The sequence below is a fragment of the Dryocola baronae genome (assembly GCF_051297175.1).
Classification (GTDB): domain Bacteria; phylum Pseudomonadota; class Gammaproteobacteria; order Enterobacterales; family Enterobacteriaceae; genus Dryocola.
Genome location: NZ_JBINNY010000001.1, coordinates 2,962,460 through 3,188,605 on the forward strand (window position 1 = coordinate 2,962,460; position 226,146 = coordinate 3,188,605).

At 56.1% G+C, this 226,146-nt stretch carries 222 protein-coding genes, 4 tRNA genes and 1 pseudogene (2 of these 227 only partly in view); 103 read left to right on the forward strand and 124 right to left on the reverse strand.

Annotated features, from left to right (window positions below):
• Positions 1–416, forward strand: the final stretch of a protein-coding gene (locus ACSPHG_RS14130) for a CynX/NimT family MFS transporter (RefSeq protein WP_435954153.1). It extends 787 nt beyond the left edge of the window; 416 of the gene's 1,203 nt are visible here — the last part of the coding sequence; its start codon lies off the left edge, out of view; it ends in the stop codon at positions 414–416.
• Between the two features lie 49 nt (positions 417–465).
• On the opposite strand, the gene ACSPHG_RS14135 is transcribed toward ACSPHG_RS14130, so the two are convergent.
• Positions 466–1,173 (reverse strand): CTP synthase C-terminal region-related (seleno)protein, encoded by a 708-nt coding sequence (locus ACSPHG_RS14135; RefSeq protein WP_435954154.1) that lies wholly within the window; start codon positions 1,171–1,173, stop codon positions 466–468.
• Positions 1,174–1,330: 157 nt separating this feature from the next.
• On the opposite strand from ACSPHG_RS14135, the gene ACSPHG_RS14140 reads away from it, so the two are divergent.
• Both ACSPHG_RS14140 and ACSPHG_RS14145 read left to right on the forward strand, forming a co-directional pair.
• Positions 1,331–1,834 carry a 2-thiouracil desulfurase family protein gene (locus ACSPHG_RS14140; protein WP_435954155.1) on the forward strand — a complete coding sequence of 168 codons (504 nt, stop codon included), beginning with the start codon at positions 1,331–1,333 and terminating at the stop codon, positions 1,832–1,834.
• A complete protein-coding gene (locus tag ACSPHG_RS14145; protein ID WP_435954156.1) occupies positions 1,831–2,181 on the forward strand; it encodes a DUF488 domain-containing protein in 351 nt (116 codons plus the stop codon). The genes ACSPHG_RS14140 and ACSPHG_RS14145 overlap by 4 nt, the downstream gene beginning before the upstream one ends.
• Here ACSPHG_RS14145 and ACSPHG_RS14150 read toward each other — a convergent pair.
• From ACSPHG_RS14150 to ACSPHG_RS14165, 4 genes are all read right to left on the reverse strand, one after another.
• Entirely contained in the window at positions 2,178–2,483 is a 306-nt protein-coding gene (locus tag ACSPHG_RS14150) for a hypothetical protein (protein WP_435954157.1), read from the reverse strand. The two genes, ACSPHG_RS14145 and ACSPHG_RS14150, sit on opposite strands and share 4 nt — an antisense overlap.
• 128 nt (positions 2,484–2,611) lie before the next feature.
• A complete protein-coding gene (locus ACSPHG_RS14155; RefSeq protein ID WP_121267868.1) occupies positions 2,612–2,770 on the reverse strand; it encodes a YqaE/Pmp3 family membrane protein in 159 nt (52 codons plus the stop codon).
• A 177-nt stretch (positions 2,771–2,947) separates the two neighbouring features.
• Positions 2,948–3,160: a cold shock protein CspG gene (gene cspG, locus ACSPHG_RS14160; RefSeq protein ID WP_121267867.1), complete on the reverse strand. Its 213-nt coding sequence runs from the start codon at positions 3,158–3,160 to the stop codon at positions 2,948–2,950.
• A gap of 219 nt (positions 3,161–3,379) precedes the next feature.
• Positions 3,380–4,342: a LysR family transcriptional regulator gene (locus ACSPHG_RS14165; protein WP_435954158.1), complete on the reverse strand. Its 963-nt coding sequence runs from the start codon at positions 4,340–4,342 to the stop codon at positions 3,380–3,382.
• Positions 4,343–4,440: 98 nt separating this feature from the next.
• Here ACSPHG_RS14165 and ACSPHG_RS14170 point away from each other — a divergent pair.
• Together ACSPHG_RS14170 and ACSPHG_RS14175 are read left to right on the forward strand one after the other, a co-directional pair.
• Positions 4,441–5,695 (forward strand): annotated as a pseudogene (locus ACSPHG_RS14170) (MFS transporter).
• A 107-nt stretch (positions 5,696–5,802) separates the two neighbouring features.
• On the forward strand, positions 5,803–6,045 hold the full coding sequence (locus tag ACSPHG_RS14175; RefSeq protein ID WP_435954159.1) for a DinI-like family protein: 243 nt from the start codon (positions 5,803–5,805) through the stop codon (positions 6,043–6,045).
• A gap of 88 nt (positions 6,046–6,133) precedes the next feature.
• Here ACSPHG_RS14175 and ACSPHG_RS14180 read toward each other — a convergent pair.
• Positions 6,134–6,209 (reverse strand) — tRNA-Thr (locus tag ACSPHG_RS14180).
• A gap of 180 nt (positions 6,210–6,389) precedes the next feature.
• Positions 6,390–6,776, reverse strand: a complete 387-nt coding sequence (locus ACSPHG_RS14185; RefSeq protein WP_435954160.1) for a DUF1090 domain-containing protein — start codon at positions 6,774–6,776, stop codon at positions 6,390–6,392.
• A 225-nt stretch (positions 6,777–7,001) separates the two neighbouring features.
• Between ACSPHG_RS14185 and ACSPHG_RS14190 the strand changes: the two genes are divergently transcribed.
• Together ACSPHG_RS14190 and ACSPHG_RS14195 are read left to right on the forward strand one after the other, a co-directional pair.
• Positions 7,002–7,250: an ElaB/YgaM/YqjD family protein gene (locus tag ACSPHG_RS14190; protein ID WP_435954161.1), complete on the forward strand. Its 249-nt coding sequence runs from the start codon at positions 7,002–7,004 to the stop codon at positions 7,248–7,250.
• Positions 7,251–7,458: 208 nt separating this feature from the next.
• Positions 7,459–8,130 carry an SOS response-associated peptidase gene (locus ACSPHG_RS14195; RefSeq protein ID WP_435954162.1) on the forward strand — a complete coding sequence of 224 codons (672 nt, stop codon included), beginning with the start codon at positions 7,459–7,461 and terminating at the stop codon, positions 8,128–8,130.
• 113 nt (positions 8,131–8,243) lie between these two features.
• Here the strand turns inward: ACSPHG_RS14195 and icd are convergent, their stop codons facing one another.
• Entirely contained in the window at positions 8,244–9,494 is a 1,251-nt protein-coding gene (icd, locus tag ACSPHG_RS14200) for an NADP-dependent isocitrate dehydrogenase (RefSeq protein ID WP_435954163.1), read from the reverse strand.
• A 108-nt stretch (positions 9,495–9,602) separates the two neighbouring features.
• Here icd and rluE point away from each other — a divergent pair, with 108 nt between their 5' ends.
• The 9 genes from rluE to ACSPHG_RS14245 all read left to right on the forward strand — a co-directional run bounded on the left by rluE (position 9,603) and on the right by ACSPHG_RS14245 (position 17,738).
• The gene (gene rluE, locus ACSPHG_RS14205) at positions 9,603–10,262 is read left to right on the forward strand and encodes a 23S rRNA pseudouridine(2457) synthase RluE (RefSeq protein WP_435954164.1); all 660 of its coding nucleotides are present in this window, start codon (positions 9,603–9,605) and stop codon (positions 10,260–10,262) included.
• Between the two features lie 3 nt (positions 10,263–10,265).
• Positions 10,266–10,601: a lysozyme inhibitor LprI family protein gene (locus ACSPHG_RS14210; protein WP_435954165.1), complete on the forward strand. Its 336-nt coding sequence runs from the start codon at positions 10,266–10,268 to the stop codon at positions 10,599–10,601.
• A gap of 12 nt (positions 10,602–10,613) precedes the next feature.
• Positions 10,614–11,063 carry an NUDIX hydrolase gene (locus ACSPHG_RS14215; protein ID WP_435954166.1) on the forward strand — a complete coding sequence of 150 codons (450 nt, stop codon included), beginning with the start codon at positions 10,614–10,616 and terminating at the stop codon, positions 11,061–11,063.
• A gap of 54 nt (positions 11,064–11,117) precedes the next feature.
• Complete coding sequence (gene mnmA, locus ACSPHG_RS14220) at positions 11,118–12,239, forward strand: tRNA 2-thiouridine(34) synthase MnmA (protein ID WP_435956025.1); 1,122 nt, start codon at positions 11,118–11,120, stop codon at positions 12,237–12,239.
• Between the two features lie 22 nt (positions 12,240–12,261).
• On the forward strand, positions 12,262–12,891 hold the full coding sequence (gene hflD, locus ACSPHG_RS14225) for a high frequency lysogenization protein HflD (RefSeq protein ID WP_435954167.1): 630 nt from the start codon (positions 12,262–12,264) through the stop codon (positions 12,889–12,891).
• Positions 12,892–12,912: 21 nt separating this feature from the next.
• Positions 12,913–14,283 carry an adenylosuccinate lyase gene (gene purB / locus ACSPHG_RS14230; protein WP_435954168.1) on the forward strand — a complete coding sequence of 457 codons (1,371 nt, stop codon included), beginning with the start codon at positions 12,913–12,915 and terminating at the stop codon, positions 14,281–14,283.
• Between the two features lie 132 nt (positions 14,284–14,415).
• A complete protein-coding gene (gene phoP, locus ACSPHG_RS14235) occupies positions 14,416–15,087 on the forward strand; it encodes a two-component system response regulator PhoP (RefSeq protein WP_435954169.1) in 672 nt (223 codons plus the stop codon).
• Between the two features lies 1 nt (position 15,088).
• Positions 15,089–16,549 carry a two-component system sensor histidine kinase PhoQ gene (gene phoQ, locus ACSPHG_RS14240; protein ID WP_435954170.1) on the forward strand — a complete coding sequence of 487 codons (1,461 nt, stop codon included), beginning with the start codon at positions 15,089–15,091 and terminating at the stop codon, positions 16,547–16,549.
• Between the two features lie 67 nt (positions 16,550–16,616).
• On the forward strand, positions 16,617–17,738 hold the full coding sequence (locus tag ACSPHG_RS14245; RefSeq protein WP_435954171.1) for a ribosomal protein uL16 3-hydroxylase: 1,122 nt from the start codon (positions 16,617–16,619) through the stop codon (positions 17,736–17,738).
• 248 nt (positions 17,739–17,986) lie between these two features.
• On the opposite strand, the gene pepT is transcribed toward ACSPHG_RS14245, so the two are convergent.
• Positions 17,987–19,213, reverse strand: coding sequence for a peptidase T (gene pepT, locus ACSPHG_RS14250; RefSeq protein ID WP_435954172.1), 1,227 nt, complete (start codon positions 19,211–19,213; stop codon positions 17,987–17,989).
• Between the two features lie 286 nt (positions 19,214–19,499).
• Here pepT and potA point away from each other — a divergent pair, with 286 nt between their 5' ends.
• From potA to sctA, 22 genes are all read left to right on the forward strand, one after another.
• Positions 19,500–20,636, forward strand: a complete 1,137-nt coding sequence (potA, locus tag ACSPHG_RS14255) for a spermidine/putrescine ABC transporter ATP-binding protein PotA (protein ID WP_435954173.1) — start codon at positions 19,500–19,502, stop codon at positions 20,634–20,636.
• Positions 20,620–21,477 carry a spermidine/putrescine ABC transporter permease PotB gene (gene potB, locus ACSPHG_RS14260; RefSeq protein WP_435954174.1) on the forward strand — a complete coding sequence of 286 codons (858 nt, stop codon included), beginning with the start codon at positions 20,620–20,622 and terminating at the stop codon, positions 21,475–21,477. The genes potA and potB overlap by 17 nt, the downstream gene beginning before the upstream one ends.
• Positions 21,474–22,265, forward strand: coding sequence for a spermidine/putrescine ABC transporter permease PotC (potC, locus tag ACSPHG_RS14265; RefSeq protein ID WP_435954175.1), 792 nt, complete (start codon positions 21,474–21,476; stop codon positions 22,263–22,265). Before potB ends, potC begins: the two co-directional genes overlap by 4 nt.
• The gene (gene potD, locus ACSPHG_RS14270; protein WP_435954176.1) at positions 22,262–23,308 is read left to right on the forward strand and encodes a spermidine/putrescine ABC transporter substrate-binding protein PotD; all 1,047 of its coding nucleotides are present in this window, start codon (positions 22,262–22,264) and stop codon (positions 23,306–23,308) included. The genes potC and potD overlap by 4 nt, the downstream gene beginning before the upstream one ends.
• A 229-nt stretch (positions 23,309–23,537) precedes the next feature.
• Positions 23,538–26,156 carry a hypothetical protein gene (locus ACSPHG_RS14275; protein WP_435954177.1) on the forward strand — a complete coding sequence of 873 codons (2,619 nt, stop codon included), beginning with the start codon at positions 23,538–23,540 and terminating at the stop codon, positions 26,154–26,156.
• Positions 26,157–26,310: 154 nt separating this feature from the next.
• Positions 26,311–27,075 (forward strand): AraC family transcriptional regulator InvF, encoded by a 765-nt coding sequence (invF, locus tag ACSPHG_RS14280; protein ID WP_435954178.1) that lies wholly within the window; start codon positions 26,311–26,313, stop codon positions 27,073–27,075.
• Positions 27,072–28,775, forward strand: a complete 1,704-nt coding sequence (gene sctC, locus ACSPHG_RS14285; protein ID WP_435954179.1) for a type III secretion system outer membrane ring subunit SctC — start codon at positions 27,072–27,074, stop codon at positions 28,773–28,775. Before invF ends, sctC begins: the two co-directional genes overlap by 4 nt.
• Entirely contained in the window at positions 28,765–29,907 is a 1,143-nt protein-coding gene (gene sctW, locus ACSPHG_RS14290; protein ID WP_435954180.1) for a type III secretion system gatekeeper subunit SctW, read from the forward strand. Before sctC ends, sctW begins: the two co-directional genes overlap by 11 nt.
• On the forward strand, positions 29,901–31,955 hold the full coding sequence (locus tag ACSPHG_RS14295; RefSeq protein ID WP_435954181.1) for an EscV/YscV/HrcV family type III secretion system export apparatus protein: 2,055 nt from the start codon (positions 29,901–29,903) through the stop codon (positions 31,953–31,955). Before sctW ends, ACSPHG_RS14295 begins: the two co-directional genes overlap by 7 nt.
• 25 nt (positions 31,956–31,980) lie before the next feature.
• Positions 31,981–32,391: an InvB/SpaK family type III secretion system chaperone gene (locus ACSPHG_RS14300; RefSeq protein WP_435954182.1), complete on the forward strand. Its 411-nt coding sequence runs from the start codon at positions 31,981–31,983 to the stop codon at positions 32,389–32,391.
• Entirely contained in the window at positions 32,388–33,677 is a 1,290-nt protein-coding gene (gene sctN, locus ACSPHG_RS14305; protein WP_435954183.1) for a type III secretion system ATPase SctN, read from the forward strand. The genes ACSPHG_RS14300 and sctN overlap by 4 nt, the downstream gene beginning before the upstream one ends.
• Positions 33,661–34,116 (forward strand): SpaM family type III secretion system protein, encoded by a 456-nt coding sequence (locus ACSPHG_RS14310; protein ID WP_435954184.1) that lies wholly within the window; start codon positions 33,661–33,663, stop codon positions 34,114–34,116. The genes sctN and ACSPHG_RS14310 overlap by 17 nt, the downstream gene beginning before the upstream one ends.
• The gene (locus ACSPHG_RS14315; protein WP_435954185.1) at positions 34,104–35,042 is read left to right on the forward strand and encodes a SpaN/EivJ family type III secretion system needle length determinant; all 939 of its coding nucleotides are present in this window, start codon (positions 34,104–34,106) and stop codon (positions 35,040–35,042) included. The genes ACSPHG_RS14310 and ACSPHG_RS14315 overlap by 13 nt, the downstream gene beginning before the upstream one ends.
• Complete coding sequence (locus tag ACSPHG_RS14320; protein WP_435954186.1) at positions 35,042–35,935, forward strand: YscQ/HrcQ family type III secretion apparatus protein; 894 nt, start codon at positions 35,042–35,044, stop codon at positions 35,933–35,935. The genes ACSPHG_RS14315 and ACSPHG_RS14320 overlap by 1 nt, the downstream gene beginning before the upstream one ends.
• Complete coding sequence (locus ACSPHG_RS14325) at positions 35,925–36,593, forward strand: EscR/YscR/HrcR family type III secretion system export apparatus protein (protein WP_435954187.1); 669 nt, start codon at positions 35,925–35,927, stop codon at positions 36,591–36,593. Before ACSPHG_RS14320 ends, ACSPHG_RS14325 begins: the two co-directional genes overlap by 11 nt.
• Before the next feature lie 15 nt (positions 36,594–36,608).
• Complete coding sequence (locus ACSPHG_RS14330; protein ID WP_435954188.1) at positions 36,609–36,869, forward strand: EscS/YscS/HrcS family type III secretion system export apparatus protein; 261 nt, start codon at positions 36,609–36,611, stop codon at positions 36,867–36,869.
• A 3-nt stretch (positions 36,870–36,872) separates the two neighbouring features.
• Positions 36,873–37,661, forward strand: a complete 789-nt coding sequence (gene sctT / locus ACSPHG_RS14335; protein ID WP_435956026.1) for a type III secretion system export apparatus subunit SctT — start codon at positions 36,873–36,875, stop codon at positions 37,659–37,661.
• On the forward strand, positions 37,651–38,742 hold the full coding sequence (locus ACSPHG_RS14340) for an EscU/YscU/HrcU family type III secretion system export apparatus switch protein (protein ID WP_435954189.1): 1,092 nt from the start codon (positions 37,651–37,653) through the stop codon (positions 38,740–38,742). Before sctT ends, ACSPHG_RS14340 begins: the two co-directional genes overlap by 11 nt.
• A 127-nt stretch (positions 38,743–38,869) precedes the next feature.
• Complete coding sequence (gene sicA, locus ACSPHG_RS14345; RefSeq protein ID WP_435954190.1) at positions 38,870–39,364, forward strand: type III secretion system translocator chaperone SicA; 495 nt, start codon at positions 38,870–38,872, stop codon at positions 39,362–39,364.
• Positions 39,361–41,133, forward strand: a complete 1,773-nt coding sequence (gene sctE / locus ACSPHG_RS14350) for a type III secretion system translocon subunit SseC family protein (protein ID WP_435954191.1) — start codon at positions 39,361–39,363, stop codon at positions 41,131–41,133. The genes sicA and sctE overlap by 4 nt, the downstream gene beginning before the upstream one ends.
• A 15-nt stretch (positions 41,134–41,148) precedes the next feature.
• Positions 41,149–42,243, forward strand: coding sequence for an IpaC/SipC family type III secretion system effector (locus ACSPHG_RS14355; RefSeq protein WP_435954192.1), 1,095 nt, complete (start codon positions 41,149–41,151; stop codon positions 42,241–42,243).
• A gap of 60 nt (positions 42,244–42,303) precedes the next feature.
• Entirely contained in the window at positions 42,304–43,311 is a 1,008-nt protein-coding gene (gene sctA / locus ACSPHG_RS14360) for a type III secretion system needle tip protein SctA (protein ID WP_435954193.1), read from the forward strand.
• A 37-nt stretch (positions 43,312–43,348) separates the two neighbouring features.
• Here sctA and ACSPHG_RS14365 read toward each other — a convergent pair whose 3' ends face one another.
• Entirely contained in the window at positions 43,349–43,657 is a 309-nt protein-coding gene (locus ACSPHG_RS14365; protein WP_435954194.1) for a hypothetical protein, read from the reverse strand.
• Between the two features lie 216 nt (positions 43,658–43,873).
• Between ACSPHG_RS14365 and ACSPHG_RS14370 the strand changes: the two genes are divergently transcribed.
• The 6 genes from ACSPHG_RS14370 to ACSPHG_RS14395 are packed head-to-tail and all read left to right on the forward strand — an operon-like array spanning position 43,874 to position 47,575.
• A complete protein-coding gene (locus ACSPHG_RS14370) occupies positions 43,874–45,031 on the forward strand; it encodes a PrgH/EprH family type III secretion apparatus protein (protein WP_435954195.1) in 1,158 nt (385 codons plus the stop codon).
• Positions 45,032–45,054: 23 nt separating this feature from the next.
• Complete coding sequence (locus ACSPHG_RS14375; RefSeq protein ID WP_435954196.1) at positions 45,055–45,291, forward strand: type III secretion system needle complex protein; 237 nt, start codon at positions 45,055–45,057, stop codon at positions 45,289–45,291.
• Between the two features lie 48 nt (positions 45,292–45,339).
• On the forward strand, positions 45,340–45,633 hold the full coding sequence (sctI, locus tag ACSPHG_RS14380; protein ID WP_435954197.1) for a type III secretion system inner rod subunit SctI: 294 nt from the start codon (positions 45,340–45,342) through the stop codon (positions 45,631–45,633).
• On the forward strand, positions 45,630–46,376 hold the full coding sequence (locus tag ACSPHG_RS14385; protein ID WP_435954198.1) for an EscJ/YscJ/HrcJ family type III secretion inner membrane ring protein: 747 nt from the start codon (positions 45,630–45,632) through the stop codon (positions 46,374–46,376). The genes sctI and ACSPHG_RS14385 overlap by 4 nt, the downstream gene beginning before the upstream one ends.
• A complete protein-coding gene (locus ACSPHG_RS14390; protein WP_435954199.1) occupies positions 46,369–46,947 on the forward strand; it encodes a type III secretion apparatus protein OrgA/MxiK in 579 nt (192 codons plus the stop codon). Before ACSPHG_RS14385 ends, ACSPHG_RS14390 begins: the two co-directional genes overlap by 8 nt.
• The gene (locus ACSPHG_RS14395) at positions 46,904–47,575 is read left to right on the forward strand and encodes a hypothetical protein (protein WP_435954200.1); all 672 of its coding nucleotides are present in this window, start codon (positions 46,904–46,906) and stop codon (positions 47,573–47,575) included. Before ACSPHG_RS14390 ends, ACSPHG_RS14395 begins: the two co-directional genes overlap by 44 nt.
• Before the next feature lie 4 nt (positions 47,576–47,579).
• On the opposite strand, the gene ACSPHG_RS14400 is transcribed toward ACSPHG_RS14395, so the two are convergent.
• From ACSPHG_RS14400 to lolC, 6 genes are all read right to left on the reverse strand, one after another.
• Positions 47,580–49,280, reverse strand: a complete 1,701-nt coding sequence (locus ACSPHG_RS14400) for a HilA/EilA family virulence transcriptional regulator (protein ID WP_435954201.1) — start codon at positions 49,278–49,280, stop codon at positions 47,580–47,582.
• Positions 49,281–49,894: 614 nt separating this feature from the next.
• Positions 49,895–50,716: a Sir2 family NAD+-dependent deacetylase gene (cobB, locus tag ACSPHG_RS14405; RefSeq protein ID WP_435954202.1), complete on the reverse strand. Its 822-nt coding sequence runs from the start codon at positions 50,714–50,716 to the stop codon at positions 49,895–49,897.
• 3 nt (positions 50,717–50,719) lie between these two features.
• Positions 50,720–51,631 (reverse strand): N-acetylglucosamine kinase, encoded by a 912-nt coding sequence (nagK, locus tag ACSPHG_RS14410; RefSeq protein ID WP_435954203.1) that lies wholly within the window; start codon positions 51,629–51,631, stop codon positions 50,720–50,722.
• A gap of 22 nt (positions 51,632–51,653) precedes the next feature.
• Positions 51,654–52,898: a lipoprotein-releasing ABC transporter permease subunit LolE gene (gene lolE / locus ACSPHG_RS14415; protein WP_435954204.1), complete on the reverse strand. Its 1,245-nt coding sequence runs from the start codon at positions 52,896–52,898 to the stop codon at positions 51,654–51,656.
• Entirely contained in the window at positions 52,898–53,602 is a 705-nt protein-coding gene (gene lolD / locus ACSPHG_RS14420) for a lipoprotein-releasing ABC transporter ATP-binding protein LolD (protein ID WP_435954205.1), read from the reverse strand. Before lolD ends, lolE begins: the two co-directional genes overlap by 1 nt.
• The gene (lolC, locus tag ACSPHG_RS14425; protein ID WP_435954206.1) at positions 53,595–54,794 is read right to left on the reverse strand and encodes a lipoprotein-releasing ABC transporter permease subunit LolC; all 1,200 of its coding nucleotides are present in this window, start codon (positions 54,792–54,794) and stop codon (positions 53,595–53,597) included. The genes lolD and lolC overlap by 8 nt, the downstream gene beginning before the upstream one ends.
• A gap of 314 nt (positions 54,795–55,108) precedes the next feature.
• Between lolC and ACSPHG_RS14430 the strand changes: the two genes are divergently transcribed.
• The 4 genes from ACSPHG_RS14430 to ldtC all read left to right on the forward strand — a co-directional run bounded on the left by ACSPHG_RS14430 (position 55,109) and on the right by ldtC (position 61,954).
• Positions 55,109–56,179: an acyltransferase family protein gene (locus ACSPHG_RS14430; RefSeq protein ID WP_435954207.1), complete on the forward strand. Its 1,071-nt coding sequence runs from the start codon at positions 55,109–55,111 to the stop codon at positions 56,177–56,179.
• Positions 56,180–56,336: 157 nt separating this feature from the next.
• Positions 56,337–57,209, forward strand: a complete 873-nt coding sequence (locus tag ACSPHG_RS14435; RefSeq protein ID WP_435954208.1) for a glycerophosphodiester phosphodiesterase family protein — start codon at positions 56,337–56,339, stop codon at positions 57,207–57,209.
• Between the two features lie 160 nt (positions 57,210–57,369).
• The gene (gene mfd, locus ACSPHG_RS14440) at positions 57,370–60,816 is read left to right on the forward strand and encodes a transcription-repair coupling factor (RefSeq protein ID WP_435954209.1); all 3,447 of its coding nucleotides are present in this window, start codon (positions 57,370–57,372) and stop codon (positions 60,814–60,816) included.
• 166 nt (positions 60,817–60,982) lie between these two features.
• Complete coding sequence (ldtC, locus tag ACSPHG_RS14445) at positions 60,983–61,954, forward strand: L,D-transpeptidase LdtC (RefSeq protein ID WP_435954210.1); 972 nt, start codon at positions 60,983–60,985, stop codon at positions 61,952–61,954.
• A 97-nt stretch (positions 61,955–62,051) separates the two neighbouring features.
• Here ldtC and bhsA read toward each other — a convergent pair whose 3' ends face one another.
• Positions 62,052–62,309, reverse strand: coding sequence for a multiple stress resistance protein BhsA (gene bhsA / locus ACSPHG_RS14450; protein ID WP_435954211.1), 258 nt, complete (start codon positions 62,307–62,309; stop codon positions 62,052–62,054).
• A gap of 248 nt (positions 62,310–62,557) precedes the next feature.
• Here bhsA and ACSPHG_RS14455 point away from each other — a divergent pair, with 248 nt between their 5' ends.
• A complete protein-coding gene (locus ACSPHG_RS14455; protein WP_435954212.1) occupies positions 62,558–63,190 on the forward strand; it encodes a TetR/AcrR family transcriptional regulator in 633 nt (210 codons plus the stop codon).
• Between the two features lie 225 nt (positions 63,191–63,415).
• A complete protein-coding gene (locus ACSPHG_RS14460; RefSeq protein ID WP_435954213.1) occupies positions 63,416–64,444 on the forward strand; it encodes a Gfo/Idh/MocA family oxidoreductase in 1,029 nt (342 codons plus the stop codon).
• Between the two features lie 120 nt (positions 64,445–64,564).
• Here ACSPHG_RS14460 and ACSPHG_RS14465 read toward each other — a convergent pair whose 3' ends face one another.
• The 8 genes from ACSPHG_RS14465 to hinT all read right to left on the reverse strand — a co-directional run bounded on the left by ACSPHG_RS14465 (position 64,565) and on the right by hinT (position 70,667).
• Positions 64,565–65,101: a glycine zipper 2TM domain-containing protein gene (locus tag ACSPHG_RS14465; protein WP_435954214.1), complete on the reverse strand. Its 537-nt coding sequence runs from the start codon at positions 65,099–65,101 to the stop codon at positions 64,565–64,567.
• A 215-nt stretch (positions 65,102–65,316) separates the two neighbouring features.
• Positions 65,317–66,621: an NAD(P)/FAD-dependent oxidoreductase gene (locus ACSPHG_RS14470; RefSeq protein WP_435954215.1), complete on the reverse strand. Its 1,305-nt coding sequence runs from the start codon at positions 66,619–66,621 to the stop codon at positions 65,317–65,319.
• Between the two features lie 225 nt (positions 66,622–66,846).
• Positions 66,847–67,389, reverse strand: coding sequence for an alpha/beta hydrolase YcfP (ycfP, locus tag ACSPHG_RS14475; RefSeq protein WP_435954216.1), 543 nt, complete (start codon positions 67,387–67,389; stop codon positions 66,847–66,849).
• Between the two features lie 38 nt (positions 67,390–67,427).
• Positions 67,428–68,453, reverse strand: a complete 1,026-nt coding sequence (gene nagZ / locus ACSPHG_RS14480) for a beta-N-acetylhexosaminidase (protein WP_435954217.1) — start codon at positions 68,451–68,453, stop codon at positions 67,428–67,430.
• Between the two features lie 12 nt (positions 68,454–68,465).
• The gene (gene thiK / locus ACSPHG_RS14485) at positions 68,466–69,299 is read right to left on the reverse strand and encodes a thiamine kinase (RefSeq protein WP_435956027.1); all 834 of its coding nucleotides are present in this window, start codon (positions 69,297–69,299) and stop codon (positions 68,466–68,468) included.
• Positions 69,277–69,876: a penicillin-binding protein activator LpoB gene (lpoB, locus tag ACSPHG_RS14490; protein WP_435956028.1), complete on the reverse strand. Its 600-nt coding sequence runs from the start codon at positions 69,874–69,876 to the stop codon at positions 69,277–69,279. Before lpoB ends, thiK begins: the two co-directional genes overlap by 23 nt.
• 55 nt (positions 69,877–69,931) lie before the next feature.
• Positions 69,932–70,306, reverse strand: coding sequence for a YcfL family putative periplasmic lipoprotein (locus tag ACSPHG_RS14495; RefSeq protein WP_435954218.1), 375 nt, complete (start codon positions 70,304–70,306; stop codon positions 69,932–69,934).
• A 4-nt stretch (positions 70,307–70,310) separates the two neighbouring features.
• A complete protein-coding gene (hinT, locus tag ACSPHG_RS14500; protein WP_435954219.1) occupies positions 70,311–70,667 on the reverse strand; it encodes a purine nucleoside phosphoramidase in 357 nt (118 codons plus the stop codon).
• 373 nt (positions 70,668–71,040) lie between these two features.
• Here hinT and fhuE point away from each other — a divergent pair, with 373 nt between their 5' ends.
• Complete coding sequence (fhuE, locus tag ACSPHG_RS14505; protein WP_435954220.1) at positions 71,041–73,230, forward strand: ferric-rhodotorulic acid/ferric-coprogen receptor FhuE; 2,190 nt, start codon at positions 71,041–71,043, stop codon at positions 73,228–73,230.
• A gap of 143 nt (positions 73,231–73,373) precedes the next feature.
• On the opposite strand, the gene ptsG is transcribed toward fhuE, so the two are convergent.
• The 14 genes from ptsG to yceD all read right to left on the reverse strand — a co-directional run bounded on the left by ptsG (position 73,374) and on the right by yceD (position 85,691).
• Positions 73,374–74,807, reverse strand: coding sequence for a PTS glucose transporter subunit IIBC (gene ptsG, locus ACSPHG_RS14510; RefSeq protein WP_435954221.1), 1,434 nt, complete (start codon positions 74,805–74,807; stop codon positions 73,374–73,376).
• A gap of 300 nt (positions 74,808–75,107) precedes the next feature.
• A complete protein-coding gene (locus ACSPHG_RS14515; protein WP_435954222.1) occupies positions 75,108–75,902 on the reverse strand; it encodes a metal-dependent hydrolase in 795 nt (264 codons plus the stop codon).
• Positions 75,903–75,912: 10 nt separating this feature from the next.
• Entirely contained in the window at positions 75,913–76,920 is a 1,008-nt protein-coding gene (gene holB / locus ACSPHG_RS14520; protein ID WP_435954223.1) for a DNA polymerase III subunit delta', read from the reverse strand.
• Positions 76,920–77,558 (reverse strand): dTMP kinase, encoded by a 639-nt coding sequence (gene tmk, locus ACSPHG_RS14525; protein ID WP_435954224.1) that lies wholly within the window; start codon positions 77,556–77,558, stop codon positions 76,920–76,922. The genes holB and tmk overlap by 1 nt, the downstream gene beginning before the upstream one ends.
• Positions 77,548–78,570, reverse strand: a complete 1,023-nt coding sequence (gene yceG, locus ACSPHG_RS14530) for a cell division protein YceG (protein WP_435954225.1) — start codon at positions 78,568–78,570, stop codon at positions 77,548–77,550. The genes tmk and yceG overlap by 11 nt, the downstream gene beginning before the upstream one ends.
• A gap of 11 nt (positions 78,571–78,581) precedes the next feature.
• On the reverse strand, positions 78,582–79,382 hold the full coding sequence (gene pabC, locus ACSPHG_RS14535) for an aminodeoxychorismate lyase (protein WP_435954226.1): 801 nt from the start codon (positions 79,380–79,382) through the stop codon (positions 78,582–78,584).
• Positions 79,383–79,507: 125 nt separating this feature from the next.
• Complete coding sequence (gene fabF, locus ACSPHG_RS14540) at positions 79,508–80,749, reverse strand: beta-ketoacyl-ACP synthase II (protein ID WP_435954227.1); 1,242 nt, start codon at positions 80,747–80,749, stop codon at positions 79,508–79,510.
• An 87-nt stretch (positions 80,750–80,836) separates the two neighbouring features.
• A complete protein-coding gene (acpP, locus tag ACSPHG_RS14545) occupies positions 80,837–81,073 on the reverse strand; it encodes an acyl carrier protein (RefSeq protein WP_034456161.1) in 237 nt (78 codons plus the stop codon).
• A 154-nt stretch (positions 81,074–81,227) separates the two neighbouring features.
• On the reverse strand, positions 81,228–81,962 hold the full coding sequence (gene fabG, locus ACSPHG_RS14550) for a 3-oxoacyl-ACP reductase FabG (protein WP_435954228.1): 735 nt from the start codon (positions 81,960–81,962) through the stop codon (positions 81,228–81,230).
• Positions 81,963–81,975: 13 nt separating this feature from the next.
• The gene (gene fabD, locus ACSPHG_RS14555; RefSeq protein WP_435954229.1) at positions 81,976–82,905 is read right to left on the reverse strand and encodes an ACP S-malonyltransferase; all 930 of its coding nucleotides are present in this window, start codon (positions 82,903–82,905) and stop codon (positions 81,976–81,978) included.
• 16 nt (positions 82,906–82,921) lie between these two features.
• Positions 82,922–83,875, reverse strand: a complete 954-nt coding sequence (locus ACSPHG_RS14560; RefSeq protein ID WP_435954230.1) for a beta-ketoacyl-ACP synthase III — start codon at positions 83,873–83,875, stop codon at positions 82,922–82,924.
• Positions 83,876–83,881: 6 nt separating this feature from the next.
• On the reverse strand, positions 83,882–84,916 hold the full coding sequence (plsX, locus tag ACSPHG_RS14565; RefSeq protein ID WP_435954231.1) for a phosphate acyltransferase PlsX: 1,035 nt from the start codon (positions 84,914–84,916) through the stop codon (positions 83,882–83,884).
• Between the two features lie 66 nt (positions 84,917–84,982).
• The gene (gene rpmF / locus ACSPHG_RS14570) at positions 84,983–85,153 is read right to left on the reverse strand and encodes a 50S ribosomal protein L32 (protein WP_013508656.1); all 171 of its coding nucleotides are present in this window, start codon (positions 85,151–85,153) and stop codon (positions 84,983–84,985) included.
• 16 nt (positions 85,154–85,169) lie between these two features.
• Positions 85,170–85,691 carry a 23S rRNA accumulation protein YceD gene (gene yceD, locus ACSPHG_RS14575; RefSeq protein WP_435954232.1) on the reverse strand — a complete coding sequence of 174 codons (522 nt, stop codon included), beginning with the start codon at positions 85,689–85,691 and terminating at the stop codon, positions 85,170–85,172.
• Between the two features lie 142 nt (positions 85,692–85,833).
• Between yceD and ACSPHG_RS14580 the strand changes: the two genes are divergently transcribed.
• Positions 85,834–86,421 carry a Maf family protein gene (locus ACSPHG_RS14580; RefSeq protein WP_435954233.1) on the forward strand — a complete coding sequence of 196 codons (588 nt, stop codon included), beginning with the start codon at positions 85,834–85,836 and terminating at the stop codon, positions 86,419–86,421.
• A gap of 36 nt (positions 86,422–86,457) precedes the next feature.
• Here the strand turns inward: ACSPHG_RS14580 and rluC are convergent, their stop codons facing one another.
• Positions 86,458–87,417 (reverse strand): 23S rRNA pseudouridine(955/2504/2580) synthase RluC, encoded by a 960-nt coding sequence (gene rluC, locus ACSPHG_RS14585; RefSeq protein WP_435954234.1) that lies wholly within the window; start codon positions 87,415–87,417, stop codon positions 86,458–86,460.
• A gap of 572 nt (positions 87,418–87,989) precedes the next feature.
• On the opposite strand from rluC, the gene rne reads away from it, so the two are divergent.
• Positions 87,990–91,292, forward strand: a complete 3,303-nt coding sequence (rne, locus tag ACSPHG_RS14590; protein ID WP_435954235.1) for a ribonuclease E — start codon at positions 87,990–87,992, stop codon at positions 91,290–91,292.
• A gap of 206 nt (positions 91,293–91,498) precedes the next feature.
• Here the strand turns inward: rne and flgL are convergent, their stop codons facing one another.
• The 11 genes from flgL to flgB form a co-directional block, all read right to left on the reverse strand.
• A complete protein-coding gene (flgL, locus tag ACSPHG_RS14595; RefSeq protein ID WP_435954236.1) occupies positions 91,499–92,467 on the reverse strand; it encodes a flagellar hook-associated protein FlgL in 969 nt (322 codons plus the stop codon).
• Positions 92,468–92,483: 16 nt separating this feature from the next.
• Positions 92,484–94,139: a flagellar hook-associated protein FlgK gene (flgK, locus tag ACSPHG_RS14600; RefSeq protein WP_435954237.1), complete on the reverse strand. Its 1,656-nt coding sequence runs from the start codon at positions 94,137–94,139 to the stop codon at positions 92,484–92,486.
• Between the two features lie 172 nt (positions 94,140–94,311).
• Positions 94,312–95,253, reverse strand: coding sequence for a flagellar assembly peptidoglycan hydrolase FlgJ (flgJ, locus tag ACSPHG_RS14605; protein WP_435954238.1), 942 nt, complete (start codon positions 95,251–95,253; stop codon positions 94,312–94,314).
• Positions 95,253–96,347: a flagellar basal body P-ring protein FlgI gene (locus ACSPHG_RS14610; protein ID WP_435954239.1), complete on the reverse strand. Its 1,095-nt coding sequence runs from the start codon at positions 96,345–96,347 to the stop codon at positions 95,253–95,255. Before ACSPHG_RS14610 ends, flgJ begins: the two co-directional genes overlap by 1 nt.
• A gap of 11 nt (positions 96,348–96,358) precedes the next feature.
• On the reverse strand, positions 96,359–97,054 hold the full coding sequence (locus ACSPHG_RS14615) for a flagellar basal body L-ring protein FlgH (RefSeq protein WP_435954240.1): 696 nt from the start codon (positions 97,052–97,054) through the stop codon (positions 96,359–96,361).
• 55 nt (positions 97,055–97,109) lie between these two features.
• A complete protein-coding gene (gene flgG / locus ACSPHG_RS14620) occupies positions 97,110–97,892 on the reverse strand; it encodes a flagellar basal-body rod protein FlgG (protein ID WP_435954241.1) in 783 nt (260 codons plus the stop codon).
• 31 nt (positions 97,893–97,923) lie between these two features.
• Positions 97,924–98,679 (reverse strand): flagellar basal body rod protein FlgF, encoded by a 756-nt coding sequence (locus ACSPHG_RS14625; RefSeq protein WP_435954242.1) that lies wholly within the window; start codon positions 98,677–98,679, stop codon positions 97,924–97,926.
• A gap of 20 nt (positions 98,680–98,699) precedes the next feature.
• Positions 98,700–99,971, reverse strand: coding sequence for a flagellar hook protein FlgE (gene flgE, locus ACSPHG_RS14630; protein ID WP_435954243.1), 1,272 nt, complete (start codon positions 99,969–99,971; stop codon positions 98,700–98,702).
• Between the two features lie 26 nt (positions 99,972–99,997).
• Positions 99,998–100,684 carry a flagellar hook assembly protein FlgD gene (gene flgD / locus ACSPHG_RS14635; protein ID WP_435954244.1) on the reverse strand — a complete coding sequence of 229 codons (687 nt, stop codon included), beginning with the start codon at positions 100,682–100,684 and terminating at the stop codon, positions 99,998–100,000.
• Positions 100,685–100,694: 10 nt separating this feature from the next.
• Entirely contained in the window at positions 100,695–101,099 is a 405-nt protein-coding gene (flgC, locus tag ACSPHG_RS14640) for a flagellar basal body rod protein FlgC (RefSeq protein WP_435954245.1), read from the reverse strand.
• 3 nt (positions 101,100–101,102) lie between these two features.
• Positions 101,103–101,522 carry a flagellar basal body rod protein FlgB gene (gene flgB, locus ACSPHG_RS14645; protein WP_435954246.1) on the reverse strand — a complete coding sequence of 140 codons (420 nt, stop codon included), beginning with the start codon at positions 101,520–101,522 and terminating at the stop codon, positions 101,103–101,105.
• A gap of 152 nt (positions 101,523–101,674) precedes the next feature.
• Here flgB and flgA point away from each other — a divergent pair, with 152 nt between their 5' ends.
• The 3 genes from flgA to flgN all read left to right on the forward strand — a co-directional run bounded on the left by flgA (position 101,675) and on the right by flgN (position 103,148).
• Entirely contained in the window at positions 101,675–102,334 is a 660-nt protein-coding gene (gene flgA / locus ACSPHG_RS14650; RefSeq protein ID WP_435954247.1) for a flagellar basal body P-ring formation chaperone FlgA, read from the forward strand.
• 93 nt (positions 102,335–102,427) lie between these two features.
• A complete protein-coding gene (flgM, locus tag ACSPHG_RS14655; RefSeq protein ID WP_435954248.1) occupies positions 102,428–102,721 on the forward strand; it encodes a flagellar biosynthesis anti-sigma factor FlgM in 294 nt (97 codons plus the stop codon).
• A 4-nt stretch (positions 102,722–102,725) separates the two neighbouring features.
• Entirely contained in the window at positions 102,726–103,148 is a 423-nt protein-coding gene (gene flgN / locus ACSPHG_RS14660) for a flagella biosynthesis chaperone FlgN (RefSeq protein WP_435954249.1), read from the forward strand.
• 181 nt (positions 103,149–103,329) lie between these two features.
• On the opposite strand, the gene ACSPHG_RS14665 is transcribed toward flgN, so the two are convergent.
• The 5 genes from ACSPHG_RS14665 to rimJ form a co-directional block, all read right to left on the reverse strand.
• Positions 103,330–103,815, reverse strand: a complete 486-nt coding sequence (locus tag ACSPHG_RS14665) for a cold-shock protein (protein ID WP_435954250.1) — start codon at positions 103,813–103,815, stop codon at positions 103,330–103,332.
• A gap of 82 nt (positions 103,816–103,897) precedes the next feature.
• On the reverse strand, positions 103,898–105,433 hold the full coding sequence (murJ, locus tag ACSPHG_RS14670) for a murein biosynthesis integral membrane protein MurJ (RefSeq protein ID WP_435954251.1): 1,536 nt from the start codon (positions 105,431–105,433) through the stop codon (positions 103,898–103,900).
• Positions 105,434–105,604: 171 nt separating this feature from the next.
• Positions 105,605–106,528, reverse strand: a complete 924-nt coding sequence (locus ACSPHG_RS14675) for a Gfo/Idh/MocA family protein (RefSeq protein ID WP_435954252.1) — start codon at positions 106,526–106,528, stop codon at positions 105,605–105,607.
• Positions 106,529–106,531: 3 nt separating this feature from the next.
• Positions 106,532–107,179, reverse strand: coding sequence for a YceH family protein (locus ACSPHG_RS14680; RefSeq protein WP_435954253.1), 648 nt, complete (start codon positions 107,177–107,179; stop codon positions 106,532–106,534).
• 9 nt (positions 107,180–107,188) lie between these two features.
• Positions 107,189–107,773 (reverse strand): ribosomal protein S5-alanine N-acetyltransferase, encoded by a 585-nt coding sequence (gene rimJ, locus ACSPHG_RS14685; RefSeq protein ID WP_435954254.1) that lies wholly within the window; start codon positions 107,771–107,773, stop codon positions 107,189–107,191.
• A 244-nt stretch (positions 107,774–108,017) separates the two neighbouring features.
• On the opposite strand from rimJ, the gene mdtH reads away from it, so the two are divergent.
• Entirely contained in the window at positions 108,018–109,226 is a 1,209-nt protein-coding gene (gene mdtH / locus ACSPHG_RS14690) for a multidrug efflux MFS transporter MdtH (protein WP_435954255.1), read from the forward strand.
• Between the two features lie 77 nt (positions 109,227–109,303).
• Positions 109,304–109,951: a glutaredoxin 2 gene (gene grxB, locus ACSPHG_RS14695; RefSeq protein WP_435954256.1), complete on the forward strand. Its 648-nt coding sequence runs from the start codon at positions 109,304–109,306 to the stop codon at positions 109,949–109,951.
• A gap of 78 nt (positions 109,952–110,029) precedes the next feature.
• Here the strand turns inward: grxB and gap are convergent, their stop codons facing one another.
• Together gap and ACSPHG_RS14705 are read right to left on the reverse strand one after the other, a co-directional pair.
• Complete coding sequence (gap, locus tag ACSPHG_RS14700; RefSeq protein WP_435954257.1) at positions 110,030–111,040, reverse strand: type I glyceraldehyde-3-phosphate dehydrogenase; 1,011 nt, start codon at positions 111,038–111,040, stop codon at positions 110,030–110,032.
• A 77-nt stretch (positions 111,041–111,117) separates the two neighbouring features.
• On the reverse strand, positions 111,118–112,098 hold the full coding sequence (locus tag ACSPHG_RS14705) for a GlxA family transcriptional regulator (RefSeq protein WP_435954258.1): 981 nt from the start codon (positions 112,096–112,098) through the stop codon (positions 111,118–111,120).
• Positions 112,099–112,250: 152 nt separating this feature from the next.
• Between ACSPHG_RS14705 and ACSPHG_RS14710 the strand changes: the two genes are divergently transcribed.
• The 8 genes from ACSPHG_RS14710 to ACSPHG_RS14745 all read left to right on the forward strand — a co-directional run bounded on the left by ACSPHG_RS14710 (position 112,251) and on the right by ACSPHG_RS14745 (position 117,832).
• Positions 112,251–112,811 (forward strand): lipoprotein, encoded by a 561-nt coding sequence (locus ACSPHG_RS14710; RefSeq protein ID WP_435954259.1) that lies wholly within the window; start codon positions 112,251–112,253, stop codon positions 112,809–112,811.
• Between the two features lie 156 nt (positions 112,812–112,967).
• A complete protein-coding gene (pyrC, locus tag ACSPHG_RS14715; RefSeq protein ID WP_435954260.1) occupies positions 112,968–114,014 on the forward strand; it encodes a dihydroorotase in 1,047 nt (348 codons plus the stop codon).
• Between the two features lie 75 nt (positions 114,015–114,089).
• Positions 114,090–114,335 (forward strand): DNA damage-inducible protein I, encoded by a 246-nt coding sequence (dinI, locus tag ACSPHG_RS14720; RefSeq protein ID WP_435954261.1) that lies wholly within the window; start codon positions 114,090–114,092, stop codon positions 114,333–114,335.
• A gap of 302 nt (positions 114,336–114,637) precedes the next feature.
• On the forward strand, positions 114,638–114,892 hold the full coding sequence (gene bssS, locus ACSPHG_RS14725) for a biofilm formation regulator BssS (RefSeq protein ID WP_435954262.1): 255 nt from the start codon (positions 114,638–114,640) through the stop codon (positions 114,890–114,892).
• Positions 114,893–115,024: 132 nt separating this feature from the next.
• Positions 115,025–116,140 (forward strand): N-methyl-L-tryptophan oxidase, encoded by a 1,116-nt coding sequence (solA, locus tag ACSPHG_RS14730; RefSeq protein ID WP_435954263.1) that lies wholly within the window; start codon positions 115,025–115,027, stop codon positions 116,138–116,140.
• Positions 116,141–116,275: 135 nt separating this feature from the next.
• The gene (locus tag ACSPHG_RS14735) at positions 116,276–116,389 is read left to right on the forward strand and encodes a DUF2770 family protein (protein WP_435954264.1); all 114 of its coding nucleotides are present in this window, start codon (positions 116,276–116,278) and stop codon (positions 116,387–116,389) included.
• Between the two features lie 298 nt (positions 116,390–116,687).
• Positions 116,688–117,242, forward strand: a complete 555-nt coding sequence (locus ACSPHG_RS14740; protein ID WP_435954265.1) for a cytochrome b — start codon at positions 116,688–116,690, stop codon at positions 117,240–117,242.
• A gap of 17 nt (positions 117,243–117,259) precedes the next feature.
• Positions 117,260–117,832: a YceI family protein gene (locus ACSPHG_RS14745; protein ID WP_435956029.1), complete on the forward strand. Its 573-nt coding sequence runs from the start codon at positions 117,260–117,262 to the stop codon at positions 117,830–117,832.
• Between the two features lie 38 nt (positions 117,833–117,870).
• Here the strand turns inward: ACSPHG_RS14745 and trhO are convergent, their stop codons facing one another.
• A complete protein-coding gene (trhO, locus tag ACSPHG_RS14750) occupies positions 117,871–118,920 on the reverse strand; it encodes an oxygen-dependent tRNA uridine(34) hydroxylase TrhO (protein WP_435954266.1) in 1,050 nt (349 codons plus the stop codon).
• A 227-nt stretch (positions 118,921–119,147) separates the two neighbouring features.
• Here trhO and ACSPHG_RS14755 point away from each other — a divergent pair, with 227 nt between their 5' ends.
• The 3 genes from ACSPHG_RS14755 to ACSPHG_RS14765 all read left to right on the forward strand — a co-directional run bounded on the left by ACSPHG_RS14755 (position 119,148) and on the right by ACSPHG_RS14765 (position 121,974).
• Complete coding sequence (locus tag ACSPHG_RS14755; protein WP_435954267.1) at positions 119,148–120,068, forward strand: Kdo(2)-lipid IV(A) acyltransferase; 921 nt, start codon at positions 119,148–119,150, stop codon at positions 120,066–120,068.
• Between the two features lie 186 nt (positions 120,069–120,254).
• On the forward strand, positions 120,255–121,481 hold the full coding sequence (gene mdtG / locus ACSPHG_RS14760) for a multidrug efflux MFS transporter MdtG (protein WP_435954268.1): 1,227 nt from the start codon (positions 120,255–120,257) through the stop codon (positions 121,479–121,481).
• A gap of 118 nt (positions 121,482–121,599) precedes the next feature.
• The gene (locus ACSPHG_RS14765; RefSeq protein ID WP_435954269.1) at positions 121,600–121,974 is read left to right on the forward strand and encodes a MysB family protein; all 375 of its coding nucleotides are present in this window, start codon (positions 121,600–121,602) and stop codon (positions 121,972–121,974) included.
• Positions 121,975–121,977: 3 nt separating this feature from the next.
• Here ACSPHG_RS14765 and ACSPHG_RS14770 read toward each other — a convergent pair whose 3' ends face one another.
• The 3 genes from ACSPHG_RS14770 to mdoG form a co-directional block, all read right to left on the reverse strand.
• On the reverse strand, positions 121,978–122,205 hold the full coding sequence (locus ACSPHG_RS14770) for a YceK/YidQ family lipoprotein (RefSeq protein ID WP_435956030.1): 228 nt from the start codon (positions 122,203–122,205) through the stop codon (positions 121,978–121,980).
• A gap of 169 nt (positions 122,206–122,374) precedes the next feature.
• Entirely contained in the window at positions 122,375–124,906 is a 2,532-nt protein-coding gene (mdoH, locus tag ACSPHG_RS14775) for a glucans biosynthesis glucosyltransferase MdoH (protein ID WP_435954270.1), read from the reverse strand.
• Positions 124,899–126,434, reverse strand: coding sequence for a glucans biosynthesis protein MdoG (mdoG, locus tag ACSPHG_RS14780; RefSeq protein ID WP_435956031.1), 1,536 nt, complete (start codon positions 126,432–126,434; stop codon positions 124,899–124,901). The genes mdoH and mdoG overlap by 8 nt, the downstream gene beginning before the upstream one ends.
• A gap of 293 nt (positions 126,435–126,727) precedes the next feature.
• Between mdoG and mdoC the strand changes: the two genes are divergently transcribed.
• Positions 126,728–127,876: a glucans biosynthesis protein MdoC gene (gene mdoC, locus ACSPHG_RS14785; RefSeq protein ID WP_435954271.1), complete on the forward strand. Its 1,149-nt coding sequence runs from the start codon at positions 126,728–126,730 to the stop codon at positions 127,874–127,876.
• A 366-nt stretch (positions 127,877–128,242) separates the two neighbouring features.
• On the opposite strand, the gene ACSPHG_RS14790 is transcribed toward mdoC, so the two are convergent.
• Together ACSPHG_RS14790 and ymdB are read right to left on the reverse strand one after the other, a co-directional pair.
• Positions 128,243–129,724 carry a phospholipase D family protein gene (locus ACSPHG_RS14790; protein ID WP_435954272.1) on the reverse strand — a complete coding sequence of 494 codons (1,482 nt, stop codon included), beginning with the start codon at positions 129,722–129,724 and terminating at the stop codon, positions 128,243–128,245.
• Positions 129,669–130,205: an O-acetyl-ADP-ribose deacetylase gene (ymdB, locus tag ACSPHG_RS14795; protein ID WP_435954273.1), complete on the reverse strand. Its 537-nt coding sequence runs from the start codon at positions 130,203–130,205 to the stop codon at positions 129,669–129,671. Before ymdB ends, ACSPHG_RS14790 begins: the two co-directional genes overlap by 56 nt.
• A gap of 251 nt (positions 130,206–130,456) precedes the next feature.
• Between ymdB and adiC the strand changes: the two genes are divergently transcribed.
• Together adiC and ACSPHG_RS14805 are read left to right on the forward strand one after the other, a co-directional pair.
• Positions 130,457–131,788 (forward strand): arginine/agmatine antiporter, encoded by a 1,332-nt coding sequence (gene adiC, locus ACSPHG_RS14800; protein ID WP_435954274.1) that lies wholly within the window; start codon positions 130,457–130,459, stop codon positions 131,786–131,788.
• A 12-nt stretch (positions 131,789–131,800) separates the two neighbouring features.
• Entirely contained in the window at positions 131,801–134,104 is a 2,304-nt protein-coding gene (locus tag ACSPHG_RS14805) for an Orn/Lys/Arg family decarboxylase (RefSeq protein WP_435954275.1), read from the forward strand.
• 140 nt (positions 134,105–134,244) lie between these two features.
• Here the strand turns inward: ACSPHG_RS14805 and ACSPHG_RS14810 are convergent, their stop codons facing one another.
• A complete protein-coding gene (locus tag ACSPHG_RS14810; RefSeq protein ID WP_435954276.1) occupies positions 134,245–136,452 on the reverse strand; it encodes a TonB-dependent receptor in 2,208 nt (735 codons plus the stop codon).
• 105 nt (positions 136,453–136,557) lie between these two features.
• Entirely contained in the window at positions 136,558–137,742 is a 1,185-nt protein-coding gene (locus ACSPHG_RS14815) for an MFS transporter (protein ID WP_435954277.1), read from the reverse strand.
• Positions 137,743–137,844: 102 nt separating this feature from the next.
• Here ACSPHG_RS14815 and ACSPHG_RS14820 point away from each other — a divergent pair, with 102 nt between their 5' ends.
• A complete protein-coding gene (locus ACSPHG_RS14820) occupies positions 137,845–138,744 on the forward strand; it encodes a LysR family transcriptional regulator (protein WP_435954278.1) in 900 nt (299 codons plus the stop codon).
• Here the strand turns inward: ACSPHG_RS14820 and ACSPHG_RS14825 are convergent.
• The 21 genes from ACSPHG_RS14825 to csgB form a co-directional block, all read right to left on the reverse strand.
• Positions 138,737–139,351: a 4'-phosphopantetheinyl transferase superfamily protein gene (locus ACSPHG_RS14825; RefSeq protein WP_435954279.1), complete on the reverse strand. Its 615-nt coding sequence runs from the start codon at positions 139,349–139,351 to the stop codon at positions 138,737–138,739. The genes ACSPHG_RS14820 and ACSPHG_RS14825 overlap by 8 nt on opposite strands.
• On the reverse strand, positions 139,342–140,571 hold the full coding sequence (locus tag ACSPHG_RS14830; protein WP_435954280.1) for a beta-ketoacyl-ACP synthase: 1,230 nt from the start codon (positions 140,569–140,571) through the stop codon (positions 139,342–139,344). Before ACSPHG_RS14830 ends, ACSPHG_RS14825 begins: the two co-directional genes overlap by 10 nt.
• Positions 140,568–141,299, reverse strand: coding sequence for a 3-ketoacyl-ACP reductase FabG2 (locus tag ACSPHG_RS14835; protein WP_435954281.1), 732 nt, complete (start codon positions 141,297–141,299; stop codon positions 140,568–140,570). The genes ACSPHG_RS14830 and ACSPHG_RS14835 overlap by 4 nt, the downstream gene beginning before the upstream one ends.
• 13 nt (positions 141,300–141,312) lie before the next feature.
• A complete protein-coding gene (locus ACSPHG_RS14840) occupies positions 141,313–141,771 on the reverse strand; it encodes a hotdog family protein (protein WP_435954282.1) in 459 nt (152 codons plus the stop codon).
• Positions 141,764–142,921, reverse strand: a complete 1,158-nt coding sequence (locus ACSPHG_RS14845; protein ID WP_435954283.1) for a beta-ketoacyl-[acyl-carrier-protein] synthase family protein — start codon at positions 142,919–142,921, stop codon at positions 141,764–141,766. The genes ACSPHG_RS14840 and ACSPHG_RS14845 overlap by 8 nt, the downstream gene beginning before the upstream one ends.
• Positions 142,918–143,541 carry a DUF3261 domain-containing protein gene (locus ACSPHG_RS14850; protein WP_435954284.1) on the reverse strand — a complete coding sequence of 208 codons (624 nt, stop codon included), beginning with the start codon at positions 143,539–143,541 and terminating at the stop codon, positions 142,918–142,920. Before ACSPHG_RS14850 ends, ACSPHG_RS14845 begins: the two co-directional genes overlap by 4 nt.
• Entirely contained in the window at positions 143,538–145,859 is a 2,322-nt protein-coding gene (locus ACSPHG_RS14855; RefSeq protein WP_435954286.1) for an MMPL family transporter, read from the reverse strand. Before ACSPHG_RS14855 ends, ACSPHG_RS14850 begins: the two co-directional genes overlap by 4 nt.
• Positions 145,831–146,436, reverse strand: coding sequence for an outer membrane lipoprotein carrier protein LolA (locus tag ACSPHG_RS14860; RefSeq protein WP_435954287.1), 606 nt, complete (start codon positions 146,434–146,436; stop codon positions 145,831–145,833). Before ACSPHG_RS14860 ends, ACSPHG_RS14855 begins: the two co-directional genes overlap by 29 nt.
• Entirely contained in the window at positions 146,433–146,855 is a 423-nt protein-coding gene (locus tag ACSPHG_RS14865; protein ID WP_435954288.1) for an acyl-CoA thioesterase, read from the reverse strand. Before ACSPHG_RS14865 ends, ACSPHG_RS14860 begins: the two co-directional genes overlap by 4 nt.
• A complete protein-coding gene (locus ACSPHG_RS14870) occupies positions 146,849–148,573 on the reverse strand; it encodes a glycosyltransferase family 2 protein (RefSeq protein ID WP_435954290.1) in 1,725 nt (574 codons plus the stop codon). Before ACSPHG_RS14870 ends, ACSPHG_RS14865 begins: the two co-directional genes overlap by 7 nt.
• Positions 148,561–148,914: an ApeI family dehydratase gene (locus tag ACSPHG_RS14875; RefSeq protein WP_435954291.1), complete on the reverse strand. Its 354-nt coding sequence runs from the start codon at positions 148,912–148,914 to the stop codon at positions 148,561–148,563. The genes ACSPHG_RS14870 and ACSPHG_RS14875 overlap by 13 nt, the downstream gene beginning before the upstream one ends.
• Positions 148,898–150,232 carry an AMP-binding protein gene (locus ACSPHG_RS14880; RefSeq protein ID WP_435954292.1) on the reverse strand — a complete coding sequence of 445 codons (1,335 nt, stop codon included), beginning with the start codon at positions 150,230–150,232 and terminating at the stop codon, positions 148,898–148,900. Before ACSPHG_RS14880 ends, ACSPHG_RS14875 begins: the two co-directional genes overlap by 17 nt.
• On the reverse strand, positions 150,225–150,803 hold the full coding sequence (locus ACSPHG_RS14885) for a COG4648 family protein (protein WP_435956032.1): 579 nt from the start codon (positions 150,801–150,803) through the stop codon (positions 150,225–150,227). Before ACSPHG_RS14885 ends, ACSPHG_RS14880 begins: the two co-directional genes overlap by 8 nt.
• Positions 150,800–151,048 (reverse strand): acyl carrier protein, encoded by a 249-nt coding sequence (locus tag ACSPHG_RS14890; protein ID WP_435954293.1) that lies wholly within the window; start codon positions 151,046–151,048, stop codon positions 150,800–150,802. The genes ACSPHG_RS14885 and ACSPHG_RS14890 overlap by 4 nt, the downstream gene beginning before the upstream one ends.
• A gap of 23 nt (positions 151,049–151,071) precedes the next feature.
• Positions 151,072–151,344 carry a phosphopantetheine-binding protein gene (locus ACSPHG_RS14895; protein ID WP_435954294.1) on the reverse strand — a complete coding sequence of 91 codons (273 nt, stop codon included), beginning with the start codon at positions 151,342–151,344 and terminating at the stop codon, positions 151,072–151,074.
• Between the two features lie 15 nt (positions 151,345–151,359).
• Positions 151,360–152,142 carry a lysophospholipid acyltransferase family protein gene (locus ACSPHG_RS14900; RefSeq protein WP_435956033.1) on the reverse strand — a complete coding sequence of 261 codons (783 nt, stop codon included), beginning with the start codon at positions 152,140–152,142 and terminating at the stop codon, positions 151,360–151,362.
• Entirely contained in the window at positions 152,142–152,864 is a 723-nt protein-coding gene (locus tag ACSPHG_RS14905) for a beta-ketoacyl synthase chain length factor (protein WP_435954295.1), read from the reverse strand. Before ACSPHG_RS14905 ends, ACSPHG_RS14900 begins: the two co-directional genes overlap by 1 nt.
• 217 nt (positions 152,865–153,081) lie before the next feature.
• Positions 153,082–153,393 (reverse strand): YmdA family protein, encoded by a 312-nt coding sequence (locus ACSPHG_RS14910; protein WP_435954296.1) that lies wholly within the window; start codon positions 153,391–153,393, stop codon positions 153,082–153,084.
• A gap of 129 nt (positions 153,394–153,522) precedes the next feature.
• Positions 153,523–153,852, reverse strand: a complete 330-nt coding sequence (gene csgC / locus ACSPHG_RS14915; protein ID WP_435954297.1) for a curli assembly chaperone CsgC — start codon at positions 153,850–153,852, stop codon at positions 153,523–153,525.
• A gap of 60 nt (positions 153,853–153,912) precedes the next feature.
• Complete coding sequence (csgA, locus tag ACSPHG_RS14920; RefSeq protein WP_435954298.1) at positions 153,913–154,350, reverse strand: curli major subunit CsgA; 438 nt, start codon at positions 154,348–154,350, stop codon at positions 153,913–153,915.
• A 47-nt stretch (positions 154,351–154,397) separates the two neighbouring features.
• Complete coding sequence (gene csgB / locus ACSPHG_RS14925; RefSeq protein ID WP_435954299.1) at positions 154,398–154,853, reverse strand: curli minor subunit CsgB; 456 nt, start codon at positions 154,851–154,853, stop codon at positions 154,398–154,400.
• Positions 154,854–155,627: 774 nt separating this feature from the next.
• Here csgB and csgD point away from each other — a divergent pair.
• Genes csgD through csgG form a run of 4 tightly spaced genes read left to right on the forward strand, consistent with a single transcriptional unit; the run spans position 155,628 to position 157,970 of the window.
• The gene (csgD, locus tag ACSPHG_RS14930; RefSeq protein WP_435954300.1) at positions 155,628–156,278 is read left to right on the forward strand and encodes a biofilm master transcriptional regulator CsgD; all 651 of its coding nucleotides are present in this window, start codon (positions 155,628–155,630) and stop codon (positions 156,276–156,278) included.
• A 4-nt stretch (positions 156,279–156,282) separates the two neighbouring features.
• A complete protein-coding gene (csgE, locus tag ACSPHG_RS14935; RefSeq protein WP_435954301.1) occupies positions 156,283–156,672 on the forward strand; it encodes a curli production assembly/transport protein CsgE in 390 nt (129 codons plus the stop codon).
• Between the two features lie 9 nt (positions 156,673–156,681).
• Positions 156,682–157,098, forward strand: coding sequence for a curli production assembly/transport protein CsgF (gene csgF, locus ACSPHG_RS14940; protein WP_435954302.1), 417 nt, complete (start codon positions 156,682–156,684; stop codon positions 157,096–157,098).
• Between the two features lie 38 nt (positions 157,099–157,136).
• Positions 157,137–157,970, forward strand: a complete 834-nt coding sequence (gene csgG / locus ACSPHG_RS14945; RefSeq protein WP_435954303.1) for a curli production assembly/transport protein CsgG — start codon at positions 157,137–157,139, stop codon at positions 157,968–157,970.
• 47 nt (positions 157,971–158,017) lie between these two features.
• Here csgG and ACSPHG_RS14950 read toward each other — a convergent pair whose 3' ends face one another.
• The 8 genes from ACSPHG_RS14950 to ACSPHG_RS14985 form a co-directional block, all read right to left on the reverse strand.
• Positions 158,018–158,494, reverse strand: a complete 477-nt coding sequence (locus tag ACSPHG_RS14950; RefSeq protein ID WP_435954304.1) for a DUF1097 domain-containing protein — start codon at positions 158,492–158,494, stop codon at positions 158,018–158,020.
• 104 nt (positions 158,495–158,598) lie between these two features.
• Positions 158,599–159,153 carry a TorD/DmsD family molecular chaperone gene (locus ACSPHG_RS14955; protein WP_435954305.1) on the reverse strand — a complete coding sequence of 185 codons (555 nt, stop codon included), beginning with the start codon at positions 159,151–159,153 and terminating at the stop codon, positions 158,599–158,601.
• 26 nt (positions 159,154–159,179) lie between these two features.
• Positions 159,180–159,917 carry a phosphatase gene (locus ACSPHG_RS14960; protein WP_435954306.1) on the reverse strand — a complete coding sequence of 246 codons (738 nt, stop codon included), beginning with the start codon at positions 159,915–159,917 and terminating at the stop codon, positions 159,180–159,182.
• A 228-nt stretch (positions 159,918–160,145) separates the two neighbouring features.
• Positions 160,146–161,087 (reverse strand): glyoxylate/hydroxypyruvate reductase GhrA, encoded by a 942-nt coding sequence (gene ghrA / locus ACSPHG_RS14965; protein WP_435954307.1) that lies wholly within the window; start codon positions 161,085–161,087, stop codon positions 160,146–160,148.
• Between the two features lie 133 nt (positions 161,088–161,220).
• Complete coding sequence (locus ACSPHG_RS14970; protein ID WP_435954308.1) at positions 161,221–162,267, reverse strand: fimbrial protein; 1,047 nt, start codon at positions 162,265–162,267, stop codon at positions 161,221–161,223.
• A gap of 14 nt (positions 162,268–162,281) precedes the next feature.
• Positions 162,282–164,825, reverse strand: coding sequence for a fimbria/pilus outer membrane usher protein (locus ACSPHG_RS14975; protein WP_435954309.1), 2,544 nt, complete (start codon positions 164,823–164,825; stop codon positions 162,282–162,284).
• 27 nt (positions 164,826–164,852) lie between these two features.
• The gene (locus ACSPHG_RS14980) at positions 164,853–165,545 is read right to left on the reverse strand and encodes a fimbrial biogenesis chaperone (RefSeq protein ID WP_435954310.1); all 693 of its coding nucleotides are present in this window, start codon (positions 165,543–165,545) and stop codon (positions 164,853–164,855) included.
• Between the two features lie 92 nt (positions 165,546–165,637).
• Positions 165,638–166,201 carry a fimbrial protein gene (locus tag ACSPHG_RS14985; protein ID WP_435954311.1) on the reverse strand — a complete coding sequence of 188 codons (564 nt, stop codon included), beginning with the start codon at positions 166,199–166,201 and terminating at the stop codon, positions 165,638–165,640.
• A 544-nt stretch (positions 166,202–166,745) separates the two neighbouring features.
• Here ACSPHG_RS14985 and ACSPHG_RS14990 point away from each other — a divergent pair.
• Positions 166,746–166,833 (forward strand) — tRNA-Ser (locus ACSPHG_RS14990).
• Positions 166,834–167,004: 171 nt separating this feature from the next.
• Positions 167,005–167,092 (forward strand) — tRNA-Ser (locus ACSPHG_RS14995).
• Positions 167,093–167,584: 492 nt separating this feature from the next.
• Here the strand turns inward: ACSPHG_RS14995 and chbG are convergent.
• The 11 genes from chbG to putP form a co-directional block, all read right to left on the reverse strand.
• A complete protein-coding gene (chbG, locus tag ACSPHG_RS15000) occupies positions 167,585–168,346 on the reverse strand; it encodes a chitin disaccharide deacetylase (RefSeq protein ID WP_435954312.1) in 762 nt (253 codons plus the stop codon).
• 44 nt (positions 168,347–168,390) lie between these two features.
• On the reverse strand, positions 168,391–169,734 hold the full coding sequence (locus ACSPHG_RS15005; RefSeq protein ID WP_435954313.1) for a 6-phospho-beta-glucosidase: 1,344 nt from the start codon (positions 169,732–169,734) through the stop codon (positions 168,391–168,393).
• A gap of 226 nt (positions 169,735–169,960) precedes the next feature.
• On the reverse strand, positions 169,961–170,797 hold the full coding sequence (chbR, locus tag ACSPHG_RS15010; protein WP_435954314.1) for a transcriptional regulator ChbR: 837 nt from the start codon (positions 170,795–170,797) through the stop codon (positions 169,961–169,963).
• Between the two features lie 14 nt (positions 170,798–170,811).
• Positions 170,812–171,159, reverse strand: a complete 348-nt coding sequence (gene chbA, locus ACSPHG_RS15015) for a PTS N,N'-diacetylchitobiose transporter subunit IIA (protein ID WP_435954315.1) — start codon at positions 171,157–171,159, stop codon at positions 170,812–170,814.
• A 64-nt stretch (positions 171,160–171,223) separates the two neighbouring features.
• The gene (gene chbC, locus ACSPHG_RS15020; protein WP_435954316.1) at positions 171,224–172,582 is read right to left on the reverse strand and encodes a PTS N,N'-diacetylchitobiose transporter subunit IIC; all 1,359 of its coding nucleotides are present in this window, start codon (positions 172,580–172,582) and stop codon (positions 171,224–171,226) included.
• Between the two features lie 83 nt (positions 172,583–172,665).
• Positions 172,666–173,115: a PTS sugar transporter subunit IIB gene (locus tag ACSPHG_RS15025; protein ID WP_435954317.1), complete on the reverse strand. Its 450-nt coding sequence runs from the start codon at positions 173,113–173,115 to the stop codon at positions 172,666–172,668.
• Between the two features lie 147 nt (positions 173,116–173,262).
• Positions 173,263–174,051, reverse strand: coding sequence for a phosphate starvation-inducible protein PhoH (gene phoH, locus ACSPHG_RS15030; RefSeq protein WP_435954318.1), 789 nt, complete (start codon positions 174,049–174,051; stop codon positions 173,263–173,265).
• A 644-nt stretch (positions 174,052–174,695) separates the two neighbouring features.
• Positions 174,696–175,979, reverse strand: a complete 1,284-nt coding sequence (gene efeB / locus ACSPHG_RS15035) for an iron uptake transporter deferrochelatase/peroxidase subunit (RefSeq protein WP_435954319.1) — start codon at positions 175,977–175,979, stop codon at positions 174,696–174,698.
• A gap of 5 nt (positions 175,980–175,984) precedes the next feature.
• Positions 175,985–177,109 (reverse strand): iron uptake system protein EfeO, encoded by a 1,125-nt coding sequence (gene efeO, locus ACSPHG_RS15040; protein WP_435954320.1) that lies wholly within the window; start codon positions 177,107–177,109, stop codon positions 175,985–175,987.
• A gap of 62 nt (positions 177,110–177,171) precedes the next feature.
• Positions 177,172–178,005, reverse strand: coding sequence for an iron uptake transporter permease EfeU (gene efeU, locus ACSPHG_RS15045; protein ID WP_435954321.1), 834 nt, complete (start codon positions 178,003–178,005; stop codon positions 177,172–177,174).
• Between the two features lie 287 nt (positions 178,006–178,292).
• Positions 178,293–179,801 (reverse strand): sodium/proline symporter PutP, encoded by a 1,509-nt coding sequence (putP, locus tag ACSPHG_RS15050; protein WP_435954322.1) that lies wholly within the window; start codon positions 179,799–179,801, stop codon positions 178,293–178,295.
• Between the two features lie 532 nt (positions 179,802–180,333).
• On the opposite strand from putP, the gene putA reads away from it, so the two are divergent.
• Positions 180,334–184,296, forward strand: coding sequence for a trifunctional transcriptional regulator/proline dehydrogenase/L-glutamate gamma-semialdehyde dehydrogenase (gene putA / locus ACSPHG_RS15055; RefSeq protein ID WP_435954323.1), 3,963 nt, complete (start codon positions 180,334–180,336; stop codon positions 184,294–184,296).
• A gap of 119 nt (positions 184,297–184,415) precedes the next feature.
• On the forward strand, positions 184,416–184,820 hold the full coding sequence (locus ACSPHG_RS15060) for a lysozyme inhibitor LprI family protein (protein WP_435954324.1): 405 nt from the start codon (positions 184,416–184,418) through the stop codon (positions 184,818–184,820).
• On the opposite strand, the gene rutR is transcribed toward ACSPHG_RS15060, so the two are convergent.
• From rutR to ACSPHG_RS15075, 3 genes are all read right to left on the reverse strand, one after another.
• Positions 184,817–185,461, reverse strand: a complete 645-nt coding sequence (gene rutR, locus ACSPHG_RS15065; RefSeq protein WP_435954325.1) for an HTH-type transcriptional regulator RutR — start codon at positions 185,459–185,461, stop codon at positions 184,817–184,819. The genes ACSPHG_RS15060 and rutR overlap by 4 nt on opposite strands.
• Positions 185,462–185,575: 114 nt before the next feature.
• Entirely contained in the window at positions 185,576–186,508 is a 933-nt protein-coding gene (locus tag ACSPHG_RS15070) for a DMT family transporter (protein WP_435954326.1), read from the reverse strand.
• Between the two features lie 172 nt (positions 186,509–186,680).
• Positions 186,681–186,872: a con-10 family general stress protein gene (locus ACSPHG_RS15075; protein WP_435954327.1), complete on the reverse strand. Its 192-nt coding sequence runs from the start codon at positions 186,870–186,872 to the stop codon at positions 186,681–186,683.
• Positions 186,873–187,265: 393 nt separating this feature from the next.
• Between ACSPHG_RS15075 and wrbA the strand changes: the two genes are divergently transcribed.
• Both wrbA and ACSPHG_RS15085 read left to right on the forward strand, forming a co-directional pair.
• Positions 187,266–187,862 (forward strand): NAD(P)H:quinone oxidoreductase, encoded by a 597-nt coding sequence (wrbA, locus tag ACSPHG_RS15080; RefSeq protein ID WP_435954328.1) that lies wholly within the window; start codon positions 187,266–187,268, stop codon positions 187,860–187,862.
• Positions 187,863–187,907: 45 nt separating this feature from the next.
• Complete coding sequence (locus tag ACSPHG_RS15085; protein WP_121267343.1) at positions 187,908–188,135, forward strand: YccJ family protein; 228 nt, start codon at positions 187,908–187,910, stop codon at positions 188,133–188,135.
• Positions 188,136–188,260: 125 nt separating this feature from the next.
• Here the strand turns inward: ACSPHG_RS15085 and agp are convergent, their stop codons facing one another.
• Positions 188,261–189,508 (reverse strand): bifunctional glucose-1-phosphatase/inositol phosphatase, encoded by a 1,248-nt coding sequence (agp, locus tag ACSPHG_RS15090; RefSeq protein ID WP_435954329.1) that lies wholly within the window; start codon positions 189,506–189,508, stop codon positions 188,261–188,263.
• A gap of 162 nt (positions 189,509–189,670) precedes the next feature.
• On the opposite strand from agp, the gene ACSPHG_RS15095 reads away from it, so the two are divergent.
• Together ACSPHG_RS15095 and ACSPHG_RS15100 are read left to right on the forward strand one after the other, a co-directional pair.
• Complete coding sequence (locus ACSPHG_RS15095) at positions 189,671–190,120, forward strand: winged helix-turn-helix transcriptional regulator (protein WP_435954330.1); 450 nt, start codon at positions 189,671–189,673, stop codon at positions 190,118–190,120.
• A gap of 188 nt (positions 190,121–190,308) precedes the next feature.
• Positions 190,309–191,100, forward strand: a complete 792-nt coding sequence (locus ACSPHG_RS15100; RefSeq protein ID WP_435954331.1) for an SDR family NAD(P)-dependent oxidoreductase — start codon at positions 190,309–190,311, stop codon at positions 191,098–191,100.
• Between the two features lie 31 nt (positions 191,101–191,131).
• Here ACSPHG_RS15100 and ACSPHG_RS15105 read toward each other — a convergent pair whose 3' ends face one another.
• Positions 191,132–192,550 (reverse strand): sugar porter family MFS transporter, encoded by a 1,419-nt coding sequence (locus ACSPHG_RS15105; protein ID WP_435954332.1) that lies wholly within the window; start codon positions 192,548–192,550, stop codon positions 191,132–191,134.
• A 429-nt stretch (positions 192,551–192,979) separates the two neighbouring features.
• On the opposite strand from ACSPHG_RS15105, the gene ACSPHG_RS15110 reads away from it, so the two are divergent.
• From ACSPHG_RS15110 to ACSPHG_RS15130, 5 genes are all read left to right on the forward strand, one after another.
• The gene (locus ACSPHG_RS15110) at positions 192,980–194,629 is read left to right on the forward strand and encodes an ATP-binding protein (protein WP_435954333.1); all 1,650 of its coding nucleotides are present in this window, start codon (positions 192,980–192,982) and stop codon (positions 194,627–194,629) included.
• Positions 194,622–195,323, forward strand: a complete 702-nt coding sequence (locus tag ACSPHG_RS15115; RefSeq protein WP_435954334.1) for a response regulator — start codon at positions 194,622–194,624, stop codon at positions 195,321–195,323. The genes ACSPHG_RS15110 and ACSPHG_RS15115 overlap by 8 nt, the downstream gene beginning before the upstream one ends.
• A 150-nt stretch (positions 195,324–195,473) precedes the next feature.
• Positions 195,474–196,562, forward strand: coding sequence for an ABC transporter substrate-binding protein (locus tag ACSPHG_RS15120; RefSeq protein WP_435954335.1), 1,089 nt, complete (start codon positions 195,474–195,476; stop codon positions 196,560–196,562).
• Positions 196,563–197,026: 464 nt separating this feature from the next.
• Positions 197,027–198,796: an ABC transporter permease gene (locus ACSPHG_RS15125; RefSeq protein ID WP_435954336.1), complete on the forward strand. Its 1,770-nt coding sequence runs from the start codon at positions 197,027–197,029 to the stop codon at positions 198,794–198,796.
• Complete coding sequence (locus ACSPHG_RS15130; protein ID WP_435954337.1) at positions 198,789–199,865, forward strand: ABC transporter ATP-binding protein; 1,077 nt, start codon at positions 198,789–198,791, stop codon at positions 199,863–199,865. Before ACSPHG_RS15125 ends, ACSPHG_RS15130 begins: the two co-directional genes overlap by 8 nt.
• A gap of 44 nt (positions 199,866–199,909) precedes the next feature.
• On the opposite strand, the gene ACSPHG_RS15135 is transcribed toward ACSPHG_RS15130, so the two are convergent.
• Both ACSPHG_RS15135 and ACSPHG_RS15140 read right to left on the reverse strand, forming a co-directional pair.
• Positions 199,910–199,997 (reverse strand) — tRNA-Ser (locus ACSPHG_RS15135).
• Positions 199,998–200,148: 151 nt separating this feature from the next.
• Complete coding sequence (locus tag ACSPHG_RS15140) at positions 200,149–201,726, reverse strand: ABC transporter substrate-binding protein (RefSeq protein WP_435956034.1); 1,578 nt, start codon at positions 201,724–201,726, stop codon at positions 200,149–200,151.
• Between the two features lie 264 nt (positions 201,727–201,990).
• Between ACSPHG_RS15140 and yccA the strand changes: the two genes are divergently transcribed.
• Positions 201,991–202,650 (forward strand): FtsH protease modulator YccA, encoded by a 660-nt coding sequence (yccA, locus tag ACSPHG_RS15145; protein ID WP_435954338.1) that lies wholly within the window; start codon positions 201,991–201,993, stop codon positions 202,648–202,650.
• Positions 202,651–202,755: 105 nt separating this feature from the next.
• The gene (tusE, locus tag ACSPHG_RS15150) at positions 202,756–203,085 is read left to right on the forward strand and encodes a sulfurtransferase TusE (protein ID WP_435954339.1); all 330 of its coding nucleotides are present in this window, start codon (positions 202,756–202,758) and stop codon (positions 203,083–203,085) included.
• Here tusE and yccX read toward each other — a convergent pair.
• On the reverse strand, positions 203,082–203,363 hold the full coding sequence (yccX, locus tag ACSPHG_RS15155; protein WP_435954340.1) for an acylphosphatase: 282 nt from the start codon (positions 203,361–203,363) through the stop codon (positions 203,082–203,084). The genes tusE and yccX overlap by 4 nt on opposite strands.
• Before the next feature lie 90 nt (positions 203,364–203,453).
• Here yccX and rlmI point away from each other — a divergent pair, with 90 nt between their 5' ends.
• Complete coding sequence (gene rlmI, locus ACSPHG_RS15160; RefSeq protein ID WP_435954341.1) at positions 203,454–204,644, forward strand: 23S rRNA (cytosine(1962)-C(5))-methyltransferase RlmI; 1,191 nt, start codon at positions 203,454–203,456, stop codon at positions 204,642–204,644.
• 60 nt (positions 204,645–204,704) lie between these two features.
• Positions 204,705–205,022 carry a heat shock protein HspQ gene (hspQ, locus tag ACSPHG_RS15165; protein ID WP_435954342.1) on the forward strand — a complete coding sequence of 106 codons (318 nt, stop codon included), beginning with the start codon at positions 204,705–204,707 and terminating at the stop codon, positions 205,020–205,022.
• Between the two features lie 27 nt (positions 205,023–205,049).
• Here hspQ and ACSPHG_RS15170 read toward each other — a convergent pair whose 3' ends face one another.
• Positions 205,050–205,463: a CoA-binding protein gene (locus ACSPHG_RS15170; protein WP_435954343.1), complete on the reverse strand. Its 414-nt coding sequence runs from the start codon at positions 205,461–205,463 to the stop codon at positions 205,050–205,052.
• Positions 205,464–205,656: 193 nt separating this feature from the next.
• Between ACSPHG_RS15170 and csgI the strand changes: the two genes are divergently transcribed.
• Positions 205,657–206,316, forward strand: a complete 660-nt coding sequence (csgI, locus tag ACSPHG_RS15175; protein WP_435956035.1) for a curli synthesis inhibitor — start codon at positions 205,657–205,659, stop codon at positions 206,314–206,316.
• A 98-nt stretch (positions 206,317–206,414) separates the two neighbouring features.
• The gene (gene mgsA, locus ACSPHG_RS15180) at positions 206,415–206,873 is read left to right on the forward strand and encodes a methylglyoxal synthase (RefSeq protein WP_435954344.1); all 459 of its coding nucleotides are present in this window, start codon (positions 206,415–206,417) and stop codon (positions 206,871–206,873) included.
• Here mgsA and helD read toward each other — a convergent pair whose 3' ends face one another.
• Positions 206,874–208,928: a DNA helicase IV gene (gene helD, locus ACSPHG_RS15185; protein WP_435954345.1), complete on the reverse strand. Its 2,055-nt coding sequence runs from the start codon at positions 208,926–208,928 to the stop codon at positions 206,874–206,876.
• A gap of 129 nt (positions 208,929–209,057) precedes the next feature.
• Here helD and ACSPHG_RS15190 point away from each other — a divergent pair, with 129 nt between their 5' ends.
• Both ACSPHG_RS15190 and yccS read left to right on the forward strand, forming a co-directional pair.
• Positions 209,058–209,504, forward strand: coding sequence for a YccF domain-containing protein (locus ACSPHG_RS15190; RefSeq protein ID WP_435954346.1), 447 nt, complete (start codon positions 209,058–209,060; stop codon positions 209,502–209,504).
• 21 nt (positions 209,505–209,525) lie between these two features.
• Positions 209,526–211,661, forward strand: coding sequence for a YccS family putative transporter (gene yccS / locus ACSPHG_RS15195; protein WP_435954347.1), 2,136 nt, complete (start codon positions 209,526–209,528; stop codon positions 211,659–211,661).
• On the opposite strand, the gene ACSPHG_RS15200 is transcribed toward yccS, so the two are convergent.
• Positions 211,658–212,272, reverse strand: coding sequence for a TfoX/Sxy family DNA transformation protein (locus ACSPHG_RS15200; RefSeq protein WP_435956036.1), 615 nt, complete (start codon positions 212,270–212,272; stop codon positions 211,658–211,660). The two genes, yccS and ACSPHG_RS15200, sit on opposite strands and share 4 nt — an antisense overlap.
• A 218-nt stretch (positions 212,273–212,490) precedes the next feature.
• On the opposite strand from ACSPHG_RS15200, the gene sulA reads away from it, so the two are divergent.
• Positions 212,491–213,000: an SOS-induced cell division inhibitor SulA gene (sulA, locus tag ACSPHG_RS15205; protein ID WP_435954348.1), complete on the forward strand. Its 510-nt coding sequence runs from the start codon at positions 212,491–212,493 to the stop codon at positions 212,998–213,000.
• Between the two features lie 358 nt (positions 213,001–213,358).
• Entirely contained in the window at positions 213,359–214,435 is a 1,077-nt protein-coding gene (gene ompA, locus ACSPHG_RS15210; protein ID WP_435954349.1) for a porin OmpA, read from the forward strand.
• Positions 214,436–214,523: 88 nt separating this feature from the next.
• Here the strand turns inward: ompA and matP are convergent, their stop codons facing one another.
• On the reverse strand, positions 214,524–214,976 hold the full coding sequence (gene matP, locus ACSPHG_RS15215; RefSeq protein ID WP_435954350.1) for a macrodomain Ter protein MatP: 453 nt from the start codon (positions 214,974–214,976) through the stop codon (positions 214,524–214,526).
• 175 nt (positions 214,977–215,151) lie between these two features.
• Here matP and ACSPHG_RS15220 point away from each other — a divergent pair, with 175 nt between their 5' ends.
• Together ACSPHG_RS15220 and fabA are read left to right on the forward strand one after the other, a co-directional pair.
• On the forward strand, positions 215,152–216,906 hold the full coding sequence (locus ACSPHG_RS15220; RefSeq protein WP_435954351.1) for an AAA family ATPase: 1,755 nt from the start codon (positions 215,152–215,154) through the stop codon (positions 216,904–216,906).
• Positions 216,907–216,974: 68 nt separating this feature from the next.
• Positions 216,975–217,493: a bifunctional 3-hydroxydecanoyl-ACP dehydratase/trans-2-decenoyl-ACP isomerase gene (gene fabA, locus ACSPHG_RS15225; RefSeq protein ID WP_435954352.1), complete on the forward strand. Its 519-nt coding sequence runs from the start codon at positions 216,975–216,977 to the stop codon at positions 217,491–217,493.
• A gap of 60 nt (positions 217,494–217,553) precedes the next feature.
• Here fabA and rmf read toward each other — a convergent pair whose 3' ends face one another.
• The 6 genes from rmf to rlmKL form a co-directional block, all read right to left on the reverse strand.
• Positions 217,554–217,721, reverse strand: a complete 168-nt coding sequence (rmf, locus tag ACSPHG_RS15230) for a ribosome modulation factor (protein ID WP_167608359.1) — start codon at positions 217,719–217,721, stop codon at positions 217,554–217,556.
• A 270-nt stretch (positions 217,722–217,991) separates the two neighbouring features.
• Positions 217,992–218,558, reverse strand: a complete 567-nt coding sequence (gene pqiC / locus ACSPHG_RS15235; protein WP_435954353.1) for a membrane integrity-associated transporter subunit PqiC — start codon at positions 218,556–218,558, stop codon at positions 217,992–217,994.
• The gene (gene pqiB, locus ACSPHG_RS15240; protein ID WP_435954354.1) at positions 218,555–220,195 is read right to left on the reverse strand and encodes an intermembrane transport protein PqiB; all 1,641 of its coding nucleotides are present in this window, start codon (positions 220,193–220,195) and stop codon (positions 218,555–218,557) included. Before pqiB ends, pqiC begins: the two co-directional genes overlap by 4 nt.
• Positions 220,185–221,453 (reverse strand): membrane integrity-associated transporter subunit PqiA, encoded by a 1,269-nt coding sequence (gene pqiA / locus ACSPHG_RS15245; protein ID WP_435954355.1) that lies wholly within the window; start codon positions 221,451–221,453, stop codon positions 220,185–220,187. Before pqiA ends, pqiB begins: the two co-directional genes overlap by 11 nt.
• Before the next feature lie 16 nt (positions 221,454–221,469).
• Entirely contained in the window at positions 221,470–223,377 is a 1,908-nt protein-coding gene (locus tag ACSPHG_RS15250; protein ID WP_435954356.1) for an ABC transporter ATP-binding protein, read from the reverse strand.
• 5 nt (positions 223,378–223,382) lie between these two features.
• Entirely contained in the window at positions 223,383–225,500 is a 2,118-nt protein-coding gene (gene rlmKL, locus ACSPHG_RS15255) for a bifunctional 23S rRNA (guanine(2069)-N(7))-methyltransferase RlmK/23S rRNA (guanine(2445)-N(2))-methyltransferase RlmL (protein WP_435954357.1), read from the reverse strand.
• A 107-nt stretch (positions 225,501–225,607) separates the two neighbouring features.
• Here rlmKL and ACSPHG_RS15260 point away from each other — a divergent pair, with 107 nt between their 5' ends.
• Positions 225,608–226,146 carry the start of a YcbX family protein gene (locus ACSPHG_RS15260; RefSeq protein WP_435954358.1) on the forward strand. Its footprint extends 574 nt past the window's final position, so only the first 539 of its 1,113 coding nucleotides appear in the window; it begins with the start codon at positions 225,608–225,610; its stop codon lies beyond the right edge, outside the window.

Consider the following 226,146-nt stretch of genomic DNA (forward strand, 5'->3'; position numbering starts at 1 on the left):
GCCTGATCATTGGCCTGATGCTGAGCCGCCTGAAGGATCAGCGCGGCATTGCCGTCCTGATGGCGATGATGTGGTGTACGAGCGCGCTCGGCCTGTGGCTGCTGCCGGACTACGCCAGCGTCTGGATTTGCATCGGCGGCTTTGGGTCGGGTGCGGCGATGATCCTTGGCCTGTCGTTCATCGGCCTGCGCACCGGCTCCGCGCACCAGGCGGCGGCGCTGTCGGGCATGGCGCAGTGCGTGGGCTACCTGCTTGCCGCCTTCGGGCCGCCGGTAATGGGAAAAATCCACGACGTTTCAGGTAGCTGGGGCCTGCCGCTGCTGGGATGCGCGTTACTCTCGGTTGTGATGGCGGTATTTGGTGCCTGGGCGGGCCGCAACGCTGAGATTGGCGCGGCGGAAAAGGCGAAGGCCTAACGAAACTCGATAGCGCCATTCCCAATTTCACGGGGTGGCGCTAGCTTATTTATTTTTGCGCGGCGCGAAGCAAAGCCTCAACCAGCGGCGCTGGCTGGTTTTTTAACGCATTGCGCTCATGCTGGAACAGGGTGCCGACAAAGAGCGGGTGATCGGTCAGCTCAACGGCGCGGATTTCGCCCTGATTGTCCCAGCCCGTTGCCTTCAGCGGCTGGTGTTCAAGCGCCTCGGCAAACAGTTGCGCGATGCCGTAATTGCAGTGGTAGCCCTCTTCGATGCTTTTCTTGCTGTAGGCACGCGCGACGATGGAGCCATCGGCGAGATTAATCGCGTCTGATTTTTCTACCAGCGAACAGGCCAGCGGCGAGATCACCAGCCTTCCCGCGCTTTCCGTTTCCGCATGCCCCGCATCATCCCAGCCCATCACGTTACGGGCGTATTCAACAATCGCATACTGAAAGCCGCCGCAGGTGCCGAGGAAGGGCACGGCGTTTTCACGCGCGTAGCGGATCGCCAGAAACGCGCCGTCATCGTTCTGATAAGGGCTGGCCGGAACGCACCAGATGGCGTCATAGCCAACAAGGTCTTCCGGGCTGGTCACTTCGGGGGTAGGAAGCCAGTCGTAGTCTGCCGTCACGCCCACGGCCGCCGCCGCGTTGTCTAACGCCAGTGGAATAGCCTGATGTGCGATAACCGCCGGATTAAAATCACCGACCAAAGCGATACGAAGCGTGGATTTAAGGGGGGATGCGGGCATTTGTTTGATTATCCTTATGTTTGCAAGCAGGGAACAACATAAGGAAGCATAGAATAGACGCATCGTAGCAGCCTGACAACGCCAAAAATTGGCAGGGGTGGAAACCGATAAGCGCCTTGTAGTACCGTAGTCACCCACCCCGCAAAAGCCTTACGCAATGAAAGCAAAAATTCTGGTCAGCGCCTGTTTGATGGGCTTCAAAGTTCGCTACAACGGCAGCGATAAACCGCTGGTCGCCTGCGCGTTAGAACGCTGGCAGCGGGAGCAGCGCCTGGTGACCCACTGCCCCGAGCTTGCCGCTGGGCTGGTCACGCCGCGCTTACCGGCGGAGCTCGCCGGTGGCGACGGTTCGGCCGCGCTTGAGGGCGAAGCAAGAATACGGGAAAGCGACGGCAGCGACGTCACGGAAGCCTATCTTCTCGCCGCCTGGCTAGCCCTTAAAACCGCGCAGGAAAACGGCTGTCGTTTTGCGTTGATGACCGACGGCAGCCCTACCTGCGGCAGCCAGAAAATCTACGATGGGCAGTTTCAGGGCAAAACGCTGCCCGGCGAGGGCGTGGCGGCGGCGCTGCTTCGCCAGCACGGCATAGAGGTGTTTGCCGAGCACCAGCTTCCCGCGCTGATAAGACGGATAGAAGAATTGGATGAGGAGGCAGCATGATTCGCTGTAAACGCGTTTACGAACAGCCCGCGGCAGACGACGGCTACCGCGTGCTGGTAGACCGCCTGTGGCCGCGCGGCGTTAAGAAAACCGATCTGCATTACGACGAGTGGGCAAAAGGCCTCGCCCCGTCAACGGAGCTGCGCAAAGCCTTCCACGGCGAAACTCTCGATTTTAAAACGTTCAGTGAGGATTATCGGCGTGAGCTGCAGGACTCCGGCGAGGCGGCAAAAGCCCTGGCGGAACGCGCTAAAAATGAAACGGTCACCCTGCTCTACGGCGCAAAAAATACCGAGCAAAACCACGCCCTGGTGTTAGCAGACTTTCTACGCCGTCTGGCAGATTAACGCACCGCCTGTTTTTCATCGGCCTGGGTTACCGAAGGCTTATCGAGCGGCATAAGATGTTCCGCGCGAACGAAGGCATAGCCCGCACGTCCGTCAAACGCGACAACATCGCCGGTTACCAGCCAAAGCGGATAGTTCGCCTCCAGCGGCAGCTGCGTCACCACGCCCGTCACCGGATTCACAAAACGCTCGCCCGGCAGGCATAAACCAAACAGCTCGACGGCCTTGCCAATATTGATCCGACCCCTGTCGGTACGAGCGCCGATAATCATCGCCAGCGCGCCCGGTTTTAGCTGAAACATGTCACATCTCTTGCTCTGTTTAAAACGCGAAATATCAGAACATTCTTAGGTGAAAATGTAAACCGTTGCGGCTGATAAAAACGAAAAACCCGCCGAAGCGGGTTCTGCTAAAAGCGGAGTGGTGTAAATCAATCCCGGGTTTGTACCCAAAACGCGTGAATCAGCCCTGGAATGTAGCCCAGCAGGGTCAGAATAATATTCAGAATGAATGCCCAGCCAAACCCTTTACCGATAAGTACGCCAAGGGGGGGAAGCAAAATCGTGATAACTACGCGCCAAAAGCCCATAAACTCTCCTGTTCAAAAAAAATCCAACTGCTTGTAATGAAAATCAATTTTCACTTTAAGCGTAGCCGCAATTTGCAGATTAGGCAAAAATGCGCGCGGGTAAGTACGGTCCCAGAAACGCAAAAACCCGCCATCGGCGGGTTTTTTATTCGCTGAAAACAGCGAGCGTCTTAAGACTTACAGAGCAACTACGTTTGCTGCTGCTGGGCCTTTAGCGCCGTTCTCGATAGAGAACTCAACTTTCTGACCTTCGTCCAGAGTTTTGAAATCATTGCTCTGGATGGCAGAGAAGTGTACGAACACATCTTTGCTACCGTTGTCAGGAGTGATGAAGCCGAAGCCTTTTTCAGCGTTAAACCATTTTACTAAACCAGTCATTTTATTAGACATAGATACTTCCTCAATATATTTGGCCATTTAACATGGCGAACGTGGTCTGTATTGCAGATCGTTTCTTATTCAGGCACTTAGGAGGAGACTCACGAAGAAGGGTATCTATGGTGAACTGCTTTACTAAAACTGCTTTCATAAGGTCTGTGTTCCAAACCGATGGCGCATTTACGCATGCCTATCCCCCCTTAGCAAGACTTATTTTCCCCGACCGCCTGTCTATGTCCTTGTTGCCGCTTCGTTTATCACGCCTGCAGGCCTAGTCCCAGTAAGGCTGGGCATCACCGCCTTCATCATCTCAATAAATTTCCTTAAGCGAGCCGGATAGTAGCTCGCGTAAGGGTAAAGGAGATAAATCGGCAGCGGCGCGGCCTGCCAGTCGGGCAACAAATGCTGCAAAGCGCCCTCTTGCAGATCGTCCTGCACCACCCAGGATGAAACCATTGCAACGCCAAGCCCGTTTAGCGCCGCCTTGCGTACCGCGTACAGACTGTCGGTGCTCAACCTTGGTGAGATAGCAAACCGGGCGGTTTCTCCGCTCGCCAGATGGTGCAGGACGACCTCATTGCGATAAAACGTGTTGAGCGCAATCCACGGCAGGTCGGCGAGGTTCGCCACATCCTCAACCACCGCGCTGTTCGCCAACAGCGAGGGAGCGGCAACAACGATGCGCGGCACCTCGGCCAGTAAAACCGCCACCACGTTGGGATCGGTAACTGCGCCAACATGGATCGCGCAGTCTACGCCTTCGAGAATAAAGTCTGGCGAACGATCGTTGAGTATCCATTCGATGCGCATTTGCGGATAGCGGCCCAGATAGTCGCCCAGCGGCGCAATCATCTGATCCTGCCCAAAGGCGTGCGGCGCGCGAACGCGCAATACCCCGACCGGCTCATCCCGCGCGGCGCTGACCTCATCCTCCATGATTTGCCAGTTTTCAATCAGCCTGCGCGCGTGCTGATAGCAGCGTTCGCCGTCGTCCGTCAGCTTCATGGTATGGGTGGTGCGCTGGATGAGCTTAACGCCGAGCGCCTGTTCCAGCCCCTGCAGCCGGCGGCTGATGGTGGGCTGCGACGTTCCCAGCTGCGCTGCGGCAGCCGATAGACTGCCGCTCTCCACGATACGCACGAAGGTTTGCAGCAGGGCTATGCGGTCGCCGGTCTGAATAATCTTTTTGTTCATGCGCCAAGTGTATAACAGTTTTACGCTCGCGGGGGCTACAGCGTATGTTCAGAATCGTGAAGAATGGCCCCACACCCACACTCTCGGAACGAACCGTTATGAGCCAGCTTTCAGCCACACCAGACGCAACGCCCGCCGTAGGCGGCACGCTGTCGAACAAAATTGTTTTTCTTCTTGCCGCCGGGGCGGGCCTGAGCGTGGCCTCGATTTATTACAGCCAGCCGATGCTGGGCATTATCGGCACCGCGTTCAAAACCGGCGTTAGCGATATTGGGCTGGTTCCGATGCTCACCCAAATAGGCTATGCGCTGGGGATTCTGCTGCTCGCCCCGCTGGGCGACCGCTTTGACCGCCGCCGCATTATCCTCGTAAAAGGATTGCTTCTGACCTTGACCCTGCTGCTCTGCGGATTCGCCTCAACATGGCACCTTCTGCTGCTGAGCAGCCTGGCGATTGGCCTGCTGGCGACGGTGGCGCAGGATATTATTCCGGCGGCGGCAACCCTCTCTTCCGACAGCAGCAGAGGCAAAACGGTAGGGATGGTGATGACCGGTCTGCTGGCGGGCATTCTTTTATCGCGCGTGTTTAGCGGCGTCGTCGCCGAGCTTTTTGGCTGGCGTAGCGTTTATGCGATTGCGGCGGCGGGCGTTGGGGTTATCACGCTTGCCATCTGGCGCGCACTGCCCTCTTTTAAACCTGAAACGACGTTGCGCTACCCAGCGCTTTTAGGTTCGCTGGGCAAGCTGTGGATGGCCTACCCGGCCCTTCGCCGCGCCGCGCTCGCCCAGGGCCTGCTGTCGGTTGCCTTTAGCGCGTTCTGGTCAACGCTCGCCATCATGCTTGCCGAACGCTATCACCTTGGCAGCGCGGTTGCCGGTGCTTTTGGCCTGGCGGGTGCCGCCGGCGCGCTGGCTGCGCCGCTTGCGGGAGCGCTTGCCGACCGTCGCGCTGGCTGCGCCGCTTGCGGGAGCGCTTGCCGACCGTCGCGGCGCTAACTTCGTCACCCAGGTGGCCTCGGCGATTGTGGTAGCCTCCTTTGCCCTGATGTTTGTGATGCCGCTGCTGCCGGTTTCGGCCCAGCTTACGGTCATCGTCATCAGCGCGATTGGCTTTGACCTCGGCATTCAGGCGTCTTTAGTCGCGCACCAGACGATTATCTACGCCATTAACCCGGCCGCCCGCAGCCGCCTGAACGCCATCATGTTTACCGTTGTTTTTATCGGCATGGCGGCAGGCGCGGCGCTTGGGAGCAAAGCGCTCGAGAACTTTGGCTGGTCGGGCATGGTTGCGCTTGCCACGCTTGCCGCAGGCGGCGGTTTGGCTATTCGACTGCTAACTAAATCAAGGTCATAACGGGTAAGCGGGCGTTAGGCGCCCGCCAATCGCTTAGATCTTTCATAATCCTTGCATTTTCACCATTTTACTGTATATAAATACAGTTTTCGCAAAAGGGATTCACAATGTACGTTGAACTGGTTTACGACAAACGAAACGTGGCAGGCCTGCCGGGCGCAAATGAAAAGATTCTTGCGGAGCTTACCCGCCGGGTGCATGAAATCTTCCCGGAAGCAGACGTTAAGGTTAAGCCGATGCAGGCGAACGCCGTTAACAGCGACTGCACCAAAAATGAGAAAGAAAAGATTAACCGTCTGGTTGAAGAGATGTTCGACGAAGCGGATTTTTGGCTGGTGACCGAGGAATAGACATGAGAAAAACAACGATAGTTTTAATTGTCGTCGCCATCGTGGTTTGGGTTGCGAGTATGCAGGGTTGGATATAGCAGAAGAGAAATGGTGCCGACTACCGGAATCGAACTGGTGACCTACTGATTACAAGTCAGTTGCTCTACCTACTGAGCTAAGTCGGCATAGGGGCGCATCCTACACAAACTCCCTGAGGGATGCAATTGCCCCTGATACCGTTCGATTAAAAATAAAGCATATATTATCAATTAGATTGGCCGATTTTGACCCGCGTCAATCGTCGCTCGCTCTTTCAACTGCTTAAGCGCGCCTGTGCCGATAAACGCGGGGCCACGGCTACCCGATTATTGCGTGAGCTTAGCCTTCGCTTCGGCCAGTTCTTGTTCCGCGTCTGCGAGCTTGTCGGCTTTCTTTTGAATCTTATCGGCCCGCCCGCTGGCCTTCGCTTCCGCCAATTCCTGCGTTCTGTCTGCAACCTTCTGCTGCTTCTCGCGAACGTCCGCTTCACGCTCGGCTTTTAATGATTCATCCGTACAGTGGGCGACCACCTCTGAATAGGCTTTCTCTAAACCAGCAACACGATGCGCGTTGCTGTGCGCTTTCGCGTAAACAATCTGCTGCTGGATGTCGGCTTTTTTGGCTTCACAGCCGGTTAGCGGTGCCTGAGCAAGCGCTGAAAATGCCGGAGCTGCCAGCAGGAGTAATGCCAAAGTTGTTTTTTGAATCGTCATCGCGATCTCCATATTGTTTATTGTTGTTTAGCCACGAGTAGCGTAACGGTGAGATCTTAATTATTTCTTAACGGCTTCACATCTTCCCGGACGGATTTACAGGCCGGACTTTTCGTATTCGTCTTAAAAACGTCACATTCAGGCACTTAAACCCCGCAGCGCCCTGGCAAATCCCGTAGCCCGTCTATACTAAAAGTGAATGTCTAACTCAGGAGTCAGCTAAATATGTTCGAAAAAACGGAAGATAAAGTGAACGAAGCAGCGGGTAAAGTGCAGGAAACCTTTGGCCGTGCGACTAACCGCCATGACGACACCGTTCAGGGTGCCGCTCGCAAATACGCCTCGCAGGCTAGCTATGCCGCTCGCGATGCCGCTGACTCGGTCAGGGATCAGGTAACCTCAAATCCACTGAGTGGCCTTGCCATCGTCGGTGCGGTTGGCGTTGTCATCGGTTTTCTGATTGGCCGTAAGTAATCGTCTGGGGCCGCATTTGCGGCTCCTTCGTTCCATATTGCATAACCCCCCGCCGGATTCCTTTTTCAAACCTCAATTTTCTTTCTACCCAAATCAAAAACGGTAAGCCGCAGACGTTTTCTCAGAAAATCAGTGTCATTTCTCTCTAACAGCTAATCATTCAGCTTACGCCAGCTGCCCTATACTTTTAGTTCTACCGGAGGTGAATATGTGTGGACGATTTGCCCAGGCCCAGACACGCGAAGAGTATCTTGCTTATCTTGCAGAAGAAGCAGAGCGCGACATCCCCTATGATCCCGAACCCATCGGGCGCTACAACGTGGCGCCAGGCACCCGTGTATTGATACTTTCTGAACGCGATGAAAAGCTGCACCTTGATCCGGTCATGTGGGCTTACGCGCCCGGATGGTGGGATAAACCACCGCTTATCAATGCGCGAGTAGAAACTGCGGCCACCAGCAGGATGTTTAAACCGCTCTGGCAGCATGGCCGCGCAATCGTCTTTGCCGACGGCTGGTTTGAATGGAAAAAGGAAGGCGACAAAAAACAGCCTTACTTCATTCATCGCGCAGACGGTCAGCCCATTTTCATGGCGGCGATTGGCAGTACGCCCTACGAACGAGGTAGTGAATCGGAAGGTTTTTTAATTGTTACCGCGGCGGCAGACAAGGGCCTGATTGATATTCACGATCGTCGACCTCTGGTTCTGACTCCTCAGGCGGCGCGTGAATGGATGAAGCCGGATGTCGGTGGCAAAGAGGCCGAGGATATTACAGAAGAGGGTGCGGTAGAAGCAGATAAATTTCTGTGGCACCCCGTGAGCAAAGCAGTGGGCAATATCAAAAACCAGGGGGCGGAACTTATTATGCCAATTTACTAGCCGATCTGATTACCCCTGCTTGCGCCCGTTCATCCCGATCGTTTCATTTCGAATAATGATAAAAAAAACGGGAACCGTCAGGTTCCCGTTCGTCACGCATTCAGAAAATCTGATTACATGTTTTTAATGATAGCGTCACCAAACTCTGAGCATTTCAAGAGCTTAGCACCTTCCATCAGGCGTTCGAAATCGTAGGTTACGGTTTTAGCGTTAATCGCGCCTTCCATACCTTTCACGATCAGGTCTGCCGCTTCGAACCATTCCATATGACGGAGCATCATTTCCGCGGAAAGGATAATGGAACCTGGGTTCACCTTATCCTGGCCTGCGTATTTTGGTGCGGTGCCGTGGGTGGCTTCAAACAGCGCGCATTCGTCACCGATGTTAGCACCTGGTGCGATACCGATACCGCCAACCTGGGCTGCCAGGGCGTCGGAGATGTAGTCGCCGTTCAGGTTCATACAGGCAATCACGTCGTATTCCGCCGGGCGCAGCAGAATCTGCTGCAGGAATGCGTCGGCGATAACGTCTTTAACAACGATCTCTTTGCCGGTGTTTGGGTTCTTGATCTTCACCCACGGGCCGCCATCGATCAGCTCACCTCCGAACTCTTCGCGCGCAAGCTGGTAACCCCAGTCTTTAAAAGCGCCTTCGGTGAATTTCATGATGTTGCCTTTGTGCACCAGGGTCACTGAATCACGGTCGTTGGTGATTGCGTAATCGATGGCCGCACGAACCAGGCGCTTGGTGCCTTCTTCGGAGCAAGGCTTGATGCCGATACCGCAATGCTCTGGGAAACGAATTTTCGTCACGCCCATTTCATCGCGCAGGAATTTGATAACTTTTTCTGCTTCGGCGCTGTCGGCCTTCCACTCGATGCCCGCATAGATATCTTCAGAGTTTTCACGGAAGATAACCATGTTGGTCAGCTCTGGGTGTTTAACCGGGCTTGGCGTGCCCTGGTAGTAGCGCACCGGGCGCAGGCACACGTACAGGTCAAGCTGCTGACGCAGCGCAACGTTCAGAGAACGAATACCGCCACCGACCGGGGTAGTCAGCGGGCCTTTGATGGCAACGCGGTAGTCACGAATCAGATCCAGAGTTTCTTCTGGCAGCCAGACGTCCTGGCCATACAGTTGGGTAGATTTTTCGCCGGTGTAGATTTCCATCCAGGAAATTTTCCGCTCGCCTTTGTAGGCCTTCTCCACGGCGGCATCCACCACTTTGATCATGGCTGGCGTTACGTCTACACCGATACCGTCACCCTCAATAAAAGGAATGATTGGGTTGTGAGGAACGTTCAGTTTGCCATTTTGCAGGGTGATCTTCTTACCTTCCGCCGGAACTACTACTTTGCTTTCCATTAACCTCTCCTTCGAGCGCTTCTGGTTTTTTGTTAATGATTTGTAATATGCGAGCTCATACTACTCGAATATCAGGCCCGCGCCAATCACTCATGAATTTCCGTTATAATGCGTCAATCCACCCAGCCTGAAAACACTATGAACAAAACTTCTTTTAGAAATCACCAAGTTGAACGATTCAGCAGCCGACGCACCGCTAAAAAAAAGCCGAACGCTGGACCGAAGCGGCTGGTTATCTTCAATAAACCCTACGATGTGCTACCGCAGTTCACCGACGAATCTGGGCGCACCACGCTGAAAGATTACATCCCGTTACAAGGTATTTATGCCGCAGGCCGCTTGGATCGCGACAGTGAAGGTCTGCTGGTGCTCACCAACGACGGCCCGCTGCAGGCGCAGCTCACACAGCCGGGCAAACGCACCGGGAAGATCTACTTTGTGCAGGTTGAAGGTGCGCCGACCGAAGAAGCGCTGGCCGCATTACGCACGGGCGTGGAGCTAAACGATGGCCCCACCCAGCCCGCCGGAATCGAGCTGGTTGACGAGCCGGAGTGGCTGTGGCCGCGCAATCCGCCGATTCGCGAACGCAAAGCCATCCCCACCAGTTGGATAAAAGTCACCCTTTATGAGGGGCGCAATCGCCAGGTGCGCCGCATGACCGCGCACGTAGGCTATCCTACTCTGCGTCTGATTCGCTATGCGATGGGGCCGTACTCTCTGGACGGGCTGGCAAACGGCGAATGGCGTGAAATCAAATTAGCGGAGTAAAAAATGAAAGCTATCCTGTTATCCGTGCTTTTGCTCACCGGCGTGAGCCTGCAGGCCACCGCCGCCAGTTTTGACTGCAATAAAGCAAAGGCAGCGGATGAAAAAACGATTTGTGCCAACCGTGACCTGAATGACAAAGACGTGCAGCTCGCCACCAAATACACCTTTTTGAAAGGGCTGTTTGCGATGGGCGCACGCGGAGAAATGCAGGACGGCCAGCGCGCCTGGCTGAAATCCCGCCAGCAGTGCGGCAAAGATAAGGCGTGTCTGACAAAGCGTTACGACGAGCGCCTGCAGCAGCTCGATGATATTTATAGCCGCATTAATAAACCACTTTAAAAGGAGCGGGCCTTGTTCAAGCCGCATGTAACCGTGGCCTGCGTCGTGCAGGCGCAGGGGAAATTTTTAGTAGTAGAAGAAACGATTAACGGCAAAGCGTTATGGAACCAGCCAGCCGGGCATCTTGAAGCAGACGAAACGCTGGTACAGGCCGCGAGCCGCGAACTGTATGAAGAAACGGGCATCCGTGCCGAACCGCAAACGCTTATCCGCATGCACCAGTGGATTGCACCGGATAAAACCCCGTTCCTGCGTTTTTTGTTTGCTATCGATCTTGAAGAAGAGCTGCCCACCACGCCGCACGATAGTGATATCGACCGCTGCCTGTGGCTTGATGCGCAACAAATTGTTAACGCAGATAATTTACGCTCGCCGCTGGTTGCCGAAAGCATTCGCTGCTATCAGCGCGCCGAACGCTATCCGCTCAGCATGCTCGGCGCGTTCAACTGGCCCTTTAGTTAAGGGTGCCAGGTGCGGGGATGCGTGCTAGAATACGCCGCCTTTAAGTTCAATGTCGTGAGTAACTCCATGTCTGATAACAGCCAGAAAAAAGTAATCGTCGGGATGTCCGGCGGTGTTGATTCCTCCGTTTCCGCCTATCTGTTGCAACAACAGGGTTACAAAGTGGAAGGCCTGTTCATGAAGAACTGGGAAGAGGATGATGGCGAGGAGTACTGCACCGCAGCCGCCGATTTAGCAGATGCGCAGGCCGTCTGTGACAAGCTCGGCATTGAACTGCACACCGTAAACTTTGCTGCCGAATATTGGGATAACGTCTTCGAGCACTTCCTCGAAGAGTACAAGGCCGGACGCACGCCAAACCCGGATATCCTGTGCAACAAAGAGATCAAATTTAAAGCCTTCCTGGAATTCGCCGCAGAAGATTTAGGTGCGGATTACATCGCCACCGGCCACTACGTGCGCCGTGCGGATGTTAACGGCAAAAGCCAGCTGCTGCGCGGCCTGGACGGCAACAAAGACCAAAGCTACTTCCTCTATACGCTGGGTCACGAGCAAATCGCGCAAAGCCTGTTCCCGGTCGGCGAACTTGAAAAGCCTGAAGTGCGCCGCATCGCCGAAGAGCTAGACCTTATCACCGCGAAGAAAAAAGACTCCACCGGCATCTGTTTTATCGGCGAGCGCAAATTCCGCGAGTTCCTTGGCCGCTACCTGCCCGCTCAGCCAGGCGTTATCGTGACGGTTGACGGAGAAACCATTGGCGAACACCAGGGCCTGATGTACCACACCCTCGGCCAGCGTAAAGGCCTGGGTATCGGCGGTACGAAAGAAGGCAGCGAAGATCCTTGGTACGTGGTCGACAAAGACGTTGAGAACAATATTCTGGTTGTTGCCCAGGGCCATGACCACCCGCGCCTGATGTCCGTTGGCCTGATTGCACAACAGCTGCACTGGGTCGACCGCGAAACGCTGACCGCGCAGCTTCGCTGCACGGTAAAAACGCGCTATCGCCAGACGGACATTCCTTGCACCATCACCCCGCTGGACGCGGATCGCATTGAAGTGCGATTCGAAGAGCCGGTTGCGGCGGTGACCCCAGGCCAGTCCGCGGTATTCTACAGCGGCGAAGTGTGCCTGGGCGGCGGCATCATTGAGCAGCGTCTGCCGCTCATCGACTAATTGCGTACAAGGACGAAACACTGTGGCTAAGAATTACTTCGACATTACTCTCGCGCTGGCAGGGATTTGCCAGTCTGCCCGTCTGGTTCAGCAGCTTGCCCACCAGGGTCACTGCGACTCCGACGCGCTGCATGTTTCGCTCAACAGTGTTATCGATTTAAACCCCGGCTCGACGCTGAGCGTCTTCGGCGGCAGCGAAGCCAACCTAAAGCTCGGCCTGGAAACGCTGCTCGGCGTACTCAATGCCAGCAGTCGCCAGGGGCTTAACGCCGAGCTAACGCGCTATACCCTGAGCCTGATGGTGCTGGAGCGCAAGCTGCACGGCAGCAAAGGCGCGATGGACAAGCTGGGCTCAAGCATTGCCGGGCTGCAACGCCAGCTCGAACATTTCGACCTCGAATCCGACACGCTGCTGAGCGCCATGGCCGGTATCTACGTCGACGTTATCAGCCCGCTCGGGCCGCGTATTCAGGTCACCGGCTCCCCTGCCGTACTGCAAAGCCCGCAGGTGCAGAGCAAAGTTCGCGCCTCGCTGCTGGCGGGCATCCGCGCCGCCGTGCTGTGGCATCAGGTCGGCGGTGGCCGACTGCAGCTCATGTTTTCTCGTAATCGCCTGTGCACGCAGGCAAAACAAATTCTTGCTCATTGTTAACCTCTTACGGAGTTGTAACTTATGGAATTATCCTCACTGACCGCCGTTTCCCCCGTAGATGGACGCTACGGCGATAAAGTCAGCGCTCTGCGCGCTATTTTCAGCGAGTTCGGCCTGCTGAAATTTCGCGTACAGGTTGAAGTACGTTGGCTGCAAAAATTAGCCGCGCACTCAGCGATCAGGGAAGTTCCTGCTTTTGATGCAGACGCAAACGGTTACCTCGATAAGATCGTTGCCGAATTCAATGAACAAGATGCCGCGCGCATCAAAACCATTGAACGCACCACCAACCACGACGTGAAAGCCGTTGAATATTTCCTGAAGGAAAAGGTTGAGTCGGTGCCTGCCCTGCACGCGGTGTCCGAATTTATTCACTTCGCCTGCACTTCCGAAGATATCAACAACCTCTCCCACGCGCTGATGCTGGAAACGGCCCGCCGTGAAGTGGTGCTGCCGTACTGGCGCAAACTCATCGATGCGGTGAAAGACCTGGCGGTGCAGTACCGTGACATCCCGCTGCTTTCCCGCACCCACGGCCAGCCGGCAACGCCGTCGACCATGGGTAAAGAGATGGCGAACGTGGCCTATCGTATGGAACGCCAGTTCCGTCAGCTGGAAAAGGTAGAAATCCTCGGCAAAATTAACGGCGCGGTAGGCAACTACAACGCCCACATCGCCGCCTACCCGGAAGTTGACTGGCACCAGTTTAGCGAAGAGTTCGTTACCTCTCTGGGCATCCAGTGGAACCCGTACACCACGCAGATCGAGCCGCACGACTACATCGCCGAACTGTTCGACTGCATGGCGCGCTTCAACACCATTCTTATCGACTTCGACCGCGACGTGTGGGGCTACATCGCCCTGAACCACTTCAAGCAGAAAACCATCGCGGGCGAAATCGGCTCATCCACCATGCCGCACAAGGTTAACCCAATCGACTTCGAAAACTCCGAAGGCAACCTGGGCCTGTCCAACGCCATGCTGCAACACCTGGCGAGCAAGCTGCCGGTTTCCCGCTGGCAGCGCGACCTGACGGACTCTACCGTGCTGCGTAACCTCGGCGTGGGTATTGGCTATGCGCTGATTGCCTACCAGTCAACGCTGAAAGGCGTAAGCAAGCTGGAAGTGAACCGCGACCGCCTGCTGGCCGAGCTGGATCTCAACTGGGAAGTGCTGGCCGAGCCGATTCAAACCGTGATGCGCCGCTACGGCATTGAGAAGCCTTACGAGAAGCTCAAAGAGCTGACCCGCGGCAAGCGCGTTGACGCCGAAGGCATGAAGCAGTTTATCGACAGCCTGGAGCTGCCGGAAGACGAAAAAACACGTCTGAAAGCGATGACGCCAGCCAACTATATCGGCCGCGCTATCACCATGGTTGATGAACTGAAGTAAGCTTCCCCCCCCTCCGGCGGGTGGCATCGCGTCCACCCGCCAGCCAGATCTTTGCCGTTTATCCGTTGTTTACTCCTCCTCCCCGATAATTAGCGTTAAACTATCAAGGACATTTGACATAGAGGATATGGGATGCGCGTTTTAGTTGTGGAAGATAATGCCCTGCTACGTCACCACTTAAAGGTGCAGCTACGTGAAGCCGGCCATCAGGTCGACGCCGCTGAAGATGCAAAAGAAGCGGACTACTTCTTAAATGAGCACACGCCGGATATTGCTATCGTCGATCTGGGCCTGCCGGACGAAGACGGCATGAGCCTGATCCGCCGCTGGCGCGGGCACGACGTCACCATTCCGATCCTTGTCTTAACCGCCCGCGAAGGCTGGCAGGATAAGGTCGAGGTGCTGGGCGCGGGCGCGGATGACTACGTGACCAAGCCCTTCCATCTTGAAGAGGTGGTCGCGCGTATGCAGGCGCTGATGCGCCGCAACAGCGGGCTTGCCTCCCAGCTCATTTCCATGCCGCCTTTCCAGGTGGATTTATCCCGCCGCGAACTGTCCATCAACGACAATCTCATCAAGCTGACGGCGTTTGAATACACCATTATGGAAACGCTTATCCGCAACGCGGGGAAAGTCGTGAGCAAAGACTCTCTGATGCTGCAGCTTTATCCGGATGCGGAGCTGCGCGAAAGCCACACCATTGACGTGCTAATGGGCCGCCTGCGTAAAAAAATCCAGGCCGAACATCCGCAGGATGTGATCACCACGGTGCGGGGCCAGGGCTACCGTTTCGACCTGCGCTAACATGACGTTTCTTCGCCACTTTTTCCCGCTGTCGCTGCGGGTACGCTTTTTGCTCGCCACCGCCGTCGTCGTGCTGGTGCTTTCCCTCGCCTACGGCGTGGTGGCGATGGTGGGTTACAGCGTCAGCTTTGACAAAACCACCTTCCGGCTGCTGCGCGGTGAAAGCAATCTCTATTACACCCTCGCGGTATGGAAAGACGGCAAGCTGAACATCGAGTGGCCCGAGCAGCTCAATCTGAAAACGCCTACCATGACGCTCATCTACGACGAAAAGGGCAAGCTGCTGTGGACGCAGCGCAGCGTGCCCGCCGTCGAAAAGCAGATTAAAAAAGAGTGGCTAAACAGGGATGGTTTTCAGGAGATCGAATTCAATTACGCCACCAGCGACATGCTGCTCGGGGAAAACCAGCGCCTTAAAAAAGAGCTGAAGGATTATTACGACGGCGACGACGAATACGACATGACCCACTCGGTGGCGATAAATAAATACCCCGCGACCGCCCGCATGCCCGCGCTGACCATCGTCGTGGTCGACACCATTCCCAACGAGCTTAACAACTCGGACAAGGTGCTGGACTGGTTTATCTACGTCCTGCTCGCCAATCTCCTGCTGGTTGTTCCACTTTTGTGGGGAGCGGCGTGGTGGAGCCTGCGCCCGATAGCCGCGCTTGCGAAGGAAGTGCGCGAGCTTGAAAAGCACGATCGCGATAGCCTCAACCCGCAAACCACGCGCGAGCTGACGAGCCTGGTCAGAAACCTCAATCGCCTGCTGCGCACCGAGCGCGAGCGCTATGACAAATATCGCACCACGCTTACCGACCTGACCCACAGCCTGAAGACGCCGCTGGCGGTGCTGCAAACCACGCTGCGTTCTTTGCGCACGCAGAAGCTGAGCGTGGAAGATGCCGAGCCGGTAATGCTTGAGCAAATCAGCCGTATTTCCCAGCAGATCGGCTACTACCTGCATCGTGCCAGCATGCGCGGCAACAACGCGCTGCTAAGCCGCGAGCTGCATTCCGTTGCGCCGCTGCTGGATAACCTGTGCTCCGCGCTGAATAAGGTTTACCAGCATAAGGGCGTTAACATCACGCTGGATATCTCCCCGGAAATCACCTTCAGCGGCGAGAAAAACGACTTTATGGAAGTGATGGGCAACGTGCTGGACAACGCCTGCAAGTACTGCCTGGAGTTCGTGGAAATCACCGCTCGCCAGCTCGACGACACGCTTCACCTCTACGTTGAGGACGACGGCCCCGGCATACCGGAAAGCAAGCGCGCGATTGTTTTTGATCGCGGGCAGCGGGCTGATACGCTGCGGCCGGGCCAGGGCGTGGGCCTGTCGGTGGCGCGTGAAATCGTCGAACAATATGACGGCGAAATCGTTCCAGACACCAGCGAGCTGGGCGGCGTGCGCATGGAAGTCATTTTTGCGCGCCAGCGTCCAGACCGGGAAGAAGATTGAAAATACTCCCGTAAACGCTCCCCCCATCCGTTATAATCCGGTCAGGTTCACCTGCCGGATAACAACAATGGAATACACCCTGGATTTAAACTGGCCCGATTTTATCGAGCGCTACTGGCAAAAACGCCCGGTAGTGTTAAAACGCGGCTTCAAGAACTTTATCGACCCGCTCTCCCCGGATGAACTGGCAGGCCTTGCCATGGAAAACGAGGTGGACAGCCGCCTCGTGAGCCATGAAGAAGGGAAATGGCAGGTCAGCCACGGCCCGTTCCAGAGCTACGATCATCTCGGCGAAAACAACTGGTCACTGCTGGTGCAGGCGGTGAATAACTGGCATGCGCCAAGCGCCGAGCTGATGCGCCCGTTCCGCGCCCTGCCCGACTGGCGTATCGACGATCTGATGATCTCCTTTTCGGTACCCGGCGGCGGCGTTGGCCCGCACCTCGACCAGTACGACGTGTTTATCATTCAGGGCGTTGGCCGCCGCCGCTGGCGCGTGGGCGAAAAAGTGCCGATGAAGCAGCACTGCCCGCACCCGGACTTACTTCAGGTCGAGCCGTTCGATGGCATCATTGATGAAGAGCTTGAGCCGGGCGATATCCTGTACATTCCGCCGGGCTTCCCGCACGAAGGCTATTCGCTGGAAAACTCGATGAACTACTCCGTCGGGTTCCGCGCGCCAAGCGGCAGGGAGCTTATCAGCGGCTTCGCTGACTACGTATTGCAGCGCGAATTAGGCAGCCATCGCTATACCGACCCGGACGTTCCCGCCCGCCAGCAGCCTGCGGATATCCTGCCGGAAGAGCTGGACAAGCTGCGCGGCATGATGCTGGACCTGATCAACCAGCCGGAGCATTTCAAAGCCTGGTTTGGCGAGTTTATTACCCAGTCACGCCACGAGCTGGACGTCGCCCCGCCGGAGCCGCCGTATCAGCCCGATGAAATCTATGACGCCATCAAGCAGGGTGATTCGCTAACCCGACTCGGCGGCCTGCGCGTGCTGCGCATTGCCGATGAGGTCTACGTCAACGGCGAGAAGATCGACAGCCCGCACCGCCCGGCGGTCGAAGCGCTGGCGAGCTATATCACGGTAGATGCCGATAAGCTAGGCGATGCGCTGGAAGACCCGTCGTTCCTGGCGCTGCTTGCGGCGCTGGTGAACAGCGGGTATTGGTACTTCGAGGATTAAAGATGAGTCCGTAGCGGTGGATGGCGCTTGCGCTTATCCACCCTACACGATCGGTAGGTCGGGTATGGCATAACCGCCCCCCGACAGTGCGTGGATGCCGCCTGCGCTTATCCACTAAAACGACCCGTAGGTCGGGTAAGGCATAAGCCGCCACCCGACAGTTCGTGGATGCCACGTGCGCTTATCCACTACAACGACCCGTAGGTCGGGTAAGGCATAAGCCGCCACCCGACGCTTCTGCGCAAACGCTACTTCTGCTGCGCCGTCAATTCCGCAATACGCACAATCACCGCTACCGCTTTCTCCATGCCTTCCAACGTTACAAATTCATGCTTCCCGTGGTAGTTGTAGCCCCCGGTAAACAGGTTCGGGCAAGGCAGGCCTTTGAACGAAAGCTGTGCGCCGTCGGTGCCGCCGCGAATCGGCTTCATAATCGGCTCAATATCGCAGTCGAGCATCGCCTGACGCGCCACGTCCACGATGTACGGATGTTCCGCCACCTTCTCGCGCATGTTGTAGTAGCTGTCTTCGATAATCAGCTCGATATAACAGTCCGGATGCAGGCCCTTGCCCACTTTCTTAGCGATATCCATCATTTTGCGTTTGCGCGCCTCAAACTGCTCGCGGTCAAAATCACGGATGATGTAATGCATTTCCGCTTTATCTACCGAACCTTTGATGCCGTGCAGATGGTAGAAGCCTTCATACCCTTCGGTATTTTCCGGGCTTTCGCTGGCCGGAACTTCTGCATGAATGCGCGCGGCAAGCGACAGCGCGTTCACCATAACGCCTTTCGCGGTGCCCGGATGCACGTTATTGCCGACGATTTTGATGGTTACCGACGCGGCGTTGAAGTTTTCACACTCCAGCTCGCCCACGCCGCCGCCGTCAACCGTGTAGGCCCAGCGCGCGTCGAAGGCTTCCACGTCAAAGAACTTCGCGCCTTTGCCGACTTCTTCATCCGGGGTAAAGGCCACGCGGATATCGCCGTGCGGGATGTTTTTCTCTTTCAGCACGGCCAGCGCGGTCATGATTTCCGCCACGCCCGCCTTATCGTCCGCGCCCAACAGCGTTTTGCCGTCGGTGGTGATCAGGGTCTGGCCCATAAGCTGATGTAAAACGGGGAACATCACCGGGGAAAGCACCTCGTCGCCGATGCCCAGCGCGATGTCGCCGCCGCGATAGTTTTCGACAATCTGCGGATTGACGTTTTTACCGGTGAAATCCGGCGCCGTGTCCACATGAGAGATAAAGCCGATGGCCGGTACCGCCCTGTCGATATTGGACGGCAGGGTTCCCATCACGGTGCCGTGTTCGCCCAGGGTGACATTAACCAGCCCCATCTCTTCGAGCTGCTCTTTTAAGAGCCTTAATAGCTTCCACTGCCCTTCGGTGCTCGGCACCTGCTTAACGCCGGGCTTGGACTGCGTATCCAGTGAGACGTAGTGCAAAAAACGCTCAAGTAATTTATCCATATGGCCACCCTCATTTTTTGTGACGTCATTATCAATAAGCCGCAAAGGTGAAATATTGCGTCAGGTCACTTTTAGCCCGGTACGGGTGAAAATAGTCTTATTCTTTATATGATGCGCCTTAAGATTCGCTCCAAACCTAAACATAGTTGAAATACAGGCACATCGGGATATCGAGGATTGGCGATTTTCGCACTTTGCCGTAGAATGCCAGCCCTTATTGAATGTGCCAAACCTCAAGGTGGTTACTCACAAACCCCGCATCAAGGCGTGATTTGATGCGTTATTTATGGGACAGCGTAAAAAATTGAAAACACAGCTTCGTTCGCGCTCACCGCTGGTTAATTTGGCGGGAGTAGGTAAAAGCTTTGATGGCAAAACCGTTATTTCCGATTTCTCACTCACCATCAATCATGGTGAATTCCTGACGCTGCTCGGCCCTTCCGGCTGCGGCAAAACCACCGTTCTGCGCCTGATTGCCGGGCTGGAAAATGTCGATACCGGCATAATTTCCCTCGATAGCCAGGATATTACTCACGTCCCGGCGGAGCATCGCCACGTCAACACCGTCTTCCAGAGCTATGCTCTTTTCCCCCACATGACCGTTTATGAAAACGTCGCGTTTGGGTTAAAGATGCAAAAAACGCCAGCCGCCGAAATTGGCCCGCGCGTGACGGAAGCGCTAAAGATGGTGCAGCTCGATGCCTTTTCCCAGCGCAAACCTCACCAGCTCTCCGGCGGCCAGCAGCAGCGCGTTGCAATAGCCCGCGCGGTGGTCAATAAACCGCGTCTGCTCCTGCTCGACGAATCCCTTTCCGCGCTCGATTACAAGCTGCGCAAGCAGATGCAAAACGAGCTGAAAGCGCTGCAGCGCAAGCTGGGCATCACCTTCGTATTCGTCACCCACGATCAGGAAGAAGCGCTCACCATGTCTGACCGCATCGTGGTCATGCGCGATGGCCGTATAGAACAGGACGGCACGCCGCGCGAAATCTATGAAGAGCCGAAAAACCTGTTCGTCGCAAGCTTCATTGGTGAAATCAACATCTTCAACGCCACCGTTATCGAACGTATCGACGAAAAGCGCGTGCGCGCAAACGTTGAGGGCCGCGAATGCCATATCTTTGCCGAGCTGCCGGTGGTTGCCGGGCAAAAGCTGAATGTCCTGCTGCGCCCGGAAGATCTCCGCGTTGAAGAAATCAACGACACCAGCGACGTCGACGGCCTGGTGGGCTACGTGCGCGAGCGCAACTATAAAGGTATGACGCTTGAATCAAGCGTTGAGCTGGAAAACGGCAAAATGGTCATGGTGAGCGAGTTCTTTAACGAAGACGATCCGGACTTCGATCACTCGCTCGATCAGAAAATGGCCGTGACATGGGTTGAAAGCTGGGAGGTTGTACTGGCCGATGATGAGCTCGCGTAAATTCCAGAATGTGGTAATTGCCACCATCGTGGGCTGGCTGGTGCTGTTTGTCTTCCTGCCCAACCTGATGATTATCGGCACCAGCTTCCTTACGCGCGACGACGCGAACTTTGTCAGCATGGTCTTCACGCTGGACAACTACGCTCGTCTGGCTGACCCGCTGTATGCCCAGGTGTTGCTGCATTCGCTCAACATGGCGCTGATAGCCACCCTCGCCTGCCTGGCGCTGGGCTACCCGTTTGCCTGGTTCCTCGCCCGCCTGCCGGAACGCGTGCGCCCGCTGCTGCTGTTTCTGCTCATCGTCCCGTTCTGGACCAACTCGCTGATCCGCATCTACGGGCTGAAGATTTTCCTTAGCACTAAGGGCTTTCTCAACGCGTTTCTGCTGTGGCTTGGCGTGATTGATACCCCAATCCGCATTATGTACACCGAAAGCGCGGTGATCCTGGGCCTGGTCTATATCCTGCTGCCGTTTATGGTGATGCCGCTCTACTCCAGCATCGAAAAACTCGATAAACCGCTGCTGGAGGCCGCGCGTGACTTAGGGGCCAGCAGGCTGCAAACCTTCGTGCGCATCATCCTGCCGCTGACCATGCCGGGCATCATTGCCGGTTGTCTGCTGGTGATGCTGCCGGCGATGGGGCTGTTTTACGTTTCCGACCTGATGGGCGGCGCGAAAAACCTGCTGATCGGCAACGTGATTAAAAGCCAGTTCCTGAACATCCGCGACTGGCCGTTTGGCGCGGCAACCAGCATCACGCTTACGCTGGTGATGGGCTTTATGCTGCTGATTTACTGGCGCGCGTCTCGCCTGCTCAACAAAAAGGTGGAACTCGAATGATCGGTCGCCTGTTCCGCGGCGGTTTTATGACCGCCATCTACGCGTATCTTTACATCCCGATAATCATATTGATCGTCAACTCGTTTAACAGCTCGCGCTTCGGCATTAACTGGCAGGGCTTTACCACCAGCTGGTACAGCCTGCTGATGAACAACGACAGCCTGTTGCAGGCCGCGCAGCACTCCCTGACGATGGCGGTGTTTTCCGCCACCTTCGCCACGCTGATTGGTTCGCTGACGGCGGTGGCGCTTTACCGTTACCGTTTTCGCGGCAAGCCCTTCGTCAGCGGCATGCTGTTTGTGGTGATGATGTCACCGGATATCGTCATGGCGATTTCGCTGCTGGTGCTGTTTATGCTGCTGGGCGTGTCGCTCGGCTTCTGGTCGCTGCTGTTTTCACACATCACGTTCTGCCTGCCGTTTGTGGTCGTCACCGTCTACTCTCGCCTGAAGGGCTTTGACGTGAAGATGCTGGAGGCGGCGCGTGACCTGGGGGCCAGCGAGCTGATTATCCTGCGCAAAATCATTCTGCCGCTGGCAATGCCCGCCGTTGCCGCAGGCTGGCTGCTGAGCTTTACCCTGTCGATGGACGACGTGGTCGTATCGTCGTTCGTTACGGGGCCGAGCTATGAAATTTTACCGTTGAAGATTTATTCGATGGTCAAAGTCGGCGTTTCGCCCGAGGTGAACGCGCTGGCAACCATTTTATTAGTACTGTCGCTGGTTCTGGTGCTTGCCAGCCAGCTCATCCTTCGTGATAAAACGAAAATTCAGGGGACGTTAAAATGAAACAATGGTCACGCCACCTGCTTGCTGCGGGCGCGCTCGCGCTGGGCATCAGCGCCGCACACGCGGACGACAGCAAGACGCTCTACTTCTACAACTGGACCGAGTATGTGCCGCCGGGCCTGCTTGAACAGTTCACCAAAGAGACCGGCATCAAGGTTATCTATTCCACCTACGAGTCGAATGAAACCATGTATGCCAAGCTCAAAACCTACAAGGACGGAGCCTACGACCTGGTCGTGCCGTCCACCTACTTTGTGGCGAAAATGCGCAAAGAAGGCATGATCCAGAAGATCGACAAAAGCAGGCTCAGCAACTTCAAAAACCTCGATCCGGAAATGCTGAACAAGCCGTTTGACCCGAATAACGACTACTCCATTCCGTACATCTGGGGCGCGACCGCCATCGGCGTTAACAGCGACGCAATCGATCCCAAAACCATCACCAGCTGGGCGGACCTGTGGAAGCCGGAGTACAAGCAAAGCCTGCTGCTCACCGACGACGCGCGCGAAGTCTTCCAGATGGCGCTGCGCAAGCTTGGCCTGTCCGGCAACACCACCGATCCGAAAGAAATCGAGGCGGCATATCACGAGCTGCAAAAACTGATGCCAAACGTCGCGGCGTTCAACTCGGATAACCCGGCGAACCCGTACATGGAAGGCGAAGTGAATCTTGGCATGGTGTGGAACGGCTCCGCGTACGTCGCGAGACAGGCCGGAACACCGCTCGAAATCGTGTGGCCGAAAGAAGGCGGCATCTTCTGGATGGACAACCTGTCGATTCCCGCCAACGCGAAGAACGTTGACGGTGCGCTTAAGCTGATTAACTTCCTGCTGCGCCCGGACGTGGCGAAACAGGTCGCGGAAACCATCGGCTACCCGACGCCAAACCTTGCGGCCCGCAAGCTGCTGCCAAAAGAGGTCGCGGACGATAAAACGCTCTACCCGGACGAGTCCGTACTGAAAAACGGCGAGTGGCAAAACGACGTCGGCGACGCCAGCGCGATCTACGAGTCCTATTATCAGAAGCTGAGGGCCGGACGCTAAGCCGCAGCAACTTTCCAAAAGGCTTCCTTCGAAGCCTTTTTTTATCTTCCTTCCCTGGCCTGAAAAGGCTAATTCCTGCAAGTTTCCGCGCAAATATACTGCTAGGTTAGCGGCAATTATTTTACCGGGCGCTACATTTCCCCCTGCGCCGGTAATGCTCTCACGCGGTGAATCTCCAAATAACGCGTGAGAAACGTCGAATGACCCGAATGGATTAAGGGAAGATAAAGTGAAAACCAATGCTGCCGCCAGCCAATCTGCACTTTTATTACACATGCGCTCGCTGCCTGAAACAACGGCCAGGCAAACATCGGGGCTTGCTAACGCGCTGACGGGCATACAAAAACATACGTCGTCACCCGCTTTGACTTCTGCAAAAGAGCCGGTTTCGCTGCTCAGTAATAACATGCAGCTACAGCGCGAAGGGCTGCTACAGACCCTGGGTTTGATGAAACAAGAAGCCTATCGCCAGCTTGAGCCAGACCGCGCTAAGTCCTTTTCATGGATGCGTTCGCTAAATTCCAGCTCCTTCAACCTGCCGGTAATGCCAAAGTCGATCGCCATCCTGGAAAACCTGTGCCGAAAGCTTGAAAACAACGCGGATGGGCTGACGCACCTGGACACTAAAGAATGCGCGCTTTGTTCCCTGAAGCTGGAAAAACTTGCCGACCGGCTGCCGGACGGTAGCCCGCTAAAAGAGCTCAGCCAGCGGCTGGCGGTAATGAGCCAGGCGGCCTGGGCGCAGCTTGCTCGCGCCGAGGTTGCCGACCAGCTATTGCCGCAGTTCGAACGTTTCAACCAGCCGGGCAGCGCGCAGGAAACGAACATCGGGTTTTCGGTAGGCTCGGGCGTGGGACTGTCTCAGGCCAACACCGGCGCTAAGGCGACGTTTAACGTCGGTTTGAGCTGGCTCAAATCCGTCGATAACGATGATGAAGGCGGCGTATACCGCAACAAGGGCCGCAAGGTCACCTCGGAACTGGGCGTCAAAGGCGGCGTGGGCGTCGCCTCGCTGAGCGGTACGGCAACGGGGACTTACCAGCATATTGACTCCGTGGGGTATAACAGCGCCAAAGCTTACGTCACGGCCAACGTCGAAAAACTGGGCCACGCCTCGCGCCGCGACACACTGCAAACCACGTCCCGCACCATCGTCGGCTCTCTTATCCGCCACATGAGCCCTGGGCACGGTAACGAACTACAGCACTTTAAAGACCTTCAGCAGCAGGCCTCGGATCAGCAGCAGCGGCTTGGCGTGCTGCTGGGCTGGCTCGGTCAGGCAAACCAGTCGGCCTCGCTGCCGAACAGCACTCCGCGTTTCGAACCGCCTTCGGTCCTGAAAATCAAGACCGGCGACCTCGTGGCACGCGCCGAGGCGGCGAGCGTGGGGGTCGGGGTGACGGCAACCGCAGAAAAAATGACCATTCTCATCCCACAGCTCAAGCCGTTTTGGCAAGAGCTACAGAGCATGCCGTCCGCCAGCGAGCAAACGCCGGTAATGAAGCAGCGGCAGGGCGCGCTGGACAGCAAAGCCGAAAAACTCTTTGGCTCCAACAGCGATAAAAGCCCGCTGAGCCGCCTGAGCGGTGCCTCGTCGCTTGAAAGCCTGCGCGGCAGCGATCTCGCCACGCTTAAACAGGGCCTGGAGAGCCTCAGCGATGAGTACTCTCACCTGTGCGCGATAGCGCAGCAAAGGGATACCGGCGTCGGGCGCCATTTAGGCGGCAAAAAGGTCGAAAACTCGCTGCTTGCCAGCTGGCAGGGCCGCAGCCGTGAAGAAGCCATCGGTAACATGATCTTTGCCCACGCCGTTCTCTCGCAGGCCGTTTCAGGAAGCGAAGCTGGCAGCGCGGCGGCCAACGTTCAGATAGATAAGCAAAACCTGCTGCAATTCGCGGACAGTCTGGCTGATGCTCTGCAGAACCCGCCGATTCGCCACAACAATCAAAAGCTCGCGGAAGCCACCAGCTTTACGGACATGACGACCCTCGTGGTCCGCGACAAGAGCGTGGCGCTTGATATCGGCGGCAGTCTGGGCAGTTTGGGCCTGAAGGCCGAAGCCAGCCTGCTCGACCGCCAGCGTGAAAACGCTAACCCCTTCCGGGCAGGACACTACCGGGATGTGGTGGTGAGCCTCAAAGGCAACCTGGGCTACGCGGCGTCGATGGACGCGTTGAAGGATTCCCTGCTCAAACAGCTGACGCCGATGGGGTTAGCCGCCGAAATTCCTGCCGCGCTCGCCGGCCTGGAAGGTTCAATAGGTGCCAACGTAGACGGTACGGTGAAGCTGCAGTTTCGCTTTTACCAGCCAGACTATCAGCAGCAGAGCGACTTCCCCGAGGAGGCCCAGGGCTTCAACCTGCAGCTCACCCGCATGAAAGTCATCGGCAACCTGGGCGTAGAGGCCTCTACCGGCGTGCCGGTGCAGCCGGGGGTATCGCTTGAGCTGGGTATCTCAGGCGGTACCGAGACAACGTATGTGCCCTATGAACGATGGGGGAGCAACAGCATGACGGCCCCGATGATGCACTTTATGCACACTAAAAACGTCGATGAATCAGAGCGATGGACGCAAATAAGCGACAAACAACGCCCTGCGCTAAAAGAGATGTTTAAGGAGATGGCCAACCCGGACAGCCGCGTAAAACACGAGGCAGAGTATTTCCTGAAAAAGCTGGATGATGACGGAGTAACGTTCTTCTCGACCATGCAGGGGTACGCAAACGGGCAGCGCAGTTTTGATGCGGCGATGGGCGAATTTAATCGCCTTGCGGAAAATTATTTCCCATTATGGCAGGAACAAAAGGCCGCCTTCCCCGGCAAAGAAAAATTACCCTTCACCCGCTAACGGCGCCGTCCTTCGCGAGATAGCCAACGCGAAGGGGGCGCTTTTTTAAGCCGAGGAAGAAAAATCCTCGGCTTTCCCATTAGAATTACATCAGGATTCTTTGCGTCTTAGGTGGAACAGTTAGCTTTCCAGGAAAGGAGCTGACGCAAAACCTATGACCGAAAACCGCATGCTTAGCTGGCCGTTTACCCTAAGGACAGGGGATAAACGAACGGTGCTGGCTCAAGAAGCCTGGCTGATAAAAATCAAACCCGGCACATCCTTACGGCTCGAAATGAAATGGGACCGCGACACCGCCCTGTGGGAAGCTGCTGAAAATCAGCTCCTGCTGCTTAACCGCGTCGATGTCCGGGTGCTGCAAGGACAGCTGACGGTTCGCCCCCTGCGCCTGAGTATATTAAGCAAGCTGCTCGCCTTTGCGGATGAAGCCCGCGACACGCTGGTTCCATCGGCGGCCGTACCGCACTGGGCGCAGATGCCGCCGCACGATCTCAAGATCTGGCAGGATCTCCGCCGCTGTGAATACTGGTTCTTACTGCAAATACTCAATCCCTCTGCGCTCATCGAGCCGCTAATTGCCCTGCTGCGCCAAACGGAAAGCTACTGCCTGGTTCGCTTTCTGCTGGCTCAGTCCGTTCATGGCAACACGCTGCTGGTGTTGGGCGAACGCTACGGCGTTTCCTATTCGCACTTTCGCCGCCTGTGCCAACAGGCGCTCGGCAGCTCGGCAAAAATGGAAATGCGCGTCTGGAGAATGGCTCGATCCGTGCTGGAAATGACCGACCGGGAGCATAATTTGACCCATGTCGCCATCAAGCATGGCTACGCATCTTCCGCACATTTTTCAAATGAAATCAAAGAACTGCTAGGAACCTCTCCTCGCGATCTCTCTAATATTATTCGGTTGGCGAACAAATGAGTCAGACAGGGAAAAATATCTGGCTGCTGGCACTCTCGATCCTGCTGGCATTTTCATGCCGGGCAGCGGAAGTGAACGGCGCGGCGGGCAGCGGCTATGTTGCCGACAAGGAAAACGTGCGCAGCTTTTTCAGCGCCGTCGCCGCGCAGATGGACAAAAACATTATCGTGAGCAAGCAGGCCGCCCGGAAACAGATCAGCGGAACGTTTTCCTTTGCCCATCCTCAGCAGTTATTGAACAAGCTCTCGCTTCAGCTGGGGCTTATCTGGTACGACGACGGCCAGATGATTTACCTCTACGACGCGAGCGAAACGCGCAGCACGGTGGTATCGCTAAGAAACGTCACCCTGCGCGAGTTCAACGAATTCTTGCAGCGCTCCGGGCTTGCTGATAAACGCTTCCCGCTTCGCGAAGACGGCCGCAGCGACACGTTTTACGTCTCCGGGCCGCCGATCTTTATCGATCTGGTGACGAAGGCCGCAAAGCTTATGGATCAGCGTAATGAAGGCATCGCTCTGGGCCTGCAAAAAATCGCCATTATTCCGCTGAAAAATACCTTTGTGACCGACCGCGACTATGAATTACGCGACCAAAAAATCGTCATCCCCGGTATCGCCACCGTAATCGAAAACCTGCTTTCCGATCGCCAAAGTACCGCCGCGGCCCCGGAAGGCGCAGCGCCATCGCCAAACGAGCCGGTTAACGCCCCGCCCGACTTTCTGGCCGATGAGGACAAATCCTTTCAGCTACCCGATGTCGGCATAGCCATGGCGGATCTGCCTGCGGCGGGGGAGACGAGCGATATCAAAGTTATTGCTTACCCGAATACCAACAGTCTTTTGGTCAAGGGCACCGGCGAACAGGTGCGCTTTATCGAGAATCTCGTCACCGCCCTCGATACAACCAAACGCCATATCGAGCTATCGCTGTGGATCATTGACCTCAGCAAAGAAGATTTGGAGCAGTTGGGCACCAACTGGAGCGGCAGCATCTCGGTGGGTAACTCGCTGGGGATTTCCCTGAACCAGACCACCGGTATGAGTACGCTGGACGGCACCCGTTTTATTGCCTCCATTCATGCGCTGGAGCAAAAGCAGCAGGCGACGGTCATTTCGCGTCCCATCGTGCTGACGCAGGAGAACATCCCGGCCATTTTTGACAACAACAGAACCTTTTACGCGCGCCTTGTGGGCGAGCGCTATGCCAACCTGGAGCATGTCACCTACGGCACCTTAATCAGCGTGCTGCCCCGCTTCTCCGGCGACGGGCAAATAGAAATGACGCTCAACATTGAGGACGGCCGCGAGGTGCCGGCGACCGATAGCGACACCACCACGCAGGGCTCGCTGCCCGAAGTGGGCCGTACGCGGATCAGCACCATTGCTCGCGTGCCTCAGGGCAAAAGCCTTTTGCTGGGCGGATACACCAGGGATTCCATGACCCAGGACAACAGCAAAGTGCCGCTCCTCGGCAGTATTCCGCTAATTGGGAGCCTGTTTAGCAGCAGCAGCAAGGGCCAAAGCAATACGGTACGGGTCTTTCTCATCCAGCCGCGCGAAATAGTCGACCCACTGCCGACGCAGGCGAGCGATATTGCCGCTACGGTCGCGCAGCGCAGCGGGATTGACGAAGATTCTCTGCAAAAATGGGTGCGCAGCTACCTGGACACTCCGCGTAAAGGGCGTGAAAGTGGTCGGTAATGTTGCCATGCCGGGCCACAGAACGGCCAGCCCGCGAACGGATGAACAGCCCAGGCAAAACAAGGCTTCGCAGCAGGAGGCACAGCAGGCAGCCGAGGATTACGACGCGTCCCCTGCCGCCGGGCTGAGGCGTTTTGTCGAATCCAGCGATGAAATGTCGGCGCTACAGTCGCAGTTTCGCCAGCGTCAAAAGTACGATCTGAAGGGTAACGTTCAGGCCGATGAATACGGCCGCGTGCTGGACGAAGACGTGGTGCCCAAAGTCGAGCAAATCCTTAAGTTGCTTAAAACTGCGGGTATCAGCAGCCAGGCATTGCTACATGAGCTGCGCCGGTATTTCACGGACGACAGCGATTTGGTGCTGGTGCTGCGCCAGCTGCTTAAGCAGCCTGCCCTAGACGAAACGCTGCGCGGCTCGCTCGAAGGGCTTCTTCAGCAGGTAGAACAGCAGGCCGACCCAAAGCCGCTAAGGGCTGGGATCAACTGCGCCCTTAAGGCACGGCTTTTTGGAAAAGCGCTGGAGGTTTCTCCTGGGCTGCTGCGCGCCTGCTATCGCCAGTTCGTGCAGAGCGAAGCACCGCCTGTCGAAAACTACGCCGACTGGATCGGCAGCTTCGGCCACGGCCGCCGCGCCCTGGTGCTCGATTTTATCGAAAGCTCGGTGATGGCCGATATCCATTCGCTCGACCCCAGCTGCTCTCATCCGGAGTTCGGCTACCTGCTGGGGCGGCTCGGCGAACTGAAGCTGCTGCGCTCGGCCGATATCCTGTTTATTGACAGGCTTGGCATCCTTTCCCGACACCTGGCGATGAACGTAAGCGAGGCCGACTGGCTCACGCTGTTAGTTGGCGTCTTACAGCAGCCCGAAACGGTGGAAGCCGCGCTGGGCGAGCTTATAGAGCAGACGCCATTAGAAAACTCACGCCAGCGGGGCAGCCTGTTGCAGGGCATTTTTCGCGCCTTTCAGGCCCTGCCTGACCAGCTTTTTCAGGAAGAACATCAGCAACACGCGCTGCTGGACGCTCTTCGTCAGCTGCTGGGTGAAAACTGGCAGAACGAACGCCATGAGCGCCGTCACGAGATGAACGAACTTTCCACCAGCGCCGCGCAACGGAATGACCAACTATGTTAACTAACCTGCTCGGCAGCGTGCGTGCGCGCCCGGAATTGCTGATTCTTTTACTGATGATGACCATCATTGCGATGCTCGTCATTCCACTGCCCACGTGGATCGTCGACTTTCTCATCGGCCTGAACATCGTGATTGCGATCCTGGTGTTTATGGGATCGTTCTATATCGATCGCATCCTGAGCTTTTCCTCATTCCCCGCGGTGCTGCTGATCACCACGCTGTTTCGCCTGGCGCTGTCCATCAGCACCAGCCGCCTCATTTTGATTGAGGCCGATGCCGGTGAAATCATCCGAACCTTCGGCGAGTTTGTCATTGGGGAAAGCCTGGCGGTGGGGTTTGTGGTCTTTTCTATCGTGACCGTGGTGCAGTTTATTGTCATAACCAAAGGCTCCGAACGCGTGGCGGAAGTTGCCGCCCGTTTTTCCCTCGACGGTATGCCCGGCAAACAGATGAGTATCGACGCGGATCTGAAGGCAGGCATTATTGACGCCGACGGCGCGCGCAGCCGCCGCAGCATCCTTGAGCGAGAAAGCCAGCTGTACGGCTCTTTCGACGGCGCGATGAAGTTCATCAAGGGCGACGCCATCGCCGGCATCATCATTATTTTTGTTAACTTCCTCGGCGGCCTTGCCGTTGGCACCACCCAGCACGGCATGGATATCTCCACCGCCCTGTCCACCTATACCATGCTCACTATCGGCGACGGGCTGGTCGCGCAGATCCCCGCCCTGCTGATCGCCATCAGCGCCGGTTTTATCGTCACCAGGGTCAACGGCGACAGCGACAATATGGGGCGTACCATCATGCAGCAGCTGCTGGGTAACCGGTTCGTGCTGATCGTGACCACCCTGGTTGCGCTGGCGATCGGCACCCTGCCCGGCTTCCCGTTCCTGGTGTTTTTGACGCTGTCCGTCGCGCTCGGCGTACTTTCCTGGTTCAAATACCGCGCCACGAGCCAGCCTAAAAAAGAGGGTCGCAGGGCAGAAAAAACGGCCCAGAAGTCAGCAACGGGCGATGAAAGCTCGCTTGGTCTGATCAATAACCTCGGCAGCGTGGCGACGGAAACCGTCCCGCTGATCCTGCTCGTTCCCCGGTCGCGCTGTGCCGAGCTGGAAAAGATGCGCATCGCCGAGCGGCTGTGCAGCCAGTATTTCATCGACTACGGCGTGCGCTTGCCCAACCTGATGGTGCGCGAAACGGACAACTACGGCGAGAACTGCGTCGTCCTGCTGATCAACGAAATCTTTGCCGACAAGTTTGAGATCTACTTCGATCGCCTGCGAGTCATTAACTACGGCGAAGAGGCCGCAGCCCTCGGCATTGAGCCTCTCTTTAGCCAAAACGCCAACACACGAGCGGCGTGGATCACCCCGGCCGAACGCGACGTGCTCCTGAGCCTTAACTACCAGGTACGACCCGCGCTGGATGAGCTTTACCAGATGCTGGCCGCCCAGCTCTCGCGCCATGTGACCGAATACTTCGGCATTCAGGAAACAAAAGAAATGCTCGACCAGCTGGAGAGCAAGTATCCGGACCTGCTCAAGGAAGTGCTGCGCTACGCCACGGTTCAGCGAATCGCTGAGGTTATTCAGCGCCTGCTCGTCGAGCGCATTTCGGTGCGCAACATGAAGCTAATTATGGAAACCCTCGCGCTGTGGGCGCCGCGCGAGAAAGACATTATTGGCCTTGTTGAACACGTACGCGGGGCAATGGCCCGCTACATCTGCCACAAGTTCGCGCACAACGGCGAGCTGCGGGCGGTGATGATTTCAGAAGAGGTTGAAGACAAAGTGCGTCAGGGCGTGCGCCAGACATCGGCAGGCACCTTCCTGAATCTCGACCCGATGGACTCGGACGAGCTGATGGACCGCTTTGCTTTAGCGCTTGACGATCTGAGCGTGGATCACAAAGACATGGTGCTGCTCACCTCCGTCGATATTCGTCGCTTTATTAAAAAACTCATCGAGACGCGTTTTAAGGAGCTGGAAGTTATCTCCTATGGGGAGATAAACGAAAGCGTCGCCATCAAGATAATCCGGACCATTTAACCCCGGCCAGCAAAGGACTAAGCGCATGTATAAAAATCAGGATATTACCGCCCTTCTCACCGCCGCTCTGCAAGAGGCAGGCTACCACGAAGCGGATCTCGGCCCGCTCGATGAGCAGGGTTATATCGAGCTTAAGCTACAGGATATGCCCAGCATCAACATCAGCGTGGAAAACGGCGACGTCTGCGTGTGGTCGCACCTGAACGAATACAGCGAGAGCTACGTTAACTACCGCGGAGCCGAGCTGCTGCTGGCAATGCTTGAAGGCTGCCAGGGCGTTCGCGGCGGGCAGCTATATCTGACGCGTCGCGGTGAAAGCCTGGCGCTAACGGCGCTGGTGCACCCGGACTTCCTGAGCCACGGCCGGTCTTTCGCCCAGGTTCTCGACGGCTTCTTCAACGAATTTAAGCGTTTTCTCAACCTGGCCGAACGATGAAAACCCTGCGGCTGCTGCGCAATATGGCGCATCCGCTGCGCATTTCTGGCCCCATCGTTGAGGCCAGATTGCCCGGCGTAGCGATTGGCGAACTTTGCGACCTGCGCCGGAACTGGCAGGACGGGACGCTAGTCGCCCGTGCCCAGGTGATCGGCCTCTACCGCGACCGCGTGGTGCTGAGCCTGATCGGCAACGCCCGGGGGCTAACGCTCGACACGGTGCTGGCCCCAACCGGGCGGCTGCTTTCTACAAGGATGGGTCAGGACGCCCTGGGCGCGGTGCTGGACCCGTCCGGGCAGATCGTCGAACGGTTTGCGCCCGCCCCGCAATGCGCCCATGAAGAGCGCAATATTGACGCCGATCCGCCGATGTATTCCCGCCGCGTCGGCGTTAAAGAGCCGTTCATCACCGGCATACGCGCAATTGACGGCCTGCTGACCTGCGGTATCGGCCAGCGTATCGGCATTTTTGCCTCCGCAGGCTGCGGTAAAACCAAGCTGCTGGAGATGCTGATTGAACAAAGCGCCGCCGATGTTTTCGTGATCGGGCTTATCGGCGAGCGCGGACGTGAAGTCACCGAGATGGTCGAAATGCTGCGCGCTTCCTCAAAGCGCGAGCGCACGGTGCTGGTTTTTGCCACCTCGGACTTTTCATCTCTTGACCGCTGCAACGCGGCGCTGCTCGCCACCACCGTTGCGGAATATTTTCGGGAACAGGGCAAGCACGTCCTTTTATTCCTCGATTCCATGACCCGCTATACCCGCGCGCTGCGCGATGTCGCCCTTGCGGCGGGTGAATCACCGGCAAGGCGCGGCTACCCGGCGTCGGTATTTGATGCTCTGCCCCGGCTGCTGGAGCGGCCCGGCGTAACGGCGGAGGGCAGCATTACCGCCTTTTACACCATCCTGCTGGAGAGTGACGACGAGCCGGACCCGATGGCGGATGAAATTCGCTCCATTCTCGACGGCCATATTTATTTGAGCCGCAGGCTGGCGGGCCAGGGGCACTACCCGGCGATTGACGTGCTGCGCAGCGTCAGCCGCGTGGCCGACAGGGTAACCGGCCCGGACCAGCAGAAGCAGGCCAACGCCATCCGCAGGCTGATGACGCGCCTTGAAGAGCTTCAGGTGTTTATCGACATGGGTGAATACCGGCCGGGGGAAAATGCGGATAACGACCGGGCCATCCAGGCGAAAGGACGTCTGCAAAAATGGCTGCAACAGTCGATAGCCGAGCATTCTGCTATCCCCCAGACGCTGCAGGGAATGTATGACGTTACGGGCTGAGCTAAACATGCTGATTAGCCGCTGCCGATCGAGGCTCACGCGCTGCGAGGCGGAGCTGGTACAGCTGGCGCGGCAGACTGACGATCTCGACGCGCAGAAGCAGGCGCTGGCGATTCAAATCAAAGGGCTGCAACAGATGGCGCAGGCCCAGCTAAGCCAGTCGGCGACCCTTAGCCACGGCCAGCTGTTTCGCCTGTTGCAAAAGCAGGCGCTGGGGTGGCACCAGCTACAGCAGATTAAACTCCAGGCCGCGCTGCTGGAGGAGAAACGCCAGCAGCTGGTCACGCAGCATCACGCGGTGCAGCAGCAGCGCAATCGGTGGTTTCGCCAGGAAGAGAAATATCAGCGCAGGGCGAATCTGCTGCGCCGACAAAGCGCGTTACGCCATCTCATCCAGGATGAAATGGAACAGGAAGAGTCAATTTTATGGAAAAAATAAGCAGAAACGGCACCTCGGGTTTGAAGGCGATCGCGCAGCTTGACGATGATGACGAACTCAAAGCGGTGCTGAAAAAACTCCGCATCAAGATGGGCATTGCCGAAAATGAGCCTGAAGATAGGGCGATTGCAAAAGATCCCGTCTTCGAAAAAGAGCCTGCGGAAGGCGCAATAGCCCCACTCTATTGCCCAACCCTTTCCGTCAACGAATTATCCCCGCGGCGCTTATCCATCAGCGCCCGGCAGGGGGGAGCCCGCGCGCGCGAAGTAGAAACCGCGAGCGTTCCGCCGTCCGTAAAGCGCCCGGGAAACAGCGTAAAAAGGGGCAGCGTACCGCCTACCGCAAAACCACGCCCCGCGCTGCAGCCCGCTTCCGCTGCGTCTTCCCCAGCGGAGACAAAGGCAGCGGCAGACCCGCTGCCGCAGGGGAACAGGCTCGCAACGGCAGGTCGTTCAACGCCCGCCGCGCTGCCCGAGGTATTGGTAACCGTCGCTCAGGCGGAGGTTTCATCGGCAAACCTCACCCCAGATACGGTGCGCCATACGCCAACGGCTGCCCCCGCCTTGTCTGAAACCGGGGGAATGCCGGTGAGTGCGGCGCCAGTACAGAACGTCGCGACGGCCCCGGCTCGCCACCACATTGCCGATAGCGCGACGGCTCCCGCGCCTCGAACAGATACGCCGCAGGCGCAGGCGCCGCAAAGCGATTCGCCGTTCCTGACCTATCGCTTTCAGCGCTGGGGAAAAGAGCACGCGGTGACGATACAAAACCAGCCGGACGGCCAGCTGCTCCTGCAGCCGTCCGACGTTCTGGTGGCCCAGCGGCTAGCCGAGCAGTGGCATGCGGGCCACCCGCAGCGCTGGGCTTTGCCCGCTGATGGACATGCCGAACAGCAGTCCGAAGACGAGTCCGAGGAGAATAAATAATGCTAGCCCTGCGCCAGATAGACGAAAGAATCCGCATCCTGTCCCAGGCCGCCGAACGCTGGCAGACGCAGGGTTGGGCCTGCAGCCTGTCTACTCCGCCGACGCACGGCTGGTGGCTGCCGATCGGCGATGAAGCCCAGGCCTGGCAAGGCTGGCTGCCGCTGCATGACTGGCTTGCGCGCACGGTTCCGGAGCTTGCCGCCCTGGCAACCTCGGCCCATGCGCAAAAGCTTATCGTTCCGTGGCTCGCCGCCGTGGAGCAGCCATTTTCGCTGCCCGTTCCGGAGCTGGCCTATCGGAGTCTACGCATCTGCGAGCCGGTCACCGGTGGCGAACTTCCCGCTCACAGGCTGCTGCACATCGCAAACGATGAAGTGCAGCTGTGGCTCGAGCGGGTTCCCCTTTCACCCGCCACCGCAACACGGCAGTTTCCCCGCCTGCGCTGGCCGCTGAGCCTTGTTATGGGCGAAAGCACGATCCGGCTTTTACGGCTCAATCAAATACGGCCGGGCGACGTACTGCTGATTCAAAAAACGCTGAACCTGGCACGCTGCAACCGCGCCGCGCTGGGCAACTTTCAACAGATTCAGGGAGGAATTGTTATGGAAAATTTTAACGTCACGCATCAAGGCCAGGAAGAGAGCAGCGTCAGCCAGGGGCTGGGCAATTTGCCCGTTACGCTGGAGTTTGTGCTGCACCATAGCAGGGTGTCATTGAGCGAACTGCAGGCGCTGTCCCAGGGGCAGGTGCTGCCTTTGCCTGCCGACGCTGAGAAGCACGTCGAGATCCGTGCCAACGGCGCGCTGCTCGGCAGGGGCGAGCTTGTGCAGGTCGACAATCGCCTCGGCGTAGAAGTGAGCGAATGGCTGGGCGCAAACGATCATGAACAATGATATTTCGCTGATTGCGCTGCTGGCGTTTTCCACGCTGCTGCCCTTTCTGGTGGCGTCAGGCACCTGTTTTATCAAGTTTTCCATCGTCTTTGTGATGGTGCGTAACGCGCTCGGGCTACAGCAGGTGCCGTCAAATATGACGCTTAACGGCATCGCGCTGCTGCTTTCGCTCTTCGTCCTTCAGCCGGTGGTGTTGGAAACCTACCGCTACTTCGAGGAGGAGCAGGTCGACTTCAAGGACGCCGCCTCGTTAAATCAGTTTCTGGACGAGGGCCTGGGAAGCTACCGCGACTACCTGACAAAGTATTCGGCACCGGAGCTGGTGAATTTTTTTGAGCAGGTGCAGCGCAGGAACCACGGCGAGCCTAACGACGAGCAGGCCAGGGCCGCCGCCGACGACACCCCTTCCCTTTTTGCCCTCTTACCCGCCTACGCGCTGAGTGAAATCCAGAGCGCGTTCAAGATTGGCTTCTATCTTTACCTGCCCTTTGTGGTGGTGGATTTAGTGATCTCCAGCATTCTGCTGGCGCTGGGCATGATGATGATGAGCCCGATAACCATCTCGGTGCCGGTAAAGCTGATTCTGTTTGTGGCGCTGGACGGCTGGACGCTGCTTTCCAAAGGGCTGGTCATGCAGTACCTGGATCTGGCGGGCTGATGAAGGGGAAAGATGATGAATGACCTGGTTTTCGCGGGTAATAAGGCGATGTATCTGGTGCTGATCCTGTCGGGATGGCCGATAGCCGTCGCAACCATCATCGGGCTGGTGGTTGGCCTGTTTCAGACCGTTACCCAGCTACAGGAACAGACTCTGCCGTTCGGCATTAAGCTTCTCGGCGTGAGCCTGTGCCTGTTTTTGCTAACCGGCTGGTACGGTGAGGTGTTGATTGGCTTTAGCAAGGAAGTTATACAGCTGGCGCTCGGCCGCGGGTGAATGATGATCGTCGAGCTGTTTTTCGATAGCCACCGTTTGATGGCGGTAACCGCGCTGGGGTTTGCGCGCATTGCGCCAACGTTTTTCATACTGGCTTTTCTGAATAGCAACGTGCTGACCGCCGCCGTGCGCCTGCCGGTGATCATGATGATCGTATTAGGCGTCTGGCCCTACGATCGCGTGGAAATGCTCGGTATTGGCATGGCGGATTTCGTGCTGGCAATCGCCTTTGAGAGCGCCATCGGCCTGCTGCTCGGCTGCCTGCTGGGCTGGCCCTTTTGGGTCTTTCACGCGCTGGGTGGCCTGATTGACAACCAGCGCGGCGCGACGCTCAGCAGCAGCATCGACCCGGCAAACGGCGTTGATACCTCCGAGCTGGCCAATTTCCTCAATATCTTCGCCTGCGTGGTCTACCTGCAGGGCGGCGGCATGCTGATGATGCTGGAGCTGTTCGCCAGCAGCTATCAGGTGTGCAGCCCGCTGCAGGGCTGCGAACTCGCCCTGCCGCAGATTGTGACGATGCTCAACGAACTTGCGGCAAAAATGCTGGTGCTCGCAAGCCCGGTGGTGATCGCCCTGCTGCTTTCCGAAGCCCTGCTGGGGCTGCTGTCGCGTTTTGCTCCCCAAATGAACGCCTTCTCGCTGTCTTTGACGATAAAAAGCTGGCTTGCCCTGCTGATCCTGCTGTTCTACTTCCGGCCCGTGCTGCCGGAAAGCGTGCGGCAGCTGACGTTCGCGGCCCCTGAGCTTATCGAATGGCTAGGCGCAACGGGAAAAGCCCATGGCGAATAAAACCGAAAAACCCACCCACAAGCGGCTGCGCGACTCGGCTAAAAAGGGGCAGTCGTTCAGCAGCCAGGACACGATTATCAGCTGTCTGGTTCTGGCCGGTATCGGCTATTTGACCTCCTACAGTTCGTTGCTGGAGCTGATGGATGCCTACCAGCAGCTGGTGAAAGGCGGGTTTGAGCAAAATATCCAAAGCTATGCGGTCTCGATGCTGTGGCTCGGCCTGAAAATCTTGCTGCCCGTCATCGCGTTATGCGTGTTCGCCTCGGCGTTGCCGTCGCTGTTAATCAGCGGCTTTGTGATCGCCAGCGAAGCGCTAAAGCTGAATTTTTCCGCGCTTAATCCGATCAACGGTTTTAAGAAATTGTTCAGCCTGCGTACGGTAAAAAACGCCGTCAAAACGCTGCTCTATCTGGCGGCTTTTGTGGTCACCGCCGTCGTTCTCTGGCATCAGCATAAAGCGCAGCTCTTTTCCCAGCTGCATGGCGACCCGCTCAGCACGGCGCGGGTCTGGCTTCATCTGTTACAGCAGATGGCGCTGATTTATCTGGCCTGCGTCGCCGTTATTCTTCCGCTGGATGCCCTTGCCGAATACTTCCTGTTTATGAAGGACATGAAGATGGAAAAAGAGGAGGTTAAGCGCGAAAGAAAAGAGCAGGACGGCAACCCGGAGGTCAAATCCCGCCGCCGGGAATTCCACCTCGAAATCCTGTCCGCGCAGGCCAAGTCGGATATCGAAAACTCGCGCGTCATCATCGCCAACCCCACGCATATCGCGATGGGGATTTACTTCAAGCCGGAGCTTTTCCCCGCGCCGGTCGTGTCGGTAAAAGAGACCAATCAACAGGCGCTGGCCGTGCGCAGCTACGCCGAAAAAATCGGCATCCCGGTGGTGACCGACATAAAACTTGCCCGCAGCCTGTTTGCCAGCCACCGGCGCTACGACCTGATAAACATGCAGCAGATAGACGAGGTGTTACGCCTGCTGGTGTGGCTTGAACAGGTTGAGTGTGCCGGGCTTGACGCCTACGCACAACGGCCGCAGGAACCAGAATCCCCCCCAACGGAGTCCGATAACGGATGAGCGATTCCTGAAGGTAATCGTCCTGCTTCAGACTCAAAATGACAACTAAGGTAAACCGTGCCGGGTGCATGGACAGCCAATCCTGTCGGCCCAACGGTGCCCGCAGGAGCATCAAAGGAGAGACAAGGTGAAATCTTCAACTAGCGAAAGCGAAGAACAAATTGCGGAAAAGCTGTGGGAAGCTATCAGCGGTGGCGCAACGCTTAAAGATGTACACGGTATTCCGGAAGAAATCATGGATGGGCTATATGCCCATGCCTATGATTTTTATAACAAAGGCCGACTGGACGAGGCGGAAAATTTCTTTCGTTTCATCTGCCTGTACGACTTTTACAACCCCGATTACATCATCGGGCTTGCCGCGGTTACCCAGCTCAAAAAAAATTATCAAAAGGCCTGCGATCTCTATGCCGTGGCCTTTGCCTTGAGCAAAAACGATTACCGCCCGGTTTTCTTCAGCGGGCAGTGCCAGCTTCTGATGCGTAAGGTCGTGAAGGCCCGGCAGTGTTTCGAACTGGTCTGTGAAAAAAGCGATGACGAGGCGCTGCGGGCTAAAGCCGCGGCGTATCTGGCAAGCTTGCAGGAAGCCGAGGCCGCGCTGTCTCGTAAGGAAAAAGAATGAGCGGTCTTTCCGCCATCGGCCAGGGCGTAACGTCCCTGAAATCGCTGGATCTTGAAAATCTCGTGGATAACCTGCCGGCCAAAAACACCCTGCTGGACAACGCCGACAAAGCGCTAAAGGAGCTGCTGGCAACCAAAGTGTCTGAAACCAGCGGCAGTAACGGTTCGATTCCTGATTCCAGCGCGCCGACGCTAACGCCGCCTACGGCAGCCGCGCAGAAAGAGCTTGGCTCCACGGCCATGCTGACGCTGCTTCTTGGCCAGCTCAACGGCCTGCTGGGCGACGTGACCCTTTCACAGCTGACCGAACGCGTTGCCACCTTAACGTCGCGGCTGAACGCGCAAAAACAGCAGGGCGACGAGGTTTCCAGGGAACTGAAAACCACGCTCGCCGAATCAGAAACGGCCACCGGGCTTTTGCAAACGGCCATGGACGCGTTGCAGGCAAGCCAGGCATCCCTCGCGGCGATTAATCAAAAACTGGCCCAGGCCGAAGCCCGCCTATCGGGCATGCAGCCGGAAGACGCTGAATACGATCGGGCGCTGGCTGAGCATGAGAGCTTAAAAAGCGAAAGCCAGAAGGCAAAGCTCACCGTTGGGAACGCGATGCAAAGCGCGCAGGATGCCCAGGAGCAGGCAAAAGATCAGGTTCTCAAGCTTGATAAAATTCTCACCCAGCTTCAGGGGCTGGACCTGCGCGGTAATCCGCTGCTACAGCAAACGGAGCAAGACGCGCTGTCTGCCGTGGCCCGCATGAGCCTGCTGATGGCGACCTTCCTCGAGCTGCTCAACAAAAACAACGAAGAAAGCCTGCAAAACGATCTGGAAACCTTTAAGGCGATGCAGGAGGCGCGGCAGAAAGAGCTGGATAAAAAATCCGACGAGTATCAAAAAGAGGTCGAGAAAGCGGAAAAGCTCAATCGTGTGATGGGGTGCATCGGCAAAATACTCGGCGCGCTGCTTACCATCATCAGCGTCGTGGCCGCCGTCTTTACCGGTGGTTCAAGTCTGGTTCTGGCGGCCGTCGGTCTGGCCATCATGGCTGGCGACAAAATCGTCAAGGCGGCAACGGGCGTCTCCTTTATTCAGGCGGTGCTAAATCCGCTGATGGAAAACGTGCTCAAGCCGCTGATGGATCTTATCGGCAAGGCGATTACCGACCTGCTGGTGTCGCTTGGCGTGGATGAGAAGAAAGCCGAGCTGGCAGGTTCTATCCTTGGCGCGGTGCTTGCTGCCGTCGCGATGGTGGTCTTGATAGCGGTTGTCGCCGTCGTAGGCAAAGGGGCGCTGTCAAAAATGGGCGATCTCCTGAATAAGCTATTGGCGAATACGATTAAAAAGATCGTTCCCGGCGTGCTGAAAGAGACGGTCAAAAGCGGTACCAAGCTGCTGAGCCAGGGCATGACTCGCCTGACCAACAGCCTTAATCATATGGCAAGCAAGATTGGCCTTCCCAACGATGCAGCGGGCAAAGCGCTGCTCAATACCACCCTGCGTAAGGCTTCCCTTGGTGGTGAGGCGACGCTATCCGCAACCCAGGCCGGGGGGAATATCGCGCAGGGCGTAATGAATAAAAACGCCAGCGAGCTGCTGGCTGGCTTTACCCTCGCCCTCTTCGGAAAAGAGCAGATCGATCGTTGGCTGGAACAGGCCACCGAAACCTTTGGCGAAAACCAGAAAGTGGTGCAGACGCTCACCAAAACGCTTTCAGACACCCTACAACAAAACGCGGACGCGGGACGCTTTGTGCTGCGCCAAAGCCGCATCTAATCAAGGAGAAGTAAGATGCAATCGGTCAACAATAATCTCAATATCCGCACCACTCCGCTCACGACTTCGGTAGCCACCCCAACGGCGGCAACGGTTAAGTCCCAGAATGCGGGAAGCGTTGCCTCCATTCTTTCGCAGGCCACGAACCTGCCGCAGGTTGGCTCGTCGCGCACTCCCGAGCTGTCGCAGCCGAGTTTTAGCATCACGCCGGAAGTCACGGAAATGCTCAATGAATATCTGCTGAACCTGGACCCTAAGGTGACCCAGGAGTTGAGCGCGTTTAGCAATAACGTTGAGGCCGGGGTAGATAAGGTTCTCCAGACGCTGGCTGAAACGCAGGCGGAACAGGGTAAGCCGCTGGATATCAGCGGGCTTTCTTCACCGGCCGTGGCGCTTATCGTTGCGGCAAACTTACTGATGCTGTCGGTCAACAAGGCGGACACCGCGCTCGGGAATAAGCTCTCCCTCGTCAGTTACGATGCGACCAAAAACACCGCGGCATCGATGATCCGCGAGGGCATGAATTTGCTGACCAGCAGCATTTCTCAAGGGGCCCTTCAGCTTACCGTGACCGCCGCAGGGGCCAATTCAGAATTCAAGGGCCTGAAAAACGAACGTTCGGCGCTGAAAAACAACGCCAGCAAGCTGGACGCGTTGGGCAGCGAAGCCGCGAGCCTGCAGGATATCCTGCAAAAACCGGCAACCCTGAACGCCGTGGGCGAGCTTGACGCCCTGACCGCGCAAAGCCGCGCCTCCATGTCGAGCCGCCTGCAGGACATTGAGCTGGAGATTAAAAACGAGGGGCTGACGCTCTCCGACAGCCAGATAAAAGCGCGTAGCGATCAGACGCTGGGCGATGCCGTGATGAGAAATGCCCCGGTGGTAGGCAACCTTGCGGGGAGCGCCGGGCAGTATGCCGCCACCCTCGACCGTTCCGATCAGCAAATCAGCCAGGCCAGCAGCCGCGTGGCTACGGCTGCGTCGGAAGAATCGAAGGAAAGCGGGCGTAAAGATCTGAGCCTGATCCAGGAACTGCTGCGCATTTTAGAAAATATCAACCAATCGCATCATGCCGCGATGAGCGCTATCGCTGGCAACATTCGCGCCTAGTCCCCCAGCTCATTCATTTCACCCGCTGGGTACGGCGGGTGAAGTGGCAAAAGGATAATTATGTCTGTGATTACCCCCCTGTCCCACGCGCCCTTTATCCCGCAGTTCAGCGACGCCGCTTCGCCACAAACGCCCGCCGCTTCGTCCGAAAGCGATTTGCCGACCACGAAAGCCTTCGTCAATACGCAAACGCCGCTGCTGAACAACGCGCAAAACAAAACAAGCCTGCTCCGCCAGTCGCTGCGAGGCCCCCAGCAGGAAGAAAGAACGCTGGCCCAGCAGCTGATGACCAGCAGCCTGAACAGTCTGGCAGAAGCGGAGGTGCCGCTTAGCGCCGCGCAAAACCAAACGCTTGATTCCACGCTGAATTCAACCCTGCTAAAAGCGGGCCTGCAGGCCCCGGCGGGCACGACGATGTCCGATAAAGAACTGTGGGAAAAGACGGCGGCGGCCATCGGTCAGATTGGCGATAATTACCTGGGCGTCTATGAAAATGTGATGGGTAAGTACAACGATTTTTATAAAAGCTTCACCGATATCACCTCGCAGATGGGGAACTGGATCTTACCCGGCAGCGATAGCAATAATTTAAAGCTAAACGTTAAGGCGCTGAAAAACGCCCTCAGCGACTTCAATGCCCGCTACCTGTATCCAAAGAAAGAAGGCGTTATTTATCCTCCTCAAAATAGCGCGACCGGCCTCAAGACCACCACGGAGAGCGATGCCAAACAGTGGGCCAGCGAACTAAACATTCCCAGCGCGAAGGTGGTAAAAGTCAACAACGATAACTATGTCGTGATGATTGACAACACGTCGATTGAAACCATGATCCGCGATTTAACTGCGCTAGGCTCGGTGAATGCCGCCGGTATATTGACGCTTGATAACGCCAAGTTTCAGGCGTGGCAGTCGGGCTTTAAATCGCAGGAGGAAAACCTGAAAAATACGCTGCAAACCTCAGCGCAAAAATACAGCAATGCCAATTCGCTGTATGACAACCTGGTGAAGGTGCTGAGCAGCACGATCACCAGCTGTCTTGAAACCGCGAAGACATTCCTTCACGGCTAGCGTGTAGGGGGGCCGCCTACAGCCTAAGCCAGCCCCCTTAGCGACCGGCAGTTAACGTCTGATGGGCAATCATCAGCATTTGATACATGCTTTTGCCCTGATTGGCGGGGTTTTTCAGCGCGCGCTGAAATTCAACCATCAGCCGGTCTTCAAGCTCCCTTGACTCGGTGTACTGCGGATATTCGTTAAAAAATCCTCGCGCCTCATGCTCCGTTTCCTTGTACGTCGCCGCTTGTTCAGCCGAACCCTGGCTCGCGGCATTCGCCGACGCACCGGAGGTTTTGCCCCCGTTTGCACAGCCGGTCAGCAGTACCGATGCCAGCAGCAGATAAGAAATTCCCTTCATAACCTTTCCTTGTTTTACCGTTTCCGCCGCTCATGCTAGCGCTAAAGCGAGGCTTTTCACAATCGGTAAAATAAAACTGTTCGCCGCCGATTCTTAAAGAGATCTTTTGCGCAAACATCATCATTTTTCGCGAGATTTCATCCGTTTTTCATCAAGAAATTTCGCCCGCCTTCGACCATAGTAACCGCCGTAATCGGAAAGGACTTCCCCGGCATTATGATGGCAACAGAAAGCACTCCCTCGATAAGTCGGATCGTAATCCGCCTGCTAAACGGCCCCCTGCAAGGCTGTGAGTTTTTGCTTGCCCCCGGCAGAACGCTTTTTGTGGTGGGTCAACCTGCGACCTTCGTCGCGTCCGACCGACTGCCCGAATTTCCGAACGACACGCTTTATATTCCTCTCGACGCGGGCGGGATCAACTTCGAACTGCACAACGGCGAAAGCCTGGAACTCCAGGAGCTTGGCGATAGCGCAGGCGCAAGGCGTCATGTGGAGCTTAACCGCTTACAGCAGGTTGGCGAGCTGACCTTCGCGCTGAAACACGAAAGTGAAATATGGCCCGCAGGGCTGTTATCCACCGTCGAAACGCCGCTTGCTCCGCCCCGCCCAAAGGCCAGGAATGCGCTTATCGCCGCCGCTGTTGTCATCGGCCTTCTGTTAGCAGGCATCGGCTATAAAACGTGGCATATGCCCCAACGGCAGTTTGCCAGCCTGAGCGAAAGCCTGGGCAACGACGCGCAGCGCTTCACGATTATGCCGGGGCGGGACAACCTTATTTACGTCGCCACCCACAGCGAAAGAGAGAGTTTCTGGGTGCATCAGGAAATTTTGCGTAGCCAGTATCGCGGGCAGGTTCGCGTCGTTTATCCGGCACAGGAAAACGAACGCGTCGGCAGGTGGCTGTCGATTTACTACCCGTCGCTTTCCTGGTATCGGCTGCAGCTGAGCAACCCCCTTCAGCCCCAGCTGTGGGTCAGCCAGCAGCGCACGACGCTGAATGAGGCAGCAAGAGAAAAGCTGACCCGCGATCTGCTGGCACAGCTTCCCTACGCGGAAACGATAAAAATTATGCAGATGGACGATGCGGCCGCGGCAAACCAGGCGGAAAGCGGCCTGGTACGGCTCGGAGTGCCCTTTACGCGTAACGACAGAGGCGACGGCGTGAGTTTTTCCATTCGCGGGGAACTCGACGACGGGCAGCTTCTGCGCGCGCGTCGCTTTGTCGAAGGCTATTACAGCCAGTGGGGCAACCGCTACGTGCAGTTTGCGATAGAACTGCAGGAAGACAGGCTCAAAGGCCATTCCTGGCAGTACGGTGAACAGGGGTATGTCAAAATGGCCACCGGCCATTGGCAATTCTCTAACTCAATGTAATTTAAATTAAAAAGGAATTTTTTATGCCTTGGTCAGGTTATCTGGATGGGATCTCAACCCAGTTCGACAGCAATGTGCAAAATTTACAGCAGCAGGTGGATACCGCGCTTACCTCGCTGAGCAAAAACCCATCAGATCCAACGCTGCTGGCGGCCTATCAGAGCAAGTTGTCCGAGTACAACTTGTACCGTTCCGCGCAGTCCAACACCGTCAAAGTCTTTAAAGATATTGACGCCGCGATCATTCAGAACTTCCGTTAAATTTTACCCAGCCGCGCCACCACCCGGTGGCGCGGTCAGGAGACAAAAATGCAGATTTCAACAAATGCATTAAGCAACACGATGCATAGCCTCGCGGTACAGGAGGAGGACGTGTTCTCTCTCGACGATCGTCTTCTGGAGGCCATCTCAATCTCCGCGTCGAACAGCGCGGCGGAAAAAGAAGACATTCTGCAAAGTCTGGAACGGCCCGGTCTTGTTAACCGCCCCGACGAGCTGTATGCGCTACAGCTGCGCAGCGCGAACTACAACCTCGAAGTTTCAATGATCAGCACGCTGACCCGTAAGGCGGTAAGCGCTGTAGAAAGCCTGCTTCGTTCATGATTAGCCGCCTGCTTTACATGCTGGCCTTTGTTTTGCTGCTGGGCGGGTGCCATGAGCAGGATTTGCTCAAGGGTCTCGACCAGATGCAGGCAAACGAGGTGATTTCGGTATTGCAGCGCCACAATATTAAGGCCAGCAAGCAGGATCGCGGCAAGGCCGGTTACAGCATATCCGTTGAGCAGCCCGATTTTTCCGCCGCCGTTGAATGGCTGAAGGTTTACAACCTCCCTTCGCGGCCTCGGGTGGAAATAGCGCAAATGTTCCCGGCGGATTCTCTGGTCGCATCGCCGCGAGCTGAAAAGGCGCGATTATTTTCCGCGATTGAACAGCGTCTGGAGCAGTCGCTCAAAACTATGGAAGGCCTGCTTTCGGCCAGCGTGCATATTAGCTACGACCTGAATGACTCAGCCGAAGATCGTTCCGGTAAAAATATCCATCTTTCGACCGTCATCATTTATGACAGCATGATCGATCCGGAACAAAGCGTTAGCGATATCAAAAGGTTTCTCAAAAACAGCTTCGCCGACGTGAAATATGAAAACATTTCCGTTGTGCTGTCGAAGCGCGGCGACGTTCAACAGCTGCCGCCCGGTTCGGCAAGCGCGCAAAGCAGCAACGGTACCCGGTGGCTGCTGGTTGCGGCAGGTTTATTAGTGGCGATGCTGGTGGGGACGATCGTCTATCTTCTGCGCTTTTACGTGCCAAACGCTCGGCACAACGGCACGAGGCCCGGCAATGAATAATGCCTCCTGGGAAGAGAGGGCTAAAAGAGTGCTGTTCGATCCTCTTTTTTACCTTCATCCGCAGCGCATGCCTATTCCGGCTCGCCTGACGAACACCCTGCAGGCGCGCGGGGCGGTGAACGATCTGCTGATCGACGTCTATCAGCTCAGCGTAGATGCCATAGATACGGATAGCGATCCGCTCACGCGCCAGTGGCTTACGCATTGGACACGTTTTCCGCAGGTAGCCTATCTGCTGGGATGCCAGATGCTGCGCGGCGAACTTGTGCGCCATGGTGCGCTATTAGCGCTTCCTGCATGGGCCAGAGGCTTTTTGAGCGTTAACCTGACCCAGAGTGAAAGCGTGCAGATAGACACCTTCAGCCATGCCGTGCCGCTGAACCTGGGCTTTTCCTGCCTGCAGCCTTGGTCGAACAGGCTTCCAGCACCGCTGGCACAGCGTTTCCCGCTGCTTTTCCCATCCGGCGTCGACGACGTTAACGCGCGCGCTCCGGCAGATTCGCTCATCCTTACTCTGGCACTTCAACATGCGCAAAAATATCCAAATTCCCCACCCGTCGCGTCTGCTTGACGGCGTGATACTGCGCCCTGACCGACGCCGTGAAGTTCTTGAACGGCAGACGAACCAGCATGTCCAGCGTTTGCTGCGCGATGCGCGGCGCGAGGCCCGCGATCTGCAGCAGCAGGCCTATCAGGCAGGCTATCAGCAGGGGATGCTGCTTGCGCTAGAGCAGCTGACCGCATGGCTTAACGCCTGCGATGAAAAAGCGGCTCTCCTGCAGGAACGTATCGCCGCCCAGGCGCAGGCGATGCTCTCTTCGGCGGTCAATAGCCCGGATACCCTGCTCGTGCTTTTGAATGAGGGGCTGCAGAATTTACCGGCATCGGATGAAACGCTGCATCTCCTCCTGCCCGCGAATGCCCGCAGCCTGCGGCCGCAGATTATGTCCGTGCTGGATAAACAGTGGCGTGGCCCCGTGCAGCTTGATTTTCATCCGGGGCCAGGTTTTGTTCTGCGCTATAAAGATCAGATCGTGGAATTCGCACCGGAACACTATCTCGAGCAGGCGACGTTAACCCTGCGCCAGACGATAAGCGAACTGCCGGCCGAGTGCCGTCAGCTTTCCAGCGCTGCGTTTAGCGCGCTGATGGCCCAGTGGCAGCCGCAGGCCGCCTCGCTTAATGACCAGCCGGATTAGCCATTCACTTATCAATGGCGGTCGTCCCGGCGTGAACTTCCGCCAGAAACTCCGTAAGACGAGGATCGTGACGCCAGATTTTCAGTGAGATACATGGCTCGCCCTGTAATTGCTGCCACAGCCGCCTTGCCGCCTCGACACCTTTGGCAGCAAGCACCAGCGGCAGCAGGCCGCCGGTCTGCGGGTAAAGCTCTGACCGCGCTAAAAATGCCGCCACATCGGGCATAGCATCGCTTTCATTACGGCTTAATTCCGCATAGAGATGATGGATGGTCAGGAGCCCGTGCTCTTCGCGCGCTTCTCTTACGGCTTGAATAAGCTCTGCGGCGCGCGGGTGCTCGCCCTTTATCGCGAGCAGTAGCGCCTGAACGCTTTGCAGAACGGGATGGCACTGCCCGTACTGAAAGAGCTGCTGGTTACCCAGCGCGATGGCGGCATCCAGATTTCCCTGACACCAGACCAGCCACAGCTTTAGCACGCCGACGGCGATTCGCGTTGGATCAAGCTGCAACGATTTCTCCACCGCCACCAGCGCCAGGCCCAATTTGCCCGAAAGGAAAAGATGCCAGGCGTGATAGTAGTGGATATCCGCCGAGCCCGCCGCTAACAGATGGGCCTGTTTAAACAGCACGTCCGCCGTTACCGAATCCGATTTAATGCTGTTGATAAGCGCCAGAAGTCCCAGCGCCTGCGCGTTGACGGGTTCTAATTCGATGGCCTGATTTATCGCCTCCTGCGCGGCGCTCAGCGCGCTTTGTACTTCGAACAGCCCCATTTGCGCCATGGTCAGATAACACTCCGCGAGGCTACAAAACGGCAGAGCGTAGGTGGGATTTGCGTTCGCGGACTGACGAAGCAACACGAGCGCCTGACGTAAGCTTGAGGGGGTATAGCGGTGCAAATGGCGGCGCGCATTCAGGAAGTCCACGGCCATATCCGCCGAACCTAACGCCGGGCGTACAAAACCGCGCCAGTTCTGCCCCGTAATAATATGCGGCAGCAGGTTAACCAGCAGGTTTTGTAAAATAACCGTCGGTTGCTCGACCGGTAACCTAAAACTTTCCTGATGTATCAAATGGTGGTCCTGGGCTTTTACCCACTCCACGCGCAGGCGTCGGCTATTGCCATACTGAAGAGTTCGCCCGACAAGATAGTAATCGGGCCGCAGATGCTGGATTAAATTAACGATTTCTTCAGCGGAGTTGCCGCCCTGGGTAAGTGCGGCGGGCAGCACCGCAAGGCCGTATGGCAGATAGCGAGACAGCGCCTGCACCAGCGAAAAATGGAGACCGGCAGAATCCACCTCTGGCGCGGTTTGGAAAGGGAATATGGCGATCAGATGTTGAATGGCCGACGGGCTGCGTTCCGACACGGAAACCACCGTATGGCTAAAACGATATCCCTTTCCATAGACAGTATCTATATAGCGGCAATGCTTATCCTCGCCAAGAATACGTCTTAAGCCATAAATACAGCGCGTAAGGGAGTCTTCGGTGACCTCACAGCTGCCCCAGATTGTAGTGAGCAAAGTATCTTTGCTCACTAACTGCCCGGCGTTTTCCAATAGCAACGTCAGCACGGCCAGCTCCTTGGGTGGAATACGCACCTGTTGCCCTCCGTGAACTAATAACCCATCGCCATGCAGCTTAAAATTCTCAAAAACAAACTGACGTTCTTTATTTTGAACCTTTAGCATACTTTTCATTATGGATATTTCCTTTTATCTGCCCGGACGAACAGATTTCCTTGGATAAGACCGTCATTCGTTTGACGGCGTGATTTTGATATTCGGTGAATATAACCAGCGTTATAGATTTGGTTGATTGATAATACGGATAGGGGGAATTCGCCTGTCAGGGCGCATTGAATACGACACAGCTGTTTGTTGAGCTAATTAACATACGAGCAGGTTATGTTCTAACTGCCTTTTATCAATAGCATCAACACCAGGCTAGATAACACAGTCGCTTCAACGGCGACAATAAGGGGGTAATTCGATAAATACTCGACAGGCTGAAACATATAAATATCACGCAAAAAATAAAAAAGAGTCGTGGCTGGCTGAGTGATTTATAGTAAAGGGGTTTTTATTGCAAAACAAATTAATAAGACTTCTAATATTTCTCGCATAAATAACACAAGTGACGGTTTAATGAATATTAAGTAAACTTAATATTGTCCGGGCAAAATAAAGAACGCTTAATGAAGAAGGGTGTATTAGTGATGAGAGGGAAAAAACATGAGGATATTTGTAGACCAGTCACCTGAAGCCAGGCGCGCTCAAGTGACTGTTTATAGGCAATGCAGGATTGGCGCAGGCTAAATGCCCTTTAGCAACCTTTCCACGTACTCCGGCACCACTTCGCTCGCAAGTCCATAGTGCTTCTCTTCAAACTCGCTGCCGACCTGGCTGGGCTCGAGGTTCAGCTCGACGGTATGCGCGCCCTGCAGTTTAGCCTCATGCACGAAGCCCGCGGCCGGATAGACGTGCCCGGAGGTGCCGATGGCGATGAAGTAATCTGCCGTCGCAAGCGCCTGATAAATGTCGTCCATGCCTAGCGGCATTTCACCGAACCAGACAACGTGCGGGCGCAGCGGCGCGGAAAGCTGGCAGCAGTGGCAGCGGTCTTCTGCCGTCACGTCCCCTTTCCACTCCAGCACCTGCCCGCTGCGGGCACAGCGCACTTTCAGCAGCTCGCCGTGCATATGAATAACGTTTTTGTTACCTGCCCGCTCGTGCAGGTTGTCGATGTTTTGCGTTACCAGCAGGAAATGGTCGCCCAGCTCTTCCTCAAGCCTTGCTAACGCAAGGTGGGCGGCGTTCGGCTTGATTTCTGCCTGCTGAAGCTGACGGCGGCGGGCGTTATAAAACGCCTGCACCAGCTCGGGGTCACGCGCAAAGCCTTCCGGCGTGGCGACGTCCTCAACGCGGTGTTCTTCCCACAGCCCGTCGGTTGCGCGAAAGGTGCGGATCCCCGACTCTGCGGAGATCCCGGCGCCCGTGAGCACCACTACTCTGGGTTTTTCCATCGCTTCGGGTCCTGGTCTGTCTCTGAAAAAAATCCGCTGGCGTAAACGCTGGCGCAGAAGACGTTTGGTTTTACGAAACCGGCTCAGCCGATGTTGACGACGCGATAGCATAATTTACTCCGTGAGATGGAGGAATGCCGCACCGCGCATCCCACCGGCATCGCCGTGGCGCGCGGGTTCAATGCGCGGCACCTTAGCAACCGGCAATAAATATTTTGGCAAACGGGCGGGCAGCTGCTGATAAATTTCAGAGAAGTTCGACAGCCCGCCGCCAATCACGACCAGATGCGCATCGACTGCGGTCAGCAGGCTGCCGAGGCAGCAGGCCAGCAGCTCCATAAAGCGATCGACGTGCTCCACCGCCTTCGCGTCTCCGGCATGGTAGCGCGCGACGATCTCTTTCGATTCCAAAGTTTCAGCGTAGAAGTGCTGATACAGCCACGCAAATCCGCGCCCGGAAAGGTAGTTTTCGATGCAGCCGTTTTTGCCGCAGCCGCAGCGCGTGAGCGGGAAGTCGCGCCCAACGACGTCGAGGGCATCGACCGGCAGGCGCGTATGGCCGAATTCACCGGTGATGTAGTTGCGGCCGGTAATTGATTTGCCGTTCACGATGATGCCGCCGCCGACGCCGGTGCCGAGGATCAGCCCCATCACCACCGGGTAGTCGCGGAAATCGTCGTCCCAGGCTTCGGAGAGCGCAAAACAGTTGGCGTCATTGTCCAGACGCACGTCGCGTTCCAGCAGCGCGCTCAGGTCAGCTTTTAACGGCTTGCCGTTCGCCGCCGGGACGTTTGCGGCATAGAGCGTGCCGTCGTCGGTTATCGGCATGCCGGGAATTCCAATCCCCACGCTGCCTTTAATACCAAAACGGCTATCGGCCTCCTTCACCAGAGAGCCGATAGCCGTTAAGAAGTTTTCGTAGCTGTCGTGCGGGGTGGGAACGCGCGTTTCCCATTGCAACCGACGATCCTTGTCATAGACCCCAAGAGCCATTTTCGTGCCGCCAATGTCAAATCCGTAATACATTGTGCCCCCAATTGTGTGTAATTTATTGTCCGCTTAATACCCGCGCCGGATCGATATTGCTGGCGCGTCTTGCCGGATACCAGCTGGCGAGCAGGCTCAGCAGCAGCGCGGTGACCAGCACGTAGAACACATCCAGCCCGTGCAGTTCCGACGGCAGGAAATCGATAAAGTAGATGTCGCCTGACAGGAAGTGATGCCCGATCAGCTTTTCAATGACGTTAATGATATTGGTCAGCTGCCATGAGGCCAGCATGCCGACAATCACCCCGCTCACGCTGCCCAGCAGCCCGGCCAGCAGCCCATACCAGACGAAAATCGCGCGAATCAGGCCGTCTTTCGCCCCCAGCGTGCGCAGCACGGCGATGTCGCTGCTCTTGTCTTTCACCGCCATCACCAGCGTGGAAACGATGTTAAAACAGGCCACGCCAATCACCAGCACCATCGCCAGATACATAATGGCGCGAATCATCTGGATATCGCGATACATGTAGCCGTAGGTGCCAATCCAGCTTTTGATGTAGACATAGGCGTTTGTGACTTCGCCCGCGTCGCGCACCAGCTTGTTGGCGGCAAACACGTCGTTCACCTTAATGGCGATACCCGTGACACTGTCACCCATATCCAGATAGCCCTGCGCATCCGCCATCGGCACCATCGCAAAGCTGTGATCGAGCTGGCCGCTAAGCGCCAGGATACCCGCAACGTGCAGACGCACGCGCTTCGGCTGCAAAAGCTTGGTGCCGCCATCGCTGTTCGGGATCATGATGGAGATCCAGTCGCCCTGCTTCACCTTCAGCGCGTCCGCAACGCCTTTACCGATAATGATCTGCTGCTGGCCCGCCTTAAAATTCTGCCACGCGTTGTTCTGCACGTACTGTGGCAGCGCGCTCAGATGCGTTTCCTGAACGGGATCGACGCCTTTCACCTGAATCGCGCGCAGGTTTGCTCCGCTTTCTACCAGCCCGGTGAAGTTAATATAAGGTGCGGCGGCAACGATGCCTTTCACCTTTTCAACGCGTTGCAGCACGCCGTTCCAGTCCTGGAAAGGCTGATTAACCGGCTCGATTTCGCCGTGCGGCACCACAGCCAGAATGCGGTTGTTTAGCTCGCGTTCGAAGCCGTTCATGGCGCTTAGGCCGACGATCAGCACCGCCACGCCCAGCGCGATGCCGACGGTAGAGATGATGGAAATCAGCGAAACCATGCCGCTGCGGCGGCGGCCGCGGCTAAAGCGCAGCCCCATTAAGAGTGAGAGAGGCAGAGCCATCAATCAGCCCCCATTAAGGTTAATTCCTGGGTCAGGCGGCCATCGCGCATTTCAAGCTGGCGGGACATGCGTTTAGCCAGCTGCAGGTCGTGCGTGACGACCAGGAATGCCGTGCCCTGGCGCACGTTCAGCTCGCCGAGCAGTTCGAAGATGCTGTCCGCGTTGCGGGCATCGAGGTTGCCGGTTGGCTCATCCGCCAGCACCAGGCGCGGGTTGTTGACCAGCGCACGGGCAATCGCCACGCGCTGGCGTTCACCGCCGGACAGCTCGGACGGACGGTGGCTGCTGCGGTGCGCAAGCCCAACGGCTTTAAGCATATCCAGCGCGCGCTGTTTGGTTTCTTCGGTATTTTTCTTGCCGATAAGCAGCGGCATGGCGACGTTTTCCATCGCCGTAAAGTCCGGCAGCAGGTGGTGGAACTGGTAGATAAAGCCCAGCTCGCGGTTGCGCAGCTCCGCTTTCGCCGACGATGAGAGCGTGCTCATCGGCTGGCCGTTGAAAATCACATCGCCGGAGGTTGGCGTATCCAGCCCGCCCAGCAGGTGCAGCAGAGTACTTTTGCCGGAGCCGGAGCTGCCGACAATCGCCATTAGCTCGCCCGCATCAATGCTGAAGCTGACATCGTGCAGCACATCCGTTTGCACCTTGCCTTCCTGGTAGCGTTTGCACAGGTTGTCACACTGCAACAGGACAGAATTACTCATAACGTAAAGCCTCAGCGGGTTGTGTGGCGGCGGCGCGCCACGACGGGTAAAGCGTGGATAACAGCGCAACCGCCATAGCAACGATGGCGATTACAATCACTTGTACAGGTTCGATGGCGACAGGCAGCGTCGCGCCGTCCAGCAGCGCGCCGATAATCGGCATCAGGTTATTAAGCTGGCTTGCCAGCAGCGCCCCGAGCAGCGCGCCAAGCAGCGCGCCAATGACGCCGGCGCTGGCCCCCTGCACCATAAACACGGCCATGATCTGGCGGCGCGTCAGCCCCTGCGTCTGGAGAATGGCGACTTCGCCCTGCTTCTCCATCACCAGCAGGCCCAGCGAGGTAATAATGTTAAACGCCGCGACGGCGACGATCAGGCTCAGCAGCAGGCCCATCATGTTCTTTTCCATGCGCACGGCCTGGAACAGCTCGCCCTTGCGCTCGCGCCAGTCTTTCCATTCGGTGCCCTGCGGCAGCGTCTGCTGGCTCAGCACGTCAACCTTTAGCGGTTCGGCAAGCCATAAACGCCATCCGGTGATGTTGCCCAGCGGGTAGCGCATCAGGCGGGAGGCATCCTGCTGGTTGACGAGCATCTGGTAGCCGTCGACCTCACTGTTGGCTGCAAAGGTGCCGATAACGGTAAACAGGCGCTGGCTCGGCAAACGCCCCATCGGCGTAAATTGGCTTGCGGACGGCACCATAATACGGATGCTGTCGCCGCGCTTGATGCCCAGCTGGCCCGCAAGCTGTTCGCCTAAAATGACGTTGTATTTCCCCGCCTCGAGATCGGTCTGCTTAACGTTGACCAGGTACGGAGACAGCGGATCTTTTTCCTGCGGCTGAATGCCGAGCATGACGCCCACCGCCACGCTGCGCGCGCTTTGCAGCACCACGTCGCCGGTGGTGATTGGCGCAATACGGGTCACGCCCTCAAGCTTGAGGCCGGATGCGGGAAGTTTTTCAGGATTAATGGAGCCGGTTGGCGAGGTGATCATCGCCTGTGGCATCAGGCCGAGAATGTTGTTTTGCAGCTCGCGCTCGAAACCATTCATCACGGAGAGCACTGTCACCAGTGCCATTACGCCAAGCGTAATGCCGATGGTGGACAGCCAGGAGACAAAGCGGCCGAAACGGTCCGATGCTCGCCCGCGCATGTAGCGCAGGCCTATAAATAACGCGACAGGTTGATACATGAAATCCGTCTTGTTGCAGTTGGCTTAAGCGAAGTTGGCGAGAAGTATATAAGTGATATCCAATCAAGTAAATGAAATATAAAGTGTTTTTGAACTTTCAGAACACAGGAAAACTCAATTGAATCAAACTCATAACACCTTGTTTTCATAGTCTTGTTACTGAGTTTTACCTTAAGCCGCGGCCGTATGAGCCTGCGGAATATCCGAAATCAGCCACCCTCGCGGCAAAAACAGATTAATCGAGTTAAAAAGCGCCGAGCTATCGCCCACCCTTTACGGCCACCGTTCGCCTGACATGAGACGCGATTTTTGGCATGAAAAACAAACAACTCTGGATTAACCATATTAAAGGCCTGTGCATCTGCCTGGTGGTAATTTACCACTCGGTGATCACCTTCTACCCGCATCTGAAGGCGCTGCCGCCCGGCCTGAGCGAATACGTCGCCAAGAGCTGGATTTACCTGAACCTTTATCTCGCGCCGTTCCGCATGCCGGTGTTCTTCTTTATTTCAGGATATCTGATTCATCGCTACATTGAGCAGGTGAAATGGCGAGACTGTATCGATAAGCGCATCTGGAGCATTTTCTACGTGCTGGCGCTATGGGGCGTTTTGCAGTGGCTTGGGATCACGCTTATCAATCAATGGCTCGCCCCGGACCTGGTGCGCAACCCCGCCTCGAACGCCGCCTATTCCGAGACGGTGATGCAGTTTGTCGTCAGTATGATTAAGGCCAGCACCAGCCTGTGGTATCTCTACGCGCTGCTGGTCTATTTTATGGTGTTCAAACTGCTGCGAACGTTCAAAGTCCCGGTGCTGATTGCCCTACTCGGCATCAATATTGTGATTAGCTTTATGCCGCTGCCCTGGTGGGGCATGAACAGCATCGTGCGCAATATGTTCTATTACGGGCTGGGCGCGTGGTTTGGCCCGCAGCTTATGGCGTGGATGAAAGATTTCAACCTTCGTCAGCACCCTTTGAAGTGCGCGCTGGCGTTGGTTGCCTCTCTTGCACTTTATCTGGTCAACGTGCCGGTGGTGATATCCGTGGTGTCGATTTTCGCCATCATGAAGATTTTCTATACGCTGGACGCCTGGCGCGAAAGCCGTTCCGACGCCTTTCTGAATATCGTGGGTTCCAATACCATCGCAATTTACACCACCCACCGCATTGTGATTGAGGCATTGAGCCTGTTTATGATTGCGCAGATAAGCGCCGGACAATTTTCGCCTCAGGTCGTGCTGGGCATTCTGCTGGTCTACCCGTTCGTTAGCCTGGCGATTTGCACGCTCATCGGACTGGGCTTTAGGAAGCTGTCGACCGCGCTGTTCGCCGATATGTTCTTCTCGCCGCCGGCTAAATTCGAAAAAGCCCTTTCATCGTAATATTTTTGCAATCAGGAAAGCCCATGCTTTCCTGATTATTAGCGCCTGAATTTTCTTCTACTCATAAAAAATAGATTTACATTCTGCCCGGCAAGGCACTAATTAACGGGCATCTCATGCGACATATATTTACGTTATGAATATAAGGAAATTACACATGCTAAAAACATTATGTCTGTCATCGCTATTCATTTGTTGTATCAATACCGCCTTTGCCAAAGCGCCGCAAATCATCGCTCACCGTGGCGGCACCGGTGACGCGCCTGAAAACACCCTGCCCGCCATCGAAAAATCTATCGGTAATCATGCCGATGCCGTGTGGATCACGCTACAGCTGAGCAAAGACGGCGTGCCGGTACTGTACCGCCCGAGTGATTTAAGCGCGCTGACCAACAGCAAGGGTAAAGTTTCCGAACAGACCGCCTCTGCGCTCGAAAAAATAGATGCGGGATACAAATATCTTCCCCCTGATTTTCCGTGGCGCGACAAGAACGCCACCATTCCAACGCTTGAAACCGTTTTGAAAAAATGGCCGAAAACATTCTTCTATCTGGATATTAAATCCCCGGACGCCGACCCGGCGGTATTTGGAAAAAATCTGCTTGCCGTTCTGAAAACGAATCACAGCCTTAATCGCGTGAGAGTGTATTCAACCGACTCGAAATACCTCGCCGCGCTGCCTGACAGCATCCCGCGCTTTGAGACACGCGATGAAACGCGCACGATTCTTGCCAATATCACCATGGACCATCAGTGTCAGGTGAAAAACGACGGCAGGCAGGCGCGCTGGTACGGGCTGGAGCTGAAGCGTGAGGTTGAAGTTGTCGAGAAATTTACCCTTGGCGAGGGCCGCTCTAAGGCTTACCTGACCTGGGACAAAGAGGCGATGGACTGCTTTAAATCCGGCGGCAACGCCCGCGTGATTTTGTTAGGCGTCAATAGCAAAGAGGACTATCAGCAGGCCAAAGCGCTGGGTGCCGACGGCGTGCTGGTTGATTCGCCGGAGAAGTTCCGCAAGCTGGTTAAATAACCCACCTGCAACAGCCTGTAATCGCAGGCTGTTTTCCCTCTGCCTGCCGCCAAAACCGAGCGATTTTGTTGCTTAAGGACAACGATCGCGGATAATACTACTATTCTCACAGGCTCTGCCCCTCGCATACCGCTCAACTAAAGAGATTCCGACATCCGCTATGCCTGAACAATATCGCTATTCCTTACCTGTTAAAGCCGGTGACCAACGCCACCTTGGTGAACTCACCGGTTCTGCCTGCGCGACAGAAGTGGCAGAAATTGTTGAACGCCACGGCGGCCCGGTGGTGTTAATCGCGCCCGATATGCAAAACGCCCTGCGCCTGCACGACGAAATTTCGCAGTTTACCGACAGCCTGGTGATGAACCTTGCCGACTGGGAAACGCTGCCGTACGACAGCTTCTCGCCGCATCAGGAAATCATCTCCTCGCGCCTGTCCACGCTATATCAGCTGCCGACCATGCAGCGCGGCGTGCTTATTATGCCGGTGAATACCCTGATGCAGCGCGTGTGCCCGCACAGCTATCTGCACGGCCACGCGCTGGTGATGAAAAAAAGCCAGCGGCTTTCCCGCGATAATCTGCGCAGCCAGCTTGAGCAGGCGGGCTACCGCAGCGTCGACCAGGTAATGGAACACGGCGAATTTGCTACCCGTGGCGCCCTGCTTGACCTCTACCCAATGGGCAGCGACAAACCGTACCGCATCGACTTTTTCGATGATGAAATCGACAGCCTGCGCGTGTTTGACGTTGACACCCAGCGCACGCTCGAAGAAGTGGAAGCCATCAACCTGCTGCCCGCGCATGAATTCCCGACGGATAAAGCGGCGATAGAACTGTTCCGCAGCCAGTGGCGCGACAGGTTCGACGTGAAACGCGAGGCGGAGCACATCTATCAGCAGGTCAGCAAAGGCACCCTGCCCGCCGGGATCGAATACTGGCAGCCGCTGTTCTTCAACGAGCCGCTGCCGCCGCTGTTTAGCTATTTCCCGAAAAACACCCTGCTGGTGAACACCGGCGATCTGGAAACCAGCGCCGAACGTTTCTGGCAGGATGCCACCGCGCGCTACGAAAACCGCGGCGTTGACCCTATGCGCCCGCTGCTGCCGCCGGAAAACCTGTGGCTGCGCGTGGACGAAGTATTCAGCGAGCTGAAATCCTGGCCGCGCATCCAGCTTAAAACCGAGCATCTGGCCGACAAAGCCGCCAACACCAATCTGGGTTATCACGCGCTGCCGGACCTGGCGGTGCAGGCGCAGAACAAAGCGCCGCTTGATAACCTGCGCAAATTCCTCGAGTCCTTCGATGGCCCGGTGATTTTCTCGGTAGAAAGCGAAGGCCGACGCGAGGCGCTGGGCGAGCTGCTGTCGCGCATCAAAGTTGCGCCAAAACGCATTTACCGCCTGGATGAAGCCGCCGACCGTGGCCGCTATCTGATGCTTGGCGCAAGCGAGCACGGTTTCATCGATACGCTGCGTAACCGCGCGCTGATTTGCGAAAGCGACCTGCTTGGCGAACGCGTTAGCCGCCGCCGTCAGGACAACCGCAGGGCGATCAACCCGGACACGCTGATCCGCAACCTCGCGGAGTTGCGCCCCGGCCAGCCCGTCGTGCACCTTGAACACGGCGTAGGCCGCTATGCGGGCCTGACGACGCTGGAAGCCGGCGGCATCACCGCTGAATATCTCATGCTGACCTACGCGGGCGACGCCAAGCTGTATGTTCCCGTTTCGTCGCTGCATCTTATAAGCCGCTATGCGGGCGGTGCGGAAGAAAGCGCACCGCTGCACAAGCTCGGCAGCGACGCCTGGTCGCGCGCGCGCCAAAAAGCGGCGGAAAAAGTACGCGACGTTGCGGCGGAGCTGCTGGATATTTACGCCCAGCGCGCGGCGAAAGAAGGTTTCGCCTTCAAACATGACCGCGAGCAATACCAGCTATTCTGCGACGGCTTCCCGTTTGAAACCACGCCGGATCAGGCCCAGGCCATCAACGCCGTGCTGAGCGATATGTGCCAGCCGCTGGCGATGGACAGGCTGGTGTGTGGCGACGTGGGCTTCGGGAAAACCGAGGTGGCCATGCGCGCCGCGTTCCTCGCCGTCGAAAACCACAAGCAGGTCGCGGTGCTGGTACCCACCACTCTGCTGGCCCAGCAGCACCTCGACAACTTCCAGGACCGGTTTGCAAACTGGCCGGTGCGCGTGGAAATGCTCTCGCGCTTCCGCAGCGCCAAAGAGCAGGCGCAGATCCTTGAAGAGGCCCGCGAAGGCAAAATCGACATTCTCATCGGCACGCACAAGCTGCTGCAAAATGATGTGAAGATGAAGGATCTCGGCCTGCTGATCGTCGATGAAGAACACCGCTTCGGCGTGCGCCACAAAGAGCGCATTAAGGCGATGCGCGCCGATGTCGATATCCTGACGCTTACCGCCACGCCTATTCCTCGTACGCTGAATATGGCGATGAGCGGAATGCGCGATCTGTCGATTATCGCTACCCCTCCGGCTCGCCGCCTGGCGGTGAAAACCTTCGTCCGCCAGTATGACGAGCTTGTCGTTCGCGAGGCGATTCTGCGTGAAGTGCTACGCGGCGGGCAGGTTTATTACCTGTATAACGACGTTGAAAACATCCAGAAAGCGGCGGAGCGCCTGGCGACGCTGGTGCCGGAAGCGCGCATCACCATCGGCCACGGGCAGATGCGCGAACGCGAGCTGGAACGCGTGATGAACGACTTCCACCACCAGCGCTTTAACGTGCTGGTGTGTACCACGATCATCGAAACCGGTATTGATATTCCCACCGCCAACACCATTATCATCGAGCGCGCGGACCACTTTGGGCTGGCCCAGCTGCACCAGCTGCGCGGCCGCGTCGGACGTTCGCACCACCAGGCCTATGCCTGGCTGCTGACCCCGCATCCGAAAGCGATGACGACGGATGCGCAAAAGCGCCTGGAAGCTATCGCCTCGCTGGAAGATTTAGGCGCGGGCTTCGCGCTGGCGACCCACGATCTGGAAATTCGCGGCGCGGGCGAGCTGCTGGGCGAAGGCCAGAGCGGCTCGATGGAAACCATCGGCTTCTCGCTGTATATGGAGATGCTGGAAAACGCCGTGGACGCTCTGAAGGAAGGCCGCGAGCCGTCGCTGGAAGATTTGACCAGCAGCCAGACGGAGGTCGAACTGCGCATGCCCGCCCTGCTGCCGGAGGATTTCATTCCGGACGTCAACACGCGTCTGTCGTTCTATAAACGCATCGCCAGTGCCAAAAACGGCCACGAGTTGGACGAGCTGAAGGTTGAGCTCATTGACCGTTTCGGCCTGCTGCCGGACGCGGCGCGCAACCTGCTGGATATCGCCGCCCTGCGCCAGCAGGCGCAGAAGCTCGGCGTACGTAAGATTGAAGGCAATGACAAAGGCGGCGTGATCGAGTTTGCCGAGAAGAACCACGTCGATCCGGTATGGCTGATTGGGCTGCTGCAAAAACAGCCGCAGCACTACCGCCTCGACGGCCCGACCCGGCTTAAATTCATGCAGGATCTTGCCGACCGCAAAACGCGCATGGAGTGGGTACGTAACTTTATGAGCCAGCTTGCGGAAAACGCGGCGGCTTAGCGATAGCTGGCGGGTAGCGCAACGCTGCCCGCCATTCTTATTCTTCACCGCTGTAACATTTACACATTCTTTTCAAAGCGCCAGGATTTCCCGACACGTTCCCCCGCCATAATTCCCGATTAACTTTTTAATAACATTGACCTTAATTATAATGAGGTTTATCGGCATGTTTTCTTCGCGACTTTTTTCTACCTCTGCACGCTGGCTTGCATCCATGATGCTCGTCACCACCGCGCTGGCCGCGCTTCCGGCTAGCGCCAATTCCTATCCGCTTCCCGCCGCAGGCAGCCGCCTGATAGGCCAGAACTTTTTCCACGTGGTGGCCGATGACGGCGGATCGCTTGAGGCTATCGCCAAGCGCTACAACGTGGGCTTTTTAGCGCTGCTGCAGGCGAACCCGGGCGTCGATCCCTACGTTCCGCGCGCGGGCAGCGTGTTGACCATTCCCCGCCAGATGCTGCTGCCGGACGCGCCGCGTGAGGGGCTAGTGATTAACCTCGCCGAGCTGCGGGTTTATTACTATCCTGCCGGGCAGAACAGCGTGACGGTTTATCCTATCGGCATCGGCCAGCTTGGCGGCGATACCGTCACGCCAACCATGCAAACCACCGTTTCCGACAAGCGGGCGAACCCCACCTGGACGCCAACCGCAAATATTCGCGCACGTTATCTGAAGAACGGCATCACGCTGCCGGCGGTTGTGCCTGCCGGGCCGGATAACCCGATGGGCCACCACGCGATTCGCCTCGCGGCCTACGGCGGCGTTTATCTGCTGCACGGCACCAACGCCGACTTTGGCATCGGCATGCGCGTCAGCTCCGGCTGTATCCGCCTGCGCGATGACGATATTAAAGCGCTATACCGCGATATGCCGGTCGGCACGCCGGTGCGCATCATCAACACGCCGATTAAAGCTTCCGTGGAGCCGGATGGCCGCCGTCTGGTTGAGGTACATCAGCCGCTGTCGAAATCGATTGATGACGATCCTAAAGTCTTGCCGATACTGCTCAACGACCAGATGAAGCAGTTCCAGTCAGCGCCTGAAACGGACGCGCAGGTGATGGAACAGGCGATGCAGCACCGTTCGGGCATGCCGGTAGAGGTGAACGCCCACGAGGCGTCAACGAACACGATTTGATTTTGTATTCCGCAATGCAAAAGGCCTTGTCTTTCGACAAGGCCTTTTTTGTGGCATGGCTAAGAGGGTCGGGCGCGTTGAGGGTTACGCCCTGCTGTTATTTATAGATAACAGCGGTGCCGTGCAGGGTGTTCGGACCGGACACGGAGGTGATACGGAACGATTTAGCGCCCACGGCTTCGGCTTTCGCCGCCAGCTGATCTTCCAGCGAGCCCAGGTTAGTCCCGGCGTTGGCGCTGATGGTGCCAACTTTTTGTTGGTTAGCCGGAGTGGACTGCACTTGTACAGCCGCAAAGCTTGCAAAAGAGAGGGTGCTGAGCATTGCAGCAGCGATAAGAGTTTTTACGTTTTTCATGGTAGATGCCTTCAGCAGGTGTTTATTAGAAGTCATTAACTTAATTAGTTAACGATCGATAGATAAATCATAAACGTGATCTGCGTCACACGTCAACAATATTTTATAACGACCATTAACTAATTTAGAAAAGCACTATTTTTCATTAGCATAGGAAATAATTATTTTTAGAAAGAAGCTGCTGGCTACCGGGTGCGATAATTTTTATAATGATCGTTCACTAAACAGACAAAGGTTAAACGGCGAACATGTCTACAGACACCAGCTGCATTAAAAAAAGCCGTGGCCGACCGAAAGTGTTCGACAGGGAAGCCGCACTCGACAAGGCCATGGCGTTGTTCTGGCAGCACGGCTATGAAGCCACCTCGATGGCGCATCTGGTAGAAGCGACCGGCGCGAAGGCACCCACGCTCTACGCGGAGTTCACCAATAAAGAGGGGCTGTTCCGCGCCGTGCTCGACAGGTACATCGCGCGCTTTGCGGAAAAGCATGAGGCATGCCTGTTCTGCGAAGACCGCACCCTCGAAGAGGCGCTTGAGGACTATCTTTCTACCGTGGCGAAGCGTTTTACCGATAAAGACACCCCGTCGGGCTGCTTTATCATCTGCACCTCTTCGGTGCTTGCCGCCTCTTCAGACGATATCGCAACCACCATTAAAGCTCGCCACGCCATGCAGGAAGAGACGTTAGTGCGCTTTATGGAACAGCGGCAGCAGAAAGGCGAAATCCCGGCGGGCAGCGATGCGCGAGCGCTGGCGAAATACCTGTGCTGCATTATTCAGGGCATGTCGGTCAGCGCCCGCGAAAACGCAGGCTACGAGGATTTAATGAGCATTGTGCGGACTACGATGCGCGTGTGGCCCGAGCTTAAGAAAGCTTGATTATTGTCGGCTGGCGCTGTCGCTTAGCCGACCTATAAGCTCAATCCCAGGGCAGATAAACTCTACCGTCAGCCGACCTCCAAACCGTAGGGTGGACAAGCCATTGTTCGCCCCACCTCCTCAGTTGTTTACCGCTAAATACATTTTCACGCTCGACCCGATCCCAATACTGCTTTAAAAGAGAGGGAGAATATTCATCCCTAAAATTTGTCGCAGGGGTTTTATATGTTGGTTGGATTAATTGGCACCGGTGCCGTGGTCGAAACGGCCTATCTTCCGGCTATTTCACGCCTCTCGCTGCCCGAGCTTAGCTGCTACGGATTTGACCCAGATCCGGAACGACGTCTGGAGGGCGTGACGGCATGCGATTCGCTTGATGCGCTGCTGGCGCTGCCGTTAGACGTGGTGATGATTACCACCCCTTCGCTTTTACACCTGCCGGTTCTTCAGGCCGTGTTAAAGAGCGATATCGCCCAGATTGTGGTTGAGAAACCCGTCGCCGCCACGCTTGAGCAGCTTGCCGAGCTGGAAACGATGCTGGCGGATCCGCAGATCGCCTCGCGCGTGCTGGCGCTCGATCACTGGATGGTGCGGACGGACGCGACGCAGTTTATAAACAGCGTTGCTGAGATCGCGCGTATCGACGGTTTTTTGCAGGAGCCAAGCAGCTTTAACGACGCGGGCGAGCCCATCGCCCTGAACTTCGCGACGGGTGAAGCGGATACCCGGCAGCTGCGCCACCCTGACGGCGTGATTGTCGATATCGGCACCCATGTTCTGGCGATGATCCGCGAAACGCTGCACCGGCTTGGCGGGAACGACGAGCTAACGCTTGCGCTGGTTCACGCCCGCGACCGCCTTGGAAATAGCATTCAGCCGGGTGACGTGTCGACCGCCGAAGGCGATGCCGCGCTGCGGGGAACGGTAGGCGGCATTCCGGTTACGCTCACGCTAAATAAATACGCGGGCCCGGCGGGCGGGCAAAAAGGCATGAAAATCTATCTGCGCGATGGCCGCGTGGTTAACGTTGACCGCCGGGGAACCGACGAAGTGGTGGAGGTGCTTAATACCCGGAGCAGCCGCCAGCATAAGATTGCCGGGCCGCTTTATGACCGCTGCTTAGGGGAGATAATTTTTGGGGCGGAACGGATGTTTGCGAGCAGGCCGGGTGATATTCCTGCGCTCACGCAACGCCGGATCGCAGAAGTGCGCACTTTGCTAGCGTTGCAGCAGGAGCTACGTGGGAAACATTAATGCGGTGTCGGGTAGCGGCATACGCCTGTTTCGACTTATTTATCAAATCTTATTCAGCGGATCGTAGGGTGGGTAAGGCGTAAGCCGCCACCCACCGCTAACATCCACCCACCCTATTAATCAAATCTTATTCAGCACCAGCTGGCCGTTGCTATCCACCGGGATCTGCGTGCCGGGGTCTTTATCCATGCGGATTTTTCCCTGCTGGTCGCCGATGCGGTAGGTCACATCGTAACCGAGCATTTTTTCCGATTTGTCATACACGGTTTTACAGCGCTGCTGGGTGGTGGTGTAGGTGTCGCCGTCCTGCATTGCGCCCTGCACCTGGTTACCGGCGTAGCCGCCGCCGAGCGCGCCTACTACCGTCGCCACATCTTTACCGCGCCCGCCGCCAAACTGGTGGCCGATAACGCCACCGGCAACCGCGCCCAGCGCTGAGCCAACGATGCGGTTTTCATCCTGCACCGGCCGACGATGGGTTACCGCCACGTTGCGGCACTCTTTGCGCGGCGTTTTAACCGTTTCCTTGATAGGTGTCGCGGACACCACCTGTGCGTACTGTGGCCCACGATCGAACACGTTCATGCTTGCGACCGCGGCAACGCCGAGAGCTGCGGCCACGCCAATACCCACACCCGCTAACATTGATTTATTCACAGGACATCCTCCTGACTGTGTTATTACCCCTAATTTTGCAACCAAAGGTGAACGAGGACAAATCAGACAACGGATGAAAAGTGCCAATTCATTCTTCAAACCGATGGGTTTAAGAGAACTCCTAAGCACTTAACGCTTATTCATGCGTTTTTATGCTAAATCGCAGCCATAAAAAACCCGGCACGGTGGCCGGGTTTTCTAAACAGCGAGCATGCTTAGTGCAGCTTCAGGCGCGGACGAATCACGCGGTTAATGCTGCCCACCAGCATCATCAGGCCGGTTTTGAAGTAGCCGTGCAGCGCGACCTGGTGCATACGGTATAGCGAGATGTACACGAAGCGGGCCATGCGCCCCTCGACCATCATAGAGCCACGCATCAGGTTGCCCATCAGGCTACCGACGGTGGAGAATTTGGACAGGGAAACCAGCGAGCCGTGATCCTTATAAACGTAGGACTTCAGCGGCTGCCCCTTGCTCTGGCCAATAATATTCTTCAGCACAAGGGAAGCCATCTGGTGCGCAGCCTGAGCGCGCGGAGGCACGAAGCCGCCTTCCGGACGGGCGCAGGAGGCGCAGTCGCCAATCGCATAGATATCCGGATCGCGCGTGGTTTGCAGCGTAGGCTCGGTCACCAGCTGGTTGATACGGTTGGTTTCAAGCCCGCCGATATCCTTCATAAAGTCTGGCGCTTTGATGCCCGCCGCCCAGACCATGAGATCGGCTGCGATGTACTCGCCGTCTTTGGTGTTCAGGCCACCGGCATCGGCGGAGGTCACCATGGTTTGCGTTAATACGCGCACGCCCAGCTTGGTCAGCTCGCTGTGCGCCGCCGCAGAAATACGCGGTGGCAGAGCAGGCAGAATACGCTCGCCCGCTTCGACCAGCGTTACGTTCAGCGCTTCGTTGGTCAGGCCTTTGTAGCCGTAGCTGTGCAGCTGCTTAACGGCGTTGTGCAGCTCGGCGGAAAGCTCAACGCCCGTTGCGCCGCCCCCGACGATGGCGATGTTCACTTTGCCACTCGCGCCCAGATTTGCGGAATACTTAAGGAACAGGTTCAGCATTTCTGAGTGGAAACGACGCGCCTGGTGCGGGTTGTCGAGGAAAATGCAGTTCTCTTTTACGCCCGGCGTGTTGAAGTCGTTGGAGGTGCTGCCCAGCGCCATTACCAGCGTGTCGTAGGGGATCTTGCGTTCCGGCACCAGCAGCTCGCCCTTCTCGTCGCGCAGTTCGGCGAGCGTCAGGGTTTTCGCTTCACGGTTGATGTCCATCACCGAACCAAGCTGGAACTGGAAATGGTGGTTGCGGGCATGCGCCAGGTAGCTCAGCGCGTCCACGCCCTCGTCCAGAGAGCCGGTTGCCACTTCGTGCAGCAGCGGCTTCCACAGATGGCTGTGGTTGCGATCGACCAGCGTGATTTTCGCTTTTTTGCCGCGACCCAGTTTCTTGCCCAGCTGCGTTGCCAGTTCAAGTCCGCCGGCACCACCACCTACAATGACAATCTTTCTTAATGGCGTAGTCAAAGTGACCCCCTCAAAATATTAACCAATTGTTAATTAAAAGTTATCTAAATAACGTTTAATTAACAACAAGTTGCGTAAGACATTTCATGAATGTGACCAAAGAATAACATGAACGGTGCATTGGTCATACCAAAATTGATATGCATCAATTTTTATGCCGAAAAGATAAGCAAAACGGGCCAGCAAGCGCTGACCCGTGAGGTATTTATGCAGGTTGCGGGAATGTTAACCCAGCGTTTTGAAGGCTTTAATACGTTGAAGATGCGGGGAAATATTCTTGAATTTATGCGACTGCTCTTCGTCCCAGACGATTTCATAGAAGTGATGCAGCGTTTCGGCCGCGCGCCTGTTGTCCAGCGCCTCGTCGTTGCGGGACAGGATTGCCAGGCAGCGGTCGCGGTTCTTTTCACGGAAGTTCTGCACGCATTTCGTTGAAATGTCTGTGTACTCTTCCGGGCGGTCAATCTTGCCTTCCATGTTTTCCTGCGGGAACAGGTTCGGGTTGAAGATGACCTGGCGAATGTCGCACAGAAAGCCGATGCGTTCCGCCCAGAAGCCGCCAAGACCGACGCCGCAGATGAGCGGGCGTTCGTCGTCGCTAAGCTGCAGCATTTTGTCGACTTCTTTCAGCAGATGCTGCATGTCGTGTTTCGGGTGGCGCGTGCTGTAGCTGATAAGCCGCACGTCCGGGTCGATAAACTGAAGCTGCAGCACCTTTTCATGGTTACCGGGACTGTTTGAGTCAAAACCGTGTAAATAGATAATCATACATCCTCACCACGCAAATTCAGGCCAGAGCCTGAGGGTTAAAGCCCCGCCTTGTGGGCCTGCCACTGCTCGTGCAGCGCTTCGAGCTGCTGATTCACCTGCTTCCAGCGCGTAGAAGACATCAGCTCCTGGCGGGTAAATGAACCTTTATGATACAAACCTGTAACACGGTCTGCTTTGACCGGAGACAGGTTATCTAACACGCTCACGGCCCCCTTACGATTATTGCAGACGAGGATCATATCGCAACCTGCATCCAGCGACGCCTGGCCGCGCTCGGCGTAGCTGCCCATTATTGCCGCGCCTTCCATCGACAGATCGTCGGAGAAAATCACGCCCTCAAAGCCAAGCTCACCGCGCAGCACGGTTTTTAACCAGTGCGGGGAGCCGCTCGCCGGACGCGGGTCAACGTTGGTATAGATAACGTGCGCGGGCATGATGGCATCAAGCTTGTTTTCAGTAATCAGGCTGCGGAAGATCTGCATGTCGTGCTGGCGAATCACCGCCTCTTCCCGATCGTCACGCGGGGTTTCCTTGTGGGAGTCCGCGGTGACCGCGCCGTGGCCGGGGAAGTGTTTCCCGGTGGTTTTCATGCCCGCCGCGTGCATGCCGTCGATAAATCGCGTCGCCATAGCCAGCGCCTTAGCCGGGTCTTCATGGTAAGAGCGTTCGCCAATGGCGGCGCTGATATGGCCGACATCCAGCACCGGAGCAAAGCTGATGTCGATATCCATGGCGATCATTTCACTGGCCATCAGCCAGCCCGCGTCCTGGGCCAGCTCGCCGCCTTTGTCCAGGCCGTGCAGCGCAGCAAACGACTGGGCTGCCGGTAGAAGAGTAAAGCCATCACGGAAACGCTGCACCCGCCCGCCCTCCTGATCGACCGCCACGACGAGGTGATTACGGGAGGCCGCGCGGATCTGGCGAACCAGCTCGCGCAGCTGCTCCGGATCGTGATAGTTGCGGGTAAACAGAATCAGACCACCCACCAGCGGGTGCTGCAGTATTTCACGCTCTTCGGCATCCAGCTCAAAGCCTGCCACATCCAACATTACCGGGCCCACATCTACCTCTCTTTATTGTTTCGTCGCTCGCAGCAGGCTCCAGGCCTCGTCTGCCAGCGTTAAAAATGTTCTGTCCTGCGTTTGCCGCCAGCGGCATTCGTACCACGACGCCATCAGCATGATAACCCAGGGCCGCCAGCGATTGACCTGGCCGCGCAGCGTTTCAAGCCGAATATTGCTCAGACTTGCGTAGCGCCGCAGCAGTTCTTCGCCATCGATGTTATTTGCAGCAACGGTTGCCGCAAGTTCAAGCGCGATATCGCCGTCGCCCGCGTATTCCCAGTCGATGAGCCTAAGCGCGGAATGCTGATGCACCAGGTTACCCGCGTGGACATCCATATGCAGGGGGGCCAGCCGCAGCGGCTTAGGTTCCCCCTGCTTTTGCTTACTTTTTAGCAGGCGCAGCCACGGTAGGCTACGCCGCGCCGGGCAGGCGTGCTGCCAGTAAAATTCGAGCACGGGCAGCAGGCTTATCCGCCAGCCGAAAAGAGGCTGCCGGTGAAGGCCGTGCAGCAATTCTGCGAGCGCGTTTTGCGCGAGCGGCTGCGTTTTTACCTCTCCGGCAAGCCATTCAACGATGAGCCAGCCGTCGGCTAAACACACGGGTTTTGGGCCGATACCTGACCGCAGCCGTTTGAGGGCGCGGTACTGGCGCGGCAAGGATACGCCAGGCATAGCGTCAGCAAGCTGCTGACGCGCGACAAACTCCCGCTCACCGGCTTTAAAGTGCAGGCTGCCGCCGCTCAGGCCTTCCAGCGCAGAAAAGCAACCGGCGGCCTGAGCCGCCGGAAGATGCCGTGCAATCACCGATTGCAGCGAAGCATTATTGGGTTTGCTGTACCGCACCGCTGCCTGACCAGATAATTTCACCGGTTTGCACCAGCATTAGCTGCATTTTAACGGTTGGGGTACGAACGTTGCCGCTGGCGTTGCTGTAAAGCACGTACTGCGCGCCAACGTTACGGGCAATGCCGATAGCCTTGCTGCGCGAGCCGAGGCTGTCCTGCGGGGATAGGCCAAGCTGCTGCTTCGCTATCGAAAGCTGCTGGGCAGAAACGAGGGTGAATTTGCCGTTGTTCGCAAGCGCGCCGCGCAGGGCTTCCGTCGCCTTGCTGGTATCAAGCGAGCCGTTGGTGCGGTTGTTCACGCTGTCTACCAGCAGCACGCCGCCCGGCGTGACGCCATCGGCCTGCAGCATTTTGCCGACCATAGGCTGCATCGCGCTGCCCCAGTCGTAGTTGCGCACTTTAGGCGTAGCCGGAATGGTCGGCTCAGGCTGGGTTACCGGGCCTGGCTGGCTGGGTACCGTTGGAACGGATGGCACCGTCGGTTCCGGCTGCGCTGGCTGGGTTGTACCCGGCTTCACTTCTTCCACTGGCGCAGGCTGCTCGCCGCCGCCCTTAATACAGCCGGACAGTATCATCGCCGCAGCGACGACCACCAGGTATCGATGGATTCCCTTAATCAAAATTCACCCCTTATAAAGAGAGATAAAGACGCACTTTACGCGCGTCTGGATAGCTGGCCGTTGACGATACCGTGAGGCCGGACTTGGCCGGTATCGTGACTGAGCGAGTTTTTTCGAGCGGATGAATCTCCAGCCCTTTTGCGTCATACCAGAAGAAACGATAGTTGATGACCACCGGAACGGCCTGTTCATTATACAGCTCAGACTGGGAAACGGTGGCACCGTCAACGGAGGAAATATTTGGCTTTTCAGCGCTGATCCCGGCGGCGAGCACCGAAGATTCCATCACCAGCGCCTGATCTTCATTGACCGGAATGGCGGGCCGGGAACCGCACCCCGCCATCAGCACTACAGCCAGCAGCAATAAGAGAGGGTTCCGTTTCATTACATTATCCTTTGTGGGACAGCATAGGCCCGAGCACGCGCCCGCCGAGCAGGTGCATATGAATATGATAGACTTCCTGCCCGCCGTGGCGGTTGCAGTTCATGATTAAACGGTAGCCGTCTTCGGCAATCCCTTCCTGCTCGGCAATTTTCGCCGCCACGGTCAGCATGCGGCCTAATGCCAGCTCATGATCGGCGGTGACATCGTTTACCGTTGGGATAAGGATGTTCGGAATGATGAGAATATGGGTCGGGGCCTGCGGAGAGATATCGCGGAAAGCGGTGACAAGGTCGTCCTGATAGACGATATCTGCCGGAATTTCGCGGCGAATGATTTTGCTGAAAATAGTTTCTTCGGCCATGACGTTTACCTTTTTCATTTGTTTGTGGCATAAGCTGCAGGCGTTGCGCGCAGTTTAGCTTTCCGTGGGCGCGCCGCATAGCGTAAGAGTATGAGCGAGTTACTCCCGCTCTTTCAACCTTAACCCCTTAATTCTTTATAGGGCAGCATGTTGGCTGCTGCTCAAATGACCATCCCCGCCCTGCCCGTGCGACAACTAAAACGATATTTCATTCCCCCTCGTAACATATATTTACAGCGCGATATCGAATGCGTATATTTCTCATTTGCATTTTCATGCGCAATTTCTACCTAGAAAATAAGAATACGCACCTGGCTGCCGGACTTCACGCGGGGCCGGGGCACAACTACCAACACTCAATAAAGGGTTAATGATGTCTTTATCCATTCATTCCAGGGATGGGCAGCGTTCTGTTGCCACCGCGCCTTCGCTGCTGGCCGTTTGTATTGCTTTTGCGCTGACGCCCGCCGCGTTTGCCGCAAATACCGGTGCCGAAGATACTCTGGTGGTCGAGGGGACAAGCGCTGATGCTGCCGCTAATACGGACGCAGAGGACTACAGCGTCAAGGCTACCGCCGCCGGCACCAAAATGACGCTGGTGCCCCGCGACATTCCCCAGTCGGTTAGCATCGTTAGCGAACAGCGCATGAAGGATCAAAAGCTGGAGTCGCTGGGCGACGTGCTGCGCAATACCACAGGAATTAGCGAAAGCTTTGCCGACTCCGACCGCGCAACCTATTACGCTCGCGGTTTTGCCATCGATAACTACATGGTCGACGGTATTCCGACAATCTTTGAGCCGCGCTGGAACCTGGGCGACGCGCTTTCCGATACGGCGATCTTCGAACGCATTGAGGTGGTACGCGGGGCGAATGGCCTGACAACCGGCTCAGGCAACCCGTCGGCCGCTATCAATATGATTCGTAAACATGCTGACAGCCGCGAGTTCACGACGAACGTTTCCGCCGAATATGGCAGTTGGAACAAACAGCGCTACGTGGCCGATATGTCCGCGCCGCTTATCGACTCCGGTAAAATTCGCGGCCGCATGGTGGCAGGCTACCAGGATAACGATAGCTGGCTTGACCGTTACAACCAGAAGAAGAAGTTTTTCTACGGCGTGGTGGACGTTGATTTAACCGACGCCACCAGCTTCTCCGTCGGCTATGACTACCAGCAAACCAACGTCAACGCGCCGACCTGGGGCGGCATTCCGCGCTGGTACACCGACGGCAGCAAAACCAGCCCTGACCGCAGCTACAGCACCGCGCCGGACTGGTCCTACAACGACAAAGAATCGCAGCGCACCTTTATGACGCTGAAGCAGCAGCTCAGCAACGACTGGCAGCTCACCGTGAACGGCACTCATACCGAGATGACGCTCGACAGCAAGCAGCTTTACCTGGACGGGCTGGTCGATAAATCCACCGGCCTGCTGGTTAGCCCGTACGGGCCGTCCTATCCGTACGTAGGCGGCACCGGATACAACACCGGCAAGCGTAAAGTCGATGCGATTGATACCTTCGCCAACGGCTCCTACGAACTGTTTGGACGCCAGCATGAGCTGATGGTCGGCGCGAGCTACAGCCGCCAGAACAATACCTATTTCAGCTCATGGGCGAATATCGGCGATACGGAGCTGGGCAACTATAATGATTTCAACGGTAACTTCCCGGAAACCGACTGGTCGCCGCTGACGCTTGCGCAGAATGACACCATTCATCAGAAATCAGCCTACCTGGCGACCCGCATTTCGCTTGCCGACCCGCTGCACGTCATTCTCGGCGCACGCTATACCAAGTACAACCTCGATACGCTGAACCAGCAGCTTGAGAAGAACAATACTTCCCCGTATGCGGGCGTGGTGTTCGATATCAACGATACCTGGTCGACCTATGCGAGCTACACCTCCATCTTCAAACCGCAGACCGAGCGTGATACCCAGCAGAAATATCTGTCTCCCATCACCGGGAATAACTACGAAGCGGGCCTGAAAGCGGACTGGCTGAACGGACGTCTGACGACCTCGATGGCCGTTTTCCGCATCGAGCAGGATCATCTTGCGCAGGCGACCGGCGGCGTAATTCCAGGTACCAGCGGTGAATCGGCCTATAAAGAAGTGAACGGCACGACGAGCAAGGGCGTTGAGTTTGAAATCAACGGCGCGCTGACCGATAACTGGCAGATGACCTTCGGCGCGACGCGCTATGTTGCTGAAGACGGCGAAGGCGACGCGGTTAACCCAAACCTGCCGCGTACCAGCGTCAAGCTGTTCACCAGCTACCGTCTACCGATGCTGCAGGCGCTGGCCGTCGGTGGTGGCGTGAACTGGCAGAACCACGTCTGGTCTGACGTTGCAGTGCCAAGCGGCACCTACCGTTCCGAACAGGGCAGCTATGCGCTGGTCGATCTGTTTGCCCGTTACAACGTGACGAAGGCGTTCTCGGTGCAGGCTAACGTCGACAACCTGTTTGATAAGTCCTACGACACCAACGTTGATAGCCGCGGTATCGTCTACGGCGCGCCGCGTAACTTCTCCGTCAGCGCGAATTACAGCTTCTAAACCTTCGGTGGATGGCGCTTGCTTATCCACCCTACGAATAGTTTTCGTAGCTCGGGTAAGCTATAGCGCCACCCGACAAAACGTATCCTCTTAACGTAAAAAAGGGAGGCCATTGGCCTCCCTTAGTCTCCCCAAATCACTGCTTAGCTGTTACGGATCCACTCATCCATTTCAGTTTTCAGGTTATCGGACTTAGTCCCGAAGATAGCCTGAACGCCTGAACCAGCCACAACCACACCTGCCGCACCCAGTTTCTTCAGGCCAGCCTGGTCGACTTTAGATACGTCGGCCACGCTAACACGCAGACGGGTAATACATGCGTCGAGGTTAGTGATGTTTTCTTTACCGCCGAAGGCGCTAACCAGAGCCGGTGCCATTTCGCTTGTAGAAGTAGCGGTGGACTCGGAGGTTGCATCTTCACGACCTGGGGTTTTCAGGTCCAGCGCTTTGATCAGCACGCGGAACACGGTGTAGTAGATAGCCGCGTAGCACAGACCAACGATTGGGAACAGCCACAGCTTGCTGCTGTTACCGCTCAGCACGATGAAGTCAATCAGACCGTGTGAGAAGGAAGTACCGTCACGCATACCCAGCAGGATACAGATCGGGAACGCCAGGCCTGCCAGCACCGCGTGGATGATGTACAGGATTGGTGCCACGAACATGAAGGAGAATTCGATTGGCTCGGTGATACCGGTCAGGAATGAAGTCAGCGCAGCAGAGATCATGATGCCGCCAACTTTTGCACGATTCTCAGGTTTCGCTGAGTGCCAGATTGCGATAGCCGCAGCAGGCAGACCGTACATTTTGAACAGGAAGCCACCGGACAGTTTGCCCGCAGTTGGGTCGCCTGCCATGTAACGAGGGATGTCACCGTGGAACACCTGACCCGCAGCGTTGGTGTATTCACCAATCTGCATCTGGAATGGAACGTTCCAGATGTGGTGCAGACCGAACGGCACCAGGCAGCGTTCTACGAAGCCGTAGATACCGAATGCCACAACCGGGTTCTGGTAAGCAGCCCACTGAGAGAAGGTCTGGATAGCGGTACCGATTGGTGGCCAGATGAAGGACAGCACAACGCCCATGAAGATCGCAGCCAGACCAGAGATGATCGGTACGAAACGTTTACCGGCGAAGAAGCCCAGATACTCAGGCAGCTTGATACGGTAGAAACGGTTGAACATGTAGGCTGCAATAGCACCAGAGATAATACCGCCCAGAACACCCGTATCGGCGAGGTGTTTGGCAGCAATTTCTTCAGCAGGCAGATGCAGAACCAGCGGTGCAACCACAGCCATGGTTTTCACCATGATGCCGTAAGCAACCACAGCGGCCAGCGCGGAAACGCCATCGTTGTTGGTGAAGCCCAGCGCGACACCGATTGCGAAGATCAGCGGCATGTTGGCGAAAACTGAACCGCCCGCTTCCGCCATAACATGAGAAACCACGGCTGGCAGCCAGCTGAAGTTTGCAGAACCGACGCCCAGCAGGATACCTGCGATAGGCAGTACGGATACTGGCAACATCAGCGATTTACCTACCTTTTGCAGGTTAGCAAATGCATTCTTAAACATAATTGAGAGTGCTCCTGAGTATTTGTGCTTTTTTTACGCATTATGCGCATCGGATCGGGGGGAGAACCGGTCCATAAACAGGGCATCTAAGTGCCCTTTATTTATTACGCAGAGTAAAATAAATAGAAAAAACTTTGTTTGACGCCTATCACGTTTCTCGGATAGATGACGCAAAAGCTTTCATTAATTTACATAACTCATGTCCAATTGTTTCAAAAAGGTCATACTCCGCCCTTTTTGTGGCGGAGCACTTTACTCGCTTCCATGATTAATTACGAGCTTTAAAATAAGTGATGGTTATCAGGAAGATTGCAGGCGCGAGGGTGAAATATGGAACAGCTCGGCGAAGTTTTTAGTGGTCACAGCCGCCAGCTCTTCCACGGAAACGCGCTTCAAAACCGCCATGTATTCTGCAACATCTCGTGTCATGGCCGGCTGGTTTTCTTTACCGCGATGCGGCACCGGAGCCAGATACGGCGAGTCGGTCTCAACCAGTATTCTATCCAGCGGAACAAACCGCGCGGCGTCACGCAGCTGGTCGGCATTGCGGAAAGTCACAATCCCGGAAAACGAAATATAGAAGCCCATATCAAGCAGCTTTCCCGCTGTTTCCCGATCTTCTGTAAAACAGTGTAGTACCCCACCGCAGTCTGTCACTTTCTCTTCGTTGAGAATCGCCAGCGTGTCGGCGCGCGCATCGCGGGTATGCACGATAACAGGCTTGTTAAGCTCGCGCCCAATGCGGATGTGATTGCGGAATGACTCCTGCTGGCGCGGCTTGGTTTCGGGCGTGTAAAAATAGTCGAGGCCCGTTTCACCCATCGCAACTACACCCGGCTCTGCGGCGAGGCGGCGAAGTTCTTCGACATCGTATTCTTCATCCTGATTGAGCGGATGCACGCCGCAGGAGAACGCAACGTTTTGTCGTTCGCCTACCAGCTCGCGCATGCCGCGATAGCCCACAAGCGTGGTCGCGACGGCGAGGCAGAATTTCACATCTCTCGCGGCGGCTTTTTCCAGTACGTCATCGACGTTTTTATGCAGGGATTGATAATCCAGGCCATCAAGATGGCAGTGTGAGTCGACCAGAAACATACAAACACTCTTAAAGATGTGGAGAAGGAAGGATAGCACCCGGTTGCATAAGTCGCTCCCAGGTCAGCAGTTGTTCGGTAATCAGTAATTCTCGGTTGACGCCGACCACGCTCAGCAAGGATTCACGACAGGTGAACCAGCCCTGCAGGATAGCCTGCAATACGGCAGGCGCGGTGCTACCTGCAAGCGTTGCCACCAGCGGCTGCATATCGTCGTTAGCAAGCCACTGCCCTGCGCCCTGCTGCCATTTAAGCGCGTCCAGCAGCAGCGAGCTCAGCCAGTGAATGCGCTGCGCCGCGTCTTCATGGTTCAGCGAGGGCAATAACGCCAGCATGTCCTTTGAGGAACAGGCCTGAATGAGCTTTTCGCAAAGCGCCTGACGATGCTTCCAGTTTTCAGGCTGGAGCAACTCAAGCGCAGCGGCCGGTGCGCCGGAGCTTAAACGCAGCGCGGCTCGCAGCTGCGTGCCGTCGAGCGAGCTTTCCCTGGCAAGCCAGGCCAGGGCAAAGGTTTCATCCGGTGGGGTCAGGTGCCAGTACAGACAGCGACTGCGCAACGTGGCAGGCAGGCGGGCCGGTTCACGGCAGCCAAGGAAGAACCAGGTATTTGCAGGCGGTTCTTCAAGCGTTTTAAGCAGGGCGTTGGCTGCGGCTTCGGTCAGCAGGCCCGCGTCGGTAAGCCACACGACCTTTGCGCCACCCTGCTGCGCATGGCCATAAAGCTTTTCGGTGATTTCGCGGATGCTGTCGATGCCCAGGCTGGTTTTGCCTTTTTCTGGGGCGATAACGTAGCTGTCCGGATGGGTATCGGCCTGCATCAGATGGCAGCTACGGCAGCGTCCGCAGCTTTTGTTACCTTCCGGATGCTGGCACATAATCCAGCGACGTAGCGCGTAAATCAGCGCGTCGTCACCCATGCCTGGCAGCGAGTGAAGAAGTAACGCATGGTGCCCGCGCCCAGCCTGATACTGGCTGAGGATTTGCTCAAAAGGCCCGCGCAGCCATGGATACCATTTCATCAGACCAGCCCCTTAGCCCAGTCAATTACTGCGCCGCGCACGGCCACGGAAACATCGTCCAGCGGCTGGGTCGCATCGATTGTTCTGATGCGGCTATCTTCGGCGGCAAGCTCAAGGTAACGCGCACGTGTGCGGTTGAAGAAGTCGATAGATTCCTGCTCAATGCGGTCCAGCTCGCCGCGCGCGCGGGCGCGCGTCAGCCCAACTTCCGGCGTGACGTCCAGGTATATTGTCAAATCGGGGTAGAAATCCCCCAGCACGGTATTGCGCAGCGCCATCAGCAGATTTTGATCGATGCGGCGTCCGCCGCCCTGATAGGCCTGCGTCGAAAGATCGTGGCGATCGCCAATTACCCAGGCTCCGCGAGCCAGGGCCGGTTTGATAACCGTCTCCACAAGCTGGACGCGCGCGGCGTAAAACATCAGCACTTCGGCTTTATCGGTCACAACTTCGTCACCGATGCCTTTGTTGTTCAGCGTAAGCTCGCGCAGTCTTTCTGCCAGCGGCGTGCCGCCCGGCTCGCGGGTAAAGACCAGGTCGGTCACCCCGAGCTCTTTGAGCGTGGCGACAACAACGTTATGGGCGTTTGTTTTCCCTGCGCCTTCGAGCCCCTCGATGACGATAAATTTACTGACCATTCTTGTCCTTTAGCGTTTTGATATACACCTGCACCGCCTGATTGTGGCTGGCGAGATTAGTATTAAAGGTGTGCCCGCCTTTACCGTCGGCGACAAAGTAGAGATACGGCGTTTTGGCAGGATTTGCCGCCGCCTGCAGCGACGCCGCGCTCGGGATAGCAATCGGGCCCGGCGGCATACCGGCAATCACGTAGGTATTATAAGGCGTTGGCGTCTCAAGATCTTTGCGCGACAGCTTACCATTATAGTTCTCACCCATGCCGTAAATCACGGTCGGGTCAGTTTGTAAACGCATGCCGATACGTAGACGATTAATAAAGACCGAGGCGACGCGGTCGCGTTCGCTGGCAACGGCTGTCTCTTTTTCAATGATGGAAGCCATGGTGACAAGGTCGTTTGGGGTTTTGTACGGCAGTCCGTCAATTTTGCTGTCCCAGGCTGTCTGCACGGCCTTTTGCATACGCTCGTGGGCGCGTTTTAACAGCGCTACGTCGGTTGTGTTAGCGGTGTAAAGCCATGTATCCGGGAAGAACCAGCCCTCTGCCCATTCAGGATGCTCAAGCTTCAGGGCTTCGGCGACCGTAGCGTAGCTGTCATCTTTCAGGGTGTGTTTGATGTAAGGCGCTTCACGCAGTTGCTTAAGCCAGTCGCTCAGACGCATCCCTTCAACAAAGCGAATGGGGAACTGGGCTTCTTTACCGCTCGCGAGCAGTTTAAGCATGTCGCGCACCGTCATCTGGGGCGTAAGACGGTAGGTACCCGCTTTGAAACGAGCAAGATCGGGCTCGACTTTTAGCAGCCACTGGAAGACCCGTGGGCGCGTCAGCAGTTTTTCTTCATAAAGCTGCGTGCCCAGCGCAAGACGCCCGGTTCCCGGCTTTAGGGTAAAAATAGTTTCCTGCTTGATGGCAAGGTGGCTGTTTGCCAGCTGGCGGACCTTCCACATTCCGACACCGGCAGCAATGCCAAGAACCACCAGCAACAGCACAAAGAAACGTAGCATCTTTTTCATCGGTAATCGTTTTACTCACAAAGTGGCGCTAAAAAATGATAAAGCTCGTGCGTTTTGTAATGCCAGGACTCGGCCTGCTTGACCGGGATCACGGGCATCAGCGCGTTACAGATACACAGCTCATCGGCGTCTGCGAGGGTGTCGAGCTTTTCGCGCACCTCGTTCACCTGCCACGCTGAATTTTGCAGGCAACGTAAAATATGCTGCCGCATCGTTCCGTTCACACCAGCCCTGTCAACATAAGGGGTGAAAACCTGATTCCCCTTTCGCCAGAATAAATTAGCCGCACAGCATTCCGTAAGCCACCCTTCACTGTCAAGGACCAGCGCTTCCTGAGCGGGCGTCTGTTCAAGATGTGTACGAATTAAGACCTGCTCGAGGCGGTTAAGGTGTTTAATGCCGGCAAACGTGGGATTCACGCCAAGACAAACTGGGCTAAGCGCAAGGCGAATGCCCTGCGTCTTCCATTCATCATAGAAATCGGGAAAAGGAGAGAGGCCGATTATACGCGTGGGCAGCCGGCAATTAGCCGCACTGTACCCTCTTCCGCCCGAGCCACGGCTGATAATCACCTTTATCACGGCCCGCTCTTCGGCTGCGGCAAGCGCGGACATCTCATCCAGGAGCAACGCCCAATCAGTAAAAGGAATCAGCAGCTTTTCGCAGGCCAGGCGCATGCGATGGATATGCTGTTCGGCAAAACTGATTTTGCCGTTTTTAACGACCGCCGTTGAAAAGCAGCCATCACCGAACTGCACCGCGCGGTCATTTACCGGAAGCATAGCCTGCCGTTGGCCATTGATTAGATACATAGAAGTTCCTCAATGTGCGAAGAAGGTAGAGTGCCAGCGCGGAGAGTTTGCAGCAAGGGGAGGTAATCTGAAGTAAACGCTTTAAAACATAAAGGGCCCGCAGGCGAGCCCAATATGTGTACGGCTTAGACCTTCTTGAAGATCAAAGAGCCGTTTGTCCCACCAAAGCCGAAGGAGTTACACAAGGTGTATTCCATGCCTTTAACCTGGCGTGCAACATGCGGAACAAAGTCCAGATCGCAGCCTTCGTCAGGGTTATCGAGGTTGATGGTCGGCGGCACGGCCTGGTCGCGCAGGGCAAGGATAGAGTAGATCGATTCTACTGCACCCGCAGCACCTAACAGGTGACCGGTCATGGATTTGGTGGAGCTTACCAGCACGCGGCTTGCGTCTTCACCAAAGATGGTTTTCACCGCCTGAGTTTCAGCTTTGTCACCGGCAGGCGTAGACGTACCGTGCGCGTTAACGTAGCCAATCTGGCCTGGAGCAATACCGGCATCACGCAGCGCATTTTCCATCGCCTGTGCAGCACCGGCACCGTTTTCCGGTGGAGAAGTCATGTGGTAAGCATCGCTGCTCATACCAAAGCCGACGATTTCAGCGTAGATTTTAGCGCCACGTTTCTTCGCATGTTCATACTCTTCGAGCATGATCACGCCCGCACCGTCCCCCAGCACAAAACCATCACGGTCTTTATCCCACGGGCGGCTAGCCGCTTGCGGATTGTCATTACGGGTGGAGAGCGCACGCGCTGCACCAAAACCACCGACACCCAGCGGAGTACTGGCTTTTTCTGCACCACCGGCAAGCATTGCGTCAGCATCACCATAGGCGATGATGCGTGCTGCATGACCAATGTTATGCACACCAGAAGTACACGCGGTAGCGATAGAGATGCTTGGGCCACGTAGGCCGAACATAATGGTCAGGTGACCTGCCACCATATTCACAATAGTAGACGGTACGAAGAATGGGCTGATCTTACGTGGACCACCGTTAACCAGCGAAGTGTGGTTTTCTTCGATAAGACCCAGACCACCAATACCAGAGCCGATTGCGGCGCCAATACGGGATGCGTTCTCTTCCGTTACTTCAAGCCCAGAATCCAGCATGGCTTGATGGCCAGCGACAATTCCATATTGAATGAAGGCATCCATCTTGCGCTGTTCTTTACGCGAGATGATGTCATCACAGTTAAAATCCTTTACTAAGCCAGCAAATTTCGTTGCATAGGCGGTAGTATCGAAATGGTCGATCAGGCTGATGCCACTCTGACCGGCAAGGAGAGCTTTCCAGGTAGACTCTACGGTATTGCCGACAGGAGACAACATGCCCAGTCCGGTCACAACTACACGACGCTTAGACACGTTTGTCCTCCAGGGAGGGAAAAAATAGGACTTGTGGGACAATTAGATAAAACTCAGGCGGTCGAGTGACCGCCTGGAGATGTTCACTTACGCCTGGTGACCGTTGATGTAATCAATGGCAGCCTGAACGGTGGTGATTTTCTCAGCTTCTTCGTCCGGAATCTCAGTATCAAACTCTTCTTCCAGAGCCATTACCAGCTCAACGGTGTCAAGAGAATCAGCGCCCAGGTCCTCAACGAAGGAAGCGGAGTTGATTACTTCTTCCTGCTTAACGCCCAGTTGTTCGCCAATGATTTTCTTAACGCGTTCTTCGATAGTGCTCATACTCTTAAATTTCCTATCAAAACTCGCTTTCGCGATGGTTTTCGTAGTGTATAAAATGTTGAAAAAGATGCAACTAAATCCCGGCAGGTCGTACCACGATTTTACGCTATTTTGCGGGCATTCGCCCAAATAACGCAAATAATTTTAATCGTGGTTAAACCATGTACATTCCGCCATTGACGTGCAGGGTCTCACCAGAGATGTACCCGGCCTCGTCAGAGGCTAAAAATGCTACTGCACTGGCGATTTCTTTTGCGTCACCTAAGCGACCCGCTGGAACCTGCGCCAGAATACCCGCACGCTGATCGTCAGAGAGCGCACGCGTCATGTCCGTTTCAATAAAACCCGGAGCAACAACGTTTACAGTAATACCGCGAGACGCAACTTCTCGTGCCAGCGATTTACTGAAACCAATCAGGCCTGCTTTAGCCGCAGCATAGTTGGCCTGACCAGCATTTCCCATGGTACCAACCACAGAACCGATAGTGATAATACGACCATGACGCTTTTTCATCATAGCGCGCATTACCGCTTTTGACAGACGGAATACCGATGACAGGTTGGTTTCGATGATATCGTTCCACTCGTCATCTTTCATGCGCATTAACAGGTTATCACGAGTGATACCGGCATTATTTACCAGAATATCCACTTCGCCAAATTCTGCGCGAATATTTCCTAATACCGACTCGATAGATGCCGGATCGGTCACATTCAGCATGAAACCTTTGCCGTTAGTGCCTAAATAGTCACTGATGGCCTGCGCACCGCTTTCGCTGGTCGCTGTACCAATAACTTTAGCACCGCGAGCCACTAAGGTCTCAGCGATGGCACGGCCGATACCACGGCTTGCGCCGGTTACCAGCGCAACTTTTCCTTCAAAACTCATGGTTTTCCTCGTTTTATTGCTCAAGCGCCGCTGCCAGCGATGCAGGCTCGTTAATGGCCGCCGCCGTCAGGGTGTCAACAATACGTTTAGTCAGGCCAGTCAGGACTTTACCTGGGCCGACTTCCAGCAACTGGGTCACGCCCTGTGCTGCCATAAATTCTACAGATTTTGTCCATTGCACCGGGCTGTACAGTTGACGAACCAGCGCGCTACGAATAGCTTCTGGTGAGGTTTCACACTTAACGTCAACGTTATTCACAACCGGTACTGTCGGTGCGTTGAAGGTAATGCCTTCCAGCGCAACGGCTAATTTATCTGCCGCAGGTTTCATCAGCGCGCAGTGAGAAGGCACGCTTACCGGCAGTGGAAGAGCACGTTTTGCGCCCGCAGCTTTACAAGCCGCGCCTGCACGTTCGACTGCTTCTTTATTACCGGCGATCACAACCTGGCCCGGTGAGTTGAAGTTTACAGGAGACACGACCTGCCCCTGTGCCGCTTCTTCACACGCTTTTGCGATAGACGCATCGTCAAGACCGATGATAGCAGACATTGCGCCGGTACCTGCTGGTACGGCTTCCTGCATCAGTTTGCCACGCAGTTCAACCAAACGAACGGCATCAGCGAAGTTGATAACTCCAGCGCAAACCAGCGCGGAATATTCACCCAAGCTATGACCGGCCATCAACGTTGGCGTTTTTCCACCCTGCTGCTGCCAGACACGGTAAATTGCTACAGAGGCTGCCAGAAGCGCTGGCTGAGTCTGCCAGGTTTTGTTCAGTTCTTCTGCCGGGCCCTGTTGCGTCAACGCCCAAAGATCATAGCCCAGTGCATCAGAAGCTTCACGGAAGGTTTCTTCGATAATCGGATAGTTTGCCGCTAAATCAGCCAGCATACCGACAGTCTGAGAGCCCTGCCCCGGGAAAACAAAAGCGAATTGAGTCATCTATTTGTCCCTATAATCAAAAACGAACCAGTGCTGAACCCCAGGTAAAGCCGCCGCCGAACGCTTCAAGCAGAACTAATTGTCCGCGTTGAATGCGTCCGTCACGCACTGCTTCATCCAGCGCCGCAGGTACGGACGCCGCAGAGGTATTACCGTGACGATCTAACGTGACAACAACGTTGTCCATCGACATGCCCAGCTTCTTCGCCGTCGCGCTGATGATCCGCAGGTTTGCCTGATGCGGCACTAACCAGTCGAGCGCGGAACGGTCGAGATTATTGGCCGCCAGCGTTTCGTCGACGATATGAGCAAGCTCGGTCACCGCAACTTTAAAGACTTCGTTACCGGCCATGGTCAGGTGAATCGACTTTTCAGGATTCACGCGATCGGCATTTGGCAACGTTAGAAGCTCGCCGTAGCTGCCATCTGCATGCAGATGAGTAGAGATGATGCCCTGCTCTTCAGAAGCGCCAAGCACAACGGCACCGGCACCATCACCAAAAATAATAATCGTTCCGCGATCGGTTGGATCGCAGGTGCGTGCCAGCACGTCGGAACCAATAACCAGAGCGTGTTTTACCGCACCGGACTTCACATATTGGTCAGCAACGCTTAACGCGTAGGTGAAACCAGCACACGCGGCCGCCACATCAAACGCCGGGCAGCCCTTGATTCCCAGCATAGCCTGAATTTGACAGGCCGCGCTTGGGAAGGCGTGTGTCGAGGACGTGGTCGCAACAATGATTAAGCCAATTTCGGATTTATCAATACCGGCCATTTCAAGGGCGCGATTTGCAGCGGTGAAACCCATGGTAGCCACGGTTTCATTTGGCGCTGCAATGTGGCGCTCACGAATACCTGTACGGGTGACGATCCACTCGTCAGAGGTATCCACCATTTTTTCCAGGTCGGCGTTAGTCCGCACGTGTTCGGGCAGATAGCTGCCCGTACCAATAATCTTTGTATACATGTACGCTCAGTCACTCTTGGGTAATACAGATTCCAGGCGGGCAGCAATCCGGGTGGGAACTTGCCGCCGCACCGCCTGCACTGCCTGTTCAATCGCGACAGCAAACGCTCGCTGATTGGCCGCACCGTGACTCTTAATCACCGTGCCGCGCAATCCTAACAGACAGGCGCCATTATACTGGTCGGGGTTGAGGTGACTGAATCGCCTGGTCAGATGCTTTTGTAACCAACGCTTCAATAAAATCAGCCACCACGACCTTTTTTTCCCTTCGCCCTGGGATTTCAGGAGCGTAAGGAACATTCTGACAACACCTTCCATCGTCTTCAGTGTGACGTTGCCGACAAAGCCATCACACACCAGTACATCCGTTTTGCCGGTCAACAGTTCGTTGGCTTCAAGATAACCAATATAGTTGATAGAAGGCATTGTTTTTAATAAAGCTGAGGCATCGCGAATACTGTCGAGGCCTTTTGTCTCTTCTTCGCCAATGTTTAGCAGCGCCACGCGCGGATTCACCAGACCCAGCACTTCTTCTGCCATCACGGATCCCATAATGGCAAACTGCACCAGCATATTGCTGTCGCAGTCTACATTGGCGCCGAGGTCCAGCACCACGGTTTTCCCCTTCTGCTGATGGGGTAAAACGGTCATCAGAGCCGGGCGTTCAATTCCTTCAATGGGTTTAAGCAGTAATTTCGCAAGGCCCATTAATGCGCCGGTATTTCCAGCACTCACGCAGGCTTCAGCCCGCCCTTCTTTTACCAATTCAAGTGCCAGTCGCATAGAGGAACCGCGACTATTGCGGATCGCTTGCGACGGTCTGGCATCACTGGCAATAACCGATTCCGCAGGGATAATCTGCAGACGCGAACGTTTTTCAAAATCAGCTTTGGCAAGTAATGGCGTGATGGCGTCGGGATCACCGACTAAAAGAAGGCTTAGCTGGGAGTTAGAGTCCAGTGCCTGCAATGCTGCAGGCACTGTCACGGAAGGACCGAAGTCCCCACCCATGGCATCTAACGCAAGGGTTAGACGTGTCAAGATATCGCCAGATTACGGTTTATCCCCGTTTTCACAGGGAAAACTGAATAATCACGCTAAGCGTGATTATTTAGCGATAACTTTACGGCCGCGGTAGTAACCATCGGCAGTGATGTGGTGACGCAGATGAGTTTCGCCAGAAACTTTGTCCACGGACAGGGTGGTGGTGGTCAGCGCGTCATGGGAACGACGCATGCCACGTTTGGAACGGGTTGGTTTATTCTGTTGTACGGCCATGGACCTTACTCCTCAATTACTTACGCTTTAAACTGGCTAATACGGCAAATGGATTTGGTTTCTCCGCCTCTTCAGGCAGTTTGCCAAAGACCATGTCCGCCTCGGACACTTCACAGTGTTCAGAATCATGCACCGGAACGACTGGCAAGGAGAGGATGATTTCATCTTCAACCAACGCCAGAAGATCGATTTCGCCAAATTCGTTAACCTGAACCGGCTCATACGCTTCCGGGAGTGCTTCAGCCTGCTCGTCTTTGACGATCGGGCTAAAACAATACTGTGTGTAGACATGATGAGCAAACGGCTTCCCGCAACGCTGACATGAGAGAGTTACCGCAACCTTCGCATCACCGGTTAAAACCGCGAGTCGTTGATCGTCGATAGCAAACCGCATATCGCATTCCACATCACTGTCCACACTGACCACAAATTCGGCGACGCGCTCAACCTGTTCCGGGGTATAAATACCCTGGTAATCAAGGCGTTTTTGAGCCGTACGAACCGGATCGAGAGTCAGGGGTAATTTTACCTTTTGCATAGGGCGCGCATATTAACTTTGTAACGTCATAGAGTCAAAGAAAAAGGCCTCGAAACAGCGCCTTTCGCCATTTATTCGCACACATTGCGGTGGCACAGTTTAAAATGCCTTTATCCAATTCGCTATCTTTAATGAAAAAAATATGAAATCAATTGTGCTTGCTTCTACCTCGCCCTTTCGCCGCCAGCTGCTGGAAAAGCTGGGCTTGCCTTTTATTACCGCATCTCCAGAGACAGACGAGACGGCAAGGCCTGCGGAGTCTGCGCGCGAACTTGTTACTCGTCTGGCACAGGCTAAAGCTCAGGCTCTGAAAGCTATCTATCCTGCCCACCTTATTATCGGTTCAGATCAGGTTTGCGTTTTAAATAATCAGATAACCGGTAAACCGCACACCGAAGAAAATGCCGTACAGCAGCTTCTACTCGCTCGTAACAGCATTGTGACGTTCTACACGGGCCTTGCGTTGTACAATTCTGAGAACGGCCATCTGCAAACGGCCTGTGAGCCGTTTGACGTTCATTTCCGCCATCTTAGCGAAGATGAGATTCGAAATTATGTCCGTAAAGAGCAGCCGCTTCAGTGCGCAGGCAGTTTTAAAAGCGAAGGGCTGGGCATAACGCTGTTTGAAAGGCTAGAGGGGCGCGATCCCAACACGCTGGTTGGTTTACCGCTTATTGCCTTATGTGAAATGTTGCGAAACGAAGGGGTAAACCCGCTGCAAGATTTATAGGGCGGATAAGCGAAGCGCCATCCGCCGAAACTTCTGCTAGTTCTGGTGCGAGTTACGCAAAACGTTAAGACAGCGCTTTAGCTGATCGTCGAGTGGCGCTTCAACACGCATAATTTCACCGGTATTGGGATGCGTAAAACGCAGAGCGGCGGCATGCAGAAACAGGCGATTAAGACCGGTGCCCGACAGCTGCTTATCGAACTCTCGGTCACCGTAGCGATCGTCAAAGGCGATTGGATGGCCCGCATGAAGCGTATGTACGCGAATCTGGTGCGTACGGCCAGTTACAGGGCTACAGCGAACCAGGGTGGCGAACGTATAGCGCTCTTCGACTTTAAAGCGGGTTTCGGAGGCCTTGCCTTCGCTATTCACTCGCACGATACGCTCGCCGCTTTGCAGAATATTTTTCAGCAGCGGTGCCTGCACCACCTTCATATGCGACTGCCACTGCCCGCGCACCAGGGCGAGATAATCTTTCTGCATGCCTTTTTCGCGCAGCTGTTCATGCAGCGAACGCAGCGCGGAGCGCTTTTTAGCCACCAGCAAAATACCTGACGTATCGCGGTCAAGGCGATGAACCAGTTCCAGGAATCGGGCGTCCGGGCGTAACGCGCGCAGGCCTTCAATGACCCCGAAGCTCAGACCGCTGCCGCCGTGAACTGCCGTACCCGACGGTTTATTCAAAACGAGGATATGATCGTCTTCATAAAGGATGGCATCAGCGAGCGCGGCGACCTTTTGCAGGTGCGGTGAAACCGGCGCGTCTTCACGTTCGGCCACTCTGACCGGCGGGATCCTGACCTCATCGCCATCTTCGAGCTTGTACTCGGGTTTCACGCGCTTTTTATTAACGCGAACTTCACCTTTACGCAAAATGCGATAAATCATGCTTTTCGGCACGCCCTTCAAGCGGGAGAGCAGAAAATTGTCGATACGTTGCCCGGCCTCATCGGCGGAAATAGCAACGATTTTTACGGAAGGAGTCTCTGTTTTCATGGTCGGCGATTCTAAATAGCGTACGCGCATAGCGCCACTCATTTTTATGTGCTTAACTGAGAATCTGCCTCATTTGCAGCGATATAACCCGCCTTTTTATGTTTTCTGTTCTGAACGGACAAAACGTGAGTTATAAATCTGCAAGAAACGAGACATCAAAGGCAAAAGTCATCTTGCTATAATAAGGTTAGCAATGGAATAATGTTGCGGTTTTCCGTGTTGATACTTGTTAGAACAAGAGATTTTGCGGAATGACCATTTTTGTCTGCACGTTCATCAACGCAGCAATGGCGTAAGACGTATTGAACTTTCAGGCAGTTAGCGGGCTGCGGGTTGCAGCCTGACCGGTAAAATGGAACCTACACTTGCGAAACTTTTCCAAGGCTTGTTCCCACGATAATTGCGCTGTATTTCCGTATGAAATACAGGCTACCGACACTTTGCGCCTCTCAGCAAGCGACAACCGTGAGGTTGGCGACTGTGCGATCAGTCACGAGGCCATCGGTTCATTCCCGGTCAGCGTCACCATGCCCGTAGCTAATCACCAATGTAAGAATAATGAGTAAGTTACGATGAAAAGAATGCTAATTAACGCGACTCAGCAAGAAGAGTTGCGTGTCGCCCTTGTAGATGGGCAGCGCCTGTACGACCTGGATATTGAAAGCCCAGGACACGAACAGAAAAAAGCCAACATCTATAAAGGAAAAATCACCCGTATTGAACCAAGTCTTGAAGCGGCATTTGTAGATTACGGCGCGGAACGTCATGGTTTCCTCCCTCTTAAAGAAATTGCCCGCGAATATTTCCCGTCTAATTATTCATCACATGGTCGTCCGAACATCAAAGATGTTTTGCGCGAAGGCCAGGAAGTGATCGTCCAGATCGATAAAGAAGAACGTGGTAATAAAGGCGCAGCCTTAACTACCTTTATCAGCCTGGCAGGCAGCTATCTGGTACTGATGCCGAACAACCCTCGCGCCGGTGGTATTTCACGCCGTATCGAAGGCGACGACCGTACCGAACTGAAAGAAGCCTTGTCTTCTCTGGAGCTCCCTGACGGCATGGGTCTGATTGTACGTACTGCCGGCGTGGGTAAATCCGCCGAAGCGCTGCAATGGGATTTAAGCTTCCGTCTTAAGCATTGGGAAGCCATACAGAAAGCCGCAGAGAACCGCCCTGCTCCGTTCCTGATTCATCAGGAAAGCAACGTTATCGTTCGCGCCTTCCGCGACTATCTGCGCCAGGACATCGGTGAAATCCTCATCGACAACCCGAAAGTGCTCGAGCTTGCTCGCCAGCATATCGGCGCGCTGGGTCGTCCAGACTTCAGCAGCAAAATTAAGCTTTACACCGGTGAAATCCCGCTGTTCAGCCATTACCAGATTGAGTCACAGATTGAATCCGCTTTCCAGCGTGAAGTCCGTCTGCCGTCAGGTGGTTCCATCGTTATTGACACCACCGAAGCCCTTACCGCTATCGACATCAACTCCGCTCGCGCAACGCGCGGTGGCGACATCGAAGAAACTGCGTTCAACACCAACCTTGAAGCGGCCGATGAAATTGCCCGCCAGCTGCGTCTTCGCGACCTCGGCGGCCTGATCGTTATCGACTTCATCGATATGACCCCGGTACGCCACCAGCGCGCGGTTGAAAACCGTCTGCGTGAAGCCGTTCGCCAGGATCGCGCGCGTATCCAGATCAGCCATATTTCACGCTTCGGCCTGCTGGAAATGTCCCGCCAGCGTCTTTCCCCTTCTCTGGGCGAATCAAGCCACCACGTCTGCCCACGCTGTAGCGGCACCGGCACCATTCGCGACAACGAATCCATGGCGCTTTCTATTCTGCGTCTGATCGAAGAAGAAGCGCTGAAAGAGAATACTCAGGAAGTTCACGCGATCGTTCCTGTGCCAATTGCCTCTTACCTGCTGAACGAAAAACGCGATGCGGTAAGCGCGATTGAAACTCGTCAGGGCGGCGTGAAGGCCATCATCGTGCCAAACGACCAAATGGAAACGCCGCACTACTCCGTTCTGCGCGTGCGCAAAGGCGAAGAAACTAAAACTCTGAGCTACATGCTGCCTAAGCTGCATGAAGAAGAGATGGCGATGCCATCTGATGAAGAATATGCCGAACGCAAGCGCCCTGAGCAGCCTGCGCTGGCTGCCTTCGTGATGCCAGATGCGCCCCCTGCTCCGCAAGAAGCAGTTGCACCTGTTGCAACGCCAGTTGCTGCCGCGAAGCCTGCCGTAACGGCGCAGCCGAAAGCCCCTGAACAGCCAGGCCTTGTCAGCCGCTTCTTCAACGCGCTGAAAAACCTCTTTGCCGGTGAAACTCCAGTCGAAAGCAAAGAAGTTAAAGAAGAGAAGCCTGCTGAAGCCGACACTCAACGTCAGGGTCAGGAGCGCCGTAATAACCGTCGTCAAAACAACCGCCGTGACCGTGGCGAGCGTGGCGATCGTAACAACCGCGACCGCGACAGCCGTAACGAAAACCGCGAAAGCCGTGAAGGCCGTGAAACCCGCGAGCCGCGCGAAAATCGTGACGAAAACCGTCGCAACCGTCGTCAGGGCCAACAGCAGACTGCGGAAGTGCGTGAAGCACGTCCGAGCGTTGCAGAAGAAGTTGAAAAACCGAAGGCCCGCGACGAACAGCAGCCACGCCGTGACCGTAACCGTCGCCGCAGCGATGACAAGCGTCAGGCGCAGCAGGAAGTTAAAGCGCTGCAGCGTGATGAAGTCGTTGAGGTTGAAGCGGAGCAGGAAGAACGCGTTCAGGTTATGCCGCGCCGTAAACAGCGTCAGCTAAACCAGAAAGTGCGTTTCGAATCTGCTGAAGATATCGCAGCAGCACAGGCAGCCGCCGCAACCGCGCAGGAAGAAGCGCCAGCACAGGCAGCCATCGCTCCTCATAAAGAAGTCGCTACCATTCCACTGCCTGCGGTTGTTGAAGCCCCGGCAGAGCATGAAGATAACGGCGATTCCCGTAACGATGCCAACGGTATGCCGCGTCGCTCCCGTCGTTCCCCGCGCCACCTGCGCGTGAGCGGCCAGCGTCGTCGTCGTTATCGTGACGAGCGTTATCCGGCACAGTCTCCTATGCCGCTGACCGTCGCCTGTGCATCTCCAGAACTGGCTTCCGGTAAAGCCTGGATCAGCTACCCTATCGCCCGTCAGGACGTGCCGGTACACGAAGAAATTCAGCAGAACGTTGTTGAAGATGCACCAGTTACAGCGGAAGTTCAGCCAGCGGCAGCCGTTGCGGTAGCAGAACCCGTTGTTCAGGAAGCAATCGTAGCTGAGCCTGCTGTGGAAACCACGCACCCAGAAGTGATTGCCGCGCCGGTTACCGAGCAGCCGCATATCATCGCTGAACAGGATGAAGCCGTCGCCGAGCAGGTCATTGAAGAAGCAACGCCAGCGGCAGAAGAAGCGCCGCAGGAAGCCAAGGTTGCAGACATCGTGGAAACCGCTCCGGTTGTAGTTGAAGAAACTGCGCCAGAAGCTCCGGTTGCCGCCGTCGAAGAAAGCAAATCCGTCGACGCTGCACCTGCGGTGACTGAAGAAGTTCAGCCCCAAGCGCCGGTTGTGGAAGAGACGCCGGTAGCAGAAGAACCAGCCCCAGCCGTAGAGCCAGCGCCGGTTGTCGCAGAGCCTGCACCAGCCGCTCCGGCAGTTCCGGTAGTTGCTGAACACAGCGTGAAGCACGCCGCTGCGCCAATGACTCGTGCCCCGGCGCCTGAGTATACGCCAGAGACGGCTCGCGAGAGCAGCTGGGTTCGCCCTGACTTTGAGTTTAGCGGCCGCGGTTCAGCGGGCGGCCATAGCGCAACGCATCAGGCGACTGCGCCAGCCACTCGCCCACAAAGCGCCGAGTAATTTCAAGCGTTAATGAACAAGCCGGTCAGGCAGCTGACCGGCTTTTTTTATGCGCTTAATTCAGCAAGAACTCATTGTTGTTAAGGATGTCTGCTTTCACCCTCAGGCACGGGATAATTCAACAGGCAAAAAAAAGCCCGCTCCGGGGTGCGGAAGCGGGCACATGATGCGTGTTCAGTTTCAAGACACGCCCAAAAACAAAAGTATTACTTATTCAGTTGGAACAGCGACATGCCCTGCATATCGCTAAACGCCTTATAGGAAGCCTGTAAAGCCGCCTGCTGCATAACGTATGAGGAAATTGCCGAGTTCCAGTCAACGTTAATCAGGTCGCTCATCTGCTGGGACTGACCTAACGCGCGGTCGCTGCCCAAATCATCCAGCTGGTCGAGTTCATTGAGCTGGGTTCCCAACTCAGCGCGTACGGAAAGCACGTTGTTGAGTGAGTTTTTCAGGCCACGGCTGGTTTTGTCGATAACCGCAGCCTGCGCGTCCTTACCTGTTTGATCCAGATTCTCTACTGGCGTATTCAGCGCTTCAATAGCGCTATCGAGCATAGCAAAGAGATCTGTCTCAGACTTGGCAGGTGGCGTACCCGGCTCAGGCACCGCATTGCTGGTAATACTGTTAAAAATCTTATCGCCCGTGTGACCAATAGTCATCGTTCTTGCGGCATCGACAGCCTGGGTAACCGGCTGATCGCCCCCACCATATCCAACGGTGCCGGACGTTTCGGTATACGGCGCTTTTTCCGTTTTGTAACCGGCAAAGATGTAGCGCCCATTACCGTCCGTGCTGTTGGCCAGGTTCAGGATCTGGTCGCGAATACCTTTGATATCGGTGGCAAGCGAAGCGCGGTCATCGTCGCTCAAGGTGCCGTTAGCGGCGTAAACAATCTTTTCCTGCGCCGACTGGATGGCGGTAGTCACCTGGCTTAGCACGTTCTCCTCTAAAGAGATTTTCTGAGTCGCAAAAGTACGTGCCAGTGCATACTGGCTGTTCTGCGCCTGAGCCTGCGACAAAACTACCGCCTGCGAAGCCGCTATCGGGTCATCCGAAGGCCTGTTCACCCGCTTGCCCGTCGACATTTGCTCGCCGTAACGCAACCATTCGCTCTGCGCGTTCGACACGCCGCGCATGTTCTGGTCATACATCATCTGAGTACTGATACGCATCCGCTCGTTCCCTCAGTTATCGAATTGCCAGCAGCGCATCAAACATGCTTGATGCCGTCTGCAGAACCTGAGCGTTCGCCAGGTAGTATTGTTGGAAGCGCTGCAGGTTACCGTACTCTTCGTCCAGGTTTACCCCGGAGATAGACTGCTGCTGATTGCTCAGTTGGGTAACCACGTTGCTCTGCGTCGTGCTGGTAACCTTCAGGCTCGCCGTCTTGTTACCGACATCACTCACCAGGCTTGCATAGGCGTCGTTGAAGGATTTATTGCCCCCCACTTTTTTTGCACTCTGCAGGTCAAGCAGTGCCTGAGCGTTACGGTTGTCGCTATCGCCCGAGTCCTTCTCGGAGGCCAGCGCCAGCTTGCTTTCATCGGTGATTGCCACACCCATGTTGACGACGGCGTCCGATACCGGCTTGACGGTAAAGCTGTCGTTTTTCTCCGGTTTTCCGCTCACGTCTAATTTCAGTCCGTCAAAGTTCAGGCTGGTGTTACCCGCACCGTCAACAACCAGATTCGCCTTGATTTTGGCATTATCAGAAAGACGGGTGACCTGCCAGTCGGTGCCATCGAAGGACACCTTATAATCGCTGGCCTGCACCGCAGAACTGTCGGTAAGCGTCGGCTTAAGCGTGGCCGAGCCGGTATTCTTACTGTTGCTCAACACGGACGGGCTGCCGATCTTAAAGAAGTCCGTACCGTCGTCGCCGTTCGCATCAACGCCCTGCTTGTGCTGCTGGTTAAAAGCATCGGCAAAAGAGAGCGCCAGCTGGCCGAGGCGGTTACGTGCGCTGTCCAAATCCTGCGAGCGGAAGGCTAAAACGCCGCCAAGTGAACCGCTGGTAATCTGGCTTTCCGGAATTTCCGTGGTGCCGGACACTTTATCGACGTAGGCAACGGTCGTGCGCGAAGGATCTGCGCTGGAAGGCACGGCGGCCAGCTTGTTGGCCGAGCTGCCCTGCACCAGGTTTAAACCGTTGGCGATAGAAACGTTATAGGTGCTGCCGTCCTGCACGCTGACCTCAACGCCGACGATCTGGTTAAGCTGGCTAACAAGCTGGTCACGCTGATCGAGAAGATCGTTTGGCGTCGCGCCCGCGCCCACGCCCGTCAGGCGAGAGATTTGGTCGTTCAGGTTAGCAATCTGCGAGGCGTAGCTATTGATCTGGTCAACGCTGCTCTGCACCGAAAGGTTAACCTGCTTATCCTGGTCACGCAGATACTGGTCGGTTACCTTAAACTGGTTAACCAAACCGTCCGCTTTACCGAGCAGAGCCTGGCGCGCCGCCGGGTCTTCAGAGTTACTGACCAGCGTTTGCAGGCCGGTAAAAAAGCCCTGCAGCGAGGTGGCAAGCGTATTGGTGGTGCCAGAAAGCATATCGTCGATTTTCGACATCTGCTGATACTGACTGGTCAGGCCGCTGCTTTGCGTTTGCGCCGCGCGAAGCTGGTTGGTGATAAACGCATCATACTCGCGCTGCACGCCGCTGACGTACACGCCGTTTCCTACCCAGCCGCCGGCACCTAGAGTGCTGTTAGACTGCGACAGCAATGTCGTCTGACGGGTATATCCCGCGACGTTGTAATTTGAAATGTTGTTACTGACGGTGTTCAGTGCCGACTGGGCAGCACTCAGGCCGCTCATGGCACTGTTAATCAGGCTACTGGACATGGAGGTTCCTTAAGCACGTATGGTCACGGGTCCCGTGGAATCAATTTTGTAGGGTGGATAAGCGTTAGCGCTATCCACCTGTCACGTCGGATGGCGCTGACGCTTCTCCGACCTACGGTAAGCCGCAAATTAATAAGTAGTATCGGCAGCGTGGCGCAGGACTTGAGGTTAATCAGAACAAATTAGACAGATCGTTGCCGTAGGCTTTCGCCACTTTGTCACTCATCGCTTTCATCTGCTGAATCATACCGGTCAGCTTACGGGCGTAATTCGGATCCGTTGCATAACCGGCGTTTTGCAGGGCCTGCGCACCCTGTTCCGGCGTGCTGGCGTTAGTGACGGCGGCGTAGCGAGGATTACGTGTTAAAAGACCAACATAGTCGGACAGCGCCTCAAGGTAAGAGCTGTAAACGCGGAACTTCGCCTTAACCTTCTTCGCCGCGCCGTTTTCAAATTCGGTGGTGGTGATTTCCGTGACCGGCCCCTTCCAACCGGCCGACGCCTTCACGCCAAACAGGTTGAAGCTCGGCTCGCCGCTAGCGGTACGGATTTGGCGCTGGCCCCAGCCTGACTCCAACGCGGCCTGCGCCAGAATCAGGTGATGAGGAATGCCGCTCTGCTCGCTGGCAAGCCTTGCCGGAAGCGAAAGCTGGGCGAGAAAGTCTTTGCTGTCGCCGCTCAGCGGCTCTTCGTTGGACGGCGCTTTGGGAATCGCCTGGCGAACCATCTGCGTCAGCGTCTGGTTCTGGAAGCTTGTCACCGTCTGGGCGTCAAACTTCATCGGCACTTTGCCCGCCTCTTCCGACGGATCGGCATTTTCGCCCATCTGCTTGACCATCATGTCCGCCAGCCCCAGCCCTTTGGCGCTAAGCTGCTGGGCGATCTGCTGGTCATACATGCTGGTGTACATGCGCGACTGCTCGCTGCTGAAAATACCGTCCTTCGGCAGCGCCTCGCGCATGCTTTTTAGCATCATCTGCACGAACATCCCTTCCACCTGGCGGGCAACGGACTTCATGTTGCCTTTAGGGTCCTGCCCGGCCTTCGCCTTCAGCTCGTTTAGGGATGTTGCATCCCACGCGGCATTTGCCAGTGACTGGGTATCGTTGAGCATTAGATGATTTCCACTTTAGCGCGCAGACAGCCCGCGCTCTGCATCGATTGCAGAATCGACATCAGCTCCATCGGCGTGGCGCCAAGCGTGTTAAGCGCGCGCACCACGTTGTTGAGGTTGGCGCTGGAATTCACGCGCTGCAACGCACCGCCGGACTGGCGCAGATCGATCTGCGTTTGCGGCGTCACCACGGTTTGCCCGCCGCCGAACGGCGTATCCGGCTGGCTGACCTGCGCCTGGCGATTTACGGTAACGGACAGATTGCCCTGCGCGATGGCGCAGCTGTCCAGCGTCACTTCGCGGTTCATCACCACCGAGCCGGTGCGCGAGTTGATGATCACTTTGGCGTCCTGCGTCGGCATATTCACTTCAAGGTTCTGGATATCCGCCAGCAGGCGCACCTGCGAGCTGTTGCCGCTCGGCCCGCGAATTTGTATCGTGCGGGCATCCAGCGCGGTTGCGCTGCCAAAGCCGCGCGAGCGGTTGATGGTGTCGGTGATCTGCTGCGCAAGCGTGAAGTCGTCGTCATTGAGCTGCAGGTTAATAACGTTGCCCTGCCCGAAGGTGCCCGGCAGCTCGCGCTCGATGACCGCACCGTTGGTGATGCGCCCGCCGTTGAGCTGGTTGACCTGCACGCTGCTGCCGCCTGCGGAGGCCCCCGCACCGCCGACCAGAATATTGCCCTGCGCCAGCGCATAAACCTGATTATCGACCCCTTTCATCGGCGTCATCAGCAGCGTGCCGCCGCGCAGGCTTTTGGCATTACCCATAGAAGAAACCACAACGTCGATATTTTGTCCGGAGCGCGCAAACGCCGGATATTTCGCCGTGACCATAACCGCCGCCACGTTCTTAAGCTGCATGTTGGTGCCGGCCGGGACGGTAATGCCCATCTGCGAAAGCATGTTGTTGAGGCTTTGCGTGGTGAAAGGCGTCTGCGTGGTCTGGTCACCCGTACCGTCAAGGCCGACGACCAGGCCGTAGCCAATCAGGGAGTTTTCACGCACGCCCTGTACGCTCGTCAGGTCGCGAATACGCTCGGCCTGCGCCAGGGTCGCCACCAGCATCAGCCCTGCGAAGAGATATTTGACCATGTTGCCCTCGCTTACATCGGCGATAAATTAAGGAAGAAGCGCTGCAGCCAACCCATGTTCTGCGCCTCATTGATATAGCCGTTACCGACATATTCGATACGCGCATCGGCCACCTGAGTGGACGGCACGCTGTTGCTGCCGCTGATCGTGCGCGGGTTCACCACGCCTGAGAAGCGGATAAATTCGGTGCCCTGGTTGATGGCGATCTGTTTCTCGCCCACCACGTGCAGGTTACCGTTCGCCAACACCTGGTCGACCGTGACCGTCAGAGTGCCGCTGAAGGTATTGCTGGCGTTCGCGCCACCTTTACCGTTAAAGCTGTTGCCGCCCGAACCGTCAATGGACGCGCGATCGTTGCCAAACAGGCCTTCGAGATAGCGCGGCGTGACGTCCAGGCCAAAATTGGTTTTGCCGTCGCGGCTGGCATTTGCCGAGGAGCTTTTGCTGGCGCTGACGTTTTCCTGAAGCTGGATGGTCAAGGTATCGCCGACGTTACGCGGGCGACGGTCTTCAAACAGCGGCTGGTAGCCGTAGTTCACGGGCTGCGCGGTCTGGAAAATAGAGCCGTTGATCACCGGCGCGGGGCCGGGTACGGGCTGGGCAGTCGTTGCCCCTTCAACCAGAGGTTTAGTTGGAATCAGGGCGCAGCCGCCTGTGGCAAGCGCCAGGCACAGCACGACAGGACGAAGAACCATAGGTTTTTGCATTGCTTTCATCTTCAGGTCTCGACGGCCGACGCGCGCAAACGCGTCGGCAAACTTCTTACAGCTGCGTCAGTTTTTGCAGCATCTGGTCTGTGGTAGAGACCGCTTTACTGTTGATTTCGTAGGCGCGCTGAACCTGGATCATATTGACCAGCTCTTCAGCCACGTTAACGTTCGAGGTTTCGACATACCCCTGATACAACAGCCCCGCGCCGTTAAGCCCAGGCGTACTTTCGTTCGGCGTGCCGGACGACTGGGTTTCGGCATAGAGGTTTTCACCCAGGCTTTCCAGACCGGTATCGTTCATGAAGGTGGTCAGATTAAGCTGGCCGACCTGCACCGGCTGCGCCTGTCCCTGCTGGGTGACGCTGACGATACCGTCACGCCCAACGGTGATGGTCAGGGCGTTAGCGGGAATGGTAATCGCAGGCTGAACCTGGAAACCGCCCGCCGTTACCAGCTGGCCGTTCTGGTCAACCTGGAACGAGCCGTCACGCGTATACGCGCTTGAGCCATCCGGCAGCTGCACCTGGAAGAAGCCCTGGCCTTTGATCGCCACGTCCTTGCTGTTGTTGGTCTGGGACAGGTTGCCCTGGCTGTGCAGGCGTTCGGTCGCCACCGGACGCACGCCGGTACCAATCTGCAAACCGGATGGCAGCGTGGTTTGCTCGGAAGACTGCGCGCCCGGCTGGCGGATGGTCTGATAAAGCAGATCTTCAAATACCGCGCGCTGCCGCTTAAAACCGTTGGTGGAGACGTTTGCCAGGTTGTTGGCAATCACATCCATATTGGTCTGCTGGGCATCGAGGCCGGTTTTGGCGATCCATAAAGAGCTGATCATAGTGAATTCCTGTTAGTTACGTGACGACCGCTTAGCTCATCGACAGCAGCTGGTTGGCGCGCTGCTCGTTTTCGTCCACGCTTGAGATCATCTTCATCTGCATCTCAAAGCGGCGCGCGTTGGCAATCATGTCGGCCATGGCCTCCACCGGCTTCACGTTGCTGCCCTCCAGCACGCCGGGCATAACGGAAATGCTCGGATCGGCCTGCAGGGTGGCGCCACGTGCAGCAAGCGCCGTTGGATTAAGACGGAAGAAGCCGTCGTCGCCGCGCATGACTTCCTGGCCCGTTGCTTTTACAAGCTTCAGACGCCCGATAGGCGCGACGGTGTTTGGCGCATCGCCCGCGTTCAGGGCTGAAATAGTCCCGTCCGCCGCGATGGTGACTTCCGCCCCTTCCGGAATAGCAATCGGGCCGCCCTCGCCTAACACCGGCTGCCCGTTGACGGTCAGCTGCCCGGTAGGGCTAACCTGCATGTTGCCGTTGCGGGTATAGGCCTCGCTGCCGTCCGCGCTTTGTACCGCCAGCCAGCCGTCCTGTTGCAGGGCAACATCCAGCGGGCGTTGGGTGTAATCAAGCTGGCCCTGGCTCATGTCCGCCCCGGGCGTTGAGGCGGTGACGAGCGTACGGGTAGGCATTGAAAGCCCTTCTACCGGCACCGCGCGCAGGGCGTTAAGCTGCGCGCGAAAGCCCGGCGTAGAGGCGTTGGCCAGGTTGCTGGCCGTCACCGCCTGTTGGTTCAGGGTCTGACTTGCCGCGCCCATGGCGGTATAAATTGCGTGATCCATTAAGCCGTCCCGTCAGCTGCTTAGCGCAGGTTAACCAGCGTGTTGAGGATTTGATCCTGGGTTTTGATGGTTTGCGCGTTCGACTGATAGTTACGCTGCGCGACGATCATATTCACCAGTTCTTTACTCAGGTCCACGTTTGAAGACTCCAGCGCGCCGTTGGTCAGCGTCCCGAAGTTGCCGCTGCCCGCCGTGCCCAGAAGCGCAACGCCGGAAGCGTTGGTGGAAGCCCAGACGTTATCGCCCTGGGACGCCAGCCCTTCCGGGTTTGCGAAGTTCGACAGCACGATCTGGCCCAGCACCTGGGTCTGTTCGTTTGAATAGTTGCCCACCACCGTGCCGTCGTCGTTGATCTGATAGCTCACCAGGTCGCCCGGCTTGTAGCCGTTCTGGTTGGTTGCTACCACGTTGTTGGAACCGGTGTTCTGCTGCATGGAGTTCAGGAAGCTCAGGGAGAAGCCTGCCGGCGTCGCGCCGTTAGCCGCCCCCGTCTGGATCAGAATCTGCGGTTGGGTGTTAGCCGTCGGGTTTAAAACCCAGGTCTCAGGGGTTGTACCCTGCGGGTCATAGTTGTTAACCCCGGCCAGTTGGCCGTTCTGGTCGAAGCTCATCTGCGCGGCTTTATTGGCCACCGAGCCCGCTACGCTTGAATCCTGGGTATAAACGTCCCATTTATTGTCCGCGGTTTTCACGTAATAAATGTTCATGTCGTGGGCGTTACCCTGACTGTCGAAAACGGTCACGGTGCCCTTTTTGTTGTAGCTTGCAGAATCGCTGGCATCGAACGGCGCCTTGGTCGGCAGCGCGTCGGTGGAGTTCAGGTTGATCTGCATGGACGCGGTGGTGGTGGTTTTCGCCGCCATCAGCGTGTTCGGCACGGACAGCCCGACCGGGTTTGCGCCCTGCTGAATCGTTGGCGGGGTGCCGGTTGCCGGATAGCCGGTCAGCTGCATGCCCTGCATGTTCACCAGGTTACGGTTTTCGTCGAGCTTAAACTGGCCGTTGCGGCTGTAGTAGACGGAACCGTTGTCATCGACCAGGCGGAAGAAACCGTTCTGGCTGATGGCAACGTCCAGGCCGCGCCCGGTGTTGGTGGTGGTGCCGTCGTTAAAGTCCTGGGTAATGCCCGCAACCTTTACGCCCAGGCCCACTTTGGAACCGGCGAACATATCCGCAAAAGAGGCGGAACCGGCTTTGAAGCCGTAGGTGGCGGAGTTGGCGATGTTGTTACCAATCACGTCCAGGTTGGTGGCCGCAGCATTCAGGCCGCTGACCGCTTGAGAAAAGGCCATGTCTTACTCCTGCAAAGGTTAAAGGCTTAAATAATCTGCCTGATTTGGTCGAGGGTGGAGGTGCCATAGGTACCGAGGTCCAGCAGGGTCGAGCCGTTGCTGAGGGTCACACCATTGACCACGGCAAAATTAAGCGGTTGGGCTACCAGCTGGGTGCCGCCATTGCTGGCGTTAATCGCGACGTTGTAGGCCCCGTCCGGCGCGGTGGTGCCGTCGGTCATGCTGCCGTCCCAGGTAAAGGTGTGTACGCCTGCGGACAGGCCGCCGATATCAATCGTGCGCACAACTTTGCCGCTGCCGTCGGTAATCGTCGCGGTGACCTTATCGGCGGCCTGCTGCAGCTCAACGCCGAACGGCGTGGTGACTTCTTTACCGGTAAGAATTTTAGAGCCAGGGATCATCACGCCGTGGCCAATCAGCGCGCTGGCCTGCAGCTGCTGGTTGTTATTAAGCTGGCCGGACACAGAGCCGAGCGTGGTGTTAAGCTTTTCGATGCCGCTCACTGTGCTGATCTGCGCAAGCTGCGTGGTCAGTTCGTTATTCTGCATCGGATTGGTCGGGTCCTGGTTTTTCAGCTGCGCCACCAGCAGGGTCAGGAAGCTGCCCTGTAAGTCAGAGGCGCTGCTGCCCGTCAGACTGCTGTTGCCGGACGCGGCGCTGGTGCTGCTGGCCCCGTTTGTGGTGGTGTCGTTGACGTTAACGGCGATAGACATGCGTCACTCCTTATTGGCCTAAAGTCAGGGTTTTCAACATCATGCTTTTCACGGTGTTGAGCACTTCCACGTTGGCCTGATAGCTGCGCGAGGCGGACATGCTGTTCACCATCTCACCGACCACGTCCACGTTTGGCATCCGCACGTAGCCCTTGGCGTCCGCCATCGGGTTACCCGGTTGATAGACCAGCTTGTCCGGATCCTGGCTTTCCACCACGTCGCTGACTTTGACGCCGCCCGTTTGCGCGCCGGGCGCGGCATCCACCTGGAAAACAACCTGTTTGGCACGATACGGCTGACCGTCTGGCCCCGTCGCGCTGTCGGCGTTTGCCAGGTTACTGGCCGCCACGTTCAGACGTTTAGACTGCGCCGTCATCGCGGAGCCCGCGATATCGAAAATATTCAGTAAAGCCATGGATTAACCTCCACCCTGTGACAGGACGGACATCATGCCTTTGATTTGCCCACCCAGAACCGTCAGGTCCGACTGGTACTTAAGGCTGTTGTCCGCAAATTGCGTACGTTCACGGTCCATATCGACGGTATTGCCGTCGAGCGACGGTTGGTCAGGGACGCGGTAAAGGAGGTCAAGCTGAGGGACGGTTTGCGTTTGCGCCGGAATATGGCGTGCGGACGTCAGGGCGAGAGAAACCCCGCTGCCTTCTACGCGCCCGCGATCCATCACTTTTTTCATTTCACTGGCGAAATCGATATCGCGCGCCTGATAGCCAGGCGTGTCTGCGTTGGCGATATTCGCTGCCAGAATCTCCTGACGCTGGGCACGCAAATTAAGCGCTTCCTGCTGAAATCGCAGCGCGGCGTCCAGTTTGTCGAGCATGTTCCCTCCGCATAATTAGGATTTGTCCGACAGCTTACGGCCCCTTACGCGTGCGTTATCGACGGAATAAGCACAAAATGCATCGCTATTTGTCGCCTTGATCAATTCGGGCTGCGGTTAAAATCACTGCAATCTGAACAAGGAGATGCGTCATGAAGAGTCTGCAAATCTGGGGTGGGGTAGCCGTACTGCTGGCTTCGCCGCTGGCGGGCGCGAGCGCGCTTGATGCGCCGTTAACCCAGTTTTTCCAGCAGCGTCTTGCGGGTATTAGCGACGACGTTATCGTGACCGTCAAAACGCCCGACGCGCAGCTGCCGTCATGTGCCGATCCCCAGTTCGTGATGCCGAATAACGGGCGCATGTGGGGGAACGTCAGCGTTCAGGCCCGCTGCGGGAACGACAGGCGTTATATTCAGGCCGTGGTCGCCGCAACGGGCAACTACGTTGTCGCAGCACAGGCTTTAGCGCGGGGCACCGTGCTGAACGAAAGCAACGTACAAATGAAACGCGGGCGTCTGGACCAGCTCCCGCCGCGCGCCATGCTCGATCTTAACCAGGCGAACAGCGCGGTTACGCTAAGGGATATCGCCCCCGACCAGCCCATCATGCTGTCGATGGTGCGTCAGTCTTGGCGCGTTAAGGCCGGGCAGCGCGTGCAGGTGGTTGCCGCCGGCGACGGCTTTAGCGTCAACGGTGAAGGCCAGGTATTAAACAACGCGGCGGTGGCGCAAAATGCTCGCGTGCGCATGTCGTCGGGCCAGATTGTCAGCGGCACGGTGGATGCTGATGGGAATATTCTGATTAATCTATAATCTTTTTAAAGATTCTGATGCGGCTGCCGATAAATGTTTAACAATGATTTTGACAGGCCACCCGCCGTGAGCCCCCTCGATGAGGATTAAATAATGAGCATTGATCGCACGTCGCCCTTAAAACCGGTAAGCACTGTTCAGCCACGCGAAACTACCGATACCCAGGCACAGAAAAGCCGTCTGGAGAAAAGCGCCACGGCAAAAAGCACCAGCGTCACCTTAAGCGATGCGCAGGCAAAGCTGATGCAGCCAGGCACCAGCGATATCAACATGGAACGTGTTGAAGCGCTGAAAACGGCTATCCGTAACGGCGAGCTGAAAATGGATACCGGCAAAATCGCCGATGCGCTGATTCAGGAAGCGCAGGGCTATTTACAGAGTAAATAATGGCATGAGTCGTCTGTTAGAAGTGCTGGACCAAATGACTGCGGTGCTTAACTCACTCAAAGAAGTGATGGACGCCGAGCAGCAGCAACTCTCCGCAGGCCATGTGAATGGCAGCGCGTTGCAACGCATTACCGAGGATAAAAGCTCGCTGCTTGCGACGCTTGATTATCTGGAGCAGCAGCGTCGAGAGCTGCAAAACAATGAGGCCGCCACCCAGGATGTCAGCCAGCGCTGGCAGACGATTACCCAAAAAACGCAGCACCTGCGGGATATCAACCAGCACAACGGCTGGCTGTTAGAAGACCAGCTTGCCCGTAACGAGCAGGCGCTGGCGGTACTGAAGCCACACCAGGAACCCAATCTTTACGGGGCCGATGGACAAGCTACGACGGTGAATCGTGGCGGGAATAAGAAAATAACCATTTAGTTTTAAGGCATTGTCGGGTGGCGCTGCGCTTACCCGACCTACGAAACCTGAAATTGTCGGGTGGTACGGCGTTTACTCGACCTACGTGCCGTGAAATTGTTGGGTGGTGCGGCGCGTATCCGCCCAGGGTGGCGTGAATGTAAGGTGGATAAGCGCAAGCGCCATCCACCTTCTGGCCTGACTAACGCGGCAACCCTTTAAGCATTTTCATCGTCGCGTCTACGTCAATCTCATCCTGCGAGAAAATGTGCGTGGTGCCCTGGAAAGTGGTAATCGCCAGCTTCTTCAGGGTGCGCATCTCCCCTTCTTTCTTCTCTTCTTTCGGACGGATGCTGTTCATCAGCAGGCCCACCGACAGCACGGCGTTCTCTTTATCAATCTTACGATCCGCGGGCACCTCTTCGCTGTAGGCGAGGAAGGATTTGATCGCCGTGATTTTGATGCGCTCACCGGCAATAAAAATGTATTTGCTTTCCGGCTCCACTTTTACCGCATAGGCCGACAGGCCCTTATTGTTGGTGGTCGGCTCAAAGGTCACCGCAGCATCTTTTTTGATTAGCTCGGGATTGGCGACTTTAATCACATGGAAATAACGGTTATCGCCGTTTTCATCTTTAATAAAACCAAAACCCTTTTCTTCAAACCAGGTTGTGATTGTTCCGTTCATCGCTTTATCACCTAATAAAAAATCAACATCTCAAAATTGTAGGGTGGATAAGCGCGGGCGCGCCATCCACCGGAAGAAAAACTTATATTGTACGTCTGGCGAAATCTTTCACCTTAAAGCCCAGCACCATCAGCGTGGCAAAGTAAGCCAGAATCCCGGTCACCACCACCGCCATCAGCCGCACCAGGCGATATGCCATATTGCCGATATCCCACGCAGGCATAATGTGCATCATCCCCAGCAGTACCGCGGACATGACGATCACCGCCGCAAACAATCGCCACAGGAAAGCCGCCCAGCCCGGCTGCGGCTGGAAGATATCCTGCTTGCGCAGCTGCCAGTACAGCAGGCTGGCGTTAATGCAGGCGGCCAGACCAATCGACAGCGAAAGACCGGCATGCTTGAGCGGCCCGATAAACGCCAGGTTCATCAGCTGCGTCAGGATCAGGGTCACGATAGCGATTTTAACCGGGGTTTTGATGTCCTGGCGGGAATAGAAGCCGGGGGCCAAAACTTTCACTACGATAAGCCCCATCAGCCCAACGGAATAAGCTACCAGCGCGCGCTGCGTCATCGCGGCGTCAAAGGCGGTGAACTTGCCGTACTGGAACAGCGAAACGGTAAGCGGCTTGGCGAGAATGCCTAACGCCACCGCGCTTGGCAGCGCCAGCAGGAAGCACAGGCGCAGGCCCCAGTCCATCAGGCGCGAATACTCGTCGTGGTTGCCGCTGGCAAAGCTTTTGGCGAGCGACGGCAGCAGGATGGTACCCAGCGCCACGCCCAGCACGCCGGACGGAAACTCCATCAGGCGGTCGGCGTAGTACATCCACGACACGGAGCCAGAGGCAAGAAACGAGGCGAAAATAGTGTTGATGATCAGGGAAATCTGGCTGACGGAAACGCCGAGAATGGCAGGCCCCATCTGCTTGATTACGCGCATCGCGCCCGCGTCTTTAAGGTTAATGCGCGGCAGCACCAGCATGCCGATCTTCTTCAAGTGCGGGAGCTGGTAGGCCAGCTGCAGCACGCCGCCTACCGTCACCGCCCAGGCCAGCGCCAGAATCGGCGGGTTAAAGTGCGGCGCGGCGAACAGCGCGAAGCCAATCATGCTGAGATTCAAAAACGTTGGCGCAAAGGCCGGAACGGAGAAGCGGTTCCAGGTATTAAGAATGGCCCCCACCAGCGACGCCAGCGAAATCAGCAGAATATACGGGAACGTGATGCGCAGCAGGCTTGAGGTCAGCGCGAATTTGTCCGCCGTATCGGCAAAGCCTGGCGCGGTGACCAGAATCACCCAGGGTGCTGCAATCATGCCGATAACCGTGACGATGGCTAAAGCAAGCGTCAGCAGGCCGGAAACGTAGGAGACAAAGACGCGAGTAGCATCTTCGCCCTGCTTGCTTTTGTACTCGGCCAGAATCGGCACAAACGCCTGGGAAAAGGCCCCTTCGGCAAAAATACGGCGCAGCAGGTTCGGTAGTTTGAATGCCACAAAGAAGGCGTCCGTCGCCATTCCCGCGCCAAAAACCCTTGCCACAATGGCGTCGCGCGCGAAGCCGAGCACGCGAGAAAACATGGTCATCGAGCTGACGGCTGCCAGCGATCTTAAAAGATTCATTATGATGCGGTTCCACAAACATCAACGCCTGCGGCGCAGGCGTTGTCAGTCACAGCGTTGAATTTGTAGGGTGGATAAGCAACGCGCCATCCACCGAAAGAAAAGACCGTGTGATTCAGCGGCGTAGTCTACCGATACGCCGCCGAATTACTAGCCTCAGTTGTTACAGCTTTATTCGCTCATCGCCTCGCGCCAGAGCTTTTCCACCACTCTTTGCGCCATCAGCGCCTGCTCGCCGGAGGTTTCAGGAACCGTCTGATTTGCCACGCTTTCCAGGAAGTGGCGAGCGCAACCGGCGAAACCGCGCTGTTCGAGCGTGCTCTGCCAGCCCGGTACGGGGCGATTCACGACGCCCGCACCGCACTCCTCGCGCCAGTCGCGCATATCCGTAACGTCATACAGCCCGCCGTCGGTTACCGCCTGAACCCACTCGCGCTGGCTCCCGGCGCGGCGGTGCATGCTGGTGGTAATTTGCAGATGCTCCTTGGCGAAGTGATGCTCGGCGAACAGCATTTGCCCCCGATCGTTGGTTTGCAGCGTGCCGCTTTGCAGCTGCGCCTCGCCGCCTGCCAGCCACAGCGCGGTATCCACCACGTGCAGGTAGTCATCCAGCAGGGTAAAGCGCAGGTCGTTTGGCCCGACGCTGTCGGCGCGGTGTTTGTCCATGCGCACGGACGCGCCCGTCGCCAGCTTCGCCTTCAGCTCCTGATAGAGCGGAGAGAAGCGGCGGTTGAAACCGACCATCAGCGTGCGCTTCTGGCGTTCGGCAAGCTCGACGAGGCGTTCCGCATCGAGCAGATTTTCAGCCAGCGGTTTGTCGACGCAGACGTTGACCCCGGCCTGCAGCAGCTCGCTCACCACCGCGTAATGGGTGCTGGTGGCGCTGTGAACAAAAACCGCATCACACTGGGCCGCAAGATCGGCAATCGAGGAAACATAGGGGATGCGGTACATATCGCAAACCTTCTGCGCCTTTTCACGCGTTGGGGAAAAGGCCCCCTGTAACGTCCAGTCGCCCGCCGCGCTCAGCACCGGCAGCCAGGCTTTTTGTGCGATGCCGCCGAGGCCAACGACGCCCACTCGAAGTTTGCTCATCGCTTATTCTCCCAGGTGTGCAAGGAGGGAGTCGAGGCGCTGTTTCAGCTCCGCCACCTCCACTTCAAGCTGTTCAACGCGCGACGCCAGGTCTTCTGCCGGCGCGGCTACCGCGTCAGCCACGACCGCCAGCGTTTCCACTTCGCCGCTGAACAGGTGCATATAGCGGCTTTCACGCTTGCCCGGCTCGCGCGGCAGTCGGGCCACAAACGGGCCGTCTTCGCGGTTAGCGAGCGTTTCAAGGGTGGCTTCAACCTGCGCCATATCGCTGAACTCGTACATCCTTCCAGCGCGGCTGCGCAGTTCGCCCGGCGTCTGCGCTCCGCGTAGCAGCAGCGTGGTCACCACCGCAACTTCCGCCGGGGTGAGCTTGAGATTGCCAAATTCCGAGTTGCAGAAGCGCTGCTCGTATTTCGTGACGCGGTTGCCAAACCCGCTGACGGTACGCAGGAAGTGGCGCTTGACCAGCTCGTCGAGCGTTTCCTGCACGTCTCGCTCTTTGAGATCCATCACCGGCTCGCGGTTGGTCTTCTGGTTGCAGGCGGTCACCACGCCGTTAACGGACATCGGATACTGTTCCGGCGTGGTCACCTGCTTTTCCATCAGGCTGCCCACCACGCGGGCTTCAATCGCGGTTAACTGATATTTCATCTCAATTCCTCAGCGGCCCGGCGTCCAGGCCTTGTTCGTCAGCGCCGTCAGGACGTGGTCCCGCCAGACGCCATCAATTAGCAAATAGTCTTTGGCGTAGCCTTCTTTTTCAAAACCGAGCCGCGCCAGCAGGTCGCCGCTGCGCTGGTTGTGGGGCATATAGTTCGCCATGATGCGGTGAATGTGCTGGCTGCGCTGCATATAGCGAATGGCGGTGGTCAGTGCTTCAAACATCAGCCCCTGCCCCTGCCATTTTTCCCCCAGCGAATAGCCGAGATAGCAGGCGTGGAACGAGCCACGCACCACGTTTGAAAAGTTTGCCACGCCGCGGATCTCTTTTTCTTCTTTATCCAGCAGCGCAAAGTAGTAGGCGCTGCCGGTTTTATGCATTTCGTTTATCATGCCCAGCCGCGCCTGCCAGCCTGACGGGTAGCAGTGGCTGTCGTCGCGAATCGGTTCCCAGGGCTTAAGGAACTGGCGGTTTTCAGCGTAATAGTCGGCCAGACGCCAGGCATCTCTTTCGTACACCAGACGCACCACCAGCCTGTCGGTTGTTAAACGCACTTTTGGCACGTTACTGCGATAACCAAACATGTTTTCCCTACTCCTCACATCCCAAGGTTTGAGCCCGTTTTAATTACTATACCTGCGCCTGCGGGGGGAAGGAAAACAACAACCTGCAGTTTTCTCATCGTGCCATACATTTTTTCGATGAAAGGGATCAATCGAAGCCTCAGAACGATAAAAAAATATTGTCGCGGCGCACCCTGTCCAAAACCCGAGGGTGGGCGGAGAATAGATATCTGTCACATTTTTATAGGGATTCCCTGGAGGGGAGATGTCGCGGGTGGCGCAGGCACGGAGCCTGGGTAAATATTTCCTGTTGCTTGATAATATGCTCGTGGTTCTGGGCTTTTTCGTGGTCTTCCCTTTAATTTCCATTCGCTTCGTCGACCAGATGGGCTGGGCGGCGTTAATGGTGGGCATCGCGCTCGGCCTGCGTCAGCTTACGCAGCAGGGGCTAGGGATTTTTGGCGGCGCAATCGCCGACCGGCTGGGCGCAAAACCGATGATAGTCACCGGCATGCTGCTGCGGGCGGTAGGCTTCGCGCTGATGGGGATCGCGCATGAACCCTGGGTGCTGTGGCTTTCCTGCTTTATTTCGGCAATCGGCGGCACGCTGTTTGACCCGCCGCGCGCGGCGCTGGTGGTGAAGCTGGTGCGTCCCCACCAGCGGGGGCGCTTCTTTTCCCTGCTGATGATGCAGGACAGCGCGGGGGCGGTCATCGGCGCGCTGCTCGGCAGTTGGCTGCTGCAATACGACTTCCGCCTGGTGTGCGGTGCCGGTGCGGTGATGTTTGTTATCTGCGCGGCGGTGAACGCCTGGTTGCTGCCCGCCTATAAGCTGTCGACCATCCGCACGCCGATGCTTGAAGGCATGGGCCGCGTGCTGCGCGACAAACGCTTCGTCACCTACGTGCTGACGCTTGCCGGTTACTACATGCTTGCCGTACAGGTGATGCTGATGCTGCCGATCATGGTCAACGAAATCGCCGGAACGCCGTCGGCGGTGAAGTGGATGTACGCTATCGAAGCCGCGCTGTCGCTCACCCTGCTCTACCCGATTGCCCGCTGGAGCGAGAAACGTTTTCGTCTTGAGCAGCGCCTGATGGCGGGCCTGCTGCTGATGACCGTCGCCATGCTGCCCATCGGCCTGACCAGCAGCCTGCAACAGCTGTTTACGCTAATCTGCGTGTTTTACATCGGCTCGATTATCGCCGAGCCCGCGCGTGAAACCCTCGGTGCATCGCTTGCCGATTCCAGGGCTCGCGGCAGCTATATGGGCTTTAGCCGACTGGGGCTCGCCATCGGCGGCGCCTTCGGCTACGCGGGCGGCGGCTGGCTGTTTGACGCGGGTAAGAGCATGAATCAGCCGGAACTGCCGTGGATAATGCTCGGCATTATCGGCTTTATCACGCTGCTCGCCCTGTGGTGGCAGTTCAGCCTCAAGCCCGTTGAACCTTCGATGCTGGAACCGGGCGCATAGTTTGCGGGCTAAGGTGTTCTCTTCCATACTGGGTTGTTAACGGAATTTGTCCGCAACCAGCAAATGGAGGAGAACGCGTGAAACTCTACATTTACGACCACTGCCCGTTCTGCGTGAAGGCGCGCATGATTTTTGGCCTGAAGAATATTCCCGTTGAACTCAACGTTCTGTTAAACGACGACGAAGCCACCCCCACCCGGATGATCGGCAAGAAAATGGCCCCCATCCTGCAAAAAGACGACAGTCGCTACCTGCCGGAAAGCATGGATATCGTGCACTACGTCGACAGGCTCGACGGCAGCCCGCTGCTGACCGGCTCCACCAACGCCGCCATCGCCGAATGGCTGCGGCAGGTTAACACCTACGTTCAGCATCTGCTGCTGCCGCGCATTGCCAAAGCGCCTTTTGACGAATTCGCTACCCCCGAAGCGCGCGCTTATTTCATCAAAAAGAAAGAGGGGATGATTGGACCGTTCGAGGAGCATCTGGCGCATTCGCCGGGGCTGATTAAGAAGATTAGCGATGATTTACGCAAGCTGGACAAGCTCATCGTGCAGCCTAATGCGGTTAACGGCGAGCTGTCGGAAGACGATATCCACCTGTTCCCGCTGCTGCGCAGCCTGTCGCTGGTGGCGGGCATTGAATACCCAAGCCGGGTGCGCGATTACCGCGACAACATGGCAAAACAAACGCAGATTAACCTGCTGTCGTCCGTTGCCATCTGACCTTAAGCCTCCTAGAAGCAATAACGAAGCAATAACGGCCAGCCCCTTCGGGCTGGCCGCTTCGTTACCTGCCGCCTGCTACAGACCTTTTTGATCCATCAGCACCGCTAAATCCACCAGACGGTTGGAGAAGGCCCACTCGTTGTCGTACCAGGCGAGGATCTTGACCAGATTGCCGCCGATGACCAGCGTGGAAAGACCGTCGATTATGGATGACCGGGCGTCGCCCTGGTAATCGCTCGATACCAGCGGCTCGTCGCTATAGCCCAAAATTCCTTTCAGCGGCCCGGATTCTGCCGCCTTGCGGAAGGCCGCATTCACCTCTTCGGCGGTCACGTCACGCTTTAGGGTAACGGTGAGGTCAACGATAGAGACTACCGGAACCGGCACGCGCAGCGAGTAGCCGGTTAAGCGACCGTCCAGTTCGGGGATCACTTTGCCCAGCGCCTTAGCGGCACCGCTGGAATAAGGCACGATGGACAGCGCGGCCGCGCGAGCGCCACGCAGATCTTTTTCCGGCTGATCGTGCAGCGCCTGGCTGTTGGTGTAGGCGTGCGTGGTATTCATCAGACCGTGTTCAATACCGAAGCTCTGCTGCAAAACCTGCGCTGCGGGAGCAAGACCGTTGGTGGTACAGCTGCCGTTGCTGACGACTTTGTGCAGTGCGGGATCGTATTTCTCATGGTTAACGCCCATCACCACCGTGATGTCGTCGTCTTTGCCGGGGGCCGAGAGGATCACGCGCTTTGCGCCGCCCTTGCTAATGTGCACTTGAGCCTTAGCCTTATCGGTAAAGAACCCCGTCGATTCAATAACCAGGTCAACGTCGACGCTGCTCCAGGGAATGTCGCCCGGATCTCTTTCGCTAAAAACACGAATCGCTCGGCCATCCAGCAGCAGCTCGCCTTCAGATGCCTCTACGCTTGCGGGCAGCGTGCCCTGCAGGGAGTCATATTTAAGAAGGTGCGCCAGCGTTTTGCTGTCGGTCAGATCGTTAATGGCAACAACCTGGAAATCGTTACGGCCCAGCGCCGCGCGCAGCACGTTTCTACCGATTCTGCCAAAACCGTTAATGCCTACTTTGACCATGATTTACTCCTTGGTTAGGTGTCTAACCTCAGAGTAATGGCAATGGATGATGGCGCAAATGACAATAAAGAATCAATTTACGCCATATTGCGCGCGGAGAAACGTTCGCGATAGTCCGAAGGGGTGAGCTGGAGATTGCGCTCGAACACGCGGCGCAGGTTAAGCCCGTTGCCAAAGCCGGTTGCCAGCGCTATCTGCTCAAGCCTGTCAGAGCTTTGCTCAAGGTGCTGACGGGCGGCGTTGAGGCGAACCTCCTCAACGTATCGCGCCGGGCTGGTGCCCGTTTCGCGGGTGAAAACTCGCGTAAAGTTACGCGGGCTCATGGCGACGCGTTCGGCCAGCGCTTCTACAGAAAGGTCGCCCGACAGGTTTTCCAGTATCCAGGCCTGCAGGTCGCGAATAGGGCCGGGGGTATTCGCCTGGGTCAGCAGGAAGCGGCTGAACTGCGACTGCCCGCCGGGCCTGCGCAGAAACATCACCAGATCCTGCGCCACCTCGCGGGCGACGGTAAATCCGTGGTCGTCCTCCACCAGCGCGAGCGTGAGATCGAACCCGGAGCTGACGCCCGCCGATGTCCAGATGTCACCATCCTGGATGTAGATTGGGCCTTTCTCGACGATGACCTCAGGAAACCTTTCGTGCATTTCGTCAAGCATTCGCCAGTGGGTGGTCGCCCGCCGCCCGTCAAGCAGCCCCGCTTCGGCAAGCAGCAGCGCGCCGCCGCAGACGGAGACGATTCGCCCGATGTTCGGCGCGGCCTTGCGCATCCACGCCACCACCGCATCCGCCTCTTCCCTGTTATTCCCTCTACCGGTAATCATGACGGTATCACGCGGCAGGTTCGGGTCCAGCTCTTCCAGCCGGAAATCCGCCAGAAGGTTTAAGCCAGAGCGGCCGTGTACCACGCGGTGCCGCTGGGTGGTGGCGATGGTCACCTGGTAAGGTTGAACAGGAGAATCCTTCCCGCTCAGGCTATTAGCCTGCATGAGGATATCGGCAATGCCCGTAGGCTCGAACAGCATGCCCCCGTCAGGGACAATAATCAGAAATGTGTGCATGTCCTTAAAATACAAAATGGACAAAATAAGTCAAGACCGTACATTTTACGGCCAGCGGCGATTTCATCCTTTTCCTGTAGCACGGCTTGCGCTGGTGCATCATGCTGCAATGTGTCAGGATTTGACGCCAAACCAGGATGTTGAGGAACTCAATGAAGAAGATCATTTTTGCCGCCGTATTAGTGCTTACCGGTCTGGTAGTAGGCTGCAATCAACTTACACAGTACACGGTGAGCGAACAGGAAATTAACCAGGCGCTGGCCAAACGTAACAACTTCTCGAAGGATATTGGGCTGCCTGGCGTGGCCGATGCGCACATTGTGCTGACTAATCTCGCTTCCGCCATTGGCCGTGAAGAACCCAATAAGATCACGCTTACCGGCGACGCGAAGCTGGATATGACCTCGCTGTTCGGCAGCCAGAAAGCCAACATCAAGCTGAAACTCAAGGCGCAGCCGGCCTTCAATAAAGAGAAAGGCGCCATTTATCTGCAGGAGATGGAAGTGGTCGACGCCACCGTCGAGCCGGAAAAAATGCAGGGCGTTTTGCAGACCATCATTCCCTACCTGAATCAGTCGCTGCGCAGCTACTTTAACCAGCAGCCGGCCTATATCCTGAGCGAAGACAAAAGCTCCGGCGAAGCGATGGCGAAGAAATACGCCAAGGGCATTGAAGTTAAGCCCGGCGAAATCATTATTCCCTTCATCAATTAAAGCCGCTTAACGGGGCAAACTCCCCTGCCCCGTTAGGCCTGCGTAGCAAAACCTGCAACAAAGTCGTGCAAACGAAAACGATTACGCCTATCCTTAGTGCCCGGCATAAAACCAGCCAAACGTTGACTGATTTTCCCTTCTAGCCGGAGCACGCAGATGACCGTATTACCTCAGGTATTAAAAATTCGCCGCCCAGACGACTGGCATATCCATCTACGCGATGGAGAGATGCTGAAAACCGTGGTGCCGGTCACCTCTGAAATCTACGGTCGCGCGATTGTCATGCCTAACCTGGTGCCGCCAATTACCACCGTCGAAGCCGCCGTTAGCTATCGCCAGCGCATTCTCGATGCCGTGCCTCAGGGCCACAAATTCGAGCCGCTGATGACCTGCTACCTGACCGATTCCCTTGATCCGAACGAGGTTGAGCGCGGCTTTAACGAAGGCGTGTTTACCGCCGCCAAGCTTTACCCGGCGAATGCCACCACCAACTCAAGCCATGGCGTCACCAGCACGGCGGCGATTATGCCCGTGCTTGAGCGGATGCAGAAAATCGGCATGCCTTTGCTTATTCACGGCGAAGTGACCTCGGCAGAAATCGATATCTTCGACCGCGAAGCGCGCTTCATCGAAACGGTGATGGAGCCGCTGCGCCAGCAGCTGCCGGGCCTGAAAGTCGTGTTCGAGCACATCACCACGAAAGACGCCGCGCAGTACGTTCAGGAGGGCAACTCGCTGCTGGGCGCAACCATTACGCCTCAGCACCTGATGTTTAACCGCAACCACATGCTGGTTGGCGGCGTGCGCCCGCACCTCTACTGCCTGCCGATTTTAAAGCGCAGCACCCACCAGGAGGCGTTACGCGCCCTTGTGGCAAGCGGCTGTGACCGCGTGTTCCTGGGGACGGATTCCGCGCCTCATGCACGCCATCGTAAAGAGGCAAGCTGCGGCTGTGCGGGCTGCTTTAACGCGCCATCGGCGCTCGGTGCCTATGCCACGGTCTTTGAAGAGCTTAACGCGCTCGAACACTTCGAAGCCTTCACCTCGCTTAACGGCCCGCGCTTCTACGGCCTGCCGGTAAACGAAGAAACTATCGAACTGGTGCGTGAGCCCGTGCTGATCCCCGAAACCTACGCCACCAGCGACGATACTATCGTGCCCTTCCTCGCCGGGGAGCAGGTCGCCTGGTCGGTAAGAACGTAAGTTTTTTAACGCCCCCTGTTGCAGGATGCAAGTTTAACCTGTATAAATATCCAGTATATTGTACAGGGGGCTGTTATGCGTATTGAAGTCACTATTGCCAAGACCACGCAGTTACCACCCGGAGCCGTTGACGCTCTGGCGCAAGAATTAACTCGCCGTATCACCCAGCATTTTCCAGAAACCAGCAATCACGTGCAGGTTCGCTATGCCGCGGGCAACAACCTGTCGGTTTTGGGCGGCGCGAAAGAAGATAAAGACCGCATCAGCGAAATCCTCCAGGAAACCTGGGAAAGCGCAGACGACTGGTTTTCCGCAGATTAAATAAAAATTATCCCTCGTAGTTCTTTTTATGCCGGGTGTCGCCACCCGGTTTTTTTTCGCCTGTCGCCTCGTTCATAAATTATTTCGGGTAAAGTTCTGATTGCACTCTCAACTGCCGGGAAACATCCGAACAACCTGCCGCTTTATTGTTCAATTTAATCCACTAATATAAAAAAATTGTTGCAGGGTATTTATTTCTCCCGCTAATTAGCTTAATTATTGATATACTTAACTGGCTTCACATTGACAAGCATTAAACCTCGCTAGCCGTTGTCTTAAACACACGAATAAAAGGGGTTATGATGGAAAAAAATAGTGATGTAATCCAGACCCATCCCCTTGTCGGATGGGACATCAGCACCGTAGACAGCTACGACGCGCTGATGCTGCGCCTGCACTACCTGACATCTGATAAGCATAAGCAGGACGAGACTGAAATCGGCCAGACATTGTGGCTAACCACGGATGTTGCCCGGCAATTTATATCCATCTTAGAAGCCGGCATTGCAAAGATTGAATCCAGTGAATACCAGGTAAACGATCATCGTAAGCATTGATTAACGATGCTGCAGAAAAATCCTAAGGCACCCTCGAGGTGCCTTTTTTAATTTTTACGCCCCCTTTAATTGCCTGCTCCATGAGAATTAATTACCCTGCTAGGGATATTTCCGCGACAAGAGAAAAGCGACATGGATTATGATCTTATCATCGTAGGCAGCGGTTCCGTGGGCGCTGCGGCCGGCTGCTATGCCACCCACTCGGGCCTGAAAGTCTTAATGATTGACGCAGCCCACCCGCCGCACCAGCAGGGCAGCCACCACGGCAATACTCGCCTGATGCGCCACGCCTACGGCGAAGGTGAGAAATATGTCCCGCTTGTCCTACGGGCGCAAAAACTGTGGGACGCGCTGGAGCACATCAGCGGCGAGAAGATCTTCCACCGCACCGGCGTAATCAACCTCGGGCCAGAATCCTCAGAATTTATCGCCAACGTTGAAAGCAGCGCGGAAAAATATTCCCTGAAGGTTGAGAAGCTCAGCGCAAGTGACGTCATGGATCGCTGGCCGAATATCGCCGTTCCCGACGGCTACGTTGGCCTCCTCGAACAGAATTCCGGCGTACTGCGCAGCGAGGTTGCGGTGGCAACCTATATTCGCCTGGCAAAACAGGGCGGCTGCGCGCAGCTGTTTAACTGCCCGGTAACGGGTATCCGCCACACCGAGGATGGCGCGGTAGTTGAAACGGCAGAAGGTGAATACACCGGGAAGAAACTGCTGGTGAGCGCCGGAACATGGGTGACAAAACTCCTGCCGGAACTGCCCGTCACGCCGGTTCGCAAAATCTTCGCCTGGCATCAGGCGGACGGCCGCTACAGCGAGGAAAACCACTTCCCGGCGTTCACCGGCGAAATGCCCGACGGCAGCCAGTATTACGGCTTTCCGGCGGAGGACAACGAGCTGAAAATCGGCAGGCACAACGGCGGCCAGGTCATCAGCGAGCCGGAACAGCGCAGGCCGTTCGGCAGCATAGCGAGCGACGGCAGCGAGGTGTTCAGCTTCCTGCGTAAATTCCTCCCGGGCGTGGGCGGCTGCCTGCACGGCGCGGCCTGCACCTACGACAACTCGCCGGATGAAGACTTTATCATCGACACCCTGCCCGGCCACGACAACACGCTGATAATAACCGGCCTGAGCGGACACGGGTTTAAGTTCGCCTCCGTGCTGGGCGAAATCGCCTGCCAGTTCGCGCAGGATAAAACCCCGGATTTCGATTTGTCTCCCTTCGCGCTTTCGCGCCTGGGCTGATCGTCACAACCGGCCTTCGCCTTAGGGTGATTGCCGGTTGCCTACCCCACATTTTCTCTCCGGCTAGCCTCACGGGCAGGGTATAATCATCACTTATGAATCGTCGATTCAGCCCAGTTAGCCAACGGATTATTTATGCAGCGTCTTATTCAGTTTTTAATCAATAATGTTCGTGAACACCTGATGCTTTACATTATTTTATGGTCGCTGCTGGCGATTATTGATATCGCTTATCTCTATTTTTTCTGACAATATGCGCCTGCGTTATATTGACAATAACTGACATAAAACTGAATATACTCTATATTTAGTACAAATTATTAGACAAATAAAAGACGTTCATATCGCGCCCGCAGCACCAGCAAATTCAAGATGAAAACCCCGCAATGCCATTTTTGTTCTCACAAAATGAATATCCCACGCGATTATCAATCAATTTTTTCGACGTAGATTTTTATTATTCCTCGCCCGCCCGTTTTGTGTTGCATTTTAGTTAATTAACCGTTTATGGTCTGCATTATTCATCTTCCCTGACGGGCGCATACTTATGCAATGGCGTAATACTCCGGATCGCTACGGACACCTTTCGGTACTTATACATTGGCTTATTGCGCTGACCGTTTACGGCATGTTCGGCCTCGGCCTGTGGATGGTCACGCTCGGCTATTACGACGGCTGGTATCACAAAGCCCCCGAGCTACATAAAAGTATCGGCATGATCGTGCTGCTGGTGATGGTCGTTCGCGTGCTGTGGCGCTTTATCTCCCCGCCGCCGCCTCCGCTTGCCAATTACTCAAAGGTGACGCGCGTCAGCGCCGTGGCGGCACACCTGCTGCTTTACGTGCTGCTGTTTGCCATTTTGCTTAGCGGCTATCTGATTTCCACGGCGGACGGCAAGCCTGTCAGCGTGTTTGGCCTGTTCGACGTCCCCGCCACCCTCAGCGATTTTGGCGCGCAGGCAGACCTTGCCGGCACGCTGCACCTGTGGCTTGCCTGGGGCGTAGTGGTGCTGTCCGTGCTGCACGGTCTCGCCGCCCTAAAACACCACTTTATTGATAAAGACGTCACCCTTAAGCGGATGCTGGGGAAACCTTCTCGTTAACTATGGAGCGAATGATGATGAAAAAAAGCCTGCTGGGAATAGCCCTGGGCGCGCTAGTCTTTACGACCGGTTCCGCCGTGGCCGCCGACTATAAAATTGATAAGCAGGGGCAGCACGCCTTCGTTAATTTCCGCATCCAGCATCTTGGCTACAGCTGGCTGTACGGCACCTTCCGCGATTTCGACGGTTCTTTCACCTTCGATGAAAAGAATCCGGCGGCGGATAAGGTCAACGTCACCATTAACACCACCAGCGTGGACACCAACCACGCCGAGCGCGACAAGCACCTGCGTAGCCCGGAATTCCTCAACGTCGCCAAGTTCCCGCAGGCCACGTTCGTTTCAACCGCCGTGAAGAAAGACGGTGAAGATCTGGACATTACCGGCAACCTGACGCTTAACGGCGTGACTAAACCGGTCAAGCTTGAGGCGAAGCTCATTGGCCAGGGCGACGATCCGTGGGGCGGCGTGCGCGCCGGGTTTGAAGCGGAAGGCAAAATTCATCTGAAAGACTTCAACATCACTACCGACCTGGGGCCAGCCTCTCAGGACGTGGATTTGATTATTTCCGTGGAAGGCGTTCGCCAGTAGCAAGAAAAGGTCTCCCTTTGCAGGGAGACACTTTTTAGTTATTCCGGATCGGGAATGCCCAGCGTGGTATTTAGCGCACCGCGGGATTTATTGAAGATTTTATTGCCGTTCTCACGTCCCGCGCGGCGGCGGCGCTGCTCTTCCGGCGAAAGCGCCAGCTCGTCGCGGCACACCTCGCTACAGCAGCCGTGGAACTTCTCGGCGCAGCTCGGACACTGAATAAACAGCAGATGGCAGCCGTCGTTTTTGCAGTTGGTGTGGCTGTCGCACGGGGTGCCGCACTGGTGGCAATGCGCGATCACGTCGTCGGAAATCCGCTCGCCCATGCGCTCGTCAAAAACAAAGTTCTTGCCGACAAATCGTACCGGAATACCCTGCTCACGCGCGCGACGCGCGTACTCAATGATCCCGCCTTCGATGTGATAAACATTCCTGAAGCCGTTATGACGCATCCAGGCGCTGGCCTTTTCACAGCGAATGCCGCCGGTGCAGTACATGACGATCTTTTTATCTTTGTCGTCCTGCAGCATATCGACGGCTTTTGGAAGCTGCTCGCGGAAGGTATCCGCCGGGATTTCCATGGCGTTCTGGAAATGCCCAACTTCATATTCATAGTGGTTGCGCATATCGATAAACACGGCGTCGGGGTCGTCCAGCATGCTGTTGACCTCGGCGGCTTTCAGATACGCGCCAACGTCGCTCGCGTCAAAGCTCGGATCGTCAATGCCGTCCGCCACGATGCGATCGCGCACCTTCATGCGCAGCACCCAGAATGACTTACCGTCGTCATCCAGCGCGACGTTCAGACGCAGATCGTTCAACGCGGGATGGAAGGCGTACAGCGTTTCGCGGAACGCATCGACGCGGCTTTGCGGGACGCTGATTTGGGCGTTAATCCCTTCGCGGGCCAGATAGACGCGGCCAAACACGTCCAGCGCAACAAAAGCCTTATAAAGCGCGTCGCGGGTGGCCTGAGGTTCGTCAATGGTGAAATATTTATAGAATGAGATGGTGGTGCGCGGCTCGGTTTCGGCCAGCATGCGCTCACGCAGTTCATCATTCGATATGCGGTTATGTAACACTGGCATGGTGTTCGCTCGACTATCGTTGATAAAAATGAGGGCAGCATCATAAAGCAATTAACGTTAATTTACATCCATGCGATTTGCGCTACATTTTCCTCACCCTTCAATAAAAATAACAACATTTGATGTTTTATCAGGCATTCTGCCGCCGTTAATTTTGGCTGGACATGAAAAAATGTCACAATAGCCCCATCACGAAGATCCGGCATTTGCCGTCACAAAGGTTTTACATGACGAACTTACCGCAATTCTCGCGCGCCTTGCTTCATCCCCGGTATTGGGGAACCTGGTTTGGAATTGGTTTGCTTTACCTCATCACCCTGCTCCCTTATCCCGTTATTTATCGGATCGGATGTGGTCTTGGTCATCTGGCGATGCGTTTTATGAAACGCCGCGTCAGAATCACCCGCCGTAATCTGGAGCTGGCCTTTCCACAAAAAACGCCCGCAGAGCGCGAAGACATTCTGGTTAAAAATTTCCAATCCGTTGGCCTGGGGCTGATGGAAACCGGGATCGCCTGGTTCTGGCCGCTGCGCCGTATCCGCCGCTGGTGTACCGTTAGCGGGGTCGATCAAATTCACGCGGTTCAGGCAGCCGGGCGCGGCGTGCTGCTCATCGGCATCCATTTTCTGACGCTTGAGCTTGGCGCACGGATGTTCGGCATGAATACGCCGGGTATCGGGGTGTACCGGCCGAACGACAACGCCCTGCTCGACTGGCTGCAAACATGGGGCCGCATGCGGTCCAATAAAAGCATGATCGACCGCAAAGATCTCAAGGGCATGATCCGCGCGCTGAAACAGGGCGAGATCATCTGGTACGCGCCCGACCACGACTACGGCCCGCGCGGCAGCGTTTTCGTGCCGTTCTTCGGCGTGGACAAGGCGGCGACGACCAGCGGAACCTATACGCTGGCGCGTATGTCCGGCGCGGCGATTGTGCCGATGGTGCCGCGCAGAAAGCCGAACGGCCAGGGCTATGAGCTGGTAATCCTTCCCGCCGAGTTCAGCCCGCCGCTTGAAACGCCGGAAGGTACCGCGCTGTGGATGAACCAAATCATTGAGAAGTGCATCATGATGGCTCCGGAGCAGTATATGTGGCTGCACCGTCGCTTCAAAACCCGCCCGGAAGGCGTTCCTCCGCGTTATTAACTTTTGGTCGGGCGGCGCTTCGTTGCCCGACATAAACCGCTTCGTTCCCCGCCGTTCCTCCCCATTTAGCTAAAAAAGCGATCCGGTTTGCCACTCTCCATTCATCAGGCGCATACTTAGCAAGGTAATCATTCTCTTTCTTCGCCTGCTTTTTCAAAAGCGGGCTTTCCTGATTTTTGGAGCGTTATGACTCCCCCTGAAAGTAGCATTAACTGGAAACGCAATCTCACCGTCGCCTGGCTGGGATGCTTTCTGACGGGCGCAGCCTTCAGCCTGGTGATGCCCTTCCTGCCCCTGTACGTTGAAATGCTTGGCGTTACCGGCCACAGCTCCCTGAACATGTGGTCGGGGCTGGTGTTCAGCATTACCTTCCTGTTTTCCGCTATCGCATCGCCATTCTGGGGCGGGCTTGCCGACCGTAAGGGGCGCAAAATCATGCTCCTGCGCTCGGCGCTGGGCATGGCGATCGTTATGGTGCTGATGGGGTTTGCGCAGAATATCTGGCAGTTCCTGGCGCTGCGCGCCCTTCTCGGCCTGCTGGGCGGCTTCGTGCCCAACGCCAACGCGCTGATTGCCACCCAGGTGCCGCGCAATAAAAGCGGCTGGGCGCTGGGCACGCTTTCTACCGGCGGCGTAAGCGGGGCGCTGCTTGGCCCGGTTATCGGCGGGCTGCTCGCCGACAGCTACGGCCTGCGCCCGGTATTCTTCATCACCGCAACCGTGCTATTCCTCTGCTTTATTCTCACCCTGCTGTACATCCGCGAATCGTTCACCCCAGTGAACAAAAAGGACATGCTGCACGCCCGCCAGGTCTTAACCTCATTGAAGAACCCGCGGCTGGTGCTGAGCCTGTTCGTGACCACGATGATAATCCAGGTCGCCACCGGGTCGATTGCCCCTATTCTTACGCTCTACGTGCGCGATCTCGCCGGGAACGTCAGCAACCTGGCGTTTATCAGCGGGATGATTGCCTCGGTGCCGGGCGTGGCTGCGCTGATCAGCGCGCCTCGGCTGGGCAAGCTCGGCGATCGCATCGGCCCCGAGAAAATTCTCATCTGCGCGCTGGTCATTTCCGTCGTGCTGCTCATTCCCATGTCGATGGTGCAGAACCCGTGGCAGCTCGGCATTCTGCGCTTTCTGCTTGGCGCGGCCGACGGCGCGCTGCTGCCCGCCGTGCAAACGCTGCTGGTTTACAACGCCAGCAACCAGATTGCCGGGCGCATTTTCAGCTATAACCAGTCGTTTCGCGATATCGGCAACGTCACCGGCCCGCTGATCGGTGCCGCCGTGTCGGCTAACTACGGCTTCAGGACGGTATTTTTGGTTACCGCAAGCGTGGTGCTATTTAACGCGGTGTATTCATGGATCAGCCTGCGTCGCCCCGCCGAGCGGGTGCGTATTCCGGGCGATTAAACGAAATTTTTTCTGCCAGGCCTATTCTCATACTTGCAACTTTGCGAACAGCGTCAACAATTAACATGAAATTGCAACGGAGCAGCCGCTCCCTGACCTCTGCCATAAGGAGATTTTCATGAGCATGTACGCAACGCTGGAAGAAGCCATTGATGCCGCGCGGGAATTATTCCTCGCCGATCATCCGGACGTGGATGAAGAGACTGCAAACGTCCAGCAGCTCAATATCCAGAAATACGTCCTGCAGGATGGCGATATCATGTGGCAGGCAGAATTCTTTGCTGACGACAGCGAAACCGGAGAGTGTTTGCCGATGCTGAGCGGTGAGGCCGCACAGAGCGTCTTTGACGGGGACTACGAGGACATCGAGCTGCGCCAGGAGTGGCTTGAGGAAAACACGCTGCACGAATGGGACGAAGGTGAATTCCAGCTCGAACCGCCGCTGGACACCGAAGAAGGCCAGGCCGCGGCCGACGAATGGGATGAACGGTAATCGTTACTCGTAAGGCCCGTGGCTGGCGTCAATCGGCAGCAGCAGCGTGTCGAATACCAGCGAGAAGGGTAAATCCAGCACCGTGATATAGCGCCACGCGCCGTCACGCACGTCCCACTGTACGCCGGGGTAATACTGATTGCCATGCCCCTGCCCCGGCACAGCGCGGCTGATAATGCTTCCGCAGCCGCTCAGGGCGCAGGCCGCCAAAATAACCACGAATGCTCTCAACAAAGTAAGTCTCCTTTCAGCAAAAAAATGCCGACCCCAAAAGGTCGGCATTTCGCGTTTTCGTCGGGTGGCGGCTTGCACCTTACCCGACCTACAAATCCGGATGGTTTTTGTAGGGTGGATAAGCGTTACGCGCCATCCACCGAAGCCGTTTCATATCAATCGCCCTTTACTTAACCGGCAAAGCAGCCGGGTTCAGCGTCACCGCTTTGTAATTATCCACCCACGAAGAGTAACGCTGCGGGTTGGACCAAACGCGGTAATGCAGGCGCGACAGGGTAACCGGGTCGCTTAACAGCACCAGACGACGGTCGCGGTTGAGCTTGTCCGGCGTTTCGTTCAGCGCCTGCTCAACGTGACGGTCGCGAGCAATTTCCAGCACCTGGCTTGCGCGGTGACGCGCCGTTGCCATTGCCGTTGCCAGCGCGTTATACGACGGGTTGAACACCGCGTGCATAAAGCCATCTTCCAGCGTGCGGCTGCGGTTGAGCTTCAGGTAGTTGTCGGTATCCACCAGCACCTGCGGAGGAGAATACTCTTCCGGGATCAGGAACAGCTTCCAGCGTTTGGTGCGCAGACCAACGGTCGCGCGGCTGGAAATCACCGATACGAACGGTGAAAGGATCAGCGAGAACACGATTGGCGCAAGCCAGAACAGGAAGCGCAGATCCAGCCAAGCCATGCCTACGGCCCACACCAGGCCCAGCAGCAGCTGCGAGCCGTGGCGCATAAACGCTTCGCCCCAAGGGGTGGAATCGTCGTCACGCTGCGGTGAGTTCCAGACCACTTCCCAGCCGAGGAACGCGCTGACCACAAACACGGTGTGGAACAGCATGCGTACCGGCGCCAGCAGCACCGAGAACAGCACTTCAAGCAGCAGGGAAAGCGTCACGCGCAGGAAGCCGCCGTACTCTTTCGAGCCTTTGCACCAGATGAGGATAATGCTCAGCAGCTTAGGCAGGAACAGCAGCACCATGGTGGAGGCAAACAGCGCAATCGCCAGTTCCGGACGCCACTGCGGCCATACCGGGAACAGCTGGCGCGGCTGCAGGAAATACTGCGGTTCGGTCAGGGCGTGCACCACCTGTAGAGCGGTAGATAACGCGAGGAACATGAACCACAGCGGCGCCGACAGATAGGACATCACGCCGGTCAGGAACACCGCCCGGTGAACCGGGTGCATGCCTTTGACCAGGAACAGGCGGAAGTTCATCAGGTTACCGTGGCACCAGCGACGGTCACGCTTTAGCTCGTCCAGCAGGTTCGGCGGCAGCTCTTCATAAGAACCCGGCAGATCGTAGGCAATCCACACGCCCCAGCCCGCACGACGCATTAAAGCAGCTTCAACGAAGTCGTGTGACAGGATGGAACCCGCGAACGAACCTTCACCCGGCAGCGGTGCCAGGGCACAGTGCTCGATGAACGGCTTCACGCGGATGATGGCGTTATGGCCCCAGTAGTGCGATTCACCCAACTGCCAGAAGTGCAGGCCAGCGGTAAACAGCGGCCCGTAGACGCGAGTCGCAAACTGCTGGCAGCGCGCGTACAGGGTGTCCATGCCGGATGCTTTCGGGGAAGACTGGATAATCCCGGCGTTCGGGTTAGCCTCCATCAGGCGCACCAGGTTGGTCAGACAGTCGCCGCTCATTACCGAGTCCGCGTCCAGCACCACCATATAGCTGTACTGATTGCCCCAGCGACGGCAGAAGTCATCGATGTTGCCGCTTTTACGCTTCACGCGGCGGCGGCGACGGCGATAGAAAATCTGCCCTTCGCCCTGCACTTCGCCGATCAGCTCCATCCACGCTTTCTGTTCGGCAACGCAGATGTCCGGGTTGTAGCTGTCGCTCAGGATATAAACATCGAAATGTTTTTCCTGGCCGGTCGCTTTCACCGACTCCCAGGTGGCACGCAGGCCGGCAAACACGCGATCCACGTCTTCGTTACAGATAGGCATGATTAACGCGGTGCGGTGCTCCGGGTTAATCGGCTCATCGCCAACGGTGGACGCGGAAATGCTGTACTTGTCTTTGCCCATCAGCAGCTGCAGGAAGCCCATCAGCGCGGTCCAGAAACCGGCCGAAACCCAGCAGAATAGAATGGCGAACAGAATGAGGATGCCGCTTTGCAGGATGTACGGCAGCAGTTGCATGAAGGAAACCCACAGATCCTGACCGCCCATGTCGGTAGGATTAATGAGCGCCCAGCCCTGGTAAGGCAGAATGGTTTTCATATACCAGGTGGCAACCACGGTCTGTGCAAGGGTGAGGATCAGCAGGATGTAGCGACGGATGGTTCCGACGGTACGCCATTTCTGCTCGGCCTCGGCTTCCTCTTTAGACATATAGCGCGGGTTGACTTCGCGGCCACGCAGGCGGTCCCAGAAGCGGCCAATCGGGTTGGTGCGCCACGGGTCCGGGAACATGGAAGAGCGAGTCGCTTTCGGCATAGCCTGTAACTGAGCACGGCCTTCTTCATCTTCGATCAACTGATCGCCGCCGAGCGAGCCCGGCCAGCTTGCCTCAAGGCGAGCTTTCACGGACCCTAAAGGGGAGTCGTCGGCGCGATCGTAGTGGTGATGGCGCGCGTCAAGCGCCTCATGCACCGCCTGCAGATCCGATGTCGGAAGCCCCGCCTTCTGCGCTGCAGAAAGCGGGAGTGCCTCAATGTAGTCAGGCGCGTTATCGGTAGACTTATTCATTGGCAGGTAACTGATAGCTCCAGGTTTCACTCAGTGTCTGATCGCCATTGACCAGGGCTGCGCGCATTTCCGTCGGCTTTTTGTCATCCTTGATTTTCAAACGCATGGTCAAACGCCAGCCTTTGGTGACCGGGTTGTAGCGCACCTGGCTGTCAACGATTTCACCGTTGTCGCCAATGCTGGTTTGCGCGGTAACAGGCGTATCCTGCGGCAGCTTTTTCATCTCAGCGCCGGTGTAGTCCACCACGAAAGCGATGGTGCCATCCGGCTGGCGGATCAGATTCGACTGCTTCACATCACCCGTTGAACGACGCGTCTGGGCAACATACGCGTTGTCCGGCGCATGCATTTTGTCTTCGTCGCGGCTAAAGGTGATGGTGTATTTGAAGTTCATCTCTTTGCCCGGCTCCGGCAGCTGATCCGGGGTCCAGTAGGCAACGATGTTATCGTTGGTTTCGTCGTTAGTTGGGATTTCCACCAGCTCGACGCTGCCTTTGCCCCAATCGCCCTGCGGTGCAATCCACGCGCTTGGGCGCTGGTCGTAGCGATCGTCCAGATCCTCAAAGCGCGAGAACTGACGGCCACGTTGCAGCAGGCCGAAGCCGACCGGGTTTTCAGTCGCAAACGAGCTGACCGCCAGGTGTTTCGGATTATTGAGCGGACGCCAGATCCACTCACCGTTACCGGCATGGATAGACAGACCGTTAGAATCGTGCAGCTCAGGACGGAAGTTAGTGGTTGGGGACGGTTGGTTCGGCCCAAACAGGAACATACTGGTCAGCGGCGCTACGCCCAGCTTGCCCACTTTGTCGCGCAGGTAAACTTTAGACTGTACGTTCACCACGGTGTCGCGGCCTGGGGTAATCACAAAGCGATAGGCGCCCGTCGCACGAGGGGAATCCAGCAACGCATAGAGGGTAAGCGTTTTATCAGTAGGTTTTGGACGTTCAATCCAGTATTCGCGGAATCGCGGGAACTCTTCGCCGGACGGCAAAGCGGTATCGATAGCAAGACCACGCGCAGACAGGCCATAAACCTGACCTGAACCGATTACGCGGAAGTAACTCGCCCCGAGCATGCTGACAATTTCGTCGTTCTTATCTTTGCTATTGATCGGATAGAGCACTTTAAACCCGGCGAAACCGAGGTCTTTAACGGTGTCTTTGTCGTGTTTAACGTCACCGAAATTAAAGTAATCCGGGCTGTATTTAATCTTGTGGACGGCGGTTGCAGTCACTTCATTGATGGCAACCGGCGTGTCGAAGTACATGCCCTGATGGTAGAATTCAAGCTTAAATGGGGTCTTTAACTTGCTCCAGTAGGCTTTGTCGTGGTTGAACTGGATCTGCTGATAGTCCGCATATTTCATGTCGCGAAATTGCGAAGGCAGATTGCTTTTCGGTGCTTCGTAGCTTTTGCCCGCTAATGTTTTCGCCTGTTTTGCGACATCATCGATAGTGAAAGCCCAAACCGAGGTGGTATAAAGGGACAACATCACTGCAACGCCCAGCCCACACATTTTCATCATTTTTGGTTTATGTTTCATATTAACCAGCACATCCCCCTTTGTGTGCTTAAATCAATCCAATCCATTTTAATGGAAACTCCTGCTTTCCGACAACCAAATACCCGCATTGTTCAGCACGCTGGCTCAGGCTTTAAGCAAAAAAAGACAACTGCTTACGCTTTAAGAGTCCCCTTGCAGACAGAATGTCATGGTTAGTGTAGGGTTGCCACGGAAAGTCATCCCAATAAGCCGTAGAGCCTGAAGGATAGATATCTAAAGGATAAGACGATTAGTCCGATAATGTTTGGAGTATTATGAGTAACACACCTCAGCAACGCGAATTTTTCCTGGACTCTATCCGGGCATGGTTAATGTTATTGGGTATCCCGTTCCACATTTCGTTAATCTACTCAAGCCATCAGTGGCACGTGAACAGCGCCCTGCCCTCGTGGTGGCTGACCTTGTTTAATGACTTCATTCACGCCTTCCGCATGCAGGTGTTTTTCGTCATTTCCGGTTATTTCTCCTATATGCTTTTTTTGCGCTATCCGCTTAAACGCTGGTGGAAAGTACGCGTTGAGCGCGTTGGCATTCCGATGCTTACCGCCATCCCGCTGCTCACCCTGCCACAGTTTATGATGCTGCAATATGTGAACGGCAAATCTGCCAACTGGCATAACCTGAGCGCCTACGAAAAGTACAACACGCTCGTCTGGGAGCTGGTGTCGCATTTGTGGTTTTTACTGGTGATGGTGGTATTAACGACCGTTTGCCTTTTTTTGTTTAAAAAGATGAACAGGTACATCACACGGCATAAAGAGAATAATTCCGCAGATTATTCCTTAGGAAGGCTCTCAATTTTATTCCTTGCCTTCGGTATTTTATACGGCGCAATTCGTCGCACCATTTTTATTATTCACGCACCGTTATTAAGCGATGGGCTGTTTAATTTCGTGGTAATGCAAACCCTCTTTTATCTGCCGTTCTTCCTGCTTGGCGCGCTCGCCTTTACCCGCCCGAATTTGAAGGCGTTGTTTACCACCCCTTCCCCGCTGTGCGCGGTCGGTGCTGCGCTCGCTTTCGTCGCCTATTTGCTTAACCAACGCTACGGCAGCGGCGATGCATGGATGTACGAAACGGAAAGCGTGATTACCATGCTGATGGGCCTGTGGATGGTGAACGTGGTGTTCTCCCTCGGCCACAGGCTGCTTAACTTCCAGTCTGCCCGCGTGACCTATTTCGTTAACGCCTCGCTGTTTATCTACCTGGTGCACCACCCGCTGACGCTGTTCTTCGGCGCATTTATTACGCCGCATATCGCCTCGAATACGCTGGGTTTTATTGCGGGATTAATCTTTGTGGTGGGAATTGCGGTAATACTTTATGAGATCCATTTACGTATTCCGGTGCTGCGCTTCCTGTTCTCCGGCAAGCCGCAGAATAAAGTGGCGAAAACGGTTTAATTAAATCAGCGGTCGACAATTGCGGTGGATAGCGCGTTCGCTTATCCACCCTACAAAACCGACAACGTAGGTCGAGTTAGGCGCAAGCCGCCACCCAACAATTGCGGTGGATGGCGCGTTCGCTTATCCACCCTACAAAACCGACAACGTAGGTCGATTAAGGCGCAAGCCGCCACCCGACAATTGCGGTGGATGGCGCGTTCGCTTATCCACCCTACAAAACCGACAACGTAGGTCGATTAAGGCGCAAGCCGCCACCCGACAATTGCGGTGGATGGCGCGCTCGCTTATCCACCCTACAAAACCGACAACGTAGGTCGGGTAAGGCGCAAGCCGCCACCCGACAATGGTCCCCACGCTTCCGCCCTACAACAGCCACTCTACCGGCAGCCGGTAAACCAGGCGCACCAGCACGCGCTGCCAGAAGCGCGTGTGCGGCTCCTTTTTCCAGACCACCTCTTTGCCATCGCGATTTTCTACCCAGTTCACCCTGCCCCAACGGTCGAGGCGCAGCGCCCAGGCGGCGTCCTTCTGGCTTTTCGTGAACCGTGCGTGAATATCTTCAGCAAGCGTTGCGCTCTCGATAACAAAACCCATCTCGGTATTGAGCATCGCCGATCGCGGGTCGAAGTTAAACGAGCCGATGAACACCTGCTGCTTGTCCACGCTGAACGTTTTCGCATGCAGGCTGGAGCCGGAGTTCCCGGTCAACCCGCGGTCATGCGGCACGTTGCGGCCATCATGCTGCGGCTTCAGTTCAAAAAGCTGCACGCCGTGACGGAGCAATTTTTTACGCCAGCGGGCATAGCCCGCGTGCACCGGCGCGACGTCGTTTGCCGCAAGCGAATTGGTCAAAATGGCGATTTTGACGCCCTTGCGCACCAGGCCCAGAATCTGCGCCACGCCCGCGCGCGTCGGCACGAAGTAGGCGGAAATAATGTCGATCTCCCGCTGCGGCTCGCCGATAACCTTCAGCAAACGCTGCGGCAGGAGCGTACCGTTACGCGCTTTCCCCTGGCCCTTACGCGGATCGTCGCTGAGCAGTTTCGTTTTCGCCCAGTACATTTTCAGCGTGCGCGATACCAGGTGGGTCGCGAACTGGCTGGTTGTCAGCCTGTCGAGATAGCGCCGTGCAATAGGATCGTCCTGCCAGTGCTCCGGCAGCTGGACGCGGGAGTGCAGCTCGTCGCCGGTCATCTCCAGCACCTTATCGAGCGTCGACACCGACTGGCTTTTCCAGTAACGCTCAAAATCCTCGCACACCTCGGCCACTACCGGCCCCACGGCCAGCACGTCCAGGTCGGAAAACAGCGGCTGTTCGCCCGCGCCAAAATAGGCATCGCCGACGTTGCGCCCGCCGATAATCGTCGCCTCGCCGTCCACCGTAAAACTCTTGTTGTGCATGCGGCGATTCAGGCGCGCAAAATCGGTGAGATAGCCAAGCGCGCGAAACAGGCGAAACGAAAACGGGTTAAACAGGCGGACTTCGATATTCTTGTGCGCGTTCAGCAGGCGCAGCGTGTCGTCCATGCCGTTGGTATTGTTATCGTCCAGCAGCAGGCGGACGTGAACGCCGCGCTCGGCGGCGGCCAGCAGCGCGCTGAACAGCAGCCTGCCGGACATATCGTCTTCCCAAATGTAATACTGCACGTCGAGGGTTTTCTCGGCCATCCCGCACAGCAAATAGCGTGCCGCAAAGGCGTCGAGGCTATCGGCCAGCGTATGAATGCCGCTCAGGCCGGGGTGCTCGGCGGTCGTTGGCGTTATCGCCCGCCCGAGGCGGGTAGCATGCTCATTCTCCATAGGTGAGCTGGGCCAGAAACTGCTGATAAATCCGGGTATTTTCATCGTCGAAGCAGACAAACACCACCTCTTCGGGCAGCGGCCGGATGCCAATGTATTTGTAAACCACGTCAACCGCGATGCGCGCGGCCTGCTCCTTCGGATAGCCATAAACCCCGGTGCTGATGGCCGGGAAGGCAATGGTGCGATAGCCGTTCGCCGCCGCCAAATCCAGGCAGTTGCGATACGCCTGCTCCAGCAGCTCGGCTTCGTGCCGCTCGCCGCTGTGCCAGACCGGGCCAACGGTGTGAATGATTGCCTTGACCGGAATATTCCCGGCCTCGGTGATCACCGCATGCCCCGTTGCGCATTCGCCCTGCTGTTGAATAATTTTTTTGCAGGCCGCCTGCAGCGCCGGGCCCGCGGCCCGATGAATGGCGCCATCCACGCCGCCTCCGCCCATCAGAGATGAGTTTGCCGCGTTAACAATCACATCCACAGCGACACGCGTGATATCGCCCTGAATTACCGACATTCGTTCACCCATGGGGAAACCTCCAGTTAGTCTTTGATAATAGTCTAAACTTACCCAGCAACTGTCGTATATCACTTACTGTCTGGGTTTCTCCAGATGGACCATAAAAAAGCACTATCAGACCGACTCACCCTACCGTTACAGGCTTTCCCCGCACAGGGATTGAGCCTGATTCGCGTTCAGAATTGACCAAATAACAAGCAAACCATTCCCAAAAAGCAGGTTAACTTTCGGAAAATTCAGCTCATTGCAGGAGAGGGTTTATGGCAAGTGAAGCGCAGAAAGTCGGGCTGGTCCCGGTGATGTTAATGGTGGCTGGTAATATCATGGGCTCCGGGGTGTTCCTCCTCCCGGCAAGCCTCGCCGCAACGGGGGGAATCGCGATATTCGGCTGGGCGGTGACCATCATCGGCGCGCTGTCGCTGTCGATGGTCTACGCCAAAATGTCCTCGCTCGACGACAGTCCCGGCGGCTCTTATGCCTATGCGAGGCGAGCATTCGGCCCCTTCCTCGGCTATCAAACCAACGTGCTTTACTGGCTCGCCTGCTGGATAGGCAACGTGGCGATGGTGGTGATCGGCGTCGGTTATCTGAGCTATTTCTTCCCGCTGCTCAACCAGCCCTGGCCGCTCACCGTTACCTGTATCGCCATCCTCTGGCTGTTCGTCGGGCTAAACATTCTCGGCCCGAAAATGATCACCCGCGTGCAGGCGGTGGCGACGATTCTGGCGCTGATCCCGATTGTCGCCGTGGCGGTGCTCGGCTGGTTCTGGTTCAAAAGCGATACCTACATGGCCGCCTGGAACGTCAGCGGCAAGGGCACCTTTGGGGCTATTCAAAGCACGCTTAGCGTCACGCTATGGTCGTTTATCGGCGTGGAAAGCGCCTCGGTAGCCGCCGCCGTCGTTAAGAATCCCAAACGCAACGTGCCGATCGCCACCATTGGCGGGGTGCTAATCGCCGCCGTTTGTTACGTGCTCTCCACCACCGCGATCATGGGCATGATCCCCAACGCCGACCTGAAGCTCTCCGCCTCACCGTTTGGCGATGCGGCCCGCATGGCGCTTGGGCCAACCGCCGGGGCAATAGTTTCGTTCTGTGCCGCGGCCGGGTGTTTAGGCAGCCTCGGGGGCTGGACGCTGCTCGCCGGGCAAACCGCCAAAGCCGCGGCGGACGATGGCCTGTTCCCGCCTATTTTTGCAAAGGTGAATAAAGACCAGACGCCGGTCGCCGGGCTGCTGGTGGTCGGCGTGCTGATGACGCTGTTCCAGCTGGCAAGCATCTCCCCGGACGCCACCTCGCAGTTCGCCGTCGTATCTTCCGTTTCGGTCATCTTCACGCTGGTGCCTTACATCTACACCTGCGCCGCGCTGATGCTGGTCGGACAGGGGCACCTGGGCAACCAGCGCCTGCCGTTCCTTTTCCTGACGCTGATTGCGTTTGTCTACTGCATCTGGGCGGTGGTGGGTTCCGGCGCGACCGAAGTGATGTGGTCGTTCGTCGCCATCATGATTATCACCGCGATGTACACGGTGAACTACAACCGTCGCCACAAAAACCCCTACCCGCTGGATAAACCCGTGGTTAACGATTAACAGGAGCCCGACATGCTCGATTTAGGCACGCACCATAAACGTAAGATACTGGTCGTCGACAGCAGCGTTCAGGACGTGAATACCGCCAACGGCAGGGCCGTCGCCGAGCTGATTGAAGCGCTGGAAGAGAATAACTTCGCGGTGATCTCCGCGGCCACCTTTGAGGACGGTATCGCCACCGTCACCTCAGACGCCTCGCTGTGCTGCATTTTTGTAGACTGGACCTCCGGCGGCAACGACGATGCCTCCCACAGCCAGGCGTTTTCGCTGCTGCAAACCATCCGTCGGCGCAATAAAAACGTGCCGGTACTGCTGATGGCGGAACACTCCTGCATCGACACCCTGACGCTGGATTCTATGCGGCTGGTGAATGAATTTGTCTGGATGCACGAAGACACCGCCGAGTTTATTGCCGCCCGCGCCCGGTCGCTAATCCAACGCTATTACGAGCAGCTCCTGCCGCCGTTTACGCGGGCGCTGTTCAACTACACCATGGAAAACCCCGAGTATTCATGGGCGGCTCCGGGCCACCAGGGCGGCGTGGCGTTTACAAAATCTGCCGTCGGTCGCGAGTTCCTCGATTTCTTTGGCGAAAACCTGTTCCGCACCGATACGGGCATCGAACGCGCGGCGATGGGCTCGCTGCTCGACCACAGCGGGCCGATAAAAGCCTCGGAGACCTACGCCGCCGAAGTGTTTGGCTCGCACCGCAGCTACTCGGTGCTCAACGGCACGTCCGGCTCCAACCGGGCCGTGATGCAGGCGGTGGTTGGTGAATTGGAGGTGGCGCTGTGCGACCGCAACTGCCACAAATCCATCGAGCAGGGGCTGGTGATGACCGGCGCGCTGCCGGTTTACTTCATCCCAACCCGCAACCGCTTTGGCATAATCGGGCCAATTCCCAAGCGCCAGTTTGAGCCGGAAAGCATTCGCGAAGCCATCGCGGCCAATCCGTTGAAGCACGAAGTGGTCAGCGACAAACCCGTCTATGCGGTGGTGACTAACTGTACCTACGACGGCATGTGCTATCACGCCGAAGCGGCGCAGGATCTGCTGGCGCAGAGCGTGGACCAGATTCACTTCGACGAAGCCTGGTACGCCTATGCGCGCTTCAACCCGATGTATAAAGGCCGCTTCGCCATGCGCGGCGATCCGAAGGACTTCGACAGCAGCGGCCCAACGGTTTTCGCCACGCACTCCACGCACAAGCTGCTCGCCTCGCTTTCCCAGGCTTCATACATTCATATCCGCAATGGGAAAAAGCCGGTCGAACACTCGCGCTTTAACGAGTCATACATGCTGCAGGCAACCACCTCGCCGCTGTACGCGATTATCGCCGCCAACGAAATAGGCGCGGCGATGATGGACGGCGGCCAGGGCGAAGCGCTCACCCAGGAGGTCATTAACGAAGCGGTGGACTTCCGCCTCGCGATGGCAAAAGTCCACGCCGCCTTTGCGAAAAAAGGCGAATGGTTCTTCTCGCCGTGGAACGCGCCGACGGTAACCGACGGCGCGGGTAACGAAGTTCCCTTTTCCAAAGCCTCGCGCGAACAGCTCACCACCGACCCGAGCTGCTGGACGCTGAAGCCCGGCGACAAGTGGCACGGGTTCGACCAGCTCGAAGACGACTGGTGCCTGCTCGATCCGATTAAAGCGGGGATTTTAGCCCCCGGCATGGGCGACGACGGCAACCTGCAGGACAGCGGCATTCCCGCCGCGATGGTCACCGCCTATCTGGGCGAACGCGGCATCGTGCCGTCGCGCACCACGGACTTTATGGTGCTGTGCCTGTTCTCCATCGGCGTGACGAAGGGCAAATGGGGGACGCTAATCAACGTCCTGCTGGAGTTTAAAAACGACTACGACAACAACACGCTGCTCAAGCGCTGCCTGCCGGATCTCATCAGCGCCGACGCCGCGCGCTATGCGGGCATGGGACTAAAAGACCTGTGCGACGAGATGTTTAACTATATGAAAACCAGCCAGATGGACAAGCTGCAGGCCGCCGCGTTTGGCAACATTCCGGTGCCGGTTAAACGCCCGCGCATCGCCTTCCAGCAGCATATGGCGGGCATCGCGGATCACCTGCCGATCGATCAGCTCGCCCATCGCGTGTCTGCCGTCGGCGTTATCCCCTACCCGCCGGGCATTCCCATCGTCATGCCGGGCGAAAGCTTTGGCGCAGCGGAGGAGCCGTGGCTGCAATACATCCGCAGCATCGCGGAATGGGGCGAGAAGTTCCCGGGCTTCGAGAAAGAGCTGGAGGGAGCCGAACTGATAGACGGGGTTTATCATATCTGGGCGCTGAAGCAGTAGCGCTGGGTTAAGGTCGGATGGCGTGCATCGAACGGCGAAAGTCGGATGGCGCTAACGCCTATCCGACCGACATCGCTTTAGGCTTTCGTAGGGTGGATAAGCGTTAGCGCCATCCACCACTACCCATCTACCAACCTAAATCAGAAATCAACCGTCATAGACAGCTTCAGCGTGCGCGGATCGCCCTGCGTCATGTAGGTGCCGGAATCGTCAACCGACGCCCAGTACTTCTCATCGGTGACGTTCTCGACGTTCGCGCGCCAGGTCAGCGTCTGGTCGTTAACCTTCGTGCTGTAGCGCACGCCGAGGTCGAGCCGCGTCCACCCGTCCAGCTTGACGGTATTGCTGGCGTTGGCGTACTGAGAACCCGTGCGGGTCACGGTGCCCGTCGCGGTCAGGTTTTGCACCCACGGCAGATCCCATTCGCCGCCCATCGTCACCGCATAGCGCGGCACGCCTACCGCGTCGTTACCGTCGTTGGTACCTCCGGCGGTTTTGCTCAGCTCGGGGTCCATCCACAGCGCGCTGCCCAGCAGACGGACGCCGTATACCGGTTCGCCGAACACGTTCAGCTCCATCCCGCGGCTACGCTGCTCGCCGTACAGGCCGTACACGTTGCTGTCGTCGATCATCCCGACCGGCTTTTTGATTTCAAACAGCGCGAGCGTGCCGCCCACGCGGCCATAGTCCATCTTCACGCCGACTTCGTTCTGCTTCGACTGCACGATACCGACGACCTGGCCGCCGTTAATCGCTTTGCTGCTCGCCGTAGGCCCAGGCTGCAGCGCTTCGATGTGGTTGGCGTAGAAGGAAATATGCTCCCACGGCTTCACCACCAGCCCGTAAACCGGCGTCACCTTGAAGGCGTCGAACCGCGTGGCGGGCGTCTCCATGCCCTGATAATCATAGTTGCGCACCGTCACGTCCTGACGGCGCGCGCCCAGGGTCAGCAGCACGCGTTCGTCCAGCGCGGAAAGCGTGTCGGAAACGGAAACGCCGGAGGTGCGCGTGCGGCTACGCACGTTCGGATCGTCCATATTGCCGCCGCTGTACAGCGTTGGCGGGAAATCGATCGTCGAAGGATCGTAAATGTTGATGGTGTTAGACGAGCCGGACATGGTGTAAGCCGCGCGCGTTTTGCGGTACACGCCGGAATAGCCGAGGTTAACGCTGTGGCCAATCGCGCCGGTGTCAAACCTGCCGCGAATGCCGGTCATGCCCGAGAAGCTGTCGGCGACGTAGCGCGTGCCCAGACGGCTGAGGCTGGCGTTGCCGTCGTTATCGAGCAGCTTCGGCACGCTGTACTCGCCGCGCTCGTCGGTATTGTTACCGCCGAGGCCGCCGTAGAACGTCCAGTTATCCAGCACGTCGTATTCCCCGCGCAGCGCGGCAAAGCGGGTGGTCATGTCGGAGTAAACCCACTTCTGGCTATAGTTCGCCGAGCCGTCCGGCACTTCCGGCATTTCGGTAATGGCACCCACGCCAACGCCGATGCGGCCGTCGTGCACGCTGGATTTCTGCCAGCCCGCGTCCAGCGAGCTGCGCAGACGCTCGCCCTTGTAGTCCAGTCCAACGGTGGCAAGCGTGGTGCGGGATTTTTCGTTATCGACGGCGGTTTCGCCCTCGCGGTGCAGCACGTTTACGCGCGCGCCGAACTGGTCGCTATCGCCAAAGCGACGACCGGCGTCCAGCGATGTGCCAACCTGTGAATCCGAGCCGTAGTCAACGCTGACGCTGGCCGCAGGCTCGCTGCCCGCGCGTTTTGGCTCCACGTTGATCGATCCGCCCACGCCCGTGCCGCCCGGCGGAACGCCGTTCAGAAACGCGTTCGATCCCTTAATAATCTCCACGCGCTCGGCCACGTTTGTGGCAACGATCTGGCGCGGCAGCACGCCGTAGAGGCCGCCGTAGGAAACGTCGTCACCGTCCAGCAGGAAACCGCGAATACGGTACGATTCGCCAAAGTTGCCGTATCCGCGCACCGCCTGCACCGTGGCATCATTGCGGATAACGTCGGTCAGGGTTGTCGCCTGCTGGTCTTCGATCATCTTCGCGGTATAGCCGATGATATTAAACGGCACGTTGCCGGCTTCCTGCTCGCCAAGCAGCCCCAGACGCCCGCCGTTGGCGACCTGGCCGTCAAGATAGGCCGGAACCAGCTCGTCGCCGCCCGCGCGGAAGGTATTATCCGGCGTGGCGGTAACGGTGATGGTGTCGGCTTTCGCGGCGTTTTGTGCAGCGGAGGCAGCGTCGCCGTCGGCGGCAAACGCGGGGAAGGTGGCGGCGCTAATCAGTACCGCGAGCAGGCGCGGGCGCATACCCGTCTGCGAAGGATCTGGTGCTTGCATGAATAATTCCCTGACAAAAGATAATAATGAGAACGCTTCTTATTTTGCGCATGATTATCGTTTGCCCGCTAAGAATTGCAAGCGGAAATGATATGCCGTTTCAAATTATGTTTTACGCAGCGCGAGCCGACGCTCAAGGAGCCAGATGTAGCCCGGCAGCAGCGCGGCGCTCAGACCGCAAACCAGCATAAGCATGGCCAGGCTACCTGCAGAAACATCCTCCCTGGACATCAACAACGATGACAGGAAATACGCGGCCGTCGTCAGCAAATACATGAGCGCCGTTTGCAGCGTACCAAACCCGGCGCGGTGGCGATCCTGAGGATAATTCAGCGTGACCACCGAGCTTGCGACCAGTCGGCAGTAGGACGTAGCCATAAACAGCGCCATAAATAAATGCGCCGCGCCGGGCAGCATAAAGGGAATCGCCAGGCTTGCGATAAAAGCTACCGTCGATACGCAGAGAACACGCGTAGCGCTGAAATGATGCAGCAGCCCGCCGGTGGCCTTAGTGGCGATAAGGCCCGCAATGCCGCCGGTAAAAAATATCCACGGCAGTTGGGCATCACTTACCTTCATATAGAGCGACATAACGGGCACCAGCACGGGAATCAACAGCATCGGGCTGAACTGCGCGATGCCGTTAGCCGTGGCAAAACGCAGCACTTCGCGGTTTAGCGCCAGGCCTGCGTGTCGTTCAATGAGCTGCGGCGAACTCGGCACGCCAAAACGCACCAGCGCCACGCTAAGCATGCAAAATATGCCGATAAGCCAAAGCGCCTGCCGCCAGCCGCAGGCCGCGCTGATATACATCAGAACGGGCATGCCCACGATGCTGACCAGCGAAAATGAAGCAATCGCCAGCGCCACCATGCGCGACCTGAGCTCGGGCGGTGCCGCGTTAATCAACAGCCCCATGCCAACCCCCATCGTCGTACCGCCCGCAAACCCGGCCAGCAGGCGAATAACGATCAGCACGCTGAAGTCGCCGGTTAGCGTAATCATGCCGGTCAGCACGCCAAGCGTCAGCATGTTGAGCTGTAAGAAGCGTTTCTTATCCACCCTATCCGCCCAGAAGAAGGCGGCTATCCCGGAGACAACAGCCGCCAGGGTATAAACGCCGGTCACGTATCCGGCCCAGGTGATGGGTACGGAAAAATCAGCCGCCATAAACGTGAAGATCGGGTTGAATACCATGTACTCAAGCGCGTTGGTGAACTGGATGAAGGCGACGATGGCCGCGATGCGATACGGCCGGAAATTCGCGCTTTCGAAAAGAGTAATCGCCATAAATGCCCCTTGGTGATGTGCGAGGCGGGCAGTATATTCGTTCCATTTACGCCGCATCAGACGGTTAAAATGGCATGCACTGCTATCAAAAATGGGATAATCATGCGCAACAAGCTCGATCTTAACGCCCTGCATCTTTTCGTCGCCGTGGCCGATAAAGGCACCTTTAGCGCTGCTGCGAAGGCGCTGGACATGCCCTCTTCAAACGTTAGCCGCGCGATTAGCCGGCTTGAGGAACAGATGAACGTGAGGCTTATTGAACGCAGCACGCGCCGCATGCAGTTGACCGAAGCGGGTCAGCTGCTTTATTCCCGTGCGCAGCCGCTGCTTGCCTCGCTTGAGGAAACGCAGGCGGAGCTTGCGGTGGAACAGCTGCAGCTTAAGGGGCGGCTTCGCGTCTGCCTGCCAAACGAGGTTGGGCCGTCGCTGCTCGCCGGTCTGTTTGCCGATTTTGCCCTTTTGCATCCTCAGCTTGAGATGCACTGCGTCACCAACCTCTCTGGCCTCGAATCTCTACAGCAGGATCTCGATCTGGCGATGATTATCACGCGTGGAAAACTTGAGGATAGCGACTGCGTGGTCCGCCCCTTGGCCAGCTTCCCGTGCGTGGTGGTAGCGGCTCCGGCACTCATCGAAACCTGCGGAAAACCTCAGAACTCACGTCAGTTGGCCGATTTTCCGTGCATTACCACCGTAGATGCCCTCAAAGGCCAGCCGTGGCAGTTTGTTGCACCCGGCGGCGGGTTTGAGACCGTTGCCATCAGCGGCCATTACCGCGTCAACAGCGGGGAAATGGCGCTGCGGGCGGCCGTCGCCGGAGTAGGATTCTCCGTTCTGGCGCGCCAGGGCTGCGCGGCCTGGCTTGAGAGCGGTGAATTAGAGGAAGTCAGGCTTGAGCTGCAGCCCGCACCGCTTGAGCTGATTGCCGCCTATTCCAGCCGCCGCTTTCTGTCGGCAAAAGCACGGGCGCTGGTGGATTACCTGCAGCAGCATCTCAAATAACCAGCAGCTCGGGAGCAAAGTCCTTGGCAAAGGGCTGGCGTCCGCAGCAGGCAACCAGCGTGTTGCTAACGGTCAGGTGCGTCAGGTGCAGGCCCGGCGGGCAAAGCGTTGCAAGCGGCAGGTGAAGCGAGGTGATTTGCCAGACGGTGCCGCCCCGCTGTTTCAGCACGGCTTCGTGGGCCGTCCACAGCTTCCAGAAGGCCGGGAGCCGAAGCTCGTCCGGCAGCGCCGCAAGCCATGCGTACAGCTCGGGGGAAAAACCGTGCTGCGCCACGGCCATAAACCGCTTTCTGGGGCGCAGAAGTTCGATGTCACAGCCTACGGCGCTATCGCCCAGCAGCACCGCCACGCGGGTGGCGCTGTTGCTGATGTTGAAGTGCGGCAGGTCCGGGTGATACGGCTTGCCGTTCGGGCCGGTGGCCAGCGCGGGCAGCGACTCTTTGCCGAGCAGCATCGCCAGCAAAACTCTCCCGGCAAGCCACACCGGGCGGCGGTTGCCAACCGGTGCCAACGCCCGCAGCGCGGGGGAAAGCCAGCGTTCTATCTGCTCTTCTTCCCCCAAACGCGCAACGTCGCCAAACGCCAGGCGATATCCCGTTACGGCCACCTGCGCAGCACCAGCGAAGTGTTAATCCCGCCAAAGGCGAAGTTGTTGCTCTGCACAAATTCCGTGTCGATAAGCCGCGCGCTTTCCATGATGTAGTCCAGCTCGCCGCAGGCCGCGTCCGGATTATGCAGGTTCAGCGTTTCGGCAAACCGGCCCTCGCGCATCATCTCGATGCTCATCCACGCCTCGAGCGCCCCGCAGGCTCCCAGCGTATGGCCGAAATAGCTTTTCAGAGAAGATATCGGCGTGCCCGCGCCAAACACCGCCGCCGTCGCCTGGGTTTCCGCGATATCGCCCCGGTCAGTCGCGGTGCCGTGGGCGTTAATGTAGCCGATGTCGCTCGCCGCAATTCCAGCAGAGCGCAGGCCGCGCTCGATGCAAATCTGCATCGTTTCCTTCTGCGGCTGGGTGATATGCGCCGCGTCGCAGTTGGTGTGGAAGCCGACGATCTCAGCAAAGATCTTCGCGCCGCGCGCCAGGGCGTGGTCAAGATCTTCAAGGATCAGCGTTCCGGCCCCCTCGCCGATGACCAGCCCGTCGCGCTGCTGGTCAAACGGCGACGGCGTGGCGTGCGGCCGGTCGTTGCGCTGGCTGGTGGCAAACAGCGTGTCGAAGACGGCGGCCTCGGACGGGCACAGCTCTTCCGCGCCGCCCGCGACCATCACGGTCTGATAGCCGTGGCGAATCGCCTCCCAGGCGTAGCCAATCGCCTGGCTGCCGGAAGTGCAGGCGCTGGAGGTGGGGATAACCCGCCCGCGCAGGCCGAAGAACAGCCCGGCGTTAACGGCGGCGGTGTGCGGCATCATCTGCACGTAGGTGGTGCCGGTGATATTCCGCGTGTGTTTTTCGGTGAGCATCGTGGCAAATTCGCTGACCGGCCCGGTGCTGCCGGTCGAGCTGCCGTAGGCGATGCCGGTATCGCCGCCGGTGAGAATCGGGTCGTCCAGCAGGCCCGCCTGCTCAAGCGCCAGCTCGGTTGCGCGCGTCGCCAGCAGCGAGACTCGCCCCATCGCGCGGATGCGCTTGCGGGTGTAGTGTTCCGGCAGCGTGAAATTGTCGATCGGCGCGCCGAGCAGCGTGTTCAGCCCGTCGTAAATTTGCCATTCCGGCATGGCGCGCACGGCGTTTTTACCCGATCGTAAACCCGCCCAAACGCTCTGCCAGTTTTCTCCAAAGGCGGTAACACCGCCCATGCCGGTGACCACGACGCGGCGAATCACAGCATGCCTCCGTTAATCGAGATAACCTGGCGCGTGACGTAGCCCGCAGCGGGCGACATCAGGTATCGGGCAAGCCCGGCGACCTCCTCCGGCTGCCCCATGCGCTGAAGCGGAATAATGCGCATCGCCTCTTTCAGCGCCGCCTCTTCCATCTCAATCATGCCGGTGTCGATAAGGCCCGGCGCGATGCAGTTAACGGTGATTTTGCGCTTCGCAAGCTCCACGGCGAGCGCCTTCGTCGCGCCGATAATGCCCGCTTTCGCCGCGCTGTAATTGACCTGGCCGCGGTTGCCCATCAGCCCGGAAACGGACGACAGCGTGATAATGCGCCCGCCGTCGCGCAGGCCGATCATCGGCATGACGCACGGCTGGATGACGTTATAGAAGCCGTCGAGATTGGTGTGGATAACGCCGTCCCAGTCCTCATCGCTGAGCGCCGGGAACGCGCCGTCGCGGGCGACGCCCGCGTTGTTGACCAGCCCCCAATACGCGCCATGGGCCTCGATGTCGGCCTCAAGCGTTGCCCGGCAGCCCGCACGGTCGCCGCTGTCAAACTGCATCAGGCGGCCCGAACCGCCCTGCTTTTCAATGTGGTCAAGCGTTTGCCGTGCGCCTTCCTGGTCGCGGTGATAATGCACCACCACGCTAAAACCGTCCGCCGCAAGGCCCAGGGCAATCGCCCTGCCGATGCCTTTGCTCGCGCCGGTAATTAAAACTGTTCTTGTCATAACCGCTATCTCATTAAAATAATTGTTCTAATTCGTTTTTATCGGGCTGATAGGTGTTCACCCGCCCGCTTGCCACACGCCGGCTACCGGCAAAAATTTCACCTTCGAAGCTGCCGATTTTGTCATCGCGCATCAGCAGCGTGATTTTGCAGTCCAGCACGGCGTTGGCCGGGAATTTGCCGTCAGGGCAGCGTATGCCGCGCCCGCCGAGCAGCATGCCCACGCCGACGGATTCACTGCCTGCATTGACACGGTGCCAGCCCGACCATACGCCCACCGTCTGGGCGATAATCTCGATGGCGAACCAGCCCGCAAGCGTGCCGTCGTCGCTCAAAAACGGGGCCAGCACGCCGTCGGGGCCGACCGTAACCCGGCAGTGCGCCGTTTCCTCCGTCACGCCGATCACCTTTTCCAACAGGCACATTGGCGCTTCGTGGGGCAGATAGCGCTGCGGGGAAAGGTAGTCAGTCACGGGTGGCTCCTAAAATAAGCGTGGCGTTGTTGCCGCCAAAAGCAAACGAGTTCGACAGTATGACCGGCCTGTAGTCCGGGCGCGGTTCGCTAATCAAGCCGCAGGGGGCAAGCGCCGCATCCTGCGTGGATTCGCTGAAATCCTGCGCGGGCAGCGGCAGGCGTCGCGACAGCAGCAGGTAGCAAAGCACCGCTTCACAGGCCCCCGCAGCGCCCAGCGTGTGGCCGGTTAAATGCTTGGTCGAGCTGCACGGCACGCGGTCGCCGAAAAGCTGGTTAATCACTTTTGCCTCAATTTCATCATTCAGGCGCGTCGCGGTGCCGTGCATATTGATGTAGCCAACGTCCGCCGCGCTTAGCCCCGCCTGCCGCATCGCCATTTCGATAGCGCGAATCGCACCGATACCCTCGGGATGCGGGGCCGACATATGCCACGCGTCGGACGATTCGCCCACGCCCAGCAGCTGCACCGGGCCGCGTTCCCGGCTGAGCAGGATCAGCGCCGCCGCCTCGCCGATGGTGATACCGTTGCGCTCGGCGCTAAACGGCCGGCAGCGGCGGTCGCTCAGGGATTCGAGGCTGTGAAAGCCGTTGACCGGCATGCGGCTTAGGGTATCCGCGCCGCCGACGATGGCGGCATCCACCATGCCGGATTCGATCAGCCGTTTGCCGGTGATTATCGCGCGGGCGCTGGATGAGCAGGCGGTGGAAACGGTCAGCGCCGGACCGAAAAGCTGCAAATATTCGCTCATAAAACGCGAGGGATCGCCAAGCTCCTGCTGGCCGTAGCGATACGTTGCGTTTTGGCCGCTCACGTAACGGTCGGCCTCGTCCAGCCCGGACGTGCTGGTGCCCAAAATTACCGCCACGCGATCTGCACCGTAGCGGGCAATCGCCTCGTCCACCTGCGGGCGGATCTGCGCGAGCGCGGCAAGCAGCAGCCGGTTGTTGCGGCTGTCGTGCTGCGGCAGGCTAGCGGGGATCGCGGGCAGCTCCCCCGTCACGCGCCCTACCCAGCATTCGCCCTGCTGCAGCCAGCCATCTTTATCCGCCGCCATGCCGGGCGAGCGTGCGGCAACAAGATTGGCCGCAATGTCGTCAAGCCGGTTGCCCATCGCGTTGACCATGCCCGCCGCCGTGAGGTAAATCATGGCTGATTGTCCAGATGCTGAATCACGATCAGGTAGCCAAAGCGGTGATGCTGAATGCTGACCGGCTGGCGCTGTCCGTTCCGGCTAACGTAGCGCACCGTTTCGATAAGCTGACCGCCGTCATCGCGCAGCTCGCGGCGGTCGCCGATGTCCTTCAGCGTCCAGCCCTTCGGCAGCTGGGGTTGCCAGGCGGAAAGCGGCCAGTTGCTCAGCATGATGTCGGCAAGCACCTGGTTGGCGGGCGGCATGTCCGGCAGCGTAATCGACTGCTCGGTTTTCACGCCCCGCGCGTCGTAGGTCAGGCGGAACAGGCGTATGCCCAGCGGCGACAGCCCGGCCAGCATGACCTTCTGGTCGTCGGCGTTGAGCAGCACCATCAGCGACTGCGTTTTACCTTTGACCCGCGCGGTGAGCAGCTGCTGTTCGCTAATCGCGGGGCTGATGCCCGGCGCGGGCAGCGTGACCAGCGTTCCCGGCTTCAGCCACGCCTGCGGGCGGCCGTCGTCTTTTTTCGCGGCGCTACAGGCGGTGAGTAATAAAACCGTTGCGGCGATGAATACGCGGTGGATGGCGCTTTCGCTTAACCAGCCTGCGAAGCGGGTATGTTTTTGATTATTCATGATTTCCCTTTTTCCTTAATGGGCAAGGCCAGCGGCGCGGTCAGAAAGGCGCAGAAAATTCCGCAGCTCAGCACGATCCCGAATCCGGCGATGGCCTGGGTCGCGCTCAGAACCAGCATCCCAAGCGTCAGTAAAGTCGTCAGCAGGGCGACGGTGACCGCCAGCATCGACGTCAGCGGCGTGCCGCGCGGGTTGCTAAAGAAGATCGTGTAATTGATGCCGATGCCCAGCACCAACACAAGGGCCAGCAGCGAGAACAGGTTTAGCGCGTACCCGCTAAACGCCAGCGCGGCAAGGCCGCCGCCGAGCGAAAGCAGCGAAGGCACCACGTTGATAAGCCCGCGCCGCACCCCCAGCCGCAGCATATAGCTGACGGCAATCGCCGCGACCGCCGCCGCCAGCAGCCCCGCCAGCAGGGTGCGATAGAAGCCAAACAGCGCGTTGAACGCGTTTTTACGATCCACCCAGCTGACGCCGGGGGATTTCTCCGCCAGCGCCTTTAGCGCCGCGCCGTCGTGAACGCCGCTCACCGGCACCAGCGCCCCGCTTTGCCCGTCGGGGAGCGTCAGCCACAGCAAACGCCAGCCGCTGCTGATAACGCTTTGCTGCCAGATATCCGGCGTGACCGGCATCTGCTGTAAGTTTGGCGCGCTCACCGTAACGCCCGCTTCCGCCAGCCGCTTTTGCAGCACCGGAGCCGCCTCGCTCAACAGATGAAGATCCGCCTGCTGGCGCTCAAGCGAGGCCAGCGGCAGCAGGCGATAGCCGTCGATAACCTTATTTTTTTGCAGGGCAGCCAGCTGCGGCGCAAGTTTTTCCAGCCGCTTGAGCGTTTGCTCCGCGCTTTTGCCGTACACCACGAACCATTTCTGATCCATGCCCTGCCCGGTCAGCGCGGTGATGCCCTGCTCCTCGCGCAGCAGATCCTGCGGCAAGGCCTGGAGGGTAGAAATGTCGTCGTTGACGCGCAGCATCGCCACGCCCGCGGCGCTCACCGCCAGCAGCGCCAGCGGGATGCCGAAACGGACGATTTTCCGGGTCTGCCAGGCCGTAAGCCAGGCGGAAAGAAATTTCTTGGCGGGTGCCGGACGCACCGGCAGGCCGCGCACCGCATACGGGTACCAGCACACCACCGTCAGGCAGGATGCCGTCAGGCCGCTTGCTGCAAAGACCGCAAGCTGGCGGATGCCGGGGAACGGCGCGAGGATCATGATCAGATACGCCAGCACCGTGGTGCCTAACGCCTGCAGCAGCGCGGGGAGCACCTTGCGCAGGCTGCCGAGCGGCGTGCTTTCCCCGCCGTGCACCATGCGTTCGGTGAGGTAGTAGAGCGTGTAATCCGCCGAAACGCCGACGATGCCGAGGCTCATCACCAGCGTCATCAGGTGCAGCTGCCCGAAGCACAGCAGCGTGACGGCCGTTCCGGCAAGCGCGCCGATGCCGACCGAGGTAACGCACAGCAGCAGCGGACGCAGCGATCGAAACACCAGCAGGATCAGCAGCAGCACGCCGATGACCGTTGCCAGACCGAGCGTTGAGACATCGTGCTTCGCCTGCTGGCTGGCGTAATCGCTGTAAAACAGCGTGCCGCGCGACATGACTTTCGCCTGCGGGAACCGCTGTTCAAGCTGATGCTGAAGCGTGCGGAGCTGGCTCACCGCCTCGCGCCCGCGCTGCATATCAAACGACGATCCTTTCAGCTCGCCGTGCAGCATGTACCAGTAGCGCCCCTGCCCGTCCTTCGCCACCAGCCAGCCGTCGATCATCCGCAACCGGCTGGCGCTTTGCTGGAGCGCAAGCTGCGAGCCGCGCACCAGCATCAGCGGGTCGTTGGTAAGCTCTTTGCCGCTGACGCCGGAAAACGCCGAATAGATCTGCGACAGAACCCACTGCGCCTGCGCCTCACCGCCGTTTTGCAGGCGCGCGCGCGTTTGCTCATCCACCAGCCCGTTACGGTGTTCGAAGTAGAATTTTCCCCACGCCTGCTGGCTCGCGGCGTCCATCGGCCCCTGAATTTGCGTCAGGAAAGGCTGGCGCTGAAGCTGCGCCTGCCACCCGCTGGCGACCGAAGCGTCCGCGGAGGTGCCGGGGCTGACCAGCCACAGCATCTGCCTGTCGAGGCGGGCTAAAAATCCCGCTTCGATTTCGGGCGGAATTTCGCCGAGGCTTTGCGCGGGCAGCAGCGAAAGCACGCTGCTGTCGAGGCGTGAATTAGGCAGCAGCACGCAAAGGGCAACGACCAGCAGCGCCACGACGGCAAGCCAGGCCCAGGCTACCCGGCGGTGCAGCTCAGAAAACGAAACGCTGTTGCTCTTCATGCGTCAGCTTTCGCGGCTCCGGGCGGTGGTTACTAAAGGTAATTTCGGTGAAATCGCCCTGCATATCGTTCAGCTCAATGCTGTTGAGAAACTGCTCGCCCTGTAGCGTGATGGTGCTAAAAAGCTTGTCGAGAGGCGTGGTAGTCGGGGTCAGCACCAGCTTCCAGCGGCCTTTGCCCTGGTCGGTAAACTCGCTGGTGAAGTTTTCATCCAGCACTTTGCGGTCGGCCTGAAAGAGCGCGCGCAGCAGGTGGTTAAACTGGAACATCTGCGGGTTGCTGTCGGCGGTGATGACCTGCGGCGTCTGGCTGCCCATGATCTGCACCATATGGCTGTCGTCGAGGATCAGCGTCATCGGGAAAGGATGCTGCTGTTGCCACCACAGGCCTTTGCTTTTGGCGATCAGCACCTCGCCGCTGGAGTGTAGAGGCTGTGCCATGCCGCTAATCTGGCGTTCCTGCTGGAACGAGGCGCGCACCACCTGCTGGGCGGCAAAGCGCTGCTGCACATCGTCCAGGGTGATGGCGTTTGCGACGCCGCTCACCAGCAGCAGCGCGGTCAATAACAGTTTGTTCATGGCCTGATCCCCATGCGTTCAAATAATACGTCCGGAGAGACATAGCTCATCTCCCCCGTTGCCGCGTCTACCGCCACCTGAATGGTGTAGCCGGTCGTCGTGCATTTTCCGCTAGCGGCATCCACAATCTGGTAGCCGATTTTCAGACGGTTTTCGAACTCTTTTACGCTCGCCCGTACCAGGATCTGCTGTTCAAAGGTTAACGGGCCGCGATACTTCACCCGCGTGTCCACCACCGGCCAGACGAAGCCTGACGCTTTCATCGCCCGATAGCCGTAGCCGAACTGGTCGAGCAGCGCCTCGCGGGCCACTTCGAAATAGCGGAAATAGTTGCCGTGCCAGACCACGCCCATCGCGTCCACGTCGTGGAAGGGCACTTTGATACTCACTTCTGCGCTAAAGCGTGGGTCGCTTAACATTCCCTCTCCCGTTCCTGCGGCAATTGCCAGAAATCATAAAAATTAAACCAGTCGAGCGGCGAGCGTAAAGCGTAGGCCTCAAGCCGTTCGGCGTAGCGATCGACCGCCTGCTGTAACGCCTGCTGGCGCGTGGCGCGCGGCAGTATGAGCGGGTCGGCAAACGGCTCCGCGTGAATCAGCAGTTTGCCCTCTTCGCGCAGCACCATCATTAAAATGACCGGACAGCGTAATGCCGCCGCCAGGATAAACGGCCCTTGCGGAAAGGGGGCGGGCGCGCCCATAAACGGGCTCCAGCACACGCGCCGTTCGCCGCCGCGCTGCGGATTAACCGCAATCCTGTCGCCCACGATCGCCACCCATTCCCCCGCGTCTAGCTTATCGCGCAGCATGATGGCGGTTTCCGGGCCGATGTGCGTAACGGGCAGCAGATTGACCGCCGCCTGCGGCGCTATCTCTTCGACAATCTGGCGAAACCGCTGGGCGTGGTCGGTAAAAACCAGCGCGTTGATGACCAGGCCCGCGTCAACCTGCGCCAGCGCGCGGCTGGCTTCGATATCCCCGAGGTGCGCGGCGAGGATCAGCCTGCCGCCGCCGGGCTGCGGCTGCAAAACTTCGCGGCTGCCGGGAGCAAAATGAATGTCGCGCCCCCATTTGATGTCCCCGCGCCAGGCGGCGATTTTGTTGAGCATCGCGTCGCCAAAGCGCAAAAAGTGGCGATAGCTGTTGAGGCCCGCAGGGAGATCGATTTGTTTAGCCGCCGCCCGCTCGCGAACGCGTTCAAGCCACCTTTGCGAAGCCCGGCGCTGATCTTTGCCGGTGAGCCACATCCACGCCACGACAGGATACAGCAAAAGGTTGAAAGCGCCCCGCCCCAACAGGTGGTAGACGCGCAGCATCAGGCGCATTCCGGCAAGGCCTTTGCGCTCGGGCACGGCGGCCCAGTGCGCGGCGCGGCGGCGGCGAGCGAGCAGCGAAGGGATGCGCGGCAGCATGCCGAAGAACAGCCGCGTGTGCATCCAGGAGATGCGCAGGTTGTCGTGCAGCGCGTCGAAGTGCGATATCCCGTCCTGCGGATAGGTCACGCGGGTGCGTAAAAAGCGGCTTTCCGTGCCGCTCCAGTAAAGCCGCACCATGATTTCGGTGTCGAAATCCATGCGTTTGCCGGGCGGGTGACGGGCAATGACGGCAAGCGTTGCTGCGACAGGGTAAACGCGGAATCCGCACATGCTGTCTTTTAGCGACAGGGAAAGCGTTTCGATCCACACCCATACGTGGGTAACGTAGCGCCCGTACAGGCGGGCTTTAGGGACGGATTCGTCGTATTCCGGCTGGCCGGAAATCAGGCTTGCCGGGTTCCGCCGCGCCTCGTCCAGAAAACGGGGAAGGTCTTCGATGCGGTGCTGCCCGTCGGCGTCGAGCTGCACGGCGTGGCTGAAGCCCGCCCGCCGCGCGGCCTGCAGCCCGGCAATCACCGCCTGCCCTTTTCCGCCGTTGGTCGCCAGACGCACCAGCGTGACGTTCGGATAGCCTGCCGCCAGAAGATCGAGCTGCCGCGCGGTTGCCCGGTCGCTGCCGTCGTCAACGATAAAGACCGGCAGCGCGAACGGCGCAAGGCGCGCCAGCACGCAGGGCATCGTCGCGCCGTGGTTGTAGCAGGGGATCACCACGCAGGGCTGGATCTCAGCGGCGTTCGGTGCGGCGTGCGTCAGCGCGGACATAGTTTTATTTTTCCGCTGCTCGCCGGCCTGCGCGCCTCGTCGGCAAGCGCGAGGTATTCGAAGCTCAGCACGCCGCGTTCCGGGTTCCAGTTCAGGTTCAGCTCAAGCAGGCTTTCCGGCAGCACCGGGCGCTGGAACTTTACGCTGTCGACGGCGCTAAAACGCATGTCGGGGGCCAGCTCCGCGCCGAAGCTCATCACCCAGTCAAGCTGCGCCACGCCGGGCAGCAGCGGCCGGGTCGGGAAGTGGCCGCGAAACCAGTCGAGGCCAGCCGGAATACGCAGCCGCAGGCAAAGGCTGTTTTCGCCGGGCCGCGTGCGGCTTTCAATAATGGGTTTCATTAAATAATTCCTGTAGTTGCGCCCAGGCCCGTTTGCTCTGGCTGTTTAGCGGGATGCTTTCCACGATGCGCCAGTAACGCGGGACGGCCACAGGCTCAAGCCACTGACGAAGCGCGTTTCGCCAGTGGATTTTATAGTTGACCGGCAGCGCCGCCCTGTTCTTTGGCACCACAACGGCGCCGAGCACGGTGCGCCCGGCACGGGTTAGGGGAACTGCCGCCGCGTCCTGCACGTCCGGCAGCGCCAGCAGGCGGCGTTCGACTTCGCTCAGCGAAACGCGCTTCTCTTCAATTTTGACGATGCGGTCTCGGCGGCCCAGAAGCCTGAACGCCCCGTCCGGCGTAAATTCGAGTTTATCGTCAAGGCGGCAGCTGCCGCCCTCGACCAAAGGCGAGGTCAACGCCCAGCCGTCCTGCTCCGGGACAAAGCCGACGGCAGGAAACGGCTGCCAGAGCAGTCCGGCCGACAGATGCCTGCGCCAGGCGATGACGCCGGTTTCCGTCGTGCCATAAATCTCGCAAACCGCCTCGCCCAGCCAGTCCTGCACCCGCCGGGCGGTTTCATCGTCCAGCATTCCCGCCGCAGAAATAATCTTGCGGCACCGGGGGGCGGCAAGGCCAGCGTCAAGACGCTTCAGAAAGGCCGGGCTGCTGATAAACAGCAGCGGGTGGCCGGTATGCGCGGCGAGCTGCTCCGGGAAGTGGATCAACGCGGCGTCAGCGGGCAGGCCCAGCGCCATCGGCAGCATGACGCGGAACGTCAGGCCGTACATATGCTGGTGGCTGACGGAGGCAACGACGCGGCAGTTTTCCAGCTCGCGGCCCCACAGCTTCGCCAGCCAGGCGCTTTCTTCATTCAGCGCGCCGACCGTTTTACGAACCTGCGAGGGTTCCCCGGTGGAGCCGGAGGTAAAAAGTATCACCGCAGCACCTGGCGCTATCGGCGGCAGCGTTTGTTCAGCCTGCGGCGCTAATGCCTGCGCGTTGATAACCGGGCAATCGAGCGCCAGCGGTAAATCGGTGATGACGCCGCTGAACTGTGACCTTTGCTCGCGCAGCTGCGCCTCGCGGCAGTGCCCCGGCAGCACGGGCGTTTTCCCCGCGTGCAGCGCGGCGAGCAGCGCAACGGTGAACCGGTAGCCGCTCTCGAAGCACAGCGCCCAGCGCTCTTCGGGGCGTGTTTTCAGCTCGCCATAAAGCCGGTGAACGTCTTCAACGAGCGCGGCCTGCGTGCAGATTTTATCGCCTTCAAAGGCCACAATATGCTGCGGCCCGCGTGCGGCGCTAAGCCACTCGCCGAGGGGTAAAAACTTATCCATGGCGGCGTTTTACCCGCTGGCGTACCAGCCACTCGCCGACGAACAGCGCGCCCATCGCCAGATAGCTGAGCATGCCGTTCCACAGCGTCCAGAGGTGAATATCGCCGTGCAGGCAGGTCCACAGCGAAACGCTGCCGTTAGCGATAAAGAAAGCGCACCAGGCTTGGGTCACTCGCCGCGTATAGCGCACCGCCGCCGGGGAAAGCTCCCCTTCGCGCCAGCGCGCCAGGCGTTCCACGATGGGCATTTTGCCTAACAGCGAGCCGCCGAAAAGCGCCAGCATGACGGCATTCACCACCAGCGGATACCACAGCAGCAGCCGCGCTTCACGCAGCCAGATGCTCGCCAGGGTGAGGATGATGCCGACTGCGGCAAGCCCCTGCCCGGCGCGAACTAACGCGCCGCTTTTCCCGCGCAGCGCCGCAAGCCGTAGGACAAAGCACAGCGCGAGCAGCGGCAGCAGAATACGCAGGTGCGGATGGGTCAGGGCGAGCCACACGGCAAAAGGCCAGCCAATAACGGCCAGCCCTCCAGCAAGGTTTAGCAACGCTGCGGCCCGCGCGCGCATCAGGAATCCTGGTGCAGCCGTTCTACCGCATCCACCACGTCCTGCACGGTGCGTACCGCCTTGAAATCCTCCGGCCTGATTTTCTTGCCGGTGCGCTTTTGCAGATGCACGACCATGTCCACGGCATCGATGCTGTCGAGATCTAAATCTTCGTACAGGCGCGCTTCGGGGGTGATTTGCTCCGCGTCCAGCTCGAACAGCTTGACCAGCAGCCCGCTCACTTCCTGATAAATATCTTCTTTATTCATAACCTGCTCGTTGTTTCAATCATTCAGGCGTCGTGCGCCGGGTTAAGGCTGGCAATAAACGCGGCCAGGGTCGCCACCGAGTAAAAATGCTGGCGCATGGCTTCGTTTTCGGCGGAGAGCACCACGCCATAGCTTTTTTTAACCGCCAGGCCCAGCTCGAGCGCGTCGATTGAGTCCAGCCCCAGGCCATCGTCGCCAAACAGCGGGGCTTCGCTGTCGATATCGTCAACGCTGACGTCTTCAAGACTGAGCGTGTCGATAATTAACCGTTTCAGTGCGTTGTGTAGTGAATCCATAAATGTATCCGGGTCTTAACGAGAGTCAGGCACTAAAGCCTGACGGAAATAATCACTCAGACGACGCGCCGCCTGCGCGGGGGCCTCGTCCTGTGCTTTTATAAAATTCTGGCTGTCGATCCGCTCGCGCACCGTCAGCGTAATCATCGGCCTGCGCGCCGGTATCTGATACCAGCGGCTTTCCTTATCGAGGAAGCGCCGGTCGCAGTGAATGTGCACCAGGCGCACCGGGCAGCCGCTGCGTACCGCCATTTGCGCCGCGCCGCGTTGGATAACAAGCGGCTCGCCGGGACGGGTACGCGTGCCCTCGGGGAATATCAGGATTGACTCCCCCGCCGCCAGCCGCCGCTGGCTTTCGGGCAATAGCGTTTCCCCCTGGCTGTTCACCAGGTAATCCGCCGCCCGGATAACGCCGCGAAAGCAGGGATTGTTCATCAGGCCTGCTTTCACCAGGCAGCCAATTTCGGGCGCCTGCGAGGCGATAAAAACGTAATCCAGCAGCGTCGGATGGTTTGCCACGACCAGGCAGCCTTTGTCGCCGCGTAGCAGGTCCACGCCCGTAAACCGGTAATCAAAAACGCCCAACAAACGCCCGATGCGTAAAAATAGCCTAAAGCTTGCGGCGATGCTGCGGCGTGCCAGGGCGCGGCGTTTGTCGCGGTTTCGCACCACGACGAGCAGAACGTTAAACCACAGCAGCGAGAGCGCAAGCCCCCCGCTGCCGAAAAGGATAAACAGCCAGCCGGTCATGGCAACACGCCAGCACCAGCCCAACTTTTGGGCTATCCCCTGCTCCATTAGCGACGCGTCCACTGCCACTGAAGCCTTTCGCCGTCGAGGGTAAATTCAGGCGACTGCGCAAGCCAGGCATGCAGAAAGGCAAGGCTTTGCGGCAGGATTGCCGAGTTCTCAGAGGTGGACGGACGGCTTTCGACGCTTATTTGCGAACCGGGTTCCAGCAGCAGCGCCACCGCATAGGGGTAAGCCCGTGGCTCGTCGGCCAGATGGGGCTGGTAAAAATCAGGTATGGTTCCGTCAAAATCGACCAGCAGCACGCGCCGATAGCCCGCATGATGAAATGCGGCGACTTCAACCAGCGCCTGCCCGAAGGTGTCGCGCCCGGCGCTAATAGAGGAAGAAACAAGCGGCTTTTTTGCGGCGATGGTTGCATTGCCAACGGCGGCGTTATGCACCGACATGGCGAAGTCCGTTGGCGAAACGGGCTGCTTTTCGGCTAGCGCCGTGAGGATTTTATAGTTGCGCTCCAGCTCGCCGTGGCGGCTGGCAAAAACGAGCGCGTCAGCGTCGGCGCAGGCAAGCACGGCCAAAGCGCAATCCACCGCAAGACGGCTGCCAGACGCCAGGCGGCGCGCGGTCATCATCGGTAAAAAGGTGCTTTTGGCGAGTTCGGCCGTCGCGCTAATGACCGGCGGCAGTGTGGCCCACTCCTGCCACCGTTCGGCATCCGTTAAGCCGGGGGCGCGGGCCTGCCAGTCGACAAGGTTAAACGCTAACTTCATTTTCGCTACCATCATTCATACGCTGCTGCCTGCAGATATATCTTTTTAATTTGTCACAGGCTATGGAATAACTCTCAAACCGATCGGATATATCCAAAAGAAGTTATTTTTTGGTCGACCAAGGGATCGGCGGCGCGGAATAGTAACAAAAGCTGCGCTGAAATAAATCAGTATCGGTAAAATCTCATGGCCCGGTGTCCATACCGGCCCACGCTAATTACTGATAGACAACGTTGATGACCGCGAGGCGATGCTGCGGATCGAGATAGTGAATGTCGGTATGAACAGGGGTGTCGCTTTTTACTGAGTAACGGCCAAGCTGGTTTATCTTAACGGTATAGGTTGCCGGTTTGCCCTGCCTGGTGCAGGAGATATTGACCGTTTGGGCCTGCGGGGTAAAGCCGCATCCCCCTTCAACAATCTGGCCGGTAAAATGGATAACGCCGTCTACGGCACCGGCCTGTGACAGAGGTATCAGGGCCGCAAACGTCGCGAAACAAAGTAACCTTTTAACAGTAGCTTTTACCACGTTCTGTACTCCTCAAATGCAGGTCGTAATGAGGTTATCGGCAGAAAACAAAAGCACTACAGTTAAACATTGGTCTATAGATGACACATTCACAACTACAGGGTCACATTCCGGTGACATTTTTATTCATTATATTTTGCCGGGCGGCGTCCACTGTTTTTCAAGGTGAATATCCTTTCCGTCCGTAAGGGTGACGGTAATAGCGACGCTATCGCCGGGATCGATATTCAGGCTCAGGCTGGTGAGTTTTATCGGCTGGTTGGCTTTAATTTGAACGCTGGACTGCTGGCTGCTGGTGCTCTGCCCCGCAGCTCCGGAACGCGTTGCGGCAAGCGTCATCGAGCAACGGCAGTCGCTGGTAAGCGTGGCGACGGGTTCGATGGTGTAAATATTACCCTGCTGCTGGGTGGCGAAAGTGAGCTGATTTGAGAGTGCGGCAAGCAAAATTAACGTGTGCATAGTTTCCCCCAATAAAAAAACAGGGCCATGGCCCTGTTTTTATATAGCGCAGATTCTCAGTTAGTACTGGGAAGCCGTCGCATGGTTACCAAAGCCAACCTGGGTCACGTTGACGTGTGAACCTGATGCGGTCTGGTCAACAACGGCGCCGTTGCTAGCACCGTATTGATGCACGGTGATATCAGACTGTTTGCCGTTCCACTGATCGATGGTGGCGTTGTTGGCATAGCCATTTTGCAGCAGCTCTACTGAACTCTGATCGGAGCCCTGACCTACGTCAGCCCCGTTAGCACCACCGAACTGTTTAATATCGGTAATGGAGTTTTTAGCGTCAGATTGCAGTGCAGTCGCGTTGTTACCGCCACCACCCTGATAAATTTTCAGGGTTGAGTTTTCATTTGATTGTGGGAAACTTCCGCCGCCATGACCAAAACTATCTGCCATTGCGCCACCGGAAACTACCAACGCTGCTAATGCTGCCACTTTGAAAAAGTTCATGGTAAACCCCCATCGGATTGAGAATAATAGCCCAAATAGTTTGTGTATTATCGTTGGATAACACGAACCGCCATTTGTGACTGTTTCTGCACTACAACTGCTGTTTTTTGCGTACCGCTCTGGATAATGCTGGCTTTATTACCCGAACCTTGTTGGATAATTAAGGCGGCGTTGCCAGAATTTGTTTGCTTAATATCCGCATCGTTAGAACTGCCGGTCTGCGAAATATAAGCCAAGTTGTAACTTCCTGATTGATCGACATTTGCGCGGTTGCTGTTCCCATTCTGAACCACTTCCGCCTGTTGCCGGGTTCCCTTCTGCCAGACGGCTGCATTATTATTGCCGCCGTACTGACCAATGATGGCTGCCTGATTAAAAGAAGCTTTGCTTAATTCATTAACAGCAAAGTTATACTCTGAAGCAGCAAGGTCGGGACCCGCTGCTATTACATAACCAGGCGCACCCAGCAATGCTAACACCATAAATAACGATCTGTTTTTCATGTTGTCATCCTGGACCTGGATGCTGCCAGGTAAATATGCCAAAATTATTTCGTTGTTAACGCAAACGATGAAAAGTTATTGCTGCGTTACGAAAATGAGTATGTCCTTCGAAACATTTAAAATATCTCACCCGCACGTTGTATTTTTATAATTATATTCACCCCAAAGTATGAGTTATGCGGAAAAAACCATAGCCAACAAGGCGTTCTCATTGGCATTCATTAATTAATCATAAAACTAAATACCCCGGCATTTCCTGGCGTCATTGTTGCCGCTTTGCTGGCCCACGTTGTGCGACACTTTAAATTATTCTTTTGAACGCCGTCACCGTGAAGACATTTCTTAAGCGAAGCGGGCGTGTTGTTAGAAAGCGCTGTCGCTTACATATGTTAAAACTTGATTAAGACCTAATGATAAAAATAAAACTCATTTAAAACAAATGGATACAAATAATTGTATGACTTTTAAAATTGTGCAAGATATTAAATATGTACAACTTTAGCATTAAGACTAAATAGTCAAAATTTCATGTTGCAACATTTTAATATCTTCAGTTACATTCCGTAACATCTTTAACACTTGCTTTAAGATTACTACCCGCTAGATTGAAATCAGCAGTAACCATTTTCTATTAACACTATGTCAGCGGTACTCAGGTACCTTTTTGACGGTGTTTTAATATTTCACACAGCAGTGCCGCACAATCAGTACCTCTGGAGAATTAACTTTCTGTTAATTCGGCTGGTAGTGCATATAATCGGGTGGAGTTTCATCATGTTTAATGAAGTCCATACATTAAATGGTCACACATTGTTGTTGATCACGAAACCATCGCTGCAGGCTTCGGCTTTATTACAACATTTAAAGTCGTCTCTGGCTATAAACGGAAAACTGCATAACATTCAACGATCTTTAGAAGAGATCGCCGGTAATGTTCTGGTGTTGTTCGATATGGTCGAAGCGGATAAAAAACTGATTAATTACTGGCAGGATAACTTAAGCCGCAAGCATAACAGCATTAAACTCTTACTCCTCAATACCCCTGAAGAGTATCAATTCCGCGACATAGAAAACTGGCCCCATATCAACGGGGTGTTTTATACGTCAGAGGAAGAGCCTCGGGTGGTGGAAGGGATTCGTGGCGTGATGGAGGGGGAGTGTTATTTCTCCCAGAAGTTAGCCAGTTATCTGATTAATCACTCCGGAAACTATCGCTTCAACAACGTAGAGTCTTCGCTGTTGACGCACCGTGAAAAGGAAATCCTTAATAAATTACGCATTGGCGCTTCTAATATTGAAATCGCACAGTCGCTATTTATTAGTGAGAACACGGTAAAAACTCATCTCTATAACCTATTCAAGAAGATAGCCGTTAAAAACCGCACTCAGGCGGTTTCCTGGGCAAACGATAATCTCAGGCGATAAGGCGATGAAATTACAACCTGCTGTGCTGCTGGCGACAGTATTACTGTGCGCTTCCGGGGGCGTTCGCGCCGTAGAAGTGGAAATCCCCGGGCTGTTAACGGACCACACCGTTTCTTCCGTGGGCCACGACTTTTACCGAGCCTTCAGTGACAAGTGGGAAAGTAGTTTTACCGGGAACCTAACGATAAATGAGCGACCCAGTGCCCGTTGGGGAAGCTGGATAACCATTACTGTCGAACAGGACGTTATATTTCAGGCTTTTTTATTCCCCACTAAACGCGACTTCGACCGCAACGTCGATATTGCACTGGAATCAACCGCAGAGGCAATTAAACGCCGACAGATCGATAAAACGCTCTTGAGTACCGGCGATTTAACCCACGATGAATTTTAGGAGGCCGTCATGCGTATTACACATGCAGTTGTGACCCTGCTTGTCTTTAGCCCGCTGGCATGGGGCGGTAATCTGACGTTTCAGTTTGTTAACCCCAATTTTGGGGGTAACCCAAATAACGGCTCGTATTTACTCAACGGAGCCCAGGCCCAAAACTCCTACAAGGACCCGAGCTATAACGATGATTTTGGCGTGGAGACCCCTTCTGCGTTGGATAACTTCACCCAGGCTATTCAATCGCAGATACTTGGCGGGCTGCTAACCAATATCAACACCGGCAAGCCGGGACGCATGGTGACCAACGACTTTATTGTCGATATTAAAAATACTGACGGCCAGTTACAGCTAAACGTTACCGACCGGAAAACAGGTAAAATATCAACAATACAGGTTGCAGGCTTACAAAATAGCTCTACTGATTTCTAGTGGACTTAAACAATCAAAAGTATTTAAGGATAAACATCATGCAGCGCTTATTTCTTATCGTAGCAGTGTGTTTATTAAGTGGTTGTTTAACCGCGCCACCTAAAGAAGCCGCTAAGCCTACATTAATGCCTCGGGCCCAGAGTTATCGTGATTTAACGCATTTGCCGGACGCGAAAGGGAAACTCTTCGTATCGGTTTATAATATTCAGGATGAAACAGGACAGTTTAAACCTTATCCAGCGAGTAACTTCTCAACCGCCGTACCGCAAAGCGCCACCGCGATGCTGGTTACCGCGTTAAAAGACTCTCGCTGGTTTATTCCACTGGAGCGTCAAGGCCTTCAAAACCTGTTGAACGAGCGTAAAATTATTCGTGCCGCTCAGGAAAACGGCACCGTTGCCGACAACAACCGCCAGCCGCTGCAATCGCTGGTGGCGGCAAACGTGATGATTGAAGGCTCGATTATCGGGTATGAAAGCAACGTGAAGTCGGGCGGCGTGGGGGCGCGGTATTTTGGGATTGGTGCCGATACGCAGTATCAGCTCGATCAGATTGCCGTGAACCTGCGCGTGGTTAACGTCAGCACCGGTGAAGTTTTATCTTCGGTGAACACCAGCAAAACGATTCTTTCCTATGAAGTGCAGGCCGGGGTATTCCGCTTTATCGACTACCAGCGTCTGCTGGAAGGCGAAATCGGCTATACCAGCAACGAACCGGTCATGATGTGCCTGATGTCGGCTATCGAGACCGGGGTCATTTACCTGGTTAATGACGGTATCGATCGCGGGCTGTGGGATCTGAAAAACCCCGGCGACGTGAATAACCCGGTACTGGTCAAATATAAAGAGATGTCGGTGCCGCCGGAGTCCTGATGGTCAACCGGTAATAAAAAACCAGCCTCATTTCAGGCTGGTTTTTTTTATTCAACAACGGCTGACGTTTGCCTGGCCTTTCGCGCCGCAAGCCATAGCCCGCTGTTCTTCATCGCAAAGCCAAAAACCAGCCCCAGTAATAAAGAAGGCACGACGATTCGCCATTCGCCCTGGTTGGCAAAGGTTGCGCACGCGCCGATAAAGGTGCCCGGCACGAACGAAAGCAGCACGTGCTTAGCCTGAATACACATCAGAAAAGCCACCACGCCCGTCAGGACATAGCTGAGGATTTCCAGATGTGGGGCCAGCGCGCTGCCGTGAATAATCACCTGCGCCCAAATCACCCCGCTGCACAGGGTGCAAAGAGAAATGAATAGCCCCTTGAGGCCGCCCTGCGGGCAGGCGAAATAGGCGGTGCAGCCGAGAAAGCCAGCCCAACTGAGTAAACCAAGACTCACCGCTACCCAGCCCCAAAGGCCTGAGAGGATACCGGTCGTCAATGCGAGAGAAATGAGTATGTTCATGGCGGCGTATCATAGCAGAGCCTATAGGCCCAACCACGATCCGCCGCACGTTTTATGAAAGAAACAAAAATTCATTGCATCACAAATGTGATGCATATCACTTTTTATTCCTCTTCAGATTCCTGCAGCTCGTCGCGCATCGCCTGGATAGCTTCGCGGCTGATGACCGCCAGAGTGCGGTAGAAAGGCGTGGTAGCGTGCGCTTCCACCTTGCCGAGGAAGGTGCCGCACCACGGCAACAGATACTCGTCGAACAGCGCCACCTGCGCCTCGTATTCATCTTCCTGCGACTGGTCTTCCAGCCAGGAGGCGGCGAGCAGCAGCGTGCCGAAGTGGTCAGCCGGCGTTTCTGCAAGCGGCATGCCGCGCTCTTTAAGGAACTCGCGTACTTCGCCTTCGTGACTCCCCTCTTCCCACGCGGAACGGTACGGCGGCACGCTGCACTCTTCGCCGACGAACAGCGAATTGTAATCGGCCGCGAGCAGCTGCGGATCGCAGCTTTGCTGCAGGCGCGCCAGCAGATCGTCCTGCTCCAGTGGCCAACTTGCCGCCAGCTTCCCTTCGCGAATCATCGTCAACAGCGGCACCAGCAGCGGGTCCTGCGGCTGGCGGTAGAACAACGATCCTAAGATACGGCAAATAATTGAAAACTCATTCATGCGAACTATCCATATAGAGGTAGAGATTATAGCGTGGCAAATTCGGCGATTGGCGCCATGCCACGGGCTTCAAGGAAATCTAACAGACGACGCGGCGAGACGTTAAGAATGCGCTCTTGCGGGAAATCAATTTCATCCAGAATTTTGCGGCACTCGTGAAAATCGCCCAGGGTGAAAGCGGTATGGGAATCCGACCCCAGAGACAGCCAGCCGCCCGCATCGCGCACGGCGGCGGCAATAGCGCGGCAGTTTGGCCCGCTGCCTTTACGAGAGTGCGTGAAGGAGGAGTTGTTCAGCTCAAGGGCCACATTATATTTAGCGGCGGCCTGGGCAATCGCCGGGATGTCGACCGGGAACTTCGGGTTACCCGGGTGGCTGATGATATGCACGTTGCCGCTGGCCATGGTGGCAATCATCGCCTCGGTATGCGTCGCTTGGTCCTGCGGCGCAAATACCGGCTCGTGGAATCCGGCGATAATCAGGTCCAGCGAGTCCAGCATCGGGCCGGTGCAGTCGATTTCGCCCTGAGTATTTTTAATGTTGGCTTCGATCCCGCGCAGGATGCCTACCCCATCAACCACGCGCGGCCAGATGCGCATGTTCACGAAATGCCAGTAATGAGGCGCATCGGCCATATCCGGGCCGTGATCGGTGATGGCAAATAGCTTGATGCCTTTACTGCGGGCGATGGCGATGTAGTCGTGAAGGGTGCTGTAGGCGTGGGTGCTGGCGACGGTATGCATATGCAGGTCAACGGGGTACATGACTCTCTCCTTTTTTCTCTTTCACGCAAGGATAGCAGTTATTACCGTTGAGTTTTAGCCCGGCGCAAGGCCGGGCCTGGAGATTGACCTGTATTTGCCATCATCCAGGCGCAATTAAACGCTCATAAAATAAAGGAGCTATCTTCCTGATTTACCCCAAACGCCAAAAAACCACGTTTTTTTGGCGTTTGTCCGCAATCTTAGCCCGGCGCAAGGCCGGGCATTGTTTTAGTAACCGTGCTGGAGGGAAACTTCGCCCTTCGGCTTCTCGCCCTTTTCAATCTGGCGGATGGTTTTTGCGATGTAGGCCATTGCCTCCTCGGGCCGCGTGACGGCCGCAACGTGGGGCGTAATCGCCACGCGAGGGTGCTTCCACAGGCGGCTATCGGCCGGTAAAGGTTCTTTGGAGAAGACGTCCAGCATTGCACCTTTCAGCCTGCCGCTATCAAGCGCGGCCAGCAGATCCTCTTCCACCAGATGGACGCCGCGCGCAAGGTTAAGCACGTACGCTTCGTCAGCAAGCTGCTCAAGCAGGGTTTTGTTGATGATACCAACAGTTTGCGGCGTGTTCGGCAGAAGGTTGATCAGCACGCGGGTGCCATTGAGGAACGCGCCCAGCTCTTCGTCCCCGGCAAAGCTTGCTACTCCCGGATAATCCTTCTTGCTGCGGCTCCAGCAGCGCACCGGGAAGCCCCATGCCGTCAGGCTTTCCGCGACTTTGCCGCCAAGTACGCCCGCGCCCAGAATACCTATCGTAAAATCTTCCCGACGATACTCTTCAAGCGGCTGCCAGTTTGCCTGCTGCTTCAGCGCCTGGTAATCATCGAAACGGCGGAACCAGTGCAGCACCTGACTGACGGCGTATTCCTGCATCTGCTGCCCCATGCCGGTATCTTCCAGACGGAACAGGGGCACGCCCGCCGGGAGCATATCCGGGTGCGCCTGCAGTTTACTGAGAATGGAGTCCACGCCCGCGCCCAGGGCGAACACGCCTTTGAGCTGCCTGCGGCCTGCAAGCATCTCCACGGGCGGGTGCCAGACCAGCGCGTAATCCGCCGGCTGACCGTCGCCTTCACGCCATTCGCGTACGCGGGCCTCAGGGAGCTGCTTTTGCAGGCCTGTTAGCCAGGACGGCGTGTCAAAGCTCGGGTGATAGAAAATGATGTCCATTTATCCTCCTGATTTTCCAGATAAGGATACATTATTAGCAGTATAGGTAGCGAAAGGGAAACATGGCGACCGGCCCAATATAACCGCGCCAGAAGCATGGTTATATTAGGCGCGGTGAGCGGTGGATGACAAATTAACGTATATCTAATTTAATCGTTGCGTGTGTTTCAAATCCCCCTGTTCCAGGGTTTTTACCCGTAGTATTGACGGGGTAACTTAAAATATCTACGGCCCCCCTTTGATTTTGATAATCATCGGTTCGCGAGATAGGCATAGGCACTTCACCGGTGTTGGGAGGAATAATAACGCCGTTGGTATCGGTAATAATAATACCGACATTGGTATTCGAAGTGGCAATAGCGTCAGGTATTTCTGTATCGGCAGCGGCCTGAAATGACATGGAAACCTGCACGCCGTCATCTATATTATTGCAGATGTAGCTAATCGTTGTGCGTTCATCAAGATAGCCGTCTGGTTTCTGCCCCTTAGTGAGAAACTTGCTGCGGGTAATAGGGCTGAACTGCACGTTGATGACATTCCCGGCGTTGATTTCACAGTTTTGAGGAACGATGATATAGCCGCTCATCGCTACTTTCGTCAATGGTTCTGAAGAGTAGCTCCCCTGCCGTACTGTTCCCCAAATTGCGGCCAACTGCATGGGTGGAATATCCATTTTGCCCACAAAAGGCTTTTTAATAAGAAAAGTCAGTTTACCAGCCCCCCCGGTAATGAAGCTTTTTATGTTACAGGAATATCTATCATTCGATATGTCAGTAAAAGGAACCGGGGTTAGCGTACTAGAACCGCTAATTTTAAATGCCACGGAGACATCAATATAATCATTAAGAACGATATACTTGTCTCGTGAGCCGGGCATCGTACCTGGCAGATAATCTGCCTTAAAATAGCCATCACCAAGTTTATCGATGTCACTCTGATCGCAGTCACAGGCCCCGTTGTAACCGGAACCTATCTTGCTAAAGTCTACGCTAAATGTTTGTCCTGATTGGTTCAGTCCTCTATCATTTAACGTTTGGTTCACCGGTATAGTATAAAGATTTGTACCATTGGTCGCCGTACAAAAGCCCGTCGCCCCGCTAACGGGCCACGCTAAAAAAAAACATAATGAAATTAAGAGGGATAATGATCCCAATAGCTTGTTGTTTATTTTATTCGCCATAATAACATCCCTGATTAGTGGCATACCGCATTCAATATGATAAGGTCCTTTTTCTTGGGAGGCTCATCAGGTGGCGCAAACTCGGCCTGACACTGCTGCTCCGCACTCGCTCCCCATTTCACTAATAAAGACGTTTTACCTTTAATGCCGGTAAGATAAACAACGCCATTCTCATCAACAATACTTTGTCTATGGTTATCAGGATATTGGGTAACGTTGGCACCGAAAGGCACAAATTGACCATTTTCTCTTTTCAAAGTCAGTAAAAGACGGTAGCCAATACGCGCATCAAAATGAACGGCAACCATCGAACCTTTATTAGGAATAACTACCTGTGAAGTATTTTCAGAATCTACGCCGCCGGGCAGCACGGTGGTATCAATCGCTAATTGATTTTTGCGATATGCAGTCAAAGAAGGAACGATGGCATAGCCAAGCCAGTCGGTGGATACTCCTGCCTCGTTGACGAGATGGATACCACTCGCACCATTCGCATCAATTAACGCGAAGGAATCCCCTAGGGGTTGAGATAAGGTTATTCCATGGGGATGCATCACCAGCGCTCCGCTGACGCCGTAATTCAGCTGCTTGTATTCTCCACCCCAGGAATAGCCAGCATTTAGATTAGCAAACTGCGAGCGGTAGCTACTGTTTATACTGCTGTAACTACTGCTACCGGAAGCGTCACCGCCGTGGCCATAAGTTTGCATGAGCGAATAACTCATTCGGCTATCATCGAATACCGTTCCATTTAGGCCAGCCTGTTGCCGAGTATAACCGTTATTATCACGCGTAATACCATAATTCGCCCATCCACCCGGCAACCATTTATCCAAAGGAATACTCACTGTCATACCTATTTGACGATCGGTTTTATCTTCATACTTGCTTGCAATGTAATTTAATGCATAATTAACCTTACCCCAGTAGGCTGTTAACCCAGAAGCTAAATTCTTCTCTGTTTTATTGGTCCCCCAATAGTTACGCTTATACCCAGAAAAATAAACCGACAGCCCACCCCATAAAGGTTGAGTTATATTAACCTGATATTGACTTTTTTTATTGTAATTGAGGTTAAGATTGTCTAGGGAACTTGAATTATGCCGGTTCGTATCCTGAAAGGAATAATAGCCTTCGGTAGAATATTTATATCCCGCAAGGGTAATAGCCGTGTCCGTACTATCCATAGTTTTAGAATATTGCACGCGGTACGACTGCCCGGTATGTCTGGTATCGTCTGCCAGTTTACTGCGAGCGTAAATACCATCAGATGAAATAGAGCCAACAGCGCCTAAATTCACACCGATACCGACCGCTGCTGCGTTGTAATTTTCACTATTTTGCGTACCGCCATAAAGCGTAATCAGATTGTTAAGACCATAGATAGCCGTAGCCTGGATAAATCCAGTTTGTTTATCTTCCTCGTCAGAAGGACGATATTCCCCGCCTGTTAAACTGAATTTTATTCGTCCTTGACGCTGCATAATAGGAACAGATGCATAGGGCTGGATGAATTTTCTTTCGCTGCCGTCGGCCTCTTTTATAGTAACTTCCAAATCACCACTAAAAGATGTTGGATAAAGATCGTCAATAACAAATGCACCTGGTGATAAGTAGCGCTGGTAAATGATATTGCCATTTTGACGTATAGTTATCTCCGCATTGCTGTTAGCGATACCACGTACAGTGGGGGCATACCCGCGTTCGCTTTCAGGAAGCATATTATCGTCAGAACGTAATTGAACGCCATTGAACTCAATGCTTTCAAAAATATCTCCGGAAGTCGAACTCTGCCCTACAGTCAACTGGGATTTAAGAAACTTTATGTCTCTCTCAATATAGGTATAGATTGATTGCCAATGATTTGTATTATTATCATTAGAGTATGTAGAATAGTTTCTTAACCGCCAGGGCCCGAGATTCAACCCATTCTGTAAATTAAGATAGCTATTCCTCTCACTTCCGGTACTAGAATCCACTTCACTTTTTGAGCCGGTATAGCTGTAATTACTGAAGATGACAGGAACGCCATCATCCCAGTACTTTGGGTCGATGTAACCGCGACTTTCTCTCTTTAAAGCGGCCTGGGGAACGCTAATATTAAGGTTCATTTTATTAACGACCAACGAAGAAGATGCTTGTGGAATGTACTTCCCAAGATCTTCAATCGGACTATCCCCCGCCATTGTCGACAGCATTGGAAATGCTTCTATCCGCACACCAATTTCGTTCAGTATCTCAGGCGTAATGATTGCAATCGTTTTTTTATTATCATTATGCTTGAATTTTATACTACGTGTAAAAAGAAAACTCTTATTGAGATAAACGTTAGTTTCGTAGCTACCATCGGGTAAATTATCACTCTGGGTAAACAGAGAAAGGTCGATGTTTTTCTGATCGCTGGCACCACCCTCCATGAGTAAAGGGTCAAAAAATATTTCGCTGCGATCTTCTACATCGGCAACGCTATCGAATGCAGCACCATAGAGTATTGAGAATATGGCAATACACAGGAATGTCCTGTTTAAGCCCGAAGTTAGTAAAAAAGAACTTTTCATTTTTGGCTCATCCCTGAATTTATGGAGCTATAGCTTACGCATCTCTTTTTTGGTCGACCCTCCATAGTCATTAATAGTGCGCCATGTCACTTCATTTCCCTTAGCACCCGCAGGGATAGAAAAACTCGCCTTACTTAAAGGATCGACACCCAGCGCATCTTTAATTTCTTCTTTACCAATCCACACGCCGTTAAAAACAACATGATAGGCAGAGGGATTCGTTATCTCCAACCGATCTCCATTACGCTTGAACGTCAGCTGATTTTGAGCATCCTCTGCTCGTCCCTTGAGTGAGGCAGGCCTGTAAAACAATTTTATTCTTGTTTTAACCGCCAGTTTAAGCGTGTTATTCGATTCTTTATCCGTATTTGGGATAGATCGTATATTGAGAAAATAAAGGGATTCTCTATCCTGAGGGAAGTTCTCGCTAATATTTGTGATACGTAGCGTCTGTTCGTCTTGTGCATTCAATCGAAACAAAGGCGGAGTGACTACAAAAGGTCCGCGGGTTTTGTTGTCACCTATATCCACCCATGACTGAATTAAATAGGGATCTTTGTCTGCATTGTTCTTAATATTAATAGATGATTCATTTTTATCTGCTTCATAGACAACCCGGGTACCATTGACAGCAATTCCACCAGCACTGGCGCAGCCGCAGAAAACAATAAGTGAAAGTAGTGCTATCCCCGAGTTTGATATGTTTTTTGAACGAGCCATAACACTTTCCATGAGTAAACGGTTTCACAAACTAAAAGCCGATAACACACTTGACGCATGTTATTGGCTTACTGATTAGATGAATGTCAGGATCATTGATAATTTAGCGTGACATCGGCCGTCGCGTTAGCAGGCCCCGCAACAACGTTTGCTTGTGCAATAGAGTCATTCACCAGTTTGTATGACGCATAGAGAACAAGGTTCATCTCAGGTCCTACAATTGTGTATTCTTTATTAGACTGGCCGTTAACCGGAATTGGATTTTTTTCACTATCCATTAAAGAAATACCAAAACCACGATTTCCTGGCGTTCCCTCCACCGGTGGCACTTTGATGAATTCAGAATTGATTTCATCTGGCGTAGCCGTCAGTACAACGTGAAATTTTGATGGCTCACCTTCGTTGCTACCCGGGCAGTTCTTCATCGGTATATTGATCTCCACCAATGGTGTCGATCTGTCATCAAAGCGGTAAAAGGTTTCTTTTGTCCAGGTGCCGAGTTGCACTTCGTAGACATGCCCTGTATCTGGAGCAAGCTCACAGGCGGTTTCAAGAATTTCACCGGTGAAGTTCAGTCGCCCGTCTGTAGCAAATGCACTTGCTGATATTAGCGTCAACATTCCGCCAACGACTGATTTAAAATATTTATGATTCATAGTCTCTCCTTGATAAATAACCATATCCACCACAAATGCAGTACTGTTTTCCGTTTCTTACCTCTGTAAGAAACATCACCACAAATGATACTTATGTGATTTATTCTCCGCAATCTTATTGATAAATCAAATACAACGACGATAACCGATCGATTATTTATATATTCAGACGAATTCCATTCCTAATATATTCATGAGAATCATATGATCGAGTCTAATGCCATAAATAAAACATAAGTTCGGTTAATGTAAATATCAAATGATATTACAAATCACATCAATACATGACCCGCTCCTTATAAAGGCATAATTCGTTATTTCAACAAGATAAAAAGCGTTGCATCCACGCGCTGCTAAACATACTTTTGCTGCAACTTAGGCCAGCCGTCCTGGAGCAATGTTCATTTTTGCAACGAAGCGTTTACGATTGAAGCAAGTTGTTGAAAAACTGAGTAAACGAACTGTCTGTAAGCAAAATGACGTTGACGTAGGAGGGGCTTTTTATTACATTAGCCCCCGTTCCAGCAGCGCTGGGGCGAAATACGGTGAGGTGTCCGAGTGGCTGAAGGAGCACGCCTGGAAAGTGTGTATACGGCAACGTATCGAGGGTTCGAACCCCTCTCTCACCGCCACATTTTAAGAAGAGCCCGCATGAGAATGCGGGCTTTTTTTCGCTCTGAATTCGCCATCGCTCAAGCCTTAACCGAACAGCGAATAAAGCGAAAATTACGCTTGACCAAAATGGGTCAACTCCCTATAGTAGCGCCCCGTTGCCCCCGTAAGTGGGTGACGAGAAACAAAACGGTGAGGTGTCCGAGTGGCTGAAGGAGCACGCCTGGAAAGTGTGTATACGGCAACGTATCGAGGGTTCGAACCCCTCTCTCACCGCCACATTTTAAGAAGAGCCCGCATGAGAATGCGGGTTTTTTTTTCGTCTGTAGCATAACGTCTCGTGCCTGATGCGCTCTGTGCAGGGCCGCAAGCGTCGCCTCAAGCAGTTTCTCCCTGCTCCTCCCCTTAGTTTCATCGCAAACTTAACAATTAGCTCTTATAGAGTGCCTTAAGACGCACGAACTCCGCCGCCAGCGAAATAGCGTGCCTGATTGCTCTACAGCTGTCCCAAGCAGAGCTTCTCCGTCCCGTCAATTCCAATTCTGGACGATAGTTTCAACGCTCCATAGCCCGTTGTAGCGCACAGGGCCTGCCCTTAGCTCTTATTTTGTCAGGAGGATGTCTTGCTTTAATAAAGTATGGAATGAAAAGGTCAGAATTTCTTCAGACAGACGACGGCAGGGATGGACGGCATGATGCTGATGTTAAGAAAACAGGTATAGGCGGGGATGAAATGCGGTGGATGAACGCAAGCGCCATCCACCGTTGTGGCTATAGATCTTTGAACGTGCCTAAACGGTAGCCGCGTTCCGCAATCCCGTACTTCAGCGCGGGGGACGTCAGCACCTCAAGCTCGGCCAGGCGCGGATAGCAGTACTTGCTCGCCAGAATCGTATTATCAATAAAGGAAGGATGGCACATAATCTCCAGCGACTTCTCATTGCGCACGGAGGCACGATCCAGCGTATCAAGGAACAGCGTTTCCGTGATGGCCTCGCCGTAAAAACCGCTGTCGAATCCCTGCGTGCTTTGCGCGCCCTGCGGTTCGATTTCGTGCTTTCTCAGCTCGTCGCGGTCGATGCGTACCGGCAGGCCCTTCTCTTTAGCAAAGGCTTCCACGACAGGGAAAATCTGCGGGATCAGATGAACGTGATGATGGCTGTCGATGTGGGTCGGCATGCGGCCAAAAAGTTCGATGAAACGCGCAAACTGGCACTCCAGCTCCTGCTTAATTTCGTCGAGCGGCAGTTTACCCGCCTCGGCCTGTTCCCAAATCCACTTGCCCAGCTCGCCCTTCTCACGTACCAGCCCCGGCATCGCGGTCAGCGGGCGGCCAAGCGTCAGCACGAAGTGCATCCCAACCGCAAGTTTAGGGTATGCCGCGCTCAGCGCCGCCGCGTGCTCGATGCCCGCAGCGTTAACCATCGCCGTGGTCGACGTCACCACGCCGTTTTTGAACGCTTCGATAATCCCGTAGTTTTGCGCTTTGCAAAGCCCAAAATCATCGGCGTTTACGATCAGTAATTTTTCCATATGCGCTCCATAAAAAGGCCCTCTTTATCGGAGGGCCAGAAGGACTATTTCAGAGCGGCAATCGTCTGCGCAAAATTCGGCAAAAGCGCTTCGTGGGCCAGCAGCATTTCACGCGCCAGCTTTTCAGCGTCTTTATCGGAACTGATAAGCGGGCTGAGGTTCAGCGCCAGCAGCACATCGTTCAGCTCGCCGCTCAGGGCCGCCTTGCTCGCCGCGATTTCAAAGCCTTTGATGGTGTAGATAAGCCCAAGGACTTTTTCATCGAAGTGCTTAACGCGCGGGTGCGGCGTTGCGCCATCGCGGCCAATGGTGCAGGTCATTTCGATAGCCCAGTCGGCAGGGATATTATCAATATGGCCCTTGTGCGGGAAGTTCACGTAGTGCTCGGTTTGCTTATCGTTGTAGATTGCGCTGATCACTTCACAGGCCGCGTCGGAATAGTACGCCCCGCCACGCAGCTCCAGCTCTTTTGGCTTCACGTTAAGCTCAGGGTCTTTATACAGCTCGAAAAGCTGCTTCTCGACCTTTTGCACAACCGAGGCGCGCGCGCCGCCTTTGTAGAACTCGCCCATTTCAATGGCGAGCATCTCTTTCGGCTTGAAGTAATAAAGAAGGTAAGAGCATGGGATCAGATTCAGGGAGCGCAGCAGCCCTTCGCTGAACGGCAGGTCGAAGATGTTTTTTACGCCGCTGGCCTTCAGCGTGCCGGAAGCCACGCCGTCGAGCAGCTCGGCGAAGCGGGATTCACCGTTCACCAGCACGTCTTTGATAAACACCATATGGTTCAGGCCGAACAGATCGATGCCTAAATCGTCTTCTGGCTGCACTTTGAGCACGTCCTGGATAAACATCTTCATGCCGACCGGGATGTTGCAAACGCCAATAAACTTTTTGAAGTTGGTGTGACGGAACACCGCTTCGGTCACCATACCGGCCGGGTTGGTGAAGTTAATCACCCAGGCGTACGGGCAGATTTCTTCCACGTCTTTGATGATGTCGAAGATCACCGGAATGGTGCGCAAACCTTTGAAAAGGCCGCCCGCGCCGTTGGTTTCCTGACCCAGATAGCCGTGGCTAAGCGGGATGCGTTCGTCAAGCTCGCGCGCTTTCAGCTGCCCTACGCGCAGCTGGGTGGTGACGAAATCAGCGTCAACCAAGGCTTCGCGGCGATTAAGGGTTTTGTGGATGGTAATGGGAACGCCCGCGCGCTCAACCATGCGCAGACAGAGGTCGAAAATAATATCCTGCTTCTCTTTACCGGCTTCAACGTCGACCAGCCACAGTTCGGTAATCGGCAATTCATCGTAGCGTTTAATAAAGCCTTCAAGTAATTCAGGGGTGTAGCTACTTCCGCCACCGATAGTGACGACTTTCAGTTTTTTACTCATAGGGACTCCCGTACAATATCATTGCACTGCTAATTAAAAACCGCGATATACCCTTCATGCTTCAAGCTGCAGGGGTGTTGGCTGCACTCCCTCACCCCATTCACTTAATAAAGTAAGCTCCTGAGGATTCACTTCCTTGCCGCCTATCTGCAACTCGAATTATTTAGCGTATATAAATTAAAGAGTGAAGATTAAATATCTGAACCTACATTCATTCAGCCACAGGCTAATTGATGCTACACAATTGCTTGCGGTAATGCTTTGGTGTGAATGACGTTAATTTCTTAAAGTTTTTAATAAACATACTCGGGCTGCTATAACCAGATTCAAAAGCAATATCAGTGACCGAGTAATTGGTTATTTCTAACTGTTTCTTGGCAAAATCAATGCGTATTTCATTGATGATTTGCATCGGCGTTTTACCGTAATGGCGCTGCGTAGCGCGGGTCAGGTATTCCTGAGACTTGCCCGACAACTCGACCATATTCGCCAGCGCCTTATCGCCAAAGCGCGATTTATCGTGCATCTTCTCGACGGCCACCTTCAGCCAGACCGGCACGTCCGTGGTGACTTCCGATTCACGGTGGTGCCGCAGGCGGTTCACCACGTAAAACGTTACGACTTCCAGAAACTCGTTAAATTCACCGTTTCTGAAATGCAGCGAGGCAATCACGGATTCAATATAAGCGAGAAACTCATTCTTAATTTGATAAACCTGTGATGCGACAAAACGCTGCGGTAATAAAGGTAAATAGTGCTGTTCAAAAAATGCTTTGCTGATCCCGACGTTTAATATTCTGGTCGCGCCAAATTCATAAAAGCTTTGGTGATTGGAACCCAGCGGGATAAAAACAAAATCGCCGCGTTCTAACAGCACCCTCTTACCATTAATATCCTGATAATAACGTCCGGTGAGCACGACGGTAAACTCGTAATAATCATGCTCGTGCAGCCCGGAGATGCTTTCTACCTTGTTGTAGATAAACACATGGAAATTTTGACCGTCGAAGAGTTGATTTTCGCGTGCTGTCTGGATTTCCATACTCAATACCTGTGGCTGCATTATTGCTCCATACGTTATTTTATTTTTTCGTGAAGCTCAATGAGTTCCGTCACCAGCTCGCGGGCCAGCATGGAGGTCATCAGGTGGTCCTGCGCGTGTACCAGCACCAGGCTTACTTTGGTTTTGCCTTCGCCCTGGTCGCCTTCAATCAGCTTGGTCTGCACCAGGTGCGCTTCGTTCAGCGCCAGGCGGGACTTCGACATTAATTCTTTCGCTTCCGGGAAATTGCCTTCTTTGGCTTTCTTCAGCGCGGCGTAGGCCAGGCTGCGGGCCTGCCCGGAGTTGATGATTAACCCCATAACCACTTCTTCGAGGTCCTGCACTTCGTCTTCAGTTTCTACAATGCTGTCTAAATCAAACATCTTCTTCTCTCTACAGTAAGTCTGTTGGCACTGGGGAGGCGGTGTCCTCCCCAGCATCCGGTGATTAGAATTTCAGTGCGTTCGCAATGTCTTCTTCGCTTTCTTCTTCTTCAATGACCGCCTGCGCCTTGTTCGACAGGATGACGAACGGCATGTAAATCAGCGTCGCAACACCCAGGTTGAACAGCGCGACGACCAGGGCCGCAATGCTGCCGTTTGAGTTGAAGAAGGCGCCCAGCCCGGTTGGCATAACCCAAGGTGCAAGGTTAGTGACCGGCGGGATGATGCCCATGGAGTACGCCGCAAGCGTGATGGCGGCCAGAATCGGCTGGACCAGCACGAACGGGATGAACATAACCGGGTTCATGATGATTGGCAGACCGAACAGGATTGGCTCGTTAATCTGGAAGATGCCGGAAGGCAGCGCCAGCTTAGCCACCTGACGATGGTCAGCGCGTCGTGACACGATGAAGATTGCGATGATAAGACCCAAGGTCGCCCCGGAACCACCCAGCAGGATGTAGGAGTCGAGCATTGGTTTCGCCCAGAAGTGGAAGGTTTTGCCTGCGTCAATCGCGGCCTGCACCGAACCATACTGGTTATAGATAGCGATGTTTTCCAGCGCCCAAGGCGTCATGATGCCGTTATCCAGCGCGGTCAGCGCCAGTGAACCATGCACCCCGAAGAACCACAGCAGGGAGTTGAAGATAACGTACGCCCAGCCCACAACCGCACCCATTGACGCCAGCGGAGTCGAAATGGAGTCCATGATGATCTGGTGGAAGTTGCTGCCGTGGTTGGCGAGCAGCCAGGAAATAATCCCGAAGATCGACAGAATAATAAAGCCGGGAATAATCGCCGAGAAAGAGCGCGATACCGAAGTCGGCACGCTTGGCGGCAGCGTAATAACCCAGTTGCGACGAACAATAAAGGTGAAGATTTCCGCAACGACCAGGCCAATAATAATACCGGAGATAATATTTTGACCGCCTAACCAGTTAGCGCCAACGGCATAGGCTTCGCCCACGCTATAAGGCGTAACGGTCATAAATGCAGCGACGGATAACAAACCCGCGGCCATTGGGTCGACTTTTCTTTCTTCAGCTAATGCCATCCCGATAAAAAAGGGAGCCATCAGAGACATAATACCCAGTGTACCGTTGTACACATTGCCGCCGATGGCTTTTAACCCATTAAGGGTTTCAATGGTCGAGGGATCTAGCCGAACACCTAAAGAATAAAAGAATGAGCCAGCACCAAAGCTTAAAAATACGTTATTGATAAGAACAAACATTGCCCCCGCGAGCGTTAACGGCATTAACTTAATAAAGCCATTTTTAATTGCGTTAACGTGCGGCTGCTTTCCTATTTTGACGGCAAAAGGTAGGAGTACCTTTTCAAGTGAATCAATGACTTTACTCATTTGCAGTTTCCTTTAATGCCGCCAGCAGGCGGCCAGGGGTGTGTAAGGTCTTCTTTGACGGGAAAATAAAACAATATTTAAAATTAACTGTTTGCTGCTTTTTTGATCGACGCGACAGCTGCTTTCAGGACACCCAGCCCATCAATTTTGCCGTACATGGCTGAATCAATAACTTCAACGGTTTTACCCGGTAAGACTTTTTTAATTTCTGGCAGCATATAGGCAATTTGTGGACCGAGCAGAATAAGGTCCGCATTGGTGCCTTTTTCACCCGCCAGGGTTTCAGGATAGGCTTCGATAATAACCGGTACGTCATACTTCTCCGCCTGCGCTTTCATTTTAGAAACCAGCAGGGAGGTGGACATGCCAGCGGAGCAAAATAGATAGATGACTTTCTTTTCCATAACGAAATCCTCGTATTCTTGATAGGTTGCAGTCTGGACAAATGTCCTTCTTTGTCTGGTTCGATGACGGGCCAATAGCCAAAAATTAAAAAGTACTGATTGTCTCTGCTTGAGTTGAGTATACGGCATCACTCCAGGCGGGGATAATTCTGCTTAACCAAAAATTGTCTCTCCTTGACCATTCCTTATGACTCCCCTCACATTTCGGGCAAATAATTCGCGCAAAGAAAAAAGCCCAAACCAGGTTTGGGCTTTTAAAATTATTCACACCAGGAATCAGTCGTAGGCGTTCAAGGTACGCTGGCAGAGGGCCGAGCGGACGCAATCCTGTTTGCCAAAACGGACAACACCGACCATTTCATCTTCTTCGAAACGCGCTAACGCATCGCTCAGGCCTGACTGCACACCCGCAGGTAAATCACACTGCGTGATGTCGCCGTTGACGATAACGGTCACGTTTTCCCCAAGGCGCGTCAGGAACATTTTCATTTGCGCTGCGGTGACATTCTGCGCCTCATCAAGAATCACCACCGCATTTTCAAAGGTACGCCCGCGCATATAGGCGAACGGCGCAATCTCTACTTTACCGATTTCGGGACGCAGGCAGTACTGCATGAAAGACGAACCTAACCGCCGCACCAGGATGTCATAAACCGGGCGGAAGTACGGCGCGAATTTTTCCGAAATATCCCCGGGCAAGAAGCCGAGATCTTCGTCAGCTTGCAGGACCGGGCGGGTGACTATAATCCTGTCGACATCCTTATGTATCAGGGCCTCAGCGGCTTTCGCCGCGCTGATATAGGTTTTACCGCATCCTGCTTCCCCGGTTGCGAATATCAGCTGTTTTCTCTCGATGGCATTAAGATAGTGCTCCTGAGCCTCGTTACGCGCGGCTATTGGCGAGTTATCACGGCAATCCCGCGCCATGCCAATAGATTCAACGCCGCTCATCTGCACAAGCGTGGTGACCGATTCCTCTTCACGCTGCCGATGGCTTCGTGAATCCCGTCTCAGCACACGTTTTGCTTCACGACGAGCTTTGATCACTGCTTTCTGTCTTCCCATGGATGGCACCTTACAGTTGGTTTCATTGCCCGCGTCACCAGAAGGGACGCGATTATGCTTACTAACGGATGAGGTTTGGCTTCCTTTTAAGCCATGAACTGCCGGTTGAGATGATGCACCAGTTAGACGACAAGCGCCGCTTAGCGCATCGTTGACACATTGAGTTGATGTGGAATCAGGAAATTTAGCGGTGAAGATAGCGAAGCCGGAGGATAAGCCTCCGCGCTGATTCGTGCGGGTAAGATGTTTTTTGAGCCGTCCAGTACAGGACCCTACCATTCGCGATCTCCATTGTGATTGAACTTCACAGCCGGGAACTACCGCTCATGTCTTTAAGTACATCAAAATTTATCTAAAATGCAACATGATTTTTACTTAAAATCAACATAAGCGACGCGCGGCGCGACTGCAGATGTTATGTCACAGTTATATTACAGTTTTATATCAATGAGATGCTCATAGGTAATACTAATGCATGATTTTGCGGGTGAATTGTTAGCAAATGAAAAATTAGCAGGGAAAGAATTGGGACAGGACGAAGCTACCGACGCCCTCGCCCCGGCCCCCTCCCCCAGGAGAGGGCGATAATCGAGCGGTCCCCTTTCCCCGTGGGAGAGGGTTAGGGTGAGGGGGAATCTAGATATTCAGGCCTCAATAAGCCCCTGCCCCAGATAATGCTGTTTATCCACCGCGCCCGGCAGGGCGAAGAAATACCCGCCGCCGATCGGCTTCACGTACTCTTCCAGCGCTTCCCCGTTGAGGCGCTTTTGCACCGCGAGAAAACCCTTCTCAAGATCGTGCTGATAGCAAACGAACAGCAGGCCCATATCAAGCTGGCCCGATTTCGACACGCCCAGCGAATAGCTGTATCCCCGGCGCATCATCAGGTTCGACTGGGTTTCTTTGGTGCGCGGGTTCGCAAGGCGAATGTGGGCATCCAGCGCGATAACGTTGCCTTCCGGGTCGGCGGCGTAGTCCGGCTCGTCGTGCTCGTTCTTCATGCCGAGCGGCGCGCCGCTGTGCTTCTCGCGGCCAAAGATGGTTTGCTGCTCCTTGAGCGGCGTGCGGTCCCAGGATTCAACGTGGAACTGGATGATACGAATGGCCTGATAGCTGCCGCCCGTCGCCCATGCCGGTTCGCCCTGCCCCTTCGTGACCCACACCACGTCGTCCATCAGCGGCCGGTTGCTGCTGTCGGGATTGGCGGTGCCGTCTTTGAATCCCAGCAGGTTGATAGGCGTTTCTTTGCCACGGCTGCGCGCGGCGTGGTTGGAAATAAAGCCTTCACGCTTCCAGCGAACGCTCAGCAGGTCCGGCGTGTGCTTGATGATATCGCGCAGGGCGTGAATGACCGTATCCGCGGTGTTGGCGCAGATTTGCAGCAGCAGATCGCCGTGGCACAGGCTGGCATCCAGCGAGTCGTTCGGGAAACGCGTCATTTTTTGCAGCTTTTTCGGCATGTGGGCGTTCAGGCCAAAGCGTTCGTCGAACAGCGTCGCGCCTGCGGACAGGGTGATAGTCAGGTTATCGGGGAAAATTTCCGCGCCGAGAATGCCGGAGTCCATCGGCGGCATACGCGGATTCGGCGTTTGGGGCGCCGCCCCCCCGGTGGTCAGGAAGTCAAAGCGGGAGGATAGCAGACGGAACAGGCGTTCAAGGTCGGCTTTATCTGCCGCCAGCACGTCGAAGGCCACCAGCATCATTGATGCCTGCTGCGGTGTCAGAATGCCTGCCTGATGCAACCCGTAGAACGGCTGCTTTTCCATGCGTGCGTCGGGGGGCAGCGTGCCGGGCGAGGTTTCGGTTTTAGCCGCGTGGGCCACCGGGCAGCCACCGGCAACGGCAAAAGCGCCCCCCAGGGCGCCCAGCGTTTTCAGCAGTTTGCGACGCGCGGGCTGATGCGCGTCACGTTTCGTTTTCTCTTGCATCTAACTTAGTCCAGGCCCAACACGCCGCGCAGCTGAGACAGATCTTCAGCAAGCGCCGTGACCGGCCCTTTCAGCGCGTTGCGGTCGGCATCGGTCAGCTTATCGTAGGTTTCAAAGCCGTCTTTGGTTTTGTACTTGGCGAGAATAGCGTCGACTTTCTTGAAGTTGGCATCGACCTTCGCCAGCAGCGGCGCGTTCTCTTTGCTCAAAAGCGGGCGGAGCAGGTTAACGATTTTCTGCGCGCCGTCGACGTTGGCCTGGAAGTCCCACAGGTCGGTGTGGCTGTAGCGGTCTTCTTCACCGCTGATTTTGCTGGCGGCCACTTCTTCAATCAGGCCCGCGGCCCCGCCCACAACCTTGCTCGGCGGGAAGGCAAGCTCGGAGATGCGCGTTTGCAGATCCAGCACGTCGGCGTTCAGCTGCTCGGCGTATTTTTCCATGCCCTTCGTGGAGTTGTCGCCAAACAGCGCTTTTTCCAGGCGGTGGAAGCCGGTGAATTTAGGATCGTTCGCCTTCTGCTCATAGTCGTCTTCACGGGCATCGATGCTGCCGTCCAGGTCAGAGAACAGCTCGGCGATAGGTTCGATACGCTCGTAGTGCTGGCGCGTCGGCGCGTACAGGGCTTTCGCCTTTTCGATATCCCCGGCCTTCACCGCGTCGGTAAAGGCTTTAGTGCCTTTGACCAGCTCGGCCACTTCTGCGGTCACGTAGGCTTTGTATTCGGTAATAGGGCCGCTCAGCGCCATCAGATCGTTTTTCGGTGCCGCCTGGTCGCCCGCCGCTTTAACTATCAGCTTGCCTTTCGGGTTGCTCAGCAGGCCGCAGGTCATGTCGTACTCGCCCGCCTGCAGGTTGGCGGTCATTTTTTGCGAGAAGCCTGGCGCGATGTTTTCACGCTCTTCCACCACCATCACCCCTTTCAGGATCTCCCACTCCAGCGCTTTCTGGCTGTTGTTCTGAATAAGGAACTGGGTTTTTCCGGCGTTCACGGTGATATTCATCGGCTCACACTGTTTATCGGTGACCGTAACTTTAACCTGCGGAATATCGGCGGCCTGCGCGGCAGAAGCGGCGGAAATAAGGGCAAACAAAGCGAGTTGCAAAGCTTTAACACGGAAGTGTGGAGTCATGGCCAATCCCTTACAAAGATTAGTATGTTGTAACTAAGTGGCGGAGGCCCGCCACAATAATGTTATCGAGCGCTATTCGTCGCCTGATTGTTCAGGCGCGGCGGCATGGCAAACAGCACCAGCGCCGGAATCAGATAGATAAAGTACATCGCCACTTCGCTGACGGTTGGCGCTTCCTGATAGCCAAAGATCCCCTCCAGCAGCGTCCCGGTCAGGGAGTGCGTAGAAAGCACGTTGCTGAGATCGAACGCGATGTCCTGGAAATGGTTCCACAGCCCGGCCTCGTGGAAGGCGCGAATCGCCCCCGCGGCAAGGCCTGCCGCAACCAGCAGGATAAACAGGCTGGTCCATTTGAAAAACGCACCAAGATTCAGGCGAATGCCGCCCCAGTAGATCATAAAGCCAAGCACGACCGCCGTTGCCAGGCCCAGCATCGCGCCCAGCGGCGGCATGATGCCCACGTCCTGCTGAAAGGCCGCAAGCAGGAAGAACACCGACTCAAGCCCTTCTCGCGCCACCGCGAAAAACACCATCAGGATGAGCGCCCAGCCGTGGCTGCCTTTGCTATGCAGGGCGTTATCCACCGCCTGTTCAAGCTGAACCTTGACGTTGCGCGACACCTTGCGCATCCAGAACACCATCCAGGTGAGAATAACCACGGCGACTACCGCCACGATGCCTTCGAACAGCTCCTGCTCTTTTTGCGGGAACTCGCCGGTCGTTTCGTTGATGAAGATCCCTAGTGCCAGGCAGAGGGCGGCGGCGGCCACCACGCCAATCCACATTACGCCAATCCATTGACCGCGCTGGGTGCGCTTTAGGTAGCTGGCGATGAGGCTTACGATCAGCGCCGCCTCCAGCCCTTCGCGTAACATGATGAGAAACGGAACAAACATTCCTGACACCTCAATTGTGAAATCTGGTCAAATGACGTAAAGAAAAGTAAAAAAGAACGATAGTGATTATCATTACCGTGAATGGAAATACAAGAAGATTGTGATGGGAATTATATCGAGATGTAAAAAAAGCTGGCATTGCCAGCTTGAGAACGATGGGGTCGGCATTTTCCGGTGGATGGCGCTATCGCTTATCCACCCTACGAGCCATACGATGCCGCATTTTCGTAGGTCGGGTAAGGCGTAAGCCGCCACCCGACGTTCGCCTCCCCGACCTATGCGTTAAGCTACTCCGCCTGCAGCTTGCTCGGAGGAGCCGAACGGTAGAACTCATCCGCTTCGGCAAAGCGTTTCTGCATGCTGGTAGACGGTGCCTTGCCAAGCAGGCTCACTACCACGATCCCGATGCTGGCAAACACGAAGCCAGGAATGATTTCGTAGAGGCCCAGCCACGCGAACTGCTTCCAGACGATGACCGTCACCGCGCCGATCACCATGCCCGCCAGCGCGCCGTTGCGCGTCATGCGTGACCACATAACCGAGAATAGCACAACCGGGCCAAACGCCGCGCCGAAGCCCGCCCACGCGTAGCTCACAAGTCCCAGCACGCGGTTTTCAGGATTCGCGGCAAGCGCTATCGCAATCAGCGCAACCACCAGCACCATCGCGCGCCCTACCCACACCAGCTCTTTTTGGCCCGCGTTTTTGCGGAAGAAGGCTTTGTACAGATCTTCAGTAATCGCGCTTGAACACACCAGCAGCTGGCAGCTCAGCGTCGACATTACCGCCGCCAGAATCGCCGACAGCAGCACGCCCGCAATCCACGGGTTAAACAGCAGCTGTGCAAGCTCGATGAAGACGCGCTCGCCGTTCTGGGTCACCGCGCCCGCCTGGGACGGGTTATCGCTAAAGTAGGCGATGCCGAAGAAGCCCACGGCGCAGGCACCGGCCAGGCAGAGAATCATCCACGTCATGCTGATACGGCGAGCGTTGACGATGGTGTGGTGGGAATCTGCCGCCATAAAGCGCGCCAGAATGTGCGGCTGCCCGAAGTAGCCTAGCCCCCAGCCCATCAGCGAAACGATGGCCACAAAGTTCAAGCCCTTCAGCATATCGACGTTCTCGATGCTTTTTTGCTTGATGACCACCAGCGAATCGTCGAAGCCGCCGACCGCCATAATCACCATCACCGGCGTAAGAATCAGCGCGAAAATCATCAGGCTGGCCTGCACGGTGTCGGTCCAGCTTACCGCCAGGAATCCACCGACAAAGGTATAAATGATGGTTGCTGCGGCACCGGCCCACAGGGCGGTTTCGTAGCTCATACCGAAGGTGCTTTCGAAAAGACGCGCCCCGGCGACAATGCCCGACGCACAATAAATAGTGAAGAACAGCAGAATAACCACCGCAGAGATAATGCGCAGCAGGCGGCTTTTATCTTCGAAGCGCCCGGTGAAATAATCCGGCAGCGTCAGGGCGTTATTGTTAACTTCGGTATGCACGCGCAAACGGCCCGCCACCAGCTTCCAGTTAATATAGGCGCCGACGGTTAAACCAATCGCAATCCAGCTTTCAGAAATACCGGAAATAAATATCGCGCCGGGCAAGCCCATTAATAGCCAGCCGCTCATATCGGATGCACCGGCGGATAACGCGGTGACCAGGCTGCCGAGGCTGCGGCCGCCAAGAATATAATCATCGAAGTTTTTGGTTGAGCGCCAGGCGATAAACCCTATCAATATCATGCCAAAGATATAAACAAGGAAAGTCACCAGCATCGGTGTACTCATGGTCATGCATATTCTCCATTATGTTGCCGGTTGCACCCGGCATTGCCGCACCGGAACGTGGCGCGGCTAGTTATTGGCTTTTATTTCGCGCCTGAACCCTGCCCGAAACTATTTTCAATCACAAGTGTTTTAACACGGCATTCACAAGAAATTCACCACACAAAAAATAGCTTTTCTACGTAGGTTGCACTTGCTCACGCTTTTAGCGGTTGCACCTTAAAAAAGTGTTAACTATGACCGCTTATTGGCCCTGTCCGCCAATAATCAGGCAGATCGTTTTCTTATTTAAGTTTTAACAATTCACTCTTTTCCCGGCCTGTTAACTGGCTCACATTTAACAAGGTTGCACAAAGTTGCAACATGATAGATATTGCCGCATAACTTTTATTAACCCACTATTTATTCCCTAAATCCTTCGAGCTGCAGGTAGACGGCAAAGGAATGAATCCCCAGGAGCTTACTTAAGTAAGTGACCGGGGTGAGTTCCTGTAGCCAACATCCTGCGGCTCGAAGGATGACGGGACAAGGAGTTACCGGCATGGGCACTACTACCATGGGTGTTAAGCTCGACGAAGCGACGCGCGAACGTATAAAGCACGCGGCCACGCGCATTGACCGCACCCCGCACTGGCTTATCAAACAGGCAATCTTCAGCTACCTTGAACGCCTGGAAAATAATGACGAGCTGCCGGAGCTGCCCGCCCTGCTGCTGGGCGCGGCTAACGAAAGCGAGGAAGCGGCCCCGGTGGCCGACGAAGCGCACCAGCCTTTCCTCGACTTTGCCGAGCAGATTCTGCCGCAGTCCGTCAGCCGCGCGGCGATTACCGCCGCCTGGCGTCGCCCGGAAACCGACGCCGTGCCGATGATTCTGGAACAGGCCCGCCTGCCTGCGCCTATCGCCGAACAAACCCACAAACTGGCCTACCAGCTTGCCGAAAAACTGCGCAACCAGAAGAGCGCCTCCGGCCGGGCGGGCATGGTACAAGGTTTGCTGCAGGAATTCTCGCTTTCCTCGCAGGAAGGCGTGGCGCTGATGTGCCTGGCAGAAGCTTTATTGCGCATTCCGGACAAAGCCACGCGCGACGCGCTGATCCGCGACAAAATCAGCAACGGCAACTGGCACTCGCACATTGGCCGCAGCCCGTCGCTGTTCGTCAACGCCGCCACCTGGGGTCTGCTGTTTACCGGCCGCCTGGTCTCCACGCATAACGAAGCCAGCCTCTCCCACTCGCTGAACCGCATCATCGGCAAGAGCGGGGAGCCGCTGATCCGCAAAGGCGTAGACATGGCGATGCGCCTGATGGGCGAGCAGTTTGTTACCGGTGAAACCATCGCCGAGGCGCTGGCCAACGCCCGCAAGCTGGAAGAGAAAGGCTTCCGCTACTCCTACGACATGCTCGGCGAAGCCGCGCTAACCGCAGCCGACGCTCAGGCCTACATGGTTTCCTACCAGCAGGCGATCCACGCCATCGGCAAAGCCTCCAACGGCCGCGGGATTTATGAAGGGCCCGGGATTTCCATCAAGCTTTCCGCGCTGCACCCGCGCTACAGCCGCGCGCAGTACGACCGCGTGATGGACGAACTGTACCCGCGCCTGAAGTCGCTGACCCTGCTGGCCCGCCAGTACGACATCGGCATTAACATCGACGCCGAAGAGGCCGACCGCCTGGAAATCTCCCTCGACCTGCTGGAAAAACTCTGCTTCGAGCCGGAACTGGCGGGCTGGAACGGCATCGGCTTTGTGATTCAGGCCTACCAGAAACGCTGCCCGTTCGTGATTGATTACCTGGTGGATCTCGCCACCCGCAGCCGTCGCCGCCTGATGATCCGCCTGGTGAAAGGCGCCTACTGGGACAGCGAAATCAAGCGCGCCCAGATGGACGGCCTGGAAGGCTACCCGGTCTACACCCGCAAGGTGTACACCGATATCTCCTATCTCGCCTGCGCGAAAAAGCTGCTGGCGGTGCCGAACCTGATTTATCCGCAGTTCGCCACCCACAACGCCCATACGCTGGCGGCGATTTACAACCTCGCCGGGCAAAACTACTACCCCGGCCAGTACGAATTCCAGTGCCTGCACGGCATGGGCGAGCCGCTTTACGACCAGGTGGTGGGGAAAATTGCCGACGGCAAGCTCAACCGCCCGTGCCGAATTTACGCCCCGGTTGGCACGCACGAAACGCTGCTCGCCTACCTGGTGCGCCGCCTGCTGGAAAACGGCGCGAACACCTCCTTCGTTAACCGTATCGCCGACGCCACGCTGCCGCTCGACGAGCTGGTTGCTGACCCGGTGACCGCCACCGAAGCGCTTGCCGGAAAAGAGGGCCAGCTTGGCCTGCCGCATCCGAAAATCGCGCTGCCGAAGGATCTCTACGGCGCGGGCCGCAGCAACTCCAGCGGCCTGGATCTCGCCAACGAACACCGCCTTGCCTCGCTCTCTTCCGCCCTGCTCAACAGCGCGGCGCAAAAATGGCAGGCGCTGCCGATCCTTGAAGAAGCCGTGAATCCCGGCGACATGGTGCCGGTGAAGAACCCTGCGGAACCCAACGACATCGTCGGCTATATGCGTGAAGCAACCCAGGACGAGGTATCCCGCGCGCTGGAAAGCGCGGTGAACAACGCGCCAATTTGGTTTGCCACGCCGCCGCAGGAGCGCGCCGCCATTCTCGAACGCGCGGCCGTCATCATGGAAGGCCAGATGCAGCAGCTGATCGGCATTCTGGTGCGTGAAGCGGGCAAAACCTTCAGCAACGCCATCGCCGAGGTGCGCGAGGCGGTCGATTTCCTGCGCTACTACGCGGGCCAGGTGCGCGACGACTTTGACAACGAAACGCACCGCCCGCTGGGGCCGGTGGTCTGCATCAGCCCGTGGAACTTCCCGCTGGCGATCTTTACCGGACAAATTGCCGCCGCGCTGGCCGCGGGCAACAGCGTGCTGGCGAAGCCTGCCGAACAAACGCCGCTGATTGCAGCCCAGGGCGTGGCAATCCTTCTTGAGGCAGGCGTGCCTGCGGGCGTGCTACAGCTGCTGCCGGGCAGCGGCGAAAAGGTCGGTGCTCAACTGACCGGCGACGCCCGCGTGCGCGGCGTCATGTTTACCGGCTCGACGGAAGTGGCAACGCTGCTGCAACGCAATATTGCCGACCGCCTCGACCCGCAGGGCCGCCCAACGCCGCTCGTCGCCGAAACCGGCGGCCTGAACGCGATGATCGTCGACTCGTCGGCGCTGACCGAACAGGTGGTGGTCGACGTGGTGGCCTCCGCCTTCGACAGCGCGGGCCAGCGCTGTTCAGCCCTGCGCGTGCTGTGCATCCAGGATGACGTTGCCGAGCACACGCTGCAAATGCTGCGCGGCGCGATGGCGGAATGCCGCATGGGCAACCCGGGCCGCCTGACTACGGACATCGGCCCGGTTATCGATGCCGAAGCAAAAGAGAATATTGACCGGCACATCCAGGCCATGCGCAGCAAAGGCCGCAAGATCTTCCAGGCCGCGCGTGAAAACGCCGAGGATATGAAAGAGTGGCAAAGCGGCACCTTCGTCGCGCCAACGCTTATCGAGCTGGAAAGCTTCGACGAGATGCAAAAAGAGGTCTTCGGGCCGGTGCTGCACGTGGTGCGCTACAGCCGTAACAACCTTGAGTCTCTGATCGAGCAGATTAACGCGGCGGGCTACGGCCTGACGCTCGGCGTGCATACCCGCATCGACGAAACCATTGCCCAAGTGACCGGTTCCGCCCACGTCGGCAACATGTACGTGAACCGTAATATGGTCGGCGCGGTGGTTGGCGTACAGCCGTTCGGCGGCGAAGGCCTGTCCGGAACCGGGCCGAAGGCCGGTGGCCCGCTTTATCTGTATCGCCTGCTGGCTAACCGCCCGGAAGGCGCGCTGCAAACGACCCTCACCCGCCACGACGCCGAGCTGCCGGTGGACGCGACGTTAAAAGCTAACCTTCAGGAAGCGCACGGCGCGCTGACGCAGTGGGCGGCAAGCCGTGGCGATCTCCACGCCGTCTGCGAACGCTTCGCCCGGCTTGCCCAAAGCGGCACGCTGCGCCAGCTGCCGGGGCCAACGGGCGAGCGCAACACCTACGCGCTGATGCCGCGCGAGCGCGTGCTCTGCGTGGCGGATAACGAACGGGATGCGCTGGTTCAGCTGTCGGCGGTCACCGGCGTCGGCAGCCGCGCGCTGTGGGCCGACGATCGGCTCCATCGTGATTTAGCGAAACAGCTCCCGGCAGTGGTGCAGCAAAAGATCGACTTTGCCAAACCGGAAGCGCTCGTCGGCCAGCGGTTTGACGCGGTTATCTACCACGGCGACTCCGACCAGCTGCGCAGCCTGTGCGAAAAAGTGGCCGCTCGCGAAGGGGCGATTGTTTCGGTGCAGGGCTTTGCGCGGGAGGAAACCAACCTGCTGCTGGAACGTCTGTACGTCGAGCGTTCCCTGAGCGTGAACACCGCCGCAGCGGGCGGCAACGCCAGCCTGATGACAATCGGCTAAGGCTTCGCTATCGTAGGTTAATTCGATTCGGTATGAGGGAGTGCCCAACGGCCTCCCTCTTTTTAACCACTGCGGCGGGTGGCGCGAGCTTTCCCCGCCCCTACGAAAAGGATCTGATCGTGATAAAAAAACGCTTAATTCTCGCGCTTTGCGGCCTGCTGCTTAGCACCGGCGCGCTGGCCGATGCCTGCGACTCGGCTACCTCGCAGGCGGACATGAATCAGTGCTACGGCGCTGAATATAAAAAGCAGGACGACGAGCTGAATAAGACCTACCAGCAGGTGATGAAGCGCGCAAACGACAAACAGAAAACGCAGCTCAAGGCGGCGCAAAACGCGTGGATTGCCTTTCGTGATGCCGACTGCGAGCTGCTAAGCTCGGGCGCGGAAACCGGCTCGGTCTACCCGATGGTTCACGCCATCTGCATGGCGGACAAAACCCGCGAGCGCACCGAACTGCTGAAAAGCACCCTTCAGTGCGAAGAGGGCGACGTCAGCTGCGTCTTCCCTCCCCAGCCAAATTAACGTACCCGAATCCCTTCAATAATCATCCGCTGCACGTTTTCCACCGTGCGGCGGAAAAAGTCCTCATTGCTCAAGCTGCTGCCCGTCACCGCCTCAACCTGGCTTGCGAAGTCCGCGTAATGCTGCGTGGTGGCCCACAGCATAAAGATCAGATGGTGCGGATCGACCGCCGCCAGCCTGCCGCTCGCCACCCAGCCCGCGATAATCGCCGACTTGTCCTCAACCAGGGTTTTCAGGTCGCCGGTTAGCTCTTCTTTTAACAGCGGCGCGCCCTGGAGCATTTCAAGGCAGAACAGGCGCGAGGCCTGCGGAAAGTCGCGCGAGACTTCAAGCTTCAGGCGAATGTATTCCCCGATGGCGACCAGCGGCTCCAGATCCTCGCGGAACGCGCGCAGCGGCGCGAGCCAGATATCGAGGATTTGCTTGAGTACCGCAACATAGAGCGCTTCTTTTGAAGGGTAATAATAGAGAAGGTTGGTTTTCGACACCTCGGCGCGTTCGGCAACCTTTTCAAGGCTGGTGCCGTGGATACCGTATTGAGAAAAGAACTCCAGGCCTGCGGCCAGAATGGCCTGTTTTTTGGCGGCTACGGCGATCGATCGCCGCCCCGTTTGTTTGGTTTGTAATACGCCTTCAGCCATGCGAGAACCCCCTACTAAGATATTCCTCAAGCATAGCTTAATCGTATGTTTTCAACGATATATTTGAACTTTGTACGCGTGGGAGTGCTGGATTTTTACGCCAATGCGGCAGCTTCAGGAGCCCTGCTGCGATATATCGTTTTCCGTCACCGCCCGCGCCTGAACTTTCTTGCGCTTTAACTTCAATTCGCTGACCAGTACGCCAAGCACGATCAGCGCGCCGCCGAGCAGCGCCAGCATCGGCAAACGCTCCCCCGCAATACGCCCGAAAACGCCTGCCCAAACCGGCTCGCCGGTGTAAATCACCGTGGCGCGGGTCGGGGAAACGCTGCGCTGCGCCCAGTTCATCGTCACCTGAATAATAGCGCTGAAAATGCCAAGCCCGAGGGCGATGACCACCAGCCCCGTGCTGAACGGCGGAACGCTCTCCCCGGCTGGCACCATCGTCGCAAAGGCCACGACCGACGCGGTTGCCAGCTGAACGACCGTAACGCGCTTGATGTCCACCTTCCCGGCCCACAGGCTTATCATGATGATTTCGGCGGCAATCGCCAGGGCGCTTATCAGCGTGATAATTTCGCCCGCGCCAAGCGTAAGCGACGTGCCCTCCGGCCCGGCCAGAAATATCAGCCCCACAAACGCCAGCGCCACGCCTATCCACGACATCAGCCCAGGCATTTTACCCAGGCAAACCCATTGCAAAACCGGCACCAGCGGAACGTACATCGCGGTGATAAAAGCGGATTTGCTGCTGGGAATGGTTTGCAGCCCCCAGGTCTGCATGCTGTAGCCAATGGCGATTGACACCCCAATCGCCACGCCCGCCTTCACTTCAAGCCATGTCAGCCCGCGCAGGGATTTCAGCGACAGCAGCCCGACGGCCAGGGCGGCTGTCGCAAAACGCAGGCCGACGAAAAAGAACGGCCCGCTCATGGTCATCGCGTACTGCACGGCAAGGAAGGTTCCGCCCCAGAACATGGTAATCAGGATGAGTATCGCTTCCTGAGGTTTGACGGAAAAGGCGTAGCGGCGCAGCAATGCGGACATGACGTTACCAGCATGAATTCAGAGGATGAATAAGAGAGGCGACTATAGTGCGATCGGTTAGCGGGGGGCGCAATGGGGGCGAGAAAATAAAAAACCGCCGGAAAGGTCCGGCGGTCGGGACGGGCAATCAGCCGTGATGTGAAACCAGGTGACTAATCGCTTTTAGCTTAGGCTACTTACTTTTATTACCGTTACCGCTACTGCTGCCATGGCTGTTTTTGCCCCCTTTTTGGCCTGCTTCAGAGGCGCGCTGCGGGTCATTTTTAAAGTTCCCGCCGCTGTGCTGGCCACCTTTACGACCTGCTTCTGATGCTCTTTCACGGTCTTCAGCGAAATTACCTGAACCACCACGATGGTTTGCCATTTCTAACCTCCAGATTGGTGAAATTATTAAGTCATCATTCTGCATTCAGTAAAAGAGAGATTCTTTCACCGCGCGGCCTGAGGCTTGTGCCGTCATCGTTGCCGCGTGGAACTAAGCTTAGTGTAGTGAGGCCAATTGACCAGTAAACGGTAATATTTCGCAACATGTAATCGCCGGAAAGACTGAATTTTTAAACGGCGTAACCCATAAGATATTCTTATTTTTGGCGAAATAATCACCTTCTGAAAATGTGACCTAATGCTACATTTCGGCGCTTTGCCGGAAGATTGTGGTGCATCAATGAAAAGGCAGTCTGGTTTGCACTCTGCGGCACAGGGCATATCTTTAAAGTACCGCTGCAAAACGCTGCAGTTCTTTGAGGAGTGAAGAAAGATGGCAAAAGTACTGGTGCTCTATTATTCCATGTATGGACATATCGAAACCATGGCTCACGCCGTGGCAGAAGGCGCTCAGAAGGTTGATGGTGTGGAAGTCACGGTGAAACGCGTGCCCGAAACCATGTCGGCCGAAGCCTTCCTGAAAGCGGGCGGCAAGACGCAAAATGCCCCGCAGGCCACGCCGCAGGAGCTGGCAGAGTACGACGCCATTATATTCGGTACCCCAACCCGCTTCGGCAACATGTCCGGGCAAATGCGCACCTTCCTCGACCAGACCGGTGGCCTGTGGGCGTCCGGCGGGCTTTACGGCAAGCTTGCCAGCGTGTTTAGCTCAACCGGCACCGGCGGCGGGCAGGAACACACGATTTCCTCCACCTGGACTACGCTTGCACATCATGGGATGGTCATTGTGCCGATCGGCTATGCGGCGCAGGAGCTGTTCGATGTTTCTCAGGTACGCGGCGGCACGCCGTACGGTGCCACAACGATTGCCGGTGCCGACGGTTCACGCCAGCCGAGCAATGAGGAGCTGTCCATCGCTCGCTATCAGGGTGAATACGTAGCGGGCCTGGCGGTCAAGCTGCACGGTTAATAACGACACGGTTAATAACAATTCGATTAATGAAAGGAGAAGCCTATGCCAACTCAAGAATCCAAAGCGCATCACGTCGGGGAATGGGCGAGCCTCCGCAACACTTCTCCTGAAATAGCGGAAGCTATTTTCGAAGTGGCGAAGTACGACGAAAAGCTCGCCGAGAAAATTTGGGAAGAAGGCAGCGATGAAGTGCTGCTGAAGGCGTTTGAGAAAACGGATAAAGATTCGCTGTTTTGGGGCGAACAGACCATCGAACGTAAAAACGTTTAGCGTGAAAAACCCCGCGATGCCGCGGGGTTAGTTCTTTCAGGTGGATGGTGCTTTCGCTTATCCACCCTACAATTCAGACAAATATAGGTCGGGTAAGCGAAGCGCCACCCGACTTTCACAGTGAATTACTTCTCTGCCACCGTCTTATTCAACACCTCGGTGAATTTATCCCACGGACAAAAACCGTTCGCATCCGTCGGGCAGCCGTTAAGCTGCAGCGTGACGCGTTTTGGCGGCTGTTGCAGGCTCAGCACTTCGCCGTTGCGCAGCTGCTCGCTGCTCTGATAGACGTATTCCACCTTCATCAGCTCGCGGTTGTTGTTGGCGTCGTGCCAGCGCTGGAACATGATTTTGCCGCCGATTGGCGTGCGCTCGTTTTGCTCCGGCAGCTGATAATCCTTGAAATCCATCGCGGTCAGCAGCGAAGCAATGTTGGAGTCATGCCCAACCAGCAGGGTGATTTTCGGCCCCTTCGCTTCGCCACCCGCCAGCGCCTTCTGGATGTATTTCACCAGCGGTGCGGCGACGTTGCGCGCTACTTCAGGTGAGGTGAACAGCGTGTCCTGATAGCCGTTTTTCAGCTGTGACAGCACGCGCCACTGCTGGTCGGTTTTGATTTGGCCCCAGGCAACCTGGTCAAGCGGGAATCCTTCGTAATACTGCAACGTGAAAGCGTCCACCAGCGAGTTGCCGACCTTCAGCGGGCCGCTCACGCCCGGCTCTTCCTTGGCGTTAGCGGTAAACTTGTCCTTCGCAGCGGTGAGGTCACACTGCTGTTTTTCTTTGCAGGTTGGCGAATCCTTAAAGTCGGTGACCTGCTCGAGCAGCTTGTAGCTGTCCTCAAGCTTGTAGTGCTCGCGCTGGGCCTCCATCGCCTTCACCGCCGCCTGCTGGAACTCCGGCGAGTCGTTGGTGATGACCGGGTTGAAGGTTGGGTCCATGGTGCCCATTTTTTCCTGATGGTGTACGGGCACGTCGCAGCCGGGGAACGCCCCGGTGATAAAGAACTGGGCGGTCGCCACGGTGCGCTGCAGGCTGTTGGCGTAGGCATAAACGCTTTGCGGCGTTGGGCACTCCCCGCTTTTCACCAGCCCCTGCTCGGCCAGCCATTCACGCATGTAATGACCCATGTACACTTCCAGCACGCCACCTTTGGTGGTGAGCTGCCCGCCCGGCACGTCCCATTCAGGCCATGATTGCGCGGTCGACTGTTCCAGCACGCTGCCGTTGTTCGCCAGCGGCGCGCGCAGGTTGTGGCGGCTCATCAGCAGAACCTGCTCAAGCTGATACCCATCCGGAGCGGCTTCGGCATTCGCCATTCCCGGAGCAAAACAGGCCACGGCCAGTAATGAGGCGACGATTTTTTTATTCATTCCTTATTCCTCAAGAGGTTATTGCAGCAAAAGTGCCGTCGTACAGTTTGGCAGAAAAAAAGCCGCCCGCCCGGTAACGGGATCGCAAAACGGTGGATTGCGGGTTGGCGCGCCCGGCCGATAAGTTTTATAATTAAACTATTATCGTTAACCGGAGGCCGTATGAAACGAAAAAGCATGGAGAACAGCGTCTGTTCCGTCGCCCGCACGCTGGACGTCATCGGCGACTGGTGGTCGCTGCTGATCGTGCGCGACGCGCTCAACGGCCTGACCCGCTTCGGTGAATTCCAGAAAAACCTCGGCATCGCCAAAAACATGCTGACCCAGCGTCTGAAACAGCTGGTTGAACAGGGAATTCTTGAGGTGCGCCCCGCCGCCGACGGCTCGGCATGGAACGAATACGTGCTGACGGATAAGGGCCGCGCGCTGCAAACCGTGCTGGTCGCCCTGTCACAATGGGGCGGCGAGCACCTGTACGAATGCGCAGAGCAGTGCAGCGTGCTGGTGGATTCCCGCCAGCGCCAGCCTTTGCGCAAGCTGGTGCCGCAGGCGCAGGACGGTCGCGAGCTGGCCGCAGATGAAATTCTACCGCTGCAGCGCACTCATCCCTGAGATTGCGCTTTAAAATTCAAGGCAGTGGCTCCGGCTGCTGCCGTCACCCGATTTAAACTTCCCTTCTGCCCGGCGACAAAAGCAAAAAAAATCGCCCATAGTGGTTGCATAATAAAACCTTTCTCACTATCGTTAATTTGGTTTCATTATTAAACCACCAACCCACAGCCATTTTAGAGGTATGCCCCATGTCCACATCCCGTTCTGTAGCACTGATCACCGGCGCGTCTTCAGGCATTGGCGCGGTCTACGCCGATCGTTTTGCCGCACGCGGCTATGACCTTCTGCTGGTCGCGCGTCGCGAAGATCGCCTTCAGGCGCTGGCGAGAAAATTTGAAGCCGAGTATGGCGTTGCGGTCAGCACGCTACGCGCGGATCTAGGGGATGACGCGGGCATTCGCGCCGTCGAGGACGTGCTGCAAAGCAACGAGCGAATCGGCGTGCTGGTCAACAACGCTGGAACCGCCCACATGGCGCCGTTTATCTCCGGCAGCGCCGGGCTGCATCAGGCCGATATCGCGCTGAACATTACCTCGTTAACCCGCCTGAGCCTCGCCGCGCTGGGCCAGTTCCAGGCTCGTGACGGGGGCACGCTGATTAACATCGCTTCCGTTCTCGCCCTTCACGCTCGCGCGGGAAGCGCCGTTTACAGCGGCACCAAGGCCTACGTGCTGAACTTTACTCGCGGATTGCAGGAAGAGTTCGCCGGAACCCACGTGCGCATTCAGGCCGTGCTGCCAGCGGCGACGGCCACCGAGATTTGGGGTATTTCCGGGGTGCCTGTGGATTCGCTGCCTGCCGACTCGGTAATGACCGCCGAGCACATGGTGGACGCGTCGCTGGCGGGTTTGGATCAGGGGGAAGCGGTAACTATTCCGCCGCTGCATGACGTGACGTTGTGGGATACCTACGAGGCCGCGCGGCTGGAGATCTTTGCCGCAGCGCGAACCGGCCAGCCCGCTCCGCGCTATCAGAAGTAACGGCTAAAGGCGGGTTTGACCCGCCTTTAGCTTAAATCCCAATGTTGCGAAGCTTTTCCCCCGACATCAGCTTTTTCTCGATGTGCTCAAGCGTGACGTTCTTGGTTTCCGGAATGAGCCAGTAGGTAACGCCCACGAACAGCAGGTTCAGCGCGGTATAGATCCAGAAGGTGGAGGCGGCCCCAACGTTATCCAGCAGCGTCAGGAAGGTTGCGCCGATGATCATGTTCGACACCCAGTTGGTGGTGGTTGAACAGGTGACCCCGAAATCGCGGCATTTCAGCGGCTGAATTTCGGAGCACAGAATCCACACCACGGGTGCGGCGCTCATGGCGTAGCCCGCGATGCACATCATCGTCATGCCGACGGACAGCCAGGATAAACCGGCCGAGCTCGCGCCGTTTTCCACCTGCATCAGGCAGTAGCCCAGCACCAGCGTACCCAGCGCCATAACGGTAAAACCGATTTTCAGCGCGGGCTTTCTGCCGTTTTTATCGACCGTAAACACGGCAATGAAGGTGGCAAACATGAAGGTTAAGCCAACGACGACCGTGGCAATCATTTGGTCATGCGTGGAGCTGAACCCGGCCATTTCGAAGATCTTCGGCGCGTAGTACATGATGATGTTCATGCCGGTGAACTGCTGCATCGCCTGCAACAGCATGCCGAGAAACACCGCGCGCCTGACGTTGCGGTTGGTTTTGAATAGCGACCAGCCGCCCTGCTTGACCTTCAGGCTTTCACGAATTTCGTTCAGCTCTTCACGCGCCTTTTCCGAGGTGTCGCGCAGCATGCGCAGCACTTCTTCTGCTTTGACATGCTGCCCTTTCGCGGCCAGCCAGCGCGGGCTATTAGGCAGGAAAATCACCATCGCCAGCAAAGCCACCGCCGGGAGCGCCAGTATCCCCAGCATTGCCCGCCAGTTGCCGCTGTAGCTGAACGCGGTGTCGGATAAAAACGCCAGCACGATGCCCAGCGTCACCATCAGCTGATACATGCTGATCATCTTGCCGCGCACGTTTTCCGCCGCCATTTCAGACAGATATAAAGGCGCCGTGTACGAGGCAATGCCGACGGCGACGCCTAAAATCACGCGGGCAAAGAGAAGAATTTCGAGGTTGGTCGCAAAGGCCGAGCCAAGCGAACCGGCGATAAACAGTATCGCGCCGACCAGCAGGCTGTATTTTCGACCAAGACGATGCGACAGCCAGCCGTTAAACAGCGCGCCCATGGCGGCCCCCAGCATCATGCTGCTCACCACCCACTCCTGCGCGCGGCTGGTCAGCGAAAAGTGATCGGTCAGAAAAGGCAGGGCACCGGCAATCACGCCGATATCCAGCCCAAAGAGCAGCCCGGCCACGGCGGCAGAGACCGAAACAAACATGTTCATACGGCGAACTTTGCGCTCGTGCGAGCTCTGGATCTGTGGGGCATCACTGACATAAGACATCGTACAACTCCTGCCTTTATGGAAAGTATGGGTTGCCCATACGGTAGGAGATCTTGCGCCGTGCCCGTCAGGTGAAAAGGGGCGAAGAGATGGATGATACTGCTGCACCGGATGGTTTTGTGATGCAGGTTTCAATTATGCGCAGGCACAAAAGGCGAAATATCGTCCGCAATTCGATAAAAATAAAGGCAAAAAATCATCACACATACTTTTTGTGTATATATTCAACAATTGCCGATATGGATTTTTATTGTTTGACTTAGGCTTAGTGTAAAATCCGCACGCCGCTAAAACCCGTGTTCAGGCTGCACGTCAAAAACGCCAAGGCTTTAGCCACTTCACAACTCTGCAACGGGTCTATTACCCGTCCGATAATGCCGTGCTAGTCTGCACAAATGTTAATTTTTTGTTATTTCCGGTACGGAAGGTATGAACCGCAGACTGCCGTTTCAGGTAAAGCTTTTTTTGTCGCTGGTAGGATTCTCGTGCCTGCTGCTGGCGCTGCTGGGCGGCATTTTATATCATGTTATCAACCGCCAGCTTCACCGCGATCTGGGGCAGCGCGCCCGCGTGCAGGCCAGTGAAATCGCGCTGATGCCGGGACTGGCGGATAAGGTCGCGGCCAGGGATGTTCCAGGCATTGCGCGCCTGATTCAGCCGCTGCGCAACCAAAGCGATGCCAGCTATTTTGTGATTGGCGATGTGAATGAGCGCCACCTCTATCACTCCGAATCCCCCGAACGCCTTTATCTGCCGATGATTGGCGGCGATAACGCCGAGGTGTTACAGGGGAAGACCATTATTTCCCAACGCCTGGGCGGTATCGGCGTTTCTTTGCGCAGCAAGGCACCGATACTTGATGCCGATAATCAGGTGATCGGCATCGTTTCCATCGGCTACCTCACCTCTTATATCGCCAATATCAACGCCCGTCTGCTCTGGCAGGCGACGCTGTACGGTCTGCTGCTGCTGTTGCTGCTGTTTATTTTTTCCTGGATGTTCACCCGCAACGTAAAAAGGCAGATGTTCTGGCTGGAGCCGAGAGACATCGCGATGCTGGTACGCCAGCAGAAGGCGCTGCTCGAGGCGATGTATGAAGGGGTGTTTGCCATTAACGCCGACAGGCAGCTGATTTTAATCAACCACGCCGCGCGGGATCTGCTGGATATTCACCACCCCGAAAACGAGATGCTCGGCAAACCGCTGACGGACGTTATCCAACTGCCACCGGCCTTTTTTAGCGAGGCCGGTACGGCTGAAAGCCGCCGCCATCACGACAGGATAATCGTGCTCAACCAGCGGCAGGTGATCGTGAACCGCGTGCCGATCGAGCTTGAGCCCGATGCCGAAAGCGGATGGGTTTTCAGCTTCCGCGATAAAAACGACATCAATACCCTGAGCAGCCAGCTGAGCCAGGTGAAGCGCTACGCGGATAACCTGCGCATCATGCGCCACGAACAGCTGAACTGGACGGCGACGCTTGCGGGGCTGCTGCAGATGAAACGCTACGACGACGCGATGCGCTATATTCAGGCCCAGTCCGAAGGCGCGCAGTCGGTGCTGGATTTTGTTTCCGCCCACGTGACCTCGCCCGCGCTGTGCGGCCTGCTGCTGGGGAAATACGTTAGCGCGCGGGAAAAAGGCATTGAGCTGGCTTTCGACCCCGCCTGCCAGCTGGCGCAAATCCCGCGCGCTATCAGCGAAACGGCGCTGCTGTCGGTGATCGGCAATCTGCTGGATAACGCCGTGGATGCCACCCTCAGCGCACGGGCGTCGGCTCCCGTAGAACTTTATATTTCCGACAGAAACCAGGAGCTGCTTATCGAAGTGGCCGACCGGGGATGCGGCGTGAACGATGCGCTAAAGCCGCACATCTTCGAACAGGGCGTGACCAGCAAGCCCACGGACGGCGGGGATCTGGCCGGGTCCGATCACGGCATTGGCCTGTACCTGGTGGCGGGCTACGTGCGCCAGGCCGGGGGCAGCATCGAAGTCGCCGACAACCGGCCGCAGGGCACCATTTTTTCCGTTTTTATTCCCTTCTTGCCAGACGAGCCAGCAGGACAACAGCATGAATAATAGAACGCTTTTTGATGTCGTCATCGTGGAAGACGAACCCTATCTCGCCGGATTACACCGCGATTTCATCGAGCAAAACTTTCGGCTGCGCGTGGTGGGCATTGCCGGGACGATTGAGCAGGCGCGCGCGCTGATTGAGCGGCATCAGCCGCATCTGGTGCTGCTCGACAACTTCCTGCCCGACGGCCAGGGCGTGGAGCTGATCGCCTCATCCCAGCTCAAAAACTGCGATTGTTCGGTGATATTTATCACCGCGGCGAGCGATATGCAGACCTGTAGCCAGGCCATGCGCAGCGGCGCGTTCGACTACATCATCAAGCCGGTGTCGTTTCATCGCCTGCGCAGTTCGCTTGAGCGTTTTATGCAGCTGGCCAAAACCCTGCGCCAGGTGACGGTTGTCGACCAAAGCGCGCTCGACCGGCTCTACAATCTACCCACGATCAATACGCCGCCCTCGCCCTCTACCAAAGGCATTGAGCCTAACACCCTGGATAAGGTGCAGCGCATTTTCACGGACAGACCGGACGCGAACTGGTCCGTTGAGCAGGTTGTGGAAGAGGTCGGCATCAGCAAAACGACGTGCCGCCGGTATCTGGAATACTGCGTGGAGATGGGTTTTATCGGCATCGAGATGCAGTACGGCAATATCGGCCATCCCCGGCGGCTGTACCGCAAGAAATCTGCCGTGCGCTAGGCTGTCGTCTCGTGGTGTTAATGGTGTTAATTGCCCAAAAAAAGCCGCGAATCACAAATCCAGAAGTTAAAAAGATGCCCCTATTGTCTGGCCGACGCGACACGCTATGTTGATTTTTAGTTACCACGGTAAAACTAAAGGTCAATAATAATGTTAAATAAATTAAATCTTTCTCTGCTCTCTACCGCCGTGCTGATGTCGGCTTCCGTCCTGTCCGCGTTACCCCAGGGCTACCCGGCCGACTATCAAAAAATCGTCGACGCCGCGACCAAAGAAGGCAAGGTCGTCATTTATTCAACCACGGATACCAAGGCCGCAGGCCCGCTGATTCAGGGATTTGAGGCCGCCTACCCCGGCATTAAGGTTGAATATAACGACATGAACAGCACCGAGCTGTACAACCGTTATATCAGCGAACAGGCGGCGGGCGGCACCAGCGGCGACGTGGTGTGGAGTTCGTCGATGGACACGGGCCTCAAGCTCTCCGTCGACTACGCGCAGGAATATAAATCCCCCGAGCAGGGCCAGCTGCCGAAATGGGCGGTGTGGAAGGACAAGGCCTACGGCACAACCTACGAGCCGGTGGTGTTTATCTATAACAAGCGCCAGATCCCGGCAGGCGAAGTCCCCGATTCCCACACCGCGCTGGCAAAACTCATTTCCAGCCAGCCCGACAAATTCAGCAAAAAAGTCACCACCTACGATATCGAAAAGTCGGGACTCGGCTTCATGCTTTCCGTGCAGGATTCGAAGGCCGATCCTGACTATTTTAAAACGCTCGCCGACGTCGCTAAAGGCGGCCTGGCGGTTCAGTCCTCGACCGGCACCATGATGGAGCGCGTGTCGTCTGGCGAAAACCTGATTGGCTTTAATATCCTCGGTTCCTACGCCGAAGCGCGCGCTAAAACCGATCCTTCGCTCGGCATCTCTTATCCGAAAGATTACACCCTCGTGCTGTCACGCGTTTCGTTCATCAGCCAGCAGGCGCAGAACGGCAACGCCGCGAGGCTGTGGCTGGACTACGTGCTGTCTGAAAAAGGCCAGAGCATTCTGGCAAATCAGGCGGATATCCCCTCAATTCGCAACGATATCGAAGGCAAAAACGATATCGACGGCATGACCAAAATGTTCGGCAACGCGCTCAAGCCGATTCCGGTTGACGAAAGCCTGCTTGAGTACCTGCAGCCAAAAAAACGCCTCGAGTACATTAAAGAGTGGCGCACCGCCGCCGCGAAATAAAACACCGGCGGTGGATGGCGCTTCGCTTATCCACCCTACAAAACCGCCCGACATTAAAAGCCAATCGTAGGTCGGATAAGCGAAGCGCCATCCGACAGTTAAAACCAACCGTAGGTCGGATAAGCGAAGCGCCGCCCGACAGTTAAAACCAACCGTAGGTCGGATAAGCGCAGCGCCATCCGACAGTTAAAACCAACCGTAGGTCGGATAAGCGAAGCGCCATCCAACAGTTAAAGCCATTCGTAAGTTGGATAAGCGAAGCGCCGTCCGACAGTTAAAGCCATTCGTAGGTCGGATAAGCGAAGCGCCATCCGACAGTTAAAACCAACCGTAGGTCGGATAAGCGAAGCGCCATCCGACAGTTAAAGCCATTCGTAGGTCGGATAAGCGAAGCGCCGTCCAACAGTTAAAGCCATTCGTAGGTCGGATAAGCGAAGCGCCATCCGACAATTAAGGGAAGCCCCATGAATGCATTGCTCCGAAAGTGGCAGAGCCTGCCGCGCGGCGTTGTGGTGCTGATAACCGCGCTGGTTATCTACGTTCCGCTGTCGTTTATCGTGATTCAAAGCTTTCTCTCCGCGCCCTTTTTTGCGCCGTCGAAGGAGTGGAGCCTCGAGTCCTTTGAGTTTATTTTTACCGACCCGGATTTCTATAAGGCGCTAAAAAGCGGGTTTATTCTCGCCTTCGGACTGGTGATTATCGCCATTCCGCTGGGCGGGATTTTAGCCTTTTTGATGGTGCGCACCGATTTGCCCGGCAGGCGCGTTATCGAGCCGCTGATTCTGGTGCCTATTTTCGTTTCGCCAATGGTGCTGGGGTTTGGCTACGTGGTCGCCGCCGGGCCGGTGGGGTTCTTTTCGCTGTGGGCGCAGGCGATACTCGGCTTCGTGCCGTGGAATATCTACGATATGTCGAGCATCGTGGTAATTGCGGGCCTGACGCACGTTCCGCACGCCTATCTGTATATCTCCTCCGCCTTGCGCAGCGTCGGTTCGGACGTTGAGGAAGCCGCGCGTACCGCTGGCGCGTCGCCGCTACAGGTAATGACGGCGGTGAGCCTGCCGATGGTGCGCCCGTCGATTCTTTACGCGTCGGTGTTGCTGTTCTTCCTCGGGCTGGAAGTGTTCGGCCTGATGCTGGTGCTGGGCGACCCGGAAGGCAACATGGTGCTGGCGACCTATCTCTATCAGCTGACCAACAAGCTCGGCACGCCGTCCTACCATTTAATGGCCGCCGTCGCCGTGGTGCTGATCTGCATCACGATCCCGCTGGTGGCGCTGCAACGCCGCCTGATGCGCACCGCCAACCGGTTTGTGACGGTAAAAGGCAAGGCGTCGCAGGCCCGGGCGTTGCCGCTGGGAAAATGGCGCTGGGTCGCAGGCGCGGTGGTGGCATTTTGGCTGACGGTGACCATCGGCGTGCCGCTGTTAGGCGTCGTGCTGCGCGCGTTTATCTCCAACTGGGGCGTTGGCGTTTCGCTTTGGGACGAGCTGTCGCTCAATACCTTCCGCAGCATTTGGGAGCAGCCGAACCTGCTGCGGGCAATCGTCAACTCCATGGCGATTGGCGTTATCGGCGGCGCGCTGGCCGTAGCGTGCTATCTGTTTATCGGCATCGCCATGCACCGCAAACCCGACAACGTTACCCGCTTTCTTGACTACAGCGTGCTGGTGCCGCGCGCGGTGCCCGGGCTGCTGGCTGGCCTGGCGTTTCTGTGGGTGTTCCTGTTCCTGCCGATGTGGCTCGATAACGCGCTGAAGTCCGGCTGGCTTTCCGGCATGCCGTGGTCGCAGTGGCTGCGGGATAACTTTGTTGTCTGGCTGCGGTCGCTGCGCAGCACCATTTTCAGCGTCTGGCTGGCCTACACCGTGGTGTGGATGGCCTACGGCCTGCGTCTGATTTCCTCCACGCTGCTGCAGGTGGGGCCGGAGCTGGAAGAAGCCGCCCGCAGCACGGGGGCCACGCGGGGGCAAATCACCCGCCACGTTACCATCCCGCTTTCACGCTACGGGCTGATTGGCTCCTGGCTGCTGATGTTCCTGATTTTTGAGCGCGAATACTCAACCGGCGTGTACCTGCTGTCGCCGGGCACCGAAACCATCGGCTCGATGCTGGTTTCTCTGTGGGCGGCGGGCGCCATTGATATCGTCGCAGCCCTCTCGTTTATTAATATCCTGCTGGTCGTCGTAGGCCTGGGGATCGCCCTTCGCTTTGGAGTGAAACTACATGATTGAACTATCGGTGGACAACCTGCACTTAACCTACGGCGACAACCCGGTGCTCAAGGGCGTTTCCATGAATTTGAAGCGCGGCGAGGTGGTTTCCCTGCTCGGCCCTTCCGGCAGCGGCAAAACGACGCTGCTGCGTGCGGTTGCGGGCCTGGAAAAACCCACCCAGGGCAGCATCGTTATCGGCAATAACAAAGTGTATGACGGCACGCCGCGCAGCGAGGTTCCGGCCGAGGAGCGCAATTTGGGGCTGGTTTTTCAGTCCTACGCGCTGTGGCCGCACAAGACGGTGTTTGAGAACGTCGCCTATCCGCTAAAGCTGCGCAAGGTGGCAAGCGGGGAGATAGCCCAACGGGTACAGGCGGTGCTGGACCAGCTTGGCCTCGGGCATCTCGGCAAACGTCACCCCTATCAGCTTTCCGGCGGCCAGCAGCAGCGCGTGGCGATTGGCCGCGCGCTTGTTTACAACCCGCCGGTGATCCTGCTCGACGAGCCGCTGTCCAACCTGGACGCCAAGCTGCGGGAAGAAGCCCGCGTGTTCCTGCGCGAGCTGATTATCAAGCTCGGCCTGTCGGCGCTGATGGTGACGCACGATCAGAACGAAGCGATGGCGATTTCTGACCGTATCCTGCTGCTCAACAACGGCAAAATCGAACAGCAGGGCACGCCGCAGGAGATGTACGGCTCGCCCAGGACGCTGTTTACCGCAGAGTTTATGGGCAGCAATAACCGCCTGCACGGCAAGGTGACCGACGTACGCGACGGCAAAGCGCGTATCGAAGGCAAAGGCTGGGCGCTGTGGGGAATGGCGGGTGAAGGCGTACAAAGCGGGCAGGAAGGTACGGCGATTATTCGCGTGGAACGCGTGGTGCTGACCGATGCACCGGGCATGAGCGAAAACCAGCTGGAGCTGCCGCTGCTGACCAGCATGTATCTGGGCGACCGCTGGGAGTATCTGTTCCGCACCTCGGGGGATGATTTCGTTATCCGCGCCTATGGGAAAGAGGTGCGGGATGCGCAGCACTGCTGGCTGGAGCTGCCCGCGCGGGCTGTTTGGGTGTTTGGTAAATCGTAAAAACGAAAAAGCCCCAGCTTATTTCTAAGCTGGGGCTTAAATGTTGGCGGAAGCGCAGAGATTCGAACTCTGGAACCCTTTCGGGTCGCCGGTTTTCAAGACCGGTGCCTTCAACCGCTCGGCCACACTTCCAACGAGGCGAACTATAAACATACCCATACTTCATGTAAAGCACGATTTTGTTCGTTCGCCTTAAAAACAGCCAATTTTGGTTTTTTTGGCTGAAACACCAACAATTTGATTAGTTTAACAACACTTCTACCTGTCTTTTTTCACCCGGCTGTTAGTGTTTTTTGATGTACATATCTTTGGTGTAGTAGAAACCGAGGTTGTTTGGGGCGTATCCACCAACATACGGTTTCACCAGCTGCGCGATGACATAGTGATAAACCGGGATGGCGGGGACGTCTTCCGCAAGCTGGTTTTCGGCCTGCTGATAAAATTTACCGCGCTCTTCGACGCTATCCGCTTTGGCGGCGTTCTTTAACGCTTCGTCATATTTGGCATTGGTGTACTGCGAGGTGTTTTCGCTGTCGCCGGTGCGGAAGTTATTCAGGAAGGTCGCTGCATCATCGTAATCTGCAATCCACGCGTAGCGCACGGCTTCGAAATTGCCGCTGTGCATGGTGTCGAGCATGGTTTTCCATTCCTGGTTTTGCAGCTTCGCCTCCACGCCCAGGTTTTTGCTCCACATTGAGCTTGCCGCGATGGCGATACGCTTGTGGTTTTCAGAGGTGTTGTACAAAAGATTGAATGACAGCGGGTGCGTGGCGTTATAGCCCGCGGCTTCCAGCAGTTTTTTCGCCTCGGCTATGCGCTTCTCGTGGCTCCAGCTGGCGTAGTCAGGTGACTTTATTTCTACTCCACCAATCTTCTGCTGGCTGACGACCCAGGCCGGGATCTGCCCCTGCCCCAGCACTTTGTTGGCGATAATATCTTTATCCAGCGCCATATTCAGCGCCCTGCGCACCCTGGCATCGTTAAACGGCGCTTTGGTGGTGTTGAATTCGTAATAGTAGGTGGCAAGCTTCGGCGTTACCTTTACCTGATCCGGAATCGATTTTTTCAGCGAAGCGAAGAGGTTTTGCGGCACAACGTAGACAATGTCGATTTCGCCTGCTTTGTAACGGTTGATATCTGCCGTTTCGGAGCTTATCGGCAGATAGGTGACTTTGTTGATGACGGTATGCGCGTCGTCCCAATACTGCCTGTTGCGCTCGCCGATAATTTTCTCGTTCACCACCCACTGCGCAATGGTGTACGGGCCGCTGCTGACGAAGTTGCCCGGCTGGGTCCACTTTTCGCCGAATTTTTCAACGACATCTTTATCAATAGCCACCAGCGAAGGGTGGGCGAGCATGGCTAAAAACGCCGCCGTTGGCTGGGTTAGCGTAATTTGCAGGGTACTGTCGTCCAGCGCCTTCACGCCCAGGGCGTCCGCCGTTTTCGTTCCCTGCGCTATTTCAGCAGCGTTCAGGACATGCATGTTGCCGAGATAGCTTGCGTAAGGCGAGGCGGTTTTCGGATCGACGAGGCGCTGCCAGCTCCAGACCACGTCCTGCGCTTTTATCGGCTGGCCGTTCGACCACTTTATGCCGGGGCGCAGGTGGAACGTCCAGACGGTGCTGTCTTTCTCTTCCCATTTTTCGGCGAGGCGCGGTTCAATCGAACCATCGTTGCGTACGGCGACCAGGCCATCAAAAAAGTCGCTGATTAGCGTAAATTCGACATCGCTCTCAACCTTATGCGGGTCCAGCGACGCGGGTTCGCTGCCGTTGTTTCGCACCAGCTCCTGTTTTGCTGCAAGCTCGGTCCCTGCCGGAACGTTTGCTGCCCATGCGCCGCATGCCGCGCTGGCCATGCTGAGGGCAATAAAAGATTTGATCAGTTTGTTGTGGTTGGTTGCTTTCATTAAACACGCCTTATTTGAGTTATTAATGACGGTACGGCTATCACTCTTAGTCAGGAACGTTTGATAAGGCAATATTTTTCAGCCACCTATAAGCGAGAGATCTGGAACAATTTCTGAACGGTCAGCAGGTAAAGATGGGTAAAAAAGCTTTCGCGCAATAAAGGTGCCGCTTATTCTCCATCACCATCTATACCCTTAAGAGAGAGTCTCTGAATGGAACGCATTGTTACCTCCGCACGTGACCGTTCGTCGCTGCTAAGCACCCATAAGGTGCTACGTAATACCTATTTTCTGCTCAGCCTGACGCTGGCGTTTTCGGCGATTGTGGCCACCGCCAGCACCGTGCTGATGCTGCCATCGCCAGGGCTGATTCTTACGCTGGTCGGGATGTACGGCCTGATGTTCCTGACCTACCGCCTGGCGAATAAGCCAACCGGCATTATCGCGGCCTTCGCCTTCACCGGCTTCCTGGGTTATATCCTTGGGCCAATGCTCAACGCCTATCTGTCTGCGGGCATGGGCGATGTGATTGGCATGGCGCTGGGCGGCACGGCGCTTGTGTTCTTCTGCTGTTCGGCCTACGTCCTGACCACCCGCAAAGACATGTCTTTCCTGGGCGGTATGCTGATGGCGGGCGTGGTCGTGGTGCTGGTGGGTATGGTGGCTAACATCTTCCTGCAGCTCCCGGCCCTACACCTGGCGATTAGCGCGGTGTTTATTCTGATCTCCTCCGGTGCCATTCTGTTTGAGACCAGCAATATCATTCGCGGCGGTGAGACTAACTACATTCGCGCAACGGTGAGCCTGTACGTTTCTCTGTACAATATCTTCATCAGCCTGCTCAGCATCCTTGGGTTTGCTAGCCGCGATTAACGGTCACCCTCTTCTATTCTCAGCCTCGCTTATGCGGGGCTTTGTTTTTTCTGGCGGAGCAAATTTGTTACACTGCCCACAGTTTGATTAAGGTTGCGGATTGCTATGCTGACGTTTGAAGGTAAAGAGATTGAAACCGATGCCGACGGGTATCTGAAAAACAGCGCGGAGTGGAGTGAACCTCTCGCAGTCGTGATTGCAGAACGCGAAGGGATTACCCTCGCCGTTGAGCATTGGGAAGTGGTTCGTTTCGTGCGTGAGTTCTATCTGGAGTTCAACACCTCCCCGGCTATCCGAATGCTGGTGAAGGCCATGGCGAATAAATTCGGCGAAGAGAAAGGCAACAGCCGTTATTTATATCGTCTTTTCCCGAAAGGCCCGGCAAAGCAGGCGACAAAAATCGCCGGCCTGCCAAAACCGGTGAAGTGCATTTAGTAGCGGATGCCGAAGTTGGTCCACTCTCTGTCAGGTTGATGGGGTTCAGTCAGAACTTTGTCGACCCTGGCACTGCGCGGGCCTCCTGCTTTTAGCCATTCGACAAGCTGTTCCACCGCCGCAGCCTCACCGCAGGCCAGCACCTCAACGCTGCCGTCATCCATATTGCGAGCGTAGCCGTTAAGTCCAAGCTTTTGCGCCTCGCGCTGGGTGCTGTAGCGAAAACCCACGCCCTGAACCATGCCGTGCACCCAGGCAAGCGTACATACTGAAGCCATAACTTCCTCCGTTTCGGGTTCTTGCGTTGCATTTCCCGGAGCTAACCCGGAAAATGACGCCCAATTCTTAGCAAAACAGCCTATTAATATATGACCGTACGTTTAGTGTTAACCAAAGGGCGCGAAAAATCTTTATTGCGCCGCCATCCGTGGGTATTTTCTGGCGCCGTTGCGCGCGTGGAAGGCAAGGCCAACTCCGGTGAAACGATTGATGTCGTTGACAGCCAGGGCAAGTGGATAGCCCGCGCAGCCTATTCGCCTTCGTCGCAAATCCGCGCCCGCGTCTGGACCTTCGATGCCGATGAAAGCGTCGACATCGCCTTTTTCGCGCGTCGCCTGAAGCAGGCCCAGCAGTGGCGCGAATGGCTCGCTAAGCGTGATGGGCTGGACAGCTACCGCCTGATTGCCGGCGAGTCCGACGGCATGCCTGGCATCACTATCGACCGCTTCGGTAATTTCCTGGTGCTCCAGCTACTTTCTGCCGGTGCGGAATACCAGCGTCCTGCCCTGGTTGCCGCGCTGCAGGAACTGTACCCGGAATGCGCCATCTACGATCGTTCTGACGTTGCCGTGCGCAAAAAAGAAGGCCTGGAGCTGACTCAGGGCCCGGTAAGCGGCGAACTGCCGCCGGACCTGCTGCCGATTGAAGAACACGGCATGAAGCTGCTCGTCGATATCAAAGGCGGGCACAAAACGGGCTACTACCTCGACCAACGCGATAGCCGCTTCGCCACCCGCCAGTACGTTAAAGACAAACGCGTGCTGAACTGCTTCTCCTACACCGGCGGGTTTGCCGTCTCGGCGCTGATGGGCGGCTGCAGCCAGGTGGTGAGCGTTGATACCTCGCAGGACGCGCTTGATGTGGCGAAGCAAAACGTCGAACTTAACAAGCTGGACCTCAGCAAGGCCGAATTCCTGCGCGACGATGTGTTCAAGCTGCTGCGCAAGTACCGCGACCAGGGCGAAAAATTCGACGTGATCGTAATGGATCCGCCCAAATTCGTTGAGAATAAAAACCAGCTTATGGGCGCGTGTCGCGGCTACAAGGACATCAACATGCTGGCAATCCAGCTGCTGAACCCGGGCGGCATCCTGATGACCTTCTCCTGCTCAGGGCTGATGACAACCGAGCTATTCCAGAAAATCATTGCCGACGCCGCCGTAGATGCCGGTCGTGATGTACAATTTATAGAGCAGTTCCGTCAGGCGGCCGATCACCCGGTGATCGCAACCTATCCGGAAGGTCTGTATCTGAAAGGGTTTGCCTGTCGCGTCATGTAGGTTGAAAACTGGAAAATTGCCCACATCTCTGTGCAAAGCAATATTTCCCGGGAGGTGACTATGATTGCCAGCAAATTCGGAATTGGTCAGCAGGTGCGCCATTCATTGCTGGGATATTTAGGGGTAGTAGTCGACATTGACCCCGAGTATTCCCTGGATGAACCGGCGGATGATGAAATGGCCGACAATGACGCTTTGCGTACCGCGCCCTGGTATCACGTGGTGATGGAAGATGACGATGGCCAGGCCGTGCATACCTATCTTGCTGAGGCCCAACTGAGCTGGGAGTCGCAGGACGAGCACCCTGAACAGCCTTCGATGGACGAACTGGCTGCCTCCATTCGGCAACAGCTTCAGGCACCTCGCCTGCGTAATTGACAAAAACCCCGCAGGCGCGGGGTTTTCTTATTTAGCAAGCCCGAGCCGCGGGATTTCAATCGCCGGGCAACGGTCCATCACCACTTTTAAACCCGCGTCCTGCGCCAGCACCGCCGCCTGTTCGTTGATCACGCCAAGCTGCATCCACAGCGTTTTCGCGCCGATAGCGATGGCGTCTTTGGCTACGTCCCACGCCGCCTCGGAATTACGAAATACGTCCACCATATCCACCTTCTTCGGGATTTCCGTAAGGCTGCCGTAGCCCTGCTGCCCTAACAGCGTTTTGCCCGCCACCTTCGGTGAAACGGGGATCACCTCGTAGCCCTGTTTTAAAAGATAATCCATCACACGATAGCTCGGGCGGTCGGGTTTATCGCTCGCCCCCACCAGCGCGATGGTATGGGTATTCTTTAAAATACTGGCGATATCTGGCTGATTCATGGCGCTCTCCGGCTGAATGAAGTTCCCAAAAGTGTATGTCAAACGTTACTCACTCACCATCTTTCCCATACAGATGTATGAGAGCAAAACTTGAGAATATGTCTATATGTTAATGAGGCGACATTATGAAAAGTTTTGATACATTCAGGAACGGCTACTGCGGGGCGTACTGATGCGGGAGAAATGCGTGAAAATAGAGCCTTGTCTGCTCCTCTGCTGTGCCCTGTTCCTACCTTGTTCCGCGTGGGCGACGACTCTGCGGCTGTCAACGGATGTTGATTTGCTGGTGCTCGACGGTAAAAAAGTTTCCAGCTCGCTCTTAAAAGGTGCGGACAGCCTCGAGCTGGATAACGGCCCGCATCAGATAGTTTTTCGTATCGAAAAGAACGTGCGGGCAAACGTGCGCGAGCAGCGGCTTTATATTTCCGCACCGCTGGTCGTAAGCTTTGATACCAAAGAAATCAGCCAGGTTAATTTTAGCCTTCCGCGTATCGAAAATGAAAAAGAGAGCGAGGTTTTCGACGAAGCTCCTCACCTGCAGCTCCTCGACGGCAGCGCGGTGAGCATTCCCCTTAAGCTTGACGTGCTTGATATCAGAACCACGCCGCAGGGCATTGATTATGAAAATGATACACAGCGCTACAACAAAGCGGGAAAAGCGGCGTCGATGCCGCAGTTTACGATTATGATGGCCGATGATAGCGCTCTGCTCTCAAGAACCTCTGAGCTTGATCCCCCCGTGCGCCCTTCCGAAACGCTTACCGAACAGCGGCTGAAATACTGGTTTATACAGGCAGACAAAACGACGCGGGAACGCTTTTTACAGTGGGTAAAAGACCATCCATCGCCATAATCATCGACTCTTTAAGCGCATTTTTTTGATTGCCTTCTCTTGCAGCAACAGTGGCTTCCAGTAAGCTGTAGCCCACGCTCACCAATCAGGATTTCCCCATGGAATTAACGACCCGCAAGCTTGCGGCTAACAAACATATTGCGCTGGTCGCCCACGATCACTGCAAAGAGGCATTGCTGAAATGGGTAGAACGCCATAAGGCGTCGCTGGCGCATCACGTGCTCTACGCCACTGGCACCACGGGTAATCTGATCCAACGCGCCAGCAGGCTGGACGTTAACGCGATGCTGAGCGGCCCGATGGGCGGCGACCAGCAGGTTGGCGCGTTGATTTCAGAAGGGAAAATTGACGTGCTGATCTTCTTCTGGGACCCGCTAAACGCCGTGCCGCACGATCCCGATGTTAAAGCGCTGCTGCGTCTTGCCACGGTATGGAATATTCCCGTTGCCACCAATTTATCCACGGCGGATTTCATTATTCAGTCGCCGGGCTTCAATCAGGATGTGGAAATCCTCATCCCGGATTATCAACGCTACCTGGCTGACAGGCTGAAATAACTAAGGTCGGCCTGCGGTCGGTACGCCGAGCCGCTTGAGGATATCGACAAAATCGGATGGCTCTTTTTTGTTAAAGAGCAGCCAAACGCGATGGCGCGCCCGCGTCATCGCGACATACAACAGCCGCCGTTCCTCGGCATCCAGAAAATCTTCCGGCTGCGGCAACAGCGCCTGCTCCATGATCGATTCCCTTGCCGGAGCCGGGAAACCGTCCTTGCCCTGCTGCAAGCCCAGCACGATGACATAGTCTGCCTGCTGGCCCTTGCTGGCGTGAACGGTCATGAAATCTATGTTCAGTTTTGGCCAGCGAGTCGCCGCCTTTTCAAGGCTTGCCGGGCGTAGATGGTGGTAACGGGCGAGCACCAAAATGCGTTCTTCGGGTTTGGCGTAGCCGCTTAGCTTATCGAGGAGATTATCCAGCTGGTCGTCCGGCAGCAGCGTGACGGATTTTTTATCCCCTTTTGACAGGCTGTTTAACGGCTTAGCCAACTGATTTGGGTTTTGCTGGATGAAGCCGTTAGCGATTTCGCCAATGCGGTCATTGAAGCGGTAGGTGGTGTCCAGCGCGCACTGGTCCCCTTCGCCAAAGTGATGGGAGAACGCCGTGGTGAGCGCCATTTCCGCGCCGCTGAAGCGATAAATTGCTTGCCAGTCGTCACCGACTGCATAAAGAGACGTGTGCGAATTCTGCCGACGAAGTGCTGCCAGCAGCGCGGCACGCTGCGGGGAGATATCCTGAAACTCATCCACCAGGATGTGCTTCCACGGGCTGATAAACCGGCCTTTCTCCAGCACGTTTACCGCCTGATGAATCAGCCCTGAAAAATCTACCGCCTCTTCGGCTTTTAGCGCCGTCTTCCAGGTTTTAAGTAAGGGAGCCATAAGCTTGACGCGTTTTGCGAAGAGATCGCGCAGCGCTTCCGGACAGCCAGCGATCATCTCCGCCTGTGAACCGCCGTGCATGCGAATCAGGCCTAACCAGCGATCCAGCCTGCTCGCCAAACGTTTAGCCAGGCGTTCGTTCTGCCAGAAATCCCCTTCAGGAACATCCCATTCAAGCTCGTCGCTCAGCCATTCCCGCCAGCCTTTCGCCTGCGCTTTTTTCTCGCGGCACTGCTGCTGCCAGCTGTCGATTAATAGCTTATGGCGGGCGGAGGTATCTGATTCCAGCTCGCTGATTCGCGGCGCTTTGCGGCTGCCCTGCTGAATAATGTGCAGCGCCAGCGCATGGAAAGTACGCGCGGTGATGGCGTCCGTGTGCAGGCGTTCGGCGATGCGCTGATCCATTTCCTGCGCCGCCTGACGACCAAACGCCAGCAGAAGAATTTGATCTTCTGAGGCTTCGCCTCGCTGCAGCAGCCAGCCTGCGCGCGCCACCAGTACGGAGGTCTTGCCGCTACCCGCCCCCGCTAGCACCAACAGCGAATCTTCGCCGTTGACCACGGCACGCGCCTGGGATGGATTGAGAGGTGAGCTTTCGACCTGCTGGAAGAAATCGGCATATTTTTCGAGCATACGCTCGGTATAGGCGGCATTGCGTTCGGCGCGACGGTGCTCGCCCTGTTCAAGCCACGCTTTACAGGCAAGCCAGGCCTCCCGGCAGTTATCAAACTCTTCTAATCTTGCCTGAGGGAGCGGCAGCGCCGCAAAAGCAGACCTGACGTTTTGCTGTAGCGCTTCCATATCGCTGCGTTTGAACCATTTTTCCTGCTGGGTGCGGCGGGTGATTTCTTCGTATTGTTCGCTCAGCACCCCGGCTGCGACCTCGCTCATCTCGCTGCTCCAGGTCTGCCAGAGCGCGTTGAGATGATGATAGAAGCGTTGAGTTTCGCCCCATTCAGTACCGTGCAGGCGCACGACCTTATCGTCCGGCAGCACAAACTCTAATTCCCCCCACACCAGGCCGCGCTTGATGTTAATCGCCACCAGCTGGTTGAAGGGGATAAGGTATTCATGACGATCGCCCTTAACCTCCACACCGGCACTAAGTAACTTCACGCGGTTGTAGGGATGCTGTGCTAAATGTTTGCCAAGGGAGGTCGCTTTGAGTTCCATTACGCTTTGTCTGCTCCAAAAAGAAGTTGCCGCTAAGTTTAACCGCCGAAGGAATGACGCTCCAGCGTAAAAACGCGTTACAATTGCGGCGGTTATTCATTATATGCCGTTTATCAACGAAGAGTGCTTATGCGTACAGTCCTTAATGTCTTGAACTTTGTGCTGGGTGGTTTCCTGACAACCCTCTCCTGGCTACTGGCCACTCTCGTCAGTATTATTTTTATTTTCACGCTTCCGCTGACGCGTTCCTGCTGGGAGATTACCAAGCTGTCGTTTGTGCCCTATGGCAACGAGGCCATCCATGTTGATGAGCTGAATCCGCAGGGTAAAAGCGCCATTCTGAATACCGGCGGCACGCTGCTGAATATCGTCTGGCTGGTATTCTTCGGCTGGTGGCTTTGCGTTATGCACATCCTGACGGGCATCGCGCAGTGCATCACCATCATCGGCATTCCGGTTGGGATTGCGAATTTCAAAATTGCCGCGATTGCGCTGTGGCCGGTTGGACGCCGCGTTGTCTCTGTCGAAACGGCTCAGGCGGCGCGTACTGCTAATGCGCAGCGCCGTTTCCAGTAACGCCCAGGGAATCGCATACTCATGCTTAGTCCTTTATTGCGGCGTTACACCTGGAACAGTGCCTGGCTTTACAACCTGCGTATTTTTATTGCGCTGACCGGCACGGCGGCGCTTCCATGGTGGCTGGGCGAAGTTAAACTGACGATTCCGTTGACGCTCGGCGTGGTCGCCGCGGCGCTGGCCGATTTGGACGACCGGCTCACCGGGCGTCTTCGCAACCTGGTTATCACGCTGGTCAGTTTCTTTATTGCGTCCGCCTCCGTCGAAATCCTCTTCCCGTGGCCCTGGCTGTTCGCTTTAGGGCTGATGGTGTCGACCAGCGGTTTCATTCTGCTGGGCGGGCTTGGCCAGCGTTATGCGACGATTGCCTTTGGCGCACTGCTCATCGCCATCTATACCATGCTCGGTATCTCCCTATACGAGCATTGGTATCAGCAGCCGCTGTATCTGCTGGCGGGTGCCGTTTGGTATAACCTGCTGACGCTTGCCGGGCACCTGATCTTCCCCATCCGTCCCCTACAGGACAACCTCGCCCGCTGCTATGACAATTTGGCGCAGTATCTGGAAATCAAAGCGACGCTTTTTGACCCGGATATCGAAGAGGAAAGCCAGGCGCCAATGCTCGACTTGGCGATGGCAAACAGCCAGCTGGTTAGTACGCTGAATCAGACGAAGGCCTCGCTCCTGACGCGCCTGCGTGGTGACCGCGGGCAGCGGGGCACCCGGCGAACCCTGCACTACTATTTTGTCGCGCAGGATATCCACGAGCGGGCCACCTCGTCGCATATTCAATATCAGACGCTGCGGGATAAGTTCCGCTACAGCGATATCATGTTCCGCTTCCAGCGTCTGCTAAACATGCAGTCACGGGCCTGTCAGCAGCTTTCACGCTCCATCCTGCTGCGGGAGCCCTACCAGCATGACCCGAGGTTTGAGCGGGCTTTCACGCATCTAGAAGCCGCAATTGAAAGGAACAACGCGGGCAGCGCCGCCGGCAGCGAAATGAAAGCATTAGGTTTTTTGCTTAATAACCTGCGCGCTATCGATGCCCAGCTTGCCACCATCAAATCTGAACAGGCGCTGGCGGCACCGCATAACGATATTGAAAACCGCCTTGCGGACGACAGGCTGACGGGTATCGGGGATATGTGGCTGCGCCTTACGCGTAACCTGACCCCGGAATCGGCCCTGTTCCGTCATGCCGTGCGTATGTCGGTCGTGCTCTGTGTCGGCTATGCGTTCATTCAGTTTACCGGGCTTCAACACGGCTATTGGATCCTTCTGACCAGCCTGTTTGTCTGCCAGCCGAACTACAGCGCCACCCGCAGGCGGCTCGCTTTGCGTATCGTTGGCACCCTTGTCGGCGTGGCGATTGGCCTGCCGATACTGTGGTTCGTGCCTTCTCTTGAAGGTCAGCTGATACTGATCGTGATCACTGGTGTTCTGTTCTTCGCCTTCCGTAACGTTCAATATGCCCACGCAACGATGTTCATCACCCTGCTCGTTTTGCTGTGCTTCAACCTGCTGGGCGAAGGGTTCGAAGTCGCGCTACCGCGCATCATTGATACCCTGCTGGGCTGCGCTATTGCCTGGGCCGCCGTGAGCTTTATTTGGCCAGACTGGCGCTTCCGCCGCCTGCCGCTGGTCGTCGAACGGGCCTTTAATGCCAACTGCCGTTACCTGGATGCCATTCTTGAGCAGTATCATCAGGGAAGGGACAACCGCCTCGAATACCGTATCGCTCGCCGTGACGCACATAATCGTGACGCCGAGCTTGCTTCAGTGGTGTCGAATATGTCCTCTGAACCCCGAGTTTCGCCAGAAACCAGAGAGACAGCCTTCCGCCTGTTATGCCTGAATCATACGTTTAACAGCTATATTTCGGCTTTGGGCGCGCATCGAGAAAAGCTTTCCAATGCCGATATCCTGCTGCTACTGGACGACGCGGTTTGCTACGTTGACGACGCGCTTCATCATTTGCCAGCAGATGAGCAGCGGGTGCAGACCGCGCTTCAGGAAGTGAGCGAGAGGATTACCCATATCGAGCCGGGTCCTGACACTAAAGAACCGCTTGTGCTTCAGCAGATAGGGCTACTGGTCTCACTGCTGCCGGAAATTTCACGTCTCCAGCAGCGTGTCGCTAACCACATCGACTAGCGTTTGCGACGTTCTTCATAACGATAATACCAGTCTAAAAGCTCCTGGCGGGTTGCCGCCGGGAGCGCGGCTTCATGTGTCCCGGTAATCGCCCCCGCAAGGGCCAGCAGCGTTTTTGAACCCACGAACTTTTTCACGCTGCGTAGTTTGATCCACGAACGCTTAGCGCCATAGGCCTGGAGCGCACGGGGATCCGCAATACCCGCTTCCCATAGCCACATCTCAATGTTCACCGAAAGATTGGGTAAATCCTTCAAACGCTTTTGTGATTTACGTACAACCTTTTCACGCCGCGCGCTCCTTAGCGCATTTGTAGAAAGCTTCAGCAGCTTGTCCCTGTCCGACCACAGCGCTTCGTCAACGTGATAATAATTAAGAACGATGGGCTTTCCCCTTTTGCTGCAGATGAGCGGCGGCGCAGCCTTGTTAGCAAAATAGGTTTCGCTATCCTCACACGCTCTCAGGTATAGCTCACCGTCCGAAACCATGGCGAAGACGACATTCTCAACGGACAGGCTATAGCCGCCAAACTGCGAACGGTATTGCACCGCCCCAAGAGGGGAAAGACATTCCTGCGATTGATGAATCAATAAATGCGACTTTATTCTCATGAATATATCCTTAAATATCATGAAGTAATAAGAACCAGCCTTATTACGCTTTCCTCCACTAGGAAAATAAGTAACCAGAACAAAGGGTGCAATCACAATTTAGGATTCTGAGATTTTGTATAAAAGAAATGCGAGATGCTTTCCGAAATTTCGATTGATCTTTATCCGCACAGGCATTACTGTATAAACATACAGTAACCCATCAGGCGGGATTCACTATGCACTCACAGAACTATCGTACTCACCTTCTAAACAACACAGCCGTTGGCTCTACACCTGTTGAACCTTTTGCAGGAAGCGATGTTAGAGGATTGATAAGTGAAGTGGTTTACAGCGAAGACCAGCCGTGGATGACTCAACTGGTGTTATTGCCTTTGCTGCAAAAACTGGGTCAGCAGTCGCGCTGGCAGCTTTGGCTAACGCCTCAGCAAAAACTGAGTCGCCAATGGGTAGAAGCATCCGGGTTACCGCTCACAAAAGTGATGCAGGCAAGCCAGCTTGATCCACTTTTTACCGTTGATGCTATGGTAAAAGCATTGCAAACGGGAAATTACAGCGTTGTAATCGGTTGGTTACCTGACGAATTGAGCGATGATGAACACTTTCGACTCGCGAATGCGGCCGAAAAAGGTAACGCGATGGGCTTCATTATGAGGCCAATGCGTACCTCTAAGTCCGGTTGCAGACCACGAACCGGCCTAAAAATTCATTCTAGTTTGTATCATTAAGTAAATTTAAGAGTAATCCTGGTATTTTTTATTCGATTGCTACAAGACCTTGTCATTCATCACGAATCCCCTTCCCAAGCCGCTTCTGGCGGCATTCCTTGCGAAACACCATGGCGCAATTGTGCGCAAGGTTGTTACGAAATGTGTATGCAAGTCGTTTTTTTTCATATGCCTGACAGAGTTCACACTTGTAAGTTTCCAACTACGTTGTAGACTTTAGCTCGCCAGGGTTGCTCTTCATAACGCCGACTGATCGGTAGAGTAACAATTGAGCGTTAACCCGGGCGAAGGATTTAACCCTGGGCTTTGACGAAGTTTAAGGCTCATGGCCTATTTGGATGATAATGAGGCGCAAAAAATGAAAAAGACAGCTATCGCGATTGCAGTGGCACTGGCTGGCTTCGCTACCGTAGCGCAGGCCGCACCGAAAGATAACACCTGGTATGCTGGTGGTAAGCTGGGCTGGTCTCAGTACCACGACACCGGTTTCTCCAACCAGAACGGCTATGATAGCGGCATCGGTAATGGCCCTACTCATGAAAGCCAGCTGGGTGCAGGTGCTTTCGGTGGTTACCAGGTTAACCCGTACGTTGGTTTTGAAATGGGTTACGACTGGTTAGGTCGTATGCCATACAAAGGCAGCGTTGAAAACGGTGCTTTCAAAGCGCAAGGCGTTCAGTTGACTGCTAAACTGGGCTACCCGATCACTGACGATCTGGATATCTACACTCGTCTGGGTGGTATGGTATGGCGTGCAGACTCTAAAGCTCTGAACGCTGCTGGTAACCGTGTAAGCGATCACGACACTGGCGTATCTCCGCTGGCTGCTGGTGGTATCGAGTGGGCTGTTACCCGCGATATCGCTACTCGCCTGGAATACCAGTGGACCAACAACATCGGTGACGCTGCTACCGTTGGCGCTCGTCCAGACAACGGCATGCTGAGTGTTGGTGTTTCTTACCGTTTCGGTCAGCAAGAAGCTGCTCCAGTTGTAGCTCCGGCTCCAGCTCCAGCTCCAGAAGTACAGACCAAGCACTTCACTCTGAAGTCTGACGTTCTGTTCAACTTCAACAAATCCACTCTGAAACCGGAAGGTCAACAGGCACTGGATCAGCTGTACACCCAGCTGAGCAACCTGGATCCGAAAGATGGTTCTGTTGTCGTTCTGGGCTTCACCGACCGTATCGGTTCTGACCAGTACAACCAGAAACTGTCTGACAAACGTGCACAGTCTGTTGTTGATTACCTGATCTCTAAAGGTATCCCGGCTAACAAGATCTCCCCACGCGGTATGGGCGAATCTAACCCGGTAACTGGCAACACCTGTGATAACGTAGCTCCTAAAGCTAAACTGATTGATTGCCTGGCACCAGATCGTCGCGTTGAGATCGAAGTTAAAGGTATCAAAGACGTTGTAACTCAGCCTGCGGCATAAGTTACCGTTATAAAAAAACCCCGCTCCGGCGGGGTTTTTTATTGTCTGAAAAATCAGAATCGTTATCGCAGTTGGCTTTTTTAGAAGCTTATTCTTTACCGAGTAACGCTTGCAGATCCTGCTTGAGATTAGACATCTGGCTTGCGTATTTCTCTTTACGCTCTGCGTCTTCTATCAGTTGGACGATGGTCTCAGACAGTGTGCAGCCACGGCGCTGGGCAAGGCCGGCAAGTCTCTGCCAGACCAGGTATTCCAGATCGATTGATTTCTTCCGCGTATGCTGATGTTCCGCATTAAAGTGACGCTTGCGGCGGGCACGAATCGTTTGCTTCATACGATTATGCAGCACGGGGTTCATGTGCTGTTCAATCCAACCTGACACCAGGACAGGTTCATTTTCAAGGCTGAGCAGCGCGTCCACGGCCTCTTTCGCCGCACTGGCTTCGATATACCGTGTGATGAGTTCACCCTCACGGTGTTTCTTCACCAGATACTTCCACTTCCAGCCGCTCTCGAGATTTTCTAACTGTTGATATTTCATCGCGATCTCAGTGTGACCGTGTAACTTACTTCAGGATAACAGTTTTTAGCACTTTCGCTCACCTGAAAAATGAAAGCTGTGAGCCGCTTAAGGTTGTTATCTAGCATTAACCGTGTGCTGTCCGGCCTATTCTTGTATAATCGCGCCTTTGAAATCTAATTAATAAATAGCGACTTTGACGACTAATCGACTTGAATGGCGTGCCCTTGTTCCCGATACCGAGAGTTATCAGGAAATCTTTGCGCAGCCTTATGACACCGACTCTGCGCCCTTCTCTGCCGTCCAGTCTCGCCTTTATTACGGCCTGGAACAGCTGAGCCATCCGGTAGCCTCGTCCGACCTGATGCTGGTAAAAGCCGCAGAAGAGTCCGAGTACCTCAATCTGATTGCCGCCGCTGCCCGCGAAGTCTGGCAACCTACCGAAACGTTAATCGGCGGGCATTACCTCATTGAAGGCAATCGCATCACGCTTCGCCCAGCTGAAGAGCAGGATGATGCCTTTGTCGGTAGCGGCGATGTCGTCGTCGCCGACTGGGTTGAAGCCGAACAGCTCTTTGGCTGCGTACGCCAGTTCGCAGGTGAAATTACCCTGACGCCTGGCGCGTTACACCGTGCAAACGGCGGCGTGCTGGTGCTTTCGTTAAGAAGCGTGCTGGCGCAGCCGCTGCTGTGGCTACGCCTGAAGCAAATGGTCACCCAAGCCCGCTTTGACTGGATTTCTCCGGACGAAACCCGTCCGCTGCCGGTGCATATTCCTTCCCTGCCCCTGAACGTGAAACTGATTCTGGTCGGCGAACGTGAATCGTTGGCTGATTTCCAGGACATGGAGCCCGAGCTTGCCACGCAGGCCATCTACAGCGAATTCGAAGAAAACCTGCAGATCACTTCTCCGGAAGATATGACGCTCTGGTGCCAGTGGATCTACGCGATTGCCGAGTCCCGCGGCCTGCCCTCTCCGGCCCAGGATGCCTGGCCCGTTCTGATCAGAGAATCGGTTTGTTACACCGGCGATCAGGAAACACTGACCCTGTGCCCGCTGTGGATCGTCCGTCAGCTACGTGAAGTTGCGGCCTTTACCGAGGACGCGACGTTCAGCGGCGAGCAGCTTTCGCAAATGCTGGTACAGCGCGAATGGCGCGAAGGGTATCTCGCGGAGCGCATGCAGGATGAAATTCTGCTCGAGCAAATCCTCATCGAAACCGAAGGTGAGATGGTCGGGCAGATTAATGCGCTATCGGTTATTGAATTCCCAGGTCACCCGCGCGCATTCGGTGAACCTTCCCGCATCAGCTGCGTGGTCCACGTTGGCGACGGCGAATTCACAGACGTTGAGCGCAAAGCCGAGCTTGGCGGCAACATTCACGCTAAGGGCATGATGATCATGCAGGCGTTTTTGATGTCCGAACTACAGCTTGAGCAACAAATTCCCTTCTCTGCTTCAATTACCTTTGAGCAGTCTTACAGCGAAGTCGACGGCGACAGCGCCTCAATGGCTGAACTGTGTGCGCTGATCAGCGCCCTGGCAAACGTTCCGATCAATCAGCACATTGCGATTACCGGTTCCGTTGACCAGTTTGGCCGTGTCCAGCCGGTCGGCGGGCTGAATGAGAAAATCGAAGGCTTCTTCCGCATCTGCCAGCAAAGAGAGCTGTCAGGCAAACAGGGCGTCATTATTCCTTTTGCCAACGTGCGTCATCTTTGTCTGCATCAGGACGTCCTGAATGCGGTTGAACAAGGTCAATTCTCAATCTGGGCAATTGACGATGTGGCAGATGCGCTACCCTTATTAACGAATCTGCCATGGGATGGTGAAGGGCAAAATACCCTGATGCGCGCGGTCCTTGAGCGAATTGCTCAGGCCTCGGCACAGGACATCCGGCACCGTTATCCGTGGCCACTGCGGTGGCTCAACTGGTTCAACCACAACTGATCGGACTTGTTGAGCGTACACGTGTTAGCTAACCTGCGTGCTTCATTATAAAAAGGCTTACTGTAGACATGGTAGATAAACGCGAATCCTATACAAAAGAAGATCTTCTTGCCTCTGGTCGTGGCGAACTGTTTGGTGCTGAAGGCCCACGGTTACCCGCGCCTCCAATGCTGATGATGGACCGCGTGGTCAAAATGACCGAAGACGGCGGTAACTTCGATAAAGGTTACGTTGAAGCAGAATTAGATATTTCCCCTGACCTGTGGTTCTTTGCCTGCCACTTCATCGGTGACCCGGTGATGCCAGGCTGTCTGGGGCTGGACGCAATGTGGCAGTTGGTAGGTTTCTACCTGGGCTGGCTGGGCGGTGAAGGTAAAGGCCGTGCGCTGGGCGTAGGTGAAGTTAAGCTTCAGGGCCAGATTCTGCCAACCGCGAAGAAAGTGACCTACCGTATTCACTTCAAACGCGTTATTAACCGTCGCCTGATTATGGGCATGGCTGATGGCGAAGTATTGGTTGACGGCCGTGTGATTTACACCGCAACCGATATGAAAGTGGGTCTGTTCAAAGACACTACCGCTTTCTAATCCTCAGAAACGTGAAACCTCCGCCGGGCGGAGGTTTCTTTCAACTTAAAGAGACAGTGATTACGCGGTAACCGCCCTGTCTTCCATGGCTTCTCGCCAGCCTCCCATCCAGTACGACCTCTGATTCAATGCCTGATAAGGACAAATCTCTTTAGAGCGTCCGGCGATACCTGCTTGATAACCACGTTGATGAGCCCGTTCCAGGCGATCTCGTTTTTGTCTCTTCATGCCTCGTTTCCCTCATTTCTTGATCTATCAAATGGATCTGGTGGAAAGAAAACAGTGATTACAAAACGTGCAACCACATCTAACGAATAACCGTAAACGGGCGTGGCGTCAATGCGCAAAATTCACGCCAATGTCACAAATGTGAGCTACTCGGAAGTTCGTTTGTACAAAAACTGTGACGGCGCACAGGTAACAAACTCATCTCAAAAAGAAAAGCTGCGCTTCGCTGTTAAGGCGAAGAACGCAGCTAAATTGTGCGGAGAAGTGAAATTAATTCAGACGGGTTAACTGGCTGGCGATGCTTTGCGCCTCCTGCTGCCATGCCTGCGCCAGGGTTTTCACCATCGCGTCGTAGCCATCTTCCTGCTGCTTCAGCTCAATCTGGAACGGACGTTTAATCAGCTGCCCCTGATGATTGAGCAGCCATTCGCCGCTAACAATTACTTTGCCGTCGTAGCGACCGTGAAACCCCGTAACGTTCACATTCAGAGTATCCTGATCGCTGCCCAGCGGGGTTGATGCAACCACCCAGCCCGGCAACACGCTGCTGAGATTACTTACCAGCGTGTTGCGCAGCTGCTGATCCAGCGGGCTCGCCCAGAGATTGCTGGTCGCAATCACGTACTGCACGTCGCTGGTCTGATAAACCACGCCGTTGCCGGCGAGGTAATCAGGCACCGCAACCTGTTCAACCCACAATAGATGGGTGCCAGGTTGGCTCACGGCCTGCAGAGCAGGCGCGGAGCTTTGCGGAAGCTGGTAATACGTTTTTCCATTCTCGCTGCTGCTACAGGCGCTCAGAGCCAGTACAGCGATAAGCGTTAACCACTTTTTCATTCTTTAGCCCTCTTTGGCTGCGGGTCTTTCTTGTCCTTCGCTTCAAAGACCAGCGAGTTGCTCTTATCGTTCAACGTGCGCAGAACCGGCTGTAGCTCACGAAGAACCTGATCCAGACGCTGCATATCCGCTACCATCTTGTTATAGGCTGCGGAACCCGGCTGGAAGCCCTGCATGCTGCGATTAAGCTCGCGCAGCGTTTTCTGCATGTCGTCCGGCAGGGACTGCATCGATTTATTAGAGGTAATCTTGTTGAGATTATCTAACGTCTGCTGCAGATGCTGCATGGTTCGCTGGCTCTCGGCGAGCGATTTGGTCGTTTGCTCAATCATCGGGTTAAGCGGCAGATTGTTAATCTTGTCGAGCGTTTCCAGCAGACGCTGCTGAATCTGCGCCAGCCCGCCGCTCATCGTTGGGATGATCGGATAGCCGCTGAAGCTCTTCATGCCCGTCATCGGCTCGGCCTTCGGATAGAAGTCGAGATCGATGTACAGCGCGCCGGTAACCAGGTTGCCGTTTTTCAGGGAGCCGCGCAGGCCACGCTTGAGCAGTACGGCCAGGTTTTCCTGAATGTCCGTTTCTTCGCCAATCATGTTCTGCAGACGCTCAGGTTCGATGCGGATCAGAACAGGAATACGGAAATCATCGTTCAGCGCCTGGCGCATACCCGGCGTAAAGAACGGCACGCGGGCAACGGTACCCAGACGTATGCCTCGGAACTCAACGGGCGCGCCCGGCTGGAGGCCGCGAATCGAATCTTTGAAGAACATCAGGTAATCGATGTGTTGGGTATAAAGCGAATCCTGAATGCTCTTCTGATCGTCGAAGAGTTTGAAATCGCTGCCGGTTTTTACCGGCTCGCCAAGCTCAAGGCCGTCAGGAACGTCAAAACTTACTCCGCCGCTAAACAGCGTGGTTAAAGAACCCATTTCAACGCGCATACCCTGCGAAGACAGGTCGACCGCTACGCCGCTGTCCTTCCAGAAGCGCACGTTGCTGGTGACCAGACGGTCGTTTGGCGCGCTGATGAACAGCTGATAGCTGATGCTGCGCTTGGCGGCATCAAAGTTGCTGGTTTCAACCGAGCCGACGCGATAGCCGCGGAACAGCACCGGGTCGCCGGGGGTAAGCTGGCCCGCCTTGGCGCTGTCGAGCGTAACGCGAATGCCTTTAGCGTCAGGCGGCGCGAGCGGAGGCGCGTCCAGCAGATCGTAGCGCTCCGGCTGCGGGCCTTTCGAACCCGGCTGCAGTTCGATATATGCCCCAGATAAAAGCGTGCCAAGGCCAGAAATGCCCTCGCGCCCTACCTGCGGCTTAACGACCCAGAAGACTGAATCCTTGTGCAGCAGCTTTTCCATCCCCGAATTCATTCGCGCGGTGATTTCAACGTGATGCAAATCATCGGAAAGCACGGCGCTTTCAACCACGCCCACGTCAACGCTGCGGCTTTTGATGGTGGTTTTCCCGCCTTCAATGCCCTCGGCATTCGTGGTAATCAGCGTGACCTCTGGCCCCTGATGGCTGTAGTGATAAAACAGGATCCAGGCGCCGATAAGCGCGGTCACGATGGGGAATATCCACACCGGGGACCAGTTTTTCACCTTTTGTACTTTCGCTTCCCCGCTTTTATTTTCCATGCTCAGACGACTCCTCATGAGGTGAATCTGGTGCGCGATCCCAGGACAAGCGAGGGTCAAAGGTCATCGCAGCAAACATTGTCAAAATAACTACTAATGCAAACATTAACGCGCCGATCGCCGGATAGATGTTCATCAGTGCGCCCATTCTCACCAATGCGGAGAGCACGGCGATAACAAAGACATCGATCATCGACCAGCGGCCAACAAATTCAACCACTTCATAAATCAGGTGCATGCGCTCGCTGTCGCGCTTGCCGTGGCCTTTGGCATCCCAGCATAGCCACGCGATAGCCAGCATTTTTAGCGTCGGCACCATGATACTGGCGATAAATATCACCATCGCCACCGGATAGGAGCCTTCGCTCCAAAGCAGGATCACCCCGGCAAGTATCGTCGACGGCATCTTGGTGCCCAGCAGCTCGGTTATCATAATCGGCAAAATATTTGCCGGTAGATATAGCATGATCGACGTGATCAGCAGCGCCAGCGTCCACTGCAAACTGTGCTTGCGGCGAATGTGGCCTTTCGTTTCACAGCGCGGACAAACCAGCGTCTCCGCCGGAACGATCGCGGTGCAGCAGGAGCAGGAACGCAGCCCCTGATTAATCCCCGTGACGCCTACTTTCAGCGGCTGCTCAACCGCTGGCATAGGCGCTATATCGTCCCACAGCCAGCGCCTGTCAACACACTGGAAGGCACGCAGCTGCAGAATGCAGAACAGGCACCAGGGAACAAAGCTGCTACCCACGCCAATATCGCCGTAGGCCATCAGCTTCACGAAGCTCACCAATATCCCGGCCAGGAATATTTCAGCCATTCCCCATGATTTAAGCTGGAACAGCACGCGCGCCATCCTCCGCTGCAAAACTTCCGGCAGCCTGACGCGATTCACTAACAGCAAAATGGTGATGAGGCAGAAAGTGGGTACGGCCTGAACGAACAGGACGAAAAACGTCCCGAGGCTTGCGTAATCCTCAGAAAACATCACGCCCGGGATCTGTAACAGCGTGACTTCGCTGGTGACGCCAGCCACTTTCATATTAATAAACGGGAACAGGTTGGCCAGCAGCAGCATAAAAAGGGCCGACAGCGCGTACGCCGTAGGCCGCTGACGCGGGGATGGCCACTGTGTGGTTAGCGTTGTGCCGCAACGTGGGCAGGCGGCCTTTTGGCCGTCCTGCAATTCTGGTAGTGCCACCAGCAAATCACATTGTGGACACAATATGTGCGAACGAGGATGATGCGTGGCACACATATCGGGTCTCCTTACGTTATGCGCCGTTTTTCAGAGACTCGAGGTACTCCCAGCGTTCAAAAGCGTCTTCCAGTGCTTTTTCGGCAGCGGCCAGCTCGCTCAATACTTTTTGCGTTGCGTCGTGCGGTTGGTTAAAGAACTCAGCGTCACCGACTTTTGCCTGCAGCGCTTCGAGTTGAGCTTCCAGCTCTTCAAGGCGCTGCGGCAGCTGTTCCAGTTCACGTTGCAGGTTATAGCTTAGTTTGCTATTGCCGCGTTTTACAGCTTCGGCCTTCGCGGGTTCGTTCTTTTGTTGCTTATCCTGTACGGCATCACGCAGCGAGCGGGTAGAGCCCTGCTGGCCTTTTGCATCATGATAGCCGCCAACGTAGCGCCCGATTTTACCTTCACCCTCGAAGATCCAGCATTCGGTCACGGTGTTATCAACGAACTGACGGTCGTGGCTCACCAACATAACGGTACCCTGGTAACCGTCAATCAGCTCTTCCAGCAGTTCCAGCGTTTCGACATCAAGGTCGTTGGTCGGTTCATCGAGGATCAGCAAATTGCTTGGTTTTAAGAATAAACGCGCTAATAACAGACGATTACGCTCACCACCCGACAGCGCGCGAACCGGCGTCATCGCGCGTTTAGGATGGAACAGGAAGTCCTGCAGGTAGCCAAGCACGTGTCGCGGCTTGCCGTTAACCATCACTTCCTGCTTGCCTTCCGCGAGATTGTCCATCACGGTACGGTCCGGATCCAGCTCCGCACGGTGCTGGTCAAAGTAGGCAACTTCGAGTTTGGTCCCGCAGTGTACGCGGCCGCTGTCGGCTTCAAGCTGGCTTAGCATCAGCTTAAGCAGCGTGGTTTTACCGCAGCCGTTTGGCCCCACCAGCGCGATTTTATCGCTGCGCTGCACCTGGGCGGAGAAGTCCTTAACCAGCACTTTATTCGCCACCTGGTAGCAAACGTCCTCCATTTCAAAGACGATCTTGCCTGAACGCGCGGCCTCTTCGACCTGCATTTTGGCGCTGCCCAACACTTCACGACGTTCACCACGTTCGCGGCGCATCGCTTTCAAGGCGCGCACGCGGCCTTCGTTACGCGTGCGGCGCGCTTTGATGCCCTGGCGGATCCACACTTCTTCCTGGGCAAGCTTGCGGTCGAACTCTGCGTTTTGCAGCTCTTCCACGCGCAGCGCTTCTTCTTTTGCCAGCAGATACTGATCGTAATCCCCCGGGTAAGAAACCAGCTTGCCGCGGTCAAGATCGACAATGCGCGTCGCCATGTTGCGAATAAACGAACGGTCGTGCGAGATGAAGATAATGCTGCCCTGGAACTCTTTTAAGAAGCCTTCGAGCCAGTCGATGGTTTCAATATCCAGGTGGTTCGTTGGTTCATCTAACAGCAGAACGCGCGGGGAGCTGACCAGCGCGCGGCCCAGCGCCGCTTTACGCAGCCAGCCGCCGGAAAGCGCGGACAGCTCGGTGTCCGCTTCAAGTCCCAGCTGCTCAAGCACTTCGTTGATGCGGCTATCAAGCTGCCAAAGCCCCTGGTGATCCATGATTTCCTGGATACGGGCCATTTCGTTGAGGTTCTTTTCGCTCGGATCGGACATCACCTTGTGGGAGATGTCGTGGTAGGCCTTCACGTATTCAGCCTGTTCTTCCACGCCTTCCGCTACGAAGTCATACACGGTACCGGCCACGTTACGCGGTGGATCCTGTTGTAGACGCGCGACAATCAGATCCTGCTCGTAAACCATGCGCCCGTCGTCTAACGGCAGCTCACGGTTGAGGATTTTCATCAGCGTGGATTTCCCCGCGCCGTTACGGCCAACCAGACAAACGCGTTCGTTTTCTTCGATGTGTAATTCAGTGTTATCTAACAGCGGCGCGTCGCTAAACGACAGCCAGGCACCGTGCATACTAATTAATGACATGACTATTAATCCTTGGCTTTATGAGTAACAAGCCAGCAGTTATGAATCTGGCGGTTGCGGGCAAAGTCTTGTGACAGCGTTTTCTGGGTGATCTCTTGTGCTTCCAGACCCAGCTTGGCCAGCCCGTCGAAATCCATTTTGAAGCCGCGTTTGTTGTTGGAGAACATGATGGTGCCCCCACGACGCAGCAGGCGTTTAAGATCGGTCATCAGGCCGATGTGATCGCGCTGAACGTCAAAAGACTCTTCCATGCGCTTGGAGTTGGAGAACGTCGGCGGATCGATAAAGATCAGGTCGAAGTTCTCGTCGGTTTCGTGCAGCCAGCCCAGGCAGTCGGCCTGAATCAGGCGATGCGCCCGGCCGCTTAGGCCGTTCAGGCGCAGGTTACGCTCGGCCCACTCAAGATAGGTGCGCGACATATCCACCGTAGTGGTGGTTTTCGCGCCGCCCAGACCCGCGTGTACCGTCGCGCTGCCGGTGTAGGCGAACAGGTTCAGGAAGTCTTTGCCTTTGCTCATTTGACCGAGCATCTTGCGCGCGAGGCGATGGTCGAGGAACAGGCCGGTATCCAGATAGTCGGTCAGGTTAACCCACAGGCGCGCGTTGTATTCGCTGACTTCCATGAAGTCGCCCTTCTCGCCCAGCTTCTGATACTGGCTTTTGCCCTTCTGGCGCTCGCGCGTTTTCAGGATCAGGCGATTCGACGGCAGCTCGAGAACCGACAGCGTGGCGGCAATAACGTCGAACAGACGCTGGCGCGCTTTGTTGGCATCAACGGTTTTCGGCGGCGCGTATTCCTGCACCACAACCCAGTCGCCATAGCGGTCTACGGCTACGTTATAGTCCGGCAAATCCGCATCGTAAACGCGGTAGCATTCGATACCTTCCTGACGCGCCCACTTATCGAGCTTCTTGATGTTCTTACGCAGACGGTTGGCATAATCTTCTGCCAGCTGGCCGCCCGCTGCCCCGCTGGTGTTTTCCGCCAGCTGGTAGTTCTTTTGCACGCAGTCGAGCGGGCCGTTCTTCGCCTTGAACTGGCGGTCGGCACGCAGCTGCAGGCAGCTGAGCAAATCCGGGGAGGCGCTGAACAACGACAGGTTCCAGCCGCCGAACTGCGTTTTCATATTGCGGCCAAGCAGGCTGTGCAGCGCGATAAGTGCCGGTTCGCTGTCCAGACGCTCGCCGTAAGGCGGGTTGCTGACTACGGTGCCCGTTGGGCCTTCCGGCAGCGGGTTGGTCAGCTTCGCGACGTCCTTCACTTCATAGGTAATGAGATCGGCAAGCCCGGCGCGGCGGGTGTTTGCGCGCGCGCGTTCAATCACGCGGGAGTCGTTATCAGAACCGTAGAAGCGGGAGGTGTAATCGCCCAGGCCTTTGCGGGCGCGAACCTGCGCTTCGGTGGTGACTTCTTTCCACAGCTCTTCGTCGTGATTCGCCCAGCCCAGGAAGCCCCAGTGCTTGCGATGCAGGCCCGGCGCGCGATCGGTTGCGATCATCGCGGCTTCGATCAGCAGCGTGCCGGAACCGCACATCGGGTCGAGCAGCGGCGTGCCCGGCTGCCAGCCGGAGCGCATCACGATTGCGGATGCCAGCGTTTCCTTAATAGGCGCAGCGCCGGTGCTGTCGCGATAGCCGCGTTGATGCAGGCCTTCACCGCTTAAATCCAGCGCAATGCTGGCGGTATCTTTATTCAGCCAGACGTTAATGCGCAGATCCGGCTGCTCGCGATCGACGTTCGGGCGCGGCAGATTTTTGCGGGTAAAGGAGTCGACAATCGCATCTTTTACTTTAAGCGCGCCGTACTGGCTGTTGCGGATAACATCGTTCAGGCCGCTAAAATGCACGGCGAAGGTCGCGTCCGGCCCGAAGATAGACGGCCAGTCGATAACCTGAACGCCGAGGTACAAATCCAGATCGCTGTAGACGCTACATTCGCTCAGCGGCAGCAGGATGCGGGAAGCCAGGCGGCTCCACATCAGGCTTTGATAGACCAGACGAGAATCCCCCTGGTAATGTACGCCGCCCTGAACCACCTGGCAGCCTTGCGCGCCCAGCCCTTCCAGTTCAGTTTTTAACAGCTCTTCGAGCCCACGCGCCGTACTGGCAAACAGAGAATTCATATCGTCACTTTTTGGTCAGGAGAAGAAAATAGTGGCGCATTATAGCTAATCCGCCACGCATGTCATAAAGTTGCCCTCTTATTATTTTTACAGGCAAGGAGGGCGCCATGATCAGTCTATCTCAACTTTATATTCACCCGGTCAAATCAATGCGCGGCCTTGCCCTTTCGCACGCTCAGGTGGGCACCAGCGGCCTGGCGTTCGATCGCATATTTATGATTACCGAACAGGATGGCACCTTTATTACCGCACGTCAGTATCCGCAGATGGTGCTGTTCACTCCGGCAATCCTGCACGACGGTTTATACCTCAGCGCGCCGGACGGCTCATCGGCAAACGTTCGCTTTGCAGATTTCCAGCCGACGCCTTCCGCCACCGAAGTGTGGGGGAATCATTTTACGGCGCTTATCGCCCCGGACGAAATCAACGGCTGGCTGAGCGGCTTCTTCTCGCGCCCGGTGCAGCTGCGCTGGGTGGGCGAAAACTTAACGCGCCGCGTTAAGCAGCACGAAGAGGTGCCGCTCTCATTTGCCGACGGTTACCCTTTCCTGTTGACTAACGAAGCCTCATTGCGCGATCTGCAAAACCGCTGCCCTGCCAGCGTAAAAATGACGCAGTTTCGCCCGAACCTGGTTGTCACCGGCGC

What these genes read in the sequence shown, in the direction of transcription:
- fabG (WP_435954228.1), bottom strand. Translation starts at nt 81,962, where the DNA reads ATGAGTTTTGAAGGAAAAGTTGCGCTGGTAACCGGCGCAAGCCGTGGT.
- wrbA (WP_435954328.1), top strand. Translation starts at nt 187,266, where the DNA reads ATGGCAAAAGTACTGGTGCTCTATTATTCCATGTATGGACATATCGAA.
- ACSPHG_RS14980 (WP_435954310.1), bottom strand. Translation starts at nt 165,545, where the DNA reads ATGGCTCGTTCAAAAAACATATCAAACTCGGGGATAGCACTACTTTCA.
- icd (WP_435954163.1), bottom strand. Translation starts at nt 9,494, where the DNA reads ATGGAAAGCAAAGTAGTAGTTCCGGCGGAAGGTAAGAAGATCACCCTG.
- ACSPHG_RS14375 (WP_435954196.1), top strand. Translation starts at nt 45,055, where the DNA reads ATGCCTTGGTCAGGTTATCTGGATGGGATCTCAACCCAGTTCGACAGC.
- ACSPHG_RS15005 (WP_435954313.1), bottom strand. Translation starts at nt 169,734, where the DNA reads ATGAGTAAAAAACTGAAAGTCGTCACTATCGGTGGCGGAAGTAGCTAC.
- ACSPHG_RS14710 (WP_435954259.1), top strand. Translation starts at nt 112,251, where the DNA reads ATGAAGAAGATCATTTTTGCCGCCGTATTAGTGCTTACCGGTCTGGTA.
- ACSPHG_RS15130 (WP_435954337.1), top strand. Translation starts at nt 198,789, where the DNA reads ATGATTGAACTATCGGTGGACAACCTGCACTTAACCTACGGCGACAAC.
- pqiB (WP_435954354.1), bottom strand. Translation starts at nt 220,195, where the DNA reads ATGGAAAATAAAAGCGGGGAAGCGAAAGTACAAAAGGTGAAAAACTGG.
- flgL (WP_435954236.1), bottom strand. Translation starts at nt 92,467, where the DNA reads ATGCGTATCAGTACTCAGATGATGTATGACCAGAACATGCGCGGCGTG.
- ycfP (WP_435954216.1), bottom strand. Translation starts at nt 67,389, where the DNA reads ATGATTATCTATTTACACGGTTTTGACTCAAACAGTCCCGGTAACCAT.
- ACSPHG_RS14365 (WP_435954194.1), bottom strand. Translation starts at nt 43,657, where the DNA reads ATGAAGGGAATTTCTTATCTGCTGCTGGCATCGGTACTGCTGACCGGC.
- rlmKL (WP_435954357.1), bottom strand. Translation starts at nt 225,500, where the DNA reads ATGAATTCTCTGTTTGCCAGTACGGCGCGTGGGCTCGAAGAGCTGTTA.
- ACSPHG_RS15200 (WP_435956036.1), bottom strand. Translation starts at nt 212,272, where the DNA reads ATGAGAATAAAGTCGCATTTATTGATTCATCAATCGCAGGAATGTCTT.
- ACSPHG_RS14430 (WP_435954207.1), top strand. Translation starts at nt 55,109, where the DNA reads ATGAAAAACAAACAACTCTGGATTAACCATATTAAAGGCCTGTGCATC.
- ACSPHG_RS14355 (WP_435954192.1), top strand. Translation starts at nt 41,149, where the DNA reads ATGCAATCGGTCAACAATAATCTCAATATCCGCACCACTCCGCTCACG.
- ldtC (WP_435954210.1), top strand. Translation starts at nt 60,983, where the DNA reads ATGTTTTCTTCGCGACTTTTTTCTACCTCTGCACGCTGGCTTGCATCC.
- ACSPHG_RS14165 (WP_435954158.1), bottom strand. Translation starts at nt 4,342, where the DNA reads ATGAACAAAAAGATTATTCAGACCGGCGACCGCATAGCCCTGCTGCAA.
- ACSPHG_RS15250 (WP_435954356.1), bottom strand. Translation starts at nt 223,377, where the DNA reads ATGTCATTAATTAGTATGCACGGTGCCTGGCTGTCGTTTAGCGACGCG.
- ACSPHG_RS14460 (WP_435954213.1), top strand. Translation starts at nt 63,416, where the DNA reads ATGTTGGTTGGATTAATTGGCACCGGTGCCGTGGTCGAAACGGCCTAT.
- ACSPHG_RS14675 (WP_435954252.1), bottom strand. Translation starts at nt 106,528, where the DNA reads ATGAGCAAACTTCGAGTGGGCGTCGTTGGCCTCGGCGGCATCGCACAA.
- mdoC (WP_435954271.1), top strand. Translation starts at nt 126,728, where the DNA reads ATGAGTAACACACCTCAGCAACGCGAATTTTTCCTGGACTCTATCCGG.
- ACSPHG_RS14175 (WP_435954159.1), top strand. Translation starts at nt 5,803, where the DNA reads ATGTACGTTGAACTGGTTTACGACAAACGAAACGTGGCAGGCCTGCCG.
- fabA (WP_435954352.1), top strand. Translation starts at nt 216,975, where the DNA reads ATGGTAGATAAACGCGAATCCTATACAAAAGAAGATCTTCTTGCCTCT.
- rluE (WP_435954164.1), top strand. Translation starts at nt 9,603, where the DNA reads ATGCGTCAATCCACCCAGCCTGAAAACACTATGAACAAAACTTCTTTT.
- ACSPHG_RS15170 (WP_435954343.1), bottom strand. Translation starts at nt 205,463, where the DNA reads ATGAATCAGCCAGATATCGCCAGTATTTTAAAGAATACCCATACCATC.
- ACSPHG_RS15105 (WP_435954332.1), bottom strand. Translation starts at nt 192,550, where the DNA reads ATGTCTTATGTCAGTGATGCCCCACAGATCCAGAGCTCGCACGAGCGC.
- ACSPHG_RS14865 (WP_435954288.1), bottom strand. Translation starts at nt 146,855, where the DNA reads ATGTTAAGCGACCCACGCTTTAGCGCAGAAGTGAGTATCAAAGTGCCC.
- solA (WP_435954263.1), top strand. Translation starts at nt 115,025, where the DNA reads ATGGATTATGATCTTATCATCGTAGGCAGCGGTTCCGTGGGCGCTGCG.
- ACSPHG_RS14745 (WP_435956029.1), top strand. Translation starts at nt 117,260, where the DNA reads ATGAAAAAAAGCCTGCTGGGAATAGCCCTGGGCGCGCTAGTCTTTACG.
- gap (WP_435954257.1), bottom strand. Translation starts at nt 111,040, where the DNA reads ATGGTCAAAGTAGGCATTAACGGTTTTGGCAGAATCGGTAGAAACGTG.
- ACSPHG_RS15085 (WP_121267343.1), top strand. Translation starts at nt 187,908, where the DNA reads ATGCCAACTCAAGAATCCAAAGCGCATCACGTCGGGGAATGGGCGAGC.
- rluC (WP_435954234.1), bottom strand. Translation starts at nt 87,417, where the DNA reads ATGAAAACAGAGACTCCTTCCGTAAAAATCGTTGCTATTTCCGCCGAT.
- chbC (WP_435954316.1), bottom strand. Translation starts at nt 172,582, where the DNA reads ATGAGTAAAGTCATTGATTCACTTGAAAAGGTACTCCTACCTTTTGCC.
- potA (WP_435954173.1), top strand. Translation starts at nt 19,500, where the DNA reads ATGGGACAGCGTAAAAAATTGAAAACACAGCTTCGTTCGCGCTCACCG.
- potC (WP_435954175.1), top strand. Translation starts at nt 21,474, where the DNA reads ATGATCGGTCGCCTGTTCCGCGGCGGTTTTATGACCGCCATCTACGCG.
- ACSPHG_RS14385 (WP_435954198.1), top strand. Translation starts at nt 45,630, where the DNA reads ATGATTAGCCGCCTGCTTTACATGCTGGCCTTTGTTTTGCTGCTGGGC.
- cspG (WP_121267867.1), bottom strand. Translation starts at nt 3,160, where the DNA reads ATGTCTAATAAAATGACTGGTTTAGTAAAATGGTTTAACGCTGAAAAA.
- ACSPHG_RS14790 (WP_435954272.1), bottom strand. Translation starts at nt 129,724, where the DNA reads ATGAAAATACCCGGATTTATCAGCAGTTTCTGGCCCAGCTCACCTATG.
- ACSPHG_RS14135 (WP_435954154.1), bottom strand. Translation starts at nt 1,173, where the DNA reads ATGCCCGCATCCCCCCTTAAATCCACGCTTCGTATCGCTTTGGTCGGT.
- sctT (WP_435956026.1), top strand. Translation starts at nt 36,873, where the DNA reads ATGATCGTCGAGCTGTTTTTCGATAGCCACCGTTTGATGGCGGTAACC.
- rmf (WP_167608359.1), bottom strand. Translation starts at nt 217,721, where the DNA reads ATGAAGAGACAAAAACGAGATCGCCTGGAACGGGCTCATCAACGTGGT.
- ACSPHG_RS15125 (WP_435954336.1), top strand. Translation starts at nt 197,027, where the DNA reads ATGAATGCATTGCTCCGAAAGTGGCAGAGCCTGCCGCGCGGCGTTGTG.
- ACSPHG_RS15140 (WP_435956034.1), bottom strand. Translation starts at nt 201,726, where the DNA reads ATGGCCAGCGCGGCATGCGGCGCATGGGCAGCAAACGTTCCGGCAGGG.
- ompA (WP_435954349.1), top strand. Translation starts at nt 213,359, where the DNA reads ATGAAAAAGACAGCTATCGCGATTGCAGTGGCACTGGCTGGCTTCGCT.
- efeB (WP_435954319.1), bottom strand. Translation starts at nt 175,979, where the DNA reads ATGCAAGAGAAAACGAAACGTGACGCGCATCAGCCCGCGCGTCGCAAA.
- csgD (WP_435954300.1), top strand. Translation starts at nt 155,628, where the DNA reads ATGTTTAATGAAGTCCATACATTAAATGGTCACACATTGTTGTTGATC.
- ACSPHG_RS14195 (WP_435954162.1), top strand. Translation starts at nt 7,459, where the DNA reads ATGTGTGGACGATTTGCCCAGGCCCAGACACGCGAAGAGTATCTTGCT.
- yccA (WP_435954338.1), top strand. Translation starts at nt 201,991, where the DNA reads ATGGAACGCATTGTTACCTCCGCACGTGACCGTTCGTCGCTGCTAAGC.
- ACSPHG_RS14880 (WP_435954292.1), bottom strand. Translation starts at nt 150,232, where the DNA reads ATGGATAAGTTTTTACCCCTCGGCGAGTGGCTTAGCGCCGCACGCGGG.
- rlmI (WP_435954341.1), top strand. Translation starts at nt 203,454, where the DNA reads ATGACCGTACGTTTAGTGTTAACCAAAGGGCGCGAAAAATCTTTATTG.
- ACSPHG_RS15070 (WP_435954326.1), bottom strand. Translation starts at nt 186,508, where the DNA reads ATGTCCGCATTGCTGCGCCGCTACGCCTTTTCCGTCAAACCTCAGGAA.
- invF (WP_435954178.1), top strand. Translation starts at nt 26,311, where the DNA reads ATGACCGAAAACCGCATGCTTAGCTGGCCGTTTACCCTAAGGACAGGG.
- ACSPHG_RS14845 (WP_435954283.1), bottom strand. Translation starts at nt 142,921, where the DNA reads ATGATTTACCTCACGGCGGCGGGCATGGTCAACGCGATGGGCAACCGG.
- lolC (WP_435954206.1), bottom strand. Translation starts at nt 54,794, where the DNA reads ATGTATCAACCTGTCGCGTTATTTATAGGCCTGCGCTACATGCGCGGG.
- dinI (WP_435954261.1), top strand. Translation starts at nt 114,090, where the DNA reads ATGCGTATTGAAGTCACTATTGCCAAGACCACGCAGTTACCACCCGGA.
- ACSPHG_RS14310 (WP_435954184.1), top strand. Translation starts at nt 33,661, where the DNA reads ATGACGTTACGGGCTGAGCTAAACATGCTGATTAGCCGCTGCCGATCG.
- acpP (WP_034456161.1), bottom strand. Translation starts at nt 81,073, where the DNA reads ATGAGCACTATCGAAGAACGCGTTAAGAAAATCATTGGCGAACAACTG.
- ACSPHG_RS14985 (WP_435954311.1), bottom strand. Translation starts at nt 166,201, where the DNA reads ATGAATCATAAATATTTTAAATCAGTCGTTGGCGGAATGTTGACGCTA.
- sctC (WP_435954179.1), top strand. Translation starts at nt 27,072, where the DNA reads ATGAGTCAGACAGGGAAAAATATCTGGCTGCTGGCACTCTCGATCCTG.
- yccS (WP_435954347.1), top strand. Translation starts at nt 209,526, where the DNA reads ATGCTTAGTCCTTTATTGCGGCGTTACACCTGGAACAGTGCCTGGCTT.
- lolD (WP_435954205.1), bottom strand. Translation starts at nt 53,602, where the DNA reads ATGAGTAATTCTGTCCTGTTGCAGTGTGACAACCTGTGCAAACGCTAC.
- csgF (WP_435954302.1), top strand. Translation starts at nt 156,682, where the DNA reads ATGCGTATTACACATGCAGTTGTGACCCTGCTTGTCTTTAGCCCGCTG.
- ACSPHG_RS14810 (WP_435954276.1), bottom strand. Translation starts at nt 136,452, where the DNA reads ATGCAAGCACCAGATCCTTCGCAGACGGGTATGCGCCCGCGCCTGCTC.
- chbR (WP_435954314.1), bottom strand. Translation starts at nt 170,797, where the DNA reads ATGCAGCCACAGGTATTGAGTATGGAAATCCAGACAGCACGCGAAAAT.
- flgA (WP_435954247.1), top strand. Translation starts at nt 101,675, where the DNA reads ATGAAGAGTCTGCAAATCTGGGGTGGGGTAGCCGTACTGCTGGCTTCG.
- ymdB (WP_435954273.1), bottom strand. Translation starts at nt 130,205, where the DNA reads ATGGGTGAACGAATGTCGGTAATTCAGGGCGATATCACGCGTGTCGCT.
- ACSPHG_RS14900 (WP_435956033.1), bottom strand. Translation starts at nt 152,142, where the DNA reads ATGGAGCAGGGGATAGCCCAAAAGTTGGGCTGGTGCTGGCGTGTTGCC.
- pyrC (WP_435954260.1), top strand. Translation starts at nt 112,968, where the DNA reads ATGACCGTATTACCTCAGGTATTAAAAATTCGCCGCCCAGACGACTGG.
- sctA (WP_435954193.1), top strand. Translation starts at nt 42,304, where the DNA reads ATGTCTGTGATTACCCCCCTGTCCCACGCGCCCTTTATCCCGCAGTTC.
- ACSPHG_RS14805 (WP_435954275.1), top strand. Translation starts at nt 131,801, where the DNA reads ATGCTCGATTTAGGCACGCACCATAAACGTAAGATACTGGTCGTCGAC.
- ACSPHG_RS14435 (WP_435954208.1), top strand. Translation starts at nt 56,337, where the DNA reads ATGCTAAAAACATTATGTCTGTCATCGCTATTCATTTGTTGTATCAAT.
- mdtH (WP_435954255.1), top strand. Translation starts at nt 108,018, where the DNA reads ATGTCGCGGGTGGCGCAGGCACGGAGCCTGGGTAAATATTTCCTGTTG.
- sctI (WP_435954197.1), top strand. Translation starts at nt 45,340, where the DNA reads ATGCAGATTTCAACAAATGCATTAAGCAACACGATGCATAGCCTCGCG.
- purB (WP_435954168.1), top strand. Translation starts at nt 12,913, where the DNA reads ATGGAATTATCCTCACTGACCGCCGTTTCCCCCGTAGATGGACGCTAC.
- ACSPHG_RS14855 (WP_435954286.1), bottom strand. Translation starts at nt 145,859, where the DNA reads ATGAAGAGCAACAGCGTTTCGTTTTCTGAGCTGCACCGCCGGGTAGCC.
- bhsA (WP_435954211.1), bottom strand. Translation starts at nt 62,309, where the DNA reads ATGAAAAACGTAAAAACTCTTATCGCTGCTGCAATGCTCAGCACCCTC.
- csgA (WP_435954298.1), bottom strand. Translation starts at nt 154,350, where the DNA reads ATGAACTTTTTCAAAGTGGCAGCATTAGCAGCGTTGGTAGTTTCCGGT.
- ACSPHG_RS14820 (WP_435954278.1), top strand. Translation starts at nt 137,845, where the DNA reads ATGCGCAACAAGCTCGATCTTAACGCCCTGCATCTTTTCGTCGCCGTG.
- ACSPHG_RS14340 (WP_435954189.1), top strand. Translation starts at nt 37,651, where the DNA reads ATGGCGAATAAAACCGAAAAACCCACCCACAAGCGGCTGCGCGACTCG.
- flgB (WP_435954246.1), bottom strand. Translation starts at nt 101,522, where the DNA reads ATGCTCGACAAACTGGACGCCGCGCTGCGATTTCAGCAGGAAGCGCTT.
- yccX (WP_435954340.1), bottom strand. Translation starts at nt 203,363, where the DNA reads ATGGCTTCAGTATGTACGCTTGCCTGGGTGCACGGCATGGTTCAGGGC.
- rpmF (WP_013508656.1), bottom strand. Translation starts at nt 85,153, where the DNA reads ATGGCCGTACAACAGAATAAACCAACCCGTTCCAAACGTGGCATGCGT.
- ACSPHG_RS14190 (WP_435954161.1), top strand. Translation starts at nt 7,002, where the DNA reads ATGTTCGAAAAAACGGAAGATAAAGTGAACGAAGCAGCGGGTAAAGTG.
- ACSPHG_RS14835 (WP_435954281.1), bottom strand. Translation starts at nt 141,299, where the DNA reads ATGACAAGAACAGTTTTAATTACCGGCGCGAGCAAAGGCATCGGCAGG.
- ACSPHG_RS14975 (WP_435954309.1), bottom strand. Translation starts at nt 164,825, where the DNA reads ATGAAAAGTTCTTTTTTACTAACTTCGGGCTTAAACAGGACATTCCTG.
- murJ (WP_435954251.1), bottom strand. Translation starts at nt 105,433, where the DNA reads ATGAATCTTTTAAGATCGCTGGCAGCCGTCAGCTCGATGACCATGTTT.
- ACSPHG_RS14875 (WP_435954291.1), bottom strand. Translation starts at nt 148,914, where the DNA reads ATGAAACCCATTATTGAAAGCCGCACGCGGCCCGGCGAAAACAGCCTT.
- putA (WP_435954323.1), top strand. Translation starts at nt 180,334, where the DNA reads ATGGGCACTACTACCATGGGTGTTAAGCTCGACGAAGCGACGCGCGAA.
- ACSPHG_RS14960 (WP_435954306.1), bottom strand. Translation starts at nt 159,917, where the DNA reads ATGTACCCCGTTGACCTGCATATGCATACCGTCGCCAGCACCCACGCC.
- csgE (WP_435954301.1), top strand. Translation starts at nt 156,283, where the DNA reads ATGAAATTACAACCTGCTGTGCTGCTGGCGACAGTATTACTGTGCGCT.
- ACSPHG_RS14755 (WP_435954267.1), top strand. Translation starts at nt 119,148, where the DNA reads ATGACGAACTTACCGCAATTCTCGCGCGCCTTGCTTCATCCCCGGTAT.
- ACSPHG_RS15110 (WP_435954333.1), top strand. Translation starts at nt 192,980, where the DNA reads ATGAACCGCAGACTGCCGTTTCAGGTAAAGCTTTTTTTGTCGCTGGTA.
- mgsA (WP_435954344.1), top strand. Translation starts at nt 206,415, where the DNA reads ATGGAATTAACGACCCGCAAGCTTGCGGCTAACAAACATATTGCGCTG.
- ACSPHG_RS15025 (WP_435954317.1), bottom strand. Translation starts at nt 173,115, where the DNA reads ATGCCGTATACTCAACTCAAGCAGAGACAATCAGTACTTTTTAATTTT.
- flgC (WP_435954245.1), bottom strand. Translation starts at nt 101,099, where the DNA reads ATGGCTTTACTGAATATTTTCGATATCGCGGGCTCCGCGATGACGGCG.
- ACSPHG_RS15075 (WP_435954327.1), bottom strand. Translation starts at nt 186,872, where the DNA reads ATGGCAAACCATCGTGGTGGTTCAGGTAATTTCGCTGAAGACCGTGAA.
- ACSPHG_RS14210 (WP_435954165.1), top strand. Translation starts at nt 10,266, where the DNA reads ATGAAAGCTATCCTGTTATCCGTGCTTTTGCTCACCGGCGTGAGCCTG.
- ACSPHG_RS14870 (WP_435954290.1), bottom strand. Translation starts at nt 148,573, where the DNA reads ATGTCCGCGCTGACGCACGCCGCACCGAACGCCGCTGAGATCCAGCCC.
- rne (WP_435954235.1), top strand. Translation starts at nt 87,990, where the DNA reads ATGAAAAGAATGCTAATTAACGCGACTCAGCAAGAAGAGTTGCGTGTC.
- adiC (WP_435954274.1), top strand. Translation starts at nt 130,457, where the DNA reads ATGGCAAGTGAAGCGCAGAAAGTCGGGCTGGTCCCGGTGATGTTAATG.
- flgG (WP_435954241.1), bottom strand. Translation starts at nt 97,892, where the DNA reads ATGATCAGCTCTTTATGGATCGCCAAAACCGGCCTCGATGCCCAGCAG.
- chbG (WP_435954312.1), bottom strand. Translation starts at nt 168,346, where the DNA reads ATGGAAAAATTACTGATCGTAAACGCCGATGATTTTGGGCTTTGCAAA.
- efeU (WP_435954321.1), bottom strand. Translation starts at nt 178,005, where the DNA reads ATGTTTGTTCCGTTTCTCATCATGTTACGCGAAGGGCTGGAGGCGGCG.
- phoQ (WP_435954170.1), top strand. Translation starts at nt 15,089, where the DNA reads ATGACGTTTCTTCGCCACTTTTTCCCGCTGTCGCTGCGGGTACGCTTT.
- yceD (WP_435954232.1), bottom strand. Translation starts at nt 85,691, where the DNA reads ATGCAAAAGGTAAAATTACCCCTGACTCTCGATCCGGTTCGTACGGCT.
- flgJ (WP_435954238.1), bottom strand. Translation starts at nt 95,253, where the DNA reads ATGCTCAACGATACCCAGTCACTGGCAAATGCCGCGTGGGATGCAACA.
- ACSPHG_RS14740 (WP_435954265.1), top strand. Translation starts at nt 116,688, where the DNA reads ATGCAATGGCGTAATACTCCGGATCGCTACGGACACCTTTCGGTACTT.
- mdoH (WP_435954270.1), bottom strand. Translation starts at nt 124,906, where the DNA reads ATGAATAAGTCTACCGATAACGCGCCTGACTACATTGAGGCACTCCCG.
- rutR (WP_435954325.1), bottom strand. Translation starts at nt 185,461, where the DNA reads ATGGCTGAAGGCGTATTACAAACCAAACAAACGGGGCGGCGATCGATC.
- pqiA (WP_435954355.1), bottom strand. Translation starts at nt 221,453, where the DNA reads ATGTGTGCCACGCATCATCCTCGTTCGCACATATTGTGTCCACAATGT.
- ACSPHG_RS14320 (WP_435954186.1), top strand. Translation starts at nt 35,042, where the DNA reads ATGCTAGCCCTGCGCCAGATAGACGAAAGAATCCGCATCCTGTCCCAG.
- potD (WP_435954176.1), top strand. Translation starts at nt 22,262, where the DNA reads ATGAAACAATGGTCACGCCACCTGCTTGCTGCGGGCGCGCTCGCGCTG.
- csgG (WP_435954303.1), top strand. Translation starts at nt 157,137, where the DNA reads ATGCAGCGCTTATTTCTTATCGTAGCAGTGTGTTTATTAAGTGGTTGT.
- tusE (WP_435954339.1), top strand. Translation starts at nt 202,756, where the DNA reads ATGCTGACGTTTGAAGGTAAAGAGATTGAAACCGATGCCGACGGGTAT.
- phoH (WP_435954318.1), bottom strand. Translation starts at nt 174,051, where the DNA reads ATGGGAAGACAGAAAGCAGTGATCAAAGCTCGTCGTGAAGCAAAACGT.
- ACSPHG_RS14955 (WP_435954305.1), bottom strand. Translation starts at nt 159,153, where the DNA reads ATGAATGAGTTTTCAATTATTTGCCGTATCTTAGGATCGTTGTTCTAC.
- ACSPHG_RS15100 (WP_435954331.1), top strand. Translation starts at nt 190,309, where the DNA reads ATGTCCACATCCCGTTCTGTAGCACTGATCACCGGCGCGTCTTCAGGC.
- ACSPHG_RS14150 (WP_435954157.1), bottom strand. Translation starts at nt 2,483, where the DNA reads ATGTTTCAGCTAAAACCGGGCGCGCTGGCGATGATTATCGGCGCTCGT.
- tmk (WP_435954224.1), bottom strand. Translation starts at nt 77,558, where the DNA reads ATGGTCAGTAAATTTATCGTCATCGAGGGGCTCGAAGGCGCAGGGAAA.
- sulA (WP_435954348.1), top strand. Translation starts at nt 212,491, where the DNA reads ATGCACTCACAGAACTATCGTACTCACCTTCTAAACAACACAGCCGTT.
- pabC (WP_435954226.1), bottom strand. Translation starts at nt 79,382, where the DNA reads ATGTATCTAATCAATGGCCAACGGCAGGCTATGCTTCCGGTAAATGAC.
- flgD (WP_435954244.1), bottom strand. Translation starts at nt 100,684, where the DNA reads ATGTCTATCGCCGTTAACGTCAACGACACCACCACAAACGGGGCCAGC.
- trhO (WP_435954266.1), bottom strand. Translation starts at nt 118,920, where the DNA reads ATGCCAGTGTTACATAACCGCATATCGAATGATGAACTGCGTGAGCGC.
- flgK (WP_435954237.1), bottom strand. Translation starts at nt 94,139, where the DNA reads ATGTCCAGTAGCCTGATTAACAGTGCCATGAGCGGCCTGAGTGCTGCC.
- phoP (WP_435954169.1), top strand. Translation starts at nt 14,416, where the DNA reads ATGCGCGTTTTAGTTGTGGAAGATAATGCCCTGCTACGTCACCACTTA.
- putP (WP_435954322.1), bottom strand. Translation starts at nt 179,801, where the DNA reads ATGACCATGAGTACACCGATGCTGGTGACTTTCCTTGTTTATATCTTT.
- mdtG (WP_435954268.1), top strand. Translation starts at nt 120,255, where the DNA reads ATGACTCCCCCTGAAAGTAGCATTAACTGGAAACGCAATCTCACCGTC.
- ACSPHG_RS15095 (WP_435954330.1), top strand. Translation starts at nt 189,671, where the DNA reads ATGAAACGAAAAAGCATGGAGAACAGCGTCTGTTCCGTCGCCCGCACG.
- ACSPHG_RS15115 (WP_435954334.1), top strand. Translation starts at nt 194,622, where the DNA reads ATGAATAATAGAACGCTTTTTGATGTCGTCATCGTGGAAGACGAACCC.
- pqiC (WP_435954353.1), bottom strand. Translation starts at nt 218,558, where the DNA reads ATGAAAAAGTGGTTAACGCTTATCGCTGTACTGGCTCTGAGCGCCTGT.
- ACSPHG_RS14515 (WP_435954222.1), bottom strand. Translation starts at nt 75,902, where the DNA reads ATGTTTCTGGTCGACTCACACTGCCATCTTGATGGCCTGGATTATCAA.
- ACSPHG_RS15190 (WP_435954346.1), top strand. Translation starts at nt 209,058, where the DNA reads ATGCGTACAGTCCTTAATGTCTTGAACTTTGTGCTGGGTGGTTTCCTG.
- ACSPHG_RS14390 (WP_435954199.1), top strand. Translation starts at nt 46,369, where the DNA reads ATGAATAATGCCTCCTGGGAAGAGAGGGCTAAAAGAGTGCTGTTCGAT.
- sctN (WP_435954183.1), top strand. Translation starts at nt 32,388, where the DNA reads ATGAAAACCCTGCGGCTGCTGCGCAATATGGCGCATCCGCTGCGCATT.
- ACSPHG_RS14610 (WP_435954239.1), bottom strand. Translation starts at nt 96,347, where the DNA reads ATGGTCAAATATCTCTTCGCAGGGCTGATGCTGGTGGCGACCCTGGCG.
- ACSPHG_RS14300 (WP_435954182.1), top strand. Translation starts at nt 31,981, where the DNA reads ATGTATAAAAATCAGGATATTACCGCCCTTCTCACCGCCGCTCTGCAA.
- ACSPHG_RS14455 (WP_435954212.1), top strand. Translation starts at nt 62,558, where the DNA reads ATGTCTACAGACACCAGCTGCATTAAAAAAAGCCGTGGCCGACCGAAA.
- ACSPHG_RS14950 (WP_435954304.1), bottom strand. Translation starts at nt 158,494, where the DNA reads ATGAACATACTCATTTCTCTCGCATTGACGACCGGTATCCTCTCAGGC.
- ACSPHG_RS14970 (WP_435954308.1), bottom strand. Translation starts at nt 162,267, where the DNA reads ATGGCGAATAAAATAAACAACAAGCTATTGGGATCATTATCCCTCTTA.
- flgM (WP_435954248.1), top strand. Translation starts at nt 102,428, where the DNA reads ATGAGCATTGATCGCACGTCGCCCTTAAAACCGGTAAGCACTGTTCAG.
- helD (WP_435954345.1), bottom strand. Translation starts at nt 208,928, where the DNA reads ATGGAACTCAAAGCGACCTCCCTTGGCAAACATTTAGCACAGCATCCC.
- fabD (WP_435954229.1), bottom strand. Translation starts at nt 82,905, where the DNA reads ATGACTCAATTCGCTTTTGTTTTCCCGGGGCAGGGCTCTCAGACTGTC.
- rimJ (WP_435954254.1), bottom strand. Translation starts at nt 107,773, where the DNA reads ATGTTTGGTTATCGCAGTAACGTGCCAAAAGTGCGTTTAACAACCGAC.
- ghrA (WP_435954307.1), bottom strand. Translation starts at nt 161,087, where the DNA reads ATGGACATCATTTTCTATCACCCGAGCTTTGACACGCCGTCCTGGCTA.
- lpoB (WP_435956028.1), bottom strand. Translation starts at nt 69,876, where the DNA reads ATGATACTGTCCGGCTGTATTAAGGGCGGCGGCGAGCAGCCTGCGCCA.
- ACSPHG_RS14705 (WP_435954258.1), bottom strand. Translation starts at nt 112,098, where the DNA reads ATGCACACATTTCTGATTATTGTCCCTGACGGGGGCATGCTGTTCGAG.
- ACSPHG_RS14905 (WP_435954295.1), bottom strand. Translation starts at nt 152,864, where the DNA reads ATGAAGTTAGCGTTTAACCTTGTCGACTGGCAGGCCCGCGCCCCCGGC.
- ACSPHG_RS14145 (WP_435954156.1), top strand. Translation starts at nt 1,831, where the DNA reads ATGATTCGCTGTAAACGCGTTTACGAACAGCCCGCGGCAGACGACGGC.
- yceG (WP_435954225.1), bottom strand. Translation starts at nt 78,570, where the DNA reads ATGAAAAAGATGCTACGTTTCTTTGTGCTGTTGCTGGTGGTTCTTGGC.
- ACSPHG_RS14895 (WP_435954294.1), bottom strand. Translation starts at nt 151,344, where the DNA reads ATGGATTCACTACACAACGCACTGAAACGGTTAATTATCGACACGCTC.
- agp (WP_435954329.1), bottom strand. Translation starts at nt 189,508, where the DNA reads ATGAATAAAAAAATCGTCGCCTCATTACTGGCCGTGGCCTGTTTTGCT.
- ACSPHG_RS14400 (WP_435954201.1), bottom strand. Translation starts at nt 49,280, where the DNA reads ATGAAAAGTATGCTAAAGGTTCAAAATAAAGAACGTCAGTTTGTTTTT.
- ACSPHG_RS14245 (WP_435954171.1), top strand. Translation starts at nt 16,617, where the DNA reads ATGGAATACACCCTGGATTTAAACTGGCCCGATTTTATCGAGCGCTAC.
- ACSPHG_RS14680 (WP_435954253.1), bottom strand. Translation starts at nt 107,179, where the DNA reads ATGAAATATCAGTTAACCGCGATTGAAGCCCGCGTGGTGGGCAGCCTG.
- lolE (WP_435954204.1), bottom strand. Translation starts at nt 52,898, where the DNA reads ATGGCTCTGCCTCTCTCACTCTTAATGGGGCTGCGCTTTAGCCGCGGC.
- ACSPHG_RS14155 (WP_121267868.1), bottom strand. Translation starts at nt 2,770, where the DNA reads ATGGGCTTTTGGCGCGTAGTTATCACGATTTTGCTTCCCCCCCTTGGC.
- ACSPHG_RS14735 (WP_435954264.1), top strand. Translation starts at nt 116,276, where the DNA reads ATGCAGCGTCTTATTCAGTTTTTAATCAATAATGTTCGTGAACACCTG.
- efeO (WP_435954320.1), bottom strand. Translation starts at nt 177,109, where the DNA reads ATGACTCCACACTTCCGTGTTAAAGCTTTGCAACTCGCTTTGTTTGCC.
- ACSPHG_RS14580 (WP_435954233.1), top strand. Translation starts at nt 85,834, where the DNA reads ATGAAATCAATTGTGCTTGCTTCTACCTCGCCCTTTCGCCGCCAGCTG.
- sctE (WP_435954191.1), top strand. Translation starts at nt 39,361, where the DNA reads ATGAGCGGTCTTTCCGCCATCGGCCAGGGCGTAACGTCCCTGAAATCG.
- ACSPHG_RS14625 (WP_435954242.1), bottom strand. Translation starts at nt 98,679, where the DNA reads ATGGATCACGCAATTTATACCGCCATGGGCGCGGCAAGTCAGACCCTG.
- pepT (WP_435954172.1), bottom strand. Translation starts at nt 19,213, where the DNA reads ATGGATAAATTACTTGAGCGTTTTTTGCACTACGTCTCACTGGATACG.
- ACSPHG_RS15120 (WP_435954335.1), top strand. Translation starts at nt 195,474, where the DNA reads ATGTTAAATAAATTAAATCTTTCTCTGCTCTCTACCGCCGTGCTGATG.
- chbA (WP_435954315.1), bottom strand. Translation starts at nt 171,159, where the DNA reads ATGTTTGATTTAGACAGCATTGTAGAAACTGAAGACGAAGTGCAGGAC.
- ACSPHG_RS14370 (WP_435954195.1), top strand. Translation starts at nt 43,874, where the DNA reads ATGATGGCAACAGAAAGCACTCCCTCGATAAGTCGGATCGTAATCCGC.
- ACSPHG_RS14395 (WP_435954200.1), top strand. Translation starts at nt 46,904, where the DNA reads ATGCGCAAAAATATCCAAATTCCCCACCCGTCGCGTCTGCTTGACGGC.
- ACSPHG_RS14315 (WP_435954185.1), top strand. Translation starts at nt 34,104, where the DNA reads ATGGAAAAAATAAGCAGAAACGGCACCTCGGGTTTGAAGGCGATCGCG.
- ACSPHG_RS14890 (WP_435954293.1), bottom strand. Translation starts at nt 151,048, where the DNA reads ATGAATAAAGAAGATATTTATCAGGAAGTGAGCGGGCTGCTGGTCAAG.
- csgC (WP_435954297.1), bottom strand. Translation starts at nt 153,852, where the DNA reads ATGCACACGTTAATTTTGCTTGCCGCACTCTCAAATCAGCTCACTTTC.
- ACSPHG_RS14185 (WP_435954160.1), bottom strand. Translation starts at nt 6,776, where the DNA reads ATGACGATTCAAAAAACAACTTTGGCATTACTCCTGCTGGCAGCTCCG.
- fhuE (WP_435954220.1), top strand. Translation starts at nt 71,041, where the DNA reads ATGTCTTTATCCATTCATTCCAGGGATGGGCAGCGTTCTGTTGCCACC.
- potB (WP_435954174.1), top strand. Translation starts at nt 20,620, where the DNA reads ATGATGAGCTCGCGTAAATTCCAGAATGTGGTAATTGCCACCATCGTG.
- ACSPHG_RS14815 (WP_435954277.1), bottom strand. Translation starts at nt 137,742, where the DNA reads ATGGCGATTACTCTTTTCGAAAGCGCGAATTTCCGGCCGTATCGCATC.
- ACSPHG_RS14295 (WP_435954181.1), top strand. Translation starts at nt 29,901, where the DNA reads ATGTTAACTAACCTGCTCGGCAGCGTGCGTGCGCGCCCGGAATTGCTG.
- cobB (WP_435954202.1), bottom strand. Translation starts at nt 50,716, where the DNA reads ATGCTATCGCGTCGTCAACATCGGCTGAGCCGGTTTCGTAAAACCAAA.
- ptsG (WP_435954221.1), bottom strand. Translation starts at nt 74,807, where the DNA reads ATGTTTAAGAATGCATTTGCTAACCTGCAAAAGGTAGGTAAATCGCTG.
- csgB (WP_435954299.1), bottom strand. Translation starts at nt 154,853, where the DNA reads ATGAAAAACAGATCGTTATTTATGGTGTTAGCATTGCTGGGTGCGCCT.
- flgN (WP_435954249.1), top strand. Translation starts at nt 102,726, where the DNA reads ATGAGTCGTCTGTTAGAAGTGCTGGACCAAATGACTGCGGTGCTTAAC.
- ACSPHG_RS14560 (WP_435954230.1), bottom strand. Translation starts at nt 83,875, where the DNA reads ATGTATACAAAGATTATTGGTACGGGCAGCTATCTGCCCGAACACGTG.
- mdoG (WP_435956031.1), bottom strand. Translation starts at nt 126,434, where the DNA reads ATGATGAAAATGTGTGGGCTGGGCGTTGCAGTGATGTTGTCCCTTTAT.
- ACSPHG_RS14850 (WP_435954284.1), bottom strand. Translation starts at nt 143,541, where the DNA reads ATGAATAATCAAAAACATACCCGCTTCGCAGGCTGGTTAAGCGAAAGC.
- ACSPHG_RS14325 (WP_435954187.1), top strand. Translation starts at nt 35,925, where the DNA reads ATGAACAATGATATTTCGCTGATTGCGCTGCTGGCGTTTTCCACGCTG.
- ACSPHG_RS14765 (WP_435954269.1), top strand. Translation starts at nt 121,600, where the DNA reads ATGAGCATGTACGCAACGCTGGAAGAAGCCATTGATGCCGCGCGGGAA.
- ACSPHG_RS14860 (WP_435954287.1), bottom strand. Translation starts at nt 146,436, where the DNA reads ATGAACAAACTGTTATTGACCGCGCTGCTGCTGGTGAGCGGCGTCGCA.
- bssS (WP_435954262.1), top strand. Translation starts at nt 114,638, where the DNA reads ATGGAAAAAAATAGTGATGTAATCCAGACCCATCCCCTTGTCGGATGG.
- nagK (WP_435954203.1), bottom strand. Translation starts at nt 51,631, where the DNA reads ATGTATTACGGATTTGACATTGGCGGCACGAAAATGGCTCTTGGGGTC.
- hspQ (WP_435954342.1), top strand. Translation starts at nt 204,705, where the DNA reads ATGATTGCCAGCAAATTCGGAATTGGTCAGCAGGTGCGCCATTCATTG.
- hinT (WP_435954219.1), bottom strand. Translation starts at nt 70,667, where the DNA reads ATGGCCGAAGAAACTATTTTCAGCAAAATCATTCGCCGCGAAATTCCG.
- holB (WP_435954223.1), bottom strand. Translation starts at nt 76,920, where the DNA reads ATGAAATGGTATCCATGGCTGCGCGGGCCTTTTGAGCAAATCCTCAGC.
- ACSPHG_RS14330 (WP_435954188.1), top strand. Translation starts at nt 36,609, where the DNA reads ATGAATGACCTGGTTTTCGCGGGTAATAAGGCGATGTATCTGGTGCTG.
- matP (WP_435954350.1), bottom strand. Translation starts at nt 214,976, where the DNA reads ATGAAATATCAACAGTTAGAAAATCTCGAGAGCGGCTGGAAGTGGAAG.
- flgE (WP_435954243.1), bottom strand. Translation starts at nt 99,971, where the DNA reads ATGGCCTTTTCTCAAGCGGTCAGCGGCCTGAATGCTGCGGCCACCAAC.
- ACSPHG_RS14615 (WP_435954240.1), bottom strand. Translation starts at nt 97,054, where the DNA reads ATGCAAAAACCTATGGTTCTTCGTCCTGTCGTGCTGTGCCTGGCGCTT.
- ACSPHG_RS14495 (WP_435954218.1), bottom strand. Translation starts at nt 70,306, where the DNA reads ATGAAACGGAACCCTCTCTTATTGCTGCTGGCTGTAGTGCTGATGGCG.
- ACSPHG_RS14665 (WP_435954250.1), bottom strand. Translation starts at nt 103,815, where the DNA reads ATGAACGGAACAATCACAACCTGGTTTGAAGAAAAGGGTTTTGGTTTT.
- ACSPHG_RS14140 (WP_435954155.1), top strand. Translation starts at nt 1,331, where the DNA reads ATGAAAGCAAAAATTCTGGTCAGCGCCTGTTTGATGGGCTTCAAAGTT.
- mfd (WP_435954209.1), top strand. Translation starts at nt 57,370, where the DNA reads ATGCCTGAACAATATCGCTATTCCTTACCTGTTAAAGCCGGTGACCAA.